Source organism: Paraburkholderia sp. BL18I3N2, assembly GCF_003001875.1.
GTDB lineage: Bacteria > Pseudomonadota > Gammaproteobacteria > Burkholderiales > Burkholderiaceae > Paraburkholderia > Paraburkholderia phytofirmans.
This window is the reverse complement of record NZ_PVNC01000004.1, coordinates 1-230,686: the sequence shown is the minus strand read 5'-3', so window position 1 is coordinate 230,686 and position 230,686 is coordinate 1. Positions and strand designations below refer to the sequence as shown.

Sequence of the window (230,686 nt, the reverse complement as noted above, 5' to 3'; positions counted from 1 at the left end):
CCCAGGGCCATGCCCAGCACCGAACCAAACGCTCCGCCGGCCATGAACGCGGCGGTGAGCGTGGCGCGCAGCCGCGCCGGAAAGATGCTGAGGACGACCGCGATGCCGACACTGCCATAGGCGGCTTCACCGATACCCACGAAGGCGCGCGCGAGTAGCATCTCGCCATAGTTCGTCGCGAGCGCGCAGCCGAGCGTCGCGAGACTCCACATCGCCGCCATCAGGACAATGCTCTTCACGCGGCCCCAGCGGTCGGCGAGTACCGAAAGCGGAAAGGTGAGCACGCCGACCATCAGCGCGACCACGCTGCTGAGCGAACCGAGCCGGGTGTCGGAAAGATTCCATGCCGCCTTGAGCATCGGAAACACCGCATTCAACACCTGCCGCGACATGTAGTCGGATAGCAGCAGTCCCACCGTCAGCACGAATACCACCCACGCATACGCGTGCACGCCTTTTTGCGTTGTCGAAACATCGCCCGTCAAGGGCTCGGCATGCGTGAACATGAGTTGTCTCCTTCGTGTCCAGCCCGTTGGCGACCGCCTTTGCGTTCAGCCCAAAGGCAGCCTTTATGGATACTGCAAAACTCTCCCCGGCCTGGCCGACGAGCCCTGCTTTTGAAGCCCGGCGTCCGCGAAACGTCGGCCGCGCTTCAAACCCTCACGCCGCGCGCAGCGGCAGGTTCTTCACACCGGCCTTGCGATTCGGCGCCATGCCGTTGGCCGCGAGCGTCTCGTCGACCGTCTTGTACTGCACGCCAATCTTGTAGATTTCGCGCGCTTCCTTGCCGCTCGCAATTTCACGGCCCAGTTCGCGCGCCACGCGCACACACTGCTCGATCTGCTGCACCGAGCTCATGCGATTGCCGTGCTGGTCAATGATCGTGTCCTCGATGCCGCAGCGCGGATGCAGGCCCATGGCCATCGCCATCATGTTGAAAGGCAGCACGTTCTTCAGCAACGACTCGGCTGTAATCGTGCCGCCGTCCGGCGCACGGTGGACGAAGTTGAAGAAGTTGTGCGGGTTCGGACCGTCGAAGCCGCCGCCGATGCCGATCCACGTCAGGTTCAGCGGCCCCTTGTAGACGCCCTTGCGCACCAGGCGATCGAGCGTTTCGAGCGCATGGATACCGGTAAGCTGAAAGTGCGGCTGGATGCCCGAGGCCTGCAGGCGGCGCAGATGCTCCATAACCCAGGCTGGACCCGCGGGCACGGTCATTTCGCTGTAGGCGGCCATCAGCGCAGCATCGGCCAGCGACGTGCCTTCCAGGTACTCCGGATAGAGCAGCTCCATGATGTTCATCTGCGTGGTGTTGATCGCGACCGTCACCTGATCGGGTTTCGGGTCGAGATCGGCTAGCATGTGGCGCGTGTCGTCGGACAGCCACTTCGCGGCCTGGCCGTCGTCTTCCGGTGCAAACGAGATCGAGCCACCCACCTGGATGATCATGTCCGGCACGGCCGCGCGCACGCCGGCAATCAGTTCGTTGAACTTCGACAGGCGCTTGGAGCCCTTGCCATCCAGTTCGCGCACATGCAGATGCAGCACGGTCGCGCCGGCCTCGTAGCAGTCGACGGCCTTCTGGATCTGCTCCTGCATCGTTACTGGAATGTCTTCCGGAAAGTCCTCGGGCATCCATTCCGGGCCGTACGGCGCGGTTGTGATGACAACCTTGTCCTGGTTCTCAGGGTGCAGCGAATCGTCGAGGAATTGCATCGTGTTCTCCAATATGAGTACGGTGTTCCGACGCTCGCGGCACGGCTGGCCGCATGAAGACAGATCGGAACATGATGAACCGTTGAGAACCCACGATACGGCAATCCTGCGCTACACTTTTATGATATGGCGCCATTCTTTTAGCTTTTCATGCCACTAGGCGTTAACACCGGTGTGTGCGGCAGACGCCTCAATATCAGACGCAGGAAGGCCGCCTGCGAGGCGTACGCGGAGACAAAGCGATGGAAACGATGTTGCGCTCGGTAGGCATGAGCGGCTATTTCGATGTGACGCGGCGCGTCGGACTGAACCCCGTCGAGCTTGCGCAGCAGGTCGGGATCGATACCGCGGCACTCGCGAATCCGGACGACCGCATTCCGGCAACCGCCGCGTGCCGACTGCTGGAATTGACGGCCGAAAAGGCGTCATGCCCGACTTTCGCGCTGCAGATGGCCGAGACCCGGCAGAAGTTCGGTACCGGTGTGATCAACGTCCTGCTCGCGCACAAGCGCACGCTGCGCGAGGTATTGCTGGCCACGGCTGAATACCGGCATCTCTTGAACGAAGCCCTGGCTGTGTATGTCGAGGACGTGGGAGAAACGGTTACCATCCGCGAAGAACTGGTCGTCGAACCGGGTACCCCGACGAATCAGGCGATCGAACTCACGGTCGGTGTCCTCTGGCGCCACTCCAGCGCTCTGCTTGGCGATCACTGGAAACCACGCTCGGTTCATTTTGTTCATCAGGGACCGAGAGACCTGACGTTTCATCGACGGTTCTTCGGCTGTCCACTGGAGTTCGGCAGCGATTTCAACGGCTTCGTGTGTGCGGCCGCCGATCTCGACTACCCGAATCCCTCCGCTGACCCGGAACTGGTGCGATATGCCGAGAGCCTCGCGGATTCGCTCAATGTAACCGGTGTCGATTCGACCGCGCTGGAAGTGCGCAAGGCGATCTACTTGTTGCTGCCCGTTGAGCAGGCCACCGTCGAACTGGTTGCCCGCCATTTACGTCTGAGTGTTCGCACCATGCAGCGCCAACTTGAACTTGCGCATACCAGCTTCTCGCGTCTGGTCGAGGAAGTCAGGGGCGAGCTTGCCGTGCGCTATATGAGCAACCCACGCTATCCCATCGGGCGAGTTTCCGCACTGCTTGGCTATTCGCAGCAGGGCTCCTTCACAAACTGGTTTAATTCGCGCTTTGGTGTAACGCCTCGTGAATGGCGCAACAGCCATTTGAAATGATCGCGCTGCGCCTTGGTGTGCAACGAGGCCTGGCGACCCAGACATTCGGTTTTCATCACCCGCGAGCGTGTGAACGGATAAACCTTCACTGGTAGCGCAAGTGGCCGTGAACGGCTGATAACTCGTCTTGAGATTTGACCTCTTCCATGGCCGCGCAGGCTCTGAAGCAGCCGTTGCAACTGCGAGGTTCCGAACGACGGCTTCGGCTTAAGCGGTCAAATCAAGCACCACAGAACGGGCACAGCGTGAAGCATCAATAAAAAATGGCCGCAGCATCCGCTGCGGCCATCACCTCATCAACCAGCAATTTCAAGCTCTCAAAGCAACGCACCAGGAACAAACGCGCCGCTCAAAAAACCTCAAACAATATTCATCGCCAACGCACTCTCACGATAATGCTGGCTCGCCTTATCCGCATCGCCAAGCTGTTCATGCAGCCGCGCCAACGCACGATGCGAGCGAATTTTCAGCGTTTCGTTATCCGCGAGCTTCAGCGCGCGCTCAAGGAACGACTGCGCCTTACCCCACAACTGCTGATGCAGACACAAGCGCCCCAGCGCGAACATCAAGTCCGCATCTTCCGGACGATCCTTCTGCCACGCTTCAGCCTTCTGAATCAGCGGCAACGCGTCGCCGCCAGCCGTATCCGGATAACGACGCAACAAGCGCGCATCCCAGTTCTGCGCGAGCGCTTCCTCGACGATCTTGCGCGCTTCCTGCGGACGATTCAGCGCCACCAGCAACTCCGCAGCAAGATCCGCGAGACGCGGCGAATGACGCTCAGTAGCCGACAACGAATTCCACAACTCCAGCAGCGCATCGGCATTGTGACGCCGGTCACGCAGCAGGTTCTCCGCCGCGAGCTGGCGCAAACGCACCGCCACCGCCGGATGAATCGCCTCACGCTTTTCCAGCGTCTTGACGAGCTTGAGCACTTCGCCCCAGTTCTTCAGCTGCTGTTGCGCGCGCAACATGATCTGCTGCGCGTGGATGCGCCGCCCACCCTGTGATTGCATCTGGGTCAGTGCGGTCAGTGCGCCGTCCGCGTCACGGCCATCAGCGCGCATGTCGGCGGTCGCCATCAGGCGTGCGTCCTGCCAGTCGGCCTCGTCGATCTGCGAAAGCCACTCGTCGCGCCGCGCATATTCATGCATGCGATGCGCCGCTGTAGCCGCGATCAAACCCGCAGCGCCCTTGTTGTCACCATTCGCGAGCGCATCCTTGGCGGCTTTCTCCGCGCGTGAAAAACGCCCGGCGTACAGATTGCCGATCGCATCGCGCAGCGCCGCATGCGCCTTCGCAACACGCGAGCGAGCGCGATAAGCCGCCACACGCTGCGGCATGCGCCAGATATTGCGGAAGATGCGCAGCAGCGCATACATCAGGATGAACAGCACCACCAGCCCGACCACGAACAGATTCAACGAAATATCGACGCGGTACGGCGGATAGATCAGCAGCACCTGTCCCATATCGAAGCGCCCGACCACCGCCAGCACCACCGCGATGACGAACAGCAACGCAAGCCATAGAAGTCCCCGGATCGCCATGATTAACCTCGGCTCCGGTATTGATTGACGGCCTGCAGGCTCGTGTTCAGATTCGGCAATTCAACCGCGGCCGAGCCCGCTTCCACCTGCTTGACGAGATCGGTCACGGTCTGCGTTTTCTTCGACGTGTTGTCGAAGTAACGTGTGAGCGCATTCTCGGCCGCGTGAAGGTCGGACTTCAGCGTGGTCTCGTTACGCGAGAGCAAGGCGAGACGCGCCGACAGCAAACGCAGCTTGAGATTCTCGCGCACGAAGTAGCCCTGATCGGGCGTGACCAGCATCGCATCCGCGTTGTCGATCCGGCGCACCTGCACGAGGCTCGTCAACTGCTGGCCGATGCCGGTGCTCACTTCACGCCACCACACTTTCCAGCGCGGCTCGCCGGTGGCCGCGGCCACCTTGGCCGTGTCGGCCCATGTCGCGGCTTGCGGCGTGGCGTGGGCGATCGGTGCTTCGCCCGAAAGCGGCAGGTTGTCGACCTGGTCGATCGCGTTGTCGAGCTTGATGGCCATGCCCGTGAGATCGGTGGAAGGCGCGGCCTTCAGCTTGTCGATGTCTTGCGCGATGGCCTTGCGCACGGCGACCGCTTGCGGGCTGTCCGATGCGGCGAGACGCGTGTCGGCGCTTTGCAGCGCGAACAGCGCGAGCTGCGTGTTGCCGGTGAGCTGCAACTGCTGGCTGGCGGCGGAGAGCATCTGGCCGACTTCGGCGAGCGTCCAGTCATCGCGATTGCGCGCGAGATCCGCGTATTGCTGTTGCAGCGCCTGCTGCGAGGTTTGCGCATCGGCGAGCTTGCCTTCGAGTTGCGCAACCTGCGAGTCCGACTGATGCACGGTGGCGAGCGCCTGTTCCGTCTTGATACGCAGTTCGTTGGTCTGCGTGTCGTTGGCTTGCTGGCGCTGCACGAGTTGCTGCTCCGTGCGCTCCACCTTGCGATTGAGCGCATACGCGCCCACGCCCGCGGCACAAGCAATGATCACGACGACAAACCACAGCAGCGGTCCGCTCGCGCTATGGCGCTTTTGCGCTTCGTAGGGCGTGAAGGGTTGATTCGGCGGCAACGCAGTGGTCGCGGCCGGCTGGGGTGAAGCGTTCGTGGATGCGTTCGTTTCAGTCATGCGTGATTTAGCCGGTGAATGAGCCGGGTTGGACGATACCGGTTGGACGACGGGCGGGACGGCGGCAATCAAGGCGCGGGCAATGCGCTCATCGCCCGCGCCGGACACCGTCATGCTATCAAAACCCAATGCCCGCGCGGTCTGCGCGATACGGGGATGTGGCGTGACGAGCGCGGCGCGTTTGAGCTGCGCGATCTCGTCGGCGGTGAGGTGGTCGTGCGCCAGTTCGTTCAGGTTGCGCACGCCTTCGGAACTGGTGAGCAGCCACGCGTGCGGCACGCCTGCGAGCAACTCGTGCACGCGCGCCCAGGCGCCGATCGACGGTTCCGGCACGAGGCGCCGGTATGCCGCGACCGTGTCGACTTCGGCGCCGGCTTCGCGCAGACGCTCGGCGAGCCATTCGCGGCCGCCGTCGCCGCGCACGATCAGCACGCGCTTGCCTTCGAGACTGGTCGCGCCGAGCGCCGTATCGATCGCGGCGAACAGACCTTCGGAATCGAAGCGCGCGGTGTCTTCATCCGAACCGGACGGCGGGCTGATCACGTTGTACGCCGGTGCGGCGACGCCATGCCGTGCCAACGCCTGCACGCTGCCCGGCCCGACCACGCCGATCGGCAACGCATGCGGCCAGATCGAGTCGCTGTGGGCAAACGCTTGGTCGACCGCATTCGGCGACACGAACACGACGAGCGCATAGCGTTCGAGCGAGGCCAACGCGGCGCGCAACGGCGCGTCGTCGGTGACGGGCGCGATGTCGATCAGCGGAAAGTCGAGCGTGGCGATGCCCGCGGCGGCGAGCCGCGCAATCAGTTCGTTCGACTGACCGGCCGGTCGCGTAATCACGACCGTGAACGCCGCCTTGTCGACGGATGGGGATGTGTTGCCGGGGATATCGGCCGTCATCACTCGCCGGTCGCCGCGCTGTCCGCCGCGCCGTCTTCCGCCGTGCCCTGCTTCGCCGCGGCGGGACCGCTGGCGGTGCTGAGCGCACGCACGATGTCCATCGCGCCCTGCTGCTCGAGCGCGCTCGCCACTTCCTGGCCGAGCGCGACCGCGCGTTCGACGCTAGGCGCCGGCGCCGACGCCTGCGCGCTCAGCACGCGCTGCCCGTCGGGCGTGGCGACGATGCCGCGCAGATGCAGCGCACCGTCGCGCCATGTCGCATAGGCGGCAAGCGGCACTTCGCAACTGCCGCCGAGCGCGCGCGACACCATGCGCTCCGCTTCGACGGCTGCTGCCGTGTGGTCGTGATGCAACGGTGCGAGCCAGGCCGCGAGGTCCGCGCGGTCGGCGCGAATCTCGATGCCGAGCGCGCCTTGGCCCGCTGCGGGCAAGCTGTCTTCGGGATCGAGCAGCGCGCGGATGCGCTCGCCCAGACCCAGACGCTTCAGGCCGGCTGCGGCCAGAATGATCGCTGCGTAATCGCCGCGATCGAGTTTCGACAGACGCGTGTCCAGATTGCCGCGCAACGGCCGCACTTCGAGATGCGGATAACGCATGCGCAGCATGGCCTCGCGGCGCAGGCTGGAAGTGCCGACCACAGCGCCGGCCGGCAGTGCCGCGAGCGAGTCGTAATCATTGGAGACCAGCGCGTCGCGCGGATCTTCGCGCTCCATGATGGTGGACAGCGCAAAGCCTGCGGGCAACTCCATCGGCACGTCTTTGAGCGAGTGCACGGCGAGGTCCGCGCGGCCATCGGCGAGAGCGGCTTCCAGTTCCTTCACGAAGAGGCCCTTACCACCAACCTTCGACAAAGTGCGATCGAGAATTTGATCGCCACGTGTTGTCATTCCGAGGATTTTTACGTCACAAGATGGATATAATTTGTGCAGCGCACATCGCACATGCTCCGCTTGCCACATGGCCAGGCGGCTTTCTCGCGACGCAATCACAAGCGTGTGGGGTGGCGTTGAAAACGTCTCGGTGTTCATTAGCTTGCTGATCGAATGACGGGATGTAATAACGAACAATGTTAGCACGCGCCCTTGCGTCTCAAGACGCAGCCAGGCGCCGTGCTGAAGCGGTATCGATGGAGGAGACGGGCTTCGCGCGGCGCGCGCCTGCCCCATCCCGGCATGTTCACGCACGGTCGTTCGCGCACCGGGCCGCCGCATGCGGGATGATGCGGTGCGGCGCACTGTGCCGCAAGGTGCGTCGAACGGGTGTCGTGCAAACGCGCGGCACCGTTCAGGCGCACAGTCTTCTCTCAGGCGTATCGCCATCGGCGCATACCGTTTCGCGCAGTTCACTATGCAGTTCACGTTGCAGTTCATAGTGCAGTTCCGCAGTAGCAGTTCATCACTCAACAGACCCTGGCTTCCCTGAGGAAACCCATCGTGACGTCTTCCGGATCGGCGCGCCCTGCCCGCCGCAACACTGCATTGCCCAACGCTCGCGCGGCCGACGCTGCCCAGCCCGCCGCTTCTGCCGCCGCTTCTGCCACCGCTTCTGCCGCCGCTTCTGCCGCCGCCTCGGCTACAACCGCTGCCGAGTCCACATCGGCCAAACGCGCCGGCAAACCCGCTCAGGCCGCTCACGCCGCCAAAGCCGGCAAGGCCGCCAAAACCTCCACGCCTGTCAAGACGGACAAGGCCGTGAAGGCAGTCAAGACGGGTAAGACGACGCAAGCCGCAGCCACCGTCAAGGCGCAGAAACCGGCCAAGGCCGGCTCCCCGAAGATCAAGGTCGTCGCCAACGCGCCGCAAGCGCTCGCGCTGCAGGCCGTGGCGGAGGAATCGTCCGCGTCCGCAACCGCTTCCGCGCCGAAGGGCAATGGCCGCACGCGCGAAGACAAGGACCATCCGCTATTCCAGGACATCCGCTATCTCGGGCGCCTGCTCGGCGACGTGCTGCGCGAACAGGAAGGCGACGCGGTGTTCGATGTCGTCGAAACGATCCGCCAGAACGCCGTGCGCTTTCGCCGCGAAGACGACAGCGCCGCCGCGCAAACGCTCGACAAGAAACTGCGCTCGCTGAGCCCGGAGCAAACGGTCAGCGTGGTGCGCGCGTTCAGCTACTTCTCGCACCTCGCGAACATTGCCGAAGACCGCCACCGCAACCGCCGTCACCGCATTCACGCACTGGCCGGTTCGACCTCGCAACCGGGCACGATTGCCCATGCGCTCGAACGGCTGGTCGAAGCCAACGCGGCCGCCACGCCGGTCCTGCAGCAGTTCTTCAACGACGCGCTGATCGTGCCGGTGCTCACCGCGCACCCGACCGAAGTGCAACGCAAGAGCATTCTCGACGCGCAGCACGACGTCGCGCGTCTGCTCGCCGAACGCGATCAGCAGTTGACCGAGCGCGAGCGCGCGCACAACGAAGCGATGCTGCGCGCCCGCGTCACGTCGCTATGGCAAACGCGCATGTTGCGCGATTCGCGCCTCTCCGTGGCCGACGAAATCGAGAACGCGCTGTCGTACTACCGCGCCACTTTCCTCACTGAAATCCCGGCGCTCTACGCCGATATCGAAGAAGCGCTCACCGAGCACGGCATCGACGCGCGCCTGCCGCCGTTCTTCCAGATGGGCAGCTGGATCGGCGGCGACCGCGACGGCAATCCGAACGTCACGGCCGACACGCTCGAAAACGCGATCACCCGCCAGGCCGCGGTGATCTTCGAGCACTACATGGAACAGGTGCACAAGCTCGGCGCGGAGTTGTCGGTGTCGAACCTGCTGGCCGGCGCCAGCGAAGCCCTGAAGGAACTCGCCGCCGCCTCGCCCGACCAGTCGCCGCACCGCACCGACGAGCCGTATCGCCGGGCGCTGATCGGCATGTACACGCGGCTCGCCGCAAGCGCGCGCGTGCGCCTCGGCGAAGGCAGCGTGCCGGTGCGCAGCGCGGGCCGCGGCGCGGCGCCGATCCGCGCCAAGCCGTACGCCGACTCCGCCGAATTCGTGCGCGACCTGCACGTGCTGATCGATTCGCTCGCCGAGCATCATGGCGCGCCGCTCGCCGCACCGCGTCTGTCGCCGCTCGCGCGCGCCGCCGAAGTGTTCGGCTTCCATCTGGCGAGCATCGACTTGCGCCAGAGCTCCGACATTCACGAAGCGGTAATCGCCGAACTGCTCAAGCGCGCCGGCGTCGAGGACGACTACGCGGCCCTCACGGAAGAAGACAAGCTCAAGGTGCTGCTCGCCGAACTGGCGCAGCCGCGTTCGTTGCGCCTGCCGTACGCCGAGTACTCCGATCTCGTGAAGAGCGAGCTCGGCGTGCTCGAGGAAGCGCGCATCACGCGTGAGAAATTCGGCGCGCGCGCGGTGCGCAACTACATCATCTCGCACACGGAGACCGTGAGCGATCTGGTCGAAGTGATGCTGCTGCAAAAGGAAACCGGCCTGCTGCGCGGACGTCTGGGCGATGCGAACGATCCGGCGCAAGCGGCCCTGATGGTGATCCCGCTGTTCGAGACGATCCCCGACTTGCGCAACGCGCCGCACATCATGCGCGATCTGATCGCGCTGCCGGGCGTCGACGCGCTGATCGAGCATCAGGGCAACGAGCAGGAAGTGATGCTCGGCTATTCGGACAGCAACAAGGACGGCGGCTTCCTCACGTCGAATTGGGAGTTGTACCGCGCCGAACTCGCGCTGGTGTCGCTCTTCAACGAACGCGGCGTGACGCTGCGTCTGTTCCATGGACGCGGAGGCACCGTCGGCCGTGGCGGTGGTCCGACCTATCAGGCGATTCTGTCGCAGCCGCCGGGCACCGTCGACGGCCAGATCCGTTTGACCGAGCAAGGCGAAGTGATCGCAAGCAAGTTCGGCAATCCGGAGATCGGCCGGCGCAATCTGGAAACGGTGGTCGCCGCCACGCTCGAAGCATCCTTGCTGCCGCACGGCATTGCACCAGCGGAACTGCCTGCCTTCGAAGAAACCATGCAGCAGTTGTCGGACGCGGCGATGGCGTCCTACCGTGCGCTGGTCTACGAAACGCCGGGTTTCAAGGAGTATTTCTTCGAGTCGACGCCGATCGCGGAGATTGCCGAGTTGAATATCGGCAGCCGTCCGGCCTCGCGCAAACTGCAGGATCCGAAGCAACGCAAGATCGAAGATCTGCGCGCGATTCCGTGGGGCTTCTCATGGGGCCAATGCCGTTTGCTGCTGACCGGCTGGTATGGATTCGGCAGCGCGGTGGCCGCGCATCTGGACAGCGCGCCGACCGACGCCGAACGCAAGAGCCGTCTCGCGCTGCTGAAAAAAATGCATAAGACCTGGCCGTTCTTCGCCAACCTGCTGTCGAACATGGACATGGTGCTGGCGAAGACCGACCTCGCGGTCGCTTCGCGCTACGCCGCGCTCGTGTCCGACAAGAAGCTGCGCAAGCACGTGTTCGAGCGGATCGTCGCGGAGTGGGAGCGCACGTCGAAGGTGTTGTCGGAGATCACGGGCAAGAGCGAACGGCTTGCGGAGAACCCGCTGCTCGCGCGTTCGATCAAGAACCGCTTCCCGTATCTCGATCCGCTGAATCACTTGCAGGTGGAGTTGCTCAAGCGTCACCGCGCGGGCGACACCAACGCGCGCGTGCGGCGCGGGATTCATTTGAGCATCAACGGGATTGCGGCGGGTCTGCGCAATACGGGTTAAGCACGCAAGCGGTTCACGGCGGGCAACTGAGCGCGCACATTGCGGCGCGCCTGGTTGGTTGCCGTCTTCCGGCTAACCGCATAATCAGCCGGGCGCGACGCTGTTCGTCGCGCCCGGTTTTTTTATTGCGCTTCGATCATCAACGCGTCGAGCTTGAATGAGCCGTCTTCCTGCACGTCGAAATATTGACGGACTTCGTCCGGCGAATTCGCCCACATCGAGCGGATCGCCACCACGCGCGGCTCCGGCGTGCGCATGCGCGCCACCCAAGAGCTGAACTCGATATCGATGCGCCAACGCTCGCGAATCGATGCCTTGAACCCGGCCGAGGCAAATAACGCGAGCCACTCGTCGGCGCGGTAATCGCGGATATGCGAGCCGTCGCGCAACAACTCGATGGCCTGGATATGCGTGTCGAGCAGCGGATGATCGCTGCCGGCGATATCGACGAACAACACCTTGCCGCCCGGCTTCAGCACACGCCACACTTCGGCGAGCGCGAGCGGCACGTCGTGCCAGTGGTGCGCGCTCATCCGGCTGATCACCCAGTCGAACGAATGATCGGCGAACGGCAGCGCCTCGGCCGCGCCTTGCTGCGTGCGGATATTGGCAAGACCGCGCTCCTTCGCGGCGCCCTCCACCGTCGCCAGCATTTGCGGCGCGATGTCATAGGCGACCACTTCTCGCGCGTGTGGCGCGACCGCGAAACTCGCGTGGCCCGCGCCGCAACCCATGTCGAGCACCGTCGCATCCGGCGTCGCCGCGATCGATTCGGCCAGCGTGCGCAGATCGGCGCCGGTGGCGTGGGTCGGACTCGTCAAATAGGCGGCGGCGGTCGAGCCGAAGGCGTCGGCGACCTGATCGTGATGCTTCATGGGAGGCTCCGGTTATGTATGTGGGGCACGCTGGAAGCGCGTGGTGCGGTTCCAGCCGCTACAATAGAGCCCGCTGTGTACCAGTACAAGTTAAGCAATTATTCTGGTATCGCCATTACCTCCCTCCCCTTCGTCGACCTACCGCCCGCTCAGCATGACCACGCCGTCTTCCGCCGACAACCCGCCGCCGCTCGACGCCACCCCGGCCCGCGCGCTCGGTGACTTCATTCGCGCTCACCGTGAGCGGCTCTCGCCGCAAGCGGTCGGCTTGCCGCCGGGTCCGCGCCGCCGTACGCCAGGCTTGCGGCGCGAGGAAGTCGCGCAACTGTGCGGCGTGAGTCCGACCTGGTACACGTGGATCGAACAGGGGCGCCCGGTCTCCGCTTCCGCCGAAGCGCTCGCGCGCATCGCGGTCGCGTTGCAACTGTCGCGCGCCGAGCGGGCGTATCTGTTCGAGTTGGCCGCCCAGCGCGACCCGGCGGAGCCCGATCCGGCCGCCGCCGATGCACCCGCCACCTTGCTGGAAACCGTGCAGCTCGTGAGCGCGCCGGCCTATGTGCTCGACCGCCAATGGAATGCGCTCGCGTGGAACGAGCGCGCCACGGACCTGTTCGTCGGCTGGCTGGACGGCGCGCACGACCGCAATCTGCTGCGCTACACCTTCACGGAAGCGGCCGCGCGCGAGCTGATCGTCGATTGGGAAACACGCGCGCGGCGGCTCGCCGCCGAATTCCGCGCCGACTCGATCCGCCATCTGAACGACGCGCCCACCCGCGCGCTGATCGACTCGCTCACCGCCGCGAGCGACGAGTTCGCGCGCTTCTGGGCCTCGCAGGACGTGGGCGGCCGCGAAGGGGGACGGCGCGAGTTCAACCATCCGCGCGACGGCCGCATCGTGTATGACCAGATCACGTTTAAACCCGCGCATCGCGAAGATCTGAAGCTGGTGGTGCTGGTGCGCGAATAGGCGACGGGAGTCACCCGCGGCGCACGGCGTCTTTAAGCCTCCCGGCCAGTGTTAAAATCCCTGTCTTTCCTCGCTTCGGCGTCACCTTTGCACGGCATGTGCATCCGCGTCGTCAGCCTCTTCACCGCTCGCTCAACTGCTGCTTAACTGCCGCTTAACTGCCCAACACCATGACGTCCCAACTGCACAAAAAAGGCGAAGCCTGGTCGGCTCGCTTCTCGGAGCCGATGTCGGAGCTTGTCAAACGCTACACGTCGTCGGTTTTCTTCGACAAGCGTCTGGCGCTCGTCGACATCGAAGGGTCGCTCGCGCACGCCTCGATGCTGGCCGCGCAAAAGATCATCGCCGCCGACGACCTCGCCGCGATCCAACGCGGCATGGCGCAGATCAAGGGCGAAATCGAGCGAGGCGAGTTCGAGTGGCAGCTCGATCTGGAAGACGTGCACCTGAACATCGAAGCGCGCCTGACCGCGCTGATCGGCGACGCAGGCAAGCGCCTGCACACCGGCCGCTCACGTAACGACCAGGTCGCGACGGATATCCGCTTGTGGCTGCGCGGCGAGATCGACCGGATCGGCGGCTTGCTGACGGAATTGCGCACCGCGCTGCTCGACATGGCGGAGAAAAACGCCTCGACCATCATGCCGGGCTTCACGCATCTGCAGGTGGCGCAGCCGGTTACGTTCGGGCATCACCTGCTCGCCTACGTCGAAATGTTCTCGCGCGACGCCGAACGCATGATCGACTGCCGCAAGCGCGTGAACCGTCTGCCGCTCGGCGCGGCCGCGCTCGCCGGCACCAGCTATCCGATCGACCGCCACGCGGTGGCGAAGACGCTGGGTTTCGACGGCATCTGCGCGAACTCGCTGGACGCAGTGTCCGACCGCGACTTCGCGATCGAATTCACGGCGGCGTCGGCGCTCGTCATGACGCACGTCTCGCGCTTCTCCGAAGAGCTCGTGCTGTGGATGAGCCCGCGTGTCGGCTTCATCGATCTGGCAGACCGCTTCTGCACCGGCTCGTCGATCATGCCGCAGAAGAAGAACCCGGACGTGCCCGAACTCGCGCGCGGCAAGACCGGCCGCGTGAACGGCCATCTGATCGCGCTGCTCACGCTGATGAAAGGCCAGCCGCTCGCGTACAACAAGGACAATCAGGAAGACAAGGAGCCGCTGTTCGACACCGTCGATACGGTTGCGGATACGCTGCGCATCTTCGCTGAAATGGTCGCCGGTATTTCGGTGAAGCCGCAAGCGATGCGCGACGCCGCGCTGCAAGGCTTCTCCACGGCAACCGATCTGGCCGACTATCTGGTCAAGCGCGGCCTGCCGTTCCGCGACGCGCACGAAGCGGTGGCGCTGGCCGTGCGCGTCTGCGCGGATCGCGGCTGCGATCTGGCGGATCTGACGCTCGAAGAAATGCGCAAGGAGCTGCCAAACGTCGCGCATCTGATCGGCGAAGACGTGTTCTCGTATCTGACGCTGGAAGGCTCGGTGGCGAGCCGCAATCATCCGGGCGGCACGGCGCCGGAACAGGTGCTCGCGGCGGTGAAGGCGGCACGTGCGGCGCTGAAGTAAGCGGACGCACGGCATGCGGTGAGCGCACTATGCGCTCGTCTCATGCCTGGCGCGGGTACGCAGCTTGCGGATAGAAAGGCGAACTCGTTATCGGGTTCGCCTTTTGTTTTTCGCGTCGCACGGGCTCGCGCGAACCGCGCCGCAAAAAGAAAAAGCCCGCGCGAAGCGGGCTAAATGAAAGACTTCCACCGATGCCTCTCGAAAGAGGCCATCGAAGTGTAGGCGTGTTTTCGCCGCCGACCAATTCGCTCATATTTCAGCCTATTACAGAGGGTTAGGCCACATACAGCGGGCGAACGCTAATTGCTTCCTGGCGGATTTTGACTACCATCAAATCAGGCCCTGTCTTCTGTTTCCCCGACCATGTTCACTCGCCCGCGTCACCTTCGCCATTGCAACGGACGCGGTGTTTGCAGCGTCGGCATATGGCCCGCGCATGTGCGCGGCATGCTCCTCGCCGTCGGCCTGGTTATCGGCATGGCGGGTTGCACCATCACACCACCGCCACGCGCCAGCGTGCCGACGCCCGCTGCCGCCATCAACAGCCCGACGCTCGACCAGTACCGCGATGCCGTGGCCAGACGCATCCTCGAACGCAATCCGTCTTACGTGCTGCGCGGTACGCCGCAAGCGATGCTGCGCTCGCTGGTCGTGGTCTCGTTCACGGTGGATAGCAATGGCCATGTGCTGGAGTCGTCGGTGTATCGCACCAACGGCGACGACGAAGCCGAAAGCACCGCGCTCGCCAGCTTGCGGCGCGCCGCGCCGCTGCCGCAGCCGCCCGGCAAATTGCTGAACGGCCGTGGCCAGCTCGAGCTTTTCGAAGACTGGCTGTTCAACGACAACGGCAAGTTCCAGCTCCGCGAGTTCGCCTCGCCGCAAGCACAGACCATCGATTGAACGCGGGTCGTTTCGCGCAAAGCGCGCCGCAAACCCGGCGCCGCCTTGCTGCGGCGCGGCCGCGCTCGCTATAATTTTCCGATTCCCTGCGCCGGAGCCTTCCGGCATGGCTCACGCCGCCCGCTGACCCGCCGGCGCGGCATGAGCCCGATTGCAGCGCCGCCGCGCCATCCGCGAGCGCCGCCTGCTTGATGCTTGATGCGGGCCGCCGTTGCCCTGATCCCAAGACATCTCGGCCTCGCGCCGCGCCGGCAGCTCGCCTCGCCTCGCCTCGCTCGCCGCAAGCGTCAGCCTCCCGCCTGGTTATTGCCCTGGTATGGCCGTTTTCGCGGGCGAACTTCGCCGGTTGCCGTTGTAAGCTGTTGCTTCGTTGTTTGCGTCGCCCGCGTCCCACGAGCCGCCCACCGGTCCGCGCACGAAGCGAGGCGCACGAATTTGAACAAAGATGCCGTCTCCACACGCACCACCGGCTCACGAACCGGGCGCCCGGCGGCATCACGACACCTGGAGACCCTGCATGTCCACTTCGCCGATTTCCGCGGCCCAGCCCAATGCGGCCGGGCAGAACAAGAGTTCGCGGATCATCTTCGCGAGCTTTATCGGCACCGCGATCGAGTTCTACGATTTCTACGTCTATGCGACCGCCGCGGCGCTCGTCATCGGCCCGGTGTTTTTCCCGCACGGCTCGGCGACGGCGCAGGCCTTGTCGGCCTTCGTCACGTTCGGCATCGCCTTCGTGGCGCGGCCGATCGGCTCGTTCCTGTTCGGCCACTTCGGGGACCGGATCGGCCGTAAATCGACGCTGGTGGCGTCGCTGCTGGTGATGGGCCTGTCCACCACGCTGATCGGTTTCGTGCCGGGCTACGACTCGATCGGCAGCCTCGCGCCGATCCTGTTGTGCATCTTGCGCTTCGGCCAGGGCATCGGCCTCGGCGGCGAATGGGGCGGCGCCGCGCTGCTCGCCACCGAGAACGCACCGGCGGGCAAACGCGGCTGGTTCGGCATGTTCCCGCAGCTCGGGCCGTCGATCGGCTTTCTGGCGTCCAACGGCCTGTTCTTCGCGCTAGCGCTGTCACTGAGCGACGAGCAATTCCGCAGCTGGGGCTGGCGCGTGCCGTTCCTCGTGAGCGCGGTGCTGGTCGCGCTCGGTTTGTACGTGCGCCTGAAAATCGCCGAGACGCCGGCGTTCCAGGCGGCGATCGAACGTCAGGAACGCGTGAAGGTGCCGATCGCCACGCTGCTGTCGCAACACTGGGTGCCGACCCTGCTCGGCGCGCTCGCGATGGTGGTCTGCTACACGCTGTTCTACAACGCCACCACGTTTTCGTTGTCGTACGGCGTTTCCGTGTTGCATATTCCGCGGCCGACTTTCCTCGGCCTGCTGTGCATCGCCGTGGTGTTCATGGCGCTCGCCACGCCGCTGTCGGCCTGGGCCGCCGACCGCTATGGGCGCAAGCCGGTGCTGATCGTCGGCATCATCGCGGCGATCCTGTCGGGCTTCACGATGGCGCCGCTGCTCGGCAGCGGACAGACGTCGCTGGTGCTGCTGTTCCTCGTCATCGAACTGTTCCTGATGGGCGTGACCTTCGCGCCGATGGGCGCGCTGCTGCCGGAGTTGTTCCCAACCAACGTGCGCTATACCGGCGCCGGTGTGTCGTACAACCTCGGAGGGATTCTCGGCGCGTCCGTCGCGCCGTATATCGCGCAGATGCTCGCCGCGCGCGGCGGGCTGCCGTGGGTGGGCGCGTATGTGTCGATCGCCGCGGCCGTCAGCATGATCGGCGTGCTGTGCATGCGTGAAACGCGCGATACGCAGCTGATGTAACGAGAGGCGCCGCCCCCGGCGCCTTTACTCTTCGCTGTTCGCTCGATGCCGCCCGGCGCGATTCTCACGTCGCGGCGGCATAGGCCACCTCTCCGCCGCTTCACGCCCTTCGGTTGCCGAGCATTCCTGAGTAAATTCCCTGCCTTGCACGTCTTTTTGACATGCCTATACTCGACTCAAATAACCCTTCAGGTAGCAGGGAGGCAGGAATGAACATTCATCTTCACAACGCGGACGTCGTGATGATCATTGCGCTGGCGTTGCTCTGTTCGCTGTTGCTTGCATTGCGCTTTCGTCCGGCGACATGGAAAGGGATCGTAGTGGAAGCGCTGGCGGCGAATGCCGCCGCAATCGCCGCGGTTGTCGCGTTCGAAATGCTGCTGGCCTGACGCGAACGGATGCCGCAGCGCCATCACAGACGCCGCGGCCTCGGTCGGTTGGATTACCGGTAGTAGTAGCCGCCGTGGTGGTAATAGCCACCGCCGCCGTAGTAGCCCGGCGCGGGCGCGACGATGCAACCACCAAGTGCCGTTGCGAGCAGCGTGCCTGCGATCAGGCTGAGGATCAAGCGTTTCATCGTTATTCTCCGTCGAGTCAGATTCATTCGAGCCGAAACCCCGAATGACTCGATTGAACACGACGGCGCCTCGCGCGAGCGTTGCGATTTGTAAGGGAAGATCACCAAGGTGTTACATGATCGACGCGCGCAACACGCTGCGCTCCAGGCGCGATCACGCCGAATTCACATCGGAGGAAAACACCGCCTATACTGGTTTGAACGTACCGGGCCGGCGCGTGCCTAGCTGGCGGCGCATACGCGGTGCAAGGTGAATCCGCCGGGCAACGTGCCTCCGAATGCATGCTGCGCGTCGTCGCCTTTGACGGCGCGAAAAAATGCGTGGATAGCCCAATAGGCGCTCAACGAAAAGCGACAGATTTAACAGGCGTGTAATGCGCGGCGCCTTTGAATCGCGGCTATGGGGGGAGCCGAAGTGCTGCACGAAGCCGGGCGGACATTCGCACCCTATCCCGCAGATGAGCAGAAATGAAACCGGCCGGCCGCCAGGCGGCGGTCGTCGCGTCGACGCCGAGCGCGTCCGCGACGCCACCGCTCAGTGCGTAGCCGAATGTATTGATTGCAACGATTCCTCTCCGCCCGCTGTTCCCCGACACGGGCGTTTTCGGAGGCGTTACGAGGCAGCGCTCGGTGGTTTGAGCGGACTGCGCGTCGCGCCTCTTTTCTTTTCGAGCAAACGATTGCGCAAGACTTCGGGACGCCGCGTTCAGACGGCCGCGGACCCATGCTGCACCGTGACGTCGTGCGCCTCGGTGTGAACGTAATCGATCGCCTCGAGCGCGGCGCTGATGGGCGGCACTGACTGGCCGTCGCCAATGGAAATCGAGCGGTATGGCGATTCGATGCCGTAATGCGATGGCGGGGTCGCCACGAAAATCATCACGGCGCGCTTCTGCAGCGCGTGCGCAAGATGGACGAAGCCCGTGTCGGTGCCGACCACGAGCGAGCACGCGTCGATCATCTGCGCGATTTCGGTCACGCTCATTTTCGGCAGGACGGTCGCGCCCGGCAATTGCGACGCGATCTGCTCCGCTTCGAGCCGCTCGCCTTCCGAGCCCCACGGGAGCACCAGTTGAAAACCGCGCTGCGCCAGTTCGCGGCCGATCGCCACCCAATGGCCCACCGGCCATTTCTTGTCGTCTTTCGAGGTGGCGTGAAAGAACGCCGCGACCGGTGCGCCGTTCGACTGGAATGGGAGACTGGCCGGCTCCGGCAAGCGCAGATTGAAAACCGCCGGGCCTTCTATCTCGTAGCCCAGTGCCTCGCCCGCGCTGATGCGCATGCCATGCCATGCATTGCATTTCGGACGCGGGCCGAAGCGCCCGGTATAAGCGAACGCCGCGCCCTGCTCGCCGAGATCCGGAGCCCGGTAGCCGATACGCCGCGACGAGCGCGCCAGAAACGCAATGATCGCGCTCTTGTACACGCCTTGAATGTCCAGGATGAAATCGTAGCGATAGGCACGCAATTCAGCGATGGACGCCCAGATCGATTTGAAATCGGCCCAGCGGCGCGCTTTCTTGAAGCGGCGCAGAGGCGCGCACAGCACGCGGTCCACGTTCTCGCTCCAGTGCACCACTTCGGCAAATGCTTCGTCGGCGGCCCAATCCACCTGAACGCCGGGAAAAGCGCGCTTAATATCGGCGACCACTGGCAGGGCCTGCACGATGTCGCCGAGCGAAGTGACCTTGACGATAAGGACTCGCTTCATTGAGGACCTGTGAGTTGTTCGAACATCAAGGCATTTTAGCCGACCAATCGGATAATCTTTGCCGAATCGCGCAGCGCGCCGTTCGGTCATTAATGCTGCGGGTCATTTCAACGGCTTACACGCAGCCCTTTTACACCATTTCAAAACACTTTCATACGGATCTACGGGTCTGGCGCGCCTTATACTTCTGCCTTTGCGCCCCCACACACTTATGTCCCGGCCCATTCCGATCCGATCTTCCGCTATCGTTCGACGCGCAAGGCGACTGTGGCGCCAATACGGCGTCTTCTGGCTCGGTGCGATCGCAGTCGGGCTAACCGCGGTGCTGTACGCGAGACTGATCGACTGGGGCTACAACGAATTTCGCACCGTGCAGCAACGGCATGTGTGGGCGCCGCTGATCATCACGCCCGCGGTCGCGGCACTCGCCGTCTGGCTCACCCGCAAGTTCTTCCGCGGCGCCGAAGGCAGCGGCATTCCGCAGGTCATCGCCACGCTTCACTCCCGGACAAGCGAATACGGTTCGCGGCTGCTGACCTTCCGGATTCTGTTCGGCAAGATCGTCGTGTCGTTTCTGGCGATTCTCGGCGGCCTCACGATCGGCCGCGAGGGGCCGACCGTGCAGGTCGGCGCCGCCTTGATGTTCAATCTGCGGCGGCTGTATCCGCGCTCGAATGCGCTGATCGAACGGCAACTGGTGTTGGCCGGCGCGGCGGCGGGCTTGTCCGCGGCGTTCAATACGCCGCTTGCCGGCATCGTGTTCGCGATCGAGGAATTGACGCGCAGCTTTGAAGCTCGTGCCAGCGGCGTGCTGATTACCGCGATCATCATCGCCGGCGTGATCGCGCTCGGCTTGAATGGCAACTACACCTATTTCGGGACCATCCAGATCGGCGCGCACTTTCCCAATGTGCTGGCGCTGGCGGTGCTGCTCACGGCCGTCGTCACCGGCCTCGCCGGTGGTCTGTTCGGCTGGCTGCTGCTGAACACCGCGCGTTGGATTCCGGGCCCGCTGCGTCAATTGCATAGCGAGCGGCCGGTCGCGTTTGCCGCGCTGTGCGGTTTCGTGATCGCCGTGGTCGGCCTGGTTTCAGGCGGCACGACCTTCGGCAGCGGCTACGCCGAGGCGCGCGGATTGCTCGACGGCCACGCGCAATTGTCGGTGTTTTATCCGTTCCTGAAGATGATTTCGATGGTCGGTTCTTATTTGCCGGGCATTCCGGGCGGCATCTTCGCGCCGTCGCTATCGATCGGCGCGGGCTTCGGCGATCTGCTGCACCGAGTGTTCGAATCGATGGATCTGCCGATGCTGATCGCCCTCGGCATGGTCGGCTATCTGGCCGCCGTCACGCAGTCGCCGATTACATCGTTCGTGATCGTGATGGAGATGATCAACGGCCACGCGTTGGTGATCTCTCTGATGGCTACCGCGTTGATTTCGAGCCGCGTGTCGCGCCTCTTTACGCCGCCGCTGTATGAGTCGCTGGCCGCGCGCTATATGACGCCGTTGCCGCAACCTGAGCCAGCACCGACGCCGGAAGTGCCCGAGGTTGAGGCGCCCGTCCCGGCCTCGGACAACGTCGACGGTGAGCCGCCCGCCGACGACACCAACGGCCGCGCACCACGTCAGTAGACGACGACGGCCGGCGCTCGCAGATACGCCGGCCGCGCAGGCACGACGACGCAGCCGGCCAGCATGACCGCAAGCACGGCGATTAGAAGCAGATTCTTTTTCATCACATGGTTTCCTTAAGCACGCGCAGACGAGCGCTACGCCGAACGCGTGCGCAACGTATGCATGTTTCCGTGCTTGTCGAAATGGAAGCAGCGGCACGCACGGAATTCACCGTGGCGCGCCGCGCATTGCCGAAGCGTAAGGCGTTACGCCCAGTGGCCTTCAACCCAGTGATAATTCGGGCCGTGCGCGACCCAGTGTCCCGGCACCCAGTGATAGCCGACACGCTCGGCCTGCCAGTGACCACCGATCCACACATAGCGGCCATGATCCCAGCGCCAATGACCGCGATCCCACACGTAGCCGACGCGCGACGCGGGCACCGCTTCGTAGCGCACCGGCGGCGGCGCGGACGGCGCGATCACGACGACTTCCGCAGCCGAAGCCGATGCCACGGCGGCTGCGCCGGCGGCGATCAATACGATGTTGGCAAGCAGCAAACGCAAGGTCTTGTTCATGTTATCCCTCTGTAGATGGACACCGAAGGCGGCGTTATCCGTTTAATGCGCGAGGGGACGCAGCGGCTGACCGTAGGCGTGTAACGCCACACGCTGAAGTGCAACGGATTATTTCGACGTGCAGCCGACGCGCGCGAGAAAGCCCACTCAAGCACACGCGCACGAACACAGAGGAAGGCGGGAACAACGAAAAACAAAGAGGCACAACAAAGCGGCGCACTCGCGCGCCGCCCCGCGTTACGTCATCTCGACGCAACGCAGCGAAGCGCGCAGCACGTCATATGAAACCGGCCGCGAGAGGACGCAGACCCTGGACGATCAGGCCTGCGGTATTTCGATCTTGACCTCGAGCACTTCGAGATCGTCCTGACGTTCGAGGCTCACGCGAATATCGTCATGGGAAATCTTCACGTACTTCGAGATCACGGCCACCAGTTCGCGTTGCAACGCAGGCAGATAATCGGCGGGCGCATGGCCGCCGGCGCGCTCATGCGCGATGATCAACTGCAGGCGCTCCTTCGCTACCGATGCGGACTTCTTCTTCTCGCCCAGCAAAAACGAAAGAATCGACATTACGTGCGCTCCCCTTACTTGGTGCCGAAGAGGCGCTGCAGCAGCCCGGGCTTCTGGTAGTCGGTAAAGCGAAGCGACTTCTGCTCGCCGAGGAAACGCGACACGACGTCTTTGTAGGCTTCGGCCACATCGGTGCCGTCCAGATGCACCGCCGGCAAGCCCTGATTCGATGCGTGCAGCACCGCTTCCGATTCCGGAATCACGCCGATCAGGTCGATGCGCAGAATTTCCTGGATATCGGTCAGCGACAGCATTTCGCCTTCGCTGACGCGCTTCGGGTTGTAGCGGGTGATCAGCAGGTGTTCCTTGATCGGCTCCTTGCCTTCGATCGCGCGCTTGGTCTTCGACGACAGAATGCCGAGGATGCGGTCCGAGTCACGCACCGACGAGACCTCCGGATTCGTCACGATCAGCGCTTCGTCGGCGAAATGCATGGCGAGCAACGCGCCCGATTCGATACCGGCCGGCGAATCGCACACGATGAATTCGAAGTCCATCGCGATCAGATCGTTGATGACCTTCTCGACGCCTTCCATAGTCAGCGCGTCTTTATCGCGAGTTTGCGAGGCTGGCAGGATGAACAGGTTCTCGCACTTCTTGTCCTTGATGAGCGCCTGATTCAGATTGGCTTCGCCCTGGATCACGTTGATCAGGTCGTACACCACGCGGCGTTCACAACCCATGATGAGGTCGAGGTTACGCAGGCCGACGTCGAAGTCGATCACGGCGGTTTTGCTGCCACGCAGAGCGAGGGCCGATGCAAAACTCGCGCTCGTGGTCGTCTTGCCCACGCCACCCTTGCCCGAAGTCACCACAATGATTTTTGCCATTACCCTTACCTTGTGTTCGTCAAATTCGTCAATTATGTGCGGCCATATTTGCCGTGAAACGCCGCGTGCATCGGATCGATCGAGGCAGCGCGTTTCACGTCGCTTAGGTGAGCCGCAGCGGTTCGATCATCAACTTTTCTTCTTCGAGCCAGATCTGCACCGGCTTGCCGAGCACGTCGGCCGGCAGCGGGTTCTCAGTCGTTCGATAGATGCCCGCGATCGAGATGAGTTCCGGCTCGAGACACGTGCAGAAAATGCGCGCGTCGTGATTGCCCTGCACGCCGGCCAATGCCCGGCCGCGCAACGGCGCGTAAATATGGATGTTGCCTTCCGCGATCACTTCCGCGCCGTAGCTCACGAGGCCGAGCACGACCAGGTCGCCCTTGGCGTAAATGCGCTGACCCGAGCGCAGCGGCTTATCGACCACCATGGTTTGCGACGACGTGGCGAGACGCACCGGCTCAGCGGCCGGTGCCGGCTCGACGGTCGCGGCCGTGGCCGGCGTGCCGTTTTCCGGGGTGGCGGCGGCGAGCTCGAACAGATCGGAAGGCGGCGTGGCCGTCGCGGCGGTGACAGCCGGCGCTGCAGCGGCGGCATTGGCGCTGTCTTCGTCCGCGGATTTGGCGGCGTTCGTGGCGCCACGGCGGTCGCGAGCTTCGAGCAGCGGCAACTGCGACTCGGCCGCCCACGTCTGCTGCGCGTTGGCGACCACGCCAACGGGGCGCATGCGCACGCTGTCGAGCAGTTGCGCGATGTCGGCGAGCGGCACGCGTTCGTTCTCGGCGAGACGGCGCACGTCGATGGCGACGACGTCGTTAGCGAAAAACTCGGGGGTCGCCTCGAAGCGCCGGGTCAGTTCGGCACGCATGGCGTCGAGGTCGGTTGTCTTGACCACGAACAGGAGCGTGTCGACAGAGCCGCTGCGAAGTTCGAAAAAGGGCGATTTCTTGGGCGACATAGCGTTCGGCAAAAAATTTTGCGTATTTTACAGGCGTCGACGCGCGCGGCCAGCTTTTTTGCCGGAGAACGAACCGCGGCGACGAAGACGCGGCCCTGCGCAGGCAACGCGACGGCCTCGCCGTGGCCATTCAGGCCGCGCGCCGCGCCGATGATCCGGCGACAGACGCTGAAGAGACGCGGAAGAGAATCGAGCGGCAGACTGTTGCGCCGCTCGCGAGATCACTGCTGAAACACCTGAGACGTGGGCGGCACGTGGCGCACCAACAGGCTTTCGGCCTGGTCCGGCGCGCGCGTGACGCGACGGTGCTCGCCGGTCGGACCGAAGCCGAGCGCCTCGTAAAAGCGCATGGCATTGCGATTGGCGTCGGCGACCCACGCGTAGATTTCCGTGGCGCCTTCATTCGCGAGCCAGGCGGCGGCCGAATCGACCAGCAGCTCGCCGCCCCGCAGATGACGCACGGCCGGCGCCACCCACAGTTCGCAAACGAATGCGCGGCGCGCCGCGCTATCGTCGAAGTACGCTTCGATCAGTCCTGCGGGATGGCCCTCGGTGTAGAGGATGAAGGTGGTGAAGGTGAAGGAAACCGCATGATCCGCAGCGGTGGCGTCGAAACTGGCGGCGTCAGCCGACAACGCGTCCTCAAGCGTGGCGCCGAAGGCATACGGTGCCTCCCGCAGCGACGCAGTACGGAGTTCGCGGAAAACAGCGCCCTGATCAGCGGCGATACGGCGAACGGTCAATGACGGACTCATGCAGACGAAAACCCCTTGAAACCCTAAGGCGTAGCTTTAACCGAACCGGCGCGAGAGTCAAATCATTCTTTACCGGAATGTGGCACGCGCCGCAGCAAGTCTCCTCGGGAGACGACATGCGAAGCGTAGCCAGACTCAGCAGCATGTTGCGCGCCCACCTCCGGCGCAAGCGGCCGGACGCGGTACGCGCCACGCAGGGTCATGGCGCTTCGTAGCTACCGGTGCCGTCCGGCCACGGTGTCAGGAGTTCATAGCCGTCGTCGGTCACGGCGATCATGTGTTCCCATTGCGCCGACAGCGAACGGTCCTTGGTGACCACGGTCCAGCCGTCGCGCTGCACCGCGGTGCCGGCGCGGCCCGCGTTGATCATCGGCTCGATCGTGAAGACCATGCCCGGCTTCAGACGCACGCCCTGCCCCGGCTGGCCGTAGTGCAGCACTTGTGGATCTTCGTGATAGACCTTGCCGATGCCGTGCCCGCAATAGTCCCGCACGATCGAGAAGCCGTCACGCTGCGCGACCTTTTGAATCGCATGGCCCACGTCGCCGAGCGTCGCGCCCGGCTTCACTTCGCGGATGCCGGCAAGCATCGCTTCATAGGTCGTGTCGATCAGCTGGCGCGCCACGGTGCTCGGCTGGCCGACGCAATACATGCGGCTCGTATCGCCGAAGTAGCCATCTTTGATAATCGCGACGTCGATATTGATGATGTCGCCGTCTTTCAGGACCTCCGCGCGATTCGGGATGCCGTGGCACACCACCGAGTTGACCGAGGTGCAGACCGTCTTCGGAAAACCCAGATAGCCGACATTTGCCGGAATCGACTTTTGCGTATTGACAATGTAGTCGTTGCACAGTGCGTCCAGCTCGTCGGTGGAGACACCGGCCTTGACGTGCTCGCCGATCATCGCCAGCACATCGGCCGCGAGGCGGCCGGAAATGCGCAGTTTGGCGATGTCGTCGGGAGTCTTGTAGGTAATAGCCATGAATTCGGTCGATATGGGTCGAATGGGAGGTCGATGTTCAATCGATCGGCCAATTGTACAGAGGATCGCAACCGAGACCCTGCGAGCCGCACCAGACTTGCCGGGCGGAACGGTCTGCGGCAACCTCGGTCGGCATGCTCGACCGACTCCTTCCATGCAGCGCACTCGATGCTGCACACGCAAACAGAAATCGTTTGCGAGGGTTGCATCTAGCAGAGTTTTCGCCCCGTAAAGGCGAATGAGACCTCGCTCTTCTCCCTTGATCATCTAGTTCTTTTCAGAAGAACGGAGGCCTCTTTGCGTCCGCGATTTTGCGTTTTGCCGCGCGAGAGAAACAAATGTGCGCGCGAATACGCCGCGAATCCGCGGCATCGGCAGCGAACCATTTGAGGAGCATCGCCATGTCGGAGTCCAGCACTAAATCAGCATCCCTTATTGATGCATTCGATCGACGCGCCACGCGCCGCCTGCAACGCAGACAGTTCTTTCGCAACGCTGGCGGCTTGAGTCTGGGACTCGTCGGCGGCACGCTGATCAGCGCGTGCGGCGGCGGTTCGGTTTCGAACGTATCGGCTCAGAGCGCGCCGACCGACGCGGAAATCCTGAATTTCGCGCTGAATCTGGAGTACCTCGAATCGCAGTTCTATACGTACGCCACAACCGGCGCCGGGCTCGCAGCGAGCATGACCGCAGGCGTCGGCACGATGGGCACGGTGATTCCCGGGCAGCAAGTGCCCTTCCAGGATCCGATGGTGAAGGCCTATGCCAACGAGATCGCTAACGACGAGCGCGAGCACGTGACCTTTCTGCGCAGCGCGTTGGGTTCGGCCGCGGTGGCCATGCCCGCGATCGATATCGGCGGCACGGATCCGAACGGTGCGTTTTCGAACGCGGCGCGCGCTGCCGGTCTCGTGCCTGCCGGCACCCCGTTCAATCCGTATGCGAACGACAACAACTTCCTGCTCGGCGCGTACATCTTCGAGGATGTCGGCGTGACGGCTTACAAAGGCGCCTCGCCGCTCATCACCAACAAGACGTTCCTCGAAGCGGCGGCCGGCATTCTCGCGGCCGAGGCGTATCACGCCGGTCTGGTCCGCACGGTGCTCTACTCGAAAGGCATCGACATGACGAGTCTCGTCACGGCCGCCAACGCGATTTCGGCTGCACGCAACAGCCTCGATCACAACGGCCACGACGATCAGGGCATCACCGGCGCGACCGCCGGCACGTCCAACATCGTGCCGCTGGACAGCAATGGGCTCGCATTCAGCCGCAACTACAGCAACGTCCTCAACATCGTCTATCTGACGAGTTCAGCGGCGACCAAAGGCGGCTTCTTCCCGAACGGCGTGAACGGTTCGCTGAACATGAGCGCCTGAGCTGAGTTATCCGTTGTATCAGTTGCACCGGCAACGGGGCGTCGCGACGACGATCGCGCTGAACCCGTTGGCCGGCCGTCATGTGCATATTGCGTCGAACGCTTGACGACGTACAGGAGCCGTTATGAACGAAGCGACAGGCCAGGGCGCCGTGCCGCAGACGCTCACCGAGCAGACCTGTTTCGTTCACCTCACGCGGCGATTCTCGGCACGGCCGTCGTGCTGGCGCTCAATCTCATTCTGCTGCTACAAGTGGCCGGCATTTCGCCTTGGCCGCCGTTTCACGCCGAGTGAGCCGGCGGCGTCATAGCACGGGCTGCATCCGCTCGTGGGGTTGGCGCGTACATTGTTCGAACGCATCCCTTCGGACGGACTCGACTCTCATGCCCCGACGCCTGCTCACCTTGACCGCCACGCTGGCGCTCGCCGCTCTCGGCGGCTGCAGCGCGGCCGGCGTGCTGAACGCCGCCGTATCGCACAAGCAGTTCCGTGCCGAGAACGGCCTGCCTTACGGCAACGCGCCGCGCCAGAAACTCGACGTGTACGTACCCACTGCCGACGCGCCGCCAGCCGCTTCTTCGCACGGCCGTCCGATCGTGGTGTTCTTCTATGGCGGCAGTTGGCAGAACGGCTCGCGCAGCAACTATCTGTTCGTCGGCGCGGCGTTGGCCTCGCGCGGCTTCGTTGCCGTGCTGCCGGACTATCGGACGTGGCCCGACACCGCGTTCCCGGGTTTCGTCGACGACGCGGCCACGGCCGTGCGCTGGGCACGCGACCACGCGGCCGAGTTTGGCGGCGACCCGTCGCGAATCTTTTTGATGGGACACTCGGCGGGCGCGCATATCGTGATGCTGCTCGCCACCGACGGCCGCTATCTCGCCGCGCAGCAGATGAGCAAATGCGATATCAGCGGCGTGATCGGCCTGGCTGGCCCGTATGATTTCCTGCCGTTGCACGACGCGACGCTGGAGGAAATTTTCCCGCGTGCCTTGCGCGCCGCGAGTCAGCCGATCAACTTTGTCGCCGGCGACGAGCCCCCGATGTTCCTTGCGGCAGGCCAGCGCGATACCACCGTCGATCCGGGCAACACGGACCGGCTCGCGGCGAAACTGCGTGCGTCGGGCGACGCGGATGTCGAAGTGAAGCACTATCCGCGCGTCGGGCATGCGCTGCTGGTGGGCGCGTTTGCCGGGCCGTTGCGCGGCTTTGCGCCGGTGCTCGACGATGCAAGCGCGTTTATCGACACGCAGGCTAGCAATGAAGTACGGCGTTCGCACAAGGGTGCTGCAGACGGTGGCGCGCCATTACGGCCCGCATCTTCCGATGCGCAAGGCAACGTCTATCAGATGCGCAGGCAACGGGCGAAAGCAGCGGTCGCGTCGTGCGACGGCTCGGCATCCGCATCAGCGCCCGCCGCTGATACCGATTGCCAGAAACAACAAGGCAATCCGGGCCACAGCGAATAAGCGCTGCAAAGCGCGTTGCGGGTCTGCGGCGACGCCGCCAGCGCTTTGTACGCACCTGATTCAGGTGCTCGACTCGGTGCTCGACTCGATGCCCAGCGGCAAACCTTCGCAACGCGTCGCGAACGAACTACCGCGTCATACCAAGCAATTGCTTGCGCAAAGTTGGCGCACGCGTCGAAGGATCGAGCCAGATGCCGAAGAATGCACGCGCGAAGGCGGGATCGTCGAACTCGCCGGTCATGCGCTCCCCGGCATAAAAACGCACGCCCTTGTCCGGCAGATACACCGCGCTCAACTGGTCGCCGGGACCGACATCCACGAAGGCCTGCAGCATATCCGCGCGCCAGCGCTCCAGCGTGTCGGCCCGAATCGGCGCGCCCGCCAGACGCTTGATCTCGCTAATGCCGGTGTCCGCGAGGCGCTCGCGTTTGATGCCGCGCGCGTACACAATGTGCAGCGCGAAGCGGGCGTCGTAATCGACTGGCACGCGTTCGCTCCACATCTGCGCGCGATAGAGCCGGAAGCCGAGCACGCTGAAATCGCCCTCGCCGACGAGTTGCGCGGACTGGACGTCGCCGCGCCAGTCGGCACAAGCGGCGCTCGCCCACCACACCAGTACGAGAGCGACGAAGGCGCGCACGTCAATCCGCCTGCGAAAGCACGAACTGCATCACGTCCGTGCGTCCTTCGTCGAAGCCGGCTTCGCAATACGCCAGATAGAGCCGCCACGTACGCACGAAAATCTCGTCGAAACCCTGCGCGCGGATCGTATCGATTTGCGCTTCGAATGCGCCGCGCCAGCGACGCAAGGTCTCCGCGTAATCGCGGCCGAACGCCAGCGACGTGCGCGTCGTGAGCTTGCCGCGCCGCGCGGCTTCCGTGAAACGCTGCGGGCTCGGCAACATGCCGCCTGGAAAAATGAACTCGCGAATGAAGTCGCTCGTCGCGCGATAAGCGGCAAAATGCGAGTCGTCGATCGTGATGGTTTGCACTAGCGCGCGAGCGCCCGGTCGCAGACGTTCGCGCAGAATCCGAAAGTATGTCGGCCAGAATTTTTCGCCGACGGCCTCGAACATTTCAATCGATACGGCGGCGTCGTATTGGCCGGTCAGGCTGCGATAGTCGCGCAGTTCGAGCTGCACGCGCTCGCTCAGGCCTGCTTCGTTCACACGCTGCCGGGCGAATTCGAGTTGTGCCGGCGAGATCGTCACGCCATGCACATGAATGCCCAGACGCGCCGCGTGCAGCGCAAAAGCGCCCCACCCGCAGCCGATTTCCAGAATGTGCATGCCTTCGCGCAAACCGAGCGTATCGATGATGCGTTGATACTTCGCGTGCTGCGCGTCTTCGAGTGATCGATGGAAATTGCCGTCGAACACCGCGCTCGAATAGGTGAACGTCGTGTCGAGCCACTGCGCGTAAAACGGGTTGCCGATGTCGTAGTGCGCGTGAATGTTGCGCCGGCTGCCCGAGCGCGTGTTCGGCCTCAGCTTGTGACGCAGTCCGTACCAGAGTTGCGCAAGCCAGCCTCCATACACCGTGCGTTGCAGAGCGCGCTCGTTGCGGATCGCGACGCGCAGCAGCGCGGCCAGATCGGGCGTATCGACCCAGAAAGAGCGCCATGCATCGGCGAAACCAATATCGCCTTTGCGCAGAATCGCGCCGCACGCGCGCCAGTCACGCATCTCCAGCCGCGCGCCGGGCGCCGCGTGCGGATCGCCGAACACGCGCTGCTGGCCGTCGGGCGTGATGAGGATCAGATGCCCCACCTGGATCCGCTCGAGCAAGGACAGAAACAGACGGCCTGACGCGCGGGCGGTTTGGTGCCCGCTCAGGGTTCTTGAAAGCGCCATGGCTGAATCTCCTCAATCGGACGAAATGGGGCGCGCGGCGGCGGATGGTCTGGAGGCTGCGGCGTGGTGGATGGACGCGTCGCCGGTGCGGGCCGGCGGGGGGTTCTTGCCGTGGAACGGCGCTTTCTTCAGGGCAAGGCGCAAAGCCTGCCAGTGAATTCTCGCGACGACGCCCACGGTCAGCAGCGGCTGACGCAGCAGCGCGGCGAACGCGGCCGCGCGCGTGAGCGGCGTCAGGCGGCCGCCGAGTGCGGTGCGGATCAGCAGGCCGTCGGCGTCGTGATAGTCGATGGAGACCGACGCGCTACTTGGCGCTTCGTTGATGCGACAGGTGTAGCCGCCTTCCACACGGCAAAACGGCGACACGTGCAGCACTTTGCGGCACATGAGCCGCGTATTCGCCGTGATCGGCGCGTTGCCGTTTACGCTGAGCAGATAGCTGTGGCGCTCGCCGAACGTGTTGCGCACTTCGGCCAGCAGCGCGCGCAGTCGGCCGTCGCCGTCGTGACAGAACCAGAAGCTAATCGGGTTGAACGCGTAGCCGAACACGCGCGGAAAAGCTTGCAGCCAGATCCGGCCGTTCGCTTCTTCAATGCCCGCGGTCGATAGTTGCTCGCGCATCCATGTGGCGAGGTCGCTGCCGTCGCGCGGGCCGTGGTCGCGTCGATACAGGCTGAGCGGCCGCCAGCGGTCGATGCCGAACCACCCGCTATCGAGCGAGGCCAGCCGATCCAGGTCGCATCGCACGTAAAACACGGGATACGTGAAGCGATGATGTTTTGGACGCAGACGTTCGTGCATCACCTTGCCGGTCAGAAGCCAGGCTGCTGGATCTGCGCCGGCTTTGTCGCTCGACGGATTCATAGCCTGGCCCATGCCGGCGATGCGTCGAAATCGGCCGCGACGCGCAGCGCCGATTTCAGACCATCCTCGTGAAAACCGTAACCCGTCCATGCGCCCGCGAACCACGTGCGGCGCTTGCCTTGCAGCGATGGCAGACGATGCTGCGCGTCGATGGCGGCCAGATCGAACAGCGGATGATCGTAGACGAAGCGGCGCAGTTCGGTGCCCGGCGCCGGCTGGGTCACCGGGTTGAGCGTGACGACGAGCGGTGTCCTGAACGGCAGCGGCTGCAATTGATTGACCAGATAGCTGACGCACACCGGATGCGTGCCGTCGACTCCGCGGCTGCCCAGATAATTCCACGCCGACCACACGCGCTGACGACGCGGCAGCAGATTCGTATCCGTATGCAGCACCGCGACGTTCGGTTGATAGCGCACGGCGGCGAGCACGCCGCGCTCGTCGTGATCGGCGTCGTCCAGCAGGCGCAGCGTGGTCGGTGCGTGAGTGGCGAGGACCAGCGCGTCGAAGCGCTCGGTGCCGTGATCAGTGAACACGTCGACACCGTCGGTGTCGCGGCGCACGCCGCGCACTGCCGTGCTGATGCGGACGTCCTCGAGCGTGCTGGTTAGACGCATCACATACTCGCGGCCGCCGCCGACCACGGTCCGCCACTGCGGCCGGCGATTCACTTGCAGCAGTGCGTGGTTCAGACAGAAGCGCAGGAAAGTCGTGGCCGGGAACGAGAGGATATCGGCGGTGGCGCTCGACCAGATCGCGGCGGCCATCGGCAGCAAATATTGTCGCTGGAACGCGCCGCCGTAGCCGCCCTCCGTCAGCAGCTCGCCCATCGACGCGCGCGTTTCAATCGCCAGTTCGAGGTTGCGTTGCGCGCTGCCGTTAAACCGCATGATGTCGCGCAGCATGCCGATGAAGGTCGGCGAAAACAGGTTGCGGCGCTGCGCGAACACTGTGTTCAGACTGGTGCCGGCCCATTCGAGACGGCCTTCGTCGAGCGAGACGGAGAAGGTCATGTCGCTCGGATGCGATTGCACGCCCAGTTCGGCGAACAGCGCGATCAGGTTCGGATAGGTGCGGTCGTTGAACACCAGGAAACCGGTGTCGACGGGATGCGTGTGGCCGTCGAGCGTGACGTCCACGGTATTGGTGTGGCCGCCCAGGTACGCAGCCGATTCGAACAGCGTGACCCGATGGTGGCGCGCCAGCAGATACGCGCTGGCCAAACCCGAGATGCCGGCGCCGATGACCGCGACCCGCGAGCCGCGCGGTAGTGGTGAGGTCGGTGCGGAATGGGGCATGGGCGCGTCTCCTTGAGCTGGGGACACGCGTTGAATTCAAGAGGTGTGACGAGGGTTGCGGTCCTTGAGGGGATTTACGCAGCGCGGATCTGTTTGGATGCAGCAAGCGGGGATTGTGGTGACGCTGGCGGGTGACTGATTTGTTCGACGACCAGTCCGACGTTGCGTTGCGTCAAAACAAAAACCCCGCAGAACGTTCGCTCTGCGGGGTTTTTAAATTTGGCGGAAAGGGGTGCGCCTCTATTACTTCAGAAAAGCTGCTTTGGCGTGACGCGGGCGACCCGCGGGATTTTCTGGCCACAAGCGAGTGGCCAAGTTTATCCCCCGGCACTGCGCCCGTCCAACAAAAATAATCCTCCCCTATTCCAGAGAACCTGATGAAATTTCACAATTTTAGGTTCGCGTTTTAGTGAAGTTCTGGTGTAAATTACATCCTGTTACAGTTTGGTAATACCTATATTCATAATGAATAAAAAGACCTACAGGCTGATATACAGCCGGCTTCGGGGAATGCTGGTGGCGGTATCTGAAACCGCCACGGCTGAAGGCAAAACGAACCTGGGAGAATCGCAGTCGGGCGTTAAGGTACCGCCCCGGACAGTCTCATGCTTCGCCATACGCCACACCGCGTTCGGCTCGCTGCTGCTCGCGGGTGCGTTCGTGATTTCGATGCCACTCGCTCACGCGCAGATCGTGCCGGGTGGCGCACATGCGCCGTCCGTGATCCAGACGCAAAGCGGCATACCGCAGGTCAATGTGAACCGGCCTTCCAGCGCCGGCGTGTCAGTTAATACGTACGGCCAGTTCGACGTTCAGAAGCCTGGAATCGTACTTAATAATTCGCCGACGGTTGTGAATACACAGCAGGCGGGCTATATCAACGGCAATCCGAATTTCCTGCCGGGCCAGTCGGCTTCGATTATCGTCAATCAGGTCAACAGCAATAATCCCTCGCAGTTACGCGGATATGTGGAAGTAGCCGGCCGTCGTGCAGAAGTCGTGATAGCGAATTCCGCGGGCCTGATTCTGGATGGCGGCGGCTTTATCAACACTTCACGGGCCATTCTCACCACCGGCAATCCGACCTATGGCGCGAACGGGAGTCTGACTGGTTTTGACGTGAGGGGTGGCCAGATTACCGTTCAGGGCGCGGGCATGAACGCGACCAATGTGGATCAGGTGGACCTGATCGCCAGAGCCGTCGCGGCGAACGCTGCCCTGTATGCCAATACGCTGAACGTGGTGGCCGGCGCGAATCACGTCGATCACGACACGCTGGCTGCCACGCCCATCGCGGGCAATGGAGCCGCGCCCGCGCTTGCCATCGACGTCAGTCAGTTGGGCGGTATGTACGCGAACAGGATTTTTCTGGCGTCCAACGAGTACGGCGTCGGCGTTTCGACGGCGGGCGTGCTCGCCGCGCAGGCGGGCGACCTGACGCTGCAGTCTAACGGCCAGCTTGTCCTTGCCGGCAAGACCACGGCCAGCGCCAATCTCGCGGCCACCGCGAACAGTATCCAGAACAGTGGCACGACGTACGCCCAGCAGTCGGTGTCCGTCAACACATCGGGGGCGCTTTCCAATACCGGCACCCTCGCCGCGCAGCAGAACACCAGCGTCAGCGCGGGTAGCGTGAACTCGACGGGGACGCTCGGCGCGGGCATCAATAGCGACGGCACGATCGCGAACACGGGTGACCTGACGGTCGCGGCTTCGGGCGCGCTCGTCGCGTCCGGGCACACGGCGGCAGGCGGCAACGCGAGTCTGTCAGGGACAGCACTGAACCTGGGTGGCAGCCAGACCTCAGCAAATGGCAACCTCACCTTGCTGGCCAGCAATGGCGACATGGGTCTCGTCGGTGCGAGCGTGGTTGCCGGCGGCGCACTGTCGGCCACCGCGCAGGGGACGCTCACGAACGACACCGGTATGCTTTCTTCGACGGGCGCGCAAACGCTTGCGGCTGGTGTGCTGTCGAATCAGGGCGGCCAGATCGTCTCGCAGTCGACGCAGAACGTCAGCGTTGCCGGTGCCGTGAATAACCGGCAAGGCATTATCCAGTCCGCCGGAAACGAAACGGTGAGCGCCGCGTCGTTGGACAACACGGCAGGCCGTGTGGCAATGATTGGCAATGGCACGCAAGGCGTCACCACGAGTGGTGCGCTGGTCAACGCTGCGGGTACGACGGCAACAGGCGCGGCTGGTGGCGTGATCGGCAGCAACGGCGCGCAGAATGTGTCGGCCGGGACAATCTCGAACCAGGGGCAATTCAATGCGCTGGGCGATGCAACGGCGCACGCGCAGACGATCGACAATCACGCAGGCAGTATGACGGCGGGCGGGCGTCTGAACGCGAGCAGCACCGGCGCGTTCAACAACCAGAACGGCGTGCTCTCAGGTGCGGCCACGACCGTGAGCGGTGCTTCGGTCGACAATTCTAACGGCACGATCGAGGGCAATACGCTCGCCCTATCGAGTGGCGGCAGCCTGGTCAACCGGGGTGGCCACATCACGCAGTCCGGCACTGCCGACCAGCGCATCTCCGCAGGCGGCGCGATCGATGACACGGGAGGTTCGATCGCATCGAATGGGGCGAACCTCGCGATCTCCGGTCAGTCGGTCACGAACGACTCGGGCTCGATACAGCACGCGGGAACCGGCACGCTGACTCTCGCTGGAAATCTGTCGAATACAGCGGGCAAGGTGGTGACCAACGGTGGGCTCGGCGTGTCGGGTACAACCGTGTCGAACCAGGGCAGCATCAGCGCGAAGAGCGACGCCCGGATACAGGCGCAGACGCTCGACAATCACGCAGGGAGTCTCGTCGCCGGTGGCAATCTGGTTGCGACGGGCATCGGTGTCATCAACAACCAGAATGGCACGCTATCAGGTGCGGCCACGAGCGTGAGCGGCGCGGCGGTCGACAATTCGAACGGTACGGTCGAAGGCAATACGCTCGCGCTCTCGATCAGCGGGAATCTTGTCAATCGCGGTGGCCACATCACGCAGTATGGCAGCGCGGACCAGTCGATTTCCGCGGGCGGATCGATCGATGACGCCGGAGGTTCGATTGCGTCGAACGCGACGAACCTCACGGTATCAGGTCAGTCCATCACGAACGACGCCGGTTCGATCCAGCACGCGGGCACGGGTACGCTTGCACTGACAGCGACCGGGCCGTCGGGTTCGTTGTCCAATAGTGGCGGTAACGTGGTGACCAACGGCGCGCTCACCGTGTCCGGTACTACCGTGTCGAACCAGGGGCATATAAGCGCGAAAAGCGCCGCTACTGTGCTGGCGCAGACGCTCGACAATCATGCGGGCAGCCTCGTCGCCGGTGGCAATCTGGTCGCAACAGGCTCCGGTGTCGTCAACAACCAGAATGGCACAATTTCAGCGGCAGCCACGACGGTGAGCGGATCGTCCATCGATAATTCAGGCGGCACGATCGAGGGCAATACGCTGGCGTTGTCCAGCAGCGGCAACCTGGTCAATCGCGGCGGCCACATCACGCAGTACGGCAATGCCGACGAGGCGGTCTCCGCAGGTGGCACGCTGGACAACACCGGGGGCTCTATTGCGACCAATGCGACGAACCTCACGGTTTCGGGCCAGACGGTCACGAACGACTCGGGCTCGATACAACACGCGGGAACCGGCACGCTTGCGCTGACAGCAACCGGGACGTCGGGTTCGGTGTCCAATAGCGGCGGCAACGTTGTTACCAACGGCGCACTCAACGTATCCGGCACGACCGTATCGAACCAGGGGAACCTGAGCGCGAAAGGCGATGCGACGGTGCGCGCGCAGACGTTCGACAATCACGCGGGCAGCATGACGGCGGGCGGCAATCTGAACGCGACCAGCTTCGGTGCGCTGAATAACCAGAACGGCACGCTCTCGGGTACGGCGACGACCGTAAGCGCCGCGACGCTCGACAATTCGAACGGCACGATCGACGGTAATACGCTGGCGCTGTCCAGTTCCGGCAACCTCGTCAACCATGGTGGTCACATCACGCAGTACGGCAGTGCGGATCAGACACTTTCTGCCGGAGGCACGCTGGACAATACGGGCGGTTCGGTTTCGACCAATGCGACCAACCTCACCGTCTCCGGCCGATCGATTACGAACGATGCCGGGTCCATCCAGCACGCCGGCACGGGCACGCTGAACGTGACAACGCCGGGCGCTCTCTCGGATGTCGGCGGCCAGATTGCGACCAATGGTGCGCTCACTACGCAATCGGCCAGTCTCGACAATTCGAACGGTACGCTTTCCGCTCAGGGCACTGCGCAGATCAAAGCCGATATGGGCCTGACCAACCGCGGCGGCACGCTGTACGGCAAAGCTGCCTTGACGGCGATCACCCAGGGCGCGTTGGACAACACGCAGGGTTCCGCGCAGACCGGCGGCAATCTGTCGGTCAGCGCAGGCGGTGCGCTCTCGAACGCGAACGGTACGATTTCCGCAAACGGCGCAACGGGCAGTCCCGGCACGGCCACAGTGTCCGCTTCCTCCATCGACAACTCCACCGGCAAGCTCACGAATAGCGGCAGTGGCGCGACTAGCGTTGCTGCCGCGACAGACATCACAAATTCCGGCGGCACGATGGGCGGCAATGGCGACGTGAGCGTCAACGCGCAGACGCTCACGAACACGGCCAACGCAAAGCTCGTCGCCGCAGGCGCGGCAAACCTCAATGTCACGAACCGCGTGAACAATGCGGGCGGCACGATTTACGGTGGCACAGCGCTAAACCTGAACCAGTCCGGTGCGCGTGTAGTCAACGACGGTGGCCAGTTGGAAGGCGGCCGGGACGTTTCGGTACAGGTCGCCTCGCTCTCCAATTCCGGTGGTGCGATCAGCGCCAATCGTGACATTGTGGCCAGCGGTGTGGTGAGCGGCGACGGCGCGATGACCGCCGGGCGCAACCTTGGGCTTTCCGTTACGGGCGACTATACCAACGGCGCGTCGAACAGGCTGCACGCGGACGGCAATATGTCGGTGTCGGCCACAGGCACGCTGACGAACGCCGGCACGCTCGCAGCAGGTGGCGCATTGACCGCGACCGGCGCGAACGTGATCAATGTCGCTGGTGCGGATATCGATTCGACGTCGACGACAGTCAACGCCGCAGCCACGCTCAACAACGCTGGCAGGATCGAGGGCAATTCGGTTACGACGAACAGCGCCACACTCTCGAACACAGGCACGCTGATCGGCAATACGGTGCAGGTCAACGCGACGGATGTGCAGAACACAGGCGCGAGCGCCGCCATTGCCGCGGCGCAGAGTCTGAACATCTATGCGTCGAACTCGGTGACGAACTCCGACGGCGCACTCCTCTACTCCGCCGGCAATCTCGCGATCGCGAAGGACGGTACGCGCGACAGCGCCGGCATGCTCGCGGACCAGACGGGGACGCTGACGAACAGCGCAGCATCGATCGAGGCAGTGGGCGACGTGGATATCGCGGCTCGCACCGTCAACAACCTGCGCACGGGCATGCAGACGCAGGCCGGTACGCCTCAGGGTACGGGCACCACAACGCTCACGCTCTGGACCGCAGGCGTCTCAGGCGACGACCTGGGCTTTTACCAGAGTTCGGTCTATCCGGAGTGGAACTGGAGCGGCGGCGCGATCGGCACGGCGACCATCGGTGCGCTGATGCATCCAGTCACGGTGACGGTTCCCAAGTCGCAGGTCACGAATCTGGACCCGAACGCGCAATCGCTTTCCTTCACGCAGCCGCTGACCGACACGTATGTTGCCGCGTCAAGCCCCCAGGTTCAGGTGTGCAACACCCACGACTTTTGCCACGACCAGGGGGTGCCGCAGACCCGCACCATCACGAATAACGCAACGCAGTACTACAACAGCATTACCGACAACGGGAGCACCTACACGATCACGCTGTGGCCCGACTACAATCCGGCCACCAACATCCGCCCCGACAACGTCACGGTCCGTACCGATCTCGGTTCGGACAACCACGATTACGTGGAGATGCAGCGCGTATCAACGACGACCACCGCGACGGACCAACTGATTAGCGCCGGCACGCCCGCGCTCATGCAGGCTCAGGGAACGATCCGCATCAATTCGGATGGCGGAGCGATCAACAACGAATCGTCGACGATGGCGGCCGGCGGCAATCTCATCCGCCGCGCCACGGGCGGCAGTGTCAACGATTCCGGCACGGTGCTGCAGCAGACTGTAACGTCCGACACCCAGTCCACCTATTACTGGCACCAGAAGACCGGCGGCAGTAACGACACGAAGGTCGTCGACGACGGGATCACGCAGAGCACCAGCACGGTCGCCGCCCTGCCCGCGATTGCCACCGCGAACGGCGCGGTGCAGACGACCGGTCAGACCATCAACGTAGCCAGTGTGAACCGGCTCGGCCAGACCGTCATGGGCTCGGGCGTGACGGGCGGCAACGCAACGGGTACGCAACTCGGCAGCGTGAACGGTCAGGTGGCGGGCGTGAGCACGGCAGCCGGCGTCACCGGCCAGACGGCGAGTGCGAATACGGCCGCCGGTGCAAGCGGACAGGCGCCCGTCGCCAATGCGGCCACGGGTGTGAGCGGCCTCACGGTGCGTCCGCAGACGCTCGGTGGCGTATCGGGCGGCATTCCGAACCTGAAACTGCCTGTCAACGGCCTGTACACGTACCAGACGGCGCCCGGTGCGACTTACCTCGTCGCAACCGATCCGCGCCTGACGAGGTATACGAAGTTCATCTCCAGCGACTACATGCTCGGCGCGCTGGGACTGAATCCGCAGACCACCGAAAAGCGCGTGGGCGACGGTGCCTATGAGCAGCAGCTCGTGATGAACCAGGTTACTCAGCTGACCGGGCGCACGTACCTCGCTGGTTATACGGACAACATGGATGAGTACACGGCGCTGATGAACAACGGCGTCACGTATGCGAAGGAGTTCAGCCTGACGCCAGGCATCGGCCTGTCTGACGCACAGATGAAACAGCTGACGACCGATATGGTGTGGCTCGTGTCGCAGACCGTGACGCTGCCCGACGGCACGCAGCAGTCCGTGCTCGTGCCGACGCTCTATCTGGCGCAGGCCAACACGGTCGATCTGCAGGATAGCGGCGCGCTGGTTGCCGGTAACTCGGTAAGCATGAACGCGACTGGCGACGTGAACAACAGCGGCCACATTGTGGGGGATGTGGCGACGACGGTACTGGGTAATAACATTGTCAACAGCGGCGTGATCGGCAGCGGCGGCACGACGGCAGTGGCTGCCGTGCAGGACGTGCGCAACACGAGCGGGCGCATCGGTGGGGTGGACACCGTGGTGCAGGCCGGACGCGATGTAATCAACGAAACGGCGACTGCGAGCGTGTCGACAACGCTTCAGCAAAGTGGCTTCACGGCGAGCGCAAGCTCGCAGAGCGCCTTGGCCACCGGGACGATCTCGGCAACGGACAATGCGGTGGTACTCGCCCAGCGCGATGTAAACCTTTCGGGCGCCGCCATCGAGTCGGGTAACAGCGCCTTTGTTGGAGCGGGCCGCAACCTCAATGTGGGTACGACGACGCTGAGCGCGACACAGGATGCGGGCACGACCGACGGGCTGAACGGCGGCCATACGAGCACGACACAGAACGTCGGCAGCATGATCGCGACGGGCGGCAGCCTCACCACGGTATCGGGCGGCAACACCACACTCACCGATGCGACCGTCAAGGCGGGGTTGAACGGCAGCGGCAGCGCCACGCTGATTGCCGCGAACGACCTGACGGCGACGGCGGCAATTGACACGAAAACCCACGCCGAACAGTCGCTCGGTGGTCCCGGCGCGAAGCACACGGGCTCGAGCTACGACGAGACCGCACAGGGCAGCAACCTGAATGCGGCAGACAATCTGACGCTCGGAGCGGGCCAGACGGCAGCTGCGGCTGCCCTGCTGTCGAACTATCACGTCAGCGTAGCGGGCGATGCGCCGACGGGTGGCGGCAACCTCGCAATCCTCGGCTCGAGCGCGACGACCGGATCGACAGCCGCCGACGGCACTGTGAGCGGAGGCGCGACCAAACTGGCGGCGACCGGCAACGTGACAGTCGGCGCAGTGACCGAGACGCACGACGCGCAGAGCTGGTCACACATTGAGCACTCTGGCTTCATGTCGGGCGACAAGACGACCGACCAGACCTCGTCGCATCAGGTGAACTCCATCGGCTCGACGGTGTCGGGCGACACGGTCAGTGCGAGCGCCGGTCACGACCTGACGATCGCGGGCTCGACGGTTGCGTCGACGGGTGACATGTCGCTGGATGCTGGCCATAACCTGACTGTGACAACGACACAGGACACCAGTCAGAGCAGCCATTTCCACGAGGAACAGAAGACGGGCGTCGGAGGTACGGGCGGCGCCGGTATTTCGTACGGAACCAGCGACCGGAAGGAAACGACCAACGACAACGCGGTCACACAGAATGGCAGTCTGGTGGGCAGTACGGACGGCAGCGTGTCCATGACCGCCGGCAACAGCCTGCACATTACGGGCAGCGATGTGATCGCGGCGCAGGATGTGACGGGCAAGGCGGCAAGCGTCACGATCGATGCGGCCACCGGCACGTCTCACCACGACGAGACGCAGGAAACGAAGACAAGCGGGTTTACGCTGGGGCTGGGTGGCAGTGTGGGAGATGCGATCAACAGCACGATCCAGCAGAGCCAGGCGGCGAGCAACAGTCAGGATGGACGCGCGAAGGCCCTGCACACGATTGCCGCCGTTGGTAACGCCGGCAGCGCGGTCGGGTCGCTCGCTGGCGGCGGCGCACCGGACGTCAGCGTGCAGTTGAGCTATGGCACGAGCCAGACGAAGAATACGTTCACGGAAGACCAGACGACTCAAACTGGTTCAACAGTGAAGGCTGGCGGCACGGCGACGTTCATTGCGACTGGCGGCGGCGACCAGGGCGACCAGGCTGGCAACGGCAACGTGACGATTGCCGGTTCCGACGTGACTGCGAACAGCGTAGTGCTCAACGCAAAGAACCAGGTCAACCTGATCAACACGACGAATACCGATACCACGCGCAGCACGAACGAATCGAGCAGTGCGAGCGTGGGCGTTTCTTACGGCACTAAAGGCTTCGGTGTGTCGGCGTCGATGAGCAAGGCGCATGGCGATGCGAATTCAGATGCCGCGACGCAGAACAACACCCACGTCACCGCTGTGAACGGTGTGTCGATCGTTTCGGGCGGCGATACGAACATCGTCGGCTCGGATGTGAGCGGCAACCATGTGTCAGCGAACGTTGGCGGCAATCTGAACATCGCGAGCGTGCAGGACACCACGGTGAGCAGCGCGCACCAGGAAAGCACGAGCGGCGGATTCAGCATCAGCCAGGGAGGTGGCAGCGCAAGCTTCAGCAGCCAGCACGGCAGCGCGAACGGCAACTATGCGGCGGTGAGCGAGCAGGCCGGAATTCAGGCGGGTTCCGGCGGCTTCGACGTCAACGTGAAAGGCAACACCGACCTGAAGGGCGCGTATATTGCCGGCGATGCCGATCCGTCGAAGAACACGCTCACCACGGGTACGCTGACCTACTCCGACATCCAGAATCATTCGGATTACAGCTCGTCGACAAGCGGCTTCAGCGCCGGCACGTCGGGCGTAATGCCGATGCTGGGCCAGTCGGCGAGCGGCAATTCCAGTGCGACGACGAAGAGCGGCGTGAGCGCGGGCTCGATTGCCGTGACTGATTCCACGAGTCAGAAGCAGGACGTCGCGAGCCTGAATCGCGACACGTCGAACCTCAATGGAACCGTGTCAAAACTGCCCGACGTGAACACGGTGCTTGGCAATCAGGTGGACGTGATGAACGCGGCCACTGCGGCAGGGCAAGCGGTCGCGAAGGACATCGGCACTTACGCCGACTATAAGCACCACGCCGCACTTGACGGTGCAAAGGCGGCGAACGCGCTTGGCGACACTGATACAGCGGCGCAGTACGAGCAGGATGCCGCGGACTGGGCGGAAGGCGGCGCTGATCGCGTCGGTATGCACATGGCGGCGGGCGCCGTGCTTGGCGGGCTTGGTGGTGGCGGTTTTGGCAGTGCTTTGGGCGGTGCCGCTGGTGCGGGTGTGTCGGCTGGACTCGCGCCGAAGTTGAACGATCTGAGCAGTTCGATTGCCAGTGCAGGTCCGACCGGCAATGCGGCCGTAGACAGGATGATCGGGCAGATTGTTTCGAACGGGCTGGCGGGCGCAGCGGGCGCGGCAGTGGGAGGTGATGCGGGTGCGTTTGCTGCGTCGAATTCCGATATGTATAACCGGCAGTTGCATCCAACCGAGGCACAAAAGCTTTCACAACTGCAGCAAGGGCAAACTCCAGAAGAACAATACAGACTGGCCGCTGCGGAATGTGCGCTGGTGCAGTGTGCAGCAGGCATTCCGGATAGCGATCCGTCCAAGGCCATGTTGCAACAAATGCAGGACATTGGGACAACATTTACCACCGAGCAGAAAATGCTGACCAGCGCCGGAGCTTTTGACGGCTATGGATCGATGGATAAACTCGGCGACGCATTGGATCGGTATCAGGTGTCGAACCGGGCAGCGGGCGCGGTGCAAGGCGTCGGAGGCGCCGTCGCAGCGGCAGGTGCACTTGGTGCGGGCTGCGCTTCCGTCGTTGCGTGCAGTCTGGGAGCAACCGTTGCGACCACAAGTCTGGACTATTCGAAAGCTGGATTTACGCAGTTGGTATCGGGAGATGTCACTCCGACTTATGGACAGCAAGCGCTGCAAGCTTTGGGACTCAGTCCGCAGTCAGCGGCGCTTGCTTACGCAGGGCTTAATCTTGGTGCGACGGCGGGCAGTACCGTACTGACAAATCAAGCCTCAAATCAAGAGGCCGCATACAACGGGCTTGTTCGGAATAGCTATTCGGACTTCGTCACCAATGGGGTACAGGCGACACCCCAGGTTATGGCGACCCCGCAAGCTCAAGAATTGATTTCTCAGATTATGCAGGCGAATCCAAACATGTCTTCGCAGCAAGCCATGATCTATGCCAGCGGCTATATTGAGTCTGGGACATCTCTACCTCAAATGACGGCTGTTTCGACGAATACTACGCTTGTGAAGGTAGTTCCCGCTGGTAGTGTAGTGGGTCCTACGTCTGGCTATTGGATGAGCGAGGGACAGGCACAGGCAATCAGTAAAATGACACCGCAGCAGGCAGCTAAAGCACTAGGTTTGCCCGCTACACAGGCGGCGCAAATGCTGCAAAATGGACTCGACTACTATGCGATTGCACCAAAGACTGGTGCTACGCCGACGGTGTTTGTCTCCGACATTGCGAGTACAACGCAAGGTAACATGACCACTCAGCCAACGGCTCAGCAGACCATTGTTCCTAATCGAAATTTGTGGACAGCACCGACCAAGATCAGTCCAGCATCCCTGACGGGAGGGCAATAAACATGGATAAAGTTCAGAATCTCAAAGACAAGGCACGCGCATTTCGTACGCTGCTACAGACGCATGATTGGAAGGACACAGATGCCCAATTGTTGTTACGCTGGCTCACTCCCTTGTTTGAGGAAATTGAAGCTGGTTTGGTGCAGCCACCGCAGCACTATCAATATCGTTTTGCGCTTGGGAAAGACAATACCTTCTATGAGCCCGGTTCGCCATTTGCAGAAGCCGAAGCCCAATTCGTCTCTGCTTTGGAGGATTGGGAGTCTCAGGAGTGGTATCAAAAATTCATGGAAAAAAATAATGACGGAAAAGATTGATGATGAAATTGTCACTTGCATTGAAAACGACGACTGCGGTTCTCGTTTTTGCCACAACATTGACTGGATGTGCTCCCGCGCACTACGTTACGAAAGAAGAGCCTAACTACGATCCGACGGTCTCGGCGCGCATTCGAATTCTGACCGGGAATGACCTTCAGAATGCAGCGTTTAGACCGGGCGCATGCTACACCACCAAACTGCAAGATGATCCGACCCGAGTCGACGTTAGCGATGGCTTTCTTGCACGATACAAATACTCGTCTCGGAGCATCACGATCGGTATGCCACCGAGCCCTCGTCCATGGATGCGTGTGGAAGGTCTTCGGTTCAAGGACATGATCCGCGAATACATTGTTCAAGCCGGACATCCGGTCGCACTATCAATGAGTACAGCGTCCGATGTTGGGAGTAGTCAGTCAGGCGGCTATCACTGGTCCTGCAGTGCGTCGGATTCGACTTTCACGCCCGCTGCCGGTCAGGATTACGACGTGTACCTGTCGTTTCAACAGGAAGGTCATATTTCGCGCGGTTGTTCTATTGAAGTCCGTCGCATTGGTGAGCGTGGGCTCGATGAGCCGGTTGCGACCAGCTACGCGCCTAGATGTGCGATACCCGAATACTCGGCAGCACCGGTAAAGCGTAGTCCCTGAACGTCGGCGGTGAGCCCCTTGCGCCCAAGGGCGTCCAGTCTCAAGCATTAGCAATCGTCAAGTTGAAGGCATCCGGTCGGCAATGGATAACAAAAAAAAATTTGTGGTGTTGCCGCTCGCGGCTCTCGTTCCCCTAGTTCTCCACGCACAGACCTCACCCAATGTGGCGGCGGCGGCCCGCACGAACGCTGAACAGCAACAGCAGGTCCAGCAGCAGCGCGACGCACAGCAGCGTGCGGCAACCGTCGCTGCGCCTGCCGTACGCTCGGCAGCCCCCGCGACGGGCGAATGGCCCGTGCTACCCAGCGAGACGCCATGCTTCCGTATCGAAGCATTCTCGGTCGAGGTGCCCGATACATTGCCTGAGCCTGATCGTGCGAAAGGCGCATCCACGCTTCCGATGGACCGGTTTGCGTTCCTGCATGACTGGTTGCAGCATTACGCAGGCCAGTGCATCGGCAAACAGGGGCTCGACGTGCTGGCCAAGGGGCTGCAAGGCGTAATTTTGAGCCGAGGCTACATCACGACACGCGTTCTGCTGCCGACGCAGGACCTCTCGAAGGGTACATTGAAATTCGAGCTGATTCCCGGCGTGATCCGTCATCTGAAATTCGCCGACGAGGCCACGCGTGGTACATGGAAAACTGCGTTCCCCGCGCGCGATGGCGACGTGCTCCAGTTGCGCGACATAGAACAAGGTCTTGAGCAGATGAAGCGCGTACCCAATCAGGACGCGACGATGCAGATCGTGCCGGGTACGGCGCCGGGAGAGAGCGATGTTGTCATCACCACAAAGCGCACGAAGCCATGGTCGCTCGTCGTCTCTACCGACAACTCAGGTACCGACGCGACGGGCCGGTATCTCGGTAGCGTGACGCTCGGCCTCTACAACATCCTTGGTGTGAATGACGTTCTTTCGGCTGGCTACAATCAGGATTTGCAATTCGGCAATCACGACCTTGGCACGCACGGATGGAACGCGTCATATTCAGTGCCGTGGGGCTACTGGACCGGCACGCTGTTCGGCTATACGAACACTCATTACCAGCAGATCGCTGGGGTTAATCAGACCTTCGTGTCGAGTGGCAACGCGCAAACGGTCGGATTGAAACTGGAGCGCGTGTTTCATCGCAGCCAGAATGATGTTTCGGGCGTCGAATTCCAGCTTATCAGGCGCTTTGGTGCGAGCTTCATTGAAGACACCGAAATCCCGCAGCAGCATCGCGATAACACGTTTATCGAGGCGGGCCTGACGAACCGGCATTACTTCGGCACGGCACAGTTCGATGGCACGCTTGCCTACCGTCAGGGTATCGGCGCGCTGGGGGCGATGTCGGATTCGACGAGCGGACCAACCTACCGTTTCCACATGGCGACGCTCGACGCAAATCTGTCCGTACCGTTCGCGGTCGCCGGTCAGACGCTTCGCTACGTCGGCACCGTGCATGGGCAGTTCACCAACGACGAGCTGAACTACATTGACGACCTGACGATCGGCAGTCGCTACACGGTGCGCGGGTTCAGTGGTGAAACGATGCTCGCAGCAGAAAAGGGATTCTACTGGCGCAACGAACTCCAGTACCCGCTCGGTCAGGCACGACAGGTGCTCTACGCGGGTATCGACTATGGGCATCTTTGGGGGTCGTCCACCGCGTACCTCGCTGGTACACAACTCGCAGGCGCGGCTATCGGCCTGAAGGGTTCGGTGTCGACGCGCCTCGGTACGTATGGCTATGATGTGTTCGCTGGAACGCCGATTTACGCGCCGCATGGATTTCCAGCGCCCAGTGTCACGCTCGGTTTCCAGCTCAGCGGGCAGTTCTGAAAACAATCCAGACACATTGCCTGGTCCGTGGTCATCGAAGTGATGAATGCCGCCACAATTGCAGAGTGGATGCTTGCCATCATAGAACGAGAGGGCTGCATCTATCAGGACGACGTTGTTGATCACTTGGTGAGAGCGAACGCCGAGCTTCTTCTGATGGAGAACAACTACGGAAACCAAGTTGTCGGTCGCGAGGCACTGACCGCGTTCAGAAAGCTAACGGAAGCCACAGTCGTTTGGGTAAAGCCGGATCGGTACTGGCGTTGGCGCGTTGCCGAAGACGAGCCCGGAAGAGAGGCGCGGGGATGAACAAAAGGGTCGCAAAACACGACCCTTTCCTTAGCTACGACGTTCAAGAAAGCTCAACGCGCGGCTGAAATTCTGATTCATGTTGCATCGCGATACCGTCGCTGGTCTCTCCGAGCATCAATTTTTATTGCTTAGCGTCCCACACCAAGCGTTTCGCGTTGCTGGACCCGCCGATCGCTTGCCATATCGCGTGGCGAACCTATCATGCTGGCCCGCCACGCCTTATGCGTCTTTATTGTCTCTAAGAATTTTGAGGTAAGACCGATCGGCATCCCGTTTCTTCCACGTCTCTGCAATGTGATGGCTCAGAGCCGGGATATCCGTTTCGAGGGTGGACGGCCACATAGAAGGGTTGTAGTCATATACACGCAGCATGTGATCGATGTCGAAGATCGGTGCAGTTCCTTTCGCCCGAATGAGGCATACGGGCTTGTCAAACGCAATGCGCATACCAAGCTCAAAGAGCACGTTCGGGTTATGTTCCGTCAAATCAACAATCACCAGATCGGCGGAGTCTAGGTCATTAACAATCGTTGACTGGATAACTTCGCTGCCAGCCTTCTTTGCCGTGCGGGCATTGAAATTCGCTTTTACGGCCGCAGGTGTGATTAGGTGCTTGAGCACTTCGTCAAAATAGCCCTTCGGGTAGCTTGATGTTTTTTCAGAAAATGGCATCGCGACGAACGCCACTAACGTGCCTGAGTCCGAAGATTCCCCAAGAATAATCGAATCACTCTGCCCAGCAGAGGAGGACGTTTTGCCGGTACCTTGTACAGCGGTCGGCAGCTCGCCCGTTTTTTCTTTTAGGTACGCAAGGTTTTTTTGGAATAACTCGTAAAAGTCGTCCTGAAAGCGTTCTTCGACACCAAACTCCGTCTTCAGCGTATTTTTCAGATACTGAATATCCGGAAGATTCTTTCCTTGATAGTAGTCATATACCTTGGAGAACAGCGCAACATTGCGGAACGCCGCTGTCATCGCCTCGGCGAATTCCGTGGGGCTTTTCGGGTAAACGACCTTGCGACCCAACTCGGTCAGTTCAATCTTTGGAGTGTCACGCGTGCCGATTGTGATTCCGTAATCACGCGAAGCGGCTGTTAGATAGAAATAGTTGCTACTAGTACCCATCTTGAGCGCAGTGGCGATCTCTTTGGGTGACCACGGGTTACCTGCGTTGTACTCGCGGATGACCGAGGCCAAGTTATAGCAGTCTTCGAGACTATATACAGGGAAGGTGCGTTTCGGCGCTGCACCGCCAGCTCGTCCACCGGTTGTCGTTCGCTTTTTTCCCTTCGCCGTCTTATTCGCTGTTGCGCGCTTTGCTACAGCTTTTTTGCCCGCAACTTTTTTCGCAGCAGCGGGTTTCTTAGGCGTAGGCTTAATATTCACAGCGGAATCAGGGCTACTATCCTTTGGCTTCTGGGACGCAACGCCCGCGACCGTTTTCTTTGCTGCCGACACGATGTCGTCGGAAACGTCCTTACCTTCCTCACTCATATGCTATCCCCGTTCGTTATTTACGAATCCCAGCAGGTTGAAATCAATCATGTCGAGTGCATGGTAGTAGCCACGGACTGTTTCGCATAGTGCCTGATCTTACGATATGCGCAGAGATGTCCGGACGCCCCGTCACCGACCTGGACAAACGCTCGTTTATTACCTCTATTCGGCTGGACACGAAACTGCGCAGTTCATCCAACGAAGTTCATTTCCATCGCCGCTGCAGTCGTCGATCCGATTGTAAATCTCTGGCTTGGAACCAAAATGAACTTCCGAGCCGCGTAATACCGGCACAATCAGCGTAGCCACTCGGCATGGCATCACGCATGTCGAGAAGGTTCATCGGACGGGTATCGACTCACAGAGATGGCAAGCACCCCCTAGGCTCGTCCTGCTGCTTGCCACGGGCGACAATCGCGAGTACCGGCTACAGGGCCGATATGATTTGATAGCCAGATAGTGAGTCGCATAACAAAAAACCCCGCAAGCCATAGACTTTACGGGGTTCTTTGAACAATTTTGGCGGAAAGGGTGGGATTCGAACCCACGGTACGGGAAAACCGTACGCCTGATTTCGAGTCAGGTACATTCGACCACTCTGCCACCTTTCCGGGTCTACTGAATCGCCGTGACTACCGCCTCATCAGTACCAAGCGGGTCGATTGCTTGGGAGAAAAAGATTATAAAACAGCCTCTTTCGATTTGCCAAGCCCCTCGACCCAAAAAACTTCACAAGCGCTTGGCACGCCGTACCTGTCTTGATGCAGCATCAGCCCAGTATCGACGCGATTACGGTCCCATCGCTGATGGAGCCGCTCATCCAGCCGACACTTCCAGTCGTTCAATGCCGCCCAGATACGGACGCAACGCCGCCGGCACGGTGACCGAACCATCGGCATTCTGGAAGTTCTCGAGCACCGCCACGAGCGTACGGCCCACGGCCAGACCCGAGCCGTTCAGCGTGTGCACCAGTTCCGGCTTGCCCTGCGCATTGCGATAACGCGCCTGCATGCGGCGAGCCTGGAACGACTCCGTGTTCGAGCAGCTCGAAATTTCGCGATACGTGTTCTGCGCCGGCACCCACACTTCCAGGTCGTACGTCTTGGCCGCCGAGAAGCCCATGTCGCCCGTACACAGCGTGATCACGCGGTACGGCAATTCCAGCTTCTGCAGAATCGCCTCAGCGTGGCCGACCATCTCTTCCAGCGCGGCGTACGATGTTTCCGGCGCGACGATCTGCACCATCTCGACCTTGTCGAATTGATGCTGGCGGATCAGACCGCGCGTGTCGCGGCCATACGAGCCCGCTTCCGAGCGGAAGCACGGCGAATGCGCGGTCAGCTTGATGGGCAGCGCGTCCGCTTCGAGAATGCTGTCGCGCACCGTGTTCGTCAGCGAAATCTCCGACGTGGAGATCAGATACTGCGTGACCGTGTTTTCGTCGCCGCCCTTCTCGACTCGGAACATGTCGTCGGCGAACTTGGGCAGCTGGCCGGTGCCGTACAGAATTTCCGGATTCACGATGTACGGCGTGTAGACCTCCGTATAGCCGTGCTGCTGCGTATGCGTGTCGATCATGAACTGCGCGAGCGCGCGATGCAGCCGCGCAATCTGGCCGCGCAACATGGTGAAACGCGCGCCCGAGAGCTTCGCGCCGGTCTCGAAGTCGAGGCCGAGCGGCGTGCCGACATCGACGTGATCCTTCACCTCGAAATCGAACTGGCGCGGCGTGCCCCAGCGCCGCACTTCGACGTTGCCGGTTTCGTCCTCGCCCATCGGCACGCTTTCATGCGGCAGATTCGGCACGCCTTGCAGCAGTTCCGACAAACGCTTCTGAATATCGTCGAGCCTGGCCGCCGACGCCTTCATCTCGTCGCCGATACCGCCCACTTCGGCCATTACCGCCGAGGTGTCCTCGCCCTTGCCTTTCATCGCGCCGATCTGCTTCGACAGGCTGTTGCGGCGCGCCTGCATCTCTTCGGTACGGGTCTGGGTCTCGCGGCGTTCCGCTTCGAGCGCGGCGAAGGCCGCCACGTCGAGGGTATAGCCGCGGTCGGCGAGGCGTTTGGCGACGCCGTCGAGGTCTTTGCGCAGCAGCTGAATGTCGAGCATGGGATGGGGCGGGTATTCGTTGTATGAAGATGGGATTTTAGCGCACCGGCGTGGGCGGCCGGTGCGTTAGATGGCCGGCGTGTGCGGAATGCCGACATGGCGCGCGCTAAGGCGTGGAACGAGGCGCACGGCGAGACATGAAACAAGGCGTACATCGAAGCACATAGCGAAGCGCTAAACGAGGCGCACAGCCACGTGCGAAACAGTGCTCGCAGCGAGGCGCGACACCACGCGCGAAGCAAGCCGCAGCGCAAGAGGCGCCAGCAAGCCTAGCCCTTCTTCGGCTTGTGCTCGCTGCGCCACTGCGCATCCAGCTCCGCCAGACGCGCCATCTTGTCGCCGATCTTGCCTTCGAGACCACGCGGCGTCGGCTCGTACCAATGCGGATCGCGCATGTTGTCCGGCAGATACGTTTCGCCGGCCGCGTAGGCATCGGGTTCGTCGTGTGCGTAGCGATACTCGTGACCGTAGCCGAGTTCCTTCATCAGCTTGGTCGGCGCGTTGCGCAAATGCACCGGCACGCCGCGCGATTGGTCCTTGCTCACGAAGCGCCGCGCCTCGTTATACGCGTTGTATCCCGCGTTCGACTTCGGCGCGACCGCCAGATAAATGATCGCCTGCGCCAGCGCCAGTTCGCCCTCGGGCGTGCCCAGGCGCTCATAGGTTTCGGCGGCATCCAGCGCGATGCGCGCGGCGCGCGGATCGGCGAGGCCAATGTCTTCCCACGCCATGCGCACGATGCGGCGCGCCAGATAACGCGGGTCCGCGCCGCCGTCGAGCATGCGGCAAAACCAGTACAGCGCCCCGTCCGGGCTGCTGCCGCGCACCGATTTATGCAGCGCGCTGATCTGGTCGTAAAATGCGTCGCCGCCTTTATCGAAGCGACGCAGATTTTCCGCCAGCGCGCTGCCGAGCAAGGCGCCGTCGATCTCGGTGGTCTTTTGCTGCGAAGCCGCCCGCGCGACAATTTCGAGGTTGTTCAACAGCTTGCGGCCGTCGCCGTCGGCGGAGCCGATCAGCGCGTCGCGGGCTTCGTCGGTGAACGTGAGGCCGCCGAGTTCCTGCTGCGCGCGCTCGAGCAACTCGCGCTGCTCTTCGTCGGTAAGGCTTTTCAGCACGTAGACGGCGGCACGCGAGAGCAATGCGCTGTTCACCTCGAACGACGGATTTTCGGTCGTCGCGCCGACGAACACGAACAGCCCCGACTCGACGTGCGGCAAGAACGCGTCTTGCTGGCTCTTGTTGAAGCGATGCACTTCGTCGACGAACACGAGCGTCTGATGCCCGTTCGCACGATGAATCTGCGCGGTCTCGACCGCCTCGCGGATATCCTTCACGCCCGAGAGCACCGCGGAGAGCGCGATAAACTCCGCGTGAAACGCATCGGCCATGAGCCGGGCGAGCGTGGTCTTACCGACGCCGGGCGGGCCCCAGAGGATCATCGAATGGGCTTCGCCGGATTCGAACGCGACCCGCAACGGCTTGTTCGGGCCGAGCAGGTGCTTCTGGCCGATCACTTCGTCGATATTGCGGGGCCGCAGGCGTTCGGCGAGCGGAACATTGGCACGGGTTTCTTCAAACATGACGTTTTGGGGATAATCTCGGCTTTTCCGGACGCGGTCCGTGTGAAGGCGGCGTACTGCCGGTGAGCCACGCCAGCACGTAAAGGTGCGGGCAACGTCCTGCATTATGACAGCGACCGCGCCCGGGCAAGAATCGCCCGGCTTCGGGACGAGGGACGCGCGGCGCGCCGGGAACGACACAGGCAGCCGGAATCCGGCAACGGGTGAAGCAAACGGACGATTGAGCGGACGGGGCAGGCAAAACATGACCTGACCGCGGACATAACAGCAGACACAACCGTCGGCGCGGCTTCGCAGCCAGATTGGCAACTGAGTCGGCAAGCACTATCAACAGGGACAAGACCAGATGGCACAAGATCCACTCACCGGCGACGCCGGTTCCACCTACGCACCGCTCACGCCGGTGCCCGACGGGCGTCGCGCGTTCCGCACCGGCGACGCGTTCGCGCTCTGGTTCTCGCTCGGCATCGGCCTGCTGGTCGCGCAAGCGGGCGCGCTGCTGGTGCCGGGATTGTCGCTACCGCATGCGCTGCTGGCCATCGTGATCGGCAGCGTGATCGGCGTCGTGCTGCTGGCGCTGGCTGGCGTGATCGGCACGGATACAGGGCTCGCGGCGATGTCATCGCTGCGGCCGACGCTCGGCGTGCGCGGCGCGTCGGTGCCCGCCGTGCTGAACGCGGTGCAACTGGTCGGCTGGGGCTCGTTCGAAGTGATCGTGATGCGCGATTCCGCCGACGCCCTTACGAAGCAGGCCTTCGGCCTCTCCATGCCGCTCATCTGGACGGTGATTTTCGGCTTACTCGCGACGCTGCTCGCGATCAGCGGCCCGCTCTCGTTCGTGCGGCGCTTTCTGCGTACGTGGGGCATCTGGCTGCTGCTCGCGGGCGCGGCGTGGCTCACCTGGAATCTGCTCGCCAAGCACGATCTGAACGCGTTGATGCAGCGTCCGGGCACGGGCGAGATGTCGTTCGGCGGCGCGATCGATCTGGTGGTGGCCATGCCGCTGTCGTGGCTGCCGCTGATCGCCGACTACACGCGTTTCGGCCGCAAGCCCGGCGAAACCTTCCGCGGCACGCTGCTCGGCTACGGCATCGCGAACATCTGGTTTTACGCGCTCGGCGCGGTCTACGGCCTCGCCGCGGGCGGCGGCGACGCGCTGTTGACCGGCGCACTGGCGCAAGCCGGCGGCGGCCTCGCGTTGCTGCTGATCCTGATCGATGAAGTCGACAACGCCTTCGCGGACATTCACTCGGCCGCGGTGTCGACCGGCACGTTCTGGACGCGCGGCAGCGTGCCCATTTTGTCGGCGGCGTTCGGCGCGCTGTGCACGCTGATCGCCCTTGCCGTGCCGATGGCGAAGTATCAGAACTTCCTGCTGCTGATCGGCTCGGTGTTCGCGCCGCTGTTCGGCGTGGTGCTGGTGGACCACTTCATCGTGCGCAAACGCCGTATCGAAGCCGCCGCGCTCGCCGACGTGCGCGGCCGTTATGGCTTCTCAGGCGGCTGGCATCTGAGCGCGTTCCTTGCGTGGGCGATCGGTATCGTCGCGTATCAGGTGATCAATCAATGGCTGCCGAATCTCGGCGCGACCTTGCCTGCGCTGGTGATCGGCGCGGTGTGTTATCTGGTGTTCGTGTCGGCGCGCAAGACGGCGTATGCCTGAGGCTTGACTAAGGCAGCCTGGCGTCAGCGTCACATAAACGCAAAAAGGCCTGCAAATGCAGGCCTTTTCTTATCGCTCAAATCGTTTTAGCGCGTGGACGCCCGATACTCGACACCCGGCAGCACGCACAGCAATTCGAACGCGAGATTCGCGCCGAGCAGCGCGGTCGTGCCGAACGGATCGTAAGGCGGCGCGACCTCGACCAGATCGCAGCCGACGATATTCAGCCCACGCGAGCCGCGAATGATTTCCAACGCCTGCGGCACCGTCAAGCCGGCGATTTCCGGCGTGCCTGTGCCCGGCGCAAAAGCCGGATCGATCCCGTCGATGTCGAACGTGATGTACACCGGGCCGTCGCCCATGCGCTCGCGAATACGCGCCATCAACGGCACGAGCGACTGGTTCCAGCATGCCTCGGCCTGCACGACTTCAAAACCCTGATCGCGGCACCAATCGAAGTCTTCGGCTGCGTAGCCCGTGCCGCGCAAACCGATCTGCACGACACGATCGCAATCGAGCAAGCCCTCTTCCACCGCGCGGCGGAACGGCGTGCCGTGCGCGATCTTCTCGCCCATCATGGTGTCGTTGACGTCGGCGTGCGCGTCGACGTGAATCAGACCGACCTTGCCGTGCTTGCGATGAATCGCGCGCAGGATCGGCAGCGCGATGGTGTGATCGCCGCCCAGCGTGATCGGCTTGCAATCGTGCTGAAGAATTTCGTCGTACGCGGTTTCGATGCGCTTGATCGAATCGTGCAGGTTATACGGATTGATCGCGACGTCGCCGAGATCGGCCACGCGCAGCGAATCGAACGGCGCGGCGCGCGTCGCCATGTTGTACGGGCGCAGCAGCACGGATTCGCTGCGGATCTGGCGCGGGCCGAAGCGCGCGCCGGTGCGGTTCGAAGTGCCAAGGTCGAACGGCACGCCGACGAAACAGGCGTCGAAGCCTTCGGCCGAGCCGACGTTCGGCAGCCGCATCATCGTCGCGATGCCGCCGCAGCGGGGCATGGCGTTGCCGGACAGCGGTTGAGGCCGTTCGCCGGCTTCAGGGGAAATGAAGGAAGAAGTATTCATCGTGTCTCGGCAATGAAAAGAGGGGCAGCAAGCAAAAACGTGCAGACCGGCCGAGGAGAAGCATCAGAAGCGCACCTTGCCGGGCGAATCTCGATTCTTGAGCAGTTTCCTGGAAGTTAAAATACCGACGGAATAAACTTCACATTGATCTTCAGCGATGTATCCTGACGTATGTTCTCCCAACTCACCGATCTCGACCTGCGGCTGATCCGCGTATTTCTCGCCATTGTCGATGCGGGCGGCGTCTCGCCGGCCCAGGCGACGCTCAACGTCGGCCAGTCGACCATCAGCACGCAACTCGCCACGCTGGAAACCCGCCTTGGCTACCGGCTGTGCGAGCGTGGCCGCGGCGGCTTCAGCCTGACTGCGCGCGGCGAGCAGTTCATCGACGCGGCGCGCGCCCTGCTGTCGGCCGTCGATACCTTCGGCATGCAGGCGCGCAACGTCGGCCGCAAGCTGGTCGGCACGCTCGATATCGGAATGATAGGCCACACACCGGTGTCGGCGAGCGCGCGCATCAGCGACGCGATCGGCCGGTTCCGGGCGCGCGATCAGTCGGTGCGGTTTTCGATTCTGGTGCGCTCGCCGGGCGAACTGGAGGAGTTGCTGCTGAACGGGCGGATTCAGATCGGCATCGGCTATTTCTGGCATCGCGTGCCGTCGCTCGAATACACCGAGGTGTTCGCGGAAGACCAGTTCGCGTATTGCGCGAAAGGTCACCCGCTGTTCGCACAAGCGGGCGATGTCCCGCCCGCCGAAGCCGCGCAGCACGAATGGGCGTGGCGCAGCTATCCGCTACCCGAAGCCGAAAGTTCGACCACGCCGCAGAACGTCACCGCCGTCGCGGACAACATGGAAGCGGTCGCGATGCTAGTGCTTTCCGGGCATCACCTCGGCTATCTGCCGGGACATTTCGCGGCGCCGTTCGTCAAGCAAGGGCTGCTCGCCGCGCTGAATCCCGCGCAGATGCGTTACCGCGTCGCGTTTCATATGGTCACGCGGGCGCGGCAGCATCGAACGGATATCGTCGAAGCGTTTATCGACGATATGAAGGCTGCACATCCGGTGCAGGTGCTGAAAGTGGACGAATAGTGGACAACTCACGCGCGCAATGAAAAAGCCGCGCTCAGAGCGCGGCTTCTGTGCCAATCACACGCTATCTGCGTAACGGTTTATCCGTTGATCAGGTCCGCGCCCTTCGGCACCGTGAACTTGAACGCATCGGCCGGCAGCGGCGGATTCTTCTGAATGTTCGAGAAGGTCAGCAGCGTCACGTTGCCGAACACGTCGTGCAATTCCATCGCTTCGAGATTGCCGTCCTTGAAGCCGATGCCGACTCGCTGGAACTGCGTGTCTTTCGCCTTCGGCGTGAGTTCGAGCCAGTCGATGCCGGCCTTCACACCGGCGTCGCGCAGCGTGAAATTCTTGTCGAGATCGTTGCTGCCGAACAGGATCGCGGCCGGGCTCGCGCCGAGCGCGCCGCCGAGGCTGCGCACCGTCACCTGATTCAGATCCTTGTCGTAGACGTAGAGCTTGTCGCCGTCTGCTTGCAGCAACTGGGCATACGGTTTCTCGTATTGCCAGATGAACTTGCCGGGACGCGCGAACGTGAAGGTGCCGCTCGACGTGCCGGTTTTGCCCGCCCCCTGGGTCGACAACGTGCCGCTCGCGCCTTGCGCCTTGCTCGGCGCCCGCACTTCCTGCTGAACGAAGGTCCCGCGCGCCGAATGCACTTGCGCGACGAACGCCTTCAGTTGCTCGGTGCCGCTCGCGAACGCCTGCGACGCGAACAGCACTGACGCGCCGATCGCCACGCTGCCTACCCCGCGCACAAAGGTGCGGGCGAGCTGGCCGATTCGGCTGGATTGAGCATTCTTTCGAGCGTGCTGCTGCGCGAATAGCTGCATGTAGTTTTCTCCCTTGATTGAATTCGTTGAGCGGTCGTGACCGCTTGCTCGTGCATTGGGCAATGCCTGCGTGCCCATATTGGCGAGGGCTCGCCGCGATCCCAGCGAGCCCGCTTCCCATCGGCGCCGGACCCAGACGTGTCATGCCAAGCTTAGCCACCCCGCCTTAAACGAGCCTTAGGGTAGCGACCGGCCCTTTAACGCCGCAAAGCATGGCTCGCCAAATGAGCCTTCGACGGTGGTGGCAACGCCTCGACACAGCAAAGCGTGGCTTGCCTTGCTATCGGTTGCGGTAAAGAAGGGGCCGCGTCTCGCGGCGGACAGCGCACTCACCGCCGCGCTGCGAATTCGCTGCCCTTCGTTCTATTCCGCCTCCCGCGCCGGCGCCAGAATCTCGCGATTGCCGTTCGACGACATCGCCGACACCACGCCCGAGTTTTCCATCTGCTCGAGCAGCCGGGCCGCGCGGTTATAGCCGATGCGTAAATGCCGCTGCACCAGCGAGATCGACGCACGGCGGTTCTTCAGCACCACATCGACCGCCTGGTCGTATAACGGGTCCGACTCGCCGTCGCCCGATCCGCTTCCTCCGGCGCCCGCGGAGCCTTCGTCACCCTCGCCCGTCACGCCGCCTTCGAGAATGCCCTCGATATAGTTTGGCTCGCCCTGTTCCTTGAGCTTGTCGACGACGCGGTGCACTTCCTCGTCCGACACGAACGCGCCGTGCACGCGCACCGGCAAGCCGCTGCCCGGCGGCAGATACAGCATGTCACCCATGCCGAGCAGCGATTCCGCGCCCTGCTGGTCGAGAATCGTGCGCGAGTCGATCTTGGACGACACCTGGAAAGCCATCCGCGTCGGCACGTTGGCCTTGATGAGACCGGTAATCACATCCACAGACGGACGCTGCGTCGCGAGAATCAGGTGAATGCCGGCCGCACGCGCTTTCTGCGCGATTCGCGCGATCAACTCTTCGACCTTCTTGCCGACCACCATCATCAGGTCGGCCAGTTCGTCGATCACCACGACGATGTTCGGCAGACGCGTGAGCGGCTCCGGATCGTCCGGCGTGAGGCTGAACGGATTCGGCAGTTTTTCTTCGCGTTTGGCGGCTTCGTCGATCTTGTTGTTGTAGCCGGCGAGGTTACGCACGCCGAGCTTGCTCATGAGTTTGTAGCGGCGCTCCATCTCGGCCACTGCCCAGTTGAGCGCGTGACCGGCCTGGCGCATGTCCGTCACCACCGGACACAGCAGATGCGGAATGCCTTCGTACACGCTCATTTCGAGCATCTTCGGATCGATCAGGATCATGCGGACCTGCTCGGCGCTCGCCTTGTAGAGCAGCGACAGGATCATCGCGTTGATACCGACCGACTTGCCCGAACCCGTTGTGCCCGCCACCAGCAAGTGCGGCATCTTCGCGAGGTCGGCGCACACCGGCTTGCCGCCGATGTCTTTACCGAGGCCCATGGTGAGCGGCGACGCGGCGTCGGCATAAACCGCCGAGCCGAGAATCTCGGAGAGACTCACCGTCTGACGACGCTGATTCGGCAACTCCAGCGCCATGAAATTCTTGCCCGGAATGGTTTCGACCACACGAATCGACACGAGCGACAGCGAACGCGCGAGGTCTTTGGCAAGACCCACAATCTGGCTGCCCTTCACGCCGGTGGCCGGCTCAATCTCGTAACGCGTGACCACTGGGCCGGGATACGCCGCGACCACGCTCACTTCGACGCCGAAGTCCTTGAGCTTTTTCTCGATCAGCCGCGAGGTGAATTCCAGCGTATCCGCCGAGATGGTTTCCTGCGCGACGGGCGCGGCATCGAGCAGCGAAATGGGCGGCAAGGTCGAATCGCCCGGCAGGTCCGTGAACAGCGGCACTTGCCGCTCCTTTTCGACGCGCTCCGACTTGGCCGGCGTGACGACCGGCGGCACGATCATGACCGGCTCGTGTTCCTCGATCCGCACGCGGCCCTTCTCGACCTTGCCCTCGCGCTTGACCGCAGCCGCTTCGCCCAGCTTGCGGTCGCGGCCGGCCTCACGGCGCAGCTTGGCAAACGTCACCGCGGAAATGATCGATTCGCCGACCTTTTCCGACACCGACAGCCATGAAAAACGGAAATACAGCGACAAACCGATGCCGAGCACGATCAAAAGCGCCAGCGTGCCGCCCGTGAAGCCCAGCGCATGCGACACGCCGCGCGCAACCGCCTCGCCGATCACACCGCCCGGCGCGCGCGGCAACTGCACTTTCAGCGACCACATGCGCAGTGCTTCAATGCCGTCGCAGGCCAGCAGGACCAGCATGAAAGCGAACGCGTCTGCGAGCCAACTCTCGCGCGGCACGTCTTCCTGCTCTTCCTCGTGACGGGTGATGCGCTTGTAGTTCGCGGAGATATGGCGGCCGAGCAGCACGATCCACCAGTAGGCGGACAGGCCGAACAGCAGCAGCAGAATGTCGGACGTCCACGCGCCGACGCGGCCCGCCCAGTTGGCGATATGGTCGACCTGCGCGGCATGGGTCCAGCTCGGATCGCGCCGGCTGTAGCTGACGAGCGCCATGAGCAGGAAAACGCCGAGCGCCACCTGCAGGATCCAGCGGATTTCGGTGAAAAGGCGCGACATGCGGTGCGGCAATGCCTGCGCGCTCGCGGAATAGGGAGCTTTTGCCATTGATCCTGTTGCGTGTGTGCCCGGTGTGTGCCCGGCTCCCGGCCTGAGTCGTGGTTAGCCTCGCCCAGCGCGGCTTCGGGCCCGATCCCGGCTTCCGGGAACTTCGATCCGGCCTATTGTAAACGCAGTGTCCCGCGCGAGGCTGTAAATGACGGTAACTTGGCCGTTTGGCCACAGAAAGGCGTTGCGCGGCCCGCCGCCGACGCTATCGGCGTGATCGGAAAGCTTCATGGAGCAGGCCGGCGCCTCGCCCTTTATAATGTCGCGCTGATACCCATCTACAGTTTCAGCTCAAGTCGCGCGGCCTCGCATGGGCGAGCCGGGCGCCGTAAAAGGATTCGATCATGCCCGCAACTTCCACGAAACACGCCAAGGTTCTGATTCTCGGTTCCGGTCCCGCCGGCTACACGGCCGCGGTGTACGCGGCGCGCGCCAACCTCGCGCCGGTGCTCGTCACGGGTCTGGCTCAAGGCGGCCAGCTCATGACCACGACCGACGTCGAAAACTGGCCGGCGGACCCCAACGGCGTGCAAGGCCCGGAACTGATGACGCGCTTCCTGGAGCATGCCGAGCGCTTCAACACCGAAATCATTTTCGACCACATCCATACGGCCAAGCTGGATGAGAAGCCGATCCGCCTGATCGGCGACTCGGGCGAATACACCTGCGACTCGCTGATCATCTCGACCGGCGCATCGGCGCAGTATCTTGGCCTGCCGTCGGAAGAAGCGTTCATGGGCAAGGGCGTGTCGGCTTGCGCCACCTGCGACGGCTTCTTCTACAAGCAACAACACGTGGCCGTGATCGGTGGCGGCAATACCGCGGTCGAGGAAGCCCTCTATCTGTCCGGCATCGCCAAAAAGGTGACCGTGATCCATCGCCGCGACAAGTTCCGCGCCGAGCCGATCCTGATCGACCGTTTGCTGGCGAAGGAAAAGGAAGGCCTGGTCGAGATCAAGTGGGACAGCACGCTCGACGAAGTCACCGGCGACCAGTCCGGCGTGACCGGTCTGCGTATCAAGAACACGAAAACGGGTGCCACCGAGGACATCGCGCTGCAAGGCATTTTCGTCGCGATCGGCCATAAGCCGAACACGGACATTTTCGCGGGCCAGCTGGAGATGAAGAACGGCTACATCATCACCAAGGGCGGCCTGAACGGGCTCGCGACCGCTACCAGCGTGCCGGGCGTGTTCGCTGCGGGCGACGTGCAGGACCACGTGTACCGTCAGGCAATCACCAGCGCCGGCACGGGTTGTATGGCCGCGCTCGACGCGCAACGCTATCTGGAAACCATCGACGAGATGGCCGGCGAGCACGCAATGAGCCAGGAAGCCGAGCGTTAATCGCCCGCGCCAGTCTGCGATCCAAAGCGCGACGGTAAAATGGCGGCAGGGCATGGCCCGGCCGCCTGCTTGAAAGAAGGCCGCGGCTGCCAAGCCGGCGGCCTTTTTGCATTCAGGTCTTCCGGTCGCAAGAAAACCGTCGCGCGACCGATCTACTTTTTCTGCGTGTCTCACCCCATATGCCGAAGAACCAGCCCCATCCGAGCGAACCAAAGCGCGCGCGTGCCGTCGCGCGGCCCGCGCCCGAACCGGCTGCTCCCGCCGCCAAGCCGAAGCTCGATCCGGCGGCCGGCCTCGCCGGCCTCGGCGCATTGCGTGACGCGCTCAAAGTCGACACGCAACGGCGCGAACGCGAACGGGTAGCCGCCGCGGCCGCGCAGCGCGAAGCCTCGGCGGACGCCGATCTGTTTCGCCGCGAGATCGGCGCCGTTGCACCGCTAGCCGTGCCGCCGCGCGCCACGCTGCCGCGCAATCCTCCGCCGCCGCTGCCGGTGCAAACCAAACTCGACGAAGAAGCCGTGCTGCACGAAGCGATCTCCGACGAGTTCGACCCGGAAATCCTCCTCGAAACCGACGAGACGCTGTCCTACTGCCGCCCCGGCGTGAGTCAGGAAGTCGTGCGCAAACTGCGGCGCGGCGACTGGATCGTGCAGGCGCAAATCGACCTGCACGGCATGCGGCGCGATGAAGCGCGCGAGGCGCTGGCGGAGTTCATCCGCGAGTCGGTGAAGCGCGGCTTGCGGTGTTTGCGCGTGATTCACGGCAAGGGCCTGGGATCGATCGGCAAGGAACCCGTACTGAAGGGCAAAGTTCGCGCGTGGCTCGTGCAGAAGTCCGAGGTCATCGCGTTCTGTCAGGCGCGTCCGCATGACGGCGGCGCCGGCGCGGTGGTCGTGCTGTTGCAGCCGGGCGCACTGCCGGCTCACCCCAAAGCCTGACGGAGCCACGGTGATCCATCCGAGGCTGACGCTCGCGCTGACCATCATGGAGGCGCTGGCGATTTTCGCGTACGCCATTTCCGGTTTCATCGAAGCCAAAACCCGCCGGCTCGACGCCGTGGGCACGTTTCTGGTGGCGATCGCCACGGCCTTCGGCGGCGGCACGTTGCGCGACGTGCTGCTGGAGCGGCGGCCCTTCTACTGGGTCGAGCATCAGGATTATCTGATCGCGATCTTCGTGATGTCGCTGTTCGCGCCGACGCTCCTGAAAATGACCTCGCGGCTCTTTTCCGAGCGGGTTCTGCTGGTGGCGGACGCGATCGGGCTGGGGCTGTTCAGCATAGGAGGCACGTCGATCGCACACGATGCGCAAATGCCGTGGTTCACCTCGGTCATGATGGGCGTGCTGACGGGTGTTTTCGGCGGCGTGATCCGCGACGTGTTGTGCAACGAAGTGCCGCTGATCCTGCGCGACTCGCGGCCGTACGCCACGTGTGCGTTCGTTGGCTGCTGGCTGTATGTGCTGCTGGATTACATCGATTTCGACACGGTCTATAGCGTGCTGATCGCCACCGCCTTCATCCTGCTCGCACGGCTCGCGACATTCCGGTTCAATGTGCGCTTGCCGCATTGACCACATGAATCGCCAAACGGCGGCGCATCGCCCTCTGACAGACAACGCGCCGCCGGCTCATTCGAACTACTTGTTGGTCGCCAGCGCGCCCGCGCTCTTCGAGCCGCCGAATAGCGCGGTCAGGTAGGCCGAGTTGTTGTTCATGGTCGCCATCAACGTGTTCAGCGCGGTGAATTGGCTCTGATACTGCTTCGTCAATTGCGTGGCGTAGTCGCTCAGTTTGGTCTGCTGTGCAGTGACGCTCTTCAGGTCGGCGTTGAGCGCGTTGTTGCGCGTGTCGATGATGCCGCCCGTCCGCGTGAACTCGTCGATGCTCTTGTTCAATTTGGCGCCGACGCCGTCGGTCGAGTTGAACAGTGCGGCAACTTGCGCCGGGCTGGTGTTGAGCGCGGTCGTCAGTTTGGCGTTATCGACGACCAGCGTGCCGTCCGCGGGATCGCCCTTCAACGTGATGCCGATGTGCCCGAGGCTCACTACAGATGTGCCCTTACCCACGCCGCCGGCGACGATCGACGCCAGCGCATTCTTCACCGTCAGCAGCGTCGAGTCGCCAAGCAATGCACCGCCCGTCTTCGACGATTTGTCGTACGAGGACAGCTTGCTGATCGTGGTGACCACCGTGTTGTACAGGTTGGCGAAGTTCGTGATGGCCGTGTTCTGCGCGGTGGTATCGGGCGCGATCGTCAGCGTTTGCGGATTGCCGACCGACGCGGCCGACAGATTCAGCGTGACCCCGGCAATCGCATCCGTGACCGCGTTGTTGGCACTGCGCGCCGCGATTCCGCCAATGGTCAGCAACGCGTCCTGCGCCACTTCGCTCTGACGCCACGCATTGCCGGCATCCGACGACACGATCGTGGACGCTCCGCCGTTCGCGCCGGGTGTCGAGGTCACGCCGAGGCTCGACAGGCCCGCGTCGTTCTGCACGTTGCTGGTGGTCACGTTGATCGTGTTGGCCGAGCCGGTGGTGGCCGAGCGCAGCACGAGGTGCGCGCCGCCGGTGCCGGTCACGATCGTCGCCGTGACGCCCGGATTGCTGGACGCCTTGTTGATCGCGCTGGCGATGCCGCTCAACGTGTTGTTGGTGCTGTCGATGGAGACGTCCATCGACTTGCCGCCGACCGAGATCGTCAACGTGCCGGTGCCGAGTTGCGTCGTCGCGCCGAACGCCGCCGACGCCAGGCTCTGCGACGAGGCGATCTGCGTCACGTCGATCGCATAGCTGCCGGCCACCGCGCCGGGGCCCGCTTTCGGATCGAGGCCCTTGCCGCTCGCGGTGGCCGCGAAGGTGGACAACGTGGTCCCGTCCGACAGATTCTTGATCGCCGCCTGCAAGGCGGACAGCGCCGAAGTGAGCGCGCCGTACGCGGACAATGTCGTGTTGTCGCTGGTCTGCCTGGCCTGCAACGACGCCGCCTGACCCGCCGTTTTCGCGTTGACGAGCGCCGAGACCAAACTCGACACATCCATCGACGAATTGCCGGTCGAACCGCTGATAATGGATTGCGCTGCTTGCTGGACCTGGCTTTGCGCGTTGGCCGTCGCGCTATTCACCGAGGACGTGATGGTAGACATGTGAAGCTCCCCGTACGTCGAATTTTTCGTTATTCGTTGAGCGACGTCCCGGGCTGCTTCTGTTGCGCCATTGATCCGGTCACGTCGGCGTCTCTTACAAAGTTTTCAAATGTTACACCATCTTTCTTCATAGTTTTGTGACGTTTTAACGTAGCGAATGTTGGTAGAGCATGCGTCGTGGCTGTCGATTTGCGCGGCTCCTGCTCGTCGTGGGATAAGACGGTCGCTCCGGCCGTTCTCGTGCCACAGCAATCACCAACCCTCCAAGGTGACCGCGATGCCCCTGAAGCTCTACGCCCATCCCTTCTCGTCCTACTGCCAGAAAGCGTTGACCGCGCTCTACGAAAACGGCACGCCGTTCGAACTGCGCCTGCTGGCGCACGACGACCCGCAAGTCATGGCCGAATTCGCCGCGCTGTGGCCGATCAAGCGCTTTCCGGTGCTGGTCGACGGCGGCCGGACCGTGATGGAGGCGAGCATCATCATCGAATATCTGGGCCTGTACCACCCCGGCCCGGTGTCGCTGCTGCCGGCCGACGCCCGCGCCGCGCTGGAAGTGCGCAGCATGGATCGCTTCTTCGACAACTACATTTCGACGCCGCAGCAAAAGATCGTCTACGACAGCATGCGTCCCGAGGCGGAGCGCGACCCGCACGCCGTCGCCGATGCGCGCGCCATGCTCGACACCGCGTACGGCTGGCTGGACAAGGTGATGGCCGAACGCGAATGGGCCGCCGGCGACGCCTTCAGTCTCGCCGATTGCGGCGCCGCGCCGTTCCTGTTTTACGCCGACTGGACGCACGCCATCGGCCCGGCGTTCCCGCACGTGCGCGCCTACCGCAAGCGCCTGCTGGCGCGGCCGTCGTTTGCCCGCGCGGTGGACGAAGCGCGCCCGTATCGCGCGTACTTCCCACTTGGCGCGCCGGACCGCGATTAACGAACGGCTGCGCGCTCATGTCACGTAAAAAGACGAGCGCCCGCGCCACGTCGACCCTAACGGTTTGCGACAACAAATTTCCCAACCTATACACTTCACTTCGAAACCTACTTCCGCCAATCAACCTTAAGGCAAAACATGGACCGTTTCGAAGCCATGGAGATATTTACGCGTGTGGTCGAGGCGAACAGCTTCACCAAAGTATCCGAGTCGCTCGACCTGCCCCGCGCCAAAGTCAGCCGTACCATCCAGGCGCTGGAGGAACACGTCGGCGTGCGTCTGCTGAATCGTTCGACGCGCCAGGTCAGCGTCACCGAAGACGGCGCGCTGTTCTACGAGCGCTGCGTGCGCATCCTCGCAGAAGTCACCGACGCCGAATCGTCGCTGTCGAACAAGCGCGAAAATCCGGCCGGCACGATCCGCGTGGATACGTCCGGCACGTTGGCGCGCGCGCTGCTGCTGCCCGCGCTCGACGATTTCTACCGGCAATACCCCGAGATCGACGTACGGCTCGGCCTCGCCGACCGCAACATCGACTTGATTCAGGACGGCGTGGATTGCGTGATCCGCATGGGCACGCCGGAAGAGTCGAGTCTCGTCGCGCGGCGGATCGGCCAGGCGCGGATCGTCACGTGCGCGTCGCCGGCATATCTGGAGAAATACGGCGAGCCGACCACGCTCGAAGAATTGAGCGAGCACCGCGCGGTCAACTACGTGTCGGCGCGCACCGGTCGGACGTTCCCGTTCGAATACCAAGTGGATGGCGAGATCGCCAAAGTATCGCTGAAGAGCGTACTCGCGGTGAACGACGGCTCGGTCTATATCGGTGCGGCCGCGCTCGGGCACGGCATCATTCAGCCGTCGCGCTTCATGGTCGCCGACCTGATCGCGCAAGGCGCGCTGAAGGAAATCCTCACCGGCTACACGAGCCCCGGCACGCCGCTCTCGGTGCTCTACGCGCATCGCCGCAATCTGAGTTCGCGGCTGCGTGCTTTCATTGAGTGGGTGACCGAACTGGCGCGCAACAATCCGGATCTGCGCATTGCCGAGCAGTAAAACGAAGCGCGCAAAACTAAAAAACCCCATGCGTTGTGAAACGCATGGGGTTTTCTTTTCTATTGCAGCAAAACTTCGCGATCAGGCAATCCGCTCTTCATTCGACGGATCGAACAGCACCGCCTTCGACGTATCGAACAACAGCGTCGTGTTCGCCAGCGGCTGCGGATTCGACGCCGGGTGCACACGGCTCACGATGCGCTTGCCGTTGACCTGCGCGAATACCAGCGTGTCCGGACCGGTCGGCTCGATCACGTCGACTTTCACTTCGATCGGCTGCAGTTTCGCGTTGTCGCCATGCGCGCCGCGCGCGTCGGTGATGCGCTCCGGACGCAGGCCGAGAATCACTTCACGGCCGACATGCGATTTCACCTTCGCCGAGTCGAACGGCAAATTCACCGCCGTGCGTGCGACACCCGTATCCAGTTCGAGCGCGACGCCCGCGCCCTGCTCGACCAGCTTGCCCTGGATGAAGTTCATCGGCGGCGCGCCGATGAAGCCGGCCACGAACAGGTTCGACGGCGAGTCGTAGATTTCCTGCGGCGCGCCGAACTGCTGCACGATGCCGTCTTTCATGACCGCGATGCGGTCGCCGAGCGTCATCGCTTCGATCTGATCGTGCGTCACGTAGACGATCGTCGTGCCGAGGCGTTGATGCAGCAGCTTGATTTCCGAACGCATCTCGATACGCAGCTTCGCGTCGAGGTTCGACAGCGGTTCGTCGAACAGAAACATGACCGGATCGCGCGCCAGAGCACGGCCCATGGCCACACGCTGACGCTGGCCGCCGGACAGCTGACCGGGCTTGCGGTCGAGCAGGTGCGTGATCTGCAGCGTGTTCGACACGCGGTCGACGATCTGTGTCTGCTCGTTCTTCGGCACCTTGCGGATGTTCAGGCCGAACGAGATGTTCTCGCGCACCGTCATGGACGGATACAGCGCATACGACTGGAACACCATCGCGATATCGCGATCTTTCGGCGACAGGTTGTTCACCGTCTTGCCGTCGATCTGGATCTCGCCCTTGGTCACGGTTTCGAGGCCGGCAATCATGTTGAGCAGCGTCGACTTGCCGCAGCCCGAACCGCCGACCAGAATCAGGAACTGGCCGTCTTCGATGTCGATGTTGACACCCTTCAGGACCGGCACCCCGTTCGGGTAAGTCTTGTACACGTCACGGATGGAAAGGCTTGCCATGCTGTGAATCCTCTTTGTCTCTGGTACTGCTTGAAAACGTCTTCGGGTGACGGCGGCGCTTCATGAAGCGCCGCCGCGCTCGGATGGTTTAGCGTGGCGTTTAGCCCTTCACCGCGCCGGCCGTCAGACCGCGCACGAAATAGCGTCCGGCGATGATGTACACCAGCAGCGTGGGCAACGCGGCGATGATCGCGCCGGCCATATCCACGTTGTATTCCTTCACGCCGGTCGAGGTGTTCACGAGGTTGTTCAGCGCCACCGTGATCGGCATCGAATCGACGCCGGAGAACACGATACCGAACAGGAAGTCATTCCAGATCTGCGTGAATTGCCAGATCAGGCACACCATGAAAATCGGCAGCGAGACCGGCAGCAGAATCTTCGTGAAGATCGTGAAGAAACCCGCGCCGTCGATACGCGCCGCCTTCACGAGTTCAGCCGGAATGCTCACGTAGAAGTTGCGGAAGAACATCGTGGTGAAAGCAATACCGTAGATCACGTGCACCACCACCAGGCCGGTGGTCGTGTTCGACAGGCCGAGGAAGCCTTCAAAGCGCGCCATCGGCAGCAGGATCGCCTGGAACGGAATGAAGCAGCCGACCAGGATCATCGTGAAGATCGGATCCGCGCCACGGAAACGCCAGTGCGTGAGCACATAGCCGTTGAACGCGCCGATGATCGACGAAATCAGCACGGCGGGAATCACCATCCGCACCGAGTTCATGAAGAACGGCTGCATACCGTCGCAACGCACGCCCGTGCAGGCGCCGCTCCATGCCTTGATCCACGGGTCGATGGTCCAGTGGGTAGGCGGCGTGAGCAGGTTGCCCGTGCGCAGTTGATCGATGTCCTTGAACGACGTGGACAGCATCACGTACAGCGGGAACAGGAAATACAGGGCGAACAGAAACAAGGCCGCATAAATGACGGCACGGCTGATCGTCATCTTAGGCTGCATTGCGGGTGCTCCTCGATTCCAGATACATCAGCGGCACGAGCACGGCCACGACGGTGGCGAGCATCATCATCGACGATGCCGCGCCGACGCCCAGCTGCCCGCGATTGAACGAAAACGTGTACATGAAAATAGCCGGCAGCGACGAAGACGTGCCCGGACCACCCGCGGTCAACGCAACGACCAGGTCGAAGGTCTTGATCGTGATGTGGCAGAGAATCAGCAGCACCGAGAAGAACACCGGGCGCATGCTCGGAATCACGATCTTGCGATAGATGGTGGGCAAGCCCGCGCCGTCCATCTGCGCGGCCTTGAAGATTTCACCGTCCACGCCGCGCAAGCCCGCGAGGAACAGCGCCATCACGAAGCCGGTGGATTGCCAGACGGCCGCGATCACCACGCAGAAAATCGCCTTGTCCGGGTCGCCCAGCCAACTGAACGAGAAGCTCGTCCAGCCCCAGTCGTGGAACACTTTCTCAAGGCCGATGCTCGGCGTCATGATCCATTGCCACGCCGTACCAGTCACGATGAACGAGAGCGCCATCGGGTACAGGAACACGGCGCGCAGCGCGCCTTCGTTGCGGATCTGCTGATCGAGCAGGATCGCGAGGAACAAACCGAGACCGATACAGATACCGATGAACGGGATGCCGAACCAGCCGAGGTTGGCAGCCGACGTCCAGAACACATCGTTATCGAACAGCTCGCGATAACGATCGAGACCGACAAATTCATAACGTGGCATCAATCGCGAATTGGACAGCGACAGATAGCCGGTAATGGCGATAAAACCATACACGAAGATCAGGCTGATCACGACGCTGGGTGCGAGCACCAGCTTCGGAATCCAGCGATCGGCAAGGGCCGCCATCGGCGACGTGCGGCGGGTCACGGTGGCCGTTTTCCCGTTTCCGCTGATAGAAGCAGTCACTACTCGACTCCTGCTGAAACTGTGCCGCCGGAACCTTCACGCTGAAAAAACGCGAGGCCGTAACGACATAGGTGTGACTCTATGAAACCAGGGTGAAGCCGCCTGCCATGCAACGAGTAAAACCCCGGCAATCAGCGACACGAAGGGCGCGCCCCACGCCCGTTGCTGAACCGCCGGGCGCGCCGCTTCGTTTGACGCAACTTACTTGGTCTTCGCTGCCTTCGCGAGCGCGGCAACTGCGCTCTTCGAATCCTGCTGCGAGTTCATGAACTTCGTGACCACGTCCGAGATCGCGCCGGCTGCTGCATCCGGTTGCGCCATGCCGTGTGCCAGCGAAGGCACATAGCCGCCCGACTTGATCGCCACTTGTTCATCCGCGTACGACTTCTTCGCGCAGTCGTCGAACTTGGCCATCGACACGCCCAGACGAACCGGGATGGACCCCTTGTTCAGGCTGAACTGTTCCTGGAACTCCGGCGACATGATCGTCTTCGCCAGCGCGAGCTGACCCGGCGTGGCCGCCTTCTGGCCTTTCTGCTGGAAGAACACGAACGAGTCGACGTTGAACGTGTAGGACTTTTCGGTGCCCGGCACAGCGGCGCAGATGTAGTCCGAGCCCGACTTCTTGCCGGCGTTGGCGAATTCGCCCTTCGCCCAGTCGCCCATGAACTGCATGCCGGCCTTGCCGTTGATGACCATGGCCGTTGCCAGGTTCCAGTCACGACCCGTGCGGCCCGCGTCGAAGTAACCCTGGATCTTGCGGACCGTGTCGAACACGCCGACCATCTTGTCCGAAGTCAGCGTCTTCTCGTCGAGGTCGACCAGCGCCTTCTTGTAGAAGTCCGCGCCTTGCGACAGCACGACGTCTTCCCACAGCGTCAGGTCTTGCCACGGCTGGCCGCCCATCGCGATCGGCTGGATGCCCGCGGCCTTCATCTTGTCGGCCACCGCGAAGAACTCAGGCCACGTGGTCGGCGCCTTGCCGCCCGCCTTGTCCAACGCGGCCTTGTTGATGTACAGCCAGTTCACGCGGTGCACCGAGAACGGCGCGGCAACGTAGTGACCGTCCGCGTGCATGATCTTGTCGATTTCCGGCGGCAGGTTCTTCTTCCAGTCGCCAGCGGCCGCGTCGATCGGCACCAGCACGCCTTGCGACGCCCAGTCCTGGATCAGCGGACCTTTGATCTGCGCAGCGCTCGGTGCGTTGCCCGAGATGACCTGCGTCTTGAGTGCCGTCATGGCAGCCGCGCCGGCGCCACCCGCAACCGCGAAGTCCTTCCACGTGTAACCCTGCTTCGTCATGTCGTCCTTGAGGACGCCGACGGCTTTCGATTCGCCGCCCGAGGTCCACCAGTGCAACACTTCGATCGACTCGGCGGCTTGCACGGCCGAGACGCCACACATCAGACCTGCGGCGCACAAAGCGCCCATGATCGCGCGAAATTTCATTGCTTATCTCCTCCAGACACCTGAACAAAAAACAAATGGCCCCTGATGTCGCCAGGGTGCTGTGGTTGGTTCAAACAGGCAAAACACTGGGCGATCGAGCACGGTCGGGCGCATGCGCGAGGCATGTGCCGGCGGACCAATGTCCGGCCGCTGGAAGCTCAAGAGATGAGTGGTTCGGGATGCAACTGACTGTCTCCTCTTTTGATTTTTGCCTGCCCGCGTTTCGCGCGGCAGACTCGAGGTGCCTTGCACGTCAACCTGGTGCCGACCATTACGGAAAGCCGCTCAACTCCCCGGCTTTCCGTAAAGGCCGCCGGGGCATGCTGGCACGTGCCGACACGCAATGTCCGTTAACATGCAGGGGACGCCTGCCGATTCGGGAAAACGCGCATCTTGACGCTTAGCGCACGCTTTTTTCATCGAATTAGCGCTACCTCTTGATTTGGATTGTAGTTAAACTACAATTCAGTGTCAAAAAATATTTTATCGGACTACGGTCGCGCTTTCGCTCACCTTCCGCGGCCCCAGGACATCGACGGAGACTCATGCAAACCGATTCAAGCTTCACCTTCGTTCTCTTCGGCGGCACCGGCGATCTGTCGATGCGCAAGATCCTGCCCGCACTGTTTGAAGCGCACCGTGCAGGCGGCATGCTGGCCGACAGCGGCAAGATCGTCGCGGTGGCGCGGCATGCAACTGATCGCGGCGAGTACATCCAGTGGGTAAATGAGCACGTCAAACCGCATGTGTCGAAGAACGGTGTGGATGAAGCGGCATGGGCGAGCTTTCTGGAGCGCATCGAGTTCGTGAACATCGACCTCGGCAAAGCGGAAGACTTCGTGCATTTGCGCGACGCCATCCAGGACTTGCCTGGTATCCGCGTGTTCTATCTGGCAACGGGCCCGTCGCTTTTCGTGCCGATCTGCCATGCGCTGGCATCGGTCGGGCTGAACGCGAATTCGCGCATCGTGCTGGAAAAGCCGCTCGGCTACGACCTCAAGTCGTCGAATGCAATTAACGATGCGGTCGGCGAAATCTTCGCTGAGGAACAGATCTATCGGATCGACCACTACCTCGGTAAAGAGCCGGTGCAGAACCTGCTGGCGCTGCGCTTCGGCAATGCCCTGTTCGAACCGCTGTGGCGGCGCGAGTGGGTCGAGAGCATTCAGATCACGATTGCCGAGGAACTCGGCGTGGAAGCGCGCGGCGACTTCTACGACAATACCGGCGCATTGCGCGACATGGTGCAGAACCATTTGCTGCAACTGCTTTCCATCGTTGCGATGGAACCGCCGCACTCCATGGATTCGGATTCGGTGCGTGACGAAAAGCTGCGCGTGCTGCGTGCTTTGAAGCCCATCGATCCGCGCGATATCGGCAAGGTTGCCGTGCGCGGGCAGTATCATGCGGGCGTGATCCGCGGCACTGCGGTGCCGGCGTACGCAACGGAGCCAGGCGTGAAGCCTGATAGCGCGACCGAAACCTTCGTTGCGCTGAAGGTCGAGATCGAAAACTGGCGTTGGGCCGGCGTGCCGTTTTTCCTGCGCACCGGTAAGCGTCTCGCGGATCGCGTCGCCGAGATCGTGGTGAACTTTCGTGCGGTGCCGCATTCGGCGCTCGGCGCTTCCGCCTTGCGCGCCGGCGCGAATCGTCTGGTGATCCGCCTGCAGCCGAATGAAACCATTCGCCTCTACTGTCTCGCGAAGCAACCCGGCGAAGGCATGAACCTCGCGAGCGTCCACCTCGACCTCGCGTTCGACCAGTTCTTCCGCGAAGGACAGATGGAGGCGTATCAGCGGTTGCTGCTCGACGTCATCAACGGCCGGCTCGCGCTGTTTGTGCGGCGCGACGAGCAGGAAGCCGCATGGCGCTGGGTCGAACCGATCCTGAACGAATGGAAGGCGTCGAACAAGCCGCCCAAACCGTACGCATCGGGCACGTGGGGACCGGCTGCATCGAGCGCGATGCTCGCGCAGCACGGCACCTGCTGGCTCGAAGAAGAGAATTGAATCACGGCGGCACGTCGTATTGAATGGAATATGACGTGGCGCCCGTAAGACCCACCGACGAACTGAACGGAATGGCGCCGGTATCACGAGGGCGCCTGCAGGTCATCCATCTTGCAGGCATCGCGTAAGAGCAGTACGGCAGATTCCGCAGATCACACAAAAAAGCAGCACGGAGGAGAAGTGATCGAGCTTCACGCTTTCGACGATCAACGCGCCCAATCCGACGCGTTGGCGAAAGCGGTCGGCGACGCGTTACATGCGTCGCTCGCCGCACAGGCCGCCGGTTCCACCGCCGCGCGCCCCGCAATGCTTGCAGTGTCCGGCGGCAGCAGTCCGCGCCCGTTCCTGCAGACGTTGTCCACGCAGACCTTCGACTGGGCGCGCATTGCCGTGACGCTGGTCGACGACCGCTGGGTGCCGGAGACGGATAGCGCGAGCAACTCGCAGCTGGTGCACGCCACGCTGTTGCAGAACGCCGCGAAGGATGCGACCTTCTGGCCGCTCGTGGACACCACGCAAGATCTCAACGCGCATGTCGCCGCGCTGAACGCCGACGCGCGTTTTAGCAACGTGCCCGACGTCGCGATTCTCGGCATGGGTGAAGACGGCCACACCGCGTCGATCTTCGCCGACTCGCCCGAATGGGATCATGCGATCACCACCACCGAACGCTTCGTCGCCGTGCATCCCGGCAGCGCGCCGCACGCGCGCGTGAGCTGGTCGATGTCCGCGTTGAAAGAAGTCAAGCATCTGTTCTTGCTGATCGCAGGACCGCGCAAGATGGACGTGCTCAATGCCGCGTCCGCTTCGCTACAAAAAAATGCCATCTCGCAGTTGGCAAACGACAAGGGAGTGAGACTCGATGTCTACTGGTGTGCAAACTAAGGCTGTTCCGGGCGCGGGCCAGCACGCCGATGGACCGAGGCTGCTGGCCGACATCGGCGGCACCAATGCGCGCTTCGCGCTGGAGACGAGCCCGGGCGAAATCGGCTCGGTGAAGGTCTATCCGTGCGCGGACTATCCGGGCGTTGCCGAAGTCATCAAGAAGTATCTGAAGGACACGAAGATCGGCCGCGTGAATCATGCGGCGATTGCGATTGCAAACCCGGTCGATGGCGATCAGGTGAGCATGACGAATCACGACTGGAGCTTTTCGATCGAGGCCACGCGGCGCGCGCTGGGTTTCGACACGCTGCTGGTGGTGAATGACTTTACCGCGCTGGCGATGGCGCTGCCCGGCTTGACCGATGCGCAGCGCGTGCAGGTGGGTGCCGGCGCACGCCGGCCGAATAGTGTGATTGGTTTGCTCGGTCCGGGCACCGGCATGGGCGTGTCCGGTTTGATTCCCGCTGATGATCGTTGGATCGCGCTCGGTAGCGAAGGGGGTCATGCCACTTTTGCGCCGGCCGACGAACGCGAAGATATCGTGTTGCAGTACGCGCGCAAGAAGTGGTCGCATGTGTCGTTTGAGCGCGTGGCGGCGGGGCCGGGTATCGAAGTGATCTATCGCGCGCTTGCGGGTCGCGACAAGAAGCGTGTGGCGGCGAATGTCGACACGATCGAGATCGTCAAGCGCGCGCTGGAAGGCGAGCCGCTGGCGGCCGAATCCGTCGATGTGTTCTGCGGCATTCTCGGCACGTTCGCGGGCAATATTGCGGTGACGCTTGGGGCGTTGGGCGGGATCTATATCGGCGGTGGTGTCGTGCCGCGGCTTGGCGAGTTCTTTTCACGTTCGTCGTTTCGTAAGCGCTTCGAGGCTAAAGGCCGGTTCGAGGCTTATCTGCAGAATGTGCCGACGTATGTGATTACCGCTGAATATCCAGCGTTTCTCGGTGTGTCGGCGATTCTTGCCGAGCAATTGTCGAATCGCGCGGGTGGCAGTTCATCGGCGGTGTTCGAGCGGATTCGGCAGATGCGCGATGCGTTGACGCCCGCCGAGCGACGTGTTGCCGATCTTGCGCTGAATCATCCGCGGTCCATTATCAATGATCCGATTGTCGATATCGCACGCAAAGCCGATGTGAGTCAGCCGACGGTGATCCGGTTTTGTCGTTCGCTCGGTTGCCAGGGGTTGTCGGATTTCAAGCTGAAGCTGGCGACTGGTTTGACGGGCACTATTCCTGTTAGCCATAGCCAGGTGCATCTTGGCGATACGGCGACGGACTTCGGCGCGAAAGTGCTCGATAACACCGTGTCGGCGATTTTGCAGTTGCGCGAGCATCTGAATTTCGAACAGGTCGAACGGGCTATCGATCTTTTGAACGGCGCGCGGCGGATCGAGTTTTATGGGCTCGGGAATTCGAATATCGTCGCGCAGGATGCGCATTACAAGTTCTTCCGGTTTGGGATTCCTACGATTGCCTACGGCGATTTGTATATGCAGGCGGCGTCTGCTGCTTTGCTTGGGAAAGGGGATGTGATCGTCGCTGTGTCGAAGTCAGGGCGTGCGCCTGAGTTGCTGCGGGTGCTTGATGTGGCTATGCAGGCTGGGGCTAAGGTGATTGCTATTACTTCTAGCAATACGCCGTTGGCTAAGCGGGCTACTGTGGCGCTTGAGACTGATCATATTGAAATTCGTGAGTCGCAGTTGTCTATGATTTCGCGGATTCTGCATCTGGTTATGATTGATATTCTGGCTGTGGGGGTCGCTATTCGGCGCGCTGTGCCTAGTGCTGATGTGGCGGAGACTGTTGCCAAGGCCAGGCAAGGGGCTGATGATGATGCTAGCGCTGTGCTCGATTGGTTGAGTCATGGGGCGGCTTCTTCGGCTCGGGATTGAGGTTTGAGGTTTGAGGTTGTTGGCTGCGCCGCAGTGGTTGGTTTTGTGGTGTTGGCCTTTCCTTTCTTTGTGGTCTATTAGCGTTGCCCCTGTGCGGGGCGGCACCTACTTCTCTTTGCCGCCGCAAAGAGAAGTAGGCAAGAGAAAGCGGCTCACACCGCTAATTCTTAAGCGGGTCCCCCGCGCAGCCACGGTAGTGGCGCATCTGGAATCCGTGTTCTCGCACATTCCGCGTAAGTGACACAGCAGTCATTCTTCCGGCGGCGCTGCGCGCGCCGTTGCGGTCCTTCTTCCCGTTGTCATTGATTCTTGGGTACGACACGATGGTTTGCGTCGTGCCCAGCGTGAATGCAATCGACGAACCATTGTGCGAACAAAAGTCGTTTTCATCTTGAGCCCTGGATGACTTGCAAAGGCTGTTTTGAAAGCGCAATAGCGTCGAAATAGACCACTCAAAGCTTAAGGAAAACTTAAGCACTCCCACGATCTTCAATGAATCTTTTGAGGCAGACATAAGGCTCACCGGCCGTCAGCCAATCGAAGGCAATGATTCATCTGGACGACTTAATTTAACTTCACATTCACGGACTATTACTAAAAGTTTCCCCATCACTTTTAAAGGAGAAGGACGTGAAGACGATCAGGAGATGGCAGCGTGCGCAGAGCGTTATCGCAGGTGGTGTCGCAATGCTCGCCGCGCTGCATGCGGCAACGGCGCTGGCGGGTGACGCCGACGACCACTCGCGCGAGCACGAAGCAGTCAAGCATGTGCTGTTGATCAGCTTCGACGGGTTGCATGAGCAGGACGTCGCGCGCTGCATCGGTTCGAATTCATGTCCGAATCTGGCATTGCTGGCGAAGTCGGGTACGAACTACACGAATGCGCATACGCCAGGCCTGTCCGATTCATTTCCTGGTTTGGCTGCATTGGTGACGGGCGGCTCGCCGAAGTCGGCCGGTCTGTTCTACGACGTATCTTATGATCGAACGCTCTACGCCCCTTCCGATACGGGCTGCACGGGCAAACAAGGCTGGAACGTCATATTCGACGAAACAACCGGCGTCGATGGGGAAAATGGCGGCGCGCTGACGCATCTCAACGGCGGCGGCGCTTTTAACCCGCAGGCTATCCCTCACGCACTGGTCAACGGCGTGTGCCAGCCGGTCTATCCGCACAACTACATCAAGACCAACACCGTCTTCGAAGTCATCAAAGAGAACAAACGGGACGCGCGCACCGCCTGGGCCGACAAGCATGCGTGGGGCTACGATTGGCTGAACGGGCCATCCGGTATTGGTGTAGACGATCTATCGCGCACGGAAATCAATTCGATCGATCCTGCGACTAACACCAATTACACCGACATCTACACGCACACGGAAAAATTCGACAACTTGCATGTCCAGTCGCTGATCGCCGAGATCGACGGCAGGGACTCCACCGGACAGTCGCGCGCCGATGTCCCCACGCTGTTCGGCACCAACTTCCAGACGCTGAGCGTAGCCCAGAAGGCCACGGTCGCGACGGGCGGCGGCTATCTGGATGCGAGTTTCACGCCGGGCCCGCAGGTCGCCGCCGCGATTGCCTATCTGGATGACGCGTTAGGCCGTATCGTTGCTGAACTCAAGCAGCGCGGGCTTTATTCGTCCACCGCGATCATTGTCACGGCCAAGCATGGCCAGTCGCCGACCGACCACTCGAAGCTGGTGAAGAACGGCGACACGCTCACGAAACTGCTGGAAGCCAACAACTATCTGGACCCGAATGGCAACTTCGGCCAGAACGCGACCAAGAGCGGCAATCTGAACGACGGCACTGGCCTCGTGGATACCGGCATGGTTCAAACGGACGACGTCGGGCTAATCTGGCTGCGTGACCAAAGTCAGTTGCCCGCAGTCGTCAAGACGCTGAAGGGGAACCTCAGTTGCAACGCGCCGGGCATCTGCGCCGACGGTCCGCAGGCGTACATTCTGTACGGACCGCAACTTGCCGCGCGCTTCGGCGATCCGGCGCGCGGCCGCACGCCCGATATCATCGTGCAGCCGAATCCGGGGGTCATCTATACGTCGAGCACGTCGAAAGACGAAGAGCATGGCGGCAACGCGCCGGACGACAGCCATCTGGGTCTCGTGGTCTCCGTGCCGGGTGCTCGTCGAACGGGACAAACCGTCGACGAACCGGTGCTGACCACTCAGGTCGCGCCGACTATCCTGCGCCTGCTCGATCTCAGACCTGAACTGCTGCATTCGGTTGCCATCGAAGGAACCCGTGCGCTGCCCGGCTTCGAGCGCGACCGCTTCTAGACTCGCGGGAACGTCCACCGCGGCAGCCCAAGCATGCTCACTTGCGCGACGCAGCCGTTCTGACATCGATGAACGGACGGTTGCGTCGCCGGCATAGTCCGGCGACAGCCGGCGGCACAGAGCAATCGCGGACGGCGGAGAAATCAGGAAAGGTGCGCGATGAGTTATCGCCTGGTCTCTGCCTGACGCAAGTCCGCATTCGAGCCAAGAGCCTTGGTTAGTGTGCCGTCGCGGTGCGGCGCGCCTTTATGTTGAACCGCGTTCGCTTATCCTGCGTCATCCCTGCAGGGCCGACACTTTCGCGGCTATCCGCCGCTGTCCGCGCGGCCTTTGCCAGAAGGTCCGCGGCGTGGCGCGCCGTGATGCGGCTCTGTGGAATTCCCTTCGCATCGAGTGCGATGACCTGGTATAAGTCACGGTCAATCTCGACTTCGCGTTGGTAGTCCTCGACGGTGTCAAACAGCAGTTCCAGCAATTTCCTCTGCCGGTGTCTTTCCTCTCGCGTCACAGCTGGACTCCTAACTATTGAAGCCGCGAGTGTGAGCAACTTGTCCAGTTGGCTTAGCTGCCGTTCAAGCAGTCCAAAGGCCGATAAGGCGAGCTTTTCGTATTGAAGCGCGTCAACGGGTGGGCGCGACGTGATGCGTGAATGCTTGGTGGATTTATTCATGGCGCGATCTCCCTGAAACGTATTCGATCGCCCACACACGCGCTTACGCGGTGGTGAGCGGGCACAGTGACAAGGTTGACAGACTGGCCCAAACCAAACCAGCAGACCCAAAAGGTCTCCCCATCACGGCCCGCCCATTGCAAATGGACGCGCAGAAACAGACGCACAGACTTGCCCGGGCAAGCGTGCGGGTTTGGGTGCAGGCTGTCAAACCTGACCGTCCTTGAACGACGGCGAATTGAGTTTAAACGTCTTGCTTCACGAGTGATCACCCGCACGAGCAAAAAGCCGCGCACCCGCAAGATTTCTGAAATTTCCCAACCACGCTCACGAACGAAGTACTACGACGCAGCAGAAACGCCGGGAGAAAACGAAGCAATTGTTTGAAGAACAACCGCGACGGCGCGCGCAGCGCCGCCGGAAGAATGAGCGCCTTGTCACGAAAGCGGAATGTGCGAGAACACAGATTCCAGATGCGCCACTACCGTGGCTGCGCGGGGGACCCGCTTAAAAATTAGCGGTGTGAGCCGTTTTCTCTTGCTTACTTCTCTTTGCGGCGGCAAAGAGAAGTAAGTGCCGCCCCGCACAGGGGCAACGCTAATAGACCACAAACAATTCAAGGAAAGGCCAACACCAAAAAGCCCACACCCAAAAAAGCGATAATAGAACCCCCGAAGCGCCGCAGGCAAAAGCAAACCCCGATGATCATCCGCCCCCACGTCCACTGGTTCCGCATGCTGCTAGCCTGGCGGGGCTCCGTCCTCCCGCAATTGCTACCGCGCCTTGCGCTGATCTTCTGCATTTCGATAGTCGCAGTGGCGGCGCACGACCACCTCCTCCCGATCTCGCTAAACCTGAACACGACAGCGCCCTTCTCGCTGATAGGCATAGCGCTAGCGGTATTCCTGGGTTTCAGAAACAACGCCAGCTACGACCGCTGGTGGGAAGCCCGCAAGCTATGGGGTCAACTGCTGAACGAATCACGCTCCCTCATCCGCCAGGCGCTCACCCTCCCAACAAAACAGCTGCAAAAAGAAGACCTGAAAGAATTCACAGCAGCACTCAGCGCCCTCCCGCACGCACTGCGCCACCAACTCCGCAAGAGCGATCCAACCGAAGACCTCGCCGAACGCCTGCCGCCCGCCCTCTTCGCCCGCGTCATAGCGTCGCGGTACAAACCGGCAACCCTGCTGCTTTCCCTCGGCGAATGGGTACAACGCCAGGCCAAAACAGGCGCAATCGACCCAATGGCCGTCATCGCCTTCGATAGAAATCTGAATGGAATCTCGGATGTAATCGGCGGATGCGAGCGCATCGTTTCGACGCCGCTGCCGTTTGCCTATTCGGTGATGATTCACCGCACGGTGTATTTCTTCTGCGCGTCGCTGCCATTCGGACTGGTGGACAGCATTGGCATTTTCACGCCCGTCTTCGCGGTCTTCGTGGCGTACACGTTCATGGCGCACGAAGCCATTGCATCGCAAATCGAAGAGCCTTTCGGCATCGACGACAACGACCTCGCGCTCAACACGATGTCCCTGGCAATCGAAGACGCCATGCGCGACCTGCTCGGCGAACCCGCCATCAAGTTGCCAAGCCCGGAAGCCGAAGGCTACATGCTCGATTGAGCCCGCTTCGACTAAAGCGCATCGCCGGCCGCTCAACGCTCAGCTATTGCCAACCGTTTCCGACAAACGCTTGAGCGTCGCCACCCGCGCGCCGATGATATCGATACGGCCGCGCTCATCGACCACCGGCGTCGTAGCGTTCAGATACGCGGTCCACGCTTTCTGTGCGCGCGTCAATGTCGGACGCGCGCGCACCGGCATCTTCGACTGCAGACGTCGGTAGTAGCGATTCAGATCGAACATCGCATGTTCGCACTGTGCGTCCGCACTGCATGCCCGCACCCGGCGCGGTGGATCGCCACCGGCGGCCGCCTTCGCCACCGCGCTGCGCAACGCGAGCGCGCGGTCCCGCACCGGTTGCAATTGCATATCGGCTTCGGCGAGCACGTACATCGAACCGTGTGTCGTGGCGAACACCGCCGCGAGCAACTGCTTCTCGGCGTCGCGTGACGCCTGCCAGCTCGCCTGGCTCTTGTCCCACTGCTTGCGCTGCGCGGGCGGCAATTTCTGCTGAAGCTGCTGCCACGCGTTATCGAGCGCGGTCTTCCAGCCGATCCGCGCGTTGTCCATGCATTGCACTTGCCCCGTCGTCGACGACATGTCGCTGCGCGCCAGGCACGTACGCATCGATGCATCGATCGGATCGGCGGCGGCGACTTCGGCATGCGCCGGCAACGACACCGCGCCGAACGCCGCCGAAGCCAGCGCCAACGCGCCGAACGCGCGCCGCGCGCCGCGACCGCTGGCGCCGGCCGCCAACAGGGACGTCACGCGCAACATCATCAGCCGCGAACGCAATCGACGAAGTACTCGATGCGCCCATTGATCGTTTCGCCGACGAGCCCATGGATATCCGTGTGGAAACCCGGGAAGCGCTCGTTGAATTCGCGCGCGAAACGCAGATAGTTGACGATGGTCTTGTTGAAGCGCTCGCCCGGAATCAGCAGCGGAATGCCCGGCGGATACGGCGTCAACAGGATCGACGTGACACGGCCTTCGAGCTCGTCGATAGGCACGCGGTCGATCTCGCGGTGCGCGAGCTTGGCGAACGCATCCGACGGCTTCATGGCCGGTTCCATGCTCGACAGATACATCTCGGTGGTCAAACGCGCGATGTCGTTCGCACGGTAGACGCTATGAATCTGCTGACACAGGTCGCGCAGGCCGACGCGCTCATACATCGGATGATGCGAGACGAACTCGGGCAACACGCGCCACAACGGCTGGTTGTTATCGTAATCGTCCTTGAACTGCTGGAGTTCGGTGACCATCGAATTCCAGCGGCCCTTGGTGATGCCGATCGTGAACATGATGAAGAACGAATACAGCCCGGTCTTCTCGACGATGATGCCGTGTTCCGCCAGATACTTCGTGACGATCGCAGCCGGAATGCCGGTCTCGCCGAAGCCGCCGTCCATGTCCAGGCCCGGCGTGACGATGGTCGCCTTGATCGGGTCGAGCATGTTGAAGTTTTCGGCGAGCGGGCCGAAGCCGTGCCACTTGTCGTTCGGGCGCAGCATCCAGTCTTCGCGCGAGCCGATACCCTCTTCGGCGAACTGGTCCGGGCCCCACACCTTGAAGAACCAGTCGTCGCCGTATTCGGCATCGACCTTGATCATGGCGCGGCGGAAATCGAGCGCTTCGGCAATCGATTCTTCCACCAGCGCGGGGCCGCCCGGCGCTTCCATCATGGCCGCGGCCACATCGCACGAGGCAATGATCGCGTACTGCGGGCTGGTCGACGTGTGCATCAGATACGCCTCATTGAAGCGATGCTTGTCGAAGCGGCTGTTCTTCGAATCCTGCACGACGATCTGCGAAGCCTGCGAAATGCCGGCCAGCAGTTTGTGCGTGGAGTGCGTGGCGAACACCATCGCGCCGATCCGCGGACGGCCCGCGCCGATCGCGTGCATGTCCTGATAGAACTCGTGGAACTCGGCGTGCGGCAGCCAGGCTTCGTCGAAGTGCAGCGTGTCGAGCCAGTCGCCCAGCATCTCCTTGATCATCTCGACGTTGTAGATCACGCCGTCGTACGTGCTCTGCGTGATGGTCAGAATGCGCGGCTTGAGGTTCGGATTCTTCGCAAGCGCTTCGCGGGCAAACGGGTTCGCCAGGATCTTCTTCTTGATGTTCTCGGGTTCGAATTCGCTGCGCGGAATCGGACCGATGATGCCGAAGTTGTTGCGCGTGGGCGTGAGGAACACCGGAATCGCGCCGGTCATAGTGATCGCGTGCAGAATCGACTTGTGGCAGTTGCGGTCCACCAGCACGATGTCGCCCGGCGCCACTGTGCCGTGCCAGACGATCTTGTTCGACGTGGAAGTGCCGTTGGTCACGAAGAACACGTGGTCGGCGCTAAAGATGCGCGCGGCGTTGCGTTCCGAAGCCGCCACCGGACCCGTGTGATCGAGCAATTGGCCGAGCTCGTCGACGGCATTGCACACGTCCGCGCGCAGCATGTTCTCGCCGAAGAACTGATGGAACATCTGGCCAAGCGGGCTCTTCAAAAACGCCACGCCGCCCGAGTGTCCTGGGCAGTGCCACGAGTACGAGCCTTCATCCGCGTACTGCACCAGTTCCTTGAAGAACGGCGGCGCGAGCGAATCCAGATACACCTTGGTCTCGCGGATGATATGGCGCGCCACGAACTCCGGCGTGTCCTCGAACATGTGGATGAAGCCGTGCAGTTCGCGCAGGATGTCGTTCGGCAAGTGGCGCGACGTACGCGTTTCGCCATACAGGAAGATCGGAATGTCGGCATTGCGGCGGCGCACTTCCGTCACGAACGCGCGCAGCGCGACGATCGCGGCCGCGAGTTCCGGCGTTTCGCCTTCCACCACCACGTTATCGACGTAGGGCAGCAACTCGTCGTCGTCGATCGAGAGGATGAAGCACGAGGCGCGGCTCGACTGTTGCGCGAACGAGGTCAGATCGCCGTAGCTCGTCAACCCGAGCACTTCCGCGCCTTCTTTCTCGATGGCTTCGGCCAGAGCGCGAATGCCGGAACCCGAGATGTTCTCGGAGCGGAAATCTTCGTCGATGATGACGACGGGAAAACGAAACTTCATGGGCGATTCTCCAAAAAGAACGACCGCTGCATTCTGTAAATTGCAGCGGTCACCCGAATAGCTAGTGGGTCAATGCGCTGCCGACGTCACGTCTTAGGCAACGTGACGCCGTGCTGACCTTGATATTTGCCGCCGCGATCCGCGTACGACGTTTCACAAATCTCGTCGCTTTCGAAAAACAGCACTTGAGCGACGCCTTCGTTCGCGTAGATTTTCGCAGGCAAAGGTGTCGTATTCGAGAATTCGAGCGTGACGTGCCCTTCCCATTCCGGCTCGAACGGCGTCACGTTGACGATGATCCCGCAACGCGCATACGTGGACTTGCCCAGACACACGGTCAGGACGCTGCGCGGAATACGGAAATACTCCACCGTGCGCGCGAGCGCGAACGAATTGGGCGGGATGATGCAGACATCGCCCTTGAAGTCGACAAACGACTTCTCGTCGAAATTCTTCGGATCGACGATGGTCGAGTTGATGTTCGTGAAGATCTTGAATTCGTCGGCGCAGCGGATGTCGTAGCCGTAGCTCGACGTGCCGTAGCTGACAATCTTCCGGCCGTCTTCGGAGACGCGGACCTGATCGGGCGCGAACGGCTCGATCATGTTGTGCGACGCGGCCATGCGCCGGATCCACTTGTCGGATTTGATAGTCATAGGTGAACGCTGCTCGACGTGAATGACAGAGGTATGACGGATAACGACCCGGTTGGTGCCGGGTCACTTTTGGCTTACTGCGCGCCTGCTTTGCGCTGACTTCGCGGGCGGGCCAGGCGGCGTGCCGTTCGGCGCCCTACGCTCGCTTTGCCGAATGTCCCGCCTATGCGGCAGGACAGGCGCTCCGGCGAGGCAGCCGAACGAAAGGCGCTTATTTTACGCGATCGTGAGCATGGTGCCGCGATTAGGCTTAGGAGCGGTCCGGTGCCTGCTCCGAAGCCGCTTTAGATGAATGCCGGCAGCGCGCGCCTGGACCTCGAATACGAGGCCCGCTCACCGCTCATTGGCGAATCAACCCACAAGCGAGCGCGGGGCCCGCACCATGTTGCGGATACGCGTATGGATCGGTCGCGTCGTGATGCAGCAGAACCGCGCGCTGCAACACCGAACGGATACCGTCGAGCGACACGTCTGGCGCGACGATGAAGCCCGTGGCCACGCCGTTCGCGTCCGCGTGAATATTGCCGAGGTCGCCCTCGACCCGCGCGCCCGATTTCAGACGCTCGGCGGCCGGCGAGAACACCTGGCCGGCGCTGGAACCGTCGGCGGCATTGCAGTCGCCACGCTCGTGCACTTGCAACGCGTGGTCGCTATTGGGCGGCATGCCCGCGAGATTGTAGGTGACCTGTACGCCGTCCGAGCGCTCGATGAACGTGACGAGACCGCGCGCCTGATTGCCCACGGTGGGCAGCAACTGCGCGTCCGCACGTTTTTCCTGTGGTCTCAGGAACGCGCTGCAGCCGCATAACAGCACACTGCTGGCAGTCAGGACGATGAACGCATGCACCGCCTGCCCGTCGATTCGTTTTCCCATGCGATCCTCTTGCCGGCCTGGTGGCCGCCCCTGCGGCCGCCGAGCCGAACTTGTGAAGTCGACATGATACCGCGAGACCAGGCGAAAACAGACGCCTTGGCCCCTTGTCCGAACGGCTGGTCAAGCGTGGCCCGTCGAACGTGGCGTGTCGCGCCAGCCCGCCCGCGGGCGCGATCCTCCAGGAGACTTCCCGCGAGGCCAGAAACCTGAAGTAGCCCGCGTTTTCTCAGGTGTTCTGGACCACGATATTGGGGAACTTCGAGGTCATGTCGCGAGCGCGTTCGGCGATATGGATCGCCACCTTGCGCGCGATCGACCGGTAGATCTCCGCGATGCGCCCCTGCGGGTCGGCCACCACGGTCGGTTTGCCCGAGTCGGCCTGCTCGCGGATCGCAATGTCGAGCGGCAGGCTGCCGAGCACGTCGACGCCATATTCCTTGCCCATCCGCTCGCCGCCGCCGGCGCCGAAAATATGCTCTTCGTGGCCGCAATTCGAGCAGATATGCATGCCCATGTTCTCGACGATGCCGAGGATCGGAATGCCGACCTTCTCGAACATCTTGAGGCCCTTCTTTGCGTCGAGCAGCGCGATGTCTTGCGGCGTGGTGACGATCACGGCGCCCGTCACCGGCACGCGTTGCGACAGCGTGAGCTGAATGTCGCCGGTGCCCGGCGGCATGTCGACGATCAGGTAGTCGAGATCGTTCCAGTTCGTCTGCCGCAGCAGTTGTTCCAAGGCGGAAGTGGCCATCGGTCCACGCCACACCATCGGGTTGTCCTGCTCGATCAGGAAGCCGATCGAGTTGGCCTGCAAGCCGTGACCGGTCATCGGGTTCATCGACTTCTCGTCCGGCGACTCGGGGCGCCCGACGATGCCGAGCATCATCGGCAGCGACGGGCCGTAGATGTCCGCGTCGAGGATACCGACCGATGCGCCTTCGCTCGCCAGCGCCAGGGCGAGATTCACGGCGGTCGTGCTCTTGCCGACGCCGCCCTTGCCCGACGCCACCGCGACGATGTTTTTGACGTTCGGCAACAGTTTCACGCCACGCTGCACGGTATGCGCGGCGATCTGCTGCGACACCTGGACACGCGCGTCGGCCACGCCCGGCACGGCGCGCAGCGCGTCCGAGAATTGCGCGCGGATAGCGTCGAATTGGCGCATGGCCGGATAGCCGAGTACCACGTCGACGCTAACCGTGTCACCCTGCATGGCGACGTTCTTGATGTTCTTGGCGGCTGCGTACGGCCGGCCGGTGTTGGGGTCAGCGACGGCCGCGAGGGCAGCGTCGACCAAAGCCCGATCGATACTCATTGACACTCCGTGGGGAACACCTGCGGCGCAGCGGAATCGAATCTCGGCCACGCGCCGGAATTTGAAAGAAATTGTTAGTCAGCATTGCGAAAACCAGGCGTGCCGGGCACCCTTCGGGCAGGCGGAACGCCATGGGGCCGCATCGCTGCGTGCTTCAGTCATTATTGTAGTGGCTGGCGCCAAGGCGTGCCGGAAGACCCTTTTTTACTGTCGGACCGAGGCTGAGCAGGGCGTAAGACTTTTCGTGCTGGCGAGCCGGCGGCTTTACTGCCGTCACGTTCGCCGCATAGATTTATTCCTGTCGCCGCTTTGCTTGCCTGACTCGCTTCACTCAAGAGGAATCAAAAATGAATGCAAAAATCATGACTCGCCTGGCAGTCTTCGCCGTTGCCGGTTCATTGCTGGCGGGTTGCGCCAGCCAACAGGGCACCAACACCGCCGTCGGTACGGGCGTGGGCGCCGGCACCGGCGCGGCGCTCGGCGCCATCTTCGGCGGCGGTAAGGGCGCGGCGATCGGCGCGGGCGTCGGCGCGGCGGTGGGCGGCATCACAGGCTACAACTGGCAAGCCATCCACAACAAGCTGTCGGGCGCCACCAAGGGCACCGGCACGCAGATCACCGAGCAGCCGGACGGCTCGCTCAAGCTGAACATCCCGAGCTCGGTCACGTTCGACAGCAACAGCTACGCGGTCAAGCCGTCGTTCGCGCCGGTGCTGGACCAACTGGCGCAGACCATGCAGCAGAATCCGGAACTGGTCGCGCAAGTGGTCGGCCACACGGATAGCACGGGCCAGCCGGCGTACAACCAGACGCTGTCGGTCAACCGCGCGGAAAGCGTGACGGGTTATCTGGGCCAACGCGGCGTCGCGCCGCAGCGCCTGTCGGCACAAGGCTTGGGCCAAACCCAGCCGATCGCCGACAACAACACCGAAGCCGGCCGTGCCGCCAACCGTCGCGTGGAAATCTATCTGCGCGCGACGGCGCAGCACGCCACGCAATAAGGACGAGGGCTCGGGAGACTGAGAAAGCCGGTCGCCGGGGCAGTATCACCGGCGATCGTTACGCTTCGGAAAGCCGTGAAAAGGCGGAAACAGGGAATCTCTCACGGGAACGAAAAAAATTTCGAACTCTGCTGAAAATCCGCTGTCTGTCTTTACGGTACGTGGCTGGCGAAGCCGCCGCGTCACCATTCTCCTCTTGTCGTTGTTGCTCCGGGGTTAATAGCCCCGGTTTTTTTTGGGCGCTCGGTTTACACACCGTCCGGCCCGCAACAACGGCTCACGCCGCGCCCCAGGCGGCCCGCCCCGCGCCGGGCGCCTGCCCTGCTAGAATCAACCTTTCGTCCCACCGCAGGCTCCCACCATCCTTATGTCAGCACCCGTAACCGATCTCTCCGCAGGCGCGCCGTCAGGCCGTCGCCAGATTCTCGTCACATCGGCCCTTCCGTATGCGAACGGGCAAATCCATATTGGCCATCTGGTCGAATATATCCAGACGGACATCTGGGTCCGGACGTTGCGAATGCACGGGCACGAGGTCTATTACGTGGGCGCCGACGACACGCACGGCACGCCCGTCATGTTGCGCGCGGAGAAAGAAGGTCTCACGCCGAAGCAACTGATCGACCGCGTCTGGCAGGAACACAAGCGCGACTTCGACAGCTTCGGAATTTCGTTCGACAATTACTACTCGACCGACTCCGAAGAGAACCGCATTCTCAGCGAAAACGTCTATCTGGCGCTCAAGGAAGCGGGCCTGATCGACGCGCGCGACATCGAACAGGCGTATGACCCGGTCAAGGAAATGTTCCTGCCGGATCGCTTCATCAAGGGCGAATGCCCGAAATGCGGCGCCAAAGACCAGTACGGCGACAGCTGCGAAGTATGCGGTTCGACTTATCTGCCCACCGAGCTGATCAATCCGTATTCGGTCGTCTCGGGCGCCACGCCGATTCGCAAAACGTCGACGCACTATTTCTTCCGTCTGTCCGATCCGCGTTGCGAGAATTTCCTGCGCGCGTGGGTCGGCGGCCTTGCGCAGCCGGAAGCGACGAACAAGATGCGCGAATGGCTCGGCGACGCCGGCGAAGCCAAGCTCGCCGACTGGGACATCTCGCGCGACGCGCCGTATTTCGGCTTTGAGATTCCGGGCGCGCCGGGCAAGTATTTCTACGTGTGGCTGGACGCACCGGTCGGCTATTACGCGAGCTTCAAGAATCTCGCCGAAAAACGCGGCCTCGACTTCGACGCCTGGATTCGCAAGGGTTCGACGGCCGAGCAGTATCACTTCATCGGCAAAGACATTCTGTATTTCCACACGCTGTTCTGGCCGGCCATGCTTGAGTTTTCGGGCCACCGCACGCCGACCAACGTGTTCGCGCACGGCTTCCTGACCGTGGACGGCGCGAAGATGTCGAAGTCGCGCGGCACCTTCATCACCGCGCAGAGCGTGATCGACACGGGCCTGAATCCGGAATGGCTGCGCTACTACTTCGCGGCCAAGCTGAACAGCACGATGGAAGACCTCGACCTGAACCTCGACGACTTCCAGGCGCGCGTGAACAGCGATCTGGTCGGCAAGTACGTGAACATCGCGAGCCGCGCCGCTGGCTTCCTGATCAAGCGCTTCGACGGCCGCGTGCAGGACAGCGCGATGCAGCATCCGCTGCTCGCCTCGCTGCGCGCCGCCGTGCCGCAAATCGCCGCGAACTATGAAGCGCGCGAGTACAACCGCGCGCTGCGTCAGACCATGGAACTGGCCGACGCCGTGAACGCATACGTCGACACCGCCAAGCCGTGGGATCAGGCCAAAGACCCGGCGAACGGGGTTGCGCTGCATGAAACCTGCAGCGTGAGCATCGAGGCTTTCCGCCTGCTGTCGCTGGCGCTCAAGCCGGTGCTGCCGAAGCTCGCCGAAGCGGTCGAAGGCTTCCTCGGCATCGAACCGCTGGTATGGGCCGACGCCAACGTGCCGCTCAGTTCCACGCGCCCGATCAATGCGTACAAGCATCTGATGACGCGCGTCGATCCGAAGCAGATCGAAGCGCTGATCGCCGCCAATCGCGACTCGTTGCAAGCCACGCCGGAAGCAGCCGCACCGGCCGACGCCAAGGGCAAGTCAAAGGCAGCAAAAACCGCAGCGGCAAAAGAAGACGAAACGCCCGGCGTCATCTCGATCGACGACTTCGCGAAGATCGATTTGCGCATTGCGAAGATCGTCGACTGCAAGGCGGTGGAAGGATCGGACAAGCTGTTGCAACTTACGCTCGACGTCGGCGAAGAGAAAACTCGCAACGTGTTTTCGGGCATCAAGTCGGCGTATCAGCCGGAGCAACTGGTCGGCAAGCTGACGGTGATGGTCGCGAACCTCGCGCCGCGCAAGATGAAATTCGGCCTGTCCGAAGGCATGGTGCTGGCCGCCTCCGCCACCGACGAGAATGCGGAACCGGGCCTGTATATCCTGGAGCCGCACAGCGGCGCGAAGCCGGGCATGCGGGTGAAGTAAAAAGCCCGCGGCGTCCCACGCTGCAAGCAAGCATGAAAAAACGGCACGTCCTAAAAAGGCGTGCCGTTTTTTTGACCCAAACGCGAAGATTCAAGCGCAGCCAATCACCCCATCACCAGCGAATCCGGTCGAAGCGCCGCGTGTAAAACAGTTCGACACCGGTGAACGTGCCGCCGTAAGCCCCGACCGACCAGTACCGCGTCAGGTTGACCGTCGCCTTGATCGCATTGCTCGCCGACTGCAGCCCCTGTTCGTAGCCGATCACGAGCCACTCGTTGATCGCCTTCGACACCATCACCACTTGCGGATCGGTCAAGCCGACTTCGCTTTGTCCGACCGAAAACTCGTCGAGCCCGAACGTCTGCGCGATCCGCTTGCCGCTCGCGCTGCCGAGCAGCGCGAGCGCCGTCGTCATGGTGCTTTGCTGACCGAGGTTGTTACCCTGATCCGTGCCGTGGCCGAACAGCAGCCACGAGAGCTTTTCGTTGTCCGGCACGTTCGGCTCGGACACCAGCTTCGCCGTCGGGAATTGAACCGTGCCCGTGACCTGCACGCCCGCCTCGACCTGCTGATTGCGACGCATGGCCAGGATATTGATCCCCGGATTGGCCACCGGCCCGTTGAACGTGAAGAAACCGTTCTCGATGTTGAGCTTGCGGCCGAACGCCGTGTAGGTCGAACCCTGCGTGACACGCACGTTCCCCACCGCGCGCAGCGGCAAATTCGGCGCGCTCATCGCGGTGATCGTGCCGGTCAGGCCGAGGTCGGCGCCCTGGCCGCGGAAACGGAAGTTGTTGCCGAGGCTGATGTCGATATTGGCGCGCGGCGCGAACGGACCGATCGGCTTGTTGGTGCCCGGCACGGGCCGCGGACGCTCGCCCGCCACCGAACCGTCCGGGCGCACCACCACGACGTCGTCGCCGAGCTTCGGCGCGGCCTGCTCCGGCATGTCGAACAACGCGTGATCGACCACGAATTTGCCGTTGATCGCCATGCCGCCCTGCGCGCCGGCATTCGCGACGCTCGCGCTGCCCGACAGCGACAGGTTGCGATCCGGCGCCGCGAACAGTTCGAGCTTGTCCGCGACGATGCTCGCGGTCAGATCCGGTTGATCGCCGTCCAGACGCACGCGGCCGGTGGCGCGCAAGGTGCCGCTTGCGCCGTGAAATTCGACCTGCTGGAAGTCCACCAGATTGTGTGAAAGCGCGATACGCACCACGCCGTCCTTCAACTGCACGCCCTGATCGACCAGGGTCGCCGACAAGCCGTCGCCGAGCAGCGAGCCGGTCAGGTTCGGCTTGGCGACGGTGCCGCCGAGCGCGAGCTTGAGCGCGAGGTGGCCGTCGAGCAGATAGCTCGGGCCGAACAGGCCACCGGTCGTTTTCAGCGACGGCACGTTGGCGTTCACATTGCCGGTGAGCGCGCCGTCTTCGCTGACGGTCAGGAAGCCGTCGCGCATCACCAGCGTGGTGTGCGCATCGGCGTCGATCACGCCGATGCGGCTCGCCTGCGCGTGCAAGGTGGCATTGAGCCGGTTGCCGCCGCTGAATTCAGCGCGCGCCGCGATGCTCGAAATACCGAGCGACGCGAGCCCCCGGCCGATTTCAACCGTGACGTCACCGCTGCGGCGCTGCAACTGGATGTGGCCGGTCGCCGTGCTGCCGAGTGCGAAGTCCCAGTCGCCGTCGAACACCAGATCGGTTTTGACGTGCGGCGGCTCGCCCGTGATCTCGCGCCGCAGGTCCTGCAGACGCGCGACTGAGATGCCGGTCAGACTGCCTGCCGACTGAACCTTGCCGTGATCGAAGGCAAAAGTTTTCAGGCTCAACACCGCGCCTTCGAGCGTGAGCCGGGTCGTGCCGAGCGTCAGGCGGTCCGGCCCGGCGCTGACGGCGAGCGGCGACTCGAGATTCAACGCCGGCGTGCCGCGGTTCTGCAGCCGCGTGACGGTGCCGTCCCAGTGCGTGCCGTCGCGCGCTTCGGTCAGCTTGCCGTTCGCGGCGAGCGTGAGATCGAGCGGACGGTCCTGCAGCTTGCCAGTGGCCGCGGCCTCGAGCGTGTGGTTGGCGCGCGTGCCGGACAGACGCGCCGTGAGCGTGGTCAGATCGACGCCGCCCGCGCTCAGATTGCGCGCGTCGGTGGTGAAGACGAGCGCGCCGTTCGCGCCGTCGCGCAATTCGGCGTGCCCTTCCGCATGGCCGATACGGTTGCTGCTGAACACTACGCTGTCGGCCTTATAGTTCAGCACGACGTTCGGGTGCGCGAACGAGCCGGTGACGTCGCCATCAGCCGCGACGAGTCCTGCGAGACCGAAACCGAGGCGCTCCAGCGCTGGGGCGTCGACGCGAAACTTCAGCCGGTCGCCCCGTGCGCCGAAGCTGCCTTGCAGATCCACCTGATTGCCCGCGACCGAGAGGTTCGCGCGGCTCGGCAGAATCCGCGAGCCCGCCAGTTGGATGGTGCCGCCGCCGGTCAACGGCAGGCCGTCATAAACGCTCGGCCCGAGCTTGAATTCGGCCTTGGTCGTGAAGACCGGGCCGAGCATGCCGGCGGCGGTGAGCGTGCCGGTCACGCGCGCCTCGATTTTGCGGGCGGGCGCGGCACCGCGCTTCTTCGGCGGCGTTTTGCGTTCGACCACTTCGGTTTTGACAGCAGCTTTGGCGGTGTTTTTCACGGCGGCGGCAGCCTTTTCCGCAGGCGCAGCGGACTTTGCGCCGGCCGTGCTACCTGCTTGCGCGGCCGCAGCCTGTGCGGTCTTGCTGTTTTTTTCGCGACTTGCCGCCGGCGCCGCTTCGGCTACCGGCTTGCGCGACGGCAGCTGCGAAGTCAGCGTCAACGGGTCGAAATCGGTCAGTTGCGCTTTCAGGTTATAGGTGGAATTCGCGTCGTGCTTGAGCACGCCGGACAGATCGATGCGGCCTTTGCCCGACGTGATGCGCACGTCATTGAAGCTCATGCGGGCGGGATCGAACGTCACTTTGCCTTGAGCGCGCAGCGCCGCTTTCGGGTCGGCGAGGTCGAGCGTGAGGCTCTGCACGTCGTCGTTCAGACGAACGCCGATGGGGCCGGACAGTTGCGTGGGCCGCACCGTCGCTTGCAGCGCGTTCAGGTCGAGGTTGGCGACCTGGAGATCGAACTGACCGCGCTTGCCGGATAGCGTACCGCCGCCGGTGAGCGTGGCGTTTTTGACAAGCCGCACGGCAAGGTTCGAGATGCGCTGCGCTTGGGCGTCGAGACGCACGTCCGCGTTGGCGTCGATTAGCGGCAGCAGGTTTTGGTCGATCGCGCCGGGTTTGGCGTTGACGATTGAGATGTGGCCGGTGACCGCGAAAGTTGACGGAGGTTGGGTGGTGCTTTTTCCGTTTGTGGCGGCGGGCGGTTGTGTCGTGCTGGCGGGTTTGCTTGCGCTTGCGAGGGCGCTTTGGCTGGCGCCGCGGCCGCGGGCGGCGTCGGCCGTGTTGGCCGTGTTGGCCGTGTTGGCCGTGTTCGCGGTCTTCGTCGCGCTTGTGGGGTTCGCGGCGTCCGCGGTGTTCGTCGCGCTTGTGGCGCTCGTGGCATTACCAGCACTCGCCGAACTCGCGGCCTTTCTCACTGCCTTCGCCCCACTTGCCGCACCTGTCCCGGGCGCAGCGGCAGTCGCAGTCGCGGCACTCGCCCCGGCTGCCCCACTCGCGCCCAACACAACCTCCCCTGCGGCACCCCGCCCCGCCGGCTGCAATTCCGCCCGCACGGCCAGATCGGCCAGCGGTGCACCGGGCGCGAAAGCCTGCGGATTGATGTGATCGAAAGTCAGCGTGGCGCGCTGCAGCGGCACGTCGCCGAACGGCGTAGCCTCGACCCGCGCGTGACCGGTGAGCTTCATGCCGCTAGCATCGAGTTCCGCGATGAGATTTTCCAACGAACCGCTCAGATGGCCGCCCACCTGCACCGCTTCGTCGTTCACCTTCCCCGAATAGCCGACGTCCCCGCTCAACGGAAACGGCCGCACACCGTCGAGTTTGGCGGCCGCCGTCACCGCGCCGAACGGCGTATCCAGCCGCTCGATCGCGGCTTCGTGATGGCGCCCGTCGCTGCGACCATGAAAGACGAAGCGCGAAAATTCGGTCGTCGACGCGCCCTGATGCAGCAGCAGCTTGTCGACCTGGACGTCGCGGATGTCGAGCTGCATCGGCAAACGCAAATCCTGCGGCAGTTTCACCGGTCCGCTGCTGCTCGACGACGAAGAACCGATGCGCGCGTCCACCATGCCGATATGCAGATAGTCGATAGTGAAACGCCACGGCTCGCGCGTGAGCGCCCAACGGCCCGCCACGCGGTCGATCTGGATATCGGTGCCGCTGCCGTCGAGGCTGCGCCAGCGTACTTGCCGCAATTCCACGCCATGGGCGAGCGCACCTCGCTCCAGCGTGCCGCTCAGCTTGCCGCCCAGCAGCTTCACCGCCGCTTGCCACGCGTAGGCGGTGCCGCGCTCGGTCGTCAGCGCGCCGTACAGCAAACCCACCCCCAACGCGAGCAACAACACCAGCACGGCCAACATCCACGCGACCGTTTTCAGCAGCAACCAGCCGAGGCGGCGCCTGGGCGGCGGCGGCTGTCCTGGCGGATTAGCGCCGGGAGGCTGCACGGGAGGTTGAGTGGAAACGTCCGTGGTCATGCGTGGATCATGTGGAAGCAGGTTTTCATCAGAAGGCGATGCCCAGCGTCAGATACGGCCGCACGCTCTTGTTGCGGATGCCGTAGGCGACATCGACGTTGACCGGGCCGACCGGGCTGCGCCAGCGCGCCCCGACGCCGACGCCGGGATAAAACACTTTTTCGCCCCAGGTGTCCGTGGCGGTGCCGACGTCGAAGAACGCGGCCGCGCCCCAGTCGTGACTGAACCAATGCTGGTACTCGGCAGAGCCCGTGACGAGATACTTGGCGGGCAGCACCGAACCATCGACACTGTTACCGATACTCTGATAGCCATAGCCGCGCACCGAATTCGAGCCGCCCGCGCGAAACAGCAGCGACGCCGGAATGCCGCTAGAAGGGCCGCTCGTAAACACGCCGCCGAGTTCGGCGCGAATCAGCACGAGGTCTTCCTTGCCGATCGGCAGATACTGCTGACCGCGCGCGTAGCCGCGAATGAAGGTCTGGTCGGTCAGCACGCCCTTGACCGCAAAACCGGCCTCGACGTGAATCAGGTTGCCGCTGCGCGGAAACAACGGGTCGTCGGTATTGCGCCGGGTCCACGACCAGGACGGCACCAGCGCGCGGCTCGTGGTCGGCGCCGCCGCGTTCTGATCGAGCCGGTCCTGGTAGTACAGGAGCGCGTAGTTGTAGTCGATGAATTGCGAGGTCCGAGCCCGTTGCACACCCCCGCGGATACTGTAAATACGCGTGTCGGATACGTCGGTGGTGGTGTAGGACGCCAGCACGCTATTGGTCCACGCACGCGGCCCCGGCGGCATGGCGAGCTGAATTTGCCCGTATTGCTGAATCTGGTCGACGCGCCCCTGAATGGTGAACGGCCACGCTTTGCCGAACGTGTCGAGATACGAATAGGAACCCTGGACCAGCGGACCATTGTCCGTCGAGTAGCCCACCCCGCCTCGAATGCTGTTGTACGGATATTCCGACACCTTCACGTGGACCGGCGTGTCGACCGGCTTGGCCGGATCGTTGTCCACGTCGATCGCGACGCTCGCGTAGTACGGCGTGTTCTGCAATTGCCGCTGTAATTCCGTGATGCGCTGAACGTCGTAGATCTCGCCCACCGAAATCGGGTTCACGTTGTCGACGATCTGTTCCGGATAGCGCCGCGTGCCCGATACGTCGAGCTTGCCCATCGTAAAGGTCGGCCCGCTGTCGTACGTGACCGACAATTTCGCCTCGTGCGTGCGCGGATCGACTCGCGCCTCCGAGTGGTAGATCTTCGCGCCCAGATAACGGCGCGCCTGCAAGGCCTTGAGCGACGCGTTTTTCGCATCGTCCCAACCGCCCTGCGAGAACGGTTCGCCTTCGTGCAGCGAAAATGCGAAGCGCGCGGTGTTTTCCTGCTCTGGATCTTCGGTCAGCACCGGCCCGCGAAACGACAGCGAAACCGATGAAATAACGGTCTGCGGACCGGGATCGACGCTCACCGTGACGCGCTTCGCATTGTCGACGGTACGCACGTCGGTGCGCACGACCGGCGTGAAATAGCCCTGCGTGGAGGCCAGATCTCGCACTTGCTGGGGCGTGGCGGTGATCAGAAACTCGAACTGGTCGTCGCTGATATCGGGGCGTTTGGCGAAACGCGCGATATCCAGATGCGCTTCCAGCAGCTTGCGCAGCGAGCGCGGCGTGGCTTCGATGTCGACCTTGTAGCTGGCCGCCGCTTTCGCGGCATGGGCGTTGCCGGTTGCCAGCGTCAACATGACGAGGCCGAATGCCAGCCACGTGCGTAGCCAGTGCCCCATGGGCGTGCGATGCCCACGCCCGGAACCGGCCCTGCCGCGCCGCAGCCGCGGCTTGTCGATCGCACACCCCGCCAAACAGGACCTCCGGCCGTGGTTGATGAATTTTGTCGCTCAGGCGCGCCGCGGCGGCCGAAGCACGCTATTTGACCACATCGGCGTGATGCCGCGAGATCTCGAAATGGGCGTCCGCGGCACGCCAGCCGCCAGCGCGCCCGCCTTGGACGCACGCCGCGCCACGCGGGTTCCAGCTATTTTCATGCGCCGGCCATCCAGCTACGCCGCCGTTTTTCGACCCCGCGCCGCGCATGCGGTAAAATAATGGAATAGCAGCGGCACCGTGCGAAGCAACACAAATGCGAACAACGCAAATGCGCGCCGGGCAGCCGCCAATTCCCATACCACGGACGTCGAGCCATGTATCAATCGGACATCACCCAGTTCCTGAACCAGCTCAAGCAACAGAAACCCAATCTGGAAGCCGAACAACGCCGCGGCCGCGCGCTGCTGTGGGACAAACAGCCGATCGATCTGGAAGAACGCGCCGAGCAGAAAGCCTCCCGCGTCGAACAGACGCCTTACTCGTACTATCAAAACTTCTAAGCGCGTGAGTCACGCCGACGAGGCACACGGCGCGCCGCCGGCCCCCGCCGACGCCGCGCTCGCCGCGCCCGCCACCGATTCGACACCGGACATCGTCGACGGCATTGCTTTCGCGCGCCTGTACGGCGAGCCGCTCTTCAAGCTGCCGACGGACCTGTACATTCCGCCGGACGCGCTCGAGGTGTTTCTCGAAACGTTCGAAGGACCGCTGGATCTGTTGCTGTACCTGATCCGCAAGCAGAACTTCAATGTGCTCGACATCCCGATGGCGGACGTCACGGTGCAATACCTCGGCTATGTCGACCAGTTGCGCCAGACCAATCTCGAACTCGCGTCCGAGTATCTGCTGATGGCCGCGATGCTGATCGAGATCAAGTCGCGCATGTTGCTGCCGGTCAAGAAGGCCGATAGTGGCGAGGAAGCCGAAGATCCGCGCGCGGAACTCGTGCGGCGCCTGCTCGAATACGAGCAGATGAAGCTTGCCGCGCAGCGCATCGACCAGTTGCCGCAACTCGGGCGCGATTTTCTGCGCGCCGAGGTCTACATCGAGCAAAGCATCACGCCGCGTTTTCCCGACGTGAACAGCGAAGACCTGCGCGCCGCGTGGGCCGACGTGATCAAGCGCGCCAAGCTGGTCCAGCATCACAAGATTTCGCGCGAAGAGCTGTCGGTGCGCGAGCATATGAGCTCGATCCTGCGGCAACTGCAGAACGCGCGCTTCGTCGAATTCTCCGACCTGTTCGATACGAGCAAGGGCGTGCCGGTGGTGGTGGTGAATTTCATCGCCGTGCTCGAGCTGTGCCGCGAAACGCTCGTCGAAATTACCCAGGCGGAGCCGTTCGCGCCGATCTATGTGCGCCTCGCCTATCTGCCCGCCTGAGAGCCTTGAACGGGGCGAAATCCCGCATATCAGGATTTCAACCGGCGGGAGAAGCTGCCTCTTTTCGGTGCGGCGGCCGCGCAAATCCACTACAATCCGGCGCTCCGAACCTGTCATTACCAGTGAGGCGGCGGGCCGCGCGATTCCGTAGGGTTTTGCGTCCAGCCAGTCTCGCGCCGCGCGAGGAAATCCCTGTCCGATCATGAAAGTCATCAGCTCGATCCATGAATTGCGCGACCAGTTGCGCGGCCAGAATCGCACGGCCTTTGTGCCGACCATGGGCAATTTGCACGAGGGCCATCTGTCACTGATGCGTCTCGCCCGCCAGCACGGCGATCCGGTGGTGGCGAGCATTTTCGTCAACCGGCTGCAGTTCGGTCCGAACGAGGATTTCGACAAATACCCGCGCACGATGGAAGCGGACATCGAAAAGCTCCAGAAGGAAAACGTCTACGTGCTGTTCGCGCCGACGGAAAAGGATCTGTATCCGGAACCGCAGGAGTACCGCGTGCATCCGCCGCACGATCTGGGCGATATCCTCGAAGGCGAATTCCGGCCCGGCTTCTTCCAGGGCGTATGTACGGTCGTGATGAAGCTGATGTCGTGCGTGCAGCCGCGCGTCGCCGTGTTCGGCAAGAAGGATTACCAGCAGTTGATGATCGTGCGCCGCATGTGCAACCAGTTCGCGCTGCCCACGGACATCATTGCCGCCGAAACCGTGCGTGACACCGACGGGCTCGCGCTCAGCTCGCGCAATCGCTATCTGCAGGCCGCCGAGCGGGCCGAAGCACCGAAGCTGGCCGCCGAACTGAATCGCGTGCGCGACGCCGTGCTTTCCGGCGAGCGCGACTTCGCGAAAGTCGAACAGGCGGCGATGGCGGCCTTGGCCGCGCGCGGCTGGCAGCCGGATTACGTCGCGGTGCGCAAGCGCTCGGATCTGCTGCCGCCGGGTCCGCAAGACGCGAACGCGGAACTGGTCGTGCTGGCCGCCGCCAAGCTCGGCGCCACTCGTCTTATCGACAACCTCGAAATCTGAAGCCGTCTTAGACAGCGTAGAAACGCGTAAGAAATCACACAGGATTGGTCATGCAACGCAACATGCTGAAGTCGAAGATCCACCGCGTCGCGGTCACGCACTGCGAGCTGCACTACGAAGGCTCGTGCGCGATCGACGAAGATTTGCTGGAAGCGGCGAATATCGTCGAAAACGAGCGGATCGACATCTGGAACATCGACAACGGCGAGCGTTTCTCGACCTACGCGATCAAGGGCGAACGCGGCAGCGGCATGATTTCCCTGAACGGTTCGGCCGCGCGGCGCGCACAGCTGGGCGATCTGGTGATCATCGCGGCGTTCGCGGTGGTCGATGAAGCGGAATTGAAGGCCGGCTGGAAGCCGGACCTGGTCTTCGTGGACGACAACAACAAGATCAAGGGCAGCCGCGATCACGTGCCGACGCAGAACTGGACCTGAGCGCCCTGTAGTTCGCTTGAGCGCTGCGCTACTGGCGGCGCCGAACGTCCCCTTTGGGCGCGCTACGGCGTGGGGACGTTGACTTAAACTCTGGCTCTTCGTAGACCACTGGCGCGCGCAGCGCCCAAGGACATACGACGTGGGCTGCATCTCCGCGTAGCGGGCGGCACGGCCGCCTGCTCTACCGCTTCATCCTTTCTTGCCGCTCCCGTTAGTCCATTCGACAATCGGCTGCCACTGCTCCAGATCCTTCTCCACACGGCTTTTCGCGACGTCCCACAAGGTCAGCCCGTGGGCCGCCAGTTGCACGTAATTCTGCGTGTCGCGCAAAAAGCCTAGCACCGGCAGCTTCAAACCCTCGACAAAACGATGCAGTTGCTCCGCCGAGCGGGTGCGCGCATCGACGCGCATGCCGACCACCCCGATTTCGATCGCGCCTTTCCTGACGGCCTTCTCCTTGGCCAGTCGTTCGAGAAATTCCTGGGTGGCGAGAATATCGAACATGGACGGCTGGAGCGGCACGATCACCTTATCGGCCAGATCCAGGGCGATTCCCAGACGATTGCCGTGCAGCCCGGCCGGCGTGTCGATGACCGCGTGCTCCAGCCCTTTGGGCGGTTTGGCCGGCGCGTCCTGATTGACTTCCCAGGTTTCGATGGCCGGCAGCGTGTCGGGCCGCAACGACAGCCACGCGTGCGCGGACTGCTGTTTGTCCAGGTCCGCCAGTGCGACCCATTCGCCGGCTGCGGCGAAATAGCCGGCCAGATTGGTCGACAGCGTGCTTTTACCCACGCCGCCCTTCGGATTCGCCACCACGATCACCGTCATGAATTCTCCCGGAAAGAAGGCTGGGCGCCGCCAGCCGGTTTGCCGCGCAGTTGCTTTGACATGCGCAAGTGTGCCCGCATTCGTGCCGGGTTCAACGCCACCTGCTGATCCAGCCGTTGATAATATCGACAAATGCACTTTGGCCGAAGCCCCCAAACAGCTAATCGACCACCGTGCCTCGCCGATTTTTCCATCGAGGACCCGAATCTCATGAGCAAGCTCCGTCCGGAATACACCGTCGACCGTCTCCACGAACGGCAGAAAGGCTCGCTGCCCGGCTTGCTCGGCGTGCATGTGCTGTCGCTGGAAGAAGGCGTCCTGACCGCGGAATTGACCGTGCGCAAGGAATTGCTCGCGCCGAACGGCTTTTTGCATGCCGCCACCGTGATCGGTCTTGCCGATACGGCCTGCGGCTACGCCTGCCTCGCTCACTTGCCGGAGACGGCGCGCAATTTCACGACCATCGAACTGAAAAGCAATTTTCTCGGCACGGCGACCGAAGGAACGATCCGCGCGGTCGCGACGGGCGTGCATCTTGGGCGCAGCACGCAGGTGTGGGACGCCACCGTCACCGATCCGAACGGCAAGACGATGGCGCTGTTTCGGTGTACGCAGATGGTGTTGTATTGACCGCGTGAAGGTGGCGCAACGGAGCGCCGCGTTCATGAAAAAAGCACGCGGCCTTTCGGGCGCGTGCTTTTTTGCTGGTGGGCTTGGCCTTGCTGGGTCTAGCCGCGCTGGACTTGGTCGTGCCTGACTTGGTCGTGCTGGACTTGACCTTACTGAACTTGGCCCTGCTGGACTTTGGTCCCGCTGAACTAGACCTCGCGGGGCTTGCCCGTGCGGCCCTGCCCAATCAGGCAGCCGCCACCCGCGGCGCCCTCGCCCCACCGAACGCCAGCGCCCCGCCGCCGAGCAGCGACTGCACCGCCAACGTCACCGCCCAGAACGCCGGATATTCCCAGCCGCCGTGCGGCGACGCAAAACCCCAGCCGTTGTGCAGATGCTGCGACATCGCGCCGAGCATGAACGGCAACAGCACCAGCGCGACCCAGCGGACCTGCACGCCAAGCAGCAGTGCGATGCCGCCAAACAGCTCGACGAACGCCGTCACATAGCCGAGCCAACCCGGCAAGCCGAGCGAAACGAAGAACTGCGCCGTGCCGGGCAGCGTAAAGACGAAAATCTTCTGCAGACTGTGAGCGAGATACAGAACGCCCAAGGCGACGCGAAGAAGTAGAGCGGCCAGGTCGGCGGAGCGGTTCGAGTTCATGACGAGATCCTTGAGAGAGGGACAGCCCGGAAGCGGCCGTCGATGTCGGAACTCTATTCGAACCATATAGAGGGAAAAACCGCCCTGCTGGCTTTGATTATTTCTCAATGAGAGTTAATCACCCCGCGCCGACGCGCCGGACCCATTCACCCAATCGCCGCAAACAATTTCGGCAGATCGAGATGCTCCGCAAGCGTATCCGCGAGCCGCTCCAGCGACGCCTCGCGCAACGCCGGATAGTCGATTTCCTCGGCATCGCTCAAACCCGCCCATGCGAGCAGCGCGCCGCATGCAGCCGGCGTGTCGAACAACCCGTGGACATAAGTCGCGAGAATCTGGCCGTCGGCGGAAATCGCGCCGTCGGGGTGCGCCGCCTGCGCGTCGCCCAAGCGCAACGCGGGCGTGTCGAGCGCCGGGCCGCGCGTCTCGCCCATATGGATTTCGTAGCCGGCCACTTCGGGCGAGCCTGGCAATACGAGGTGTCCGGTGACATTCTTGAGCGTCTTGTCGCGCGTGAGCACCGTCGAGTAGTCGAGCCAGCCGAGTCCCGCCGACGTCCCGGGCGCACCCTCGACACCATGCGGATCGGCCACTTCACGCCCAAGCATCTGCATGCCGCCGCAAATGCCGATCACGCGGCCGCCGTAACGCAAATGCTTCTGCAGCACCGCGTCCCAACCTTGCGCGCGCAAAAACGCCAGGTCGCCGGGCACGTTTTTCGAGCCTGGCAGAATGATCAGATCAGCCGGCGGCACCGGCGTACCGCCACGCACGTAATGAAAATCGACTTGCGGATGCGCGCGCAGCGCATCGAAATCCGTGTGATTGCTGATGTGCGGCAGCACCGGCACGACCACTCGCAGCATGCGTCCCGCGCCGCCGCTGTGCGCCGCGCGCAACTCGGGCGGCAGCATGTCTTCGGCGTCGAGCGTCAGGCCGTGCAGATAGGGCACGACGCCGACCACCGGCTTGCCGGTTTTCGCTTCGAGCCAATCCAAGCCGGGCTTCAGCAAACCGACGTCGCCGCGAAAACGGTTGATGATGAACCCGCGCACCCGCGCCTGCTCGCTCTCCGACAGGCACGCGAGCGTGCCCGTGAGATGGGCGAACACGCCGCCGCGGTCGATATCGGCGACCAGCACGACCGGGCAATCGACTGCTTCCGCGAAACCCATGTTGGCGATGTCGCGGTCACGCAGATTGATTTCCGCCGGACTGCCCGCGCCTTCGACGAATATCGTCTCGTACGCCGCCTGCAGTCGCGCATACGATTCCAGCACCGCTTCGAACGCGACGGGTTTGTAGTCGTGATACGCCCGCGCGTCGAGATTCATGCGCGCCTTGCCGTGGATGATCACTTGCGCGCCGCGGTCGCTGGTCGGTTTGAGCAGCACGGGGTTCAGATCCGTGTGCGCGGCAATGCCTGCGGCGATCGCCTGCAAAGCCTGAGCTCGGCCGATCTCGCCGCCATCCACGGTCACCGCGCTGTTGAGCGCCATGTTCTGCGGCTTGAATGGCGCGACCCGCAGTCCGGCGCGGCGCGCGAGCCGGCACAGACCGGCGACGAGCGTGCTCTTGCCGGCATCGGAGGTGGTGCCCTGAATCATCAGCGTGCCGCGCGGCACGGGTACGGCGTCAGGCGGGGTCGAAGTGGTGGTCACGGAATCTCGGGCTCGGCGGTGAACGGTGAGTCAATTGGGTCAATCAGTGAAGCAAGCGGCAATGCCGCGTTGACGCAGCGACGGTGTGTGCAGGGTGCGGAACGCGGCTAACGCTTGCATGCAACTCGCTTTGCGTCGTTCGCGTCGTTCGCGTCGTTCGCGTCGTTCGCATCGTTCGCATCGTCGCGACGAACGCACCAAACGCGGCATTATCCCATCGCGCCGGCCCGCGCTGCACGCCGGTACAATCACGCGATGACTCCCCGCGATCTCACCTTCGTACTCGGCGGCGCCCGCTCCGGCAAGAGCGTACACGCCGAACAGCTCGCCGCAGGCAGCGCCCTCCCCGTCACCTACATCGCCACCGCGCGCGTGACGGACGACGTCGAATTCCGCGCGCGCATCGCGCATCATCGCGAACGGCGTCCGGCGCATTGGCAGTCGTTCGAAGCGGGCGTCGATCTAGCCGGCGCCGTGACGCAAAACGACGCGTCCGGCCACTGCATCCTGATCGATTGCCTAACGCTGTGGCTCGCCAATCTGCTGTGTCCGCCAGAAGGCGACACGTTGCCGCTCGACCGCTATCAGGCGCACGTCGCCGCGCTCGAAGCGGCGCTCGTCAACGCCAAAGGCAAGCTCATCGTAGTCAGCAACGAAATCGGCCTGGGCGTGGTGCCGCTCGGCGCTGCCACGCGTCTCTACGTCGATGAACTCGGGCGACTCAACCAGCGCATCGCCGCGTTGAGCACCCAGGCAACGATGATGGTCGCCGGTTTGCCGCTCGCGCTGAAAACCGCGAGCCACGTGTGATGCTCTCGCTCCCGCTTCTCGTGACGCTGGCCACTGCGGGCGTCGCCGTCGACCGCTGGTTCGGCGAGCCGCGCGCGGCGCATCCGCTGGTGGGCTTCGGCAACTGGGCGAAGCGTCTCGAAACACGCTACAACGCCGGCCGGCGCTTGCGGCTCAAAGGTCTGCTGGCGTGGTCACTAGCGGTCATGCCGCCGGTGCTGATCGCGTGGTGTCTGGTTGCCGTGCTGCCGTTTTACGCGGCCTGCGTGGTGCATGTGCTGTTGCTGTGGTTCGCGCTCGGCGCGCGCAGTCTGCACGAGCACATCGCGCCGATCGCGCAGGCTTTGGTGCAACGTGATCTCGCACAGGCGCGTTTGCTGACCGCACGCATCGTCTCACGCGAAACCGCGGATGCCGACGAAGGCGCGTTATCGCGCGCCGCCGTCGAATCGGCGCTCGAAAACGGCAACGACGCAATCTTCGGCGCGCTGTTCTGGTTCGCCATCGCGGGCGGTCCGGGCGCGCTCGCCTTCCGCCTCGCCAACACACTGGACGCGATGTGGGGTTATCGCACGCCGCGCTATTTGCGCTACGGCTGGGCCGCCGCGCGCATCGACGACGTGCTCAACTGGATTCCCGCGCGCCTGACCGCCGCCAGCTACGCGCTGCTCGGCGACACGCGCACCGCGTGGCGCTGCTGGCGCGAGCAGGCGCCACGGTGGGACAGCCCGAACGCCGGGCCGGTGATGGCTTCCGGCGCAGGCAGTCTGAACGTGCTGATCGGCGGCCCGGCGGTGTATCACGGCGCGCTGGAACACCGGCCGACACTCGGCTTCGGACATACCGCGAAAGCCAGCCACGTGACCGCCGCATTGATGCTGGTCGAGCGCACGGTCATTCTGTGGCTCGCGGTGCTGATCGTGCTGGCGTTGTTGAGCGTGCCTTTTCATGGTTGATTCTCATGGCTGATTCGGTGAACGGCCACGTGGACGAAACCCACGCCGCGATAGATCCGGTCGTGCACGGCGGCAATCTGCACGAAGCGGCGAGGCGCTACGACATTCCGTACGCGCAGTGGCTCGATCTGTCGACGGGTATCAATCCGCACGGCTATCCGGTCCCGCCGGTTCCCGCCGACGCCTGGCGCCGTCTGCCCGACGACGGTGATGATTTTGCCGCTTGCGCCGCGCGCTATTACGGCGCTCCCGATGCGGCGCACGTGCTGCCCGTCGCGGGCAGTCAGGCGGCGATTCGCGCGCTGCCCGCGCTGCTGCCGCGCGCATGCGTCGGCGTCGCGCCGCTTACGTACAGCGAATATGCGCCTGCATTCGAGCGCAGCGGCCATGAAGTGACGCCACTCGATGTCGCTTGGGAAACGTTGCCCGAAGCGCTGATGCATGTGATCGTCGTGAATCCGAACAATCCGACCGGCGCACATCTGAGCGCCGCAAGGCTACTGCACTGGCATGCGCAGTTGAGCGCGCGCGGCGGCACGCTGCTGGTCGATGAGGCCTTCGCCGATACGATGCCGTCTGCCTCGCTCGCGGCGAGCACGGATCGCGGGGGCTTGATCGTGTTGCGCTCGCCGGGAAAATTCTTCGGCCTCGCGGGTGTGCGCGCAGGGTTCGTACTCGGCGTGCCTGCTTTGCTCCACAGTTTGCGCGTCACGCTCGGCGCCTGGACGGTCAGTGGTCCAGCCCGTCACGCCGTCAAAGCCGCATTCGCCGACGAAGCCTGGCAACGCGATATGCGCGCCCGGCTCGATGCCGAGAGCGCGCGACTAGTCGGTCTGCTGCATGCGCAAGGCTTCGACACACGCAGCACGCCGCTCTTCGCGTGGTCCAACGATGCCCGCGCCGCCGCTCTGCACCAAGCCCTCGCACGACGTGGCGTGTGGACACGTCTATTCACATCGTCGGGGAGCGTTCGATTCGGCTTGCCCGCCAACGAGCTCGAATGGGCACGCTTCGAAGAAAGCTTGCGCGAAGCCGTACAAGAAATCGATCCCACACGAGCGGGCTGATCCAAGAAAGACGAACTCGCTCCCACAATAACTACGCACCCCGCGGCCTCACACGATGAACCGACTCGCCCTCGCCTTCGCACTCTTCATCACCGTACGTCACGCCCACGCCGCCATCTCCGTGACCGACGACACCGGCGCAACCGTCACCCTGCCCGGCCCCGCGCAACGTGTCATCAGCCTCGCGCCGCACGTCACCGAATTGCTGTATGCCGCGGGCGGCGGCGCGAAAGTGGTCGGCGCCGTTTCGTACAGCGACTATCCGCCCGAAGCGAAACAGTTGCCACGCGTCGGCGATAACAAGGCGCTCGATCTCGAGCGCATCGTCGCGCTCAAACCCGATCTGATCGTGGTGTGGCGGCATGGCAATGCGCAGCGTCAACTCGATCGCCTGCGCGAGATGCACATTCCGTTGTTCTTCAGCGAGCCGCATCATCTCGACGACGTCGCCGTGTCGCTGACGAAGCTGGGACAATTGCTCGGCACGTCATCGACGGCAGATGCAGCGGCGGCCGCCTATCGTCAGGACGTCGCGAAGCTGCGCAACCAGTATGCGAGCCGGCCGCCCGTCAGCGTGTTCTATCAGGTGTGGGATCAACCGTTGATGACGCTCAACGGCGAGCACATGGTCAGCGACGTGATCGCGCTGTGCGGTGGCCGCAACGTCTTCGCCAGACTCGAGCCGCTGGTGCCGACAGTTTCGACCGAAGCGGTGCTCGCCGCGAATCCGGAAGCGATCGTCACCGCAGCGCCGGGCGCGACCAAACCGGACACCATCTTGCCGCAACTCGGCACATGGCGCGCATGGCCGGCTCTGGCCGCCGTGGCAAACAACAATCTCTTTGCTATCGACGGCGATCTGATCAACCGCCCGGCGCCTCGCATCGCGCAAGGCGCGAAGCAAATGTGCGAGGACCTCGAAGTAGCGCGCTCACGCAGAAAGCCTAGCGCGCAGTAAGTCACGCAAGATGAACTACAAGCCACGCCTTACGCGTTCCACCGCACCAACACCCACTGCTGCGTTTCATCGTTTCTACGCAACCAGACGATCCCGGTCGTATCGAGCGACCATCGCAAACAGCGCTCCAGCGGCACGTCCAGCACGATCGACGCGATCGCCCGCATCACCCCCGCATGCGTGACCACATAAGCCGGCGACAACTCGCGCGTGAGCGCGAATGCATCGAGCCATGCACGCACCCGCGCGACGAACTGCGCGACGCTTTCGCCGCCATGCGCCCGCGCATGTTCGAAGTTGGCCGCCCAGTCGTCGAGCAATTCGCGATCGATCGCGTCCCAGCGTCGCGCTTCCCAATTGCCGAAGTTCATTTCCATCAGCCGGTCGTCGTGACTGACTACGCTGCCGAAGTCGTTCGCCAACTCGGCGGCGAGCGCCGAGCAGCGCTTCAGTGGGCTCGACATCAGCACGCGTGGCGCGGGCACCTGCAAGGTCGCGAGCTTCAGGGCAAGGGTCGTCGACGACACTTCGGCATCTTCGGCGAGCGCCACGTCGCTGTGGCCGTAACACACGCCCGCGTCGAGCGCGACCGCGGGATGACGAATCAGGACGATATCCATGCGAGCCCCACCAGATAGATGCTCAATTCAAAAACTTGCTGCGCGAAGCCGAGGCAGTCGCCGGTATAGCCGCCAATGCGTCTGACGAAATAACGGCCTATTGCCACACGAAGTACGACCAGAACCACAACCGCTGAACCCGCGAAGTGCCAGTCCGGCGCGGCGAGCCCATTCGGCCACAGCAACCACGGCAAACCGAACATCGCGGCGCAAATGGACGCCCCCACGCTCAGGCGCTGCGCAACCGGTTTGGCCTTGCCTTCGGCACGCACGTAGTCGAGCGTGGCCAGGTAGCTGATCGCACAGGTACGGCTCGCCGCGTGCGCGGCAATCATCAGACTTGCGGCGCGTATCGGCGGCAATGCGGCGAGCGTTTGCCACTTCAATACAAGCGCGATGACGAGCGCGGTGGCGCCGAAAGCACCGATGCGTGAGTCATGCATGATTCGCAATACGTCGTCGCGCGTATAGGCGCCACCGAACGCATCGATGCAATCGGCGAGACCGTCTTCGTGAAACGCGCCGGTCACGAGCAGCGACGCGGCCATCGACAACAGCACCGCCACGCCCGCCGGGAATACGCGCAGCGCGGCGAGATAGACGAGTGCGCTCAATCCGCCGATCAATACGCCAACGAGCGGGAAATAACGCGCCGCCGCGTTCAGATAATGCGGCTCATAGCCGACCCAACGCGGCACGGGCACACGCGTGAAATAGCCGAGCGCAGTGAAGAAGTACCGCAGTTCAGCGAGCGGATTCATGAGTGTGCGAGGCGACCGTTTCTGTCTGAAGGATCGAGCGGATCACGCATCGCGATTCGCGACGCCGGCCGATTCGAAGCTCGCCATTTCGTTGATGAACGCCGTTGCCGCGCGCAACAGCGGCACCGCGAGCGCCGCGCCGGTGCCTTCGCCGAGACGCATGTCGAGCGACAGCAATGGCAGCGCGCCGAAATGATCGAGCATGCGCCGATGCCCCGCTTCGTTCGACGCATGCGCGAACACGCAGTACTCGCGCATGCTCGGCGCAAAGGCGTCGGCAATCAGCAAGGCCGAGGTGCCGATGAAGCCGTCGACCAGAATCGTCATGCGCGCCTCGGCGGCCGCGAGATACGCGCCCGCCATCATTGCGATCTCGAAGCCGCCGAAGGAGGCGAGCACGTCGAGCGGATCGCTGGATACCGGGTGACGCGCGAGCGCCGACGCCAGCACGTTGCGCTTTCGCGCGAGCCCAGCGTTGTCGAGACCCGTGCCGCGGCCGACGCATTCGTCGATCGGCACGCCGCACAAGCGGCTCATCAGACACGCGGCCGCCGAGGTGTTCGCAATGCCCATCTCGCCGAAGCCGATCACATTGGTGCCGAGCGCCGCGTGATGCCGCACGCGCGCCGCGCCCGCCTGCATCGCGGCGATTGCCTGGTCGCGGCTCATGGCCGGTTCGCGCGCGAAGTTGCGGGTGCCGGCCGCAATCGGAATGTCGATAAGGCCCGCAGTGGATGGCAACGGCGTCGCAATGCCCGCATTGACGACTTCGAGCTCGATGCCCGAGACGCGGCTCAACGCATTGATCGCCGCGCCGCCCGCCAGAAAGTTGGCGACCATCTGCGCGGTCACCGCTTGCGGATAAGGGCTCACGCCCTCCTCGGCGACGCCGTGGTCGCCGGCGAACACGATCATCGCCGGGCGCGTCACGGTGGGATGCGTGGTGCGCTGAATCAGGCCCATCTGGCGCGCGAGCGTTTCGAGCCGGCCGAGACTGCCGGGCGGCTTCGTCTTGGTATCGATGATGTGCTGCAACTCGTCACGCAGCGTTTGATCGAGCGGTTCGACTTCGGGCAATCCGGGCAAGCGTGGCAATGAAGTCATGAGCGTGTCTGAAAGAGGATGTTGGAATCAAGCTGGAATAAAGCGATCAGCTTGCCGGTGTGTCATGGCCAGCAGGCGATTCGTGACGCGCGCGCGGCGCGGGAATCAGCGCCTCGTGTTCGCCGTCGCGAAGCAGAAGCAACGGATAGCCGAATGCGCGGCTCGCGAGCGCGGGCGTCAACACGTCATGCACCGGTCCGGCATACGCGCCGCCCGCGCCGTCGAGCAGCAGCGCATGGGTCGCGAAACGGCGCGCGAGGTTCAAGTCGTGGCACGAAAACATGACTGTACGCCGAGGCTCGCGCGTCCACGCGGCCAGCGCTTCGAGGCAGTCGATCTGATGATGCAGATCGAGATGCGACAACGGTTCGTCGAGCAGCAGCAACGGCGCGTCCTGGCACAGCACCGCCGCCAGCGCCACGCGTTGCCGCTCGCCGCCCGAGAGCGACAGCACATCGCGAGCGGCGAATGTGGCGAGTCCCAGGAGATCCAGCGCCGCGTGCGCCGCTTCGCGATCGGCTTCGCGCTCCCAGCCCCAGCCGGTGAGATGCGGGAAACGGTTCAGCATCACGATATCGAGCACGCTCGCGCTGAATGCGTCGGGCGCGCTTTGCGGCATCAGCGCGCGGCGTTGTGCGAGCGACAGCGGCGGCCAGTCGGCGAGGCGCGCGCCGTCGAGTTCGACATGTCCCGCCGACGGTTGCAGCAAACCCGCGAGCGTGGAGAGCAAAGTCGTCTTGCCCGCGCCGTTCGGGCCGGCAATGCACCAGATCTCGCCGGCGTGGAAGGTGTGCGTGAAGGCATCGAGCAAGGTGCGCGCGCCGGCACGCAAGGTCAGACGTTGCGCGCTGAGGGTAGCTTCATGAGAAGGAGTGTGACGGGTTTGCATTATCGGCGCCTGTGCAGCAACATCCACAGAAACACCGGTACGCCGATGATCGACGTGATCACGCCGACCGGCAACTGCGCCGGCGCGATCACCGTGCGCGCGACCAGGTCCGCGCCCATCACCGCGACGCCGCCGCCGAGCGCGGCGGCCGGCAGCAGCATGCGCTGATCGTTGCCGAACGCGAGCCGCAGCATGTGCGGCACGACCAGTCCGACAAAGCCGATGGTGCCCGCCGTCGTCACCGCCGCGGCCGCCGCGAGCGAGGCCACCAGATACACCCGCAGACGCAGCGGCATCACCGCGACGCCTAACGCCTGCGCGGCGGCGTCGCCACGCAGCAGCACATTCAGACGCGGCGCGGCGGGCACGATCGCCACCAGCACGATGACGAGCGCGGCGAGCGCCGTCCACGGCATCGCGCCGCCGTTGAGGTCGCCGGTCAGCCAGAACAGCATGCCGCGCAAGCGGTTGTCCGGCGCGAGGTTGAGCAGCAAAGTAATGAGCGCGCCCCAGCCCGCCGCGATCACCGCGCCGGTCAGCAGCAAACGCGGCGAGGTGTCCTGCGGCTCGCCGCGCCACAACTCGCGGCGCGCGAGGCCTAGTACCAGCAGGATCGACACGAACGCGCCGGCGAATGCGCTCGCGTCGACGATCCACCATGCGCAGCCGGCGATCATCGCGACCAGCGCGAAGCTCGCCGCACCGCCCGATACGCCCAATACGTAGGGCTCGGCCAGCGGATTGCGCAGCAGCACTTGCAGTAACGCGCCGGCCAACGCGAGCAACGCGCCGCAGGCGAAGCCCGCCGCCGCTCGCGGCAAACGCAGCGTGCGGACGATCTCGGCGGCCAGGTCGGACGAACTTGAAGCCGGCGCATGCGACGGCATCAGCGCCGCCAGCACGCGCATCGGCGCGAGCGTTACGCTGCCGAGCGCGAGCGACGCCATCAACACCGCCAGCGCGATTCCCGCGAGCGCCAGCCAGATCGCGGCCGCGCGCTTCGCGCTCATCACGCGCAGAGTGGCGGGCATCGAACTCGAAGGGCGATTCATCCGCGCGAACTCAACGAGGAGGTGTAACCATCATTGCTGCTGCCAACCGACCGTGAGATACGCACCGCGCCGTGGCGAGTTATACGAGTAGGCCGTTTCATAGTCCTTGTCCAACAGATTCTGGATTTGCGCGGCCACGTACCATGCTTTCGTGATGTTGTAGCGCGCCGACAGATTCACCACGCCATAGCCGCCCAGTTTGCCGCTGCTGTCATTGCTCGGGCCGCTCACGATCCACTCGCCGCCCACCCGCCACCCGGCGATGCTGCGGTTCACCGTCAGCGCGCCGAAGCGCCGGGCGCGCCGCACGAGGTCGGCATCGTTGTCGAGATCGACGGGATTCTGCAGCGTCACGGAAACGCGCACGTCCGTCTTGCCGACATGGCCGCTCCACGATCCTTCGAGTCCTTGCACCTTCGCATGCCCGACGTTCTCGGCCAGATAGATGCCGGGCGTCACCTGCTCATAGTCGATCAGATTCGAATAGCGCGTCTGGAATGCAGTCAGACGCATCACGCCGAGCGCATTCGATGCGTACTGCAGCGCGGCTTCGATCGAATGGCTGCGCTCCGGCTGGATAGACGGATTGCCGCTGAACGGATAGTACAGATCGTCGAAGCTCGGCGCGCGAAACGAATCCGAATAGCTTGCGCTCACCTTCCAATGGCCGGTGATGTCGAAGCCGTAGCCGAGATAGTAACTGTTCGCTCCGCCGAAATCGGAATACTGGTCGCGCCGCACGTTGGCCTGAATCTGGTTGCGTCCAAAGCGCCCCGTATAGCCGACGAAGCCCGAATCCACATGACGATCCGGCGCCGCGAACGTGTCCGAGTCGAGGCTCTGGTCGAGATGCTCATAGCCGATCTGCAGTTTCTGCTGCGCGGCCAGCGCGAAATCGTTCTGCCATGTGTACTGGCGATTGTCGGTATCGAAGCGCCCGTTGTACGTGCCGTTGGTGTTCGACACGCTGCGGTCGTCGCCCTCGGCGACGATAAAGTGCGTGGTCCACCAGTCCGTCAGCTTGCCGTTCGCGAACACGGAGACCTGGCGCACCTTGCTATACAGGTTGTTCAGATCGGTCGGCAGGCCGTACGCATTGTCGTAGCTGTTGTTGCCGTTCGACTGGAAGTAGCTGACGCCTGCGTCCCATCTGTCGCTGAACTTGTGACGCAGCGAGGCCGAGATGCTCTCGTTCAGATAGCCGTTCGCATTCGGATTGGCGTTGGGGGCCTCCTTCGTGTTCAGCGACGAAAAGCCGTCGTCCTTCGAACGCGCGAGCGAAATGCTGAAGGTCGTGTTGCCGTCTTTATCCAATGCGCCGTTCGCGCCCGCCTGCTGCGTGTGCGTGTGATAGCTGCCGTAGCCGAGCGAAAAATTGAAACGCGGCGGATGGTCGCCGCCGTCTTTCGTGAACACCTGCACCACGCCGCCGATCGCGGCCGAGCCGTATAACGCCGACACGTTGCCGTTCACCACCTCGACGTGATCGATCTGGTCGAGCGGGATCTGCGCGAGTTGCGGGGCACCCAGGCTCACCGAGTCGACGCGCACGCCGTCGATCAGCAGCAGCGATTGCGTCGACGACGCGCCGCGCAAAGAGAGACTGGCTGTCGAACCAGGACCGCCTGTGCGCGAGATCTGCGCGCCGGGTGCGAGTTGCAGGAGGCCGGGCAAATCGGTCGCGGTGGTGTCGGCGATATCCTGCTGATCGAACAGGGACGTCTGCGGGATCGTGTCGGCAAGTGCTTGCGGCGCGCGATCCGCGGTCACCACCACGGGCGACAGCACCGCCGCAGACGGCTCCGCACGCGATGAATCGAGCGCGGAAGAAGATGAAGTTGAAGACGCAGCTTGCGCATGCACGACGGTCGGCAGGCTCGCAAAGGCGAGCAGCGCCGCGCGGGCGATGGGGGACAGCATGGGATGAAAGTCCTGTGGATAGCGTGCGCGGCCCGCTTCCCCGCAGGCCGATGCGTAACGAGGCGTCCGCGTATTTAACATTTTCACGCGTGACGTGCCTCTCCCTCTGGCCGGTATCCGGGCTGGCGACACATCGATCCCGCCTTCCCACGCGAGACGCGCAGTGGCACACTCGCGAGTTGAACTTCCAACACGCGATCAGGATCGACTTGCATGACGAATGCGGTCGCTTACCGTTGCGGGGGCAGCGCAGGTTGGCCCGTTCGGTTGAATCGCGCGCCCTGCTTCCCGTTTAACTGCGTGCGCCGTTGAAAAGCGCACGCGGGCACCAGAGTGCGGGCAGTTTAGGAGCGGCCTCGGAGTCCGTCAAGAATGGTGAAACCGCAGGCCATGTGTTCTGTTAAGTGCAGGCTATTGTCCGACGCGTGGGTACTTTTTCATCATATGGTCGATAAAAAGCCTGCACAAAGCGATGTTGTTACGTCTCGAAACGAGACAATTGTCGGAACCTGCGACATTCCGCGCTAAAATGCGATGTCTTTAGAGGACGCAGCAGATGCTCACCGAACTCGAAACACTTTCACAAAATATCGGCAAGCTGATCGCGATCAGCCAGCGCCACAATGAAGCGCGACTCGCGCTCGAAGAGCAACTCGCGCAATCGCGCGCCGATGCCGAAGCCACGCGCACGGAACTTGCAATGCTGCGCGAGGAACGTAACGCGCTGCAGGCGGAACGCGACGCGCTTTCGGCAAAGATCGACGACGCACAAGTGCGCCTGAATGCGATCCTCGAGAAGCTGCCACGTGCCCGCGCGCATAGTGAGCCGGACAACCAGCTCGATCTGCTCGAGCCCGCTCAGCAAGTAGCCGAAGCCGAGAGCGACGTGACCCGCCACGGAGAAAATGCATGACCACCAAGCAGATCGAAGTATCGATTCTCGGCGTGCCCTATCGCCTCGCCTGCTCACCGGAAACGGAAGCGGCGCTGCTCGAAGCGGTCGCACGCGTCGACGCCGAAATGTCGAAGATCCGCAATAACAGCAACGTGCGCGGCACGGATCGCATTGCTGTCATGGCTGCGCTGTCGCTGGCATCGGAACTGCTTCGATTGCAATCGAGCGTGAGACACGGAGAAGCATTTCCCGCTGAGGAAATCCGGCGTACAATGCATCAAATGAACGAACAACTAGGTACTGTGATTGAGCAGTACAGCATGCAATAAGCTTCGTGTGTTATCGTGCTGCCGGTCCTGAGATCGGCGGCGGATTCAAACGGAATGTGTGAGCACAAGGTGTGCAAGATTCAGCAAACGTTTGAGTTCAATCGGTAGTTGGTTTCAGCTTCATCGGTTTAGCTTCCCTGCCTGGTTCGCCAAGGTCATATATTCCTTGAACCAATGCCATGTGCACGGTTGCGGAAATTTGTAGCACGGGTGTGCGCGTCACTCTGTCTGATGTACCCGAAGTGTTGCTAACTGCGACCAATTCTGAACCCCCGGTTCAGGATGCCGGCCTAGCGGCTAAGGCGGGGACCTTATTTAGAACGGCATCGGACTTCGGTTCGGTGCCGTTTTTCTTTGGGCGCTGTTTTTTGTTCGCCGATTTCTCCCGCATCTTCAACCCCTTAACGTTCAATTCGATTCATGCGCTACTGGCTAATGAAGTCCGAACCGGACGAAGCAAGCATCGACCATCTCGCCAATGCACCGCATCGCACGTTGCCGTGGACCGGCGTGCGCAACTATCAGGCGCGCAACTTCATGCGCGACATGATGCAGGTCGGCGACGGTGTGCTGTTCTATCACTCGAGCTGTCCTGAGCCCGGCATCGCGGGTATTGCGGAGGTATCGTCCACCGCGTATCCGGATCCCACGCAGTTCGACAAGAAGAGCCCCTACTACGACGCGAAGTCGTCGCAGGAAACACCGCGCTGGGTGCTCGTCGACGTGGTGTTCAAGAAGAAGATCCCGCTGATTCCGCTCGCCGCGTTACGCGAGCATGACGAACTCGCTGACATGCGCGTGCTCGCCAAGGGCAACCGCCTGTCGATCACACCGGTGACCGAAGCCGAATGGCGCTTCATCACCAGGCGGCTCGCTTGATCGTGCTTGCCTTATGGATGCGCGGCGTGCATTCATACACGCGCAAACGTTAAAGCGACATCAAACCGGGGAACCAAGCTCAGGTTACAAGCGCCTAACGATCTCGCAAACGTCATGCCACGGCGCGGCGTTTGCCTCAATCGTGCACAACCTGTTCAAGCAAGGAGTACAACAATGACGAAAAACACCGCACGTGCACTCGCTTTCGCTCTCGTCTGCGCCGCGCCCGCCGCGCTCGCACTCACGCCGGCTATGGCACGCGCGCAAAGCACCGGCCAATATCAGCCGGCCGGCGTGCTGTCGCTGAACGCGCAGGCCAGCGCGGAAGTGCCGCAAGACGTCGTCGATATCACGCTGTTCTACGAGCAGGAAGCGAGCGATCCGTCGGCGCTCACGTCAACGCTGAACCAGCGCGCCGATTCGGCGCTGCAAAAAGCCAAGGGTGTGAACGGCGTGACGGCGCGCACGGGCTCGTTCTCGATCTATCCGTCCACCGATCGTGACGGGCGTATTTCCGCATGGCGCGGCCGCACGGAGATCGTGCTCGAATCGCACGACTTCGCCGCGGTGTCGAAGCTCGCGGGTCAAATGGCATCGATCATGCAGGTCGGCAACGTGCAGTTCTCGCTCTCGCCAGAAGCGCAGCGCGCGGCCGAGCAGAAGCTCACCGGCGAAGCGATCAGGTCGTTCCGCGAGCAGGCCGCTTCGTCCGCGCAGGCGTTCGGCTACAGCGGTTATTCGATTCGCGAGGTCAACGTCGGCCACAACGGCGTGATGCCGCGCCCGGTGATGATGATGAGCGCGCGCGCCATGGGCGCCGACGCAAAGTCCTCGGCGCCGGTACCGATCGAAGGCGGCACGTCGACGGTGACCGTCAACGTGTCGGGCTCGGTGCAGATGAAGTAACGCGTTCTTGCGTGAGAAGGACTGCGCCGAAGCAGTCAAAGAAAAGCCACGGCATGCCGTGGCTTTTCTCATTAGAGCACTCGCTCCGATAAACCGTGGCAATCAGTTGACGCCGACCGCTTGAGCCGGTTCATGGCGAGCACGGCGATAGGACCACACGAGCAGCCCGATACCGACGAGGATCATCGGAAGCGACAGCCACTGGCCCATGGACAGGCCCATGGCCAGCAAGCCAAGGAAGTCGTCCGGCTCGCGCGCGAATTCGACCGTGAAGCGCGCGAGGCCGTAGCCGATCAGAAACACGGCCGAAATCGCGCCCATTGGCTTTGGCTTGCGCGAGAAGAAGAACAGCACGAAGAACAGCGCGACGCCTTCCAGCGCGATTTCATACAGCTCCGACGGATGGCGCGGCAGCATGTGATATTGCGCGAATACTTCGTTCAGGTGCCATTGCGCGGCCAGTTGCGGATGCGCGGTGAGCCACGCGGCGTCGTCGGGCGCGGCGCCCGGAAACAGCATGGCCCACGGCGCGGACGGATCGGTCACGCGGCCCCACAACTCGCCGTTGATGAAATTGCCGAGACGCCCCGCCGCGAGGCCGGTCGGCACCATTGGCGCGACGAAGTCGGTGACCTGCAACCATGAGCGTTTGCGCTGATACGCGAACAGCACCATGGCCAGCGTCACGCCGAGAAAGCCGCCGTGAAACGACATGCCGCCTTCCCACACCTTGAAGATGTCGAGCGGATGCGCGAAATAAAAGCTCGCTTTATAGAACAGCACGTAGCCGAGCCGGCCTCCGAGAATCGTGCCCAACACGCCGTAAAACAGCATGTCGTCGATATCCTTGACGGTCCATCCTTGCGCGGCGACATACGGCAAACGCAGCCGCAACCGGCCGACCACGATCGCCGCGATGAACGCAACGAGGTACATCAGTCCATACCAGCGCACGGCGAGCGGCCCCAGATGAATGGCAATGGGGTCGAAATTGGGGTGAATGAGCATCGTGTTGTTATGGGCAGTTCAGGTTCAAAAGCGAAATATCGAGTAACGGGCGGCGCTGCCCGCAGCTTGCGGTGCATGCATTGGACGGTCCGGCCGGCAATGCGTTCGCGAAGACGCGTCTACATGTGCGCGGCGCGGCGGATTATTGCGCCTCGACGGTCGCCGCATGCGCCCGCACGATGTCGATGAAGCCCGCCAGCACCGGGCTCACCTCGGCGGTCCGCCAGACGAGGCCTGTCTCGATCGCGGGCACCGACTCGGAAAGCGGACGGTACACGACGCCGGTGCGGCGCAGATTACGTAACGATTGCGGCACCAGTGCGACACCCATGCCGGCCGACACGAGACTCACGATCGTTTGCATCTGGATCGCTTCCTGGCCGACCCGCGGCGCGAGGCCCGCCACGCCGTAGCAATCCATAATGATGTCATAAAAGCCTGGCGCCAAACGTCTTGGGAAGACCACGAGCGGTGCGTCGGCGACATCGCGCAGGCTGATCGGCGCGTCCAGCCATTCGGCGCCCGGGTCGGCATGGTCGCCGCTAGCGCTCGCCAGGCGCGCCGCCATCTCCGTCGACATGGCGATCACCAGCGGCTCGCGCGCGATCGGCAGCCACGAAAGCTGGGTTGCGTGGCGCGACGGCAGCGGCGCGATCACGAGACCCGCGTCGATGCGCCCGGCCACCAGTTCGTCGACCTGTATGTCGCTGGTGGCTTCGGTCAACTCCAGCCGCACGCGCGGATGACGCGCGCCGAAATCGCGCAGCAACAGCGGCAGCAGACCATAGTCCGCGGTGGATACGAAAGCCAGCGACAACACGCCGGCCTCGCCGCGCGCGAGGCTCTGCGCGAGCGGCCGCAGGCCTTCGGCGCTCGCCAGCAGGCGCTGCACCTCGGGCAGCAGATCGGCGCCCACTGACGTCAGTTCGACGGAACGCTTGGTGCGCGCGAACAATTCGACGCCGAGCGTCTCTTCGAGCGCGCGGATGGCTTGCGACAAAGGCGGCTGCGTCATCGAGAGGCGCACGGCCGCGCGCCCGAAGTGCTTCTCTTCGGCGACGGTCACGAAATAGCGCAACTGGCGCAAATCAGGAATGGCAGGCAGCATGAGTGATACATTTTACGACCTAATGAGCCACGAATAATACATTGGACGCGCGCATCGCAAAACTGCGTCGTTGCGCGGCATGCCGGTCTACACTGGACGGATGCCGCCGGCAGCCCACGCCGGCGCGACTGAAACCCGCAGCGGCGCGGATCAAAACAAAACAGACAGGAGCTTCCCCATGGCATACAACCGTCGTTCGAAGAACATCACGCAGGGCGTGGCGCGTTCGCCGAATCGCTCGATGTACTACGCGCTCGGCTACGAGAAAGCCGACTTCGACAAGCCGATGATCGGCATCGCCAACGGCCACTCGACCATCACGCCGTGCAACGCCGGCCTGCAGCGTCTGGCCGACGCCGCCGTCGCCGCGATCAAGGGCGCCGACGCCAATCCGCAGATCTTCGGCACGCCGACCATCTCGGACGGCATGTCGATGGGCACCGAAGGCATGAAGTACTCGCTGGTGTCGCGCGAAGTCATCTCCGACTGCATAGAGACCTGCGTGCAAGGCCAGTGGATGGACGGCGTGGTCGTGATCGGCGGCTGCGACAAGAACATGCCGGGCGGCATGATCGGCATGCTGCGCACCAATGTGCCGAGCATCTACGTGTACGGCGGCACGATCCGTCCGGGCAACTGGAAGGGCACCGACCTGACCATCGTGTCGTCGTTCGAAGCCGTGGGCGAGTTCACGGCCGGCCGGATGTCGCAGGAAGATTTCGATGGGATCGAACAGAACGCATGCCCGTCGACGGGTTCGTGCGGCGGCATGTACACCGCCAACACCATGAGCTCGTCGTTCGAGGCGCTCGGCATGTCGCTGCCGTATTCGTCGACGATGGCCAATCCGGATCAGGAAAAGGTCGACTCGGCGGCCGAATCGGCCCGCGTGCTGGTCGAAGCGGTCAAGAAGGATCTGAAGCCGCGCGACATCGTCACGAAGAAGTCGATCGAAAACGCCGTGGCCGTGATCATGGCCACCGGCGGCTCGACCAACGCCGTGCTGCACTTCCTCGCGATCGCGCACGCGGCCGAAGTGGAATGGAGCATCGACGACTTCGAGCGCATGCGCAAGAAGGTGCCGGTGATCTGCAACCTGAAGCCGTCGGGCCAGTTCGTGGCGACCGATCTGCACAAGGCCGGCGGCATTCCGCAAGTCATGAAGATCCTGCTCGACGCGGGCCTGCTGCATGGCGATTGCATCACGATCACCGGCAGGACCATCGCCGAAGAACTGAAGGATGTGCCGAGCAGGCCGCGCGCCGATCAGCAAGTGATTTTCCCGATCGACCAGGCGCTCTACAAGGAAGGCCACCTGGCGATCCTGAAGGGCAATCTGGCCGTCGATGGCGCGGTCGCCAAGATCACCGGTCTGAAGAACCCGGTCATCACCGGCCCGGCCCGCGTGTTCGACGACGAGCAAAGCGCGCTCGAAGCGATTCTGGCCGACAAGATCGTGGCCGGCGACGTGGTCGTGCTGCGCTATCTCGGGCCGAAAGGCGGCCCCGGCATGCCGGAGATGCTCGCGCCGACCTCGGCGATCATCGGCAAGGGTCTCGGCGAAAGCGTCGGCCTGATCACCGACGGCCGCTTCTCGGGCGGCACTTGGGGCATGGTGGTCGGTCACGTCGCGCCGGAAGCCTTCGTGGGTGGCACGATCGCGTTCGTGCAGGAAGGCGACTCGATCACCATCGACGCGCACAAGCTGCTGCTGCAACTGAATATCGACGACGCCGAACTGGAGCGCCGCCGCGCCGCATGGCAACAGCCGAAGCCGCGTTACACGCGTGGCGTGATGGCGAAGTACTTCGCCTTGGCGCAACCGGCCAACAAAGGGGCGATAACGGGCTAAGCGGCAGTTACGGCTACCGCTGACTGGGCGAGCGCATGCGCGGTCTGCTATCGCTACGACGGGCCTGCGCGCACGCCTAACGCTACGTAAAAGCGAAAGGGACGCATGGGGAACCGTGCGCCCCTTTCCTTTTATAATGCTGGCACCACAGGTCGGGCACTCGCACCGACGGAGACCAGAATGAAATCAAAGTCGCACACAGCGCTTGCAGCGGCCGTCGTGCTGGGCGCCGCGTTGAGTGCCGGCAGTCCGGCGGCGCAGGCCGAGGCCGCGGGCCTCGCGCTGGCCCAGCAGCAGAACTGCATGAGTTGCCACTCGGTCACGCGCTCCCTCATGGGGCCGGCACTGCACGATGTCGCGGCCAAATATGCCGGCCGCGAAGATGCCGCCACGTATCTGAAACACAAGATTCTGGATGGCAGCACGGGCGCGTGGGGCGAGGTGCCGATGCCCGCGAATACACAACTCACGTCCGATCAGGCGGCAACGCTCGCGAGCTGGGTGCTCACGCTCAAATAAGCTGGTCAGGCAAGGAGCGCGAGCGCCGCTCAGCGCGCCCGCTTCTCTTTCAGGATCACGCACTGCCCGAAGCGCGCCGCGCGATCTCTTCCACCACCGCTTCCCGCACCCAGGCGGTCATCTCGTCCTCCAGCGCCAGCGCCACTTCGCGCGTGATCTGGTCGATCAGCCACCCCGTGTGCGCGTGCAAGGTCTCGCGGCAACGTTCCTCGATCACGCTGCGCCCGTCGCCCGCCAGAAAACCGGCAACGCGTCTGCGCAGACGTTCGGCGATGACGTCGGCATCCAGATCGAGATCCAGAGGCGGCTCGACGGCGCCTTCGCGCGCGATATCCGGCGGTACGGTCGAGCCCGCTTCGAGCGGCGCAATCGGCTCGGCCCGGTCGAACACGCCCGCCGACGTCGCGAATGCATCGTCATGTGCATGCCGCGGTTCGGCGGCCTGGTGCGCCCGCGAACGCTTCTTTGGATGATGATGATCGGCCGGATGCGCCGGCTGCGGCGCAATCGCCGGTTGTGCTGCGAGGGCGGGTTCCTGTGCATGCAACGGCTGCGCAGCGAGCACCGGCTCCGCCGAGCTCATCTGCTCCGGCGTCAGCACCGGCTGCGGCGCGAGCACGGGCTCCGCCTTGAAACTGGGTTCGCGCGGGCCGTCGAGTTCGGCCGCATCGCCCGACGTTTGGCGCGGCTGCACAGAATGACCTTGCACGAGAACCTCATGCAAGGTCGGGATCGAATCGTCGTTGGGATCGGACACGTGCGCTCTCCGTGTTTGAGTCGAAGCTGAAGCAGCCCGCGTACACGCCGAATGCCTGAGACCAGACACGCGCGACGCGGACCGAATGGGACCTAGCTGCCTTGCTTGTAGTTGTTCAGAGCATAGCCGCGATCGCGATAGAAGCGATAGCGTTCGCGGCCGGCCGCGAGTTCCTCATGTGCGTTACCGACCACTTCCAGCAATCTTTCGAAGCGCGCGAATTGCGCCGGCACCGTGGCGCCGAGATTAAGCAGCACCTGATGATGCGGCACATCGTCGAGGCTGGAAGCCAGCACGATCGGCGTTTGCGCGGCGAGCGGCGCGCCTGCCATGCAATGCGGCACGAAGTCGAGCGGCGCGAAGGTCCACAACTGTTCGTCGAAGGCCTTCAGGCGCGCGGGCTCGGCCAGCACGATGGTCGGCTGGCCCGCCTGATACGCCTTGCGGATCAGGCGGCACGCATACAGCAGCGAATCGCCGACGTTCGAGTGAAAGTCGATTCTCGTCATCGGCGGCTCCGCGTAGCGGCGGCGTTCGCTGCCGCGCCCGCTTCTCTACTGCATTGCGTCATTGCGTGGCGCGACCGTCCGCGGCCCTATCGATCAGGAACTGCGCGAGCAACGGCACCGGACGGCCGGTAGCGCCCTTCGCCGCACCGCTCTTCCATGCCGTGCCCGCGATGTCCAGGTGCGCCCACGGATAGGCGTCGGTGAAGCGCGACAGGAAGCACGCCGCCGTCACGCTGCCCGCCGGACGGCCGCCGATGTTCGCCAGGTCCGCGAAATTCGACTTGAGCTGGTCCTGATACTCGTCGTCGAGCGGCAGACGCCAGGCCGGGTCGGACGCTTCACGCGATGCGTCGAGCAGTTCGCCCGCCAGCGCGTCGTCTTTCGAGAACAGGCCGCTGTTGTGGTGGCCCAGCGCGATGATGCAGGCGCCCGTGAGCGTGGCGATGTCGATCACCGCAGCCGGCTTGAAGCGCTCGGCGTAGGTGAGCGCGTCGCACAGGATCAGGCGGCCTTCGGCATCGGTATTGAGCACTTCGATCGTCAAGCCCTTCATGCTGGTGACGATGTCGCCCGGCTTGGTGGCCGTGGCCGACGGCATGTTCTCGACAGCCGGGATGATGCCGACCACATTGAGCTTCAGCCCCATTTCGGCGACGGCGCGCAACGTGCCCAGCACCGAACCGGCGCCGCACATGTCGTACTTCATCTCGTCCATGCCTTCGCCCGGCTTCAGCGAGATGCCGCCGGTGTCGAACGTCACGCCCTTGCCGACCAGCACCACCGGCGCGGCTTTCGCGGCGCCGCCCTGGTACTGCAGCACGATGAACTGCGCCGGTTCGACCGAGCCGGCCGTGACCGACAGGAACGAGCCCATCTTGAGCGCTTCGCACTGCTTCTCGCCCAGCACTTCGACCTTCAGCTTCCAGTCTTTGGCGAGCTTCTTGGCGGTGTTGGCGAGGTAGGTCGGCGTGCAGACATTGCTCGGCAGATTGCCGAGGTCGCGCGTCAGGTCCATGCCGTTGGCGAGCGCGGCGCCCTGCTTCGCGGCCAGCTTGGCGGCCTTCTCGTCGCCCGTGTTGACGCTGAAGACGATGCGCTTCAAGGCGCGCGCCGAATTCTCCGGCTTGCTCTTCATCTGCGTGAACTTGTAGGTCAGTTCGCGCAGCGCGAGGATCGCGGCGCGCACGCCCCAATCGGCGGTGCGTTCGAGAATCGGCGCTTGCGCCAGCGTAAAGGTGACCTGGACGATCTTGGTGCCGAGCAGCGCGCGCCAGGCGGCGCGCACGGCCTCGCCGTAGGCTTTCTGGTTGAAAGCGTCCTGCTTGCCGAGGCCGACCAGCAGCACGCGGGAGGCGCCGATGCCCGACACTTCATGCAGGAACAGCGTGGTGCCGGCCTTGCCGTCCATGTCGCCGGCCTTGATGATACGGGTCAGCAGGCCACGGGTGGCCTCGTCGATCTCGAGAGCCGCGCCCGACAGGGTTTGCGACTCGAACACGCCGATTACGATGCAATCGGATTTCCCAGTCAGGAAACCGTTTGACGAGCCTTTGGTCCAATCACAGGCTTTTATGCTAAAGTCCATCGCGCTTGTCCTCGGATAAAATCTGGGCTTAGGATGAAAAGCCGCAATTATCCGCTATTTTTCCTGCGGCGGCTGCACCGGAGGTGTGACGGGAAGCAACCCGTGCGCCACTGAGAGCGCCCCCTCTCATCATCAATAATGATCTTCGAACGCTCCCTCCAGCGCGAACTCGCGTATACGGCTGGTGCCGTGTTCATGGTTCTCCTCACGCTCGTGCTGACGACGATGATGATCCGCATCGTCGGCTTCGCAGCCTCGGGCGAGATCGACCCGCGCGACGTGCTGGTCCTGATCGGCCTGACCGTGATCGGCTACCTGGCGATCATGCTCGTCGCGACCCTGTTCGTGTCGATCCTGTTCGTCCTGACCCGTTGGTACAAAGACTCCGAGATGGTCGTGTGGCTTTCGTCGGGTGTCAGTCTGACGCAATTCATCAAGCCGATCGGCATTTTTGCCACGCCGATCATCATCCTCATCATGTTCTTCGTGTTCGTCGGCTGGCCGTGGTCGAACCAGCAAAGCAAGCTGATCCGCGCGCGCTTCCAGCAGCGCGACGAGGTCTCGCTGCTCGCGCCGGGTCAGTTCCGCGAATCGGCCACCAGTCACCGCGTGTTCTTCATCGAGAAGATGTCGCCCGACCAGGCGCGTGTGGAAAACGTGTTCGTGACCAGCACGGAAAACGGCAAGGTCAACGTGGTCGTGTCGAAGACCGGCCATACGGAAACGCGTAAGAACGGCGATCGCTTCGTGGTGCTGGAAAACGGCCGCCGTTACGACGGCCAGCCGGGCCAGCCCGATTTCCGCATCATGGAGTTCGAACGCTACGGCGTGAAGATCCAGAGCCAGCCGGTCGTCAATACGCCCAGTACGACCGGCACGCCCACCCTCACGCTGCTGCGCAACCCGACCAACGACAATCTCGCCGAATTCGCGTGGCGTGCGGGGCTGCCGCTCATCGCGATCAACCTGATGCTGCTGGCCATTCCGCTCGCGCACCAGAATCCGCGGCGCAGCCGCACCATCAATCTCGTAATGGCGGTGCTGATCTATCTGACGTATTCGAATCTGTTGAACGTGGTGCAGTCGTGGATCGAGCAGGGCAAGATGTCGTTCCCGGTCGGGCTGGTGGGCCTGCACGTGATCGTCGCGGCGATCGTCGCGTTCATTTTCTGGCTGCGCGTGCGCAACCGGCCGCTCTTCACGCGGGCAATGTTCAGCCGTTCGCAGGGAGCCTGACCGATGCGCATCTATGAAAGGTACTTCGCGCGTCAGATCTATCTCACGTTCATCTTCATTCTGTTTGCGTTTTCGGGTCTGTTTTTCTTCTTTGACCTGATCAACGAATTGAATTCGGTTGGCCACGGCAACTACAAATTCCAGTACGCGGTGCTGCGGGTTGCGTTGCAAACCCCGTCGCGCTTCTACGAAATCATTCCGGTCGCCGCGTTGATCAGCGCGATTTATGTATTCGCGCAGATGGCGGCGAACTCGGAGTACACGATTTTCCGCGTGTCCGGGCTTGCTACGAATCAGGCGCTGCGTTCGTTGTTGAAGATCGGTATTCCGCTTGTTTTGCTGACGTATCTGATCGGCGAAGTGGTCGGTCCTTACACGGATCAGTTGTCGGAGCGGGTGCGGCTCGAGGCGCTGGGGTCTTCGGTGTCGAGTAATTTCGAGTCGGGCGTGTGGGTGAAAGATACGCTCACGGCGCGCGCGGATGGCGAGCAGGTGACGCGCTTCGTGAACGTCGGCGAATTGAAGCCCGACGCCACGATCAGCAATGTGCGCATCTACGAATTCGATTCGAAGTTCCGGCTCTCGAATGTGCGGACTGCCAAGAGCGGCAAGTTTCAGCCGCCGGGGCATTGGCAGTTGACCGGTGTGACCGATACGCAATTAATCGACGTGCCCCCTCCTCCGGGCACGCCCGCGGATGCGCTGAATCCGGTGTATCGGGCGAAGGAAGTCGCGGTGCCGGAGTATTCGCTGCGCTCGGAATTGACGCCGCAGATTCTGTCGGTGCTGCTGGTGTCACCGGATCGGATGTCGATGTTCAATCTGTTCCGGTATATCCAGCATTTGACCGAGAATCATCAGGATACGCAGCGGTATGAAATTGCGTTGTGGCGCAAGCTGCTCTATCCGTTTGCGGTGTTTGTGATGCTGGTGTTGTCGTTGCCGTTTGCGTATTTGCATACGCGGGCTGGTGTCGTCGGGATGAAGGTTTTCGGCGGGATCATGCTGGGGATGAGTTTTCAGTTGTTCAATACGCTGTTCTCGCATATTGGCACGTTGAATACCTGGCCTGCTCCTTTGACGGCGGCTACGCCCGGGTTGGTTTATCTGGTGCTCGGGTTGGTTGGGTTGAAGTGGGTTGATCGGCATTAGGAGCTGATGAAATGGCTAAGCAAGGGCTGGTTCTGTTTGGTCATGGCGCAAGGGACCCGCGCTGGCGCGAGCCGTTTGAGAGGCTCGCCGAAAAGCTGCGCGCGTTGCGTGCAACGGACGAAACAGCCGGCCCGGTCTCGCTGGCATTTCTCGAGTTGATGGAGCCGAGCCTCCCTACCGCGGTGGCTCAAATCGCGGCTCAGGGCTGCGATGTGATTACCGTGGTGCCCGTGTTCTTCGGGCAAGGCGGACATATCAGGAAGGATTTGCCCGAACTGATCGAGCGCTGCCGTGAGGCGCAGCCGGACGTGCGGATCGACTGCGCGGTGGCGGTCGGCGAGGACGAAGCGGTTCTCGATGCGGTCGCGCAGTATTGCCAGCGCCAGGCTGGATGACGCCTGCAAACCGCTGCTAAAGAAAAGCGACCCTGCTCCTCCAGGCACTTCCCCCGCAGCGGCGCGGCTTCATCGCTCAAAGATATTCGACATTCCCGTCGACGCTGATTGCCTGCCCCGAGATGTTTTGCCCCGCAGGCGAAGCGAGGAACAGCGCCATCGCGGCAACGTCGTGCACGGTCACCATCCGTCGCAGCGAAATTTTCTGCAGATATTCGCCCTTCATCTGTTCGAAGCCGACTCCGAGTGACTCGGCGCGCGCGGAAATCACGCGGTCCATCCGTTCGCCTTCCACGACGCCCGGCAAGATTGCGTTCACGCGCACGTTGTTCGGTCCAAGCTCGATCGCCAGCGACTTGACCATTCCGACAATCGCCCATTTGCTCGCCGCGTACGGCGTACGGAACGCGTAACCGAGGCGTCCCGCGACCGACGCCATCGCAATGATGCCCGGGTTGGCCGACGTCTCCTTCAGCAGCGGCACGGCCTTGCGCAGAAAATAGAACTGGCTGTTCAGGTTCGTCCCGATCGTGCGTTCCCACTCCGCCGGATCGAGGTCCTCGACCGCGCCGGTGGGTCCGGCAATGCCCGCGTTGTTGATCAGCAGATCGAGGCCGCCGAGCTTCGCGCGCGCGTCGTCGATGATGCGGTCTACCTGCGCGCAATCCGACACGTCCGCGACGCCGGCGTGCAGTTGCGGATGCGCGGTTCTGGCGCGGTCGATCGCGGCGGGATCCACGTCGCAGATATAGACATTCGCGCCGACATCCAGAAACGCTTGCGCGATCGCCGCGCCGATGCCCGCCGCGGCGCCTGAAATCAGCACGCGCAGTCCCGGAATGGGTCTGAGAAGGTCGATGGTTTTCATGCAGATCCTCGAATGTTTAAAGCGTCATACCGCCGGATGCTTCGATCACGGCGCCGTTGATATAGCTCGCTTCGTCGCTCGCGAGAAAGGCGTAGATATTGGCGATCTCCTCGGGTGTGCCGAGCCGGCGCAGCGGCACCTGCTCGCGCATTTTCGCGAGCACTTCCTGCGGCACGGTCGAGAGAATCGGCGTGTCGATGAAGCCCGGCGCAATCGCGTTGACGCGAATGCCCTTCGGTCCCAGTTCGCGGCTCCATGTCTTCGTAAAGCCGATCACCCCGAACTTCGCCGCCGCATAGTTGGTCTGGCCGTAGTTGCCGTAGAGGCCGACCACGGAACTTGCATTCAGGATCACGCCCGAGCCCTGCGCGATCATCGTGTCGACGACCGCCTGCGCCGCATGGAACACGCCGCGCAGGTTCACGTCGATCACATCGTCGAATTGCTGGAGCGTCATCTTTTGCAGGCGCGCGTCGCGCGTGATGCCTGCGTTGTTCACCAGCACGTCGATCTGCCGGAACCGCTCGCGCACGTCGGCGACCATGCCGTCCACCGCAGCACGGTTCGTCACGTCGAGCGTGAAGCCGAGCGCTTGCGCACCCGCCGCGTGGCACGCGGCCACGACTTGGGACACCGCGTCGTGATTCACGTCGCACACCGCGACGCGCGCGCCTTCTTTCGCGAATTTGAGTGCGGTCGCAGCGCCGATGCCCTGCCCCGCGCCCGTCACGATGGTGACCTTTCCATTCAATCTCATTGTTCGCTCTCGTAGTCGGAAGCGCCGCAATGGCGCTGCAGTTATGACTCGGTGTTCAACAGCGGTTCGGCGAGGCTCGCCGCGCGTCCCTCTGACTGAATCGCCTTCGCGAGCAAAGGCACGAGGAGCAGGCCGAGAACCGACGCGCCCACGACCACCGAAAAGCCGGACGCGCTATGACCTGACGCACTTTCCGCGAGGCCGAACAGATACGGCCCGACGAATCCGCCGATCAGACCGATCGTATTGATGAACGCGAGTCCCGCCGCGGCCTGGATGCCGTGCAGCCGCTTCATCGCGATTGCCCAGTAGAGCGGCAACACGCCGCCCGCGAAGAACGCGGTCGCCACGAACAGCACGAGTTGTGTCGACAGCACGCTCGTCGAAATGAACAGGATCGCGCTGGTCACCAGCCCCAGGGTCAGCACGCCCAGATAGAGACAGTCGTTCGTCACCCGGCGATGAATGCGCGGCAGCACCAGCACGCCGAGCAGAAAGCCGATCCCGACACTGCTCGACAACACGCCGATCATCAGCGGCGATTTCACATGCATCTGCTGGATCATCGCGGGCGTGAAGAACACGAGCCCGACGAACGCGACCTGGTTCAGAAAGTAGATCAGGCCGATCAGCAGCGTGGCCGGGCGCTTCAACGCGGCGACCCAGTCTTGCGAGAACATTCCCGGATGCGCGGCATCCGGCACGGCGCGCGCTTCGAGTGCACGCGCTTCGTCGGCCGACAGCCAGCCTGCGTCGGACGGCTTTTCCGGCAGCTTGAACCACAGAAGCACGCCTACGAAGATGGTCGGCAAGCCTTCGAGCAGGAACAGCCACTGCCAGCCGTGCAGGCCGCCCAAGCCGTCCATCTGCATGAACGCGCCGCCCAGCGGATTGCCGATCACGAGCGCAAGCGCCGGCGCGGTGTAAATCCAGCCCACCGCCACCGAGCGATCCTGCGGCGCGAACCACATCGTCACCATATACATCAGCGCCGGGAAAAGACCCGCTTCGGCGATGCCGAGCAGCACGCGGATCGCATAGAACGACCACTCGCCCTGCACGAACATCATCGACGCGGAGAGCGCGCCCCACGTGATCGCGATCCGCGCGATCCAGCGACGCGGCCCGACCCGGTGCGCGACCAGATTGCTCGGCACTTCGAGCAGCGCATAGCCGATGAAGAAGATGCCCGCACCGAGACCGTACGCGGCCGCGTTGATGCCGAGATCGGCGGCGAGCCGCGCCTTCGCGAGCGACACGTTGGTGCGGTCAAGGTACGACATGAAATAGATCACGCACATCAGCGGGATCAGTCTCAGCATCGCCTTATGCGTCGCGATGCGGTGCAGCGCGTTGCCGGCAGGGCCGGCGCTCTGGGTTGTCATGATGTCTCCACCTAAGAAGGCGTGTTGTTGTTTTTATCGATTGGGTTTGACCGGCTCGCCGGTTCAGCGGGTCGGCGGTTTGCGCGGGGACCGGCTCAGAAGCTGACCTTGTCCGCGCCTTTGAGGCCGAGCATCTGTCGCGCTTCGGCCGGTGTCGCGATCTCGAACGACAGCTCTTCGAGAATGCGGCGAATCTTGCGCACCTGTTGAGCGTTGCTTTGCGCTTTCACGCCCTTAGACAGATACACGCTGTCTTCGAGGCCCACGCGCACGTTGCCGCCCATGATCGCGCCCATCGTCACGAACGCCATCTGATGACGGCCCGCGCCAAGAATCGAGAACTGGTAGTTTTCGCGGCCGAACAGCCGGTCGGCGGTCGAACGCATCACCGTCATGTTCTCGGGGTCCGCGCCGAGTCCGCCGAGAATGCCGAATACCGATTGAATGAAGAACGGCGGCTTGATCAAACCCTGATCGACGAAATGCGCAAGGTTGTACAGATGCCCGACGTCGTAGCATTCGAACTCGAAGCGTGTGCCGGCCTCGCCCAGTTCGAGCAGGATGCTTTTGATGTCCTTGAAGGTATTGCGGAAGATCGTGTCTTCCATCCCCTCGATGTAGTCCTTCTCCCAGTCATAGCGCCACGACTGCATGCGCGCGGCGATCGGGTGGATCGAGAAGTTCATCGAGCCCATGTTCAGCGAGCACATTTCCGGCTTCGCGAGGCGCGGGTAGGCGAGCCGGTCGGCGAGCGTCATGCGCGTACTGCCGCCGGTCGTGATGTTGATGACCGCGTCGGTGGCCTCGACGATCGCGGGCACGAATTGCCGGAACACTTCGGGCGAAGGCGTGGGTTTGCCGTCGGCGGGATTACGTGCGTGCAGATGCAGGATCGCGGCGCCGGCTTCGGCCGCTTCGATCGACTGGGCGGCGATCTGCGCCGGCGTCAGAGGGAGATATTCGGACATCGACGGCGTATGCGTCGCGCCGGTCACTGCGCAGGAAATAATGACTTTGCGGTTGAGCAAGGGTGTCTCCTTATCGGCGGCGATCCACGAATGGACTGCCTGTTGTGATACCGATGTTAGTGAGATACGATGCTGCCCGTAAGGTCATTTTCGGACATGCGGATGTTGTTCCGGGACAATCTGAGGTAAAGCCATGCCGTCGAAGTTGCCGTTGCAGAACGAGCGAATTTACGCGCCGTACAAGATCGCCGCCCTGGTCGAAGTGCTCGCCGAACAGGGCATTGCGCCCGAGGACTGCCTGAAAGGCAGCGGTGTGGACGCCGAGCGGATCAACGATGCAGCGGCGCTGACTTCGGTGCGGCAGTACATGGCCGTGTGCCGCAATGCGATCCTGCTGTCATGCAGTCCGGCGACGCCGTTCATCACCGGCTCGCGTCTGCATCTGTCCGCGTACGGGATGTACGGCTATGCGCTGATGTCTTGCCTGTCGTTGCGCGATTACTTCCGGCTGGGCGTGAAGTATCACCAGCTCGCAACGCCGACGCTCACGATCGAATGGACCGAATATCCGGACGAAGGCATCTGGACCTTTCCGGACGCGTTCATCTCCGGTCCGTCGCCCGAACTGCGCCAGTTCCTGCTTGAACAACAGTTCATGCAGCACGTCACGCATCTTCAGGACGTTGCAGGCCGAAGCTGTCCGCCGACCAAAGCCTGCTTTTCGTATCCGGCGCCCGCGCATGCGGACGTCTACAGCGAGTACCTCGGCTGTCCGTGCAATTTCGATCAGCCGCAATGCGAGCTTCATTACGACAGCAGCATTCTCGAGCAGAAGCCGCAGCTCGCGCATCGGCTCACCGCCACGTTATTGCAGGAAACCTGCGATCGGTTGATCGGGCAGGCAAAGACTTCGGTCGGCGTATCGGGGGAGGTGTATCAGATGCTGATGCGCAAGCCCGGCGAATTTCCGGGGATGGAAGAAGCCGCGCAAGCATTGAAGATGACGAGCCGCACGTTACGACGGCGGCTGGAGAGCGAAGGCACGTCGTTCGTCGCAATCGTCGACGACGTGCGCTGTTCGCTTGCCACCGAATATCTGAAGACCACGAAGATGAGCACCGACGATATCGCGATGCTGCTCGGCTTCAGCGACGCGGCGAATTTCCGGCGGGCACTCAAGCGCTGGACAGGAAAAGGGCCGGGGGAGCTGCGGGGCTGATTACGGGGACGATGGCTTACGCGGCGACCCGCATCCCGTCCGCCGCACGCACCACGTCGAGCCGCCGCTCGGCAAACGCGTCGCCGATCATCAGCAGGCTCGGCTGCGATGCATCGACCCAGCGCTGCGCGTCGCCGGCTGCGAGTTCTTCGAGTGTGAGCGTCAGCATGCGCTCGCGCTCGGTGCTGCAAGCTTCGACAATCGCCACCGGCGTGGCAACCGGCTTGCCGGCATCGATCAACTGCTGCGCGATCTCGACGCCGCTATCGCGGCCCATGTAAAACACGAGCGAGTCCGCATTCACCTGTTCACGAATCTCATCGGAACCCGGCGCACGGCTGAACGTGGCCAGCGCGACACTGCGCGATACACCTCGCAGTGTCAACGAGCGTTTCAACGACGCCGCGCTCGCCAGCGCAGCGGTGATTCCAGGCACCACTTCATAGTCGATACCGGCCGCTTCCAGCGCCCGCATTTCTTCGTCGGCGCGGCCGAACAGCATCGGGTCGCCGCCTTTCAGGCGTACCACTACGTCGTGCTCCAAAGCGGCGTCGACGATCTGCTTGTTGATGAATTGCTGGGCTGTCGACAATTGCCCGCAGCGCTTACCCACCGCAATCCGCCGCGCATGCGCAGGCGCGTAATCGAGCATGGCCGGTTCGACCAGCGCGTCGTGCAATACCACGTCGGCGGTGCCGAGCAGGCGCGCGCCGCGTACCGTAATCAGGTCCGCAGCGCCGGGCCCCGCGCCGATCAGATAAACCTTACCCATTTGAATCAACCTGTTGGTTGGGGCGCGAGCGACGCAGTATTGCGTCGCCATGCGCCCTCGCCCGCTTACGCAGAAAACGCCCGAATCATCCCAGCCGCAACGGTGTGATGCGTCGCCTCATCGATCAGCACAAACGCACCCGTGCCCTGATGCGAGTCATACACATCGCACACCAGCGGCTTCTGCAACGTCAGCGCCACGCGGCCGATGTCGTTCATCGTCAGTTCCTTGCGATCGGTCGCTTGCGACAGCGTGTGCACATCGAGCACTTCCTTGATCGCACCGATCCGCGCGAACACCGTATTGGTGGTCTGCTTCAACAGATACTTGCGTTGCGTCGACAGCGGCGTGTCGTCGAACCAGCACAAGTCGGCCTCAAGCTTCTTCGCCGGCTCCGGCGCCGCTTCACGCAGCACGAAGGTGTCGCCGCGCGACACGTCCACATCTTCCGCGAGACGGATGGTCACCGTTTGACCCGCGAACGCGCGGTCCACCGCAGCCGTGCCGCCAGGCACCGGCGCAATGATCTCGGCAACCGTTGCTTCACGATTGGCCGGCAGCACGACGATCGTATCGCCGAGCTTTACTTCGCCGGCTTCGACACGGCCCATGTAGCCGCGGAAATCGTCGGCCTGGCTGCCATCCTGACGCGCCACCCACTGCACCGGGAAACGCAGCGCCTGACCCGTCGGCACTTCGACCGGCAACGCTTCGAGCAGGTCCAGCAGCGGTTCGCCCGCGTACCACGGCATGCTTTCGCTCGCCGTCACGATGTTGTCGCCCTTGAGCGCCGACACCGGCACGAAGCGCACATCGTTCAAACCCAATTGACGCGCGAGTTCGACATACGCGTCGCGAATCTCGTTGAAACGCTGTTCGCTGTAATCGACCAGGTCCATCTTGTTGATCGCGACAATCGCGTGCTGCAAACCGAGCAGCTTGACGATCGCGCTATGACGCTTGGTTTGCGGCAGCAATTGCGCCACGCCATCCACGAACGTCACACGCGTCGCGTCGACGAGAATGATCGCCGCGTGCGCGGTCGACGCACCCGTCACCATGTTGCGCGTGTACTGCTCGTGGCCCGGCGTATCGGCGATGATGAACTTGCGCTTCGCGGTCGCGAAGTAACGGTACGCGACGTCGATCGTGATGCCTTGCTCACGCTCAGCTTCGAGGCCGTCCGTCAGCAGCGACAGATCGATTTCGTCGCCGACGGTACGCTTATTCTTCGCGCGCGACAGTGCCGAGAGCTGGTCTGAAAGCACAGCCTTGCTGTCGTACAGCAGGCGGCCGATCAACGTGCTCTTGCCATCGTCGACGCTGCCCGCGGTAATGAAACGCAGCACGCCGAGGTCTTCTGGTTGGTGAATACCGCTCATGATTGCTTTACCCTCGTTCGTGTGCTTAGAAATAACCTTGCTTCTTACGCTGTTCCATCGCGGCTTCGGAGACCTGATCGTCCATCCGCGTCGCGCCGCGCTCCGTGATTTCCGTCACGGCCGTTTCGGCGATGATCTTCTCGAGGTCGTCCGCATCGCTTTCCACCGGGCACGTGCAGCTAATGTCGCCAACGGTACGGAAGCGCACCAGCGCCGTTTCGCTGACTTCGCCTTCACGCTTGGGGGTGAGCGGCGTAACCGGCACGAGCAGGCCATTGCGGCGCACGATCTCACGCTGATGCGCGTAGTAGATCGACGGCAGTTCGAGCTGTTCGCGAGCGATGTACTGCCACACGTCGAGTTCGGTCCAGTTCGAAATCGGGAACACACGCAGATGTTCGCCGTTATGCAGACGCGCGTTATACAGGCTCCACAGTTCCGGGCGCTGTGCCTTCGGATCCCATTGGCCGAATTCGTCGCGGAACGAGAAAATCCGCTCTTTCGCACGGGCCTTTTCCTCGTCGCGGCGCGCGCCGCCGATCAGCGCGGTGTAGCCATATTCTTCGATGGTTTCGAGCAGCGTCACGGCTTGCGCGGCGTTGCGCGAATCCAGCTCACGACGCAGACGCACCGTGCCCCGTTTGATCGAATCTTCCACATGACCCACCACGAGCTCAGCGCCGATCTCTTTCGCGCGACGATCGCGGAAGTCGATCACTTCCTCGTAGTTGTGACCGGTGTCGATATGCACGAGCGGGAACGGCAGCACGGTCTTGCGATTCGCGCCGATGCCGAAGGCCTTCAACGCGAGGTGCAGCACCACGACCGAATCCTTGCCGCCCGAAAACAGCAGCGCGGGCTTGCTGCATTCAGCGACCAGTTCGCGCAGGATGTGAATCGACTCGGCTTCGAGCCAGTCGAGGTGATCCATACGGTTTGCCGTGTTGGCGAGCGGTGCGTTCACAGCGGAATCGAGCGTGGTGCTCATATCTGGGTCCTTCGTTGGTTCGTGTCGCAAGCGGTTGCTCGCGTCGCGGAGGTATTCAAATCGGTATGTGCGGTGTTCGGGCCGAAAACCAAGGCCCGTTCGCTCAAACTTCAGGCCGAGGCGTTTGCGCTGCGATCGACCGCGATCGGCGTAATCGTCGTGATGTGCAGTCCGCATTCCTTCGTATCGCGCGACTCCCACCACCAGCGCCCTGCCCGGCTATCTTCACCGGGGCGCACGGCGCGCGTACACGGTTCGCAGCCGATGCTCGGGTAACCGCGTGCATGCAGCGGATTGACGGGCACGTCGAACGCTTTCAGATAGGCCCACACTTCGGCCTCGGTCCAGTCGGTCAGCGGATTGAACTTGGCGATGTTGCGCGCGGCGTCGTGTTCTTCCGCATGCAACTCGGCGCGCGTCACCGACTGCTCGCGACGTTGACCCGTGACCCATGCGCTCACATCCGACAACGCGCGGTTCAATGGCTCGACCTTGCGGATTTCGCAGCAGCGCTTGCGCAGATCGACGCTTTCATAGAACGCGTTCAGACCGTGCGAGCCGACGTATTCCTCGACCGCCGCGGCTTGCGGATGAAACTGTTCGATGTCGTAGCCGTAGCGCTCTTTCACGCGATCGAGCATGCCGAGCGTTTCCGCATGCAAACGGCCGGTGTTTAGCGAGAAGATGCCGATCTTCACGCCGCGCGAGAGGATCGCGTGCGTGAGCAGCATGTCTTCCGCTGCGAGGCTGCTGGCGAGTTTCACGTTCTCGTGACGCGCGGCGATCGAGTCGAGCAGCGCATCGAGGCGCTCGACCTTCGCAGCGAGTTCCGGCGTAAGGGCTTGATCTTCGCTCATGCCGATGCCTTCGCCAGTTCGCCCGCTTCACGGCGGCGGAATAGCGGCGACGAATTCACCGCGCCCTGATAGTTAAAGCTGAATTCGTCGAACGCTTTGAGCGCGTCGTCGAAGTCTTTGTCAGCGCGCAATGCATATGCGTCGAAACCGCAACGGAACATGAATGCCAACTGATCGCGCAGCACGTCGCCGATCGCGCGCAGTTCGCCCTTGTAACCATAGCGCTCGCGCAGCAGGCGGCCGATGCTGTAGCCGCGGCCGTCGCGAAACACCGGGAAGTCCACGCCGATCAGCGCGATCTTGTCGAAGTCGGCGACGATATCCGCCGGTTCGCTATCCGGCGCGAGCCACACGCCGATTTCAGCGGCGCTGCGCGAAGCGATCAAAGCATCGCGTTCAGCCTGCCACAACGCGAGCGGCACCAGCACCTTGCCTGCGGGCAATTCGTTCACCGCTGGCAGCGTACCGTCTTCCGCGGCGCGCACGACCGTCCAGTCATCGTTGACGATCGCGCGATTCTTGATGATAGAAGCCATCTGTTCAGTATCCTTTTCGCGGTTACGCGTGAGCCGGTTGACGCGAGGCGTACACACGTTCCTTGAACGGGGTGATGCCGATGCGGTTGTACGTTTCGATGAAGCGCTCGCCTTCGTGGCGGTTTTCCACGAACGTATCGATCACCTTGCTCATCACGTCCGGCATTTCTTCCGCCGAGAACGACGGGCCGATCACGCGGCCGAGGTGAGCGCCGGTAGCGCCCGTGCCCTGCTCGCCGCCGAGCGTCACCTGATACCACTCCGAGCCGTCCTTATCGACGCCCAGAATGCCGATGTTGCCGACGTGGTGGTGACCGCAAGCATTGATACAGCCCGAGATGTTTAGCGAAACGTCGCCGAGGTCGTACACGTAGTCCAGATCGTTGAAGCGTTCCTGAATGGCCAGCGCGATCGGAATGGACTTCGCATTCGCGAGCGAGCAGAAATCGCCGCCAGGGCACGCGATGATGTCGGTCAGCAAGCCGATATTCGGCGTCGCGAAACCTTGCGCCTTGGCCTTTTCCCACAGCGCGAACAGGTCACGCTTCTTCACGTTGGCGAGGATCAGGTTCTGTTCGTGCGACACGCGGATTTCGCCCAGCGAGTACTCGTCGGCCCAATCGGCGACGGCTTCCATCTGCGTATCGGTTGCATCGCCCGGAGCGATCGTGGTCGGCTTCAAGGACAAGGTGACCGACGAGTAGCCCGACACCTTGTGCGGACGCACGTTGCGCTCGACCCAACGGGCAAACGCGCGGTTTTCCAGCAGATGCTTTTCGAACGAAGCGTCCGTATCCGCGAGCTTTTCGTACACCGGCGGCTGGAAGTACTGCGACACGCGATCCACTTCGGCTTGCGTGAGCGTCGAAGGACCGTCCTTCAGGTGTTGCCATTCTTCTTCGACTTGCGCCGAGAATTTCTCCGGGCTCAACGCCTTCACGAGAATCTTGATACGCGCCTTGTACATGTTGTCGCGACGGCCGTAGCGGTTGTACACGCGCAGCACGGCTTCGCAATACGTCAGCAGATGTTGCCAAGGCAGATCGCGGCGGATGATCGCACCGATGATCGGCGTACGGCCCATGCCGCCGCCCGCCAGGATATCGGCCACCAGCTCGCCCTGCTCGTTTTTCCGGAGATACACGCCCATGTCGTGAATCTGCACGGCAGCGCGGTCTTCCTTCGAACCCGACACGGCGATCTTGAACTTGCGCGGCAGCCACGCGAATTCCGGGTGGAACGTCGACCATTGACGCAGAATTTCGGCCCACGGACGCGGATCGACGACTTCATCCGGCGCGACGCCGGCGAACTGGTCAGCGGTGATGTTGCGGATGCAGTTGCCCGAGGTCTGAATGCCGTGCATTTGCACCGCGGCGAGCTTGCGCAGGATTTCCGGCGTTTCTTCGAGCTTGATCCAGTTGTACTGGATGTTTGAGCGCGTCGAGAAATGGCCGTAACCGCGGTCGTGTTCGCGCGCGATCTGCGCGAGCACGCGCATCTGGTCGCTGCGCAGGTTGCCGTACGGAATCGCGATGCGGTGCATGTACGCGTGGCGCTGGTAGTACAGGCCGTTCTGCAGGCGCAGCGGACGGAACTCCTCTTCGCTCAATTCGCCCGACAAGCGGCGGCGAACCTGATCGGCGTACTGCGCGACCCGTTCATCGACGATGGTCTGGTCGTACTGATCGTATTGGTACATTCGGGGACCCCAATTTTTTTGCAAGTGATACGCGGTGATCCGGTTTCGCCGCGCCCTGGACACCCTGTTTGTCACCATCCGCCCATGAACGTTTAGACCCATCGCTCATTTGCTTATGACAAATACAGATATCCATATTGAAAAAGATGGACAGATCGTAATAAACTGCCCTTATATTTCAAACGACTAAAAAATTCTTTTGATATGCGGAGAGGTTATATATGAACCTGCACCAATTCCGCTTCGTCCGCGAGGCTGTGCGGCAGAACTTCAATTTGACCGAGGCCGCCAAGGCGCTGTTTACTAGCCAGCCGGGCGTTTCCAAGGCAATCATCGAGCTGGAAGACGAGCTGGGCGTGGAAATCTTCACGCGCCACGGCAAGCGCGTGCGCTCGTTGACCGAGCCGGGACGCATCATTTTGCAGTCAGTCGAGAAGATCCTGCAGGAGGTGGAGAGCCTCAAACGGGTCGGTAAAGATTACGCGGCGCAGGATCAGGGCAATCTGGTGATCGCCGCCACCCACACGCAGGCGCGCTATTCGCTGCCGGCCGCCATCGCCGAATTCAAGAAGCGATTTCCCAAAGTTCACCTTTCGATTCTGCAAGGCAGCCCGACCCAAGTCGCCGAAATGGTGCTGCACGACCAAGCCGACCTCTGCATCGCCACGGAAGCGATCGCCAACTATAAGGAGCTGGTCTCGCTGCCTTGCTTCCAGTGGCACCACGTCGCTGTGATGCAACCGGATCATCCGCTGCTCGACCGCAAACTTTTGTCGCTGGATGATCTGACCCAGTATCCGCTGATCACCTACGACAACGCGTTCGCCGGCCGCACCAAGATCAATGAGGCGTTCCGCCTGCGCGGACTGCATCCCGACATCGTGCTCGAGGCAATCGATGCCGACGTGATCAAGACCTATGTGGAACTGGGTCTCGGCGTCGGCATCATGGCGGATATCGCGTTCAACGCCGAGCGCGACCGCCATTTGCGCGCCATGCCCGTCGGCCACCTGTTCGGCAGCAATGTGACGCGAGTCGCGCTGAAACAGGGCGCCTATCTGCGCAGCTATGTGTATACGCTCGTCGAGCTGTTGTCGCCGAGCATGAACCGCAAGCTGATCGAGCAGGCGCTCAAGGGCGAACACGAAAGCTACGAACTTTGATACCACTACCGCTTCTCGCTACGGAGACCCTTCGATGACGTCGTATAAGAAAAAATTCAGCGGCCTCACCGCCGCTTTAGGTTTTGGCGCGCTGTTGCTCGCCACCGCTGCACACGCTGACATCAAGGTCGGCATCGATCTGTCGAGCACCGGCCCGGCGGCTGTGATCGGCATCACCAGCAAGAACGCGATGCTGATGTGGCCTGCCACGATCGCCGGCCAGAAAGCCGACTACATCTTTCTCGATGACGCCTCCGACCCCGGCGCCGCCGTGCGCAACATCCGCAAGCTGATCAACGAGGATCATGTGGACGTGATCGTCGGCCCGAACATCACGCCGGCGGCAATGGCCGCGCTCGATCCGGTCGCCGAGAGCCAGACGCCGATGATCACGCTGATCGGCTCGGCAAGCGTCGTGGAGCCGCAGGAAGGCAAGAAGGTGTGGGCCTACAAGATGGCGCAGACCGACAGCGCGATGGCCGACGTGATGACGCGCTACATGTCGAACCACAACGTGAAGACGGTGGGCTTCATCGGTTTCGCGGACGGCTACGGCGAAAGCTGGCTCAACGAGTTCAGCAAGTTCGCGGCGCTGCGTCATATCCAGTTGGTGGCCACCGAGCGCTACAACCGCACCGACGCGAGCGTCACCGGCCAGATTCTAAAGCTGATGGCCGCCAGGCCGGACGCGATTCTGATCGCCGGCGCCGGCACGCCGACCGTGCTGCCGCAGCGCACGCTGATCGAGCGCGGCTTCAAAGGTCCAATCTATCAGACGCACGGCATCGCGACGCCGGAGTTCATCAAGCTGGGCGGCAAGGACGTGGAGGGCACGCTGTTCCCGACGCAGCCGGTCGTGGTGGCGCGCACGCTGCCGGCCGATCATCCGGCGAGGAAGGCGGCGCTCGCTTTCACAAACGAATACGAAGCGAAGTACGGTCCGGGGAGTGTCACGCAATTCGCTGGCGATGCAGCGGGCGTGTTTCCGCGTTTGCAGGACGCCGTAGCCCGCGCGTTGAAGACGGCGCAGCCGGGCACGCCGGCGTTCCGCACCGCGCTGCGTGACGAACTGGAGCACGCGCATGAACTGGTCGTGCCGAACGGTGTGGTCAACACGAGCCCGAAGGATCACGTGGGGTTGGATCAGCGGGCGAGTGTGATGGGCGTGATCAAGAACGGCAAGTTTGTTTATTTGAGCCAGTAAGATAGCCGCATCCAGGTAGCCGCACCGCCCGGACGCGCCAGTCGGGCGGTCCGCACGCTCTATACTGCATTGATGGTCGTGCAGTGGGCGTGCGGCTGAGCATGTCTGTACGATTTCTATTGAACGTATCAAAAAATCGTACAGCGCTCGAATAGCCGCCGGAAACAGCGCGATTACCCGCCAAAAAAATCGTCAACAATCCGGCATGCCACTGTCTGCTGTTAAAGTGCAACCCTTCAGCTAGCCGTCTCCCACATCATGCGCACCACCCGAGCCATCCACGCCGTCGAGCGGTTGAAAACCCGCAGCGGCAATCCACAGTTCGCCGCGATCAGCCTTTCCGGGGGCCTGTTCTATCTGGTCGACAAATCGAGCGGTACCGACAAGAAAGTCTCCGATCCGCTGACGCTCGACGACTTCGTCAAATTCGTCGATGGGTTCGGACCGCCGAAGCCGCGTAAAGCGAGCAAGCTGGATATCGCGTTCGAAGAGCAGATCAAGAAGAGCAAGGGCGGTTGAGCGGGGCGATCAATCCCGCTGATGGTTCACGCCGCGAGATAAAACCGGCTCTCAAGCGCTCCGCGCAATTTCCCGCCACTGCCCATCCGCCGCGCTACTTGCAAGCATCGCCTCGATAAAACGCAAACCCGCAACGCCATCCTCCACCGTCGTCAGCAACAGGCTCTCGGCGGGTAACGCGCGGCCCGCATCCAACGCCTCGATCTGCAACGCCGCGTCTTTGTATAACTGCGCGAACGCTTCCAGATAACCTTCAGGATGTCCCGACGGCACGCGCGTCGCGTGGGCCGCGATCGCGCTCTTCACGCGCCCTCGTGTCAGGCGCTGCGCCGCGCCGCCCAACGGCGTGAACCACAATTCATTCGGATGTTCCTGATCGAATGCGAGACCGGCCTTCGTTCCGTACACCCTCAAACGCAAGGCGTTTTCCGCGCCGCTCGCCACCTGGCTCGCCCACAGCATGCCGCGCGCGCCGTTCGGATAACGCAGCATCGCCTGCACGTGATCGTCGATCCGGCGCCCCGGCACGAACGTATGCACTTCCGCCGCGAGTGCATGCGGCGTCATACCCGTGACGAACGCAGCAAGATGATAAGCATGCGTGCCGATATCGCCGAGACATCCCGCCGGCCCGGCTAACGCTGGATCCGTACGCCAACCCGCCTGCTTGTTCGTGCCCCTCGTTTCGATCGGCTCCGCCAGCCAGTCCTGCGCATATTCGACCTGCACGACGCGTATTTCGCCCAACTCGCCGCTTTTGATCAGCTCGCGCGCGTGACGCACCAGCGGATAGCCTGAATACGTATGCGTCAATGCAAACAGCTTGTTCTTCTCACGAGCCAGTTTCGCCAGCGCCTCACCTTCCGCGAGCGAGATCGCCAGCGGCTTGTCGCACACGATGTGAATGCCGGCTTCGAGAAACGCCGTCGCGACCGGCGCGTGCAGATGATTGGGCGTGACGATCGCTACCGCGTCGATGCCGTCGTCGCGTGCGGCTTCGGCGCGCGCCATGTCGCGCCAGTCCGCATAGCTGCGTGCGATTCCCGCCTCATCGGCGCTCGCCTGCGCACGCTGTGGATCGGACGACAGCGCGCCCGCCACCAGTTCGAAGCGATCGTCGAGCCGCGCCGCGATCCGATGCACCGCGCCGATGAATGCGCCCTGCCCGCCGCCGACCATCCCCAGTCTGAGCCTTCGTTGTGGCATCGCCGTTACTCCTTCGCGTTATGGCCACGCACCTTAAATGCCGAGCACACGCTTTAGCTGCGCGGCGTCCACGCCGCTGCCCGCGAAATCATCGAATGCATGCTCTGCCACGCGGATGATGTGCCGCCGAATAAACTCGGCGCCTTCGCGCGCGCCGTCGTGCGGATGCTTCAGCGCGCACTCCCATTCGAGTACGGCCCAGCCGGGAAAATCGTACTGCGCCATCTTCGAGAAAATCGCGCCGAAATCGATCTGGCCGTCGCCGAGCGATCTGAAGCGCCCCGCCCGCTCGACCCAGCCGCTATAGCCGCCATACACGCCCTGCTTGCCGTTCGGACGAAACTCCGCGTCCTTCACATGGAACGCCTTGATACGCTCGTGATAAATGTCGATGAACGCAAGGTAATCGAGCTGCTGCAAAACGAAGTGGCTCGGATCGTACAGAATGTTCGCGCGCGCATGCTGCTTCACCGCGTCGAGAAAACGCTCGAAGGTCACGCCGTCGTGCAGGTCTTCACCGGGATGCAGTTCGTAGCACACGTCCACGCCTGCTGCGTCGAACGCATCGAGAATTGGCGTCCAGCGGCGCGCGAGTTCGTCGAACGCGGCTTCGACCAAACCTGCGGGACGCTGCGGCCACGGGTACAAATACGGCCACGCCAGCGCCCCCGAAAACGACACGTGCGTGGTCAATCCCAAACGCTGCGAAGCCTTCGCCGCGAGCTTCATCTGCTCGATCGCCCACTGCGTGCGCGCGGCCGGATCGCCGCGCACATGCGGCGCGGCAAAGCCGTCGAACAACACGTCATACGCCGGATGCACGGCGACGAGCTGCCCTTGCAGATGCGTCGAGAGTTCGGTGATCGTCACGCCCGCGTTGTCCACGATCTCGCGCAACTGGTCGCAATACGTCTGGCTCGCCGCCGCCTGTTCGAGATCGATCAGGCGACTGTCGCACGGCACCTGAATCCCCTTGAAGCCGAGACCCGCGGCCCACTCGGCAAGATGCGCGAGGTTGTCGAACGGCACTTCGTCGCCCATGAACTGGGCGAGAAAGATTGCCGGCCCTTGGATGGTTTTCATCGTACGGCTCCTCGAACGAGGGCGCGCTCGCCGTGCCGCTATGGCACATAGTCCGCTAAGCCTAGCGGCGCGCCCCGAATGCTCAGGTCAGAACGGCGAGTCCGGGAAATAGAACTGCTGCGCGTTCTCCTTCGTGATCAGCACCGACGGAATGATCGTGGTGGCCGGCAGCTTGTCGCCCTTCAGACGCGCTTCGGCAGTGAGCTTGATCGCGTCGTAGATAAACTTCGGCGAGTACGACACGTCGGCCTTGATCATCGGCGCGCCGTCCATCACGTTCTTCACCATGCCCTTCGACCCAGCGCCGCCGAACACGATCTTGATGTCGGTGCGCTTGGCCTGCTCGATCGCCTTGATCACACCGACCGCCATGTCGTCGTCGGCGGCCCAGACGGCGTCGATATGCTTGAAGCGCGTCAGGTAATCCTGCATGACCTTGAAGGCGTCGTCGCGATTCCAGTTCGCGTACTTCGCATCGAGAATCTTGATGTTCGGATAGGCCTTCAGCACGCCGGTAAATGCGGTCCAGCGTTCGTTGTCGAGCGTCGTCGGAATACCTCGCAGCGCGACGATATCGCCCTTGCCGCCCAGCTCCTTCGCCAGAAACTCTGCGGGAATCCTGCCGAACGCGGTGTTGTCGCCCGCCACGTACGCATCCTGCGCGCTGGTGTCGGTCAGGCCGCGATCCACCACCGTCACGTAGACGCCCTTCTTTTTCACCTGCGCGACCGGTTGCGTGAGCGAAGCCGATTCGAACGGGAAGATCACGAGCGCATTGATCTTGTTCACCGTCACCAGATCCTGCAACTGGTTCGCCTGTTCAGGAGCGCCGGCCGCGGTCTTCACGATCACTTTCAGATCGGGATGCGCCTTCTCCAGATCGGCCTTGGCCTTGTTCGCCCACCAGACGATGCCGCCCGTGAAGCCGTGGTCGGCCGTCGGAATCGCAACGCCCAATGTGACTTTTTCGTCGGCGCGCGCAATGTTCGCCGTGCCCAGTATTCCCAACGCCAGCATGCCGGCGCCGACCGCTCGAATGACCTGCTTCATGGTTGTGTCTCCTTTTGTGAGGCGTTCGTGCGCCCCGATTCTCAACTCGCCGCGATTACAAATTCAAGGCGCAATATGAAGCGCCACCGCTACCGCCGTCCACGTTGTACGAACGCGACGAAGATAATCACTACGCCCTGCACCGCCGCGTTCAGATACACGCTGATGATGCTGGTCAGATTCAGAATGTTGGCGATCACCGAGAGCAGGATCGCGCCGATCACCGTGCCGATCACGCGCCCTTCGCCGCCCTTGAGCGCAGTGCCGCCGACCACCACCGAGGCGATCGCTTCGAGCTCCCATAGCAAACCGGTCGTCGGCGTGGCCGAGCCGAGCCTCGGCACGTACAGCACCGTGGCGACGCCCACGCAAATCCCAAGCAGCACGTAGGTGACGATCTTCACCGTGTCGACCCGAATCGCCGCATAACGCGCGACCTGCTCGTTCGAGCCGATTGCCTGCACGTGACGGCCGAACGCCGTACGGTTGAGAATCAATGCGCCGCCCGCCGCCACCACGAGGAACACCCAGATCGGCACAGGCACGCCGAACAGGCTCGCGTAATACACCGGGCCATACAGGTCGGACAGCGAGTTATCCAAAGTCAGCGCGCCGCCGTCGGCGAGCCATGTCAGCACCGCGCGAAAGATACCCAACGTGCCGAGCGTGACGATGAAAGGCTCGATGCGTCCTTTGGTGATCAGCAAGCCGTGCGCGCAGCCGAACAGGCCGCCAAGCATCAGCGCGCCTACGATGCCGAGCGTGAGAATCATCAGCGGCGGGAACGTGTGTCCGCCGACGCCCGCCGCGAGTCCGTTCATCAGCCAGATCATGCTGCCCGCGATCAGCGCCGCCATCGAGCCGACCGACAGATCGATGCCGCCCGAAATGATCACGAAGGTCATGCCGACCGCGATGATGCCGATGAACGAGGTGCGCGTGAGCACGTTCATCATGTTGTCGACGGTGGCGAAATCGCGGTTGAGCAGCGTGCCGATCACGCACAGCGCGATGAGTCCGACGAGCGGCCCGAGCGCATACAGTCGATGCGCGAAGCGCAACGCACGGCCGGATTGCACGGCTTCAGTGGGTGCCGGTCGCATGGGCGATCAACTCCTCTTCGGTCAGATGTTCGAGCGTGAGCGTGGCTTGCAGGCGTCCCGCGCGCATCACGGCGACGCGGTGGCACAGCCCGATCAGCTCGATCAGTTCGGATGAAATGACGATCACCGCGCGGCCCTGCGCGGCGAGACGATGAATCAGAAAATAGATGTCGCGTTTCGCGCCGACATCGACGCCGCGAGTCGGCTCGTCGAGCACGATCACGTTCGGGTTGGGTTGCAGGTATTTGGCGAGCGCAAGCTTCTGCTGATTGCCGCCGGAGAGCATGCGCGCGCGGCTCGACAGGTCGCCCGTGCGGATGCCGAATTCGCTCACGGCTTTGGTCAACGCGGCGCGCCCCGCTTTTATATCGAGCAACGGGTGCGCGTAACGTTCGAGCGTCATCAGCGTGACGTTGTCCTGCAGGCTCAGGTTCACGTGCAGGCCTTTGCCCTTGCGGTCCTCGCTCAGATACGTGATGCCGTGGCGCATCGCATCGCGCGGGCTTTTCAGATCGACGGGATGGCCGGCGACTTGAATGCGGCCCGCGGTGCGCTTGCGTAAACCGATGATCGCTTCGAACGCCTCGGTGCGGCCCGCGCCCACCAGTCCAGCGAAACCGAGCACTTCGCCGGCGCGCACGTCGAAGCTCAGGTCTTCGACCCAATCCGGCACGGCCAGGCCTTCCACCTTCAACGCAAGCGGTGCGTCGGCGGACGCGGTGATCTTGTCCGGAAACATGTCCGAGAGCTCGCGGCCGACCATCAGGTTCGCCATCTGGTGGCGCGCGAGTCCGGCGGTTTCGCCGCGCGCGACGAAGCGGCCGTCGCGCATCACGATCACTTCGTCGGTGATGCGCTCCACTTCGTCCAGCTTGTGCGAGATGTAGATGATGGTCACACCGTCGGCCTTGAGCTTGGCCATCAGCGTGAAGAGACGTTCAGTCTCGGACGGCGTGAGCGTCGCGGTGGGTTCGTCCATGATGAGCAGACGCGCGCGGCGCGACAGCGCCTTGGCGATCTCCACCATCTGCTTTTCCGCGACGATCAATTCGCGCACCTTCGTGTCCGGCGCTTTTTCCAGACCGACTTGCGCGAGAAAACGCGCGGCCTCGGTGTTCATCGCGGCATCGTCGACGAACCAGCCGCGCTTTTTTTCGTGACCGAGATACATGTTCTGCGCGATCGTCAGGTGCTCGGCGAGATTGAACTCCTGGTGGATCAGCACGATGCCTTGCGCTTCGGCTTCGCGCGATCCGATGAATTGGTGCGCTTGCCCATCGACCAGCAAAGTGCCCGCGGTTGCGGTCTCGTAGCCGGCGAGGATTTTCATCAGCGTGGATTTGCCCGCGCCGTTCTCGCCGAGCAGTCCGTAGATGCGCCCCGGCGCCAGCTCGAAGCTCACGCCGTGCAGCACGCGCACAGGGCCGAAGTCTTTGCGGATGTCGTCGAAACGGATCGCGAGACTCATGGTTCAGGCGCTCCCGCGAATCACGAGCCGATGCGGCAGCAGCACGCCCGGCACGTTCGCCAACGGATTGGCGAGCCGCTGCAGCAACAGACGCGCGGCGGTTTCGCCCAGTTCGCGCATGGGCTGCGCGATGGTCGTGAGCGGTGGATCGATCTGCGCGGCGAGCGAGATATCGTCGAAGCCGACCACCGCGATGTCGTCCGGCACGCGCTTGCCGACGCTGCGCAGGCCGTGGATCACGCCGATGGCTAGAGTATCGGAGACCGCGAAGATCGCGCTCGGCGTCTGCGGCTGATTCATCAGCGTGGCCGCGGCCGACGCGCCCGCTTCATAGTCGAGGCTGTTCAGATTCATGCGCCAGCGTTCGTCCGGTGTGATGCCCGCCGCGCTCAACGCGTCGAGATAGCCTTGTTGACGCTGCCGTGCGTACAGGTAATCGACATCGGAATTGATAAGGCCGATACGACGGTGGCCGCGCGCGAGCAGATGCCTGACGGCGTCGCCCGCGGCGCGGTAGTTGTCGATGCCGACATACGGCACGCCCATTGCCGGATCGAACTCGCAGCACGCGACCCACGGCAGCGCGCTGGAGGTTTCGCCCAGCGCCTGCTGGATGGTGGCCGGGTCGAGACAGATCGCGCCGTCCGCGCGGCGCCGCCGTAGAAGATCGAAGTAGCTGCGCTCGCGGCCCGGATCGGCGCCGGTGTCGCACAGCAGCATGAAGTAGCCGTGCTGACGCGCCACGCTGTCGATGCCGCGCACGATCTCCGCGTAAAAGGGGTTGCCGACGTCCGGAACCATGGTCAGCAGCAGGCGACTTTCGGCGGTGCGCAGGTTGCGCGCGAGTTCGTTGACGCGGTAGCCGCTCGCATCGATGGCCGCCAGCACCTTGTCGCGCGTGGCAGGCCGCACGTTCTCGTGGCCGTTCAGAACGCGCGACACCGTCGCCACCGAGACGCCCGCCTGCTCAGCCACGCCGGCGATCGACATGCCGTCGGCCGCGCCGCGCAAAGGCGCGACGGCGGGCCGGGGATGCGCCGCGGACGCCGCTGTCGAAGCCTTGGTGGACGACGATCTGGACAAGTGAACTCACCTCGAAAATGTAATCGATTACATTCTTGAGCGATGGACGCGGGAAGCGCAAGGAAAGATCGCTAGGGATTAACACGGAGGCGGGCGCGGCCGGGCATCGCCACCTTTCGCCTCGCGATGGCGCCGCGCCCTGCCCGCGAGGGCGCGGATCGTCACCGTCATTTGGTACAATCCCGCAGTTACCCTGACGGGCCTTGCGTGCTGAGTTGCGCGGGCAAGACCGGCGGTCAGTGGCTGATAGCAAACGCAGCAAACCCCGCAGAACTCGCCAAACCATACAGCCGAACCCACCATGAACATCGAGCAAGCGCGTTTCAACATGATCGAACAGCAGATCCGCCCCTGGGAAGTGCTCGACCAGGACGTGCTGAATCTGCTTTCGATCGTCAAGCGTGAAAACTTCGTCCCCACCGTGTATCGCGAGCTGGCCTTCGTCGACTTCGAAGTGCCCCTGCCGGCCGGCCAGCATATGCTGGCGCCGCGCATCGAAGCGCGCGTGCTGCAGGAACTGGCGGTGAAGAAACACGAAAGCGTGCTCGAAATCGGCGCGGGCTCGGGTTACATGGCCGCGTTACTCGCGCACCGCGCGCAGCACGTGCTGACCGTCGACATCGAACCGGAACTGGCGGAACTGGCGAAGAGCAATCTGATCGCCAACGGCGTGCTGAACGCCGAGGTCGCCACCGGCGACGCCGCGCGCGGCTGGGCCGGCGCTGCGCCGTACGACGTGATCTGCGTGTCGGGCGGCCTGCCGGTGCTGCCCCAGGAAATGCTCGACCATCTGAAGATCGGCGGCCGTCTGGCGGCGTTCGTCGGTACCGCGCCGGTCATGAAGGCGCAGGTCATCACGCGTATCGACGAGAAGCAATACCGCATTGCCGACGTGTTCGAAACGTATGTCGAGCCGCTCATCAACGCCGTGCAGCCGTCGCGTTTCAAGTTCTGATTCATAAGCTCCGGACGGCCGGCAACGCCGCCGTCCTCTGAACCGGATGTTCCGCTGATGCAAAATCTGACCGCTCCGGCGCTCGCCGAATGGCTTGCCGACACTTCTCGTACCGCGCCCGTGCTGCTCGACGTGCGCGAGCCGTGGGAAATCCAGACGGCGTCGATCGCCGGCGCCGTGTCGATTCCAATGCGTGAGATTCCCGCGCGCAGTGAGGAACTCGACGACGACGCGCAAATCGTCTGCGTCTGCCATCATGGCGCGCGCAGCGCCCAGGTCGCGATGTTCCTCGAGTCGCGCGGCCATACCAACGTCTTCAATCTGCAAGGCGGGATCGACGCGTGGTCGCGTCAGGTCGACCCGTCCGTTCCGACTTACTGATCGTACGGGCCGCAGTGACGCGCCAGCGGGAGCCGGTTCTCACGGTCCCTTTCGCGCTTGGCCTGACGCTTCACGCACTAACCGCGTAGGCCGTCGGCTTCTCCCAGTTCTACGACGCAGCGCTCTTCAAAGACGCGCTGCTGCAAAGCGCGCGCCTCGCTCGTGGCCAGCAGCGAGAACCGCCGTTCGCGCCACACTGCTGCCGTAGGTCCCTCGGCGTCGCTCACCGCGAGCCTTCGGAGCACCGGTTTCGCGGCGGCTTGCCATCCTTCTACGGCTCGCCCAAGCTCCCCTTCTGCAGAACGCTAACGGCTGGCTTTCGTTGCGCCGCTTCACGCACTCGCTTCCGAAATTTCATACGGTTTCCTGAACACCGCACAGGCACCATGCTTCCGACCGTTTTGGGGAGCCGTGTGATGAGATTTTTGAAGACCGCGATGTTGGCCGCGACCTTGTTGCCGCTCGCGTCGCATGCAGTCTTGGGTGGCGCGCCGGGCACCGGCGCAGCCTCGCCTGCCACGTTACGCGCTATGTCGCAGTCCGCCGCCGCGACGCCCACCGTTCAGCCGGCGAACACGACGCCCTACTCCGTGCGCCAATCGGTCGACGCCAACGGCGTCACCATCCGCGAATACGTGCTGCCCGAGAACATCGTGTTCGCGGTCAAGTGGAACGGCCCAATCCGTCCAGACATGACGGCGCTGCTCGGCAGCTACTTTCCCAACTTCGTCAACGCCGGGCAAAACCGCGCGCAAGGCACCGGGCCGCTGATCGACGGCAACGACGACTTTCGAATCGAGTCCGCTGGCCGCATGGGGCGCTTCAGCGGTATGGCCTGGCTACCTCGCCTGATGCCCGCCGGCCTGCGTCCAGGCGATCTGAAATAAGAACGGCGTCGAGCGATGAAAAAACTGAACATGAACACACTGAAGCAGACGCTATGGGTCGTCGCGGCCTTCGCGGGGCTCGCTCTCTGCGCGTGCGGAGGCGGCGGAAGTTCGGGTGGCAACCAGGGCAGCAACTCCATGGGATGGGACGCCAAGCCCGCCTGGACTCCGGCGCCGTCCGGCTCTGGCAGTTCGGGTAGCTCGAACAATTCATCCACGCCTGCCACCGGCGACAACACGGTGCCGGTCCGCGTCGATACATTGACGGGCAACGTCAACCGGCTTCTCGCATCGATCAAGGTTTGCGTGCCGGGCACACAGGGCGCGCCCCAGTGCGTGACCGTCGACAACATGCTGGTCGACACCGGCTCGACCGGCGTGCGCATTTCAGCCCGCGCGATACCCACGTTGGTCCCTTTGCTGCTCACGCAAGCCGGCGCGGTGGACGACAAGATCGGCTCGGCGCCGATTGCCGAGTGCGCGCCGTTCGCGTCGGGCTACACCTGGGGGTCGGTCAAGCGCGCCGATATTACGATCGGCAGCAAGACGGCGAGCAATATCCCGATCCAGGTGGTGTCCGATGGCGCGTTCTCCACGCCGGACGACTGTATTGCGCACAACGGCGGCGACCTGGGCAGGTCCCTCGACGTGATGGGAGTCAGCGGCATTCTCGGCGTCGGCAACTTCACCGGCGATTCCCAGGACGCATTGACCAAAGCGGTACCCGGTCTTTATTACTATTGCCCGACGCAAAACGGTTGCGTGAGCACGCGCATGCTGGCGAGCAAAGAAGTCACGAATCCGGTCGCCGCATTCGCCACGGACAACAACGGCATAGTCATCCATCTGCCCGCTGTGCCTGCCACGGGTCAGGCAAGCGTATTGGGCCAGTTGGTGTTCGGCGTCGGCACGCAGCAGAACAATGCGTTGCCGGCGAATGCCACGGTCATTGCGTTGGACAAATACGGTACGTTCACGACGCAGTACAAGGGGCAGGTGTTCAACCAGAGCGCGATCGATAGCGGCACCCTCGGCTACGCGTTCCCGGACAACGCGATTCCTGTTTCCGTCAAAGGCTTATACGCACCGACGAGCACGCTTGATCTGGCTGCGACAATGGAACCGAACGGCGGATCAGGCGCGCCGCTCCAGATGCCGTTTTCGATCGACAACGCCAACAATTTGCTGGCAAGCGGAAACGCCGCGTTCATCAACATCGGCCAGTACTTTGCGAATAGTGACGACAACATGTTCCTGTGGGGACTGCCGTTCTTTTATGGCCGCGACGTCTATAACGTGATCGGCAATGCCAAGGCCGGCAAGCTGACAGGGCCGTTCGTCGCGTTCTGATGGCCGACCGCATGGCTGAGATAGAGACGCCGCGCTATAGCGGCGTCTTCTCAAGCCATTTCCGATTTTCGATTGGGACTTTTCCAGCAGTCCCAATAACGCCCCGCTGGCACCATGCTCCGATCTGTCTTCTGGAGCAATGTGATGAATTTTTTGAAGCTCGCGCTGGCTGTGGCGGGCATGTTGCCGCTCGCCTCTTATGCGGCATTGGGTGGGGCGCCGGGTACGGGCGCGGCGTCGCAGTCGGTGCTCCGGTCAGCGGTTTCTCTGAACGCGTCCGCAGCGGCTACGCCGTACACGACGCGCACTACGTCTGGCGCCGACGGCGTCACGATTCATGAATACGTCTTGCCCAGCAACGTGGTATTTGCCGTCACCTGGCAAGGTCCGGTGCGCCCGGACATGAGCACACTGCTCGGCAGCTACTTTCCCAATTTCACGAATGCTGCCGCCCAACGTGCGCGTGGCGCCGGGCCGATGATCGAACATAACGGCGATTTCCATATCGAGTCAGCCGGCCGTGCGGGACGCTTTTTCGGCAAGGCGTATCTGCCGCGTCTGGTTCCCGTTAACGTTCGCGTGGAGCAACTGCAATGAAGCGGCGCGCAGACTCATTCAACACGCTAAACATGAAGGCATTGAATAAGACACTTTGCTGTGCGCTGGTGGGTGCCAGCCTGGCGTTATCTGCGTGCGGCGGCGGCAGTAGCGGCGATGATGGCAGCGGCAATGGAGCTAAGAATAGCGAAAAGCCGGCAGCGGGGTCCGCGGGAGCGACGCCGGCTTCGTCGTCGGGCGCGAGTGGAGCGTCTACTGCGACGGCGGCTCCCGCTCCGACGCCTACGCCTACGCCCGTTCCACAGCCAACGCCGGCGTCAACTCCGACGGCGACGCCAAAGCCGCCCCCCGCTCCGATACCAACTCCTACACCGACACCGACACCGACACCGACACCGACACCAACTCCGACTCCGACTCCGACTCCGACTCGGACTCCGACTCCGACTCTAACTCCGACTCCGACTCCAACTCCAACTCCGACTCCGACTCCAACTCCGACTCCGACTCCGACTCCGACTCCAACTCCGACTCCAACACCAACACCGACACCAACTCCAACCCCGACGCCGACGTCAACTCCAACCCCCACGCCAACCCCCACCTCCAACACCGCCCCCATCACCATCGAGCGCTGGACGGGCAACTACGCGAACATGCCGTACGTGACCGCGACGATCTGCATCCCAGGCGTTCAGGGCAGCAATCAATGCGCAACGGTCGATCACATGCAACTCGACACCGGCTCGGTCGGCGTGCGCGTGCTCGGCAGCGCGTTGGGGTCCGCGCTCGCCGGCCGCTTGCCGAAGCAATCCGGCGCCACCGACGATCCGACCGGCAACGCGTCGATCGCCGAATGCGCCGTGTTCGGCTCGGGCTATACGTGGGGGTCTATCAAGCGCGCGGACGTCACGATCGGCGGCAAGACTGCGGGCAACATGCCGCTGCAGGTGATTGCCGACGACCAGTACGCGACGCCCTCGGACTGCCAGTCACGCGGCGTCTACAACCTCGGCTCGGCAACGGCGCTCGGCGCGAATGGCGTGATCGGCATCGGCCCGGCGCAACGCGATTTCCCTGCGGCGGCGCAGACGGTACTGCCATCGGCTTATTACTACTGCACGTCCGCGACGTCATGCACGAGCACACGTGTTCCGCTCGACACGCAGGTCATGAATCCAGTCGCCGATTTCACCTCGGACAACAACGGCACGATCATCCGTCTGCCCGCGCTGCCCGCGGGCGGCCAGGCGAGCGTCACGGGCGAATTGGTGTTCGGCATCGGCACGCAGAAGAACAATGCCATGCCCTCGCAGCCGAACATTCTCGCGCTCGATCAGTACGGATATTTCTCGACCACGTACAAGGGCAACACGTTTAGCAGCGCCATCGACAGCGGTTCCAACGCGAACATCTTCGCGGACTACACGGTGCCCTATGCCGGCGACTGGTACGTGCCGACGACCACGCTCAGCCTGTCCGCCATGCTCACCGGCGCCGACAAAGCCGCATCCGTCAACGTACCGTTCTCGCTGGCTAACGGCTGGACCCTGCTGGCCAGTCAATACGCCGCTTACGACAGCCTGGGTTCGCCCTCGGCCGGCATGTTCATCTGGGGCCTGCCGTTCTTCTTCGGCCGAAGCGTGTACACCGTGATCAATAACGTGGTGGTCGGCAAACAACCAGCGCCGTTCATCGCCTTCTGATCGAAGTCGCGCCCCGCAAGTCCCTCAACAGGGAATCGAAATAGAAAACGGCCGGCGCCACATCGCGCCGGCCGTTCTGCGCCCCAACCGAACCGGCTTACTCCACTTACTCACCCACGTCGTAAAGATCTCATCGAGCCGCGCCTTAGTGTAGGCACGCTACACCGCATGCACAACGGCGCAGCAGCCATGCACCGCCGACGCCCGCTGGCGGATGCATGCGCTTCGTTGCGGCGCGACACGCACCCGAACGAGGCGCGCCGCGCGATGCTGCACCAATTCTGCGCCGCATCACGCATACGGCCGCCATCCCGCAGCCGCGTCACAGCATGCACTCCACGCCGTCCAAGTCGAATTTACTGCATGGCATGTGCCTTGCAGTACACAAGCGGCAAGTCATGCGGGATAAGCCCTGCTGGCTGAAATCGACGCCCATAAACAGTCACCATCAATGGCAAGGGGATATACATGAAACGTCGCAGTCTGTTGAAGTTCGGCTCCATGTCGGGCGCGTTGGCGCTTGCAGGTCAGGTTCCGTTTGCGCAGGCGCAGTCCAGTGGTCCGATCAAGGTAGGTATCCTGCATTCGCTGTCGGGCACGATGGCGATCTCGGAGACATCGCTCAAGGACACCGCGTTGATGACCATTGCGGACATCAACAAGAACGGCGGCGTGATGGGCCGTCAACTGGAACCGGTGGTGGTCGACCCCGCTTCGAACTGGCCGCTCTTCGCTGAAAAAGCGCGTCAGCTGATCACGCAGGACAAGTGCGCCGTGGTGTTCGGCTGCTGGACTTCCGTGTCGCGCAAATCGGTGCTGCCGGTGTTCGAGGAACTGAACGGCCTGTTGTTCTACCCCGTGCAATACGAAGGCGAGGAAATGTCGCGCAACGTGTTCTACACGGGCGCAGCGCCGAATCAGCAGGCGATTCCGGCGACCGAATACCTGATGAGCGCGGAAGGCGGCGGCGCCAAGCGCTTCTTCCTGTTGGGCACCGACTATGTGTACCCCCGCACGACCAACAAGATCCTGCGCGCGTTCCTCAAGTCGAAGGGCGTGCAGGAAGCCGATATCCAGGAGGTCTACACGCCGTTCGGCCACAGCGACTATCAGACCATCGTCGCGAACATCAAGACCTTCTCGCAAGGCGGCAAGACCGCGGTGATCTCGACGGTGAACGGCGACTCGAACGTGCCGTTCTACAAGGAGCTGGGCAACCAGGGGCTGAAGGCGTCGGACGTGCCGGTCGTCGCGTTCTCGGTCGGCGAGGAAGAACTGCGCGGTATCGATACGAAGCCGCTGGTCGGCAACCTGGCTGCGTGGAACTATTTCATGTCGCTGCGCAACCCGGCCAACGAGAAGTTCAAGAAACAATGGGCCGCATGGGTCGCGCAGAACAACCTGCCGGGCGGCACCAAGCGCGTGACCAACGACCCGATGGAAGCGACCTTCGTCGGCATCCATATGTGGAAGCAGGCGGTTGAGAAGGCCAAGAGCACGGAAGTGGACAAGGTGCGCGTGGCGATGGTTGGCCAGACCTTCGCGGCGCCGTCGGGCTTCACGCTCGAAATGGACGGCAATCACCATCTGCACAAGCCAGTGATGATCGGTGAAGTGCGTGCCGATGGTCAGTTCAACGTGGTGTGGCGGACCAAGACCGCGATTCGCGCGCAGCCGTGGAGCCCGTTCATTGCCGGCAATTCGAGCAAGCCGGACGTGGTCAGTTCGATTCCGGCGTTCCTGAAGCGCTCGCGCGTCGCCTGACAGGAAGGCGTGCCGCGGTGGCGAAGCTAGCCGACGCGGCACGTTGATTTGCCGATTGCAATCCCGCGACGGGCGCGCCCACCGCACCCGCGTTCGTGCCTTGATCGGACGTCCGAAAGGCACGACCCTCGCGCGCAGCAACTCGACGGCGCGGCAACGGCGCTTGCCCACATGCCGCGCCGCCCTGCCGGATTTTCTTCAAAGGCCACCATGGCGTTTTCCATCCTCACAGACGCACGAACACTGGCACGACGACTCGCGCGACGCGGCGTCGCCGGCGTGACGCTCGTGCTGCTCGCCGGCGCACCGCTGGCCGCCTTCGCGCTGACCCAGGCCGATGTCGCGCCGCTCGCCGCCGACGACTTCGACGCGAAGTCCGCGGCCATCGACAAACTGATCGCCAATCACGACAAAGAATCGATGGCGGTTCTCAAAGCGCTCTCCGAAGACAGCGCACTCGCCACCGACGCAGGCGCCGTGCTGCTTCAAGACGGCGATACGGCGAAAGACGCGGTGACCGGCAAGACCGTCGCCGCGGGCGATGCGCAGCCGGTCACGCTGAACAATCTGCTGCGCTCGAAAGTCGCCGGCGCGCTGTCCGGCCTGCAACTCGATTCGCCGGACAAGGCCGCGCGTGACGCCGCGATCACCTCGTTGCTGCAGAATCCGGACCCGTCGATCAAACCGCTCGTCGACGCGGCTCGCGCGAAGGAAACCGATCCCGCGTTGAAGAAGCGCCTCGACACGCTGTGGGCGATGACGGCCCTGCACGATGCCGATGCGGCCAAACGCCTGGAAGCCGTGCAACTGGTCGCCGCGCGCCACGACCTCGACATGAACGAACTGCTGCGGCCGCTCGTCGCGAAGAAGCCGGACGGCACCTTCAACGAGCCCGACGATCGCGTGCGCGCCGCCGCACAAAGCGGCATCGACGAACTCGACGCGATCCAGCGCCGCAGCCAGATTGCCGGCACGCTGTTCGCGGGTTTGTCGCTCGGCAGCGTGCTGCTGCTCGCCGCGCTGGGTCTCGCCATCACGTACGGACTGATCGGCGTGATCAACATGGCGCACGGCGAATTCCTGATGATCGGCGCCTATGCCACCTACGTCGTGCAGAATCTCTTTCAGCGCTTCGCGCCCGGCGCATTCGACTGGTATCCGCTGCTCGCCATTCCGGCTTCGTTCGTCGCCGCGGGCCTGGTGGGCATCGTGCTCGAACGGCTGGTGCTTAAGCATCTGTACGGCCGTCCGCTCGAAACGCTGCTGACCACCTTCGGCGTCAGCCTGATCCTGATTCAGGCGACGCGCATGCTGTTCGGCGCGCAGAACGTGCAGGTGGTCAACCCGGCATGGATGAGCGGCGGCGTCACCGTCCTGCCGAATCTGATCCTGCCGTACAACCGGCTCGCAATTCTCGCGTTCTCGCTGATCGTGGTCGGCATCGCGTGGACCGTACTCACGAAGACGCGTCTCGGCCTCTTCGTGCGCGCCGTCACGCAGAACCGCCGGATGGCGGCCTGCGTCGGCGTGAAGACCGCACGGGTCGATTCGTATGCGTTCGCGTTCGGCGCGGGCATCGCGGGTCTGGGCGGCTGTGCGCTTTCGCAGATCGGCAATGTCGGGCCGGACCTCGGCCAGAGCTACATCATCGATTCGTTCATGGCCGTGGTGCTCGGCGGTGTCGGTCAACTGGCCGGCACGGTGATCGGCGGCTTCGGCCTCGGGCTCATCAGCAAGGCAATCGAACCGTTCTGGGGCGCGGTTCTCGCGAAGATCGCGGTGCTCGTGCTGATCGTCCTGTTCATCCAGAAGCGTCCGCAGGGCATGTTCGCCCTCAAGGGCCGTAGCGCGGAGGCATGAGATGACATCGGCAACTTCATCGGCTCACGTCGGCGCAACGAGCGGTGGCGCCAGCGCCGGACGCGAGTCGCAATCCGGTTTCGCGCTCGGCCTGCCGCCGCGTCCCGCGCTATTGTCACGGCGCGCGTGGCTCGCGCTGATCGCGTTGATCATCGTCTTCGGTTTGGGCGTGCCGTTCGCCACGCTAGTCGTGCCGGAAACGAGCGCGCTGCATCTGTCCGCCTACGCGATGACGATCACGGGCAAGTTCATGTGCTACGCGATCGCGGCGCTGGCGCTCGATCTCGTGTGGGGTTATTGCGGGATTCTGAGCCTCGGCCACGCGCTGTTCTTCGCGCTCGGCGGCTACGCGATCGGCATGTATCTGATGCGCTCGATCGGCCACGAAGGCAAGTACGGCAGCGACCTGCCCGACTTCATGGTGTTCCTCGACTGGCATCAACTGCCGTGGTACTGGCAAGGCACGCAACACCTCGGCTACGCGCTGCTGCTGGTGGTGCTGGTGCCGGCGGTAGTCGCGTGGGTATTCGGCTTTTTCACGTTCCGTTCGCGGGTGAAGGGCGTGTATCTGTCGATCATCACGCAGGCAATGACCTTCGCCGCGATGCTGCTGTTCTATCGCAACGAAACGGGCTTCGGCGGCAATAACGGCTTTACCGATTTCAAGCGCATCGGCGGCTTTCCGATCACGCATCCGGGCACACGCACTGCCCTGCTGCTGATCACGTTTGCCGTGCTGATTCTCGCGTTTCTCGGCGCGCGGGCCATCGTCACCTCGAAGCTCGGCCGCGTGGTGACCGCGGTGCGCGACGGCGAAACGCGTTTGATGTTCCTCGGCTATAGCCCGCTTGCGTACAAGCTGTTCGTGTGGACCGTGTCGGCCGTGTTGTGCGGCATCGCCGGCGCGTTGTATGTGCCGCAGGTCGGCATCATCAATCCCGGTGAAATGTCGCCGGGCAACTCGATCGAAATGGCGATCTGGGTCGCCGTGGGCGGACGCGGCACGCTGATCGGCCCGATCATCGGCGCCTTCGCGGTGAATGGCGCGAAGAGCTTTTTCACGGCGAACTTCCCTGAATACTGGCTGTTCTTTCTCGGTCTGATTTTCGTGCTGGTCCCGCTGTTCCTGCCGAACGGCATCATGGGGCTGATCGAACTCGTGACGCGCAAGAGGAACCGCTCATGAATGAAAACCCGATGGTTCCTGATCTGGCCTTACCGGAAGAACCCGCTGAAGAAACCTCGTTGAGCGGCGTCGCGAGCATGGGCCGCACGGTCGTGCCCGGCGAGATCGACGTATCGCACGGCACGATCCTGTATCTCGAAGACGTGACCGTGAGCTTCGACGGTTTTCGGGCGTTGAATGCACTGACGCTGACCATCGACGCCGGCGAATTGCGTTGCATCATCGGTCCGAACGGCGCCGGCAAGACGACGATGATGGACGTCATCACCGGCAAGACGGAGCCGGATTCCGGCAAGGTGTATCTCGGCCAGTCGATCGATCTGACGCGGATGAACGAGCCGTCCATCGCGCGTGCGGGCATCGGGCGCAAGTTTCAGAAGCCCACGGTGTTCGAACAGCACCCCGTGTGGGAAAACCTCGAACTCGCGATGAAGGCCGACAAGGGATGGTGGGCTTCGTTGCGCGCGCGTCTGGATCGCGAGGCGCAAGCACGCATTGAAGAGACGCTGGCGCTGATCGGCCTCGAGAGCGAAGCACGGCGGCTTGCCGGCGAACTATCGCATGGACAGAAGCAACGGCTCGAAATCGGTATGTTGCTGATGCAGCAGCCGGCACTGCTGCTGCTCGACGAACCGGCCGCCGGCATGACCGACGACGAAACCATGCAACTCGCCGAGTTGCTCAATCATCTGCGCGGCACCTGTTCGATGATGGTCGTCGAGCACGATATGGAGTTCGTGGCGGCGCTCTCGGGCGCGGCCGGCAAGGTCACGGTGATGGCCGAAGGGCGCGTGCTCGCTCACGGCACACTCGACGAAGTGAAACGCGACGAGACGGTCATCGAGTCTTATCTGGGCCGGTGAAACGGACTGCCGTAATAAAAGGTTGAACCGACATGCTAGAAGTAGAAAACCTGAACCAGTACTACGGCGGCAGCCACATTCTGCGCGATGTGAAGCTCACCGTGCCCGACGGCAAACTCACTGTTCTGCTCGGCCGTAACGGTGTGGGCAAGACCACGCTGCTGCGTTGCCTGATGGGCGTCGTGCAGACGAAGAGCGGCTCGATCGCCTGGCGCGGTGCGCCGATCACCAAACTGCCGACTTACTCGCGTGTGGAGAAAGGCCTCGCTTATGTGCCGCAGGGGCGCGATATCTTTCCGCGCTTGACCGTCGAAGAGAATCTGCTGGTCGGGGCCGCCAGCAAGAAGGCGCCCAAGAAGATCCCGGATCGTATCTACGAGTTATTTCCGGTGCTGAAGGATATGCGCAGCCGGCGCGGTGGGGATCTGTCGGGCGGTCAACAGCAGCAGCTTGCGATTGGCCGGGCGTTGATGAGCGATCCGCAATTGCTGATTCTCGACGAACCTACCGAAGGCATTCAGCCGTCGATCATTCAGGATATCGGCCGCACGCTGCGTCAACTGGTCGAGGAAATGGGCATGACGGTGCTGCTCGTCGAGCAGTATTACGACTTTGCCAAGGACATCGCTGATCGGTATTGGGTGATGAGCCGCGGCGAGATCATCGCGGGCGGTGAAGGCGCCAATATGGATACGGATGGCGTGCGGACGTTGATCGCCGTGTGAGCGGCATTCGGAAACCCGCGTGATATTCTCGTCGCATCCTGTGGCGACGCGGTTTAGCGTTGTCTGACGTGCGCAGGCACGCTTTGTTTTTCTCTGTTCGGTCGCATTTCCATCGCATGTCGGTTCACGAAAATCACGTCACGCTCGCTGCCGCTCAAGACGGCGCGCATTCGCTATGGCGCGCGCGCCTTGAACTTGGGTTCGTCAAGCATGGCGAGCGGACTACGCTCAAGCATCGGCTGCACGACGGGCCGTTGCGGGTTCAAAGACCGCTTTATCCTGAAGGACACGGTATCTGTCATGCGGTGATCGTGCACCCGCCCGGCGGAATCGCGGGTGGGGATCGGCTTGCTATTGATGTCGATGTCGGCGCAGATGCGCACGCTGTCATCACCACGCCGGGGGCGACCAAGTGGTACAAGTCCAATGGACGCGAGGCGCAGCAGCGGATCGCGGTGCGTGTCGGCGAACGGGCTAAGCTCGACTGGCTGCCGCAGAATAATATCGTTTTCGATCATGCAAACGCGGAGCTGGATTTTGCGTTGACGCTGGCGCGCGACGCCACTGCGATCGGCTGGGATGCGACGCAGCTCGGGCGCCAGGCTGCGGGTGAGCGGTGGTCGGATGGGAGTTTGCGTGCAGTTTCGCGGATTGTTGGGGCTGACGGCGAGTTGCTGTGGTTCGAGCGCGCGAGTTTTGAGGCGAATGATTCACTACGCGATGCTGCTCAAGGGCTGGCGGGGTTTCCTGCGTATGGGACGCTTTGGGCTGTCGGGGCGGCTTGCGATGATGCGCTTGCTGAGGCGTTGACGGCTCAATTGCCATTCGATGATTCGGTGCGGATGGCGGCTTCTTGTGTGACTTCTGGAGTGCTCGTCGTGCGGGGGGTTTCGAGGTCGATGGAATTGCTGCAGCGGGCGTTTGTGAAATGCTGGATTGAGTTGCGGCCGGTGGTGCATGGGGTGGGGGGAAGGCCGTTGCGGATTTGGGCGACTTGAGGGGGCCGGCGCGTTGTGGGTGAAGTCGTGGTTCGCGTTGTTTGCGTTGGTTAGTTCGCTTGTTGTCTGCGCGCGTCGTGATGATAGGCAAGCGTGTGCGCCGGCTGGTCGGTGTGACGCCCGGCCTGCCCGCACGGTATGTAGTCCCACAGCAAGGCGTATCCCAGCGCGTTGCTGTGTCGGCTGATCTGGTCCAGCGCGTTGTACTCGAACTTACTTTGTGTCACCTGACCCAGTGCGGGGTTTCAAGCAGGGCAACGTGTAAAAATCCGTGTTGAACACGGACGGCTGACTATCAGCGCCGAATAAAAGACAAAGGGCCGTTCACAGTCGGCCCTTTGCTCTTCAATCCATCGAAATTTCCGCTGCATCAGAAAATTTGGGAATCTTCAAGAAATTTCTCTCTCGTTTTGTTAAAAACTTTCAACCATAATATCTGCTTGATAGCCGCCATTTTCCCCAGGCATTCTGTGCTAAATATCCAAATATTTACATCTTTCTTTACTTATTTATTATTTTTTTATTTTGCCAGCACTTCGAATTTTGTCAGTATAAAAATACGCAATGATCCGCAATTCCACATCCGTCTTTTCGTCAAAGACAAGCATACCCAGCTTCAAACAGTTGCAGTCTATCTCGATCGATTCAATAGACGAATCGTGTAACGTTTTTACATTTCAAATGATCAATCGATCTCATTTAACATCCGCCGGCCCTGTTTGCACGGCTTCACATCCTGACCGGTTTGACTCAATATGGATGCCAATCTTAAAGCACGCCCGAAGAAACCCGAACACCCCACCGCTTTCTACATGACCCTGCAGAGCCTGGCCGAACGGCCAGCCTCCCAGCGACCCTGTATGCCTGGATGGACGTCATCGATAAGCATGTCGTACTGTTCGGCTTCAAACCGATGAGCGCGTCTATCTCTGCTTCGACCATCGCTATCGCCAGATCTTCATCTGGACCTGACTTCGATCAGCGGGAGCAGTGCGGAACACGCAAGCTTTGAAACAGGGAAGATTGACCAGCATCGCCGATCGACACACAAGGGCTACGCATTGAGCGGCCCTTGATGAACACACCAAGGCACCCTTGATAGTTTAATGACAAAGCTTATATAGCTCAGCCTTTAAAGCATCCAACTCGTTGTTCTCTCGTATTAATGGCTGTCCGTTCCTGTATAAGACCAAATCATTTAATGAACCCATGCCTCCGTACATTGCATTTATCTGCGCGCAAACGTCGTCTGGGTTGTTTGCAAGCTGCAGCAAGCAACGATTAAGAGCATTTGCCCAATCGCTCGCGGCCCCATTTTTCAATAAAGCGATCATTCTCGCAAGCACCACTTCTGTACGTTGGATATCCATCATTTGAGAACGTAAGAATTAATTATTTCGACGCCGTCAATGGTCCACGGCTTTGGCACTACTATTTGCTGTGTTCCCCCAACATAAAATCCACCCTGCGAACCGACTTCGCCCACATAAACCTGCGTTCCAGCAGGAATCTTTACGGCGAATGCAGTATCAATTGGAGACGTAGCTCCGCCAGGCCAGGTCGGCAGAACAGCTTTATCTATACGTGTTTGCAGTACTCCAACAGGAGCTTCTTGGCTGAAAAATTGGCCAAGTGGTCTTTCAGCCGTACCAGCACGATATAGCACCGTGTCCTTACCGAGCGTTACCGCTTCATATCTACCTCCGGCGAAAGTGGCGGCCAAGTCATCGGAAAGTGGCCCCGGCTTTATCGCTGAATAGCTTCCCCTCGCCCCGCCAAGCGGTGCCGCATTTTCACATGACAACCCAAGCGGATCAATCCATCCCGCGGGATTCGGCGCATACGCATAAAGATTAAATCCCCCCGCCAACCCGATCGGATCCTGACTGACAAACCGTCCCGTTCCCGGATCATAGTACCGGAACGTGTTGTAATGCAGTCCGGTTTCTTCGTCCGCATACTGCCCCGCAAACCGCAGTGCCTCGTCGAACGGCCTGTCGTCGAGCCACTCCGTTCCCCTGTACTCCCCGAAGCCCGTAAAACCCGGCTCCCACACGACCTCGCCGTTTGCCCCCGTCACGTCGTACACCTGACCATTGTCGTGCGCATGGTGATGCCACACGATGCGCCGGCCACCCGTACGGCACTGTCCGTCGACACTGACAACAGGCTGATCCACCCGCGCCATCGGCCGGTACGGCGAATCGGGTGAGTAGACATACGTGCGCACTGTCTCATCGCGCAGCACCTGCACCATGCGCATGCCTTCCCACATGAAGCGCGTCTCCTCCACGAGCGCCGTGCCGTCCGCTGCCGTGCGACGCGCGACCTTGCCCGTTCGCCGGCCGATCGCATCGTAGTGATAAGCCGTGCTGTGCCAGCCATGCCGGCCCTGACCCGACGCGCGCACCATCCGCCCCTCGTCGTCATGGACGAAGTCCTGGGCCAGCCCATCCCGCACCCGGCGCGTAAGCCGCCCGAAGCCGTCGTAGCTGTAGCCCGTCTGCCGGAAACGGCTGAGCAGATCGTCCAGAATCCGGCTCGCCGCGCTGTCACGCGTCGCGTCGATGAGGTTGTCAGCAGCGTCGTAGAGGTAGCTCTCGTTCAGCCCGTTGCCGTCGTGATAGCCCGTCATCCGGCCCATCACGTCGTACGTGTAATGGACCGTGCTGCGCGAGCGCGCACCGCTGCCTTGCCGGACCACCTGATGCAGATTGCCGGCAAGATCGTACTGATAGGCCGATCCGAGCGGATCGTTGTCCGCCATTCCCTCGCGTCCCGAGCGTTCGCTCAGCCGCGACACCGTGCGCCCGCGCGGATCGTAAGTCGTGCGGCAGACACGCGGCCCCTGCGTGCGCTGCACTTCGCGGTGCAGCGCATCGCGCTCGATATCGCTGAGCGTTTCACCGTCCAGGCTGATCTGGTGCACGTGCCCCGAGCCGTAGTGCAGCATCGAAATCCGCTGACCCAGAGGAAGCCTACGTTCGGTCACATTGCCGAGCGCGTCATGGCGCGACTCCGAACGCTGGCCGTCCACGGTTTCCGCCAGCAACCGGCCCAGCGCGTCGTACTCAAACGTCACTTCACAGGGCTCGATGCCCAGCGCCATGCCGGCAGCGCACGGCTGCCGGCGAACCGCCGTCACGCGGTCGAGCGGGTCATGGACGTAGCGGGTAGTCGCGCACCTGCCGTGCTTTCCGATCAGCCGCCCGGCGGCGTCCCGCTCCAGACCGATCGTTTCCGATTCACCGTGCCGGCCCGTCATCGTTTGCGCGATCATTTCGCCGTTCGGGTTGTAGCGCAACTCGCGCCGCACGCCGTTCAGGCGGACCTCGGCGGTCAGACGACCCGCAGCGTCATAGCTAAAGTCGTAGCTCGCCCCGTTCGCATTGGTCAGCCTCACCAGTTGTCCATGCGCGTCGTAACGATAGGCAAGCGTGCGCCCCAGCCGATCCGTGTAACGCTCGGCCTGCCCGCGCGGCGTGTAGTCCCACCGCGAGACGTATCCCAACGCGTTGCTGTGCCGGCTGATCTGGCCCAGCGCGTTGTACTCGAATGTCTCGCGCGTGCCGTCGGCATGAACCACCGTGCCGACCGCGCCGGTGGCATTGCGCAGTAACTGCGTCACCTGCCCCAGCGCATCGGTCTGGCGTACCAGTTCGCTGTCGTCGTTCCACGCATAGCGCGTGGTCGAGCCCGAGCAGTCCGTGCGGCTCAGCAGCAGACCGTAGCGATCGTCGTAGGTGAAGCTGTTCGTGCCGCCCCGCTCGTCGGTGTAGCAGGTGAGCAGTCCGCGCCCGTCGTGCTCGAACCGCGCCACCTGACCGAGCGGATCGATCCGTTCGACTGGCAGACCCTGTTCCGTATGGTTCCACTGCCAGACGCTGCCGTCAGGCAGTGTGTTGCTCGACAGTCGCAGCGTTTTGAGGTGATACGTGCTTTGCCAGACCCGGCCGGTGGCGTCCACTGTTTTCGTAATTCGCCCGAGTGCGTCGTAATTGAGACGCTGCGACCTCCCGCCCGGAGACTCGATGCGCACCAGCTGCTGGTGCGCGTCATATTCGAACTGATAGCGCGCACCCAGATAGTCGGTCCATTGCGTGACCAGGCTGTCCGCGTCGTACTCCCAGTGCTGCGTGCCGAGCGCTTCGCTGCTGATGCTCGCGCGCCTCGACTCGATGTCGTACGCGAACGTGTACCGCTCGCCGGAATCCGTGGCATGTTCAACCACCCGCCACTCGTCACCATATCGCGCGTAACGGTAGCTGCAAGTAAAGCCAAGCGCATTGGCATGCCGGACCATCAATCCGGCGGCATAGGCGAACTGTCGCACCAGCGTGTCGGTTCGATCGCGCACGCGGATAAGTTGTCCATTTTCATCGTAGCCGTAACGGACAAGACTGCGCCGCGTCCCGTCGATGCGGTCCACGCCGATCAAGCGGCCATCGGCATGCAGCAATTCAAGGATCACATCCGCGTCGTTGCGCACCCCGACGAGTGCGCCGCCCGAGTCTCGACGGAACTCGATGAAGTGTCCGAACTTGTCCTCGATACGCTCCAGTACGTGTCGGCCGTTCAGCGGATGCACGCTGAATCCGTAAAAGATTTCGTCGAGGCCGTTTAGAACATAGCGGCCGTCCAACGCGTGAGACAGATAGAGTTGCTCGAACGAGTTGTACTGGTACTGACCGGCCGGGATATCGTCGAAGCCAACTTCGCGCCCCTGAAATCCGACATATTCGAGACCGCGGCTACTGCGTTTCAGGTGAATGTCCCAGTTATGCTGCCAGCCGCGGCCCAACATGCCGCACGTATCGATCGCACTGGAATACGAGCGTGAACCAAAGAACGGCAAGAGGCCGGGCAACTCGAAATCCAGCTCGTTGACGAGAACTTTCTGACCGGTCGGCACATGGACGGGATGACCGAACAGCCCGGACACGCCCTCCGAGACTTTGGAACCCACGTAGATTCCCGCAACCTGGCCAGCGAGAAACTTCAAGACACACGGACATGTCGCTTTCATGCCGTTTTTTAGCGCGCCCGCCAAGCCGCCTGCAACGCCCGCGACCAGAAACAACGCGTTCTTGAAATTGACTGCCCACGCCGGTATTTCACTGGCTACCGCTATCTCACAGGCTTTGTCGCTGCCGAAGAATACGTTCTTCGACCCTTTCTCAATCGTCGCGCCACATTGAATGTCGTCGCCTTTACGTGCGGCGACGTGCTGGTTAATAAATACGGTACTGGATCCACATGCCGCCAGTTCGTGCGGCGTATCGTGATCGCACGCGGCGGCACTGATTTTGGCGGGAACGGCTGCCCGCCCGTTGACAAACACATTCGCCGAACCTTCCGTAATACTGCCGGTTGTACTCGTAAACAGGCTGCCCAATTGGGTCGCAATATTGACTATCTGTTCCGCAATCATGCTGGCCATAAAGCCGGCAATAAATCCAACAAGAAGCGGACAACTGAACGTCAACATTGCAACGGCAAAAATCAGCGCTGCCCCAAGGATCGCGCCGATCAGAAAACCAGCCAGGGCCGACGTGTGTTGTATCTCGTCTCCGACACGTGCTGCTTCAAACATGCTCTTCCTCTAGACGCGACTCTCGAATACTGTGCACCGGCAGTGGCGCAAACAGGTCGGCTGGACAAACGACAATGAAAATCGATCAGGCGGGTACGAATGTATCGGTCATCCGCCGCCAGATCGCGAGTTGCTCTGAGGTGAATGGGACGGTATTGGTCGCCGTGAAGATGAGTGCCCTGTCGTTGGCCATAAAGACCGCGCATTGGCGTTGATAGACAGACTTTCCATTACTCTGATAGCGGGTTTCGATTTCGATGCCGTCCGCGCGGCATCCCGCAAGCACAACTGCTTCACGTGAAGTAACAGACAAGCCCTTGATCTTCCGCTTTAGCAAAGCGATCTGGCGACTCACATAATCATCGAGTGTTTCGCCGTTTCGCGCGGTGTCTCGCGCGACCTGGAGATTGGACAGGCCATTCGTCATCGGCTCCTGTACGAAAATATTTACTGTCCGGTCGCTATAGCCGGCGGGCAAGGTGATCCTGCCTTCATGCATTGTGTAGTGCACTGTCATTGTCTGTTGGCTGTTCAGAGGCAGTTAGCAGTTCAGATAGATCTTGCTGCCTTTCATGTTCGTTTCGGCGGAAGATTGACTTTCGATAGTCTTTGAAATCAGTCTGATTAACTTCGGAGTCAGGACGACAGTCGTTCCCTGGACAACGAGCTTGATCTGCGTCTTCGCGGAGATTGTCACGGTGCCCTTTTCGGACGTCACACTGACGTTGCCGTCCGTCGAAATTTGGGAAATATCGTGTTTGATCGTCTCCATGTGTTGCCCGTTGACCGTCTGCGTCCGGTCGCCCTGCACCGTTGTCACTTCCTGCCCGTTGACGATCTTGGTCCGATCCGTTCCCACCACATGAGTTTCGTTATTCTTCACAGTGGTGTTCATATCCTTCTCCGCCTGGATCATGAACTCTTCCGCACCCTGCTTATCCTCGAAGCGAATACCGCTGTAGTTGGACTTGCCGCCCTTCATCGAACGGCTGATGATCCCGCTTTGCGTTGCATTGCCCGGTAGATCCCAAGGCGGCATCGAGAAGGCATTGAAAACACGCCCCGTTACAAGCGGCCGGTCGGGATCGCCATTGACAAAATCCACGATCACTTCCTGACCCACGCGCGGTATGTTCACGCCGCCGAAGTTGCTGCCCGCCCATGGATAGGACACACGTATCCAGCAAGACGAGTTCTGGTCTTTCACACCTGATCGATCCCAGTGAAAACTCAACTTCACGCGACCGTACTGGTCGGTCCAGATTTCCTGCCCCGGGGGTCCCGTGACGATCGCCGTTTGTGGTCCGCTGGTGCGTGGTCTCGGATATTGTTTGCTCGACGGCCGAAACACCGTTGTCGCGGGCTGGACCGTGAACGACGTGCTGAAAGAGTACTCGCCGGCGCCGCTTGCCTCTCCGGCTTCCGTTGCGAAGAACGAGGCGCCGATCACCAGATATTCCCGGTTTGCCGCCTCGTGCGGATAACCGTTTAGATGAAAGGTCGTCCCGCACACCACGTCGCGCAAGTTGCCGCTACCCGACGCACGCTCGCCCTGTGCCCGCACTTCTTCCATACGCAAGCGCGCGAGCTGCTCTCCGTGCCCAGGGTCGGTGTAATCTCCCGGCCATTCGTAGCGTTCGAAGTTGTTATGCGCTGTCTCCTGGGGCAATTCGTTCTGCACGGTCAGGCGCGCCGCAGGTTTCTTGAAGTCGAAGTCGTTCGTCGTCCAACGGCCCGACTGGAGCGCGCCGCCCGTGTCGAAAGCGTGGATATATTCCTGATCGATCTTGTGCCCCGGCGGGTAATACCACAAGTTCTGATAGGCGACGCTCTCTACCGGTTTGTGCGCGCCGAGCTGATCCACGAGCACCATCCGGTGAAACGTATTCGAGTGCTCGAAGAACCAATAAATGCCATGCTCGGCCATTAATCGCTGAATGAAATAAAAATCCGTTTCTCCGTACTGAACCTGATAGTCCAGCACGGGATACGAGCCACTCAGACGCAGGTCGTACGAGTACATGTATTTGTCAAACACGTTCTCGATGATCTCGACGACCGTCTTGCGCTGGAATATCCGGAAATCCGACCTCTGGTCGGCCAGCCAGATCCAGGGCTTCAGCACCAGGTTGTAATTGCTGTGTTGGTCGGTCTGATTCGCGTAACGGGCTTCCGTCACTATGCCGCTTATCTCGCGGATGCCCGCCCCGATATTGCCCATTCCCCCCATTCCTTCAATCCCGGCCATGAATGTTCCCATGCCGTCCAACTGGATCGTGACGGTCACCTCTTTGCCGATCATCGATTTCAGGTCGAGATTGGCGGCCTCTTCCGCGGGAATTCCGAGTGGCGTGCGGCACGACAGCGAGTAGCGGTAGATCTCCGAAATGATTTCGGCGCCTTGTATCGCTTTTAACTCCAACAGCGGCTCGTTCATGGACGACAGCGGGATTGCCGGCCCATCCATGGTAACGGTACGGCTTGTCAGCAAATTAAGCATAACGAATCTATTAAGATAGTGTTTTCACTTCAATTTACGGTTTGCGGCTGAGAGATCGCTACCGCCGCACAATCACGCTCTGCCTATTTCAGTGCAACATGCCGACAAGCAAGCCCGCGCCGAAACCGGCCTGCAAAGCCGCTGTATGACCGTACATCACGAGAGCGGCGGGTGCTTGACGAATAGCGTAGTCTGCAAGGCCACTCAAGCCGGGATTCACGATGCTCATCGTGAGCAACGCGGCGTTGATGCCGAGGAGCATCAGAGTCGCACCTTCTCCGGCGAACAGACCTGCACCAGCGTCGATATAGACAACGCCGCCCTGTAAATCGGACCGACGGAGTTCACTGCCCGCAAACGCATCGGTCATGAACACATAGCCATTACTGGTGAAGTTCTTTGAGGCAACGGATCCACCAACCTCGTGTCCGCTTATCTTCGGGAGTCTGATCTCGGGCAGCGTCACTTTGGGCGACCTGATTCGAGGCAGCCGCGCGCCAAATCCGTAACCTACCCCGACGCGCCCATAGTGGAACGTGTGTGATTGCTGCTTTGGGTCTTTGAGAAGGACCTCCCCTCCAGATGCAACGAGGAAATCCAGACTAAAGCCTCCCGCCGCGCTGGTATCGAAACTCCAAAGACTTTCTCGAAATAACCACATGTTGATTCACCTCCGGCTTTCCTTCCTCGGCCAGTTGCTGACAGCTGTCAAAAGCCCACAGCCTCCAATAAACCCAAACGCTATCGCCGTGTCCCAGATCGCCCCAAATTCTTCGATTCGAGCGCTTCGGAGTGGACGGTTCTCTGCATACCGCACCTTGACGTCCTCTCCGACCTTCATGCCATAAATGAAGCCACCTTGCGGGTACGAAATGACTTCGCCTTTCTTTGTCACGAAGGTAATTTGAGGATGGCTTCCTCCAGCGTTCAAAGCCTCGACCTTTCCTGGCACAACAATCGACTCCTGCAAGAACTGGCGCGTGGACAGCACATTGAATAGCGCGACGACGAGAAACGCAGTTCCAAGCACGAGCGATGCAATAAATTTAAACATGGGCTTTGCGCTCCTACAGGCTGCCGGACAGGGAGAATCTCAACAACTAGCGTCAGTGGAAAACCGCCCTGGACTTCGTCTTAACGACGACATGCTCTCCCCCTTTCCTTCTCGTCCGTAGCCAACTCAACAAACCGGCAGCCAGAAACCCGCCGCCAAGGAGTGCGAGCAAGATCGGACCAAACCAGATCGTGCCGACTTTATCCAGCGTCGCAGTCTGCAATGGTTCGTCCTCTGCGTAGCGAACCTGCACGACGTCCCCCACTTTCATATCGAAGATGAACCCACCCTCGGGATAGGAGAGACGCTCACCTCTTCGTGTCACGAACGCCACTCTCGGATGACTCCCGCCCGCATTCAGTGCGACCACGCGCCCGGGAACCACGACCGACGACAAAACAAAATGCCGGGTATTCATCGCCGTCAGCGACGCCGCGACAAGAAGCGCTATTCCGATGGCAATCACAGTGAAGGCTCTAAACATCGCGCACCACGACTACTCTTCGCTATTCCATTGTTCAAGCAACTCCGTGGGAATGGCCCTGACGACATCCACGTACCGTTTCCCCACAAACCGTTCAGCGCGCTTTAGTAAAACGGGAATCGGGCTGCTCGGTTCGTGTTGCTCGAACCAGTATCGAGCTTCCCGGATACGCTCCAAAGCGCCCTCACGACCCGCCGCAGCCACGTTGACGCCGGGGCTAACCAGCGCGGCGCAAGCGGCCGGCGGCGGAACGTCGTCATGCTTGAAGCGCGTCTCCTCGTTCGTCGTTACCGCCGCACCGGTATCGTCGGGCGGCATCGCCTCCACCAATCCGTCAACTGGCGCCATCGTCGCGCGCGAGCGATCTCCCGCCACACGCCGCAATAGCCGCGTGAGCGCAGCGAGGTCCGGCTGGTAGACGCCCAGATACGCCTTGCACCAGGCATCGATGGACTCCAGGCTCGCCAGCGCGTCATCGAAGCCGCGAAGCATGCCCGGCTGCTGGATGCGCAGATCCTCGAGTTGGCGCGTAACGGACTCGGGCGCGAGCGCATCGCTCGGCCGCGGATGGGCAAACGCGCGCTCGACATCGCGCATCTGAAGCCGCGTGGCGGTCGAACGCGTCAACGCAATCTCCCGAAGCTCGGACAGCAATCCATCCGAATCTGTTAGCGCCTGCAAAGCGTTCATGCGGATTTCGAGCGCCGCTTCCTGATCGTCGTCGACACCGGGTTGGGGATGGAGCGCGCCGGGAAATGCGGCGAGCCATGCGGCCAACAGCCCCAGCCCTTCCGCCAGTCCCGCCGCTGCCGCGAGCCTCGTGCGGCAACGCGTGAACAACACCGCGAGACGCATGTCCTTGCTGCGCATCATCAGGCGTCGGCAATCGCGCTCGACCTCGCTCCAGTTCACCGGTTCCGGTATCCCCACGAAGTCGCCGTACTGGGCGTCCACTTTCACGGCCATCTGCGCGGACAGCACGACGAATTCCGGGTCGTATTCGAGGTCGGCCCCGCACGGCGCGGCGGCGTCGACGGGTGACATCCAGTCGTGAGGCAGGGGTGTGACGGCCTTGACTGCCGCCACCTTCGCCGTCGTTTGTCTCTTGCTGCTACTCATCTTGTCCCTTCACTTGCGGCGTGACCCGTCGCTTGCCCGCCGCGTCGATACGTTGTTTCGCGAACGTGCCGGCGTAGCGTTCAGGCTCGAAGCGCATGCCGGTAATCGGCTCGCCGCTGGGCGAGCGACCGAGCCACCCCGACCAGCCCAATTGCTGCGGGCCGCCCATCACGGCAGGCGGCGCGCTTTGTGCGCGGATGCGCAACTCCAGCTCCCATTCGAATTCGCGACCGATGAAACTCCGTACCCAATCGGCCAGTTGCGGCAGATCCGCGCCGCGAGGCGTGAAGCGCAGGTATTCGGCGATATCGACCGGGCCGATGATGATCCGGAAACGGTGCTGACGATCGGGCACCTGCTCACCGAGCATCGCGCCGTCGCCCATCGTCGCCGCGGCGCCGGGCTTGCCGATATAACTGTGATCGTCGGCAGCAACGTCGATCCAGTGAAAAACGAACTCCTCGATCGCTACGGGAACGCCGAAATACCGCTCGAACGTCATGCGCAAGCCATCCGGGTTGCGGGCTTCACGCACGAGATTCGCAGACGCGGCAAGTTGCGCGTGTGCGGGCAAAGCGCGCTGCCCAATCTCGCGCGTATCCTGGCCGGTCAGGCTCGCGACATAAAAGGAAAATCGTTCGCTATCGGGTCCGGCACGGTCGAGTCCAGCGGTCGCCTGCGCGTCGGCCCACGCGCGGTACAACAACGTGAGATAGCGATGGTGAAAAATATCGAGGAAATGGACCAGCGTAGGATCGCGCCGGCTTTCTTCACGCTCCCTGGCAATCTCCGTCATATGGATGGGCAGCGGCCCATTCGGCCCAAGCATCCCGAGCGCGAACAGACGAATATGCAGGCGCCCGCCGAGTTCGCCCACACTGGCGATCTCACGCGGCGCGAATGCAAGGCTCGGCTTCTGGCCTAACCGGAATGGTTCCGCACGCGGACGCCGCGCCTTGCCGATCGCATCGATACGCACATCGGCACCGATGCGGCGCATCAGCGAAAAAAATCCGAAATGCCACGGCTGCGTCTGCAGCCGCTCGACTGCATCCGCCGATAGCGCCGTGTCGCGCAGCGTTGACGTAAATAAGGACCGGTCCATCAAGCCACTCCGCGTGTGCCCATGCGCACGGGCCAGCGCATCAACTGGCCGCGCTGCATTGAATGAAGCTCGGTCTGCGTGAACGAATTGATGGATACGTGCCGTGCCAGATAGTGCTCGAGAATCAGCCCGAACAGGTAGGGGCTCAAACCGGAAAAGCCGGTTTCATCGACCGTCAACTGACATTCGATGCCGCGACCGAACACCAGCGGGCCGCCACCGGGCAGCTTCCTCGCGACCGGCCGCGTCTTCACGCCAACGAGGCTTTCCACCTGACGCCGCGGTCCCACGTCGTCGCCGGTGAGGAACAGGCGCAGCATGTCGCGCACACCTTGGCCGCCAGGGCGGTGATCCATGTCTTCCAGCGGCAAATAGTTGAAATTCAGTTGCCGGATAAGCCGCCATGCTGTTTCGCGCTCGGCAAACGGCGCGCGAGGCGCGCTCGGCGCACGAATCAAGCCGACGCTGGTCGCGGGCACCGAATCAACGGTGTCCAGATCGTTCACGCAGTTGCGCGGCAACAGATTCGGCAAGTCGCGATTGGTCAACCAGGCGTCGATCGACAGATAGCGCATTCCTTCGTGATAGGGCGCTTCCTGCTGGTCGACCAGCGACACGAACACTTCAGTTCCAATGTACGGCGTGCGCGTGCCGTAGCGACGGGCCGAGTCAGATAACAACCGGCGTTCGCGGCGCAGCGAAAAATAGCGCCCGTGGTTGCCTTCGTCATTGTTCAGCGTTTGATACAACGGCCGGAAGGCGAATTCCGTCGACTTCTTGCCGACCTGCGCCGTGAGTGCTTCTACCGAATAGACTTCGTAGTCGAGCGGCGCGCTGCGCTTCGGAACCAGATGGAATTCCGTGCTGGCCGTATTCAATTCGATGCGCTGCGCTTTGCGCGGAAACAGATTGATCACGGGCGTGCAAAACAGTGCGAACCGCGAGGCGTCGACAAGTCCGATCAGCCGGTCCGGCGACTGATCGAGCAGCACGACGATCTCGACTTCACGGCCTTTCGCCTTGCTCAGCCCTTCGCGCAGTCCGGTCAGCGTGAAAAAATAAAAGCGACTCGGACATGCGAAATATTCGTGCAGAAGATTGTGACCATGGAATTTCGACCAGGTAAGCGGCAGCAACCCCTGGTCGATGCCAAGCCCCTCGTGTGCGACCGCGCCATGCATGACCGCACAGAAGGGGCGCGCCGCGTCGCCGAAACACCCAGGCTCGCCCGTGATCGACGCAACGCCCGCCGCGTGAAGCAGTTCGAACAGATGCGACGCAACCTGCTCGTCTCCGGCCAGATAGACCGGCAGGCGGTCGAGTCCGCGCAGGTCGGCGATTTTGGCCTCGCCCGTGACACGCAACCGCAGCCGCAATGCGCCACGCACTTGCGTGTGGGGCGGCACATAGCGGTCGAGCATGGGAATGTCCGGCGGAATTCCCGTCAGTTGTGCATGGGTAATCTCGAGGGGATAGAGCGCGACGTCCTGCCCCGTGCGGAATTCGCACACAGTGTCCTCCCCCGGCGACTTCTTGCCCGTGAGCGTGCTGCCGCGCGGCACACGAAAGCCTTCGACGAGGTTGCCCTGGCTCGGACTCGGATAGAAACGCGCGACCGACATGGACGGCGTGGGCGCCACATAGTTCGGGTAGATCACCTCGAGCAGACGTCCCGTGAAGCGCGGGAATTCCGCGTCGAGCTTGAGCTGCATGCGCGCCGCCATGAAGCTGAACGACTCGATCAGGCGTTCAACGTACGGATCGGTCATCTCGCCGGCCTGCATGCCGAGCCGGCGTGCGATCTTCGGATGCAATTGCGCGAACTCGCCAGCCAGTTCGCGTACATACATCAGTTCCTGGTTGTAGTAATCGAGCAGTCGCGGATCCATAACAATGTCCTGTGGTCAACGAGCGGCTGCGTGCAGGCGGCTCGTTTCAAGGTCGAGCGAGCTTTGCACCATGAACTCGAGCGGATACGGGTCCATGCGGATCATTCCGCGGATCTCGAACGCGAGGTGGTTGTAGCGACTCTGGCTATCGACATCCGTGAGGGGCAGGACCTGCACCGTATGTGCAATCAGGCGTGGCTCGAAGTCGTGTATGGCGCCCCGTATCACCTGCTCGATCTTCGCCCATTTGTGCGACGCCATGAACGCCCCCGCGAGCGGCGGCACGCCAAAGTTGATGGTCGATGCGGCCGCGTATGAATGCCGCTTCCGATCTATCAGGTCTTCGATGCTGGTCGCGTTAAGCAGAAACGCAAGATCGCGCTGGATGATGTCGCGCATCTGCGCCCGGCTGACTGCATAGTCGCCCGGTGCCTCGGTCTGCCGGTGCGGTGCGTCGTCGCGCAGCCGATCAAACAAGGTGGGCAGCAGCTGTGCATCGGCCTGGCGCGGCGCGGACGCCGTTCGGTCCGGTTCATGACGTTTGCGGCTCATCGCTGCACTCCTGCCGCCGCGCCAGAGTGCGCGGCGCCGTCCACTGCGGCGGGACCAAACGAACAGTCAGCCAATTCGAACAGATCGAAATCGGCCGCGCTTGTCGTCCAGGTCTTACGCCCGGATGCTATGACGGCGGTCCGGCCCGACTCATGCCAAACGGTCTCATGTCCGAGTTGCAGTGTCGCGCGCGGGACAGGTGACCCATGGGCGGCGAGCGGATAACGTGCCGGCATGAAGCCGCGCACCATCGCGCCGTCAGTCAGCGACAGCGTGCACGGCGCCCACACGAGGTCGAGTAGCGTCGACGGCCTTTCTATCCGCCAACTGGCGAGATCCGCCAGCGAGAGCCAGCGATAGCGCCCCGCGGTAATTAGCTCACAGACAGGGCCCAGCCGCGAATCGCTGTCGGCGATCCATTCAAAGCGCTGATTCGAGGTGTGCCCGGGGACCAGCGGAGCGAGATCCAACGCCCGCTCCCGGGCGTCATCGGACGCATCCTGTTGTCCCTGCGCGGACAGTTTGAGCGCACTGAGCATGCCATGTATCCACGCGGGCGCGTCGCCGAATACCCACCCCGGCTCCTGCTGCCCGGCCATGACTTTTGCGCGCCAGTGCTCCGCGCGAATCAGGTCTCGACAGGCGTGCGCGACGGACCCCTGGGACGGCTCCAATTGGGCAAAAACCTGGAGTTGCTGGATGGCCCGCGTCCACTGGTACGTGATACATAGCCACTGGAACAGCATCCAGCGATGCGTGGCCAAGGTCGGCTGACTACGAATGTTCGCTTCGACCATTTCGATCTGCGCTGCCGGCGACCGCTCGCGTTCCTGGCTCGCGAAGACATCCTGTAGCGGTTGGGCGGTCATTCGTTGGACTCGTGGCGAATGTGAGTGTTCAGAGCGGCTAGCGGGCTGTCTATCGCAAGCGTGTGATGGTCCCGCCGCGCGACTGGCGGCGGCGCCATTCCCACGCGGCGCGCCGCCGACGCGTGATATTCGGCTGGCGCGAACAGGCGAAGGATTTCTGGCACCGTGTCGTGCCCGGCCAGATCCGTCACACTGCCCTCGTGCAACGAATCGAAGGCTTCCTCGAGCACGTCGATATCGGATAGCAGACTGTGGATTGAACTCGAATCATCGTCGGCGCGGATTTGTTCACCAACCGTCCCTTTTCCCAATCCGGGTATCCCTGTTGCAGACGACCCGACCCATTCAGAGTTGGGCAGGAAGTACGGCGATTCGAGCGCCTGGTAATACTGTTCATTGAGCGCGGCGAGAAGATCGTCCCGATCGCTATGTGTCGACGCGCCCGGCCGCTCGTATGCCGACGTGTCATACGCAGCGTTCGCCGACGAACCCAGCAACTCCAAGATAGCCTTGCTCGACTCCGGTGAGTAGTCGCTGCGATCCGACCCAGCAAGCCCCCGGCGTTCCATACGTGATTGCCCATGAACCTGCTCGCGCAATCCCATGTGCATCCAGGACGGGTCACGATGCAGAGCACTCCGATCGGCGGTTGCGCGCGGCGGCTTGCCAAGAACTTTGCGGAAGTAAGTATGAAATGTCATTGCCTGACGCCAAGCAGGTCTATACCGATCCTGCACCCGTTATACCGAACAGAACGGAATTAACGCATGACTACGCAATTGATGTCCACCGTAAATTTCGGCAGCAATGTTTAAAAAATAGAGATTTTATTCGAGATAAATTAAACGGCAATCCGATAATACAAATACTCCGACGTATTTCAAGCACCGACAAGCCAGATTTATCCTACACAGAGGGAATTTTCAACTCAATGCGCGGAAATCTCTCAACGCTAAAACAAGCCGAATTTCCACACTAAACACGATAATTTTCAATGATTTAACTTACATTTTTATCTCAACAACTCACAGAACAAGATAACTCTACATTTGTTGCCGATCAAAAAATTCACGCATAACAGAAAAAATAAAAATCACCCGCACACATTGACTGTTCCAAACTTCAAGTCGGATAATTCAAAAAACACCATTAAGCGGAGACGGGTTCTAAAAGTGCCGAATTACATAACGAAAGCGAAGCGTTTGACCGTATAAGGCAATTCTCTTAAACAGCTTCTATTTCCACTTGTGCAGGCACAATTCCAATCAGTCATCCTAATAAACCACACGGAACCAGTTCATGACGATTTCCCGCCAGGCACTCTTTGGCAAGCTCGGGGCCACACTCTTCCGCAGCATCGAATCCGCTACCGCGTTTTGCAAGCTGCGCGGCAACCCGTATGTGGAGCTTGTCCATTGGCTGCATCAATTGCTGCAATTGCCGGACAGCGACATGCACCGCATTGCCCGGCATGCGGGAATCGAACGCGAAACCCTGGAACGCGATCTCGCACGAGCGCTCGCTGCCTTGCCCGCGGGCGCCAGTTCGATCAGCGACATCTCGCACCATATTGAACTGGCCGTCGAGCGAGCATGGGTGCTTGCCACGCTCGATTTCGGCGACCGCCGGATACGTGGGGCGTGGTTGCTTGCGGCACTGCTTGGCACGCCGGAACTGCGTCTGGTACTGCTTTCGGCTTCGCCCGCATTCGCACGCATCCCGGTCGAGACGCCACGCGACGAACTGACTGCCTGGATCGACGGCTCGCCCGAGTCTTCCGACGCGCCGTACGACAACACGGACTTCTCCGCCGCGGTGCCGGGCGAGGCTTCGCAGGCATTGCCCGCAGGCTCGAAGAGCTCGCCAATCGAGCAGTACTGCAGCGACCTGAGCGCGCGAGCCCGCGCAGGTCAAATCGACATCGTGACAGGACGCGAGCAGGAGATTCGCACGATCATCGATATCCTGCTGCGCCGCCGTCAAAACAACCCGCTGCTCACAGGCGAGGCCGGCGTCGGCAAGACAGCTGTCGTCGAAGGGCTCGCACTTGCCGTCGCTAATGGCGACGTACCGCCCGCGCTGGCCGATGTGCGGCTCATGACGCTCGACGTCGGTGCATTGCTGGCTGGTGCGAGCATGAAAGGGGAATTCGAGTCGCGGCTCAAAGGCGTGCTCGAAGCCGCGTTACGGTCCACGGCACCCATCATTCTGTTCGTCGACGAAATCCACACGCTCGTAGGCGCGGGCGGTCAGGCCGGCACCGGCGACGCTGCCAACCTTCTCAAGCCGGCCCTCGCGCGAGGCGCGGTGCGCATGATCGGAGCGACGACCTGGTCGGAATACAAGCGGCACATCGAGAAAGATCCCGCTCTCACTCGGCGCTTTCAGCTACTGCAGGTCGCCGAGCCGCGGGAAGCCACAGCCATCGACATGGTGCGAGGACTGGCCGACACGTTTTCGAAGCACCACGGCGTGATTGTCCGAGACGAAGCGATCCGCGCCGCCGTTACGTTGTCCCATCGTTATATTCCTTCGCGGCAGTTGCCCGACAAGGCGATCAGTCTGCTCGACACCGCATGCGCACGCGTGGCGCTCTCACAGCATGCGCCGCCGCGCGAGCTGCAAAACTTGCGTCAACGACTTCAGGCGGCGCGCGTCGAGTGTGGCCTGCTCGAACAGGAGGCGCGTATCGGACTCCATGCGGAGGAGGCGCTGAGTGCCGCCAGGGCGCGCATCGGCACGCTCTCCACGGAGGAAAGCGCAATCTGCGCCCATTGGCGGGCCCAGCTCGCAGCCGCACAGGCGTTAGCCAGCGCCCGCGAGGCCATCCTTACCCCGCCCGATCCGGATCACTCCGATGTTGTGCCCTCCCTCGCGACACTCGGCCAGCTGGAGCACAGGCTCCGTGATCTTCAGGGTGAGACGCCACTCGTCTTCCCGGAAGTAGACGAAACGATCATCGCGGAAATCGTCTCGGACTGGACCGGCATTCCCGTCGGCCGCATGGTAACGAATGAGGTTGCGGCTGTGCGCGCCTTGCCCGAAACACTCGCCGCCCGCGTGATCGGGCAAAGCGATGCCTTGCGCCAGATCGGTGAGCGAGTGCAGACGGCGCGCGCGGGTCTTACCGATCCCCGCAAACCACTCGGCGTGTTTCTGCTGGCGGGGCCGTCCGGCGTCGGCAAGACGGAAACGGCGCTCGCACTGGCCGAAGCCCTGTATGGCGGCGAGCAGAACCTGATCACGATCAACATGAGCGAGTATCAGGAGGCGCATACCGTCTCCGGACTCAAGGGCGCACCGCCCGGATACGTCGGCTACGGTGAAGGCGGCGTGCTGACAGAGGCCGTCCGGCGGCGCCCGTATGCGGTTGTTCTGCTCGACGAGATCGAAAAGGCGCATCACGACGTACATGAAATGTCTTTCCAGGTGTTCGACAAGGGCTACATGGAAGACGGCGACGGACGCTACATCGACTTCCGCAACACCACGATCCTTTTGACCAGCAATGCCGGTTCCGAGCTGACAGCGAGCCTATGCGCGGACGCCGCACTCGCACCCGATCAGGGCGCCCTACGTGAAGCGTTAGCCCCTGAGTTACTGAAAGTATTTCCCGCAGCCTTCCTCGGACGCGTGACCGTCGTGCCGTATCGCCCGCTGGTCCACGCGTCGCTCGCCGGCATCGTGCGTCTGCACATGAACCGTGTCGTGCGGCGTATGGCCGACAGTCATGGCATTGCGCTGCATTACAACGAGCAGGTCATCGACTACATCGTCGGTCGCTGTCTCGTGCAGGAGACCGGCGCTCGGGTGTTGATCGGGTTTATCGAACAACACGTTCTGCCGAGACTGTCCGCTCTCTGGCTCGACGCTTTCTCGTCGAAGCGCATCCTCTCGAGCATCGAAATCCACGTCGGCGACAGCAACGCCGCGCCCGCTGCCGCACTCGTCTTTACATCAGCCAACAAGACAGCGTTCAGCGAGAGCATTTCCCCGGTTTCCGTCGGCGAGACTCTTTAAACCTGCCGGCCATTTCCCACGCTTACGGAGTCATGCATGTCCGTTTCAAACAGTTCGCAGAAGTTCATCGCGCGCAACCGCGCGCCGCGCGTCCAGATCGAGTACGACGTCGAGATCTACGGTTCCGAGAAAAAGGTGGAACTGCCATTCGTGATGGGCGTGCTCGCCGATCTGTCCGGCAAGCCGGTCGAACCGCTGCCGGCTGTTGCCGATCGCCGCTTCCTCGACATCGATATCGACAACTTCGACGAGCGCATGAAAGCGCTCAAGCCACGCGTCGTATTTGCGGTGCCGAATACGCTCACGGGCGAGGGCCAGCTGATGGTCGACATGACATTCGAAAGCATGGAGGACTTCTCGCCGGCCGCCGTCGCCAGCAAGGTCGAGCCTTTGCATCGCCTGCTCGACGCGCGTACGCAACTGGCCAATCTGCAAACCTATATGGACGGCAAATCCGGCGCGGAAGCACTCGTCAACAAGCTGCTGGCTGATCCGGCCTTGCTGAAGGCGCTCGCCGCCGTGCCAAAGCCAAAGGTTATCGACGAGACAGAACACAGCCATACCGACAAGGCTCCGAACTGACGGCCGCTGCCGGCGAGGGCACACCGGCAAGAACGACTCAAGAACCACAGAGACACACCATGACAACACAGCAGGTAAAGACGACGGCAACCGCAACTGCCGCGCATTCACAAACCGACTTTTCGCAATTGCTCGCGCAGGAATTTCGCTCCAAGACCGCCGCGGCTCGCAACGCCGTCGAATATGCGGTTCAAACGCTCGCCGAGCAGGCGCTGCAGCAGTCGATCATCATTAGCGACGACGCGTACAAGAGCATCGAAGCGATCATCGCGCAAATCGATCACAAGCTGTCGGAGCAGATCAATCTGATTCTCCACCACAACGATTTCCAGAAACTGGAATCGGCGTGGCGCGGTCTGCATCATCTGGTGTCGAACACCGAAACGGACGACCGGCTGAAGATCCGCTTCATGGACGTTTCGAAAGAAGAACTGCGTCGCACGATGAAGCGATACAAGGGTCTCGCATGGGATCAGAGTCCGCTTTTCAAGCAGATTTACGAAGAAGAATATGGCCAGCTCGGCGGCGAACCGTACGGCTGCCTCGTTGCTGACTATTACTTCGATCACACACCGCCCGACGTCGACCTGCTCGGCTCGATTGCAAAAATCTCCGCAGCCGCGCATACGCCGTTCATCTCGGGTGCGTCGCCCTCGGTGCTGCAGATGGAATCGTGGCAGGAACTCGCCAACCCGCGCGATCTGACGAAAATCTTCGCGCAAAATCTCGAGTACGCGCCGTGGAATTCCCTGCGCAATACGGAAGATGCGCGCTATATCGGGCTCGCAATGCCGCGCTTCCTGTCGCGTCTGCCGTACGGCGCGCAGACGAACCCGGTCGATGAATTCGACTTCGAGGAAGACACCAACGGTCCCGATCACCGCAACTATGCGTGGGCTAACGCGGCGTACGCCATGGGCGTGAACATCAACCGGTCGTTCAAGCTGTATGGCTGGTGCTCGCTGATTCGCGGCGTCGAATCGGGCGGCACGGTCGAGAGCTTGCCGTGCCATACGTTCCCGACCGACGACGGCGGCATCGACATGAAGTGCCCGACGGAAATTGCAATCTCGGACCGGCGCGAAGCGGAACTGTCAAAGAACGGTTTCATTCCGCTCGTGCACCGTAAAAACACCGACCACGCGACCTTCATCGGCGCCCAGTCGGTGCAGAAGCCCGCCGAATACCACGATCCGGATGCGACTGCCAACGCCAACCTGTCGGCGCGTCTGCCGTATCTGTTTGCCTGCTCGCGATTCGCGCACTACCTGAAGTGCATTGTGCGCGACAAGATCGGGACGTTCCGTGAGCGTGAGGATATGCAGCGCTGGCTCAACGAATGGATCATGAACTACGTCGACGCGGACCCGGCGAATTCATCGCAGGAAACCAAAGCGCGCCGCCCACTGGCGGCGGCCGAGGTGGTCGTCGAGGATGTCGAAGGCAACCCCGGCTACTACCAGGCGAAGTTCTTCCTGCGCCCGCACTTCCAGCTCGAAGGCCTCACGGTGTCACTGCGTCTCGTTGCGCGGCTGCCTTCAGTGAAGGAGGCGGCCTGATCGATTGCTGCCAGAACGCCGCCGGCCGCCGCGTGATCCAGCCGGCGGTCCCGGTGGTCATTCCCAATGCATCGGCCATAAACAACAAGGGAGTCTCTCAGATGTCTTCGCTACGGTTTGATGGGCGTATACACCAGATTGCGCTAGTTGATTCTGCCGGCAACACGACCGGCATCTGGGCTGCATACAACAACGTCGACAGTCATGCCACGATTCGTCATATTCAGAACGGCGTCTACACAGTCCAGGATCGGGTGATACCTCACCCTCACGCTGCGTCCGCGAATGGCCCCTATGGGCTACATGGCATTGTTCGCTTCAACGTGCCCGGTCATCCTGGCATCGGCGTCCATTCGGGACGAGCCAACGCGACTCATTTGGCGGGTCCGCAACATCCGACCATGGGTTGCATCAGAACGACGGACGACGCATGAACGCCATCGGCAATCTGATGAGAACGGACGCGCTGTCCACCGTCGAAGTTGTCGGCAACGACAGCATGGGCGCGCACGCTGCGTCCCGGCGCAACCGTCACGCCAGCCTTCATGAGCGCAGCCATGGTTAGGCTTTCAGTTCGTGGCGCTGTGTTTAGGCCGATCGCATGTCTCGTTGCGGTGCTCGGTTTCCTGTCTATGTCATTGGCCTACGGTAAGGCTTGCTCAGAGCATGACGCGGTGGGTGCCGATGCGATGGTCGACAAGATCACCACCTGGAACGCGGCGAGCGTCGCGTTCACGAAATACGGACAGTGTGACGACGGTGACATCGCCGAGGGGTACTCGGAGGCGATTGCGCGACTACTGGTGGATCGGTGGAATACATTGCCGCAACTCGGTCAATTGATCAAGCGCAATCCATCGCTCAAAGGCTTCGTGCTGCGTCATATCGACAGCACGCTGGATCAGGCCGACCTCGACAAGATCAAAGGGCTTTCCACGTCATCCTGTCCGTCTGGCATGGAAACGTTTTGCAAGGCGCTGACCCACGCCGTCGTGCAGACCGAACGGAAAACGAAATGAAGTAATGCGCCCGTCGCACCGCAGCCAACGCCACAGCCATCGCAGTGCGCGCGTGCACGCGTACGTCCGCACGCGGTACGCGCCTCGTCTGCGTAAAAAGAACTGTGGGTAGCCGAAGCGCCGCCAATACGCGGCGACACTCACTGGCAAAGAGCATCGCTGATTCGACGCGGCAGTCCCGCAACAAGAGCAGTCTGTTTTTTCACTCACGGAGTTTTTAAATGGCACAGGACATTTTTATCAAGATCAACGGCATCGACGGCGAATCGCAGGATTCGGCGCACAAGAATGAAATCGAAGTGGCGAGCTGGGGTTGGCAAATCCTGCAGCAGTCGAACATGCACATGGGTTCGGGCGGCGGCGCGGGTAAGGCAACTGTCGAAGATCTGGCGTTCGAACACCTGGTCGACCGTGCAAGCCCGAACCTGATGAAGTATTGCCTGACCGGCAAGCACATCGATCAGGCCGTGCTGACCGTGCGCAAGGCCGGCGGCAATCCGCTCGAATACCTGAAGATCACGATGAACGACGTCATCGTTACGCAGGTTCATCCGTCGGGTAGCAACGCTGACAACGGCATCCGTGAACATGTGCGCCTGTCGTTCGCGAAGGTCAAGCAGGAATACGTCGTGCAGAACGCCCAGGGCGGCAGTGGTGGCGCCGTGACGGCAGGCTACGACATCAAGCTCAACAGGGAAGCTTAAGCGCTCCTGTCTTGCGAGGTCCGGCGTGCGCGCCGGACCTTATAACGCCCCACTTCCCCTGTTCACTGCCGATGCGCCCGTCCACTCACGTCGTCGCACTTATCTGCGTGCTCGGACTCACTGCATGCGCGAGCAACGATCCCAAAGCCGTTCATGAACCCGTGAGGCTCGACCTGTCGATAACCACCTCATCGAGCGTCAATCCCGATGACCAGAAACGCGCCGCGCCGATCGTGGTGCGCATTTACGAATTGAAAAACGCCGACGCGTTCACCGCCGCCGACTTTTTCTCGCTGCAGGACAAGGACAAGACCGTGCTCGCCGACGACCTCGTCGTGCGCGAGCAGTATCAGCTTCGTCCGGGAGAAAACAGGACTATCCAGCGCAACGCCGATCAGGCCACGACCACACTCGGTGTCATCGCGGCCTACCGCGATCTGCCGAACTCCGTGTGGCGCGCCACCTGGACACTGCCGTCATCGCCACCGGCTGCGTGGTACCGGATCGCGCCGAAACTGAAGCTGACGATCAATCTCGATACCAGTGCGATCCGGATCACCGACGCACAAAAACAAAAACAAGTAATGGACCACACGCATGAGTTGGTATAACAAGGTCACCTGGAGTGAAGGTCTGTTCCTGCGCCCTCAGCTTTTCCAGCAGCAGGAACGCTACCTGGAACATTTCGCTCACAAGCGCGCGGCGCCGCTTTCGCCTTTTTTCTTCGGCTTCTCTCATTACGCAATCGACAATGAGGCGCTCGCGCTCGGCAAAGTGATCCTGAAGTCCGCCAGCGGCGTATTCGCCGACGGCACGCCCTTCGATTCGCCGGGCAACACGCCGCCGCCCGCCCCGCTGACTGTACGCCCGGAGCATCTGGACCAGGTCATCCATCTTGCCGTGTCGATTCGCGTGCCCAACGCGGAAGAAACCACCTTCGACGAGTCCTCCCATTCGCTCGCCCGCTATGCCGTATTCGACACGGACTTGCGCGATACGAACTCGATCGGACAGGGTGCGAAAGCCGTTCAACTATCCAACCTGCGGCTGCGACTGGTACCGCAGAAAGAGATGACCGACGCATGGATCGGTCTACCCTTGACGCGAGTCAAGACGCTTCGCGCGGACGGCAGCATCGAACTCGACGATACCCTGGTCCCGCCGGTGTCGGGCTATGGCGCCAACGCGCTGCTCACGAGCTGGCTGGCGAAGGTCCACGACCTCACGCGCCTGCGCGCGGATGCGCTCGCCAAACGGCTGACCGGGAGCGACGGCCAGGCCGGCACGGTGGCGGACGTCTCGGATTATCTGCTGCTGCAAACGCTCAACCGCTACGAACCGCTATTGCAACACCTGCGCCGGGTTCCGACCACCTCCCCCGCCGATCTCTACGCGCTGCTGCTCAGCATGGCTGGAGAACTCTCGACCTACGTGCGTCCGCAGACGCGCCGGCCGCTCGAAAGCCATCCGCCGTATCAGCACATCGAGCCGCATCTGTGCCTGAAGCCCGTGGTCGACGACACACACTGGCTGCTCAACGCGGTCCTCGTACGCAGCGCGCAAAGCATTCCGTTTGCCGACGCGGGATACGGCATGCGCAACGCGGTGGTCGATCCGGCGGAGATTCGCAGTTTCAGTTCGCTGGTCCTCGCCGTGTCGGCCCAGATGCCACCGGACACGCTGGTCCAGCAATTCGCCATGCAGGCCAAAATGGGACCGTCCGAACGTCTGCCGGATCTGGTGCGCTCGCACCTGCCGGGCATTGCGCTTCAGGCGCTGCCCGTGCCGCCGCGGCAGATTCCATTCAACGCCGGCTATGTGTACTACGAACTCTCGCGTACGGGTCCGCTGTGGGAGACCGTCGCGCAGCACGGCGGCATTGCGCTGCATGTGGCGGGTGATTTCCCCGCGCTCAGGCTGGAACTGTGGGGCGTGCGCTGATAAGCCGTGACTCACCGGAAAACAGGAGCGCTTCCTTAGAAGCGCCCGTTCATCATCGCATCAGGGGAACACAGTGAATCCAGACCGAGGACTGCCTTCTTTCGGCACAGCTTTCGCGCCCGACAACCGCGCTACGTCTGTCGGCATGGAGAAAAAAACCGGCGATCCGGCGTCCGGCGCGAAGCCCGAACTGCCGGCCACGTTGCTCGCCAGCATCCCCGCCGGCGAACAGCAGGCCACCCGCCTGCAAGCCGTGGAGGACGCGACCAATCCGCTGCTGGAGGCCGCGCGCCCTTTGCTGCGCGCGCTTGCCGACATGCCGGACAATCTGGATCTGACGGCCATCGATCAGCTTCACCTGCTGCTCAAACAGGAGGTGCGCATCTTCCAGCGACTGTGCGAGCAAGCCAACCTCAGGCGCGATCACATGATCGGCGCGCGTTACTGTCTGGCCACGGCGCTCGATGAGGCCGCCGGAAAGACCGTTTGGGGTCAACGCGAAACCGGCGTCGAATGGCTTCGCAAAGGCTTGGCCACCGAATTCCACGAGGACCGCCAAGGCGGCGACAAGGTTTATCTGCTGATCGGACGGCTGATGAACGAGCCGCGCGAGCATCTCGACCTGCTCGAAGTGATCTATCGGATTCTGAGCCTCGGCTTCATGGGCCGCTACCGCCATGAAGCCGACGGCGCCCGCAAGCATGACGCCGTGCGTCAACGGCTCTACAACGAGATCCAGACGCAGCGCGGTGTCGTGCCGATCGCACTGTCGCCGCGAGTGCAATCCGACACCCGCGGACGGCGCCTGTCCGTCTACGACTTTCCGGTCTGGATCACGTTTGCCGTTCTCGGGCTGATCCTGCTCGGCCTGTTCGGCTGGTTCAAATACCATCTGCTCGACCATGGCGCGAACGTCGAGAAGCAGATCACCGATATCGGCCATCTGACGCCGCCGGCCCCACGCCTGCCCCACCTCAAGGAACTGCTGAAGAACGAGATTGCGGCCGGCACGGTCGGCGTCGACGAAGACGCCCGTCATAGCTCCGTGACGTTTCGCGGCGACGCAATGTTCCCGCCGGGCGGCGCCAACGTCAACGCGTCGATGGGGCCGCTGATCGCGAAGATCGCGAGCGAAATCGGCAAGGTGCCCGGCAAGGTCGTTGTCACCGGCCACACCGACAACCTGCCGATCAGAAGCCGCCAGTTCGCATCGAACGATGCGCTCTCGGAAGAGCGCGCAACCCAGGTCATGCAGATGCTGCAAGCATCGGGCGTGGCTGCGGCGCGCCTCGAGGCGATCGGCGGCGGCGAGGCGAATCCCATTGGCGACAACGCAACGGCGCAAGGCCGCGCGCAGAACCGCCGCGTGGAAATCACGGTCACCCCCTGATCAATATCATGCCCATCGGGACTCAAGGATGAAGAAGTTGTCGTTTCTGGTATCGCGCTGGTTCTTCGCGTTCCTCGCGCTGTTGGTCCTCGGACTGGTGATCTGGTTTCTGGGACCGTTCGTCGCGTTCGGCGACCTCAGGCCCCTTGTTAGCGTCGGCATGCGCGTTCTCGTGATCACGCTGCTGCTCGTGGGGGCGCTGCTTTGGCTCAAGGGCTGGTCGACCGGCGTGATGTTCGGTGCGTTGCTGTGCCTGCTGGTCTGGTACGCAGGACCGCTGTTGAGCTTCGGGCGTGCAGCGCCGTTGACCTCCGTCGCGGCGCGCGTGATCGCTATTGGCATCGTGCTGGCGCTTTTTGCCGGGTTCGGTCTGTACTGGCTCTGGCAGAAAATGCGCAGCGACGAAGCGTTCCTTAAAAAGGCGCTGACGTTCGGCGGCAAGAAGGAAGCGTCGCCGGCCGCCGGCAGGCTCAAAGAGGTCGAGGCTCGCATCAACGCCGCGCTCGCACGGCTGAAGTCCATGCGCACGGGCGCGCGAGGCGTGGGGCGGTTTTTCCAGGGCACGCGTTATCTGTACGAGTTGCCCTGGTTTATCGCGCTCGGCTCGACCTCCTCCGGCAAGACGAGTGCATTGCTGAACGCCGGGCTGGCGTTTCCGATTGGCGGAGCGACGCCGCGAACGGCCGGCGCATCCGTCGGAACGAAAAGCATCGACTGGTGGCTCTCGAACGATGCCGTTCTGATCGATACCGCCGGCTACTACACGCGACATGGCGCATCGACCCAGTCATTGCCCGCGCTCGCGGACAAACGCGCGCAGAGCAAAGACAACAACGCCGGCCGCGACACGGCCGCAACCCAGCGAGCGGACGCCGCGGTGGGCGATGCCGACTGGCGTCGGCGTGTGGACGAAGACGAATGGCATGGCTTTCTCGACCTGCTTCGCCGTCACCGCCCGCGCGCGCCGATCAACGGCGCGGTGCTCGCAATCAGCCTCGACATATTGACGGCCTCCGACCCCGCGGTGCGCGCGACCGAAGCCGACATGCTGCGCGAACGGCTGGCCGATTTGCGCGCCCGGCTCGGCATCCGCTTTCCGGTGTACCTGATGATTACGCAAATGGACCGCTTGGCCGGGTTCGCCGATTATTTCGGATCGCTGACCGAGGAACATCGCGCGCAGATGTGGGGGTTCACGCTGCCGGTCGGCGGCCAATCGGCCCGGAGCAATCTCGCTGCGGTGTGCAACGGAGAACTCAGGCAGCTTGTCACGCGTCTCGCCGGCGGCGTGAACACGCGGCTGGAAGACGAGTACGACATCGACCGGCGCCGGCGCCTCGCGGCACTGCCGGAAGCGTTCGCGGCGCTCTGCGCTCCGCTTGCCGAGTTGCTGGGGCAACTGTTCATCGATTCACGTTACGACGATACGCAAAATCACGCGATGCTGCGAGGCGTCTATTTCACGAGTGCATTGCAGGCAGGGCAAACAGTCATTGCTGAACCCCTCACGATCGTGCAGCGTCTGATGGCGGGGCGCAGTCGCCTGTTCTCGGCGGACGCGGCTCGGCCCACCGCGAACCATAGCTACTTTTTGCACGATCTGTTCACGAAGGTTGTCTTTCCCGAAGCGCACCTGGTGCGTCCCAATCTGCGCTGGGAGTACCGCTTCCGGCTGTTGCGACTGCTCGGGCACACGCTCGGCCTCGTCTTGTTCGTCTGGCTCGCAATGGGCATGCGCGTGAGCTTCGGCAACAACAGCGACTATCTGGATGCGATCGCGCGCAAGACCCAGGCACTCGCGGCCAAGGTTACGCAGCTTTACCGCGAGCCCAAACCGGAAGCTGTGCCGGACACGTTAGGCGAGGCGCGCTACCTGCCGGCCTGGACAGGACTGGATCTGTCGGACCCTGACAGCCGCTTTCGCTATGGCCTGTATAGCGCGCCGGGTGTCGTCGAGGCGAGCCGCGACACCTATCGGGCGCTCGAGGACAATCTGTTGCTGCCGTCCATCGTTCACCGCCTCGAAGATGTCATTGCTCAGTCGATGGCGAACAAGGATGCCAAAGCAACCTACGACGCGTTGCGCGTCTACTTGATGCTGTATGACAAGGCCAGGTTCAACTCGACCGACATCAAGGCCTGGGTACTCGACGACTGGGCAAAAAATGACAGCGCGTCGATCTTCGGCGGACGGGCTTCGATGGTCGAACACGTCGAGCAGTTATTCTCCGGCGAGCGTATCGTTCAGTCGCCGCTGATCCGCAACGACGGTTTGATCCAGCAGGCGCGCGCATTTCTCGACGGCAGCAATGCCACGCAGCGGCTCTACGAGCGCGCGAAGGCGGACATGCAGAAGGAGGCGCCAGACGAGTTCACGCTGCTTCGCGCGGTCGGACCGCAGGCCGGCACGGTGTTCACGCGTGCCAGCGGCGCACCGCTCTCGCGCGGCATGCCGGGCCTCTTTACGTTCGACGGCTACCGGAACCTGTTCGACAGGCGGCTGCCGGAATTCGTCCAGGCAGCGCGCGACGACGACGCCTGGGTCATGGGACGTTCGTATCTTGGCGAGGCTCAAAAAAAAACGGCTGAAATCGTGAGCACGGTAACGGGCGCCGACGATCCGCTGACAGAAGCCATCCGCAGGCTCTATCTGACCGAATACGCTCAGCAGTGGGACGCTTTCCTCGGCGATGTCCGCACGGTCGCCGGTACGAGCCTCGCCTTCAATCTGCAGGTGCTGCGCCAGTTCGCGGCACCCGATTCGCCGCTGGCGCGGCTTGCTCGCGCATCCGTGCATGAAACGACGCTCACCCAGTCGATCGCGGCCGCCAATGCTTCTCTGCTGCAGAAAACGACCGACCAGATCAGTCAGAAAGCGGATAAGGCACTGGGCATCCGCGCGGAAGAACGCGTCGAGCGCGAACTGGTGGACGGTCATTTCGCCGCGCTGCGCGAGATGGTCACAGGCAGCGCCGACACCTCGGCCGCCGACGCGCCGGCCAATACCCAGGCCGGCAAGACGGGGCTCGACGGCGTGACGAGCCTGCTCAACGATTACTACACCACACTGACGGTCGCGGATAACGCGATCGCAAACAACAGCATGCCACCCGCCAGCGATGCCGCGGCGAAACTGAAAATGGCGGCCAACACCATGCCGGCGCCATTTCGCGAGGTGTTGCTCGGCCTTTCGGTGCAGGGCTCGCGCGAAGTCAATCAGGGCATCGGCCAACTGCTTTCGCGGCAGATGCAGGCCGTGGTCAGCGATACCTGCCGAATGACCGTCGAGGGCAACTATCCTTTTGCGCCGGACAGTTCGCGCGACGTGAGTGTCGACGACTTCACACGCGTATTCGCACAGGGCGGCGTGATCGACGACTTCTTCACGAAGAACCTCGCACCGTTCGTCGATACCTCGGCGAAGCCGTGGCGTTACAGAACGCTGCCGGGCGCCACCGAGCCCGTACAGGGTCCCGACCTCGAACCATTCCGGCATGCGAGGCAAATCCGCGACGTGTTCTTCGGCGACCAGGGCAAGCAACTTCTTTGGAAAACCGAAATCCGCGTGCCCGAACTCGATCCGACTGTGACGACACTGGCAATCGACATCGACGGTCAGAACATGCTGTATCAGCACGGACCCGTCGCACCATTCGCGGTGAGTTGGCCTGGGCCGCGCGGCGGCGTGCATGCCGAAATGACCGCGAGTCCACGCATTCGCAATGAAACCTCGACGCTCGCGACGGACGGCCCATGGGCACTCATGCGTTTGCTGCGCAAAGGGCAGATTGTCCAGACGGCCACGCCGGGGCGCGCCCGCGTGGAGTTCGATTTCGACGGACGCAAGGCGGTGCTCGATATCACCGGTGCGGGCAGCGTCGCCAACCCGCTGACCAGCGATGTGCTCACGACCTTCCGTTGCCCGAATTCGATGTCGATGTTCAGCCTGCCTGACAGCGGGCCGCCGCCGGGCTTGCCGGCGGCGGATCGGGCGGACGGCGACCATAGTCATTGATAGTGATAGCGGGTCACTGCCTGACTGCCGACCGGCGCGAATAAGCGCCTCGCGTTGACAGCGGCAAAGCGCTGCCTGATTGTCGCAGGGCTCGTTGTCGGCGCGGCCGCCTGGATCGCAGCCGCCAAGGCGGCATCGATCAGACGGTCGCTCCGCCTTGCGCGCTTCGCGCGGCTTTCACCGTCGCAAAACACACCGCGCACCAATCCGGCGCACGGCGACGCATCAACCCAGTGCATCGCTAGCGCTTGCGCCCCGCCAGCCCACGCTGCACCGCCATGGCACACACCTTGCGTCGACATCGCCCACGATGCTGCCGCGTCCTGACGGCAGCCGACCGGCCCGTCGCCACCACCGCTCACAGAACATGACTCGATCGACTCTTCGCCCCGCGCGTCGCGCCTGGCTCGCCGCACTGTTGCTCTCGCCCGTCCTCGCCGTCAATGCGCCCGCCGCTCACGCGGATACGCTCGATAACATCGCCAAAGCCGGTGTCCTCAAAGTCGCCGTACCGGAAGACTATCCGCCGTTCGGTTCGGTCGGCGCGGACATGAAGCCGCAGGGCTACGACATCGACACCGCCGCCCTGCTCGCGAAGTCGATGAACGTGAAGCTCGAACTCGTGCCGGTCAATAGCGCCAACCGCATTCCGTATCTGCAAACAGGCAAGGTCGACCTGGTGATCTCGTCGCTCGGCAAGACGCCGGATCGCGAGAAGGTGATCGACTTCTCGACCGCCTACGCGCCGTACTACCAGGGCGTGTTCGGTCCCGCCGACATCAAGGTCGGCGGCCCGGCCGATCTGACCGGCAAAACGGTCGGCGCAACCCGCGGCGCACTCGAGGAAATCGGTCTCACGCAAATGGCGCCGAACGCGACCATCAAGCGCTTCGAGGACAACAACGCGACTATCGCCGCGTTTCTGTCGGGCCAGGTGCAGTTGATCGCGGCGGGCAACATCGTCGCGGCCGCGATCCTCGCGAAGAATCCGCCGCGCCGCCCGGAGCCGAAATTCGTCATCAAGAATTCGCCGTGCTTCGTCGGTATGAACAAGAACGAGCCGCGCCTGCAGCAGAAAGTGAACGCCGCCATCGTGCAGGCGAAGCAGGACGGCACGCTCAACACGATGTCGAAGAAGTGGTTCAGCGCGCCGCTGCCGGCTGATCTGTAAGCGCGCCGTTAGCCGAACTTGATACCGTGACCGGCTTATCCGGCATTGCACTCGTCATGGACGCATCCCGTGCGGCGCACGCGATCCCGGCCATGACGCGCAGCGCCTATCATTGTCGCGGCCGGTCCCGCCCGGGATCGTCGCAACGAAAGTCACAACCCTACGCACTCATTCGATGAAGCTGACACCTCGCGAGAAGGACAAGCTGCTGATCTTCACCGCCGCGCTGCTTGCCGAACGGCGCCGCGCGCGCGGCCTCAAACTGAACTACCCGGAAGCGATCGCCTTCATCACTGCCGCGCTGATGGAAGCGGCCCGCGACGGCAAGACTGTCGCCGAAGTGATGCACTACGGCACCACGCTGCTCACCCGCGACGACGTCATGGAAGGCGTGCCGGAAATGATCCCCGACATCCAGGTCGAAGCCACGTTCCCCGACGGCACGAAGCTCGTCACCGTTCATCACCCGATTCCCTGATCACTGCAATCACATAAGGCAGGCTAGATGATTCCCGGCGAACTCCTCATCGACGACGGCGAACACGAACTGAACGCGGGCCGCGCCACCGTCACGGTGGTTGTGTCGAATACCGGCGACCGTCCCGTGCAGATCGGCTCGCACTATCACTTCTATGAAGTGAACGAGGCGCTCTCGTTCGACCGCGAAGCCGCGCGCGGCTTCCGGCTGAACATCGCGGCGGGCACCGCCGTGCGCTTCGAGCCCGGCCAGGAACGCACCGTCGAGCTGGTCGAACTGGCGGGCGAGCGCGTCGTCTACGGCTTCAACGGCAAGGTGATGGGCAAGCTGTGAGGCCTCCTCCACGCTTGGCACGAACCCAGATCGCCCTGTTCATTTCCGGACCCACACCATGACCTTACGCATTGGCCGCCGCGCATACGCGGAAATGTTCGGCCCCACCACCGTCGACCGCGTGCGCCTCGCCGACACCGAATTGCTGATCGAAGTCGAGCGCGACTTCACCACCTACGGCGAAGAAGTGAAATTCGGCGGCGGCAAAGTGATTCGCGACGGCATGGGCCAGTCGCAACGCGTACATGCCGAGGTGGTCGATACCGTCGTGACGAACGCCGTGATTCTCGATCACTGGGGCATCGTCAAGGCCGACATCGGCATCAAGGACGGCCGCATCGCCGCGATCGGCAAAGCGGGCAATCCCGACATCCAGCCGAACGTGACGATCGCGATCGGCGCCTCCACCGAAGTGATCGCGGGCGAAGGCCTGATCGTGACGGCGGGCGGCATCGACACGCATATTCACTTCATCAGCCCGCAGCAGATCGAAGAAGCGCTTGCCAGCGGCGTGACCACGATGCTCGGCGGCGGCACCGGTCCGGCGACAGGCACGAACGCGACGACGTGCACGCCGGGGCCGTGGCATCTCGAACGCATGCTGCAAGCGGCCGACGGTTATCCGATGAATCTCGGCTTTCTCGGCAAGGGCAATGTGAGCCTGCCGCAGCCGGCACTGGAGCAGATCGCCGCGGGCGCGATCGGCCTGAAGCTGCATGAGGACTGGGGCACGACGCCGGCCGCGATCGACAACTGCCTCTCAGTCGCCGACGATACCGACACGCAGGTCGCGATTCACACGGACACGCTGAACGAAGCCGGTTTCGTCGAAGCGACCGTGGCCGCGTTCAAGGGCCGCACGATTCACACGTATCACACGGAAGGCGCGGGCGGCGGCCACGCACCGGACATCATCAAGGTCTGCGGCGAAGCGAACGTGCTGCCCTCCTCGACCAATCCGACGCGCCCGTACACCGTCAACACGCTCGAAGAGCATCTCGACATGCTGATGGTGTGCCATCACCTCGACCCGTCGATCGCGGAAGACATCGCGTTCGCCGAATCGCGCATTCGCCGCGAGACCATTGCCGCCGAAGACATCCTGCACGACCTCGGCGCGCTGTCGATGCTGTCGTCGGATTCGCAGGCCATGGGCCGCGTCGGCGAAGTGATCATCCGCACCTGGCAGACCGCGCACAAGATGAAGGTGCAACGCGGCGCACTGCCTGAAGACAACGCGCGCCACGACAACTTTCGTGCGAAGCGCTACGTCGCCAAGTACACGATCAACCCGGCGATCACGCACGGCATCGCGCATGAAGTCGGCTCCATCGAGCCGGGCAAGTGGGCCGACCTGGTGTTCTGGGAGCCGGCGTTTTTCGGCATCAAGCCGTCGCTGATCCTCAAGGGCGGCATGATCGCCATGGCGCAGATGGGCGACCCCAACGCGTCGATTCCGACGCCGCAGCCGGTGCATTATCGCGAGATGTTCGCGACGCGCGGCGGCGCCCTGGGACGCACGTCGCTGACCTTCGTCTCGCAGATGGCCGCCGATGCGGGCGTCGGCGAACGCTACGGCCTGAACAAGCGTATCGTTGCGGTCAGGAACTGCCGCAACATTTCGAAGGCAGACATGATCCACAACGCGTGGCGTCCGGCGATCAGTGTCGATCCGGAAACCTATCAGGTGATTGCCGACGGTCAGTTGCTGACCTGCGAACCGGCCACCGTGCTGCCGATGGCGCAACGCTACTTTCTGTTCTAGACATGCGCACCATCGACAAACTCATCGCGCCGCATCTGAAGCTCGCGCCCGTGCTGGTCAAGCGCGCGCCGACGCTGACACTGGCGTTCGACGACCGCCGCAAGAGCCGGCTCGCGGCCACGCTCGACAGCGGCGAAGAAGTCGCGCTGCTGTTGCCGCGCGGCACTGTGCTGCGCGACGGCGATGTATTGGTCGCCGACGACGGCGGTCTCGTGCGGGTCGTCGCCGCGCCGGAAACGGTCCTCTATGTTCGCGCGAAAGACGCATTGACTTTGACTCGCGCCGCTTATCACCTCGGCAATCGCCACACGCCAGTGGAAGTCGGCGCCGATTATCTGAAGCTCGAATTCGATCCGGTACTGGCCGATATGCTCAAGCGCATCGGTGCGACCGTCGATCAGGTTTCCATGCCGTTTCAGCCGGAATCCGGCGCGTATGGCGGCGGCCACAAGCATGGTCATGACGAAACCTTCGCCGAGGACTACGCGCTCGCACAGCAGGTGTTCGGCGAGCATCATGGACATGAGCATGGTCACGACCGTGAGCATAGCCACGCGGCGCAGGGTCATTCGCATTCGCACGACCATGACCACGGCCATGAGCATGCGCACGATCACGACCACGGCGATCACGTCCACGACGAATCGTGCGGCCACGCGCATCACCACCATCATGCGCATCGCTGAACTGACGGCGCTGCTGCATCTTGCGTCGCCGGCGCTGCCGATCGGCGCATTCAGCTACTCGCAGGGTCTGGAAGCCGCCATCGAGGCGCAACTGGTCACGGACGCCGGCTCCGCCCGCGACTGGATCGCCAGCGGCTTGACCGACGTGCTCGCGCGCGGCGAGTTGCCGTTCCTCGCGCATCAGATGGAACGCTGGCGCACGCATGACGCCTCGGCGCTCGCGCACGCCAACAGCGAATTCCTGGCGAGCCGCGAATCCGCGGAATTGCGCCGCGAAACGGAGCAGATGGGCTGGTCGTTGCGGCAGTTGTGCGTATCGCTCGAATGGGGCGATGCCGAGCGGCGCACGACGCTCGCCTCGTTGACGCCGCTCGCTCAACCCACGGCGTTCGCCTTCGCCGCCTATGCGCACGACGCCGCCGTCGACGCCGCCCTCGCCGCCTATGCCTTCAGCTGGGTGGAAAACCAGGCGGCCGCCGCGTTGAAGGCCGTGCCGTTGGGACAGCTTGCCGGTCAACGCATCATCGTCGCCCTGCGCGAGCCGATCGATGCGGCCGTCACGCGCGCCATGGCCACGTCGCCCGACAACATCAACACCTTCGCGCCGCAACTCGGCATTCTTTCGGCGCGTCACGAGTCGCAGTATTCGCGGCTCTTTCGCTCATAAAACGAAACATCATGAACGCACCTCATCAGCCCGCTCATTCCTCCGTCCGCACGAAAAAACTGCCGCCGCTGCGCGTGGGCGTCGGCGGCCCGGTCGGCTCGGGCAAGACCACGCTGCTCGAAATGCTCTGCAAGGCGATGCGCGAACAGTACGACCTCGTCGCCATCACCAACGACATCTATACGAAAGAAGATCAGCGTCTGCTGACGGTAGCGGGCGCGTTGCCGGCCGAACGGATCATGGGCGTCGAGACCGGCGGCTGTCCGCACACGGCGATTCGAGAGGACGCCTCGATCAACCTCGAAGCCGTCGACCGCATGCTGACGCGTTTTCCCGATGCGGATATCGTGTTCATCGAATCGGGTGGCGACAACCTCGCGGCGACGTTCAGTCCGGAACTGTCGGATTTGACGATCTACGTGATCGACGTGGCGGGCGGCGAGAAGATTCCGCGCAAGGGCGGGCCCGGTATTACGAAGTCCGATCTGCTGGTGATCAACAAGACGGACCTCGCGCCGATGGTCGGCGCGAATCTCGATGTGATGGCGTCGGACGCGAAGAAGATGCGCGGCGAACGGCCCTTCGTGATGTGCAATCTAAAGGCGCTCGACGGGTTGGAGGTGGTGGTGAGGTTTATTGAGGAGAAGGGGTTGTTGAAGGTTTGAGCAGGCGGGCGAGCATTGCGCGTTTCGCCCCTCCCTCACTCCCCGTCGGGCAACAACGCCATCAACACATCCACGGTCCGCGCCGTCGCGCCGCGATGGCGCGCGGCGAATGCCGAGGCCGCGCCGCCCATAGCCAGCCTGCGCGCCTTGTCGCCAAACAGTTCACGCAACGCCCGCCCCAGATCGGCCGGATCCTTAACCTGCACCGCGGCGCCCGCCGCAACGGCATCCGCGGTGGCCTGCGTGAAGTTGAACACATGCGGGCCGATCAGCACGGGCACACCGACCGCGCACGCCTCGATCAGATTTTGCCCGCCCAACGGCAACAAACTACCGCCGATGAACGCCAGATCCGACGCGGCATAGTAAGCGCCCAACTCGCCCATCGAATCGCCCAACAGCACGTTCACGCCTGAAGGCAACGCCGGCACACCACCGCCAGCGGCCGCCGCCGACGCCACCTTGGCATCCGGCGCCCACACCGACCGTCGCGCGAGCCGCAGCCCGGCCTTCTCGACCAGCCCCGCCACTTCATTGAACCGTTGCGGATGACGCGGCACCAGAATCAGCAACGCGTTGTCGACGCCGAGCGCCGCGAACGCCTGCAGCACCAGTTCCTCTTCGCCCTCGCGCGTGCTCGCCGCGACCCACGCCGGACGCGCGCCGATTGCCGCGCGCCACGCATGCCCGCGCGCTACCAATTCCGGCGGCGTGCTCATGTCGAATTTCAGATTGCCGAGCACGGCTACGTTGCGTGCGCCGAGCGCGGTCAGCCGCTCGGCATCAGACGGACTCTGCGCCAGCACGCGCGCAAAGCCGCCGAACACGTCCTTGGTCGCGCTGCCGAACTTCGCCGCGCGCTTATACGAGCGCGCCGACATCCGCGCATTGGTCAGCACCAGCGGCACGTCCGCGCGACGGCACTCGTCGATCAGCGTCGGCCACACTTCGGTTTCCATCAGCAGACCAAGCGACGGCCGCCATGCCCGCAAAAACCGCTGCACGGCGTGCGGCATGTCGTACGGCAGATAACTGCGCAAGACCCGGTCGCCGAAAATCTGCTCGCCGGTGGCGCGACCGCTCGGCGTCATGTGCGTCAACAGAATGCGCGCGTCGGGACGCGCCTTCATCAGTGCATCGATCAGCGGTTGCGCGGCGCGCGTCTCGCCCACCGACACCGCGTGCACCCAGATCAGGGGCGCATCGTCTTCGGGCAACCGGCCGCGCGAATAACCGAAGCGCTCGCCGATATGCTCGCGATAGCCGCGTTCCTTGCGCGAGCGGATCAACAGGCGCAAAACGGCCAGCGGCGCGATGATCCACCAGAGCGCGTGATAGATCGCCCTCAGCATCGGCACTCCGCCTGCCTGAGGCGATGAGCCAACGCGTCGAGCGAAACCGGCAAATGGACCGCGGCGCTCAAACGAGGGCCCTGCCCTTCAGGCGCTCGAGAATTCCGAGCGGCGCGCATTCCGGCTGCGCCATCGCCTTGACCGGCAGGAAAAAGGTCTGCTCCAGCATGAACTGGCCGGACATCACTGCGTGCGAGGTCTGATCCGAGAAACACACCCAGACGCTGCCGGGCGGAAACGGCATGGTCTCCTGCGGGCTCGACTTCTGATAGTCGAGGTCGGCCTTCATGCCGTCGTGCAAATGCAGCATCAAATGGTCGTACTCGCTGCGCGGCGATTTGGTCACGTGCAGCAGGTTCAGCAGCCACGCCGCGCCCGGCATCTGCGGCTTGATGCGCGGCAGGAAACGTTTGGCCATGTCCTCGAATGGTTCGCCCACGCGCCACACACGCGGCACGCCTTGCGGATTGACGTTGGTGAACACGCGCAGAATGCGCTCGCCGTAGTTCGGCCGCGAAGGAAAGGCGTCCACGTGCAGACGGCTATCGTCTTTGCGCCATGAGGTCTCGCGCGTTTCCACCTGATGCAGCCGCAGGCTCGTCGGCGCCACGCGCAATCTGCCGTTGTATTCGGGAAAAAGCCCGTCGACCAGCGTGCGCGCATTGGTCTGATAACGCGCGATCAACGCGCGCACCGCCGATTGCGTGACGGCGTCGCCGGCCACACCGTGCAGCGCGCCGCCATTGGGTTCGAGGCTGATGTTCTTGCGGCTCGGGTCGGCGAGCGCGGGGTCGAGCAGCGCCTGTTCGCCGCCTTCGATCGCGAAGCGCAGATTCGGGAAATACAGCACTTTGCCGCGTTCGACGCCGGCAAGCAGCGTCTCGCGCGGCACGGACAGATTGCGTCCGTGCCAGTCGGCGTTCGCTACTTCGATGATCTGGGTTTCGTTCATGGTCGCCCTTGAAAACGGTTGGAGCGCAAGGCGAAGCGCCCCGGACGTGTCATAGCAGGCCGAAGCCCGCGAGTGCCGCCTTCACCTGTTGCAGCGTGGGCGGCTGTCCGGCCGTACCGAGATTGACGACGTTCGGCGACCAGTAGCCGCCAGTGCGCCACGCAGTGGCGAAATTGTACAACTCGACCGTCGGCCGCTTCAGCGCCGCGGCGATGTGAACCAGACCTGTGTCAACACCCACCGTCGCGGCCGCGCCTTCTATCAGGCCGACCACCGCGGGCAACGAGAGCCTGGGCGGCACGATGGCGGCCGCGCCGAACTCTTTCGCCAGACGCTCGCTGGTCGCGCGCTCCTCTTCGCTGCCCCACGGCAGCACGATCGACGCACCGCGCCGCACCAAAGACTGCCCCAGCTCGATCCACGTGGTATCGGGCCACTGCTTGTCCGCGCGCGAGGTGGCGTGCACGAACACGACGTACGGCACGGGCAGGTTCAGATTCGCCTCCGACAAAGCCAGCGCCGCGCGCCCGGTGTCGATGCCGAAGTCGATGTCGTCGGTAGGCTGCGGCGGCGGGTCGTTCAGCGCCGCAGCCACCAGTTGGCGCGTGCGCTCGACCACATGGGTGCGCGGTTCGATCGGCACGCGTTTGTCGTAGAAGAAGCGCACCGGCCATTCGAAGCCTGCGCCGTCGGTGCGGTTCGCGAGGCCGACCAGCGTGCCGCGCGCCATGCTCGCGACCCACGCGGTCTTGATGAGCCCCTGGCAGTCGATCACGAGGTCGTAGTGTTCGGCGGCGAGCGCGCGGCGAAATGCGCCGATCTCGCGCCAGTTCTCGACCGACAGAATGCGCTTGCGCCAGCGCCGCAGCGACACGGGAATCGCCCGGTGCACGCCGGTCACTAGTTGCACTAGCCCCACGAAGCTTTCTTCGACGAGCCAGTCAATCTGGGCCTCGGGATGACGGCGTCGGATATCGGCGATCACCGGCATGTTGTGAACGACGTCGCCCAACGACGACACCCTCACGATCAGTATCTTTTGCACGCTCAAGAGTGGGAAAACCGGCTATCCGGCCCGAAGATGCGTTGAGAGAGCCCCAAGGGGCATGAGAATACCTGAAACACTCAGCCATTTCTCATGAGGACGGCAATTCTAGCGCGTTGCATGCAGACCGCATGAAAAAACGCGGCGCGGTCAGAAAAACCCGCGCCGCGTTCGACGGCCGCCGCGGTTCAAAAAGAACCGCGGCGCCGCTCATGCGTTTAGAACGGCAGCTTTGCGTCAGGCTTTTCCGCCATGATCACGCGGCGGAAATCTTCCTGGATGCGCTTGAGCGCCGCGTCGTTGTCGGCTTCGAAACGCATCACCACGACCGGCGTGGTGTTCGACGAACGCGCGAGACCGAAGCCGTCCGGATACTCGACGCGCAGGCCGTCGATCTTCACCACGTCGTCCGCGCCGGTGAACTTCGCGTTTTGCTGGAGGCGCGCGATCAGTTCGAAGTTCTCGCCTTCCTCGAGCTTCAGCTGCAGTTCCGGCGTGGAGTTCGAGTTCGGCAGCGAGTTCAGCAGCTTGCTCGGGTCTTCCACACGCGTGAGGATTTCGAGCAGGCGCGCTCCGGTGTACAGGCCGTCGTCGAAACCGTACCAGCGGTCCTTGAAGAACACATGGCCGCTCATTTCGCCTGCCAGCGGCGCGCCGGTTTCACGCAGCTTCGCCTTGACGAGCGAGTGGCCGGTCTTCCACATGAGCGGCTCGCCGCCCTTGTCCTTCACCCACTTGGCGAGGTTACGCGTGCACTTCACGTCGTAAATGATCTGCGCGCCCTTGTTGCGCGACAGCACTTCTTCGGCGAACAGCATGAGCTGACGGTCCGGATAGATGATCTCGCCGTCTTTGGTGACCACACCCAGGCGGTCGCCGTCGCCGTCGAACGCGAAACCGATTTCAGCGTCCGTTTCCTTCAGCGCGCGGATCACGTCCTGCAGATTTTCCGGGTGAGCCGGGTCCGGGTGATGGTTCGGGAAATTGCCGTCGATCTCGGTGAACAGTTCGATCAGTTCGCAGCCGAGCTTCTTGAACAACTTGGGCGCGAGACCGCCGGCCACGCCGTTGCCGGTGTCGACCACGATCTTGATGGGACGCGCGAGCTTGATGTCGCTCGTGATGCGTTCGAGATAGGCGTCGGCGATGTCGTACTCGGTGTACGTGCCGCTGCCTGTGGAGAAGTTCTCGTCGACGATGCGCTGATGCAGCGCGAGAATCTGCTCGCCGTAAATCGCTGCGCCGCGCAGGACCATCTTGAAGCCGTTGTAGTCCGGCGGATTATGACTACCCGTCACGACAATGCACGAATCGACGCGGCGCTCGCCGCCGTCGAGCTGCAACGGCACGCTGGCCGCGAAGTAGCCGACTGGTGTGGGCACCATGCCCACGTTGACCACGTCGACGCCGGCTTCACGCAGACCGTCCGACAAAGCCTGGACCAGCTCCGGACCCGACAGGCGGCCGTCACGCGCGACCACGACGGCGTCGCCGCCTTGGGCCCGCACTTCGCTGCCGAACGCGCGGCCGATCGAACGCGCTGCATCGGCGTCGAGCGTCTTGCCGATTACACCGCGAATGTCGTACGCCTTGAAAATAGATTTAGAGATCATGTTGGCTCACTTGCGTGCAATGGAGAATTTTGACCGGCGCACCGCCGATGAATCGGTAAAACACAGCGATGCGCCCTTGCCGGAAGCGATCCGGTTCCAACTTATAATTGCGCCTTTCGGACCAGCCTTATAGCACCATTCTAATGCTTAGACGCCCTCCAAATGTAAAGTTGCCGCGACAGTGGGCGGGTTGGGCAAACGCGCGCACTGTGCCACTGGGATCATGCGTGCCGCGCGTGCTCGCGGTGCCGCAGGCATGCTCGGCACGCTCAGCGCAAGTGGACCGGCGAGCGGCCAGCGGATGCTGACGCTCAAACGCTTCGCCAATCCGGACGTCACGCGCGCCTTTACGAATATCGTTTGGCTCGGGCTGGAGCGGCTCACGCAGATCGGCGTGGCGATCGTGATCAGCGGCGTGCTGGCGCGCTACTTCGGGCCGGACACGTTCGGCAAATGGCAATACGCGAACACGCTGCTGTTGGTGCTCTCGCCCATTACCTGGGTGTGCGGCGCGGAGATTCTGGTGCCCACCATCGTCAACCGGCCGCCGGCGCAGCTCGGCACCGTGCTCGGCAGCGCTTTCGCGTTGCGCATCGCCGTGTCGGTGGCCGCTTTGCTGCTGACCTGGCTCGGCATCGCCTTGCATTTCTTCGATCCGCTGGTCGGCGCCATGCTCGCCGGCCTCGCCGTGACCATGCTGTTTCGGGAACCGTTCGTCGGCGTGATCAACGCGTGGCTGCAAAGCATGACCTACAGCAAGCCGCAGCTGCTCACCAGCATGAGCACCGCCGTGCTGAAGGCCGCTCTTGTCTATCTGCTGGTGCGCGCGGCGGCCGCGCCCGCGCGCTTCGGCTGGCTGTGGGCGCTCGAATCGGCGGCGATCGGCGCGGTCCTGCTGATCTATTACATGCGCCGGCACGGCGGCAAGCTCGGCTGGCATCTGGATCGTTCTCTGTTCAAGCATTTCGCGAGCGCCGGCACGGTGTTCTGGCTCGGCCTGATCTGTATGTATCTGTTCCTGAAACTGGACCGGCTGATGCTCGAACGGACGATTTCCTTCGCCGATCTCGGGCGCTATTCCGCCGCCCAGCAGTTGAACGAAAACTGGATCACGCTCGCGCTGATGCTCGCGCAGACCATTGCGCCCGCCTTCGTCTATCGCGTTCAGGGGGCCGCCCAGTTACGCCGCAATGTGTGGCGGCTCACCGCCATGACCGCCGCGCTCATGGTAAGCGGCGCGATCGTGCTGGATCTGCTCGCCGGGCTGATCATCCGCCGCGTGTTCGGGCCGCAGTTCGAAGGCGCGATCGAGATCTTCCGTTGGGCCGTGTGGTTGTCGGTACCCGCCGGCATCGAGGCGATCGGCAATTTGATCGTGCTGAAGTATCAGGCCAAGTTCGTGTTGCTCGCGAAATGGCTGCTGGCGCTGGCTGTCGCGTTCGTAGTCAATCTCTTGGCCATTCCGCGGCTTGGCGCATATGGCGCGCTTGTCGGTCTCGCGGCAGGCTATCTGGCGGCCGCGTCGGTTAATCTTTATTACATTCGTTTCAAATTGCGCCCATGACGAACTCACCCGCCACCGCGCAAACGACCCTCGACGACGTCGCAGTGCTGATTCCCGCCTACAACGGCCAGGCCGATGTCGACCTCACGCTCGCGTCGTTCAGTGAAAGCGCGCCGGTGCACGTGCTGATCGTCGACGACGGCAGCACGCCGCCAATCGTCGCACCGGCCATCGCCAATATGAAGATCGAAGTGCTGCGCATGGCGCGCAATGGCGGGATCGAACGCGCGCTTCAAACCGGCATCGACGCGCTTGCCCAGCGCGGCTTTCGCTATGCGGCGCGCATCGACGCGGGCGACCGCAGCGTGCCGCAGCGGCTCGCCAAACAACGCGTGTTCATGGAGCTGCATCCCCGCGTGGCCGGCCTCGGCATGTGGACGCAGGTCGTCACGCGCGAAGGCAAGCCGCTCTTCATGCTGACGCCGCCCGCCGAACCGAACGCGATCCGCCGCCTGCGCTTCTTCCGCTCATGCCTCGCGCATCCTTCGATGATGCTGCGCATCGACGCCGTGCGCGCGGTCGGCAACTACCGCGCCGAGTATCGCTCCGCCGAAGATCTCGATCTCTTCGTGCGTCTGATGGAGCGCTACGACTGCGCGAACCTGCCGGAACTCGGGCTCTACTACGAACTGAACGAAGGCGGCATCAGCGCGACCAAACGGCGCCGCCAGGTGAGTTCGACGCTGCGGCTGCAACTGCGCTACTTCAACGCCGCCAATCCGTACGATTGGCTGGGCCTCGCCAAAAATCTGCTGCATCTGGTGACGCCCTACAGCGCACTGCAGCGGATCAAACGCAGCCTGCTCACGCCGCGCGCGAGCCATTAAATCATTCACCCTCATTCACCGCCGAGCTCGTTCCCGCATGAAGCCTGCCTTGAAGTCGACGCCCGCGTTGCGCATTACACTCGTCTGTAACACCGCCTGGGCAATCTATACCTATCGGCAAGGGCTGATCCGTATGCTGGTCGGACGCGGCGTCGATGTGACGATCGTTGCGCCGCGCGACCGCACGTTCGAACTGCTCACCGCCATGGGTTGCCGCTGCATCGATTTGCCGGTCGCCTCGAAAAGCACCAGTCCACGCGACGACCTGCGCACGCTGTACGCGCTCTACCGGCACTACCGGTCGATCCGCCCGCACGTGGTATTCCACTACACGATCAAGCCGAATATCTATGGCTCGATCGCCGCGAAGCTGGCGGGTGTGCAGTCGGTTGCGGTCACAACGGGATTGGGCTATGTGTTCATCCAGCATAGCCGCGCCGCGCAGGTGGCCAAAAAACTGTATCGTTTCGCGTTCCGTTTCCCGCGCGAAATATGGTTTTTGAACCGCGACGATCAAGCTGCGTTTGTCGAACAGAATTTGTTGGTGCATCCTGAGCGTGCGCGGCTGCTGCATGGCGAAGGCGTCGACCTCGTGCAATTCGCCTTCACGCCCTTGCCCGAGCGGACCGATTACCGCTTCGTGCTGATCGGGCGCCTGCTGTGGGACAAGGGCGTGGGCGAATATGTCGAAGCCGCGCGGCGTCTGCGTGAACGTTACCCGCACGCACGGTTCCAATTGCTCGGCCCGGTGGGCGTCGACAATCCCAGCGCGATCACCCGCGAAGAAGTGGCGGCGTGGGAACAGGAAGGCATCATCGAGTATCTTGGCGAGGCGCACGACGTGCGGCCTTTGATCGTCGAGGCGGATTGCGTGGTGCTGCCGTCGTATCGCGAAGGCGTACCGCGCACGCTGATGGAAGCCTCGGCGATAGGCCGGCCGATCGTCGCCACCGACGTGCCCGGCTGCCGCGAGGTAGTGGCGGACGGCGTCAACGGATTGCTGTGCGAAGTGCGCAATGCAGAAAGCCTTGCGGCCGCGCTGGCGCGCATGCTCGACATGAGCGGCGCGGAGCGACGGGCGATGGCTGAACGCGGCCGGAAGAAAGTCGCGGAAGAATTCGACGAGCGCGTGGTCGTCGAAACGTATAAGGACCTGGTGCAGAAAATGACGGGCGTTTTACTTTAACGGAGCAACAGCATGAGCACGAAGGGCACGATTCTGGTAACGGGCGGTGCGGGTTTTATCGGCTCGCACACCTGTGTCGAACTGCTGAACGGCGGTTACGACGTCGTTGTAATCGACAATCTCGTGAACAGCAACCGCGAATCGCTGCGGCGCGTGGAAAAGATCACCGGCAAGCCGGTGACCTTCTACGAAGCCGATGCGCGCGACGAGGCGGCGCTCAACCGTATTTTCGACGCGCATCCGATCACGGGCGCGATTCATTTTGCCGCGCTGAAGGCGGTGGGCGAGTCGGTGGCCAAGCCGATCGAGTACTACAGCAATAACGTCGGCAGCCTGCTGAGCCTGCTCGGCGTGATGCGCGACCGCAACGTCAAGCAGTTCGTGTTCAGCTCGTCGGCCACCGTCTACGGCGTGCCGAAGAGTTCGCCGATCGATGAGTCGTTCCCGCTGTCGGCCACCAATCCCTACGGCCAGTCGAAGCTGATCGCCGAGCAGGTGCTGCGCGACCTGGAACTGGCCGATCCGTCGTGGCGCATTGCCACGCTGCGTTACTTCAATCCGGTCGGCGCGCACGAGAGCGGTCTGATCGGCGAAGATCCCGCCGGCATTCCGAATAACCTGATGCCGTATGTCGCGCAGGTGGCGGTCGGCAAGCTCCAGAAGCTGCGCGTGTTCGGGGGCGACTACGAGACGCCTGACGGCACCGGCGTGCGCGACTACATCCACGTCGTCGATCTGGCGCGCGGACATCTGGCCGCGCTCGACGCGCTGGTCAAGCGCGATGCGAGTTTCGTCGTGAACCTCGGCACGGGCCAGGGCTATAGCGTGATCGACGTGGTCAAGGCATTCGAGAAGGCCGCCGGCCGGCCGGTGCCGTATGAAATCGTCGCGCGCCGCCCCGGCGACGTCGCTTCATGTTTCGCCGATCCGGCCGCGGCCGAGAAGATCATCGGCTGGCGCGCGCAGTTCGGCATCGAGCGGATGTGCGCGGATCACTGGCGCTGGCAATCGACGAATCCGCAAGGTTTCGCGTGAGTTGACTGAAGGTCGCCGGCGCGACGACGGGTGCGGTACTCGGGCTCAACGCGTTCGCAGTGGCGCTCATCGGCGGGCTGTCGAGCGGTTTGGGTAGGGTGGTCGGCGGCGCGATTCTCGACACCGCCAGGACCTGGAGGGAAGTCACTGAGGCGAGCACCGGTTTCCGCGGATAGCCCGTTTATCGACTCGCGAGACCGCGATCGAGCTCCGCCGCCACGAACTGCACGTTAGGTTCGACGATCAGATCGGCGTGGTCGCAGGCGACTTCCGTCACCACCAGCCCGGCTCGCGCGATGCGCCGCCAAAGCAGCACTGAGTCGCAGGCTCCATTCTGCGCAACCGCTCCGCGGACATAAATGATCGGGCTCGCGCCGTAGGGCTTGGGCCGATAGGCCGCCATCGCAACCCGCGTCGTCTCGCGCATACGCCGCAGCAGCGGCGGCATCGCGGGGCTATAGCTTTGGGGTCGCCGCGCCATAAGTCCCACGCGCATCCGCAGGTGATCCATCACGCTCGCGAAGCGGTCGTTCAGATAGCCGGGAAGCCGCGCCACGGGGAGCGTGCGCACGGCTCGCCAGTGTGAACGGGCAGAGTTCGCACGCCGCCGCAAACGCGCCATCCAAGGCAGGCAATGTTGGTCCACGTGGGTGTCGAGCATGAAAAGCAAGTCGATCCGCTCGCCGGCGCGCCGCAACTGTTGCGCGACCTCGAACGCCAACAGGCCGCCGAATGAATAGCCCGCCAATGCGTACGGCCCTTTTGGCTGCACCGTGCGCATCTGTTCAATGTAGCTCGACGCCATGTCTTCGACGCGCAACTGTGCCGGCTGCTCACCGTCGAGCCCGCGCGCCAGAAGGCCATATACCGGGCGCGGACTATTCAGCGCGCCGATCAGCGCAAGGCATTCCATCACTGAGCCGCTTGCGCTGTGCATGAGGAAAAGCGGCAGGCCGGTGCCGGCCCGCACCGGCACGAGCGTCGGCGAAGACGGCGGTAGCGCGTCCTCGCAAATGAGCGCAGCGAGCCGCGCAATGGTCGGCGCAATCATCAGCATGTTGAACGGGATCGCGCGCCCGGTCGACTGGCGGACTTCGGCGAGCAGACGCGTTGCCAGCAGCGAATGACCGCCGAGATCGAAAAAGTTGTCATCGCGACCGATCGGTGCGACGCCGAACAGCTTCTCCCATTGCGCCTGCAAATGCGCCTCGAGTTGCTCGCGACTTTCCCCCGCAGGCGGCAATTCACGCGTGGTCAGATTCAGCGCCGGATGACGCCGGATCGCCTCGAGGCACTCTGGATTGCGCAATGCCGCCGCATTGCCGATCGGCAGGCCATTGACCGCGTTGCGCGCAGCGGCTTCGGAAAGCTTGCCGTTGTGAGTTGCGGGCAAAGCATCGACTGCGATGATGCGGTCCGGCACGTGCGCGGGCGACGCGCGGCGCGCAAGGTCGCGGCGCACGCGGGCGGCGAGCGAGCCATTCAACACGGCGCCGTCGGTCAGCACCAGCAGCAACACGACGCGTGGCTCGAAATCGTCGGGGATCGCTTGATTGCTGGACGTATCTCGCACTCGCTGCTCGACAACCAAGGCCTCGCGGATCTCAGGAATATCGTTCAAAACCCGGTAGATCTCAGCCGGACCGACATTGATGCCGCGCACGTTGAGCACGCCGTCGGAGCGGCCATGCATCCGTACGCCGCCGTCCGGCGAAAACGAGATCAGATCGCCGTGCGTCCAGACACCCGGATTGCCGGCGAAATAAGCCTTGTGAAAGGCCGTCCCGTCGACGTCGCCGAAAAACCCGAGAGGACGCGATGGAAACGGATTGACACAAACGAGCTGGCCAACGCCATCGGTGCGGGCCCCGTGCTCCCATGCCTGGACGTCTAGCGCAAGGCTCTTGCATTGGGCTTCGCCGGCGTAGACAGGCAGATTCGGATTGCCGAGCACGAAGCAGCCTAGAATGTCCGTGCCGCCCGAGATGGATTGCAGTTGCAGCGCCTTCACGTGAGCGCGCACCCATTCGAATTGCGCGTCGAACAGTACGGCTCCGGTCGATAACATCGCGCGCAACGCGCCGAGGTCGAACTGTTTACCGCATTCCAGACCCGCTTCCTCGCACATTTTCAGGTAAGCGGGACTCGTGCCGAACACTGTAACGCGTTCTTCGGCTACGAGGCGCCATAGCGTCTCGACCGTCGAGATCGGGCCATCGTATGTCACGATCTCGACGCCGGAAGCCAATGCAGACAGTTGCCAGTTCCACATCATCCAGGCACAACTTGTGTGGAAATACAGTCGGTCGCCTGGCCGCAGGTCCGTATGCAGACGATGCTCCTTCAGGTGCTCGAGCAGCGTGCCCCCCGCACCATGAACGATGCACTTCGGCTTGCCGGTGGTTCCCGACGAAAACATGATGAACAGCGGATGATTGAATGGGAACCGCCGCCACTCGAAGCGGTCGGCATCGCCAGCGTCGACCAGTTCGGTGAGAGAATGGACCGGCTGCGTCACCGTACTCGGCAAAGTCCCTTCGTCGAGACACACGACATTTTGCAGCGATGGCAGTGCAGCCGCGAGATCCGAAATTTTGCTTGCAACCGACGCTCCAGTGTCAAACGTCCGCGCGGCGGTATGCGCGATCAGCATGCGTGGCGCGAGCGGCATGAAGCGATCGCAGATCGCGTCGACGCCCATCTCCGGCGCCGCAGTCGACAACGTGGCGCCGAGGGCCACGACGGCCAATGCGGCAATGATCGCATCCGCGTCGTTGCGCAAGACGCCGACCACGCGGTCACCCTCAGCTAGTCCCAACTCCGACAGCGCCTGCGCAAGGCGCGCCACACGTTCGCGCAGTTCCGCGCGATTGAGATGGATACGGCGACCATCGGCATGGCACGCAGTCAATGCGGGTGCGTCGGCCTGCGCCGCTGACAGCGCCAGCAGATTGTCCGCGTAATTCAACCGCATCCGCGGAAAGAAGCTCGCGTGTTCGCAGTCGTCGCCCAGACAAACCGGCTCCACGTCACCCGACCATTCGAGTCCGGACGACCACTGAACGAAGCAACGCCAGAAAGTCCGGAACTCTCGCACGGAGAAATCGTGCAGCGCTTCGTCATTGCCAAGAGGCTGACCTGTGTGGGTCTGCAAGAAAGTGCTGAATGCTGTTAGCTGCGATGCCTCAATTTGCCCGAACGTGCTCGCGTAAACAGGTGTACGCACCGTTAAGCGGTCAGGCGCACGCAATAGGCCGGGTACGTCGACGCGATTCATGGAAGCTCCATTTATGTCATACGACGCCGCTTGGAATCGACCGCGCATCGAACGATGCGCGCACCGACCGCAGCTCTGAGTTTCGTAGTCGCGATCCCGATGGAGATTCGGGGATATTCAACGTTACCTTTCGGCCGTCCACGTTAGCTGATCGATTTAGCGCATTCCGTGCGAAAACGAACGCTCGTCTGCCAGACTTCGATCGCACACTTCAAAGAACGGATTGTCGCTATGGCCCGGCTGTAATCTGACAACGAACGTGCAACGCATTGCGTCGACGCGTCACGGTCATGTCAGCAACCCCCGAGCGTGTACGGTAAGCCTCTTTCATCATACACATCGAGGCGGTGGTTGGCGCGCGCCGTAACCGCGCTTTATGTGCTGTACCGAACGGAGTAGCGACATTCGTACAGATACTCTACGTCTACACATGCTCGACCAAACATGCAGCAGGCGTGTACTTACCGCATTGAGTCAATCGCGGACCAATGCGTAATTGCGAGCGGACAGCCGGCCAGATGAAGTCCGGTCCCTTTTCACATCCACTCGCGAATGACAATCGGAACATTTTAAGCAGATAACAGTTTTACGCTGCTAATAATTACCGCTTAATGCAACGCGATATTGATTGATTGGCATGTCCTTCCATGTCGGCCAACACATCGACATTTTAGGACTTTTCCATGGTCGGACGCTCGACTACGAAGCTATACTTCCTACTGAAAAAATTAAGACTTAATGTTGCCGGGGAACGCGACGCCTCGCATGCTGCTGGCGCGTTCCCTCGTTGTCGCGCGGAGAATTTTTATTCGATTTTTTGAATTTTTCTTATCAATTGTCAGCGGCTAATTTTTATAGAAATTGTAGATCGCCACATTCCGCTTTCCCCTATTTTTGTTGTCGCCGCAGATAGTCTGATGAACTTCTTTTTTCCGATGCGGCGCGCGCACTGCCTCAACGGTTGAAATAACCGGTACGACTTGCAACGCCGAAACACTGATGTACTCGTCAACGAACTTTGAACCGGGGGCAGCAATGGCTTTAGTCGGCAAGGTATCGGAATCAGTGTCAAAGGAAGTTAATCCTTTCGATACCCGCTACGAAGGTCGTTCGCAAGCCGACCATCCTGAAATGGGCGGTCGTGACTTTTCAGCATCGCGTATGGATAACACATCGGACTTCAGTCGCGGCGAAGAATCCTTTTCATCGGGCCCAGCAGCCGATACGGCCGCAAGCCCCTTGGCTTGCCGCACCTTGTCGGCAGCGAACGACCCTGATATTCCAGCGAGGAAAGGCGACTTCATAAAACGCGCTTTTGACATCTTCGGCGCGTCGGCCCTACTCCTTGTCCTGCTACCGATCTTTCTCGTAATAGGCTGCGTTGTACTCAGTGATGGAGGATCGGCTTTCTTTGGCCACCCGCGCGTTGGAAAAGGCGGACGATCGTTTCGCTGTTTGAAATTCCGCTCCATGGTGCCGAAGGCCGACGTCGTTCTCGCCGAACTCCTTGCCACGGACGCCAGCGCGCGAGAGGAATGGAATCGCGACTTCAAGCTGAAGAACGATGTCCGCGTCACGTCCCTCGGTCGGTTTCTGCGCAAGACGAGCCTTGACGAACTTCCCCAACTCTGGAATGTCCTTCGCGGCGACATGAGCCTGGTTGGACCCCGGCCGATCGTCAAGAAAGAGTTAGAACGGTATGGCCCGGACGCGTACTACTACCTGTCGGTTAGGCCTGGAGTGACAGGATTGTGGCAAGTGAGCGGACGAAACAACGTCGACTATGCGACAAGGGTGGCGCTAGACGTCTCCTACGTGAAGCGACGCTCGACGTTACTCGATATCAGCATCCTGCTGCGCACGTTCAAGGTGGTCTTCGATGGAAGCGGGGCTTATTGAGTACATTCCAGTGAACCATGCTAAAACGATCCTTTTGGACTGCCGATGAAAATTGTTCATGTTGTCGAATCGACAGCCACTGGTACGCTCTCGGTGGTATGCATGATCTCGAATCGTCTGGCGAGTGAGGGTCACGAAGTCTGCGTCGTATTTTCCAAGCGCAACGAGACGCCCGACAATTTATCCTCACTCTTTCATCCGAGCGTCCAGTTGCGGCAATTTCAGATGAAAGGCCGGCCGGTGACCAGCATTCTGTTCGGGTTGCGTCGTGAACTCAATAGCTTGCGGCCGGACATCGTCCATCTGCACTCGTCGTTTGCGGGATTCCTGGGGCGACTGTCGACGATCTCCTGTTTGAAGTCGGCCAAATTCTTTTACAGTCCGCATTGCATTTCTTTCATGCGTTCGGATGTCTCCAGGCTAAAAAAGACCTGCTTTATCGGACTCGAGGCCTTGGCCTGCCTGAAAAGATCCACGTATGTCGCATGTTCAGAGAGTGAACGCGCGATCGTACGACGGTACTTGCGCACGCGCGTGGTGCTGGTCGAGAACGCGCTCGACAAACGCGTGGCAACTGATCACCTGACCGCTTCAACTCAGGAGCCTACCCGTCCGTCCAGTTGTGTGGTGACCGTCGGTGGAATCAGACGACAGAAGAATCCCGAATTGTTCGCGGAAATAGCACGTCTTTTCAAACGACAGGATGTCGAATTCGTCTGGATCGGCGATGGCGACGAACCCGCGAAGAAAGCGCTACGCGATGCGAACGTCACGGTCACCGGATGGCTTAGCCGGTCGGTCGCGATGGAAAGGGTTAAAAGCGCAGACGTTTATCTTTCCACCTCCTCGTGGGAGGGGATGCCGATATCGATCATCGAAGCCATGGCACTCGGAACGCCAATCGTTGCTTCGGGCTGCCCGGGGAACGTCGATGTTCTTAGTCACGCCCGGACCGGCATGATTTTCAATACCGCCAAAGAGGCCGTCGCCTCGCTGACGCGAATGATGGACGACGGCGACTTTCGGACCGTCATTGCTGAACAAGCACTGGACGAAGTGCGTAGGCGCTTCAGCGAAGACCGCTTCTTCTACGATGTGGCCGCGCTTTATGAAACGCAGATGATTTAAATAAAAATATTAGCTTTTTATATTTCATTTGCTTTTCTTTTTTTATCACTCTGATCACGCCTACACGCGCGCATCTCCCCCTCGATTACCCCAAATTCGACTCGCGCATAGCGCATGCTACAAACGCGCGCAGGGCGAAAGCCAACGCAATCCTCTGACGTTTCCGTCTCAGCAAAAACCCTAAGCACAGCGGGGTTTGACGCAAAAATGAGACAGAGCAGAACGTGGCATTGATTCGGTACGCCAATCAATATTTGGACGCTAGACACGTGGCGTACACCACTCACACTTTGTCCGAAGAGAACTCGCTTATTTAATGTCCGACCCCGTTTAAAGTATTAATTACTGATGTAATTTTTGTTTGGGCATTTTTTTCTATTCATGTTAGGATTCGTTCTCGGTAGATTTTACAAAACAGTTGCTTTTTGTATGAAGATTTAACGACTTGATACGACAGGTCATCCACCTTTTACCAAGCACTAATTACTGATGCGGATTTCCATCCAAGGGTTTTCCCTCTCTGCGCAAGGATCTTGCAACGGTAGCTTCTGCAAATCCCAAGCCAGCCTGGGTCATGCGGCGATCAACCGTCGCTGCATTAATGACGCCTTTCATTCCATACGAAAGGCAAACGTTTGCGCGTAGCAACCTGAACCGCGAGCTGCCTATTTCTGCACCCGGCCTCTGAAGAGTCAGGTCGATGCAGCGACTTTGGCGGTGAGGTGAACGGCGATCCAGTTTTGTAGGCTCGGTGCGAGACACACCGCCCCTGCAAAGGGCTGCACGCCAGGAAGCGTCTTGTCTCTTTCCTTCGGGTCTCAACGCGGGATTGATTGGACACCCACACGAATTTGCATGGTGTTCTGGAAACTCGCCGATTATTTGAACCCTTTATTTCTATTATTCGCAGTCCTAATAACCATGCACCATACCAAACTAAGCACTACTAATTTAATACCAAGCGGCCCTCGTCGGCAGACGCACCTCCAGAGAATTCTGTCGTCGCACATGACGCGTCTTCTCGGCGCCGCGATTGCCAGCAGTGTACTGCTCGCGGCTTGCGGCGGTGGTGGCGACTCTTCGCAGGACGCCGCGGCAGTCGCCAATAGAGCTAGGCGCAACCCGTCGACACCAGCGACGACACCGGCGACGACACCGACAACACCGGCAACGACCGGCAAGATTTTTTATGGCGTCAACGGCCACTTCCAGCAAGGCGGCGCCTACGCCACATCGAGCACGCAGACGCAGCTGGCCCAGCTTCAAGATCTGGGAATGACGATTTATCGCAGCGACGTTTCCAGCAAGGCAGCTGCGACGGCACTCGCGCAGATCGCCACAACCATGGCTGCCGGAGGTGTCACCGTGTATCCGGTGCTCCTCATCTCCCCGCAAGAGTATGCGAGCGAAACGGCGTCCTACAACGCTGGATATGCGCTGGGTCAGCAGGTGGCGTCAGCGATGCACGCGTCGTACTATGAAGTTGGCAACGAGCTTGAAGCGGATACCCTCGCGGGCAACTACGACGGCACGTTCGCGACCGATTACGTCAACAGCAAGTTCATGATTGCGCGTGGCGCAATCCGCGGCATGATCGACGGCATCAAGTCCGTTGACACGCAAGGAAAAATCGTCATGGGAGCGGGAACCTGGCTGCATTGGGGTTTCGATCAGATGCTCGCGCAGGGTACGCAACCCGATGGCACGGCTGGTCACCCCGTCGTTTCTTGGGACGTGACGGCGTGGCACTGGTACAACGACTATGACGATATCCAGAACATCTGTGGCGGCTCGGGCTGCTACAACGTGCTGTCCAAGCTTCAGGCGTTTGGCAAGCCGATCTGGTTGACCGAATACGGCGTACGCCCCTGGACTGCCACGGACTCGCAAGCTGCGTCTTACCTGACCGGCGGTACCATGATGGCCGAATACGCGTCGGTCGCTTCGAAGTACAACTTGCAGTCCATCCAGATGTACGAGTTGTACGACGATCCTGCCGGCACATACGGGTTGCTTCAAAGTGATGGGAAGACGAAAAAGTCGCAGTACTCGAGCGTGAAGTCTTTCATCGCGTCGCATCCGCAATAAACGCATTCGGGTCTGCTCGTAGCAGCACATACGCGCCAGCGCTTCGACGCTGGCGCGGCTTTTTTTATTGGATCCTTCCTCGATTTGACTTACTCACAGGTCATAAACATATCGGACAGATGGATGGCTGAGAAAAAGCGCACGAGCGTTGAGTCGCGTCCAATTTTTGCAAGCTGATCGTGAATACGTAGGCGCAGTTTTTTTGCCCTTTTGCAAAGGGCGTCGGGCAACTCCGTTGACGTAACTCGACACCAGTTCATCCGGATTGAAGTCTTGCGCGTAACCCGGCAGGAAGTGCAAGCTCAGTTTGCCCCCGGTGCTCGCGACGTGGTGCCAGCTTTCCCTTTACTTTGCTCCCAGGCTTTAAGGTTTCCATGACGCCATTCTCTCAAGAGTAGGTGTCTCTGGAAATGCCGGGGCGATTCATAGCCCTTGACGACAACTTTCTTGTACGCTGGCGATCCGACGACAATCGGACGAACTGCCTTGCGGCGACTAAACATCGGCTTGCTGAGCAGCTTCACGAACAACTCGCCGCTGAGCCCACCTTCGTACGTTGCAAACCAGAAGGCCTTTTTCGAGTCGATGGCGGACGCCGCGCTCATGCTTTGCCGCTGGCCCGGGGCGGTCGACGACTGGCGTTTCACCGCATTGCGCCCAGGTCATAACGCACCGAGTCGGCCCGAAAATCCGATTCGTCCTAGAAGAAGATGTCGGCATTTTCCTCACCTGCCTGCCGGATACGTGTCACGCTGCCGTCGCTCGATCGTCCGGATCTCGCCGGTAAGCGCGCTGCAATAGTTTTTGCTCCTTCAGGTTCGGGCGCGCGAGCGTCGCACCGATCGACGCCCAAGCTCAACGTTACAGAGAACTCCCGCTGCACAAGTTCGCCAACCAGGCTGCTCGTCCACAAGCTGAAGTCAAATTCATACTGCATTGGATTCTTGCCATCGATCCAGCGCAGCACCTGCGGTTCCTAGGTGGGCGTGAGCGTGCGAGGGCGGCCCGTGCCTTCGGTCAAAAGCAGCACGCGCACCCGACGGCCGCGACCGCGTGCCTGCGCGCGGACCGTACGCCTGCGAGCGATGCATCGCAAAGAGGCCGCAGCATCGTCCGGATGTTTTCCCTCGGCCATGCGTCGAGCCGCAAGGATGCGCGTCTCATCTAGCGTGTTATGAGCCAGACTCCGGCCGCTCCGTTTCACGTGCGAGCCTGTCAGTAACTCTTGCTCAAGCGTAGGCAAAATGTCCGCGAAATTCCTGACTTAAGAGTAAATGGTGCTACTGCAACTAGCATCTAGCCGCGTTGGCCAGCTTTTCACAGCCCAACAAACGGTCATCGCCTCGACACCTGATCTGCCACCCGTTCAGACATTTACGCATTTGCGGCCCCTCCAGGATCGCGAGTTGCTTATCGCGATACCTCGCTGGTCGAACTCCGTTCTCCACGATATGAGCGGTACCGAACCGACTCAGGTCATTCGACTCGATAACGTGGACGCTCGTCCCGCTCGCGTCGGGCGCGCCACACTCTTCAAGCAATAGCAAAGGACTTTTCCAAATCCGCCTCACGATTTCGGACCTCATCACGCGTGTTACACGAGCGATGAGGTCCGCAGACGCGGCGAGACCGATTAACAGACGTCCGGAACTTGACATGCGAGATCAGCAAGGATGTGCGTTTGTTCGGCCCGATGCCCGGTACAACGTACGCTGGTCCTGTGCGAAGACTATCGTTGTTTCACTCGTTTTCACGCAATTCGACGCGTCATTACAAGCGTGCACCGGCAATCGGACCCCTATCTTCTTCCATGTTCCATAGCTTGGACTTCAGGAGAAAAACAAAAGGCCGCGTGGAAGCCTGCGTTTCACCCAATATTTTTTTTTGGCTCCTGCTCTGAGCCACTGATAAAAAATGTCTTGATACCAAGGACGGAATATGTCTTCACGTGCACTGGAAAATGCGATCGACACACCGACTGGACCGGAAAATTTTGTCTACAACGGGAGATTTACGGGTCAGAAGGCCACTGGTGTCCAACGCGTTGCGCGAGAGCTGATTGTTGCCATGACGCAACTTCCGCAGATCAATAATGTAACTGTCGCCGTCCCACCCGGCGACAAGACATTGCCCGTTGACGGCGCGCAGACAGTGAAGATCGGTTTCGGCAAAGGATTGTTCTGGGAGCAAATCGTGCTCCCCCTATTTGCCGGACGGCGCAAAATCGTCAACCTCAGTAACTCGGGGTCGATATTCCGCCCTCGTCAGGTCATCTTCATGCATGACGCGGCCGTGTTCGACACGCCCGCGCATTTTTCGTGGCGCTTCCGTGCATGGTATCGCGTCATGTTCTGGATTCTTGCGCGAACGTCGAGTTGCATCTTGACCAATTCCGACTTTTCCCGCCAACGGCTAGCCCATCATTGCGGCGTGCCATCCTCGCGAATCGGCGTCGTTCCGCTCGGTGCCGATCATCTTGACGCCATGGAACCTGATGAAAGCGTGCTGGGCGAACATGCCCTAAAGTCGAATCAGTTCGTGCTCGCTGTTAGCAGTCTCAATCCGACCAAAAACTTCGCCCGAATTGTGGAAGCATTTCGGCAAGTCAGTGATTCCTCGCTCGATCTTGTCATCGTTGGCATGAAGAACCCGATCTTCGGCAAGATCGACGATATCTCCAACGTTGCCCCCAACATCAAGTATGTCGGTTATGTTAGCGACAGCAAATTGAAGGCACTCTATCAACATGCCCGATGCTTCGTGTATCCATCAATCTACGAAGGGTTTGGGATCCCTCCCCTCGAAGCGATGAAAAACGGCTGCCCTACCCTCGTGGCAAGTGCGGCCGCATTGCCCGAAGTCTGCGGGGCCGCATCGCTCTATTGCGACCCATACTCTTCCGACGACATCGCCGACAAGCTGAAGTCTTTGCTTTATTCCAGCGAGCTCAGAGCGGACCTTCAGCACCGCGGCCATCTTCACGCGAGCAGGTACAGCTGGCAAACGAGTGCACAAATCCTGCTAAATGCGTTGGAGAAACTTTGATCCTGCGAGGCGCACTCAAGGCATTGGGTGAGCCTCGATAAAATTTTTCACCTGTTCAAAACGCCGTTTCGGCCTTATGCCATCACCGTAGATCAATCCATATTTTTCATCCGGCTGATCGTAAAGTTGGTACAACGTGACATTTTGTATGCCATATTTTTTTGCGTCAGCAACGAAACCGGCAAGTCCATCCTGTCCAACCAGGTATGCACCTGGGTCGCCGTCCGAGTAGTCCGGTCGCACACCGAATTCCGTAATCCAGATTGGCTTCTGATATTGCGTGCTTAAATGCGTCAACACATGTTTCAGAATATCGGGTTTCGGCAACCACGACGACCGGTTTGGACTCATTTCAGAGTACCAGTGCCACGCGGTGACATCCCACTTCACTACTTTTGTACTGTCCCGCGCACCGTCCGGTTCAGTACCGTCTCTCAGCATGTCAGAGAAACCATAATGTAGCCAGCTTAACGAGCCGAGCAATATCTTTGCGGACGGCTGGACCTCCTTGATGCCGTCTATCATGCCCCGAATCGCGCCACGCGCCTTCTGGTACTTGGCGTTGTCGTAATGGGACGGATAGTCGCCGCTAGCACCATTGAAGATCACGTCGTTGTCGAATTCGTTACCCACCTGATAGTACGAAACCAGGCCTTTCAACGCCGTAGCTGCGTCAACCCCAAGTTTGTGGCCTTGAACGTAAGCCGTTGATTCGTTCAAATTGGCCTGCACGTCCGGCGTGATGATCAACGGCAGTACGCCGACGCATTGTGCCGCTGCTACCCGAGCAAGTTGCGCGACCTGTTGTGCCGCGGCTTTGTCCCCGACGTCCTGTGCGTATAGGGTCATGCCAAGATCGCGCAACTGAGAAATCTGCATCTGGAAGCTGCGCGCCGTATAGATACCGCCCTGCTGGACATGACCCACCACTCCGTAGAAGACGCCTGTGTGCCCCCTTGCGCAGGGAATCTGAGGCACCGCCGCGACCGGAGCATTGAAGTGCCTATCCGCGGAAAGTGCACTTTGCAGAATAATGTCCGACCATTTGGTTTCTCTCAGATGAACAAGAGTGGCAATCATGAGACTGATTGCCATTCCACAAAAGACAATGGCAATTGCGATCGATCGTTTCCACATCTGACTGGAGCCTCGTTGTCGTGACCAATATCCGTGCGGTCCGCGTTCGCCCGGTCGAATCCAACAAGCTAATTCAATCGCAGGTAGCAATCAGGCCATCGGGACCGAGAGTCGCGGCACTGAATACCGCGCGGTTAGTGCAGAAGCCCGGTAAATATGACGCGGCATTAACGTCGATCTTGCCACAGCGCCATTAGCAGCAAAAAAATCATGCGCTCTTACCGGCCATCCGCGTACTTTAGCTGAACCAGCGCAGCGCAACGTGCGCTAAACCACAGACTGAGAAGTGGTAAAGGCGGTATTCATATCACACTCGCCCAGAGTCGCGTCGATGGACGCGGCTGCGACGAATCGGGATTGGTGGAACAGGGAACAACATCGAATCCGAGCCAGTGATTCGTCGAATCAATGTCAACCCACGTATCAGTTTCTGCCCTAGGGAAATCCTGGGGTCGGTGTCCAATGATCGACGCGACGAAGCTTGTCGCACCATCGAGAAGCTTGTTACCCCCGAACCTTGGAGATGGCGCCTTTGAACACCCATATTCTTAACTCCGGATCGTCTCGTGCAGGCAACGACGAGGGTAACTTTTCGTTGCGCGACATGCTTCACCTGTTGCGAGACCATATTTGGACACTCCTGGCATTCGTCGCGATAGCGACGACGCTTGCTACTGCGTACGCGTTCTTTTCGGCGCCGACGTACTCTGCCGACGTCGTCGTGCGTGTCGACCCGCCCACCCCGCCCGATCAAAATGCGCTCGGTATATCCCGGCAGGACGGCACGGCGCAGCAGCAACCAGGCACGCAAGCGACCGCGGCGGAAATCTCCCTCATGCAAAGCCGCTCCGTGCTTGATCCGGTGATTCGCCAATTCCAGTTCGATGTCGAGGTCGTGCCGCATGCTTTCCCTATACTTGGACGTTTCGCGGAGCAATTGGCCTATCCCGGCCGTCCCTCGAAGCCGTGGTTCGGACTCAGCTCGTTCGCCTGGGGCGGCGAACGGCTTGTGATTCCGTCGCTCAACGTGCCCGCATTTCTCGAGGAAAAACCTCTCGAACTGATTGCTCTCGACAACGGGCGGTACGAACTTCGCGCGCCCAATGGAGATCTCCTGCTGCGCGGCGAGACTGGGAAGCCTGCGACCAGCCTCGATGGGCTTTCCATCACGGTTAAGGAACTCATCGCCAGACCCGGTACCCAGTTCACGGTCACCCATCGCAATACGCTCGATGCCATCGATGCGCTGCGACGTCAACTCAAGATCGCTGAAGTGACCAAAGACACGGGAATCGTGCAGATCTCCTTCGCCTCGAAAGATCGAGGGCTGACCGCCGATGTCGCTAATGCGGTTGCTCAGCAGTACATTGCATCGGCGGTTTCAAGTCGCCAGCTTAACGACACCAAAACGCTCGAATTCATCCAGGGCGAGTTACCCCGGCTAAAGCGCGATCTCACGAACGCGGAACAGGCGCTGAGCGACTACCAATCGTCGACCGAAACAATGCGCCCGACGACCGAAGCGCAATCCTATCTGCAGGGAAGCATCGAGCTCCAACAGCGCACGTCGGCCTTGCAACTGCAGCGCACGCAAGCGGCGTCGATCTTCACGCCCAACAGCCAGCAGATCAAGACGATCGACGCGCAACTCGCCCAACTTGCCGATGCAAAACGTGCATTCGACTCGCGCTTCGTGAGCATGCCGACTTCCGAACGGCGCAACGCTGAACTCACCCGCGATGCGAAGGTGGCAGAAACGATCTATCTGGGTATGGTTAGCAAAGCCGAGGAGCTTTCCGTGCGCCGTGCAAGCGCGAGCGGTGGCGCACACATTGTCGATGAAGCGATGCAGCCGTATCGGCCGATTAAGCCGAACCGGCCGTTGGTGATTTTCGCGGGTGGTGGGCTCGGCTTTTTCATCGGCGCGTTCTTCATTGTGCTGAGACGCTATGCAACGACCGGCGTCACCGACCCGCTCTTCGTCGAACGCCGGTTGGATGTGCCGGTACTCGGCGAAGTACTGTTCAGCCGGCAACAGGCTCAACTGGAGAACGAAACGTCGGTGCAGCCCTCGCGGGCATCGCTATTCGGGCGTGATGACGGCATGCCCGGCTTGCCCGATCCTCATTCGCTGGCGTTGGATCCCCTCGATGCACAGTCGTCGTCCCCTAATTTCGCCACTGGGTTAGTACGCGAGGCGGCGGCACGGATTCTCGCCTGCCGGCTACCTCATGAGCCGTCAGTCGAAGCGCTTCGCGAGGTACGCACGCAGGTGTGTCGCGATCGTCTGAACAAGAAGAACAACATTGTGATGCTGACGGGTCCGAGCCCGTCCACCGGCAAGAGCTTTGTAGCGGCGAATCTTTCCATACTTCTCACGGAAGTCGGGTTGCGCATCCTGCTCATCGATGCTGACATGCGCCGAGGGAATCTCGCCTCCTTCTTCAAACAATCGAATCGCGGTGGCCTGTCTGAGGTTCTCCAAGGCAAGCTCGCCAGCGCGGACGCCGTTCGGTCCGTCGGCGTTCGCGGCCTCTCCTTTATCTCGTGCGGCGCCTATCCGGCCAACCCGTCAGAGTTGTTGATGATGCACGACTTCAAGCAGGTCGTTGATCAATTGAGCGAGCGGTTCGATCTTGTCCTGGTCGACTCTCCGCCGTTCCTGGTGGTAACCGACGCCGCAATCATGGCACCCCACGCGGGAGCAACAGTTCTGGTGCTGCGCTCCGGCATGCAAAGCGAAGACGAGATCTCCGAGACAGTCAAGAAGCTGAGGCGCGCCGGAGGGCGACTGCTGGGATCGGTCTTCAACGCGATCCCCAAGCGGGCCAGCAACTGGAGAAGCTATGAGCAGGCTGCGCAGTACACGCGCACGGTCAACGAGACAGACGAAGTGTGACACCACACAGGTGTATAGCAAGGGCGCTCGCGCAGCTTGCTCCTTGAAACACCTGGCGAGTTTGCCGGAAAGCGGGGTCTCGTAGCCATATGGTTTCGAGATCTGACTATGTGTCGCAGCGAGAACCATCAATTCTCGATCATGTGGGGTGAACTATTCATGAGCCGATCTACGCCGCAAATTGGGATCGAGGTTAACGAGAACCGCATCCCCTTCAACACACCCGCCATGACGGGTAACGAATTGCAGTACATCGCGGAAGCTCATTTCAACAAAAAGCTTGCTGGCGACGGCTCCTTCACGGGACGTTGCAACAAATGGCTCCAGGAACGAAGCGGTTCCAACAAGGCATTGCTGACTCACTCCTGCACGGCAGCGCTTGAAATGGCCGTGCTATTGCTGGACATCCAGCCCGGCGACGAGATCATCATGCCTTCGTATACGTTCGTCTCGACGGCGAATGCATTCGTCCTACGGGGTGGCGTGCCTGTTTTCGTGGACGTCCGTGAGGACACCATGAACCTTGACGAGCGGTTGATCGAAGCAGCGATCACGCCACGAACCCGCGCGATCGTCCCGGTACATTACGCCGGGGTGGCTTGCGAAATGGACACGATCGTATCGATCGCCCAACGCCATGGGCTCAAAGTCGTGGAAGATGCGGCGCAGGGCGTCATGGCCACCTACAAGGGCCGCGGCCTGGGTTCGATCGGGGACCTCGGCGCATACAGTTTCCACGAAACAAAAAATATCATTTCCGGCGAGGGCGGCGCCCTGCTGGTCAACGATCCTTCCCTCACGAGGCGCGCGGAAATTATCCGCGAGAAAGGCACCGACCGCAGTCGCTTCCTGCGCGGAGAAGTCGACAAATATACCTGGCAGGAAGTCGGCTCCTCGTTCTTGCCGAGCGAGCTGATTGCGGCTTATCTTTGGGCTCAGTTGGAAGGTGCCGAAAAGATTACGCAAGAACGCCTCGCGAGCTGGGAGCGATATCACGCGCTTCTTGAGCCGTTCGAACGCAAAGGCGCGCTTCGCCGCCCTGGCATACCGGCAGAATGCCAGCACAACGGACACATGTACTATGTGCTGGTTGAAGATGAGGACGTGCGCCAGCGCATACTCGACGAATACAGAAGACAGCAAATAGGCTCGGTGTTCCACTATGTACCGCTTCACTCATCTCCCGGTGGGAAACGGTACGGCAAAGTTTGCGGCTCGCTGGACGTTACCATCAACCAATCAAGACGGCTGATCCGACTCCCGCTCTGGGCCGGTTTGACGGAAACGCAACAGATGCGTGTAGTCGACATATTTAACGCACTTCTGAATTAGGACCGGCCGGCTCCAAAACACGAACATGAAGTAACATCCGGGCGCTGAAGAAAGGTCTTCGTCAGCGGTCCGGATGTCATTCATTTACACTTCCTGTATCGGTTCGCGTTCCTCAGGAATTCCATGAAACAGAGCATTTCCTCGCACGCCGATCTGTACTATTTCGTCTGGGTATTTGCCATGCCCGTGACGTCTGTATTGCTTATGCCTTCGATCCAGGGCACGACGCTCGGCTACATCATGTGTTTCTTCTCGTTGCCGCTGGCATTGGCGTGCGCCGGCGCGTCGCGCGCCCGCTATATCAACTTCCTGATCGTTGCGGTGTCGGTGTGGGCAGTCTTCTTCCTGGCGTCGCAGCTCGCCGACACCGCAGCGCCATACGAGCCTGATTTTACAAAAGTTCTGCTCATCGACGACAGTGATGTGTTGACCTTCATCCTTAGAAAAAGCTTGTTCACACAGACGATCTATCTTGCCGCTGTCGTGCTCTATGCATCGTATGTCTATATTTTCTACAAACCATCGTGGCAGCAATGGCTGCTTGCCTCGGCGGCGATTTTCGCTGTGTACGGCATCTATGAAGTGATCTACTTCATCATCACAGGTCAGCCTGGTGACTTCATTTCCAACCGTTCTTTCGGCGCAGAATTTCGAAATGGTGACGGGAACGCGGAGGACGGCTCGCTGAACGGGAGTTCCTTCCAATGGCTCGACATCCACGGTTTCCATATGCAACGGCTGAAAAGCCTGACCGGTGAACCGTCGATGTACGCTTTGTCGATGTTTCCCTTCTGGGTTTATTTCAACGCAACGTCAAAGCGACGCCTACCGGTGTGGATCATCGGCGCGTCACTCATCATGAGTACTTCGTCGACGGCTTTTATCGGCTATGTCGTTTATCTGCTCATTCGCATAAGAAAGATTGGCTTCCATCCGATCAAGGCCATGGCCGGTGCGTTGATGCTTTTTGTGGTGGCGTATCTGGCAAGGGACTACATTGCTGATCTATTTCAACAGATGATCCTCGACAAAATGGACGGGCACAACGTATCTGGCGTGGAGAGATCCGGCTTCTTCCGTGCTTCTATGGACATGTGGGCCGGTGGCTCACTAGCCAACCAGGTGTTTGGGATTGGCTTCGGCTATATACGGTCGACCGATCTCTTTTCGACTCTGCTTGTCAACACCGGGATCGCGGGGCTCCTCCTTGTAAGCATGCTGATTCTGTATCCGGCTTTCAAACTCGATTGGTCGGCAGAGGGGATGGCATTGCGCCAGTGTTGCGTCACGACCTGGGTGATGATGATGATCTCCGTCCCGGAATTCTCATATCTCGCGCCGTGGACTTTCATCGCTATCGCTTATGCCCGGCTTCGTGTCATAAAAATGGCAGCACGCCGGAGTAACGACGCGCTGCCTGCCAGTTCAGTCAATGATCGGCGATTGACAGTGCGAAGCCGGCTCTAAGACCTTTGAACACGCTCGACCTGGCCGCCGGCGAGAACTTCACGCATTTGACCGTCAACGTGACGACGGCATAGGCAATCGCAATCGCACGGTGTGCCGGAGCCAGATGTTTGCGGCTGAAATAGACGCGGTTACGTGCCGTGTAGAACAGGCTGAAAGGACTTTCATTGCCACCGGTGGATACCGCCACTTTGTGACCAACGCACGATGTCGGCACATACAGCAGGCCGATATCCGCGTCCTTCATACGCCAGACGAAGTCGCTGTCGTCGTAATAGACGAAGTATTTTTCATCCATCATTCCGACCGTCTGGAAGATGCTTTTGTGCAGCAACATAAAGCAGGTCGGTGCGTATTCTGTAAACATTTCCTGGTCGAACTGCCCGCAATCTTCCTTCCGATCGCCCACGTGCGGCGTGGTGGCGGTAAGCGGCGAGAACCGTCCCCCCGCGCACCATATCTGGTTAGTGCCGTAGTAGGTGATCTTGGGCACGGCTGCCAACGCGCCCGCCTCCTCGGTGTGCCGTGCCAATCCGGCAATCACGTCGGGATCCGGAAAATCGGTGTCGTTGTTGGCGAGCAGAACATAATCACATCCGTCCGCGAGCGCCATCTCGATGCCCTGATTGTTGCCGCGGGCCACGCCGACGTTGTCGTTATTGAACACGATTTCAGCCTGGAGATCATGGAGAGCCGCGAGCTCGCGCGATATCGCACATCCCGTATCCTTTTCGCTGTTGTCGATCACGTACAACTTGAAATTCGCATCGCGCTGAGCGGCGAGACTGCTGAAAAAATCAGGAAGCACGGAATCGGAGCGATACAGCACGGTGACAATCCCGATCAGCGGCGAACCATATCTCGTTGACATATCCGCTCCTCAAAGTAAGTTGCGGAGGCGGCCGTCACGGCTGCCTCCGACATGGCGTGAGAGTACCTTCCGTCGGCCCGTATCAGGCCGCGCGTTCACAGCCCTTGTACAACCCCTTCTCCCGCATTTCGGCAATGCTTTTCTCGTAGGTATCGGCCATTACCTGCTGCCGATCGACCCATCGGGCAAATCGCGCGATGCCTTCACTAAACGACACCTTGGGTTCGAATCCGAGCAAATCTCTTGCCTTGGTCAAATCGGCATAGACATGGCGGACATCGCCCAAGCGGAATGCCCCCGTTACCGTGACGCTGACATCGCTGGAATACACCTCGCACAGTGTCTTGGCGACATCGATGACGGAGGTGCGCACACCCGAGCCGATGCCGAACACGTTGTCCGCGGCGTTGGCGTTCGTGAGCGCTGCGTAGGTCGCATCCACCACGTCATCAATGTAGACGAAGTCGCGGCTTTCCAGTCCATCCTCGAAGATATTGATTGGATTGCCGTTTTTGATGCGGGTCGAAAAGATCGAGAGAATTCCTGTATAAGGATTGGATAACGATTGCCCCGGCCCATAGACATTCTGATAACGCAACGCCGACGCATCGATGCCGATCGAACGGCAGGTCGTCATCACCATCTGTTCCTGGGTCTGCTTGGTAATGCCATAAAGCGACGTCGGATGGATTTTCGATTCCTCGTCGGTCGGCAAGCATTCCATCGCGTCGCCGCTCACCGGGCAGACATGCTCGAACTGGCCTGCGAGCATGTCTTTTTCCTTTCGAGGACCGGGATAGAGAATTCCCGCGGCCGGCGAACGGTATTTGCCTTCACCGTAAATCGCGCGCGACGAAGCGACAACCACGTTGCGCACCGAATTGCGGTTGTTTTTCACAAGTATGTCGAGAATCAACGCTGTGCCATGTACGTTCACATCGACATAACGGTCAACCTCGTACATGGACTGGCCCGTGCCCGTCTCGGCCGCAAGATGAACGATCGCGTCCTGCCCTTGCATGACGCGTTCGAGGACCGCGCGATCGGTCACCGACCCCTTTACGAAGTGCACGCTTTCCGGCAACGACGCGAAGGTTGCGGACGTAACACTGGGATCATCCCCGTGAATCTGCGGGGAGAGGTTATCGAGCACGGTGGTTTCCACATTGTTAGCGCAGAGCTTGCGTGCAAGACTCGAGCCGATAAAGCCGGCGCCACCCGTAATCAGGACTTTCATCGCTTCTCCCTTTCCCAACATTTCGTTTCGAAGTTGTAGCGCTTCATGGTCTGCGCCGGATTTCCTGCGACCACACAATAGTCGGGGACGTCGCGAGTCACCACCGAATGCGCGCCCACCACAGCGTGACGGCCGATCTTAACGTTGGGCAGAATGACTGCGTTAAATCCGATGAATGCGCCCTGTCCGATCAGCACGTAATTGCCTCGCGTGCGAATGCGATCGCCAATGCGTGTCTCGTCGTTGACGTCCTCATACGGATGCTCGACGTCGACAATGGCAACGTTGCCGGTAATGGTTGCGTCGTCGCCAATCTCGATCGAGCCACCGCAAACGATGTGCACGTTCTGTTCGATGTTGACCCGGCTTCCGATCGTGAGCCGCGGCGGCGCAGCCGCGTCCATCACGACTAGTTCGATCCGCGCGCCTGGCCGAATCAGCACGCGCTCGCCGAGCGACGCGTGATGGACGTTGACGAGCAGCATGGGACGAAAGATCGTCGTTTTCGCGCCGACCGACTCGAACACGTGTGCGTACCAGAGGCGCGTCTTGAGTCGGTACCAGGCTAAAAACGCCCGATTGCATAGATCGAGCAACCTGACTTTCTTAGTGGCAGACCGCTCATTTCCCTGCACAGTCGTACTCATGCGTTGACCCGTTGTCGCCCGGCCATCTGCTTGAGCTTCGCGTAGACAGTGCGTAAGGTACGAGGCCAGCGGCGCATGGTGTACAAAACCATCTGTTTCGAACCGATTCGCGCCGCACGCCAGCTCGACTCAATGCAGTCCTCGAAGTTATCCGCGTGCCCATGCTCCAGATAGAAGATGGCCGAGGTCAGATAGAACTTTGCGCGCCCGTGGTTGACAGCGTCGCTCGCCATGCCGAGATCAGCCGCGATCTGGCAGGTCTGGATCACGTCATTCAGGCATTCCCTATGGCGCGCGGGATTGTTGATACGCACGGAAGTCAAACCCGTCCGGTTGACACGGTAAAGACCCAACTCTTCGTCCAGGTAGCAACCTGACGAACCCATTAGGACCTGTGTCAAATGGGCCACATCGGGCACGGACTTTAGACCCATGTCGACGGGGTGTCGGCGGCGCAAGTGCGCCCGATACATTTCCGAGCTGTGAAAAAAGAATGGACCGCTCTTAATGAGGTATTCCGCGTCAAACGTTGCCGGCTTCTTTTCCGGCAGCGGAAACGCCACGGGCTCCAACGTGTCTTGATCGACTGTGCGCATCTTGTGTACAACGAGACCGCATTCCGGGTGAGCCCTTAAGAAATCGAGCTGACGCTGCAGTTTGCCAGGAGACATGACGTCGTCGCCGTCAATGTTGGCGATGTATTCACCTCTCGCGAGAGCAACCGTATCCGCGAAGTTACCTGAAAAGCCAACGTTCTTTTCATGCGCGATTACCTTGATCACATCCGGATAGCGCAGTCGAAACGATTCGATGACTTCGAGCGAATCGTCGGGTGAGTTATCGTCACCCACGATCACCTCGAACGGGACATCGATCTTCTGGTCAAGCACGCTTTGCAGGCACGGACCGACGTATTCGCCTTGCCGATAACAAAGCACGATGACCGACAACACAGGTGCGGTTTGCTCGTGGACCGGATGCTGAAGAGTTGTATCCATGCTGTTTTCTCAATTGAGGACCAGTCGTCCCGCAAGGTGGCGAGCCTTGCGTTGAACAATTGGCGAAGCCGCGACAGTCAGTGCGAGCATGGCAAGCCAGGCGCCCGACAGAACAAAGAACAGACCCATGCGCGAGCATGTCGTCAAATCCGCGCGACTCACCAAGAGTCCGACGGGTATGATCGCGGCAACACGCACCGCCACTCCGCAATACCAACTAGCGTTGATTCCAGCGATAAACTTTCGATGTACGATCGCAACCCAGCCTAGCAGGAGCAGAAGATTCATTCCGAGCCACGCGTAGGCCGCGCCGACCGCACCGAAGTGAGTTCCGCCATACAGGACCGCTGGCGCAAAGAGAATGAGAAAGCCGATATTGCCTTTCAGATGCAGTGACAAATCTCCCTTTGCGTATTGCACGAAGAACGCAAGCGAGGCGAGAGCCGAACACGCATTTCCGACCGCGTAGCATTGCATCGTTCGCAATGCGTCTGGCGTCACCGGCGCGCTCGCGGACCACAACCGAAGCACGGCTTCCGGCGCAAATGCGAATACCGCGGCGACTGGGATCACCGCCAATGACGTCACCTCCGTGGCCAGCGCGTACATCTCACGAATTCGCTCGCCGCCACCGAAGCTCTCGGTAGTCAATCGGGGAATGAAGGCTTGCTGAATCGGGTTGGCCAGCAACATGATGCCGCTCGCGAGCAGCGTTGCCATGCTGAACACAGCAAAATCGGCCAACGGCAGGACCTTCGAAAGTACGACCTTGTCGATTTGCGCGGTGCAGGCCCAGATCAGAGCCGACAAGGCAATCGAGAGCGACAGCTTTGCGCGCGACGACAGAACCGCCCACGAAAAACGCATGGACACGAACGGTATATCGATCGTGCGGCCCAGCAGCATCCGCATCGCAATCGCCTCGCCGACAATCGCCAGAAGTTGCCAGACAAAGAAGAATTCGACGCGAGGCCAGACCATGATGATCGGCACGACAAGCACATTACGTATTATGGCGAAGGTAATACCAATGACATTGAGTGCGACCTGGCTATCGATGCCGATCACCCCGCCGCGATACAGCGCGCACAGCCAACGCGCGATGGCCGTCAACATCATCAGCACGAACGCAGTGCGGATCTCACTCGGCGGCAAGGTGGACGCGTTCAACCACCGCTCGGCGAAATAAGGTGCCGCGAAGATCGACAGGACGAACAGGATGGTGCTAGTGCCGAGAATCAGCTTTTCCAGTGATTCCAGCAGCAGTGCCACTTCAGCTTTCGAACCGGTTCCGGCACGCAGGCTGCCTAGCTCGCGACACAACGTGGGAGAGAGTCCGAAGTCGAGAACGAGTACCCATGCGAGAAGCACGGCGTTAATGGCAATCAGCCCATACGCCTCCACTCCAAGATGACGAACGTAGATCGGCACCATGACGATACCGAGCGATACGGTCACCATCTGGCCAACGAAATTTGCGAGCAGGCTTCGTCTCAACATCGCGGTCTGCCAGTAAATTGGGTGAGAACTTCAGGTTCCCTTAAGGGCGCCGCGAACATCGAATTGAATTCCGCACTGGCATCAATTCGTCGCGAACTTGTCTTAGGGCGAGCGCGTGATTTGTCAAGCGATCGAAAGATTCCACCATCATTCCGACCGGCCGTTGGCGAAATGACGATTCAGATTGACCGCATACGTATCGGCGATTCGTAAGTGCCTGTGAAACTCAACGTATTGTTAAGCCACTTGATGCAGTCTGCGGCTATATCGCGAATGTCGGAGAAACCCTCATGATTCGTGCGCAGACCGCGCGGGCGAATGCTTGACGGCGACTTGCAAGCGACAAACTCCGCCGCAGTCCATGCGTTGAAGCGTACCTGTTCAGTTTCAAATTAAATGTGCGGCGGCGCACGTTCAACGCCCTGCATATGGGTTACCGCAAGGAGATATTGAGCCGCTTCACTTCGCTTTAATACGGGTTAGCGAGTTGGCCATGCCACCCGATCCTTCGGAAGGTTGAGCAGATACTGACCGTAGGCATTCTTAGCGAGCGGCTTTGCGAGTTGAAGCAATTGTTCCTCGTCGATCCAATGTCGGCGGAATGCAATTTCCTCCGGGCAAGCCACCACCAGACCCTGACGCTTCTGCAACGTCTCAATGAAAGTGGCCGCCTGGATCAGCGAGTCATGCGTGCCGGTATCGAGCCACGCGTAACCACGGCCCATGATTTCCACTTCGAGCGCGGCGTTGGCGAGATAACGCGAGTTGA

Annotated in this window: 186 protein-coding genes, 1 tRNA gene, 1 other RNA gene, 4 pseudogenes and 1 riboswitch (1 of these 193 cut by a window edge); of the genes and pseudogenes, 95 read left to right on the top strand and 97 right to left on the bottom strand. The window is 62.0% G+C overall.

Features of this window, described 5'->3' with window-relative positions:
- Both B0G75_RS14115 and B0G75_RS14110 read right to left on the bottom strand, forming a co-directional pair.
- A protein-coding gene (locus tag B0G75_RS14115; RefSeq protein ID WP_106306190.1) for an MFS transporter crosses the window boundary here: on the bottom strand, nt 1-506 show its start. 814 nt of this gene lie to the left of the window's left edge; the window shows 506 of its 1,320 coding nt (coding positions 1-506); the start codon lies at nt 504-506; its stop codon lies off the left edge, out of view.
- Between the two features lie 154 nt (nt 507-660).
- Entirely contained in the window at nt 661-1,716 is a 1,056-nt protein-coding gene (locus B0G75_RS14110) for a 3-keto-5-aminohexanoate cleavage protein (protein ID WP_106306187.1), read from the bottom strand.
- 242 nt (nt 1,717-1,958) lie between these two features.
- On the opposite strand from B0G75_RS14110, the gene B0G75_RS14105 reads away from it, so the two are divergent.
- On the top strand, nt 1,959-2,960 hold the full coding sequence (locus B0G75_RS14105; RefSeq protein ID WP_106306184.1) for an AraC family transcriptional regulator: 1,002 nt from the start codon (nt 1,959-1,961) through the stop codon (nt 2,958-2,960).
- 359 nt (nt 2,961-3,319) lie between these two features.
- On the opposite strand, the gene B0G75_RS14100 is transcribed toward B0G75_RS14105, so the two are convergent.
- Genes B0G75_RS14100 through hemC form a run of 3 tightly spaced genes read right to left on the bottom strand, consistent with a single transcriptional unit; the run spans nt 3,320 to nt 7,559 of the window.
- Nucleotides 3,320-4,510: a heme biosynthesis protein HemY gene (locus B0G75_RS14100; protein ID WP_106306181.1), complete on the bottom strand. Its 1,191-nt coding sequence runs from the start codon at nt 4,508-4,510 to the stop codon at nt 3,320-3,322.
- A gap of 2 nt (nt 4,511-4,512) precedes the next feature.
- A complete protein-coding gene (hemDX, locus tag B0G75_RS14095; protein ID WP_106306178.1) occupies nt 4,513-6,531 on the bottom strand; it encodes a fused uroporphyrinogen-III synthase HemD/membrane protein HemX in 2,019 nt (672 codons plus the stop codon).
- Nucleotides 6,531-7,559: a hydroxymethylbilane synthase gene (gene hemC, locus B0G75_RS14090; RefSeq protein WP_106306175.1), complete on the bottom strand. Its 1,029-nt coding sequence runs from the start codon at nt 7,557-7,559 to the stop codon at nt 6,531-6,533. Before hemC ends, hemDX begins: the two co-directional genes overlap by 1 nt.
- Nucleotides 7,560-7,964: 405 nt before the next feature.
- On the opposite strand from hemC, the gene ppc reads away from it, so the two are divergent.
- Complete coding sequence (gene ppc / locus B0G75_RS14085) at nt 7,965-11,216, top strand: phosphoenolpyruvate carboxylase (protein WP_106306170.1); 3,252 nt, start codon at nt 7,965-7,967, stop codon at nt 11,214-11,216.
- A gap of 122 nt (nt 11,217-11,338) precedes the next feature.
- On the opposite strand, the gene B0G75_RS14080 is transcribed toward ppc, so the two are convergent.
- On the bottom strand, nt 11,339-12,091 hold the full coding sequence (locus B0G75_RS14080) for a class I SAM-dependent methyltransferase (protein ID WP_106306167.1): 753 nt from the start codon (nt 12,089-12,091) through the stop codon (nt 11,339-11,341).
- Nucleotides 12,092-12,245: 154 nt separating this feature from the next.
- Here B0G75_RS14080 and B0G75_RS14075 point away from each other — a divergent pair, with 154 nt between their 5' ends.
- The 5 genes from B0G75_RS14075 to B0G75_RS14055 all read left to right on the top strand — a co-directional run bounded on the left by B0G75_RS14075 (nt 12,246) and on the right by B0G75_RS14055 (nt 17,749).
- Nucleotides 12,246-13,058 (top strand): helix-turn-helix transcriptional regulator, encoded by an 813-nt coding sequence (locus B0G75_RS14075; RefSeq protein WP_106306164.1) that lies wholly within the window; start codon nt 12,246-12,248, stop codon nt 13,056-13,058.
- A 170-nt stretch (nt 13,059-13,228) separates the two neighbouring features.
- Nucleotides 13,229-14,635 carry an argininosuccinate lyase gene (gene argH, locus B0G75_RS14070; RefSeq protein ID WP_012432112.1) on the top strand — a complete coding sequence of 469 codons (1,407 nt, stop codon included), beginning with the start codon at nt 13,229-13,231 and terminating at the stop codon, nt 14,633-14,635.
- Nucleotides 14,636-15,082: 447 nt separating this feature from the next.
- On the top strand, nt 15,083-15,535 hold the full coding sequence (locus B0G75_RS14065) for a cell envelope integrity protein TolA (protein ID WP_258194469.1): 453 nt from the start codon (nt 15,083-15,085) through the stop codon (nt 15,533-15,535).
- A gap of 517 nt (nt 15,536-16,052) precedes the next feature.
- Entirely contained in the window at nt 16,053-17,360 is a 1,308-nt protein-coding gene (locus B0G75_RS14060; RefSeq protein WP_106306158.1) for an MFS transporter, read from the top strand.
- Between the two features lie 209 nt (nt 17,361-17,569).
- A complete protein-coding gene (locus B0G75_RS14055) occupies nt 17,570-17,749 on the top strand; it encodes a hypothetical protein (protein WP_012432109.1) in 180 nt (59 codons plus the stop codon).
- Between the two features lie 53 nt (nt 17,750-17,802).
- On the opposite strand, the gene B0G75_RS41335 is transcribed toward B0G75_RS14055, so the two are convergent.
- Together B0G75_RS41335 and waaC (B0G75_RS14050) are read right to left on the bottom strand one after the other, a co-directional pair.
- The gene (locus B0G75_RS41335) at nt 17,803-17,937 is read right to left on the bottom strand and encodes a hypothetical protein (protein WP_012432108.1); all 135 of its coding nucleotides are present in this window, start codon (nt 17,935-17,937) and stop codon (nt 17,803-17,805) included.
- A gap of 706 nt (nt 17,938-18,643) precedes the next feature.
- Nucleotides 18,644-19,648 carry a lipopolysaccharide heptosyltransferase I gene (gene waaC / locus B0G75_RS14050; RefSeq protein WP_106306155.1) on the bottom strand — a complete coding sequence of 335 codons (1,005 nt, stop codon included), beginning with the start codon at nt 19,646-19,648 and terminating at the stop codon, nt 18,644-18,646.
- A 211-nt stretch (nt 19,649-19,859) separates the two neighbouring features.
- Between waaC (B0G75_RS14050) and B0G75_RS14045 the strand changes: the two genes are divergently transcribed.
- Nucleotides 19,860-21,281, top strand: a complete 1,422-nt coding sequence (locus tag B0G75_RS14045) for a chloride channel protein (protein ID WP_106306152.1) — start codon at nt 19,860-19,862, stop codon at nt 21,279-21,281.
- A 248-nt stretch (nt 21,282-21,529) separates the two neighbouring features.
- Here the strand turns inward: B0G75_RS14045 and B0G75_RS14040 are convergent, their stop codons facing one another.
- From B0G75_RS14040 to map, 6 genes are all read right to left on the bottom strand, one after another.
- A complete protein-coding gene (locus B0G75_RS14040) occupies nt 21,530-21,841 on the bottom strand; it encodes a YXWGXW repeat-containing protein (RefSeq protein WP_106306149.1) in 312 nt (103 codons plus the stop codon).
- A gap of 318 nt (nt 21,842-22,159) precedes the next feature.
- Nucleotides 22,160-22,414 (bottom strand): cell division topological specificity factor MinE, encoded by a 255-nt coding sequence (gene minE, locus B0G75_RS14035; protein WP_012432104.1) that lies wholly within the window; start codon nt 22,412-22,414, stop codon nt 22,160-22,162.
- Between the two features lie 14 nt (nt 22,415-22,428).
- Nucleotides 22,429-23,244 (bottom strand): septum site-determining protein MinD, encoded by an 816-nt coding sequence (gene minD / locus B0G75_RS14030; protein ID WP_006048490.1) that lies wholly within the window; start codon nt 23,242-23,244, stop codon nt 22,429-22,431.
- Nucleotides 23,245-23,347: 103 nt separating this feature from the next.
- Nucleotides 23,348-24,202 carry a septum site-determining protein MinC gene (gene minC, locus B0G75_RS14025; protein WP_106306146.1) on the bottom strand — a complete coding sequence of 285 codons (855 nt, stop codon included), beginning with the start codon at nt 24,200-24,202 and terminating at the stop codon, nt 23,348-23,350.
- A gap of 221 nt (nt 24,203-24,423) precedes the next feature.
- Nucleotides 24,424-24,957 (bottom strand): GNAT family N-acetyltransferase, encoded by a 534-nt coding sequence (locus B0G75_RS14020; protein WP_106306143.1) that lies wholly within the window; start codon nt 24,955-24,957, stop codon nt 24,424-24,426.
- A gap of 199 nt (nt 24,958-25,156) precedes the next feature.
- The gene (map, locus tag B0G75_RS14015) at nt 25,157-25,942 is read right to left on the bottom strand and encodes a type I methionyl aminopeptidase (protein ID WP_106306140.1); all 786 of its coding nucleotides are present in this window, start codon (nt 25,940-25,942) and stop codon (nt 25,157-25,159) included.
- Between the two features lie 401 nt (nt 25,943-26,343).
- On the opposite strand from map, the gene B0G75_RS14010 reads away from it, so the two are divergent.
- Both B0G75_RS14010 and B0G75_RS14000 read left to right on the top strand, forming a co-directional pair.
- Nucleotides 26,344-27,321, top strand: a complete 978-nt coding sequence (locus B0G75_RS14010; RefSeq protein WP_106306137.1) for a ferritin-like domain-containing protein — start codon at nt 26,344-26,346, stop codon at nt 27,319-27,321.
- A 383-nt stretch (nt 27,322-27,704) separates the two neighbouring features.
- Entirely contained in the window at nt 27,705-28,787 is a 1,083-nt protein-coding gene (locus tag B0G75_RS14000; protein WP_106306131.1) for an alpha/beta hydrolase, read from the top strand.
- A 127-nt stretch (nt 28,788-28,914) separates the two neighbouring features.
- Here the strand turns inward: B0G75_RS14000 and B0G75_RS13995 are convergent, their stop codons facing one another.
- The 4 genes from B0G75_RS13995 to B0G75_RS13980 are packed head-to-tail and all read right to left on the bottom strand — an operon-like array spanning nt 28,915 to nt 32,802.
- The gene (locus B0G75_RS13995; RefSeq protein ID WP_106306128.1) at nt 28,915-29,427 is read right to left on the bottom strand and encodes a chalcone isomerase family protein; all 513 of its coding nucleotides are present in this window, start codon (nt 29,425-29,427) and stop codon (nt 28,915-28,917) included.
- Between the two features lies 1 nt (nt 29,428).
- Nucleotides 29,429-30,640 (bottom strand): cyclopropane-fatty-acyl-phospholipid synthase family protein, encoded by a 1,212-nt coding sequence (locus B0G75_RS13990; protein ID WP_106306126.1) that lies wholly within the window; start codon nt 30,638-30,640, stop codon nt 29,429-29,431.
- Between the two features lie 12 nt (nt 30,641-30,652).
- Nucleotides 30,653-31,516, bottom strand: coding sequence for a DUF1365 domain-containing protein (locus B0G75_RS13985; protein WP_258194468.1), 864 nt, complete (start codon nt 31,514-31,516; stop codon nt 30,653-30,655).
- On the bottom strand, nt 31,501-32,802 hold the full coding sequence (locus B0G75_RS13980; protein ID WP_106306122.1) for an NAD(P)/FAD-dependent oxidoreductase: 1,302 nt from the start codon (nt 32,800-32,802) through the stop codon (nt 31,501-31,503). The genes B0G75_RS13985 and B0G75_RS13980 overlap by 16 nt, the downstream gene beginning before the upstream one ends.
- Before the next feature lie 465 nt (nt 32,803-33,267).
- Here B0G75_RS13980 and B0G75_RS13975 point away from each other — a divergent pair, with 465 nt between their 5' ends.
- The 5 genes from B0G75_RS13975 (at nt 33,268) to B0G75_RS13955 (ending at nt 47,366) form a co-directional block, all read left to right on the top strand.
- Nucleotides 33,268-44,262: a hemagglutinin repeat-containing protein gene (locus B0G75_RS13975; protein WP_106306119.1), complete on the top strand. Its 10,995-nt coding sequence runs from the start codon at nt 33,268-33,270 to the stop codon at nt 44,260-44,262.
- 2 nt (nt 44,263-44,264) lie between these two features.
- Entirely contained in the window at nt 44,265-44,579 is a 315-nt protein-coding gene (locus B0G75_RS13970; protein ID WP_106306116.1) for a hypothetical protein, read from the top strand.
- Nucleotides 44,579-45,232: a hypothetical protein gene (locus B0G75_RS13965; RefSeq protein WP_258194466.1), complete on the top strand. Its 654-nt coding sequence runs from the start codon at nt 44,579-44,581 to the stop codon at nt 45,230-45,232. The genes B0G75_RS13970 and B0G75_RS13965 overlap by 1 nt, the downstream gene beginning before the upstream one ends.
- 82 nt (nt 45,233-45,314) lie before the next feature.
- Nucleotides 45,315-47,057, top strand: coding sequence for a ShlB/FhaC/HecB family hemolysin secretion/activation protein (locus B0G75_RS13960; RefSeq protein WP_106306113.1), 1,743 nt, complete (start codon nt 45,315-45,317; stop codon nt 47,055-47,057).
- A gap of 27 nt (nt 47,058-47,084) precedes the next feature.
- Nucleotides 47,085-47,366 carry a DUF6953 family protein gene (locus B0G75_RS13955; protein WP_219908281.1) on the top strand — a complete coding sequence of 94 codons (282 nt, stop codon included), beginning with the start codon at nt 47,085-47,087 and terminating at the stop codon, nt 47,364-47,366.
- A 222-nt stretch (nt 47,367-47,588) separates the two neighbouring features.
- On the opposite strand, the gene B0G75_RS41030 is transcribed toward B0G75_RS13955, so the two are convergent.
- The 4 genes from B0G75_RS41030 to B0G75_RS13935 form a co-directional block, all read right to left on the bottom strand.
- A complete protein-coding gene (locus tag B0G75_RS41030) occupies nt 47,589-48,863 on the bottom strand; it encodes a hypothetical protein (protein WP_219908279.1) in 1,275 nt (424 codons plus the stop codon).
- A gap of 523 nt (nt 48,864-49,386) precedes the next feature.
- A tRNA-Ser gene (locus B0G75_RS13945) sits at nt 49,387-49,477 on the bottom strand.
- 205 nt (nt 49,478-49,682) lie between these two features.
- Nucleotides 49,683-50,978: a serine--tRNA ligase gene (gene serS / locus B0G75_RS13940; protein WP_106306106.1), complete on the bottom strand. Its 1,296-nt coding sequence runs from the start codon at nt 50,976-50,978 to the stop codon at nt 49,683-49,685.
- A gap of 269 nt (nt 50,979-51,247) precedes the next feature.
- Entirely contained in the window at nt 51,248-52,561 is a 1,314-nt protein-coding gene (locus tag B0G75_RS13935) for a replication-associated recombination protein A (protein ID WP_106306103.1), read from the bottom strand.
- Nucleotides 52,562-52,907: 346 nt separating this feature from the next.
- Between B0G75_RS13935 and cytX the strand changes: the two genes are divergently transcribed.
- Nucleotides 52,908-54,224, top strand: a complete 1,317-nt coding sequence (gene cytX / locus B0G75_RS13930; protein WP_106306100.1) for a putative hydroxymethylpyrimidine transporter CytX — start codon at nt 52,908-52,910, stop codon at nt 54,222-54,224.
- A gap of 86 nt (nt 54,225-54,310) precedes the next feature.
- Here cytX and speB read toward each other — a convergent pair whose 3' ends face one another.
- A complete protein-coding gene (gene speB / locus B0G75_RS13925; protein ID WP_012432090.1) occupies nt 54,311-55,300 on the bottom strand; it encodes an agmatinase in 990 nt (329 codons plus the stop codon).
- A gap of 171 nt (nt 55,301-55,471) precedes the next feature.
- Between speB and B0G75_RS13920 the strand changes: the two genes are divergently transcribed.
- A complete protein-coding gene (locus B0G75_RS13920; RefSeq protein ID WP_106306097.1) occupies nt 55,472-56,392 on the top strand; it encodes a LysR family transcriptional regulator in 921 nt (306 codons plus the stop codon).
- Between the two features lie 80 nt (nt 56,393-56,472).
- On the opposite strand, the gene lolA is transcribed toward B0G75_RS13920, so the two are convergent.
- Both lolA and B0G75_RS13910 read right to left on the bottom strand, forming a co-directional pair.
- Complete coding sequence (gene lolA / locus B0G75_RS13915) at nt 56,473-57,207, bottom strand: outer membrane lipoprotein chaperone LolA (protein ID WP_106306094.1); 735 nt, start codon at nt 57,205-57,207, stop codon at nt 56,473-56,475.
- 363 nt (nt 57,208-57,570) lie between these two features.
- On the bottom strand, nt 57,571-59,883 hold the full coding sequence (locus B0G75_RS13910) for a DNA translocase FtsK (RefSeq protein WP_106306092.1): 2,313 nt from the start codon (nt 59,881-59,883) through the stop codon (nt 57,571-57,573).
- A 344-nt stretch (nt 59,884-60,227) separates the two neighbouring features.
- On the opposite strand from B0G75_RS13910, the gene trxB reads away from it, so the two are divergent.
- From trxB to B0G75_RS13895, 3 genes are all read left to right on the top strand, one after another.
- Entirely contained in the window at nt 60,228-61,229 is a 1,002-nt protein-coding gene (gene trxB, locus B0G75_RS13905; RefSeq protein WP_106306089.1) for a thioredoxin-disulfide reductase, read from the top strand.
- Nucleotides 61,230-61,408: 179 nt separating this feature from the next.
- Nucleotides 61,409-62,167: a Smr/MutS family protein gene (locus B0G75_RS13900; RefSeq protein WP_106306086.1), complete on the top strand. Its 759-nt coding sequence runs from the start codon at nt 61,409-61,411 to the stop codon at nt 62,165-62,167.
- 13 nt (nt 62,168-62,180) lie between these two features.
- Entirely contained in the window at nt 62,181-62,801 is a 621-nt protein-coding gene (locus B0G75_RS13895; RefSeq protein WP_106306861.1) for a trimeric intracellular cation channel family protein, read from the top strand.
- Nucleotides 62,802-62,867: 66 nt separating this feature from the next.
- On the opposite strand, the gene fliD is transcribed toward B0G75_RS13895, so the two are convergent.
- Entirely contained in the window at nt 62,868-64,376 is a 1,509-nt protein-coding gene (gene fliD / locus B0G75_RS13890) for a flagellar filament capping protein FliD (RefSeq protein ID WP_106306083.1), read from the bottom strand.
- Nucleotides 64,377-64,653: 277 nt separating this feature from the next.
- On the opposite strand from fliD, the gene B0G75_RS13885 reads away from it, so the two are divergent.
- Together B0G75_RS13885 and B0G75_RS13880 are read left to right on the top strand one after the other, a co-directional pair.
- Nucleotides 64,654-65,313: a glutathione S-transferase family protein gene (locus B0G75_RS13885; protein ID WP_106306080.1), complete on the top strand. Its 660-nt coding sequence runs from the start codon at nt 64,654-64,656 to the stop codon at nt 65,311-65,313.
- Nucleotides 65,314-65,451: 138 nt separating this feature from the next.
- The gene (locus tag B0G75_RS13880; protein WP_106306077.1) at nt 65,452-66,369 is read left to right on the top strand and encodes a LysR family transcriptional regulator; all 918 of its coding nucleotides are present in this window, start codon (nt 65,452-65,454) and stop codon (nt 66,367-66,369) included.
- An 81-nt stretch (nt 66,370-66,450) separates the two neighbouring features.
- Here the strand turns inward: B0G75_RS13880 and B0G75_RS13875 are convergent, their stop codons facing one another.
- The 4 genes from B0G75_RS13875 to B0G75_RS13860 all read right to left on the bottom strand — a co-directional run bounded on the left by B0G75_RS13875 (nt 66,451) and on the right by B0G75_RS13860 (nt 70,901).
- A complete protein-coding gene (locus B0G75_RS13875) occupies nt 66,451-67,566 on the bottom strand; it encodes an ABC transporter ATP-binding protein (protein WP_106306074.1) in 1,116 nt (371 codons plus the stop codon).
- A gap of 100 nt (nt 67,567-67,666) precedes the next feature.
- Entirely contained in the window at nt 67,667-68,524 is an 858-nt protein-coding gene (locus B0G75_RS13870) for a carbohydrate ABC transporter permease (protein ID WP_012432079.1), read from the bottom strand.
- A complete protein-coding gene (locus B0G75_RS13865) occupies nt 68,514-69,452 on the bottom strand; it encodes a carbohydrate ABC transporter permease (RefSeq protein WP_106306071.1) in 939 nt (312 codons plus the stop codon). Before B0G75_RS13865 ends, B0G75_RS13870 begins: the two co-directional genes overlap by 11 nt.
- 201 nt (nt 69,453-69,653) lie before the next feature.
- Nucleotides 69,654-70,901, bottom strand: coding sequence for an ABC transporter substrate-binding protein (locus tag B0G75_RS13860; protein ID WP_012432077.1), 1,248 nt, complete (start codon nt 70,899-70,901; stop codon nt 69,654-69,656).
- 545 nt (nt 70,902-71,446) lie between these two features.
- Between B0G75_RS13860 and zwf the strand changes: the two genes are divergently transcribed.
- The 3 genes from zwf to B0G75_RS13845 all read left to right on the top strand — a co-directional run bounded on the left by zwf (nt 71,447) and on the right by B0G75_RS13845 (nt 75,689).
- Entirely contained in the window at nt 71,447-72,910 is a 1,464-nt protein-coding gene (gene zwf / locus B0G75_RS13855; protein WP_106306068.1) for a glucose-6-phosphate dehydrogenase, read from the top strand.
- Between the two features lie 180 nt (nt 72,911-73,090).
- A complete protein-coding gene (gene pgl / locus B0G75_RS13850; RefSeq protein ID WP_106306065.1) occupies nt 73,091-73,795 on the top strand; it encodes a 6-phosphogluconolactonase in 705 nt (234 codons plus the stop codon).
- Nucleotides 73,773-75,689, top strand: coding sequence for a bifunctional transcriptional regulator/glucokinase (locus B0G75_RS13845; protein ID WP_106306061.1), 1,917 nt, complete (start codon nt 73,773-73,775; stop codon nt 75,687-75,689). Before pgl ends, B0G75_RS13845 begins: the two co-directional genes overlap by 23 nt.
- A gap of 160 nt (nt 75,690-75,849) precedes the next feature.
- On the opposite strand, the gene B0G75_RS40200 is transcribed toward B0G75_RS13845, so the two are convergent.
- A complete protein-coding gene (locus B0G75_RS40200) occupies nt 75,850-76,203 on the bottom strand; it encodes a hypothetical protein (protein ID WP_146142511.1) in 354 nt (117 codons plus the stop codon).
- 116 nt (nt 76,204-76,319) lie between these two features.
- Between B0G75_RS40200 and B0G75_RS13840 the strand changes: the two genes are divergently transcribed.
- Nucleotides 76,320-77,993, top strand: a complete 1,674-nt coding sequence (locus B0G75_RS13840; RefSeq protein WP_106306058.1) for an alkaline phosphatase family protein — start codon at nt 76,320-76,322, stop codon at nt 77,991-77,993.
- A 217-nt stretch (nt 77,994-78,210) separates the two neighbouring features.
- Here the strand turns inward: B0G75_RS13840 and B0G75_RS13835 are convergent, their stop codons facing one another.
- Nucleotides 78,211-78,663 carry a hypothetical protein gene (locus tag B0G75_RS13835; protein ID WP_106306055.1) on the bottom strand — a complete coding sequence of 151 codons (453 nt, stop codon included), beginning with the start codon at nt 78,661-78,663 and terminating at the stop codon, nt 78,211-78,213.
- Between the two features lie 701 nt (nt 78,664-79,364).
- On the opposite strand from B0G75_RS13835, the gene B0G75_RS13830 reads away from it, so the two are divergent.
- The gene (locus tag B0G75_RS13830) at nt 79,365-80,291 is read left to right on the top strand and encodes a bestrophin family protein (RefSeq protein WP_106306052.1); all 927 of its coding nucleotides are present in this window, start codon (nt 79,365-79,367) and stop codon (nt 80,289-80,291) included.
- 39 nt (nt 80,292-80,330) lie between these two features.
- Here B0G75_RS13830 and B0G75_RS13825 read toward each other — a convergent pair whose 3' ends face one another.
- The 5 genes from B0G75_RS13825 to apbC all read right to left on the bottom strand — a co-directional run bounded on the left by B0G75_RS13825 (nt 80,331) and on the right by apbC (nt 86,204).
- A complete protein-coding gene (locus B0G75_RS13825; protein ID WP_258194485.1) occupies nt 80,331-81,071 on the bottom strand; it encodes a lysozyme inhibitor LprI family protein in 741 nt (246 codons plus the stop codon).
- Between the two features lie 2 nt (nt 81,072-81,073).
- Nucleotides 81,074-83,359: an arginine/lysine/ornithine decarboxylase gene (locus B0G75_RS13820; protein WP_106306046.1), complete on the bottom strand. Its 2,286-nt coding sequence runs from the start codon at nt 83,357-83,359 to the stop codon at nt 81,074-81,076.
- An 86-nt stretch (nt 83,360-83,445) separates the two neighbouring features.
- Nucleotides 83,446-84,015 carry a dCTP deaminase gene (dcd, locus tag B0G75_RS13815; RefSeq protein WP_012432068.1) on the bottom strand — a complete coding sequence of 190 codons (570 nt, stop codon included), beginning with the start codon at nt 84,013-84,015 and terminating at the stop codon, nt 83,446-83,448.
- Between the two features lie 340 nt (nt 84,016-84,355).
- Nucleotides 84,356-84,889 (bottom strand): superoxide dismutase family protein, encoded by a 534-nt coding sequence (locus B0G75_RS13810; RefSeq protein WP_012432067.1) that lies wholly within the window; start codon nt 84,887-84,889, stop codon nt 84,356-84,358.
- A 226-nt stretch (nt 84,890-85,115) separates the two neighbouring features.
- Nucleotides 85,116-86,204 (bottom strand): iron-sulfur cluster carrier protein ApbC, encoded by a 1,089-nt coding sequence (apbC, locus tag B0G75_RS13805; protein WP_106306043.1) that lies wholly within the window; start codon nt 86,202-86,204, stop codon nt 85,116-85,118.
- Between the two features lie 347 nt (nt 86,205-86,551).
- On the opposite strand from apbC, the gene B0G75_RS13800 reads away from it, so the two are divergent.
- Both B0G75_RS13800 and metG read left to right on the top strand, forming a co-directional pair.
- Complete coding sequence (locus B0G75_RS13800) at nt 86,552-87,205, top strand: OmpA family protein (protein WP_106306040.1); 654 nt, start codon at nt 86,552-86,554, stop codon at nt 87,203-87,205.
- Nucleotides 87,206-87,572: 367 nt separating this feature from the next.
- A complete protein-coding gene (gene metG, locus B0G75_RS13795; protein ID WP_106306038.1) occupies nt 87,573-89,708 on the top strand; it encodes a methionine--tRNA ligase in 2,136 nt (711 codons plus the stop codon).
- A gap of 112 nt (nt 89,709-89,820) precedes the next feature.
- Here the strand turns inward: metG and B0G75_RS13790 are convergent, their stop codons facing one another.
- Together B0G75_RS13790 and B0G75_RS13785 are read right to left on the bottom strand one after the other, a co-directional pair.
- Entirely contained in the window at nt 89,821-94,362 is a 4,542-nt protein-coding gene (locus B0G75_RS13790) for a translocation/assembly module TamB domain-containing protein (protein WP_106306035.1), read from the bottom strand.
- Nucleotides 94,363-94,390: 28 nt separating this feature from the next.
- The gene (locus tag B0G75_RS13785; RefSeq protein ID WP_106306032.1) at nt 94,391-96,226 is read right to left on the bottom strand and encodes an autotransporter assembly complex family protein; all 1,836 of its coding nucleotides are present in this window, start codon (nt 96,224-96,226) and stop codon (nt 94,391-94,393) included.
- Here B0G75_RS13785 and B0G75_RS40640 point away from each other — a divergent pair.
- The 5 genes from B0G75_RS40640 (at nt 96,204) to panD (ending at nt 99,104) form a co-directional block, all read left to right on the top strand.
- Complete coding sequence (locus tag B0G75_RS40640; protein ID WP_181309279.1) at nt 96,204-96,470, top strand: hypothetical protein; 267 nt, start codon at nt 96,204-96,206, stop codon at nt 96,468-96,470. The two genes, B0G75_RS13785 and B0G75_RS40640, sit on opposite strands and share 23 nt — an antisense overlap.
- A gap of 95 nt (nt 96,471-96,565) precedes the next feature.
- On the top strand, nt 96,566-96,751 hold the full coding sequence (locus tag B0G75_RS13780; protein WP_007175923.1) for a DUF3460 family protein: 186 nt from the start codon (nt 96,566-96,568) through the stop codon (nt 96,749-96,751).
- 4 nt (nt 96,752-96,755) lie between these two features.
- Nucleotides 96,756-97,631 (top strand): ScpA family protein, encoded by an 876-nt coding sequence (locus tag B0G75_RS13775; protein ID WP_106306029.1) that lies wholly within the window; start codon nt 96,756-96,758, stop codon nt 97,629-97,631.
- Between the two features lie 202 nt (nt 97,632-97,833).
- Nucleotides 97,834-98,667 carry a pantoate--beta-alanine ligase gene (gene panC / locus B0G75_RS13770; RefSeq protein WP_106306026.1) on the top strand — a complete coding sequence of 278 codons (834 nt, stop codon included), beginning with the start codon at nt 97,834-97,836 and terminating at the stop codon, nt 98,665-98,667.
- Between the two features lie 50 nt (nt 98,668-98,717).
- Nucleotides 98,718-99,104: an aspartate 1-decarboxylase gene (gene panD / locus B0G75_RS13765; protein ID WP_106306023.1), complete on the top strand. Its 387-nt coding sequence runs from the start codon at nt 98,718-98,720 to the stop codon at nt 99,102-99,104.
- A gap of 189 nt (nt 99,105-99,293) precedes the next feature.
- Here the strand turns inward: panD and B0G75_RS13760 are convergent, their stop codons facing one another.
- A complete protein-coding gene (locus B0G75_RS13760) occupies nt 99,294-99,932 on the bottom strand; it encodes a ParA family protein (RefSeq protein ID WP_106306020.1) in 639 nt (212 codons plus the stop codon).
- Nucleotides 99,933-100,142: 210 nt separating this feature from the next.
- Between B0G75_RS13760 and B0G75_RS13755 the strand changes: the two genes are divergently transcribed.
- Entirely contained in the window at nt 100,143-100,562 is a 420-nt protein-coding gene (locus B0G75_RS13755; RefSeq protein WP_106306017.1) for a PaaI family thioesterase, read from the top strand.
- A 226-nt stretch (nt 100,563-100,788) separates the two neighbouring features.
- Here the strand turns inward: B0G75_RS13755 and B0G75_RS13750 are convergent, their stop codons facing one another.
- Nucleotides 100,789-101,205: a DoxX family protein gene (locus B0G75_RS13750; RefSeq protein WP_106306014.1), complete on the bottom strand. Its 417-nt coding sequence runs from the start codon at nt 101,203-101,205 to the stop codon at nt 100,789-100,791.
- A 146-nt stretch (nt 101,206-101,351) separates the two neighbouring features.
- Complete coding sequence (locus B0G75_RS13745) at nt 101,352-102,812, bottom strand: cobyric acid synthase (protein ID WP_106306858.1); 1,461 nt, start codon at nt 102,810-102,812, stop codon at nt 101,352-101,354.
- Between the two features lie 309 nt (nt 102,813-103,121).
- Here B0G75_RS13745 and cobU point away from each other — a divergent pair, with 309 nt between their 5' ends.
- Genes cobU through B0G75_RS13725 form a run of 4 tightly spaced genes read left to right on the top strand, consistent with a single transcriptional unit; the run spans nt 103,122 to nt 106,636 of the window.
- The gene (cobU, locus tag B0G75_RS13740; protein ID WP_106306854.1) at nt 103,122-103,676 is read left to right on the top strand and encodes a bifunctional adenosylcobinamide kinase/adenosylcobinamide-phosphate guanylyltransferase; all 555 of its coding nucleotides are present in this window, start codon (nt 103,122-103,124) and stop codon (nt 103,674-103,676) included.
- Nucleotides 103,676-104,611: an adenosylcobinamide-phosphate synthase CbiB gene (cbiB, locus tag B0G75_RS13735; protein WP_106306011.1), complete on the top strand. Its 936-nt coding sequence runs from the start codon at nt 103,676-103,678 to the stop codon at nt 104,609-104,611. The genes cobU and cbiB overlap by 1 nt, the downstream gene beginning before the upstream one ends.
- A gap of 5 nt (nt 104,612-104,616) precedes the next feature.
- Nucleotides 104,617-105,678: a threonine-phosphate decarboxylase CobD gene (gene cobD / locus B0G75_RS13730; RefSeq protein ID WP_106306008.1), complete on the top strand. Its 1,062-nt coding sequence runs from the start codon at nt 104,617-104,619 to the stop codon at nt 105,676-105,678.
- 55 nt (nt 105,679-105,733) lie between these two features.
- Nucleotides 105,734-106,636: a cobalamin-binding protein gene (locus B0G75_RS13725; protein ID WP_106306005.1), complete on the top strand. Its 903-nt coding sequence runs from the start codon at nt 105,734-105,736 to the stop codon at nt 106,634-106,636.
- A 29-nt stretch (nt 106,637-106,665) separates the two neighbouring features.
- Here B0G75_RS13725 and cobC read toward each other — a convergent pair whose 3' ends face one another.
- From cobC to B0G75_RS13695, 6 genes are read right to left on the bottom strand one after another with little or no spacing between them, the layout of a single operon-like run.
- Nucleotides 106,666-107,256, bottom strand: coding sequence for an alpha-ribazole phosphatase (gene cobC / locus B0G75_RS13720; RefSeq protein ID WP_106306002.1), 591 nt, complete (start codon nt 107,254-107,256; stop codon nt 106,666-106,668).
- Nucleotides 107,241-108,017, bottom strand: coding sequence for an adenosylcobinamide-GDP ribazoletransferase (locus B0G75_RS13715; RefSeq protein WP_106305999.1), 777 nt, complete (start codon nt 108,015-108,017; stop codon nt 107,241-107,243). Before B0G75_RS13715 ends, cobC begins: the two co-directional genes overlap by 16 nt.
- Nucleotides 108,018-108,059: 42 nt before the next feature.
- A complete protein-coding gene (cobT, locus tag B0G75_RS13710; protein WP_106305996.1) occupies nt 108,060-109,121 on the bottom strand; it encodes a nicotinate-nucleotide--dimethylbenzimidazole phosphoribosyltransferase in 1,062 nt (353 codons plus the stop codon).
- 46 nt (nt 109,122-109,167) lie between these two features.
- On the bottom strand, nt 109,168-110,010 hold the full coding sequence (locus B0G75_RS13705; protein ID WP_106305993.1) for an ABC transporter ATP-binding protein: 843 nt from the start codon (nt 110,008-110,010) through the stop codon (nt 109,168-109,170).
- Nucleotides 110,010-111,062: an iron ABC transporter permease gene (locus B0G75_RS13700; RefSeq protein ID WP_106305990.1), complete on the bottom strand. Its 1,053-nt coding sequence runs from the start codon at nt 111,060-111,062 to the stop codon at nt 110,010-110,012. Before B0G75_RS13700 ends, B0G75_RS13705 begins: the two co-directional genes overlap by 1 nt.
- A 30-nt stretch (nt 111,063-111,092) precedes the next feature.
- Nucleotides 111,093-112,982: a TonB-dependent receptor domain-containing protein gene (locus B0G75_RS13695; protein ID WP_106305986.1), complete on the bottom strand. Its 1,890-nt coding sequence runs from the start codon at nt 112,980-112,982 to the stop codon at nt 111,093-111,095.
- 90 nt (nt 112,983-113,072) lie between these two features.
- A riboswitch (cobalamin riboswitch) is annotated at nt 113,073-113,330 on the bottom strand.
- A gap of 208 nt (nt 113,331-113,538) precedes the next feature.
- On the opposite strand from B0G75_RS13695, the gene B0G75_RS13690 reads away from it, so the two are divergent.
- The 5 genes from B0G75_RS13690 (at nt 113,539) to B0G75_RS13670 (ending at nt 115,991) form a co-directional block, all read left to right on the top strand.
- Nucleotides 113,539-113,895 carry an ATPase gene (locus B0G75_RS13690; RefSeq protein WP_012432044.1) on the top strand — a complete coding sequence of 119 codons (357 nt, stop codon included), beginning with the start codon at nt 113,539-113,541 and terminating at the stop codon, nt 113,893-113,895.
- Nucleotides 113,892-114,206, top strand: a complete 315-nt coding sequence (locus tag B0G75_RS13685; RefSeq protein ID WP_012432043.1) for a cell division protein ZapA — start codon at nt 113,892-113,894, stop codon at nt 114,204-114,206. Before B0G75_RS13690 ends, B0G75_RS13685 begins: the two co-directional genes overlap by 4 nt.
- A 131-nt stretch (nt 114,207-114,337) precedes the next feature.
- Nucleotides 114,338-114,519: non-coding RNA, 6S RNA (gene ssrS / locus B0G75_RS13680), on the top strand.
- Between the two features lie 107 nt (nt 114,520-114,626).
- The gene (locus B0G75_RS13675; protein WP_106305982.1) at nt 114,627-115,085 is read left to right on the top strand and encodes an EVE domain-containing protein; all 459 of its coding nucleotides are present in this window, start codon (nt 114,627-114,629) and stop codon (nt 115,083-115,085) included.
- A 174-nt stretch (nt 115,086-115,259) separates the two neighbouring features.
- Nucleotides 115,260-115,991 carry an SIMPL domain-containing protein gene (locus tag B0G75_RS13670; protein ID WP_106305979.1) on the top strand — a complete coding sequence of 244 codons (732 nt, stop codon included), beginning with the start codon at nt 115,260-115,262 and terminating at the stop codon, nt 115,989-115,991.
- A gap of 102 nt (nt 115,992-116,093) precedes the next feature.
- Here the strand turns inward: B0G75_RS13670 and lgt are convergent, their stop codons facing one another.
- Nucleotides 116,094-116,999: a prolipoprotein diacylglyceryl transferase gene (lgt, locus tag B0G75_RS13665; protein WP_106305976.1), complete on the bottom strand. Its 906-nt coding sequence runs from the start codon at nt 116,997-116,999 to the stop codon at nt 116,094-116,096.
- Nucleotides 117,000-117,141: 142 nt separating this feature from the next.
- Nucleotides 117,142-118,107: a LysR family transcriptional regulator gene (locus B0G75_RS13660; RefSeq protein WP_106305973.1), complete on the bottom strand. Its 966-nt coding sequence runs from the start codon at nt 118,105-118,107 to the stop codon at nt 117,142-117,144.
- Nucleotides 118,108-118,285: 178 nt separating this feature from the next.
- Here B0G75_RS13660 and ilvD point away from each other — a divergent pair, with 178 nt between their 5' ends.
- On the top strand, nt 118,286-119,959 hold the full coding sequence (ilvD, locus tag B0G75_RS13655) for a dihydroxy-acid dehydratase (protein WP_106305970.1): 1,674 nt from the start codon (nt 118,286-118,288) through the stop codon (nt 119,957-119,959).
- Between the two features lie 180 nt (nt 119,960-120,139).
- Nucleotides 120,140-120,478, top strand: coding sequence for a c-type cytochrome (locus B0G75_RS13650; RefSeq protein WP_106305967.1), 339 nt, complete (start codon nt 120,140-120,142; stop codon nt 120,476-120,478).
- Nucleotides 120,479-120,533: 55 nt separating this feature from the next.
- On the opposite strand, the gene B0G75_RS13645 is transcribed toward B0G75_RS13650, so the two are convergent.
- The 3 genes from B0G75_RS13645 to B0G75_RS13635 form a co-directional block, all read right to left on the bottom strand.
- On the bottom strand, nt 120,534-121,235 hold the full coding sequence (locus B0G75_RS13645; protein ID WP_106305964.1) for a DUF2486 family protein: 702 nt from the start codon (nt 121,233-121,235) through the stop codon (nt 120,534-120,536).
- A 92-nt stretch (nt 121,236-121,327) separates the two neighbouring features.
- Nucleotides 121,328-121,744 (bottom strand): DNA polymerase III subunit chi, encoded by a 417-nt coding sequence (locus B0G75_RS13640; RefSeq protein WP_106305961.1) that lies wholly within the window; start codon nt 121,742-121,744, stop codon nt 121,328-121,330.
- 58 nt (nt 121,745-121,802) lie between these two features.
- Nucleotides 121,803-123,329, bottom strand: coding sequence for a leucyl aminopeptidase (locus B0G75_RS13635; RefSeq protein WP_106305958.1), 1,527 nt, complete (start codon nt 123,327-123,329; stop codon nt 121,803-121,805).
- Nucleotides 123,330-123,467: 138 nt separating this feature from the next.
- On the opposite strand from B0G75_RS13635, the gene lptF reads away from it, so the two are divergent.
- The 3 genes from lptF to B0G75_RS13620 are packed head-to-tail and all read left to right on the top strand — an operon-like array spanning nt 123,468 to nt 126,112.
- On the top strand, nt 123,468-124,565 hold the full coding sequence (gene lptF, locus B0G75_RS13630) for an LPS export ABC transporter permease LptF (protein ID WP_106305955.1): 1,098 nt from the start codon (nt 123,468-123,470) through the stop codon (nt 124,563-124,565).
- Between the two features lie 3 nt (nt 124,566-124,568).
- Nucleotides 124,569-125,717, top strand: coding sequence for an LPS export ABC transporter permease LptG (gene lptG / locus B0G75_RS13625; protein WP_106305952.1), 1,149 nt, complete (start codon nt 124,569-124,571; stop codon nt 125,715-125,717).
- An 11-nt stretch (nt 125,718-125,728) separates the two neighbouring features.
- The gene (locus B0G75_RS13620) at nt 125,729-126,112 is read left to right on the top strand and encodes a sirohydrochlorin chelatase (protein ID WP_106305949.1); all 384 of its coding nucleotides are present in this window, start codon (nt 125,729-125,731) and stop codon (nt 126,110-126,112) included.
- Between the two features lie 76 nt (nt 126,113-126,188).
- Here the strand turns inward: B0G75_RS13620 and B0G75_RS13615 are convergent, their stop codons facing one another.
- From B0G75_RS13615 to B0G75_RS13600, 4 genes are all read right to left on the bottom strand, one after another.
- Nucleotides 126,189-126,980 carry an SDR family oxidoreductase gene (locus B0G75_RS13615; RefSeq protein ID WP_106305946.1) on the bottom strand — a complete coding sequence of 264 codons (792 nt, stop codon included), beginning with the start codon at nt 126,978-126,980 and terminating at the stop codon, nt 126,189-126,191.
- Nucleotides 126,981-126,996: 16 nt separating this feature from the next.
- Nucleotides 126,997-127,737, bottom strand: coding sequence for a 3-oxoacyl-ACP reductase FabG (fabG, locus tag B0G75_RS13610; RefSeq protein ID WP_106305943.1), 741 nt, complete (start codon nt 127,735-127,737; stop codon nt 126,997-126,999).
- 41 nt (nt 127,738-127,778) lie between these two features.
- Nucleotides 127,779-129,122, bottom strand: coding sequence for an MFS transporter (locus B0G75_RS13605; protein ID WP_106305940.1), 1,344 nt, complete (start codon nt 129,120-129,122; stop codon nt 127,779-127,781).
- 95 nt (nt 129,123-129,217) lie between these two features.
- The gene (locus B0G75_RS13600; protein WP_106305937.1) at nt 129,218-130,150 is read right to left on the bottom strand and encodes a 3-keto-5-aminohexanoate cleavage protein; all 933 of its coding nucleotides are present in this window, start codon (nt 130,148-130,150) and stop codon (nt 129,218-129,220) included.
- Nucleotides 130,151-130,283: 133 nt separating this feature from the next.
- Between B0G75_RS13600 and B0G75_RS13595 the strand changes: the two genes are divergently transcribed.
- Nucleotides 130,284-131,309 (top strand): AraC family transcriptional regulator, encoded by a 1,026-nt coding sequence (locus B0G75_RS13595; protein ID WP_106305934.1) that lies wholly within the window; start codon nt 130,284-130,286, stop codon nt 131,307-131,309.
- A gap of 16 nt (nt 131,310-131,325) precedes the next feature.
- On the opposite strand, the gene cobA is transcribed toward B0G75_RS13595, so the two are convergent.
- The 6 genes from cobA to B0G75_RS13565 all read right to left on the bottom strand — a co-directional run bounded on the left by cobA (nt 131,326) and on the right by B0G75_RS13565 (nt 137,546).
- Nucleotides 131,326-132,081 carry a uroporphyrinogen-III C-methyltransferase gene (gene cobA / locus B0G75_RS13590; RefSeq protein ID WP_181309261.1) on the bottom strand — a complete coding sequence of 252 codons (756 nt, stop codon included), beginning with the start codon at nt 132,079-132,081 and terminating at the stop codon, nt 131,326-131,328.
- A gap of 65 nt (nt 132,082-132,146) precedes the next feature.
- Nucleotides 132,147-133,463 carry a sulfate adenylyltransferase subunit 1 gene (locus tag B0G75_RS13585; RefSeq protein ID WP_011487103.1) on the bottom strand — a complete coding sequence of 439 codons (1,317 nt, stop codon included), beginning with the start codon at nt 133,461-133,463 and terminating at the stop codon, nt 132,147-132,149.
- Between the two features lie 25 nt (nt 133,464-133,488).
- Nucleotides 133,489-134,451 carry a sulfate adenylyltransferase subunit CysD gene (cysD, locus tag B0G75_RS13580; protein ID WP_106305928.1) on the bottom strand — a complete coding sequence of 321 codons (963 nt, stop codon included), beginning with the start codon at nt 134,449-134,451 and terminating at the stop codon, nt 133,489-133,491.
- Between the two features lie 110 nt (nt 134,452-134,561).
- Complete coding sequence (locus B0G75_RS13575) at nt 134,562-135,308, bottom strand: phosphoadenylyl-sulfate reductase (protein ID WP_012432023.1); 747 nt, start codon at nt 135,306-135,308, stop codon at nt 134,562-134,564.
- Nucleotides 135,305-135,844: a DUF934 domain-containing protein gene (locus B0G75_RS13570; RefSeq protein ID WP_106305925.1), complete on the bottom strand. Its 540-nt coding sequence runs from the start codon at nt 135,842-135,844 to the stop codon at nt 135,305-135,307. Before B0G75_RS13570 ends, B0G75_RS13575 begins: the two co-directional genes overlap by 4 nt.
- Before the next feature lie 22 nt (nt 135,845-135,866).
- Complete coding sequence (locus tag B0G75_RS13565; RefSeq protein ID WP_106305922.1) at nt 135,867-137,546, bottom strand: nitrite/sulfite reductase; 1,680 nt, start codon at nt 137,544-137,546, stop codon at nt 135,867-135,869.
- Nucleotides 137,547-137,767: 221 nt separating this feature from the next.
- On the opposite strand from B0G75_RS13565, the gene B0G75_RS13560 reads away from it, so the two are divergent.
- The 3 genes from B0G75_RS13560 to B0G75_RS13550 all read left to right on the top strand — a co-directional run bounded on the left by B0G75_RS13560 (nt 137,768) and on the right by B0G75_RS13550 (nt 140,432).
- Nucleotides 137,768-138,709 carry a CysB family HTH-type transcriptional regulator gene (locus B0G75_RS13560; RefSeq protein ID WP_106305919.1) on the top strand — a complete coding sequence of 314 codons (942 nt, stop codon included), beginning with the start codon at nt 137,768-137,770 and terminating at the stop codon, nt 138,707-138,709.
- Nucleotides 138,710-138,743: 34 nt separating this feature from the next.
- On the top strand, nt 138,744-139,913 hold the full coding sequence (locus tag B0G75_RS13555; RefSeq protein ID WP_106305916.1) for an ABC transporter substrate-binding protein: 1,170 nt from the start codon (nt 138,744-138,746) through the stop codon (nt 139,911-139,913).
- A 258-nt stretch (nt 139,914-140,171) separates the two neighbouring features.
- Complete coding sequence (locus tag B0G75_RS13550) at nt 140,172-140,432, top strand: hypothetical protein (protein WP_012432018.1); 261 nt, start codon at nt 140,172-140,174, stop codon at nt 140,430-140,432.
- A gap of 51 nt (nt 140,433-140,483) precedes the next feature.
- Here the strand turns inward: B0G75_RS13550 and B0G75_RS13545 are convergent, their stop codons facing one another.
- From B0G75_RS13545 to B0G75_RS13520, 6 genes are all read right to left on the bottom strand, one after another.
- A complete protein-coding gene (locus B0G75_RS13545; RefSeq protein WP_106305913.1) occupies nt 140,484-141,638 on the bottom strand; it encodes a Gfo/Idh/MocA family protein in 1,155 nt (384 codons plus the stop codon).
- A 33-nt stretch (nt 141,639-141,671) separates the two neighbouring features.
- Nucleotides 141,672-142,721, bottom strand: a complete 1,050-nt coding sequence (locus B0G75_RS13540; RefSeq protein ID WP_106305910.1) for a sugar phosphate isomerase/epimerase — start codon at nt 142,719-142,721, stop codon at nt 141,672-141,674.
- Between the two features lie 87 nt (nt 142,722-142,808).
- A complete protein-coding gene (locus B0G75_RS13535) occupies nt 142,809-143,771 on the bottom strand; it encodes a substrate-binding domain-containing protein (RefSeq protein ID WP_106305907.1) in 963 nt (320 codons plus the stop codon).
- 89 nt (nt 143,772-143,860) lie between these two features.
- On the bottom strand, nt 143,861-144,874 hold the full coding sequence (locus B0G75_RS13530) for an ABC transporter permease (protein ID WP_106305904.1): 1,014 nt from the start codon (nt 144,872-144,874) through the stop codon (nt 143,861-143,863).
- A complete protein-coding gene (locus B0G75_RS13525) occupies nt 144,855-146,342 on the bottom strand; it encodes a sugar ABC transporter ATP-binding protein (protein WP_106305901.1) in 1,488 nt (495 codons plus the stop codon). Before B0G75_RS13525 ends, B0G75_RS13530 begins: the two co-directional genes overlap by 20 nt.
- Nucleotides 146,343-146,345: 3 nt before the next feature.
- Nucleotides 146,346-147,425, bottom strand: coding sequence for a LacI family DNA-binding transcriptional regulator (locus B0G75_RS13520; protein ID WP_106305898.1), 1,080 nt, complete (start codon nt 147,423-147,425; stop codon nt 146,346-146,348).
- Between the two features lie 301 nt (nt 147,426-147,726).
- On the opposite strand from B0G75_RS13520, the gene B0G75_RS13515 reads away from it, so the two are divergent.
- The 5 genes from B0G75_RS13515 (at nt 147,727) to B0G75_RS13495 (ending at nt 151,595) form a co-directional block, all read left to right on the top strand.
- The gene (locus B0G75_RS13515) at nt 147,727-148,380 is read left to right on the top strand and encodes a protein-L-isoaspartate O-methyltransferase (protein WP_106305896.1); all 654 of its coding nucleotides are present in this window, start codon (nt 147,727-147,729) and stop codon (nt 148,378-148,380) included.
- A gap of 57 nt (nt 148,381-148,437) precedes the next feature.
- Nucleotides 148,438-148,761: a rhodanese-like domain-containing protein gene (locus B0G75_RS13510; RefSeq protein WP_012432010.1), complete on the top strand. Its 324-nt coding sequence runs from the start codon at nt 148,438-148,440 to the stop codon at nt 148,759-148,761.
- 416 nt (nt 148,762-149,177) lie between these two features.
- Nucleotides 149,178-149,648, top strand: coding sequence for a DUF2844 domain-containing protein (locus B0G75_RS13505; RefSeq protein ID WP_106305894.1), 471 nt, complete (start codon nt 149,178-149,180; stop codon nt 149,646-149,648).
- 15 nt (nt 149,649-149,663) lie between these two features.
- Nucleotides 149,664-150,998: a DUF3443 domain-containing protein gene (locus B0G75_RS13500; RefSeq protein WP_106305891.1), complete on the top strand. Its 1,335-nt coding sequence runs from the start codon at nt 149,664-149,666 to the stop codon at nt 150,996-150,998.
- Between the two features lie 144 nt (nt 150,999-151,142).
- Nucleotides 151,143-151,595 carry a DUF2844 domain-containing protein gene (locus tag B0G75_RS13495; protein WP_106305888.1) on the top strand — a complete coding sequence of 151 codons (453 nt, stop codon included), beginning with the start codon at nt 151,143-151,145 and terminating at the stop codon, nt 151,593-151,595.
- A 327-nt stretch (nt 151,596-151,922) separates the two neighbouring features.
- Here the strand turns inward: B0G75_RS13495 and B0G75_RS41330 are convergent, their stop codons facing one another.
- A complete protein-coding gene (locus tag B0G75_RS41330) occupies nt 151,923-152,102 on the bottom strand; it encodes a hypothetical protein (RefSeq protein ID WP_258194487.1) in 180 nt (59 codons plus the stop codon).
- Nucleotides 152,103-152,170: 68 nt separating this feature from the next.
- Between B0G75_RS41330 and B0G75_RS13490 the strand changes: the two are divergent.
- From B0G75_RS13490 to B0G75_RS13460, 7 genes and pseudogenes are all read left to right on the top strand, one after another.
- Nucleotides 152,171-153,262, top strand: a pseudogene (locus tag B0G75_RS13490) (DUF3443 domain-containing protein); the annotation flags it as partial.
- 468 nt (nt 153,263-153,730) lie between these two features.
- The gene (gene urtA, locus B0G75_RS13485) at nt 153,731-155,026 is read left to right on the top strand and encodes an urea ABC transporter substrate-binding protein (protein WP_012432005.1); all 1,296 of its coding nucleotides are present in this window, start codon (nt 153,731-153,733) and stop codon (nt 155,024-155,026) included.
- Nucleotides 155,027-155,236: 210 nt separating this feature from the next.
- Nucleotides 155,237-156,886 carry an urea ABC transporter permease subunit UrtB gene (urtB, locus tag B0G75_RS13480; protein WP_106305881.1) on the top strand — a complete coding sequence of 550 codons (1,650 nt, stop codon included), beginning with the start codon at nt 155,237-155,239 and terminating at the stop codon, nt 156,884-156,886.
- Nucleotide 156,887: 1 nt separating this feature from the next.
- Entirely contained in the window at nt 156,888-158,072 is a 1,185-nt protein-coding gene (urtC, locus tag B0G75_RS13475) for an urea ABC transporter permease subunit UrtC (protein ID WP_106305878.1), read from the top strand.
- Nucleotides 158,069-158,935, top strand: coding sequence for an urea ABC transporter ATP-binding protein UrtD (gene urtD / locus B0G75_RS13470; RefSeq protein WP_106305876.1), 867 nt, complete (start codon nt 158,069-158,071; stop codon nt 158,933-158,935). The genes urtC and urtD overlap by 4 nt, the downstream gene beginning before the upstream one ends.
- Before the next feature lie 32 nt (nt 158,936-158,967).
- Nucleotides 158,968-159,660: an urea ABC transporter ATP-binding subunit UrtE gene (gene urtE, locus B0G75_RS13465; protein ID WP_106305873.1), complete on the top strand. Its 693-nt coding sequence runs from the start codon at nt 158,968-158,970 to the stop codon at nt 159,658-159,660.
- 116 nt (nt 159,661-159,776) lie between these two features.
- A complete protein-coding gene (locus tag B0G75_RS13460) occupies nt 159,777-160,658 on the top strand; it encodes an urease accessory protein UreD (RefSeq protein ID WP_106305870.1) in 882 nt (293 codons plus the stop codon).
- Nucleotides 160,659-160,708: 50 nt separating this feature from the next.
- On the opposite strand, the gene B0G75_RS40635 is transcribed toward B0G75_RS13460, so the two are convergent.
- A complete protein-coding gene (locus B0G75_RS40635) occupies nt 160,709-160,885 on the bottom strand; it encodes a hypothetical protein (protein ID WP_181309260.1) in 177 nt (58 codons plus the stop codon).
- 13 nt (nt 160,886-160,898) lie between these two features.
- Between B0G75_RS40635 and B0G75_RS42035 the strand changes: the two are divergent.
- A pseudogene (locus B0G75_RS42035) lies at nt 160,899-160,967 on the top strand (hypothetical protein); the annotation flags it as partial.
- A 794-nt stretch (nt 160,968-161,761) separates the two neighbouring features.
- On the opposite strand, the gene B0G75_RS13455 reads toward B0G75_RS42035, so the two are convergent.
- The 13 genes from B0G75_RS13455 to B0G75_RS13395 all read right to left on the bottom strand — a co-directional run bounded on the left by B0G75_RS13455 (nt 161,762) and on the right by B0G75_RS13395 (nt 176,428).
- Nucleotides 161,762-162,031 (bottom strand): DUF6966 domain-containing protein, encoded by a 270-nt coding sequence (locus B0G75_RS13455; RefSeq protein ID WP_106305867.1) that lies wholly within the window; start codon nt 162,029-162,031, stop codon nt 161,762-161,764.
- Nucleotides 162,028-166,251: an RHS repeat-associated core domain-containing protein gene (locus B0G75_RS13450; protein WP_106305864.1), complete on the bottom strand. Its 4,224-nt coding sequence runs from the start codon at nt 166,249-166,251 to the stop codon at nt 162,028-162,030. The genes B0G75_RS13455 and B0G75_RS13450 overlap by 4 nt, the downstream gene beginning before the upstream one ends.
- Nucleotides 166,252-166,336: 85 nt before the next feature.
- A complete protein-coding gene (locus tag B0G75_RS13445; protein WP_106305861.1) occupies nt 166,337-166,768 on the bottom strand; it encodes a DcrB-related protein in 432 nt (143 codons plus the stop codon).
- A 24-nt stretch (nt 166,769-166,792) separates the two neighbouring features.
- Nucleotides 166,793-168,751 carry a type VI secretion system Vgr family protein gene (locus B0G75_RS13440; protein ID WP_106305858.1) on the bottom strand — a complete coding sequence of 653 codons (1,959 nt, stop codon included), beginning with the start codon at nt 168,749-168,751 and terminating at the stop codon, nt 166,793-166,795.
- 88 nt (nt 168,752-168,839) lie between these two features.
- Nucleotides 168,840-169,412 carry a hypothetical protein gene (locus tag B0G75_RS13435; RefSeq protein WP_106305855.1) on the bottom strand — a complete coding sequence of 191 codons (573 nt, stop codon included), beginning with the start codon at nt 169,410-169,412 and terminating at the stop codon, nt 168,840-168,842.
- Nucleotides 169,413-169,418: 6 nt separating this feature from the next.
- Nucleotides 169,419-169,805, bottom strand: a complete 387-nt coding sequence (locus B0G75_RS13430) for a DUF3592 domain-containing protein (protein ID WP_106305852.1) — start codon at nt 169,803-169,805, stop codon at nt 169,419-169,421.
- 52 nt (nt 169,806-169,857) lie between these two features.
- Nucleotides 169,858-170,289: a DUF3592 domain-containing protein gene (locus B0G75_RS13425; protein WP_106305849.1), complete on the bottom strand. Its 432-nt coding sequence runs from the start codon at nt 170,287-170,289 to the stop codon at nt 169,858-169,860.
- A 12-nt stretch (nt 170,290-170,301) separates the two neighbouring features.
- Nucleotides 170,302-171,408, bottom strand: a complete 1,107-nt coding sequence (locus B0G75_RS13420; RefSeq protein ID WP_106305846.1) for an ImpA family type VI secretion system protein — start codon at nt 171,406-171,408, stop codon at nt 170,302-170,304.
- A complete protein-coding gene (gene tssG, locus B0G75_RS13415; protein ID WP_106305843.1) occupies nt 171,401-172,513 on the bottom strand; it encodes a type VI secretion system baseplate subunit TssG in 1,113 nt (370 codons plus the stop codon). Before tssG ends, B0G75_RS13420 begins: the two co-directional genes overlap by 8 nt.
- Nucleotides 172,513-174,402: a type VI secretion system baseplate subunit TssF gene (tssF, locus tag B0G75_RS13410; protein ID WP_106305840.1), complete on the bottom strand. Its 1,890-nt coding sequence runs from the start codon at nt 174,400-174,402 to the stop codon at nt 172,513-172,515. Before tssF ends, tssG begins: the two co-directional genes overlap by 1 nt.
- A gap of 15 nt (nt 174,403-174,417) precedes the next feature.
- Entirely contained in the window at nt 174,418-174,954 is a 537-nt protein-coding gene (gene tssE, locus B0G75_RS13405; RefSeq protein ID WP_106305837.1) for a type VI secretion system baseplate subunit TssE, read from the bottom strand.
- Nucleotides 174,951-175,823 (bottom strand): type VI secretion system accessory protein TagJ, encoded by an 873-nt coding sequence (locus B0G75_RS13400; protein WP_106305834.1) that lies wholly within the window; start codon nt 175,821-175,823, stop codon nt 174,951-174,953. The genes tssE and B0G75_RS13400 overlap by 4 nt, the downstream gene beginning before the upstream one ends.
- Complete coding sequence (locus B0G75_RS13395) at nt 175,820-176,428, bottom strand: TagK domain-containing protein (RefSeq protein WP_181309258.1); 609 nt, start codon at nt 176,426-176,428, stop codon at nt 175,820-175,822. The genes B0G75_RS13400 and B0G75_RS13395 overlap by 4 nt, the downstream gene beginning before the upstream one ends.
- 694 nt (nt 176,429-177,122) lie before the next feature.
- Between B0G75_RS13395 and tssH the strand changes: the two genes are divergently transcribed.
- From tssH to ureG, 17 genes are all read left to right on the top strand, one after another.
- A complete protein-coding gene (gene tssH, locus B0G75_RS13390; RefSeq protein WP_106305828.1) occupies nt 177,123-179,843 on the top strand; it encodes a type VI secretion system ATPase TssH in 2,721 nt (906 codons plus the stop codon).
- A gap of 36 nt (nt 179,844-179,879) precedes the next feature.
- Nucleotides 179,880-180,425 (top strand): type VI secretion system contractile sheath small subunit, encoded by a 546-nt coding sequence (tssB, locus tag B0G75_RS13385; RefSeq protein WP_106305825.1) that lies wholly within the window; start codon nt 179,880-179,882, stop codon nt 180,423-180,425.
- Between the two features lie 59 nt (nt 180,426-180,484).
- Nucleotides 180,485-181,984, top strand: coding sequence for a type VI secretion system contractile sheath large subunit (tssC, locus tag B0G75_RS13380; protein WP_106305822.1), 1,500 nt, complete (start codon nt 180,485-180,487; stop codon nt 181,982-181,984).
- A 430-nt stretch (nt 181,985-182,414) separates the two neighbouring features.
- Nucleotides 182,415-182,549 carry a hypothetical protein gene (locus B0G75_RS41325; RefSeq protein WP_258194456.1) on the top strand — a complete coding sequence of 45 codons (135 nt, stop codon included), beginning with the start codon at nt 182,415-182,417 and terminating at the stop codon, nt 182,547-182,549.
- Nucleotides 182,550-182,616: 67 nt separating this feature from the next.
- Nucleotides 182,617-183,003, top strand: coding sequence for a hypothetical protein (locus B0G75_RS13375; RefSeq protein ID WP_181309257.1), 387 nt, complete (start codon nt 182,617-182,619; stop codon nt 183,001-183,003).
- A gap of 221 nt (nt 183,004-183,224) precedes the next feature.
- Nucleotides 183,225-183,707: a type VI secretion system tube protein Hcp gene (locus tag B0G75_RS13370; protein ID WP_106305816.1), complete on the top strand. Its 483-nt coding sequence runs from the start codon at nt 183,225-183,227 to the stop codon at nt 183,705-183,707.
- A gap of 71 nt (nt 183,708-183,778) precedes the next feature.
- Complete coding sequence (gene tssJ / locus B0G75_RS13365; RefSeq protein ID WP_106305813.1) at nt 183,779-184,318, top strand: type VI secretion system lipoprotein TssJ; 540 nt, start codon at nt 183,779-183,781, stop codon at nt 184,316-184,318.
- The gene (gene tssK / locus B0G75_RS13360) at nt 184,305-185,648 is read left to right on the top strand and encodes a type VI secretion system baseplate subunit TssK (protein ID WP_106305810.1); all 1,344 of its coding nucleotides are present in this window, start codon (nt 184,305-184,307) and stop codon (nt 185,646-185,648) included. The genes tssJ and tssK overlap by 14 nt, the downstream gene beginning before the upstream one ends.
- A 145-nt stretch (nt 185,649-185,793) precedes the next feature.
- A complete protein-coding gene (tssL, locus tag B0G75_RS13355) occupies nt 185,794-187,038 on the top strand; it encodes a type VI secretion system protein TssL, long form (protein ID WP_106305807.1) in 1,245 nt (414 codons plus the stop codon).
- A gap of 28 nt (nt 187,039-187,066) precedes the next feature.
- The gene (tssM, locus tag B0G75_RS13350; protein ID WP_106305804.1) at nt 187,067-191,053 is read left to right on the top strand and encodes a type VI secretion system membrane subunit TssM; all 3,987 of its coding nucleotides are present in this window, start codon (nt 187,067-187,069) and stop codon (nt 191,051-191,053) included.
- Between the two features lie 367 nt (nt 191,054-191,420).
- Nucleotides 191,421-192,224: a transporter substrate-binding domain-containing protein gene (locus B0G75_RS13340; RefSeq protein ID WP_106305798.1), complete on the top strand. Its 804-nt coding sequence runs from the start codon at nt 191,421-191,423 to the stop codon at nt 192,222-192,224.
- 175 nt (nt 192,225-192,399) lie between these two features.
- Nucleotides 192,400-192,702, top strand: a complete 303-nt coding sequence (gene ureA / locus B0G75_RS13335) for an urease subunit gamma (RefSeq protein WP_011487082.1) — start codon at nt 192,400-192,402, stop codon at nt 192,700-192,702.
- Between the two features lie 27 nt (nt 192,703-192,729).
- Nucleotides 192,730-193,035, top strand: a complete 306-nt coding sequence (locus B0G75_RS13330; protein ID WP_106305795.1) for an urease subunit beta — start codon at nt 192,730-192,732, stop codon at nt 193,033-193,035.
- Nucleotides 193,036-193,093: 58 nt separating this feature from the next.
- Complete coding sequence (gene ureC / locus B0G75_RS13325) at nt 193,094-194,800, top strand: urease subunit alpha (protein ID WP_106305792.1); 1,707 nt, start codon at nt 193,094-193,096, stop codon at nt 194,798-194,800.
- A gap of 2 nt (nt 194,801-194,802) precedes the next feature.
- Complete coding sequence (gene ureE, locus B0G75_RS13320) at nt 194,803-195,486, top strand: urease accessory protein UreE (protein ID WP_106305789.1); 684 nt, start codon at nt 194,803-194,805, stop codon at nt 195,484-195,486.
- Nucleotides 195,473-196,153 (top strand): urease accessory protein UreF, encoded by a 681-nt coding sequence (locus B0G75_RS13315; protein ID WP_106306851.1) that lies wholly within the window; start codon nt 195,473-195,475, stop codon nt 196,151-196,153. Before ureE ends, B0G75_RS13315 begins: the two co-directional genes overlap by 14 nt.
- A gap of 11 nt (nt 196,154-196,164) precedes the next feature.
- Nucleotides 196,165-196,818, top strand: a complete 654-nt coding sequence (ureG, locus tag B0G75_RS13310; protein WP_012431976.1) for an urease accessory protein UreG — start codon at nt 196,165-196,167, stop codon at nt 196,816-196,818.
- 35 nt (nt 196,819-196,853) lie between these two features.
- Here the strand turns inward: ureG and waaA are convergent, their stop codons facing one another.
- From waaA to B0G75_RS13290, 4 genes are all read right to left on the bottom strand, one after another.
- Nucleotides 196,854-198,170 carry a lipid IV(A) 3-deoxy-D-manno-octulosonic acid transferase gene (waaA, locus tag B0G75_RS13305; protein WP_106305786.1) on the bottom strand — a complete coding sequence of 439 codons (1,317 nt, stop codon included), beginning with the start codon at nt 198,168-198,170 and terminating at the stop codon, nt 196,854-196,856.
- Between the two features lie 67 nt (nt 198,171-198,237).
- Nucleotides 198,238-199,122 carry a Kdo hydroxylase family protein gene (locus B0G75_RS13300; RefSeq protein ID WP_012431973.1) on the bottom strand — a complete coding sequence of 295 codons (885 nt, stop codon included), beginning with the start codon at nt 199,120-199,122 and terminating at the stop codon, nt 198,238-198,240.
- Between the two features lie 49 nt (nt 199,123-199,171).
- Nucleotides 199,172-200,173 carry a lipopolysaccharide heptosyltransferase I gene (waaC, locus tag B0G75_RS13295; protein WP_106305783.1) on the bottom strand — a complete coding sequence of 334 codons (1,002 nt, stop codon included), beginning with the start codon at nt 200,171-200,173 and terminating at the stop codon, nt 199,172-199,174.
- 212 nt (nt 200,174-200,385) lie between these two features.
- The gene (locus B0G75_RS13290; protein WP_106305780.1) at nt 200,386-201,780 is read right to left on the bottom strand and encodes a phosphomannomutase/phosphoglucomutase; all 1,395 of its coding nucleotides are present in this window, start codon (nt 201,778-201,780) and stop codon (nt 200,386-200,388) included.
- A 256-nt stretch (nt 201,781-202,036) separates the two neighbouring features.
- On the opposite strand from B0G75_RS13290, the gene B0G75_RS13285 reads away from it, so the two are divergent.
- The 5 genes and pseudogenes from B0G75_RS13285 to B0G75_RS41320 form a co-directional block, all read left to right on the top strand.
- Nucleotides 202,037-203,344: an oligosaccharide flippase family protein gene (locus tag B0G75_RS13285; RefSeq protein WP_374956894.1), complete on the top strand. Its 1,308-nt coding sequence runs from the start codon at nt 202,037-202,039 to the stop codon at nt 203,342-203,344.
- On the top strand, nt 203,341-204,171 hold the full coding sequence (locus B0G75_RS13280; protein ID WP_106305777.1) for a glycosyltransferase: 831 nt from the start codon (nt 203,341-203,343) through the stop codon (nt 204,169-204,171). The genes B0G75_RS13285 and B0G75_RS13280 overlap by 4 nt, the downstream gene beginning before the upstream one ends.
- A gap of 37 nt (nt 204,172-204,208) precedes the next feature.
- Nucleotides 204,209-205,357 (top strand): glycosyltransferase family 4 protein, encoded by a 1,149-nt coding sequence (locus tag B0G75_RS13275; protein ID WP_106305774.1) that lies wholly within the window; start codon nt 204,209-204,211, stop codon nt 205,355-205,357.
- Between the two features lie 12 nt (nt 205,358-205,369).
- Nucleotides 205,370-206,392: a UDP-glucose 4-epimerase GalE gene (gene galE / locus B0G75_RS13270; RefSeq protein ID WP_106305770.1), complete on the top strand. Its 1,023-nt coding sequence runs from the start codon at nt 205,370-205,372 to the stop codon at nt 206,390-206,392.
- 5 nt (nt 206,393-206,397) lie between these two features.
- A pseudogene (locus B0G75_RS41320) lies at nt 206,398-206,526 on the top strand (branched-chain amino acid ABC transporter permease); the annotation flags it as partial.
- A 47-nt stretch (nt 206,527-206,573) separates the two neighbouring features.
- On the opposite strand, the gene B0G75_RS13260 reads toward B0G75_RS41320, so the two are convergent.
- Nucleotides 206,574-209,669 carry an acetoacetate--CoA ligase gene (locus B0G75_RS13260; RefSeq protein ID WP_106305767.1) on the bottom strand — a complete coding sequence of 1,032 codons (3,096 nt, stop codon included), beginning with the start codon at nt 209,667-209,669 and terminating at the stop codon, nt 206,574-206,576.
- A 1,035-nt stretch (nt 209,670-210,704) separates the two neighbouring features.
- Here B0G75_RS13260 and B0G75_RS13255 point away from each other — a divergent pair.
- The 3 genes from B0G75_RS13255 to B0G75_RS13245 all read left to right on the top strand — a co-directional run bounded on the left by B0G75_RS13255 (nt 210,705) and on the right by B0G75_RS13245 (nt 214,784).
- Nucleotides 210,705-211,568: a sugar transferase gene (locus tag B0G75_RS13255; protein WP_106305763.1), complete on the top strand. Its 864-nt coding sequence runs from the start codon at nt 210,705-210,707 to the stop codon at nt 211,566-211,568.
- Nucleotides 211,569-211,613: 45 nt separating this feature from the next.
- A complete protein-coding gene (locus B0G75_RS13250; protein WP_106305760.1) occupies nt 211,614-212,696 on the top strand; it encodes a glycosyltransferase in 1,083 nt (360 codons plus the stop codon).
- A gap of 798 nt (nt 212,697-213,494) precedes the next feature.
- Nucleotides 213,495-214,784, top strand: coding sequence for a glycoside hydrolase family protein (locus tag B0G75_RS13245; protein ID WP_258194453.1), 1,290 nt, complete (start codon nt 213,495-213,497; stop codon nt 214,782-214,784).
- Nucleotides 214,785-214,877: 93 nt separating this feature from the next.
- Here the strand turns inward: B0G75_RS13245 and B0G75_RS13240 are convergent.
- A pseudogene (locus B0G75_RS13240) lies at nt 214,878-215,988 on the bottom strand (transposase).
- 761 nt (nt 215,989-216,749) lie between these two features.
- Between B0G75_RS13240 and B0G75_RS13230 the strand changes: the two are divergent.
- Nucleotides 216,750-217,829 (top strand): glycosyltransferase family 4 protein, encoded by a 1,080-nt coding sequence (locus B0G75_RS13230; protein ID WP_374956898.1) that lies wholly within the window; start codon nt 216,750-216,752, stop codon nt 217,827-217,829.
- Nucleotides 217,830-217,844: 15 nt separating this feature from the next.
- Here B0G75_RS13230 and B0G75_RS13225 read toward each other — a convergent pair whose 3' ends face one another.
- The gene (locus B0G75_RS13225; protein WP_106305749.1) at nt 217,845-218,966 is read right to left on the bottom strand and encodes a glycosyl hydrolase; all 1,122 of its coding nucleotides are present in this window, start codon (nt 218,964-218,966) and stop codon (nt 217,845-217,847) included.
- A gap of 523 nt (nt 218,967-219,489) precedes the next feature.
- Here B0G75_RS13225 and B0G75_RS13220 point away from each other — a divergent pair.
- From B0G75_RS13220 to B0G75_RS13210, 3 genes are all read left to right on the top strand, one after another.
- Nucleotides 219,490-221,865 (top strand): polysaccharide biosynthesis tyrosine autokinase, encoded by a 2,376-nt coding sequence (locus B0G75_RS13220; RefSeq protein ID WP_374956893.1) that lies wholly within the window; start codon nt 219,490-219,492, stop codon nt 221,863-221,865.
- 159 nt (nt 221,866-222,024) lie between these two features.
- The gene (gene rffA / locus B0G75_RS13215; RefSeq protein ID WP_106306842.1) at nt 222,025-223,197 is read left to right on the top strand and encodes a dTDP-4-amino-4,6-dideoxygalactose transaminase; all 1,173 of its coding nucleotides are present in this window, start codon (nt 222,025-222,027) and stop codon (nt 223,195-223,197) included.
- Nucleotides 223,198-223,320: 123 nt separating this feature from the next.
- Nucleotides 223,321-224,664, top strand: coding sequence for a hypothetical protein (locus tag B0G75_RS13210; protein ID WP_106305746.1), 1,344 nt, complete (start codon nt 223,321-223,323; stop codon nt 224,662-224,664).
- On the opposite strand, the gene B0G75_RS13205 is transcribed toward B0G75_RS13210, so the two are convergent.
- The 6 genes from B0G75_RS13205 to B0G75_RS13180 form a co-directional block, all read right to left on the bottom strand.
- Entirely contained in the window at nt 224,627-225,493 is an 867-nt protein-coding gene (locus B0G75_RS13205) for a glycosyltransferase family 2 protein (protein WP_258194452.1), read from the bottom strand. The genes B0G75_RS13210 and B0G75_RS13205 overlap by 38 nt on opposite strands.
- Before the next feature lie 124 nt (nt 225,494-225,617).
- A complete protein-coding gene (locus B0G75_RS13200) occupies nt 225,618-226,772 on the bottom strand; it encodes an NAD-dependent epimerase/dehydratase family protein (RefSeq protein WP_106305740.1) in 1,155 nt (384 codons plus the stop codon).
- Nucleotides 226,769-227,299 (bottom strand): acyltransferase, encoded by a 531-nt coding sequence (locus B0G75_RS13195; RefSeq protein WP_308705813.1) that lies wholly within the window; start codon nt 227,297-227,299, stop codon nt 226,769-226,771. Before B0G75_RS13195 ends, B0G75_RS13200 begins: the two co-directional genes overlap by 4 nt.
- A 116-nt stretch (nt 227,300-227,415) precedes the next feature.
- The gene (locus tag B0G75_RS13190; RefSeq protein WP_258194451.1) at nt 227,416-228,372 is read right to left on the bottom strand and encodes a glycosyltransferase family 2 protein; all 957 of its coding nucleotides are present in this window, start codon (nt 228,370-228,372) and stop codon (nt 227,416-227,418) included.
- Between the two features lie 54 nt (nt 228,373-228,426).
- Nucleotides 228,427-229,917 (bottom strand): lipopolysaccharide biosynthesis protein, encoded by a 1,491-nt coding sequence (locus B0G75_RS13185; RefSeq protein WP_106305731.1) that lies wholly within the window; start codon nt 229,915-229,917, stop codon nt 228,427-228,429.
- Between the two features lie 479 nt (nt 229,918-230,396).
- On the bottom strand, nt 230,397-230,686 hold a 290-nt coding region (locus B0G75_RS13180), incomplete at its 5' end, for a sugar phosphate nucleotidyltransferase (protein WP_374956892.1).

Bases quoted from the DNA above. Each gene is read 5' to 3' on its own strand.
- B0G75_RS14110 (WP_106306187.1), bottom strand. From the start codon at position 1,716: ATGCAATTCCTCGACGATTCGCTGCACCCTGAGAACCAGGACAAGGTT.
- B0G75_RS14105 (WP_106306184.1), top strand. From the start codon at position 1,959: ATGGAAACGATGTTGCGCTCGGTAGGCATGAGCGGCTATTTCGATGTG.
- B0G75_RS14100 (WP_106306181.1), bottom strand. From the start codon at position 4,510: ATGGCGATCCGGGGACTTCTATGGCTTGCGTTGCTGTTCGTCATCGCG.
- hemDX (WP_106306178.1), bottom strand. From the start codon at position 6,531: ATGACGGCCGATATCCCCGGCAACACATCCCCATCCGTCGACAAGGCG.
- hemC (WP_106306175.1), bottom strand. From the start codon at position 7,559: ATGAACACCGAGACGTTTTCAACGCCACCCCACACGCTTGTGATTGCG.
- B0G75_RS14080 (WP_106306167.1), bottom strand. From the start codon at position 12,091: ATGAAGCATCACGATCAGGTCGCCGACGCCTTCGGCTCGACCGCCGCC.
- B0G75_RS14075 (WP_106306164.1), top strand. From the start codon at position 12,246: ATGACCACGCCGTCTTCCGCCGACAACCCGCCGCCGCTCGACGCCACC.
- argH (WP_012432112.1), top strand. From the start codon at position 13,229: ATGACGTCCCAACTGCACAAAAAAGGCGAAGCCTGGTCGGCTCGCTTC.
- B0G75_RS14065 (WP_258194469.1), top strand. From the start codon at position 15,083: ATGCTCCTCGCCGTCGGCCTGGTTATCGGCATGGCGGGTTGCACCATC.
- B0G75_RS14060 (WP_106306158.1), top strand. From the start codon at position 16,053: ATGTCCACTTCGCCGATTTCCGCGGCCCAGCCCAATGCGGCCGGGCAG.
- B0G75_RS14055 (WP_012432109.1), top strand. From the start codon at position 17,570: ATGAACATTCATCTTCACAACGCGGACGTCGTGATGATCATTGCGCTG.
- B0G75_RS41335 (WP_012432108.1), bottom strand. From the start codon at position 17,937: ATGAAACGCTTGATCCTCAGCCTGATCGCAGGCACGCTGCTCGCAACG.
- waaC (WP_106306155.1), bottom strand. From the start codon at position 19,648: ATGAAGCGAGTCCTTATCGTCAAGGTCACTTCGCTCGGCGACATCGTG.
- B0G75_RS14045 (WP_106306152.1), top strand. From the start codon at position 19,860: ATGTCCCGGCCCATTCCGATCCGATCTTCCGCTATCGTTCGACGCGCA.
- B0G75_RS14040 (WP_106306149.1), bottom strand. From the start codon at position 21,841: ATGAACAAGACCTTGCGTTTGCTGCTTGCCAACATCGTATTGATCGCC.
- minE (WP_012432104.1), bottom strand. From the start codon at position 22,414: ATGTCGATTCTTTCGTTTTTGCTGGGCGAGAAGAAGAAGTCCGCATCG.
- minD (WP_006048490.1), bottom strand. From the start codon at position 23,244: ATGGCAAAAATCATTGTGGTGACTTCGGGCAAGGGTGGCGTGGGCAAG.
- minC (WP_106306146.1), bottom strand. From the start codon at position 24,202: ATGTCGCCCAAGAAATCGCCCTTTTTCGAACTTCGCAGCGGCTCTGTC.
- B0G75_RS14020 (WP_106306143.1), bottom strand. From the start codon at position 24,957: ATGAGTCCGTCATTGACCGTTCGCCGTATCGCCGCTGATCAGGGCGCT.
- map (WP_106306140.1), bottom strand. From the start codon at position 25,942: ATGGCTATTACCTACAAGACTCCCGACGACATCGCCAAACTGCGCATT.
- B0G75_RS14010 (WP_106306137.1), top strand. From the start codon at position 26,344: ATGTCGGAGTCCAGCACTAAATCAGCATCCCTTATTGATGCATTCGAT.
- B0G75_RS14000 (WP_106306131.1), top strand. From the start codon at position 27,705: ATGCCCCGACGCCTGCTCACCTTGACCGCCACGCTGGCGCTCGCCGCT.
- B0G75_RS13990 (WP_106306126.1), bottom strand. From the start codon at position 30,640: ATGGCGCTTTCAAGAACCCTGAGCGGGCACCAAACCGCCCGCGCGTCA.
- B0G75_RS13985 (WP_258194468.1), bottom strand. From the start codon at position 31,516: ATGGGCCAGGCTATGAATCCGTCGAGCGACAAAGCCGGCGCAGATCCA.
- B0G75_RS13980 (WP_106306122.1), bottom strand. From the start codon at position 32,802: ATGCCCCATTCCGCACCGACCTCACCACTACCGCGCGGCTCGCGGGTC.
- B0G75_RS13975 (WP_106306119.1), top strand. From the start codon at position 33,268: ATGAATAAAAAGACCTACAGGCTGATATACAGCCGGCTTCGGGGAATG.
- B0G75_RS13970 (WP_106306116.1), top strand. From the start codon at position 44,265: ATGGATAAAGTTCAGAATCTCAAAGACAAGGCACGCGCATTTCGTACG.
- B0G75_RS13965 (WP_258194466.1), top strand. From the start codon at position 44,579: ATGATGAAATTGTCACTTGCATTGAAAACGACGACTGCGGTTCTCGTT.
- B0G75_RS13960 (WP_106306113.1), top strand. From the start codon at position 45,315: ATGGATAACAAAAAAAAATTTGTGGTGTTGCCGCTCGCGGCTCTCGTT.
- B0G75_RS41030 (WP_219908279.1), bottom strand. From the start codon at position 48,863: ATGAGTGAGGAAGGTAAGGACGTTTCCGACGACATCGTGTCGGCAGCA.
- serS (WP_106306106.1), bottom strand. From the start codon at position 50,978: ATGCTCGACATTCAGCTGCTGCGCAAAGACCTCGACGGCGTCGCCAAA.
- B0G75_RS13935 (WP_106306103.1), bottom strand. From the start codon at position 52,561: ATGTTTGAAGAAACCCGTGCCAATGTTCCGCTCGCCGAACGCCTGCGG.
- cytX (WP_106306100.1), top strand. From the start codon at position 52,908: ATGGCACAAGATCCACTCACCGGCGACGCCGGTTCCACCTACGCACCG.
- speB (WP_012432090.1), bottom strand. From the start codon at position 55,300: ATGAATACTTCTTCCTTCATTTCCCCTGAAGCCGGCGAACGGCCTCAA.
- B0G75_RS13920 (WP_106306097.1), top strand. From the start codon at position 55,472: ATGTTCTCCCAACTCACCGATCTCGACCTGCGGCTGATCCGCGTATTT.
- lolA (WP_106306094.1), bottom strand. From the start codon at position 57,207: ATGCAGCTATTCGCGCAGCAGCACGCTCGAAAGAATGCTCAATCCAGC.
- B0G75_RS13910 (WP_106306092.1), bottom strand. From the start codon at position 59,883: ATGGCAAAAGCTCCCTATTCCGCGAGCGCGCAGGCATTGCCGCACCGC.
- trxB (WP_106306089.1), top strand. From the start codon at position 60,228: ATGCCCGCAACTTCCACGAAACACGCCAAGGTTCTGATTCTCGGTTCC.
- B0G75_RS13900 (WP_106306086.1), top strand. From the start codon at position 61,409: ATGCCGAAGAACCAGCCCCATCCGAGCGAACCAAAGCGCGCGCGTGCC.
- fliD (WP_106306083.1), bottom strand. From the start codon at position 64,376: ATGTCTACCATCACGTCCTCGGTGAATAGCGCGACGGCCAACGCGCAA.
- B0G75_RS13885 (WP_106306080.1), top strand. From the start codon at position 64,654: ATGCCCCTGAAGCTCTACGCCCATCCCTTCTCGTCCTACTGCCAGAAA.
- B0G75_RS13880 (WP_106306077.1), top strand. From the start codon at position 65,452: ATGGACCGTTTCGAAGCCATGGAGATATTTACGCGTGTGGTCGAGGCG.
- B0G75_RS13875 (WP_106306074.1), bottom strand. From the start codon at position 67,566: ATGGCAAGCCTTTCCATCCGTGACGTGTACAAGACTTACCCGAACGGG.
- B0G75_RS13870 (WP_012432079.1), bottom strand. From the start codon at position 68,524: ATGCAGCCTAAGATGACGATCAGCCGTGCCGTCATTTATGCGGCCTTG.
- B0G75_RS13860 (WP_012432077.1), bottom strand. From the start codon at position 70,901: ATGAAATTTCGCGCGATCATGGGCGCTTTGTGCGCCGCAGGTCTGATG.
- zwf (WP_106306068.1), top strand. From the start codon at position 71,447: ATGCAAACCGATTCAAGCTTCACCTTCGTTCTCTTCGGCGGCACCGGC.
- B0G75_RS13845 (WP_106306061.1), top strand. From the start codon at position 73,773: ATGTCTACTGGTGTGCAAACTAAGGCTGTTCCGGGCGCGGGCCAGCAC.
- B0G75_RS40200 (WP_146142511.1), bottom strand. From the start codon at position 76,203: ATGTCTGCCTCAAAAGATTCATTGAAGATCGTGGGAGTGCTTAAGTTT.
- B0G75_RS13835 (WP_106306055.1), bottom strand. From the start codon at position 78,663: ATGAATAAATCCACCAAGCATTCACGCATCACGTCGCGCCCACCCGTT.
- B0G75_RS13830 (WP_106306052.1), top strand. From the start codon at position 79,365: ATGATCATCCGCCCCCACGTCCACTGGTTCCGCATGCTGCTAGCCTGG.
- B0G75_RS13825 (WP_258194485.1), bottom strand. From the start codon at position 81,071: ATGTTGCGCGTGACGTCCCTGTTGGCGGCCGGCGCCAGCGGTCGCGGC.
- B0G75_RS13820 (WP_106306046.1), bottom strand. From the start codon at position 83,359: ATGAAGTTTCGTTTTCCCGTCGTCATCATCGACGAAGATTTCCGCTCC.
- dcd (WP_012432068.1), bottom strand. From the start codon at position 84,015: ATGACTATCAAATCCGACAAGTGGATCCGGCGCATGGCCGCGTCGCAC.
- B0G75_RS13810 (WP_012432067.1), bottom strand. From the start codon at position 84,889: ATGGGAAAACGAATCGACGGGCAGGCGGTGCATGCGTTCATCGTCCTG.
- apbC (WP_106306043.1), bottom strand. From the start codon at position 86,204: ATGAGTATCGATCGGGCTTTGGTCGACGCTGCCCTCGCGGCCGTCGCT.
- B0G75_RS13800 (WP_106306040.1), top strand. From the start codon at position 86,552: ATGAATGCAAAAATCATGACTCGCCTGGCAGTCTTCGCCGTTGCCGGT.
- metG (WP_106306038.1), top strand. From the start codon at position 87,573: ATGTCAGCACCCGTAACCGATCTCTCCGCAGGCGCGCCGTCAGGCCGT.
- B0G75_RS13790 (WP_106306035.1), bottom strand. From the start codon at position 94,362: ATGACCACGGACGTTTCCACTCAACCTCCCGTGCAGCCTCCCGGCGCT.
- B0G75_RS13780 (WP_007175923.1), top strand. From the start codon at position 96,566: ATGTATCAATCGGACATCACCCAGTTCCTGAACCAGCTCAAGCAACAG.
- panC (WP_106306026.1), top strand. From the start codon at position 97,834: ATGAAAGTCATCAGCTCGATCCATGAATTGCGCGACCAGTTGCGCGGC.
- panD (WP_106306023.1), top strand. From the start codon at position 98,718: ATGCAACGCAACATGCTGAAGTCGAAGATCCACCGCGTCGCGGTCACG.
- B0G75_RS13760 (WP_106306020.1), bottom strand. From the start codon at position 99,932: ATGACGGTGATCGTGGTGGCGAATCCGAAGGGCGGCGTGGGTAAAAGC.
- B0G75_RS13755 (WP_106306017.1), top strand. From the start codon at position 100,143: ATGAGCAAGCTCCGTCCGGAATACACCGTCGACCGTCTCCACGAACGG.
- B0G75_RS13750 (WP_106306014.1), bottom strand. From the start codon at position 101,205: ATGAACTCGAACCGCTCCGCCGACCTGGCCGCTCTACTTCTTCGCGTC.
- B0G75_RS13745 (WP_106306858.1), bottom strand. From the start codon at position 102,812: ATGATTCAGGGCACCACCTCCGATGCCGGCAAGAGCACGCTCGTCGCC.
- cobU (WP_106306854.1), top strand. From the start codon at position 103,122: ATGACTCCCCGCGATCTCACCTTCGTACTCGGCGGCGCCCGCTCCGGC.
- cbiB (WP_106306011.1), top strand. From the start codon at position 103,676: ATGCTCTCGCTCCCGCTTCTCGTGACGCTGGCCACTGCGGGCGTCGCC.
- cobD (WP_106306008.1), top strand. From the start codon at position 104,617: ATGGCTGATTCGGTGAACGGCCACGTGGACGAAACCCACGCCGCGATA.
- B0G75_RS13725 (WP_106306005.1), top strand. From the start codon at position 105,734: ATGAACCGACTCGCCCTCGCCTTCGCACTCTTCATCACCGTACGTCAC.
- cobC (WP_106306002.1), bottom strand. From the start codon at position 107,256: ATGGATATCGTCCTGATTCGTCATCCCGCGGTCGCGCTCGACGCGGGC.
- B0G75_RS13715 (WP_106305999.1), bottom strand. From the start codon at position 108,017: ATGAATCCGCTCGCTGAACTGCGGTACTTCTTCACTGCGCTCGGCTAT.
- cobT (WP_106305996.1), bottom strand. From the start codon at position 109,121: ATGACTTCATTGCCACGCTTGCCCGGATTGCCCGAAGTCGAACCGCTC.
- B0G75_RS13705 (WP_106305993.1), bottom strand. From the start codon at position 110,010: ATGCAAACCCGTCACACTCCTTCTCATGAAGCTACCCTCAGCGCGCAA.
- B0G75_RS13700 (WP_106305990.1), bottom strand. From the start codon at position 111,062: ATGAATCGCCCTTCGAGTTCGATGCCCGCCACTCTGCGCGTGATGAGC.
- B0G75_RS13695 (WP_106305986.1), bottom strand. From the start codon at position 112,982: ATGCTGTCCCCCATCGCCCGCGCGGCGCTGCTCGCCTTTGCGAGCCTG.
- B0G75_RS13690 (WP_012432044.1), top strand. From the start codon at position 113,539: ATGCTCACCGAACTCGAAACACTTTCACAAAATATCGGCAAGCTGATC.
- B0G75_RS13685 (WP_012432043.1), top strand. From the start codon at position 113,892: ATGACCACCAAGCAGATCGAAGTATCGATTCTCGGCGTGCCCTATCGC.
- B0G75_RS13675 (WP_106305982.1), top strand. From the start codon at position 114,627: ATGCGCTACTGGCTAATGAAGTCCGAACCGGACGAAGCAAGCATCGAC.
- B0G75_RS13670 (WP_106305979.1), top strand. From the start codon at position 115,260: ATGACGAAAAACACCGCACGTGCACTCGCTTTCGCTCTCGTCTGCGCC.
- lgt (WP_106305976.1), bottom strand. From the start codon at position 116,999: ATGCTCATTCACCCCAATTTCGACCCCATTGCCATTCATCTGGGGCCG.
- B0G75_RS13660 (WP_106305973.1), bottom strand. From the start codon at position 118,107: ATGCTGCCTGCCATTCCTGATTTGCGCCAGTTGCGCTATTTCGTGACC.
- ilvD (WP_106305970.1), top strand. From the start codon at position 118,286: ATGGCATACAACCGTCGTTCGAAGAACATCACGCAGGGCGTGGCGCGT.
- B0G75_RS13650 (WP_106305967.1), top strand. From the start codon at position 120,140: ATGAAATCAAAGTCGCACACAGCGCTTGCAGCGGCCGTCGTGCTGGGC.
- B0G75_RS13640 (WP_106305961.1), bottom strand. From the start codon at position 121,744: ATGACGAGAATCGACTTTCACTCGAACGTCGGCGATTCGCTGCTGTAT.
- B0G75_RS13635 (WP_106305958.1), bottom strand. From the start codon at position 123,329: ATGGACTTTAGCATAAAAGCCTGTGATTGGACCAAAGGCTCGTCAAAC.
- lptF (WP_106305955.1), top strand. From the start codon at position 123,468: ATGATCTTCGAACGCTCCCTCCAGCGCGAACTCGCGTATACGGCTGGT.
- lptG (WP_106305952.1), top strand. From the start codon at position 124,569: ATGCGCATCTATGAAAGGTACTTCGCGCGTCAGATCTATCTCACGTTC.
- B0G75_RS13620 (WP_106305949.1), top strand. From the start codon at position 125,729: ATGGCTAAGCAAGGGCTGGTTCTGTTTGGTCATGGCGCAAGGGACCCG.
- B0G75_RS13615 (WP_106305946.1), bottom strand. From the start codon at position 126,980: ATGAAAACCATCGACCTTCTCAGACCCATTCCGGGACTGCGCGTGCTG.
- fabG (WP_106305943.1), bottom strand. From the start codon at position 127,737: ATGAGATTGAATGGAAAGGTCACCATCGTGACGGGCGCGGGGCAGGGC.
- B0G75_RS13605 (WP_106305940.1), bottom strand. From the start codon at position 129,122: ATGACAACCCAGAGCGCCGGCCCTGCCGGCAACGCGCTGCACCGCATC.
- B0G75_RS13595 (WP_106305934.1), top strand. From the start codon at position 130,284: ATGCCGTCGAAGTTGCCGTTGCAGAACGAGCGAATTTACGCGCCGTAC.
- cobA (WP_181309261.1), bottom strand. From the start codon at position 132,081: ATGGGTAAGGTTTATCTGATCGGCGCGGGGCCCGGCGCTGCGGACCTG.
- B0G75_RS13585 (WP_011487103.1), bottom strand. From the start codon at position 133,463: ATGAGCGGTATTCACCAACCAGAAGACCTCGGCGTGCTGCGTTTCATT.
- cysD (WP_106305928.1), bottom strand. From the start codon at position 134,451: ATGAGCACCACGCTCGATTCCGCTGTGAACGCACCGCTCGCCAACACG.
- B0G75_RS13575 (WP_012432023.1), bottom strand. From the start codon at position 135,308: ATGAGCGAAGATCAAGCCCTTACGCCGGAACTCGCTGCGAAGGTCGAG.
- B0G75_RS13570 (WP_106305925.1), bottom strand. From the start codon at position 135,844: ATGGCTTCTATCATCAAGAATCGCGCGATCGTCAACGATGACTGGACG.
- B0G75_RS13565 (WP_106305922.1), bottom strand. From the start codon at position 137,546: ATGTACCAATACGATCAGTACGACCAGACCATCGTCGATGAACGGGTC.
- B0G75_RS13560 (WP_106305919.1), top strand. From the start codon at position 137,768: ATGAACCTGCACCAATTCCGCTTCGTCCGCGAGGCTGTGCGGCAGAAC.
- B0G75_RS13555 (WP_106305916.1), top strand. From the start codon at position 138,744: ATGACGTCGTATAAGAAAAAATTCAGCGGCCTCACCGCCGCTTTAGGT.
- B0G75_RS13550 (WP_012432018.1), top strand. From the start codon at position 140,172: ATGCGCACCACCCGAGCCATCCACGCCGTCGAGCGGTTGAAAACCCGC.
- B0G75_RS13545 (WP_106305913.1), bottom strand. From the start codon at position 141,638: ATGCCACAACGAAGGCTCAGACTGGGGATGGTCGGCGGCGGGCAGGGC.
- B0G75_RS13540 (WP_106305910.1), bottom strand. From the start codon at position 142,721: ATGAAAACCATCCAAGGGCCGGCAATCTTTCTCGCCCAGTTCATGGGC.
- B0G75_RS13535 (WP_106305907.1), bottom strand. From the start codon at position 143,771: ATGAAGCAGGTCATTCGAGCGGTCGGCGCCGGCATGCTGGCGTTGGGA.
- B0G75_RS13530 (WP_106305904.1), bottom strand. From the start codon at position 144,874: ATGCGACCGGCACCCACTGAAGCCGTGCAATCCGGCCGTGCGTTGCGC.
- B0G75_RS13525 (WP_106305901.1), bottom strand. From the start codon at position 146,342: ATGAGTCTCGCGATCCGTTTCGACGACATCCGCAAAGACTTCGGCCCT.
- B0G75_RS13515 (WP_106305896.1), top strand. From the start codon at position 147,727: ATGAACATCGAGCAAGCGCGTTTCAACATGATCGAACAGCAGATCCGC.
- B0G75_RS13510 (WP_012432010.1), top strand. From the start codon at position 148,438: ATGCAAAATCTGACCGCTCCGGCGCTCGCCGAATGGCTTGCCGACACT.
- B0G75_RS13505 (WP_106305894.1), top strand. From the start codon at position 149,178: ATGAGATTTTTGAAGACCGCGATGTTGGCCGCGACCTTGTTGCCGCTC.
- B0G75_RS13500 (WP_106305891.1), top strand. From the start codon at position 149,664: ATGAAAAAACTGAACATGAACACACTGAAGCAGACGCTATGGGTCGTC.
- B0G75_RS13495 (WP_106305888.1), top strand. From the start codon at position 151,143: ATGAATTTTTTGAAGCTCGCGCTGGCTGTGGCGGGCATGTTGCCGCTC.
- urtA (WP_012432005.1), top strand. From the start codon at position 153,731: ATGAAACGTCGCAGTCTGTTGAAGTTCGGCTCCATGTCGGGCGCGTTG.
- urtB (WP_106305881.1), top strand. From the start codon at position 155,237: ATGGCGTTTTCCATCCTCACAGACGCACGAACACTGGCACGACGACTC.
- urtC (WP_106305878.1), top strand. From the start codon at position 156,888: ATGACATCGGCAACTTCATCGGCTCACGTCGGCGCAACGAGCGGTGGC.
- urtD (WP_106305876.1), top strand. From the start codon at position 158,069: ATGAATGAAAACCCGATGGTTCCTGATCTGGCCTTACCGGAAGAACCC.
- urtE (WP_106305873.1), top strand. From the start codon at position 158,968: ATGCTAGAAGTAGAAAACCTGAACCAGTACTACGGCGGCAGCCACATT.
- B0G75_RS13460 (WP_106305870.1), top strand. From the start codon at position 159,777: ATGTCGGTTCACGAAAATCACGTCACGCTCGCTGCCGCTCAAGACGGC.
- B0G75_RS13455 (WP_106305867.1), bottom strand. From the start codon at position 162,031: ATGATGGATATCCAACGTACAGAAGTGGTGCTTGCGAGAATGATCGCT.
- B0G75_RS13450 (WP_106305864.1), bottom strand. From the start codon at position 166,251: ATGTTTGAAGCAGCACGTGTCGGAGACGAGATACAACACACGTCGGCC.
- B0G75_RS13445 (WP_106305861.1), bottom strand. From the start codon at position 166,768: ATGACAGTGCACTACACAATGCATGAAGGCAGGATCACCTTGCCCGCC.
- B0G75_RS13440 (WP_106305858.1), bottom strand. From the start codon at position 168,751: ATGCTTAATTTGCTGACAAGCCGTACCGTTACCATGGATGGGCCGGCA.
- B0G75_RS13435 (WP_106305855.1), bottom strand. From the start codon at position 169,412: ATGTGGTTATTTCGAGAAAGTCTTTGGAGTTTCGATACCAGCGCGGCG.
- B0G75_RS13430 (WP_106305852.1), bottom strand. From the start codon at position 169,805: ATGTTTAAATTTATTGCATCGCTCGTGCTTGGAACTGCGTTTCTCGTC.
- B0G75_RS13425 (WP_106305849.1), bottom strand. From the start codon at position 170,289: ATGTTTAGAGCCTTCACTGTGATTGCCATCGGAATAGCGCTTCTTGTC.
- B0G75_RS13420 (WP_106305846.1), bottom strand. From the start codon at position 171,408: ATGAGTAGCAGCAAGAGACAAACGACGGCGAAGGTGGCGGCAGTCAAG.
- tssG (WP_106305843.1), bottom strand. From the start codon at position 172,513: ATGGACCGGTCCTTATTTACGTCAACGCTGCGCGACACGGCGCTATCG.
- tssF (WP_106305840.1), bottom strand. From the start codon at position 174,402: ATGGATCCGCGACTGCTCGATTACTACAACCAGGAACTGATGTATGTA.
- tssE (WP_106305837.1), bottom strand. From the start codon at position 174,954: ATGAGCCGCAAACGTCATGAACCGGACCGAACGGCGTCCGCGCCGCGC.
- B0G75_RS13400 (WP_106305834.1), bottom strand. From the start codon at position 175,823: ATGACCGCCCAACCGCTACAGGATGTCTTCGCGAGCCAGGAACGCGAG.
- B0G75_RS13395 (WP_181309258.1), bottom strand. From the start codon at position 176,428: ATGGGATTGCGCGAGCAGGTTCATGGGCAATCACGTATGGAACGCCGG.
- tssH (WP_106305828.1), top strand. From the start codon at position 177,123: ATGACGATTTCCCGCCAGGCACTCTTTGGCAAGCTCGGGGCCACACTC.
- tssB (WP_106305825.1), top strand. From the start codon at position 179,880: ATGTCCGTTTCAAACAGTTCGCAGAAGTTCATCGCGCGCAACCGCGCG.
- tssC (WP_106305822.1), top strand. From the start codon at position 180,485: ATGACAACACAGCAGGTAAAGACGACGGCAACCGCAACTGCCGCGCAT.
- B0G75_RS41325 (WP_258194456.1), top strand. From the start codon at position 182,415: ATGAACGCCATCGGCAATCTGATGAGAACGGACGCGCTGTCCACCGTC.
- B0G75_RS13375 (WP_181309257.1), top strand. From the start codon at position 182,617: ATGTCATTGGCCTACGGTAAGGCTTGCTCAGAGCATGACGCGGTGGGT.
- B0G75_RS13370 (WP_106305816.1), top strand. From the start codon at position 183,225: ATGGCACAGGACATTTTTATCAAGATCAACGGCATCGACGGCGAATCG.
- tssJ (WP_106305813.1), top strand. From the start codon at position 183,779: ATGCGCCCGTCCACTCACGTCGTCGCACTTATCTGCGTGCTCGGACTC.
- tssK (WP_106305810.1), top strand. From the start codon at position 184,305: ATGAGTTGGTATAACAAGGTCACCTGGAGTGAAGGTCTGTTCCTGCGC.
- tssL (WP_106305807.1), top strand. From the start codon at position 185,794: ATGGAGAAAAAAACCGGCGATCCGGCGTCCGGCGCGAAGCCCGAACTG.
- tssM (WP_106305804.1), top strand. From the start codon at position 187,067: ATGAAGAAGTTGTCGTTTCTGGTATCGCGCTGGTTCTTCGCGTTCCTC.
- B0G75_RS13340 (WP_106305798.1), top strand. From the start codon at position 191,421: ATGACTCGATCGACTCTTCGCCCCGCGCGTCGCGCCTGGCTCGCCGCA.
- ureA (WP_011487082.1), top strand. From the start codon at position 192,400: ATGAAGCTGACACCTCGCGAGAAGGACAAGCTGCTGATCTTCACCGCC.
- B0G75_RS13330 (WP_106305795.1), top strand. From the start codon at position 192,730: ATGATTCCCGGCGAACTCCTCATCGACGACGGCGAACACGAACTGAAC.
- ureC (WP_106305792.1), top strand. From the start codon at position 193,094: ATGACCTTACGCATTGGCCGCCGCGCATACGCGGAAATGTTCGGCCCC.
- ureE (WP_106305789.1), top strand. From the start codon at position 194,803: ATGCGCACCATCGACAAACTCATCGCGCCGCATCTGAAGCTCGCGCCC.
- B0G75_RS13315 (WP_106306851.1), top strand. From the start codon at position 195,473: ATGCGCATCGCTGAACTGACGGCGCTGCTGCATCTTGCGTCGCCGGCG.
- ureG (WP_012431976.1), top strand. From the start codon at position 196,165: ATGAACGCACCTCATCAGCCCGCTCATTCCTCCGTCCGCACGAAAAAA.
- waaA (WP_106305786.1), bottom strand. From the start codon at position 198,170: ATGCTGAGGGCGATCTATCACGCGCTCTGGTGGATCATCGCGCCGCTG.
- B0G75_RS13300 (WP_012431973.1), bottom strand. From the start codon at position 199,122: ATGAACGAAACCCAGATCATCGAAGTAGCGAACGCCGACTGGCACGGA.
- B0G75_RS13290 (WP_106305780.1), bottom strand. From the start codon at position 201,780: ATGATCTCTAAATCTATTTTCAAGGCGTACGACATTCGCGGTGTAATC.
- B0G75_RS13285 (WP_374956894.1), top strand. From the start codon at position 202,037: ATGCTCGGCACGCTCAGCGCAAGTGGACCGGCGAGCGGCCAGCGGATG.
- B0G75_RS13280 (WP_106305777.1), top strand. From the start codon at position 203,341: ATGACGAACTCACCCGCCACCGCGCAAACGACCCTCGACGACGTCGCA.
- B0G75_RS13275 (WP_106305774.1), top strand. From the start codon at position 204,209: ATGAAGCCTGCCTTGAAGTCGACGCCCGCGTTGCGCATTACACTCGTC.
- galE (WP_106305770.1), top strand. From the start codon at position 205,370: ATGAGCACGAAGGGCACGATTCTGGTAACGGGCGGTGCGGGTTTTATC.
- B0G75_RS13260 (WP_106305767.1), bottom strand. From the start codon at position 209,669: ATGAATCGCGTCGACGTACCCGGCCTATTGCGTGCGCCTGACCGCTTA.
- B0G75_RS13255 (WP_106305763.1), top strand. From the start codon at position 210,705: ATGGCTTTAGTCGGCAAGGTATCGGAATCAGTGTCAAAGGAAGTTAAT.
- B0G75_RS13250 (WP_106305760.1), top strand. From the start codon at position 211,614: ATGAAAATTGTTCATGTTGTCGAATCGACAGCCACTGGTACGCTCTCG.
- B0G75_RS13225 (WP_106305749.1), bottom strand. From the start codon at position 218,966: ATGTGGAAACGATCGATCGCAATTGCCATTGTCTTTTGTGGAATGGCA.
- B0G75_RS13220 (WP_374956893.1), top strand. From the start codon at position 219,490: ATGGCGCCTTTGAACACCCATATTCTTAACTCCGGATCGTCTCGTGCA.
- rffA (WP_106306842.1), top strand. From the start codon at position 222,025: ATGAGCCGATCTACGCCGCAAATTGGGATCGAGGTTAACGAGAACCGC.
- B0G75_RS13210 (WP_106305746.1), top strand. From the start codon at position 223,321: ATGAAACAGAGCATTTCCTCGCACGCCGATCTGTACTATTTCGTCTGG.
- B0G75_RS13200 (WP_106305740.1), bottom strand. From the start codon at position 226,772: ATGAAAGTCCTGATTACGGGTGGCGCCGGCTTTATCGGCTCGAGTCTT.
- B0G75_RS13185 (WP_106305731.1), bottom strand. From the start codon at position 229,917: ATGTTGAGACGAAGCCTGCTCGCAAATTTCGTTGGCCAGATGGTGACC.